Below are 176,455 nucleotides of genomic sequence, written 5' to 3'. Positions count from 1 at the left end.
ATCTGGAGGCGGATCTGGGGATCGATTCGTTGAAGCGTGCGGAGATGTTGGGGAAGGTGACGGCGCATTTCGGGTTGGGGGAGTCGGCCGAGGACGGTCGTTTCATCGCTCAGTCCACGCTGGCCGATCTCGCCGGCCTCATCACCGACGTCCGCGGTGACGCCCCGGCGTCGGTGGTTTCTGCCGGGTCGGTGTGGTCGGTGGGTGAAGTGCTGGAGGAGTTGCGGGAGTTGTATGCGTCGACGCTGGGTTATCCGGTGGAGGTGATCACTGGTGATGCGGATCTGGAGGCGGATCTGGGGATCGATTCGTTGAAGCGTGCGGAGATGTTGGGGAAGGTGACGGCGCATTTCGGGTTGGGGGAGTCGGCCGAGGACGGCCGTTTCATCGCTCAGTCCACGCTGGCCGATCTCGCCGGCCTCGTCACCGCCGTTCAGGCATCCGCGCGCTGATCCAGGGCCTGTCGTGGGGATCACGCCGGGCTCGCGGGGTCCGGCACGCGCATCTGCCGCGTTGTCGGTTGTCGTCAATCAGCAACGCTCCGCGTTGCCTCAATCCTCCGCCTTGCAGCTGCACGCACCGGACCCCGCTCCCTGATCCGGCGTGATCCAAACGACCGACCCTAGCAACACAGGAGCCAGCATGTCCCTCGATCTCACCGGCCGCACCGTCCTGGTGGTCGGCGCCGGCCGCGCCCTCGGCACCTCCGTGGCGCGGCACCTCACGCATCTGGGTGCGCGCGTCGTGACCTGCGAAGCGCCGGACACCACCCGGATACAGGCCGCGCTCGACCGCGCCGGCGTACCGCACGGCCCCGTCGACGCGCTGGTCAACGCTGTGGCCGGCGAGCAGCGACTGCGCGACGCCCGCACAGTGACGGCCGCCGCCCTCGCGCTGATGGCGCAGCGGCGGCACGGCGCTGTCGTGCACGTGGCCACCGCGGCGACGGCGCAGGGCCCGGTGACGGAGCTCGTACGGGAACTCGCCGGCGGAGCACCGGACGGTGTCCGCGTCAACGCCGTGGTCCTGCACGACACCGAGGAGCAAGCGGCGCAGGGCCTCGCTCAGCTCGCCGGGTTCCTGGTCTCCGACGACGCCTCGTCCGTCGACGGCCGGACCCTGGCGCTGAGCGGAGGCCGGGCCGATACGGCACCGGCCGACGACGCGGTGGTGGTCGTCGGCATGGGCCTGGCCCTGCCGGGAGCAAGCTCGCCCGAGCAGTTCTGGGACCTCCTGAAGAGCGGTGAGCCGGTGTTCGGCGAACCCGGGGACCGGCTGGACCTGGAGACGATCTGGTCCGCGGACGCCGCTGCCGAGGACAAGACCTACTCCCGCGTCTCCGGTTTCATGACCGGCTTCGTCCCGCACCCGCGGTTGCGCCAGGAGATGGAGGCCGGGACGTTCGACAGCGGGGAATTCACCGCACTCTGGCTCCGTCACTCCCTGCTGAGCGCCACCGAGAAGGTCACCATCCGCCCCGGCGACCGGCAGTTGTTCGCCGTCGGCCTCACCCCCGACGGCAGCCACCACCTGGAACACAGCCTGGTTTCGGCCGGGGTGCGCGGCATCCTCGCCGAAGCGGGGACGCAGGTGCCGGAGGCGTTCCGCTCGCTCTACCCGCTGGCCTCCGACTCCCCGGAGGACGTGCTGCCGTACCGGATCGCCCGCATGGCCGCCCCCGATCTGCCCGATTCCGCGGAGATCGTCGTGGTGGACACCGCCTGCTCGTCTTCCCTGTACACCGTGGACCTCGGCGTACGGGCGCTGCGCGCGGGCGAGACGGATGTGGCCCTGTGCGGTGGGGCGTTCGCGCTGAGCGCCCAGAATCTGGTGCTGTTCTCCAAGCTCCGCGGCCTGTCCCGGTCCGGCCGGGTACGCGCCCTGGACCGGGATGCCGACGGTGTGCTGTTCAGTGACGGTGCCGCCGTGCTGGCGCTGAAGACGTACGCGAGGGCGCTCGCCGACGGTGACCCCGTCCTCGGCTTCGTCGCCGGGTTCGGCGGCTCGTCCGACGGGCGGGGCAAGGCGATCTACGCTCCGAACGCCGCGGGCCAGACGATCGCCCTCGACCGGGCATGGCGGGCCGCCGACGTCACGCCCGAGGACGTGGACTGGATCGTCGCGCACGCCACCGGCACGCCGACCGGTGACCGCACCGAGATGACGGCACTGACCCGGAGCGCGGGGCCGGCCAAGACGTGGACCATGACTTCGAACAAGTCGCTGGTCGGCCACGCCGGCTGGGCGGCCGGGGCGGTGTCCGCGATCCACGCCCTGCTGGCCATGCGGCACGAAGTCATCCCGGCGCAACGGCAGTTCCGTGAGCTGCCCGAGGGAGTGACGACGGCCGTCCACGTGCCGACCGACGATGTGCCGTGGCCCGCCGCACCCGGGCGCCCCCGCACCGTGGGGGTGTCGGCCATGGGCTTCGGCGGGACCAACGGCCATCTCGTCCTCACGGATCAGCCCCCGTCGCCCGGCGCGGTGTCCGCCCCGAAGCCGGAGACCGCCGAAGACGACCCGATCGTCGTCGTGGCTCAGGGCACACACCTTCCCGGCGATCCCGGCCGTGAGCGGCTCGCCCGCTGGCTCGCGGGGGGCACGGCCGACTGGCCGTCGTCCTTCGGCGACGCCTACCCGCTGCCGTCCCCGGTGGAGGCCAGGCTGGCCCCCTCGGCGATCGCGGCCATGGACCGCAGCCAGCTGATGGCCCTGCGCTGCGCGGACCTCCTGGCCGGGGAGTGGACCAAGGACGCGCGGCTGTGCGCGAGTACCGGCGTACTCGTCGGCCACACCGGGCCCACCAGATCCGCGCTCGCCTACGACCTGCGCTGCTACCGCGAGGACCTCGTCACCAAGCTGACCGGGCCCGCCGGCATCCCGTCCGGGACGCTCGACGGCGCGGTGCGCGCCATGACACCGCCCATCAACGAGGACGCCTATCCCGGCCTGATGCCCAATGTCATCGCGGCCCGGGTGGTGCAGCGGCTGGACCTGCACGGGCCGAACATGACGCTCGACGCGGGCCGGGACTCGACCAACTCCGCGCTGGTCACCGCCATGCGCTATCTGCGCGACGGCGACATGGACCTGGCCGTCGTCATCGGCGTGAACGCCACGACGGAACACGTACCGCGCCCCGGCGGCACCCAGAACGCGGAAGCCGCCGTCGGATTCGTCCTGACCCGGCTGAGCGTCGCCCGGGACCACGGCATGACCGTGCTGGCCCGGATGGAGCTCGCCACGCCGGACGCACCCGCCGACGGACCGGGAAACGAGCCCGTACGGGACCGCAGCCACCGCGGCGCCGAGGGCGCCGTGGCGCTCCTGCGCGCCTTGCATCGCACCGGGCGGCAGACGGTCATCCGGCCGGTGGAGGACCACCACACACCCGCGATCGTGGTGACACCCGAGCCGTCGGCCGACGCGCCCCCGCACGGGGAAGCGGGGGAGTCCGGTGCGCTGAGCGGCCACCTCGCGCGGCACGCGCTCGCGCTGCGCCCGGTCGCCGCCCGGAACGTCCGCCCCCACCTGGCCGCGCTCCCCATGGGGAGTCTGGTGCTGACCGACGATCCGCGCCTGCTGAGGGGCGTCGGCATGCCCGCGGACTGCTTGATCGTCGCGCCGGGCACGGCACCACGCGAGGCCGCCCTGCCCTTCCCGGTGACCTACCTCGACGCGCCGGAACGCCTGGAAGCGCTGCTGACGGAGGACGGCCGGAAGTTCGCTCAGATTCGCGTCATCGTGGGCGGAACGCGTGCCGGCGCCCTGAGTGGGGACGTCCCGAAGCGCGTGCTCGACCTCCACGACCTGGCCTTCCTGGCGGCCCGGCACTGTGCCGCGCCGCTCGATGACGGCGGCTGCCTCGCGGTACTCGCCCTGGCCGCCATGGACGGTGCGACTCCCGCCCCGGCCGTGGGCCTCTTCGGCGGACTGGTGCGCAGTCTGTCCCAGGAGCTCTCCGGCTGCCTGATGTTCGCGCTGGTCACCGATCGCGAGGAGGCGGCGGCCGGGCTGGCGCTGCTGGCCGGCGAATCGGGCGCCCACCGGTACATCCCCATCGCCTATCACGTAGGCGGTGTGCGGCTGGAACTGATGCTGCTGCCGGTCGAGGCGGCGCCGGACGGAGCGGGGCTCGGCCTGCCGGACGACCCGGTGATCGTCGCCACCGGTGGCGCGCGCGGCCTCACCGCCCACCTGGTGCAGGTACTCGTGGCCGACCGGACACCCCGCAGCGTCTGGCTGCTCGGGACGGGCCCGGCGCCCGATCCGGCCACGGCCGCCACGGCCCTCCTGCCGCGCGCCGACGCGCTGCGGGAGTTGATGGTGCGCCACCCGTCCGAGACTCCCGCCGCGCTCAGCCGTCGCTACGACCGTGCCGTCCAGCAGCTCGAACGGGCCGGCACGCTGGAGGACCTGGAGCGCTCGTGCGGTGCCGCTCGGGTCCACTACCGGCAGTGCGACGTCCTGGACGAGGGCGCGGTGCGCAAGGTGATGGACGAGATCCTGGCCGTGGAAGGCCGGGTGGACGTGCTGGTGCACGGCGCCGGCCTGGCGCGCTCCGCGGGCCTCACCCGCAAGAAGCTCGCCGACTTCCGGGCGGTACGGGATGTGAAGGTGCGCGGCTACGCCCACCTGCGCGCCGCCCTCGGGGACCGGCGCCCCGCCCTGTGGTGCAGCGTCAGCTCCGTCTCGGCGTTCACCGGGCTGCGCGGCGAGCCCGACTACGGCGCGGCCAACGAGTTCCTGCTGCTCGCCGCGGCGCATGCGCGGACGACCGAGGGCTCGGACGAGGTCGCCCTGGTCTCCGGACTGTGGGTCGAGTCGGGCATGGCCTCGGCCGACACCCCGGGTGGTGCCTTTCTGGCCAGGCAGGGAGAAATCGGCCAGATGTCCGACGCTCAGGGCCGCGAGTTCTTCCGCACCGAACTGACCGGCCGGGGCAGCCACGGCCTGGCGACGACCTGGATCGGTGACGCCGACTGGATGACCCTGCAGCGCAAGGCGCCCGGCTTCCGTGCGGCGTGCGAGACGGCCGCGCAGGGCGCGCCGGAGCCGCCCCGTGCTCCGGCGGCCGCTCGACGTGCCTTCCTGACCGGGCCCGCCGAGTACGACGGCGAGGTGGCGACCTGGACCTGTGACGTCGGCCTCGACGAGCACCCGTACCTGCTGGAACACCTCGTCGACGGCCGGCCGACGGTGCCGGGCACCTTCATCCTGGAGATGGCGGCCGAAGCGGCGGCCGAGCTCGCTCCGGGCCTGATTCCGGCACGCATCACCGACGTCGTCCTGTCGCAGTTCATCCGGGCCGCCCGGCACCGCTGGCCGCGCACGCTGCGGGTGTCCGCCCTGCGCGACGGCGATCAGGTGCGGGTCCGGGTCAGCTCGCCCGCGGCCGGACCGGTGCCCGAGCGCGAGCACACCCGCATGGTGGTGCACCTCGCCGCTGTGCTCCCGGATCGTCCTTTGTGCCCGCCGGTCCCGCCCGGCAGTTACGATGCCCCGAACACGTACGAACTGCCGGGCACACCAGTCGAGTTGAGCGGAGTGTTCGGAGCGTTGCGCTGCCCGAGGACGGCAGCCGACGGCGGCTCGGCGGATCTGCGACTCACCCTTCCGCCGGGCGGTGGCGTGTTCTCCCGCTTCCTTCTGCCGAGCATCGCGCTCGACTGCCTGTTGCGCACCTCCGTGCTCGACGGCCGGCAGCCGGGCGACGTGCCCGTGATGGTCCCCACCCGGCTGGCCTCGGTGGACCTCTACACCCCGGCCAATGACGTGGCGCTGGCCGAGGGGTGGCCGGACGGGCTGGTACTCCGTCACTGGTTCGACCCCGCCACGGGCGAGGAGCGCTGTGCCGTTGCCGGCCCCGACGGGCGCGCCCTCATCCAGGTGACCGGCATCTCGGGAGCGGAGAAGGGCTCGTACGACCCCGGTACGCGGACATGGCGTTCCGGGCCCGTACCGAAACCCCACGGCTGAGTCCGTGGGACCGCAATGAGTTGAGACCGAAGGCGGCACGGATGTGGCGCCGATCAGTGAGGAGAGCGTGATGTCAGCAGAAGCAGTCGTCGGCAATCAGGCGGAGGACGGGCCGCCGGCCGGCCGCGCACGGTCATGGACCTTGGCGCTGGCCTGCGTCGCGATGTTCATGCTGATGCTCGACGTGACCGTGGTCAACGTCGCGTTGCAGGACCTTCGTACGTCGCTCGGGGCGGACTTCTCCGACCTGCAATGGGTCATCGACTCGTACACCCTGACCCTGGCCGCCTTCCTCCTTACGGGAGGGTCGCTGGCGGACCGGCTCGGCCGCAAGCGGGTCTTCAACGCGGGCCTGGTCCTCTTCACGCTGTCCTCGCTCGCCGCCGGTCTGGCGCAGGACGTCCTCGCCCTCAACATCGCCCGCGGCGTGCAGGGCATCGGCGCCGCGGTGCTCTTCTCGGTCGGGCCCGCCCTGATCGGCAACGAGTTCCGTGGCAACGACCGGGGGAAGGCCTTCGGCGTCTTCGGCGGCATCGCGGGTCTCGCCCTGGCCTTCGGGCCGCTGGTCGGCGGATTCCTCACCGATGCGCTCAGCTGGCGCTGGATCTTCCTGGTCAATGTGCCGATCGGCATCGTGGCGCTGATCGTCGGGGCCCTGCGCCTGCGCGAGTCGCGTGACCCGGTCCCGCACAGCATCGACTGGGTGGGCATGGTGAGCTTCGGCCTCGGCCTCACCCTGCTCGTGTTCGGCTTCCTGCGCGGTGAGTCCTCCGGCTGGACCAGCGCCCCCATCCTCGGGTCGTTCGCCGGGGGAGTCGTTCTGCTCGTGGCGTTCGTCGTCGTCGAGAAGGTGCGCGGCGAGCGGGCCATGTTCGACCTTCACCTCTTGCGGACGCCCACCTTCACCGGTGTCTGCCTGGCCACGCTGCTGTCCAACGCGACCAGCCTCGCCGCGGTCTTCCTGCAGATCTCCTACGTGCAGAACGTTCTGGGCTACTCGCCCTGGGACACCGGAGTGCGCTTCATGCCGATGATGATCACCCTGTTCATCGTCGCCGCGGTGACCGGCGGCCTGCTGGCCAAGGTGGCACCCGGGGTGCTGATCGGCCTGTCCATCGGCTTCATCGCGGTCGGCATGGGCCTGATGGTGCTCGTCGAACCCGGCAGTTCCTGGACGGCGATGCTGCCCAGCATGATCGTCACGGGTATCGGCATGGGCCTGTTCAATCCGCCGCGCGCCGCGGTCACCATCGGCGTGGTCCGACCTGAGAAGGCCGGTATGGCCTCGGGCATGGGGGAGACCTTCCAGCAGGTCGGTGTCGCCGTCGGCGTCGCCGCCTTCGGTGCCCTCTTCCACCACAAGGTGGTCGACACCTTCGCCGCCTCGGGTACGGGCACGAAGCTGGGCGGGCAGGCCGAGGAGGTGGGCCGGCAGGTGGCCACCGGCGGTACGTCCGGCCTCGCGGACGCCGTGCCGTCGGCCCTGCTGGGTCAGGCGACGGCGGCGGCCCGTTCCGCCTTCGTCGGCTCCCTCGCCGACGTCATGGTCGTCTGTGCCGTGGTCGCCGCGGTCGGCGCGGCCATCGCCTTCTTCTGCATCCGCCGCCGCGACCTGCACGAAAGCGCGCAGAGCACGACCGTGGCCCCGACCTCGGAGGCGGTCACCGCCTGACCACGGCGGCGTTCCCTGAGCATGCCCGTAAGCCTGACGAGAGAATTGGGGCGAATCCCTGTGCAGCAGACCGTGAAGGTGGTCGGAATCGGGGGTTCGCCCCGGCCGGACTCGACAGCCGAGCGGGCACTTCGCGTGGTCCTGGCAGCAGCGGAGCGACACGGCGCGCAGGTGTCGCTCATCGGCGGTGCCGAGCTGGTGATGCCGCTCTACGACCCGCGGACCGAGATCCGCTCGCCGCGGGCACTGCGGCTGGTGTCCGAGATCGCCGGCGCGGACGGCCTCGTACTCGCCAGCCCGGCCTACCACGGAAGCGTCTCCGGGCTGGTGAAGAACGCCCTCGACCACGTCGAGGAACTGCGCGACGACGCCCGCCCGTACTTCAGCGGACGGGCCGTCGGCAGCCTTGCCGTCGCGCAGGGCTGGCAGGGCGGTGTGTCCACGCTTGCCGCGCTGCGGGACGTGACCCACGCGCTGCGCGGCTGGCCCACCCCGCTCGGTGTGGTGGTGAACAGCGCGACGGCCGGCTTCGGACCGGACGGCAACTGCTCCGATCCGCATGTGCAGGGCCAGTTGGAGACCATGGCGGCGCAGGTGGTGGGCTTCGCCCGGATGTACGCCCGCGGCACACCGGCACCGGACGTCGCCGGCATCGCGGCTCTTTCGCAGGCCGGCGGGTGAGGCCGCGCAGGGTGCCCCCGCTCCCGACCCGAGGGCCCGGACGCCCGCTGGCACACGGCGCCGTGACCTGCCCGCGCCCCGTACCGGGGGCTGCGCTGCGCCTCTTCCTGTTTCACCATGCGGGGGGCTCACACCTCCTCTACAAGGACTGGGAGCACGCGTTCCCCGCCGACTGGGAGGTGTGCCTGCTGGACGCCCCCGGCCGTGGGCGGTCGCACGGCATACCCCTGATCGGCAACAGCGACGAGCTGGTGGCCTACTTCGCCGGCGAGATCCAGCGATGGACGGACCGCCCCTTCGCCTTCTTCGGGCACAGCATGGGTGCTCTCGTCGCGTACGAACTGACCCGGCATCTGGCCGAGGAGGGGCGCCGCCTGCCCGTCTGGCTGGGCCTGTCCGCCTGCGGCGCGCCGCAGGCCGCCGGCGGCGAGAGAAGGGCGCGCCACCTCCTGACCGACACCGAACTGCGGAACTGGCTGCGGTCGGTCGGCGGCACGCCCGATGCGCTGCTCGACGAGGACGGGATGTGGCGCTTCTTCGGCCCCACCTTCCGCAACGACTTCGCTCTCGTCGACACCTGGCAGCCGGTGGTGGACGCGGCACCGCTCCCGGTCCCGGTGTCCGCGTTCGGCGGTGACGACGATCCGGTGGTCGGCCCGGAGCGACTGGCCGCCTGGTCGGACCGGACGGAGCGCTTCCTCGGCCTGAACCTCTTCGGCGGCGGGCACTTCTACCTCGGCCACCACCAACGGGCGATCACACGGCGCATCACGGCGGCGGTGTCCACGGCACGTCGGGCGGCCCAGGAGCACATGGCGTGACGGCGATCGACACCGTCGTGCGGCAGCTGCGCCTGCCGGCCGTGGAGAGCGAGAGCGATCTCGCGCTTCTCGACGCCGCGGAGCGGAACAGGGCCGACCGCTACCGCAGGACCGAGGACCGGGTGTCGTTCGTCGCGGGCCGGGCCGCCCTGCGCCGCGTCCTCGCGGACCGGCTGGGTTTCGCCGCCGACCGGATCGTCTTCGGGCGTAGCCCCTGCCCCGGCTGCGGGAGCGCGGACCACGGACCTCCACGCATCAGCTCGCCCGCCACGCCCGTCACGTTCAGCTTCTCGCGCGCGAAGCGGCATGCACTGGTGGCGGTGGCCCCGTCAGGGCCGGTGGGAGCCGATATCGAAGTGCTGCGTCCCATCGATGTCCGGGAAATGGCCGGCCAGTGCCTTTCGCCGACAGAGGCCGCCTACATTCTGCGACTCCCGCCGGAGGAAGGCCTACGGGCCTTCTACCGCGCCTGGGTGCGCAAAGAGGCGGTCACCAAAGCGGTCGGCGTCGGCATCGTGCTGGACCTGAGGACCGTCGAGGTGCGTCCTGAACGTCCGGGGGCGGTGACGGTCACCTGCGGGGCAGGGGCGGGCCCGGTTTCCTGGACGGTGACCGACATGGACGGCGGTCCCCGGGTGGCCGCGGCCCTCGCACTGCCGGATGCCGGGCGACGGCCCCAATTCATGCGCGATGCTGGGGACTTCTCCCCACGTAATACGTGAACGGTAAACGAAGACGTGAACGGTAAGACGTGAACGGCAAGAAAGGAACCAGATGAAATTCGTCGCCTTCTCCGGGAGCCTGCGGACCAAGTCGCTCAACACCGCGGTGGTGCGTACCGCTGCCGAACTCTGCCTCCCGCCGGTGTCGATGACGATCTACGAGGGGCTGGGGCAGCTGCCCTTCTTCAACCAGGAAGTGGAGAGCGCGGGCCCGCCGCCCGAGGTCATGGAGTTCCGCGCCCTGTTGGAATCCGCCGACGCGGTGCTGATCTCCAGCCCGGAGTACGCGCACGGCACGTCGGGCGTGCTGAAGAACGGCCTGGAGTGGGTGGTGGGCGGGGGCGAACTGACGGACAAGCCCGTCGCCGTGGTCACCGCGTCACCGTCCATGACAGGCGGTGACAGAGCTCAGGCCTGGCTCAAGGAAACCTTGTTGATCATGGGCGGGAAGGTCCTTCCCGAATCACTCCCCATCCCGCTGGCCAGCATCAAGATCACGAACGGCCGGGTCAGCGACGAGGAGACCCGGGCAGCCCTGCAGGAGGTTCTCGCGGCGATGGCGCGAGCGGCGAAGGAAGGGGGCACCGGGGACTGAGCCGGGCGGCCGGACACCACCGGTCCGGCCGCCCGAGTGACGCCCTCGCTTCCACGACGACCGCGCGGCCTACGGATCGAGGGCGTCGGCCGCTCAGCGCTTGCCGATGTCCTTGAGCGGCAGCCCGCCACCTGCCAGGACCACCTTGGAGAAAGCGCCGGCCAGTTCGGTGAGCCGACGGGTCCCCGCCGCCCCCAGATGCTCGTACGGAGCGACGTCGAGGCGGTCGGTATCGGCCTCGATGGCACGACGCAGTTCCGCACCCTGCTCGGTCAACGCGCCCTCGGCGTCGAGAATCCCGCGCTCCCGCAGGCGCTCCCGCGCCGCGGCCCACTCCTGTGGCGACCAGCCCCGCGCGGACTGGAGGTAGGCAGGCCGCCAGTTCGTGCCGGTGGCGGTATGGGACACCAACGCCTCCAGCCCGTCCAGACCGGCTTCCGACAGGGCGATCACATGGCCGTCGCCTCGGTGCTCCCGCAACAGGGTCGTGGCGTGCCACAGGGCCAGGTGCGGAGCGTCGGGCACCGGAAGGTCGGCGTTGGCGGAGTACAGCGGCCGGCCGGGCCGGCGACAGCCCTCGGCCGCCCGGAGGGCCAACTCGGCGGTCTCCGCCATTTCTTGGGAGGAGATCGCCTCATGCCCCAGCAGCCGGGTGAGGTACGCACCCGTGATCCGCAGCCGGGCCTCCAGGACAGCGGCAGGTGCGGCGACCTCCCAGGCGCGCGGGAGGTGCCGTGCGACGAGATCCGGGTGGAAGTTGTAGAAGGCGGCGGTGACCACCCCGGAGCCCACCGACCCGAACGGCGCCGCCCGCCCGGCCAGGTAGGCCATGGGGCCGTGCTCCAGCCCGAGCGCCGCATAGGTGTCGTCGTGCTCGGGTGAGAAGTAGTACGCCGCGTGGACCGGATGGTGAGCGTTGTAGCAACGCCGGGCCTCGCGCGGGGATATGGCCGTCATGACGCTCACATTACGGGGCAGATGATCCGCACGGAGCCCGTACGGAGAGCGCACGCCCCGCCCCGTGCCCGGCGGGTGGGCACGACATCGTTTCGTGCGGCATACGGGACCCAACGGGCTGCACATCGAGGACGGGTCCGGTCGATCGGGCGCCCCGGGGGCACGAGGGCGGGGCGGCTACTCCAGCAGCCGTTGGCTGATCAGTTCCATCACCTCCGCGCGGCTGCGCGTGCCGTTGTCGGCGGCGTTGAAGTGGTTGCCGATGCGTACCGAGACGGCGAGCAGGCAGCGGACCTCGACCTCGTCCTCGTCGGGGCAGAAGGCGGAGAACAGGGAACGCAGGTAGTCCATACGGCGGTTGTCGACGCGGCGCAGACGCTCGGCGACGGCCGTGTCGCGGCGGGCCCAGTCGCGGATCGCGATATCGGCGGTGGTGCCCCGCACCGGCCCGTCGGTGCCGGCCGCGACAAGGGCGAACAGTCGCTCCAGTCGGGCCCTGGCGTCACCTCCGCCGCTGTCCACCTGCTCGATCACGCTCTCGGCGACCTCGTACTCCCAGGTGTCGAGCATTTCCGTGAGCAGCGCGTCCCGGTTGCGGAAGTACCCGTAGAAGCCCCCCTTGCTGACGCCGAGTGCCTGCGCCAGTGCCTCGATCCGGACGGCTTCGGGCCCTCCTGCGACCAGTGCCCGCAAGCCTTCCTCGATCCACTTTCCGCGTGGTGTGCGGGTCGTGCCCATGCTGTGCGCCTCCTCACGTCCCGTCGAGTATACGGCGGCGTATAGGTGGGTCTATGCTCGATCTATACGCCACCGTATAGATATGGGGCCCTGCTGATGCGACTTCCCCGAACCGCCCACACCGACCGCCCCTGGCGGATCCACGAGATCACCGGCGACTTCACCACCGAGGACGTCTGGGTACTGCCCACCCCCGGCGGACCCGACGACTTCGTGTGGTTGGTGCGCCAGATGGCCGAGGGACTCCGAGGCGGGGTGCGCGGAGAGGGAGCCGTTTCCCGCGCGCTGTTCGCCATCCGGTGGAGGCTGGGAGCGCTGCTCGGCTGGGACAAGCCCGGAACCGACACCCAGCCGTGCCTGCGCGACCGGTTGCCGGCGGACCTTCGTGACGGCTCCCGGGGTCCCGACCTCGGCTCGTCGCCGTTCACCTCCGTCTATCAGCGGGACGACGAGTGGGCCGCCGAGATGGGCAACAAGACCGTGCACGCCGTGATGCACATCGGGTGGGTCCCGGACGGATCCGGCGGATACCGCGGCCAGATGGCCGTCCTGGTGAAGCCGAACGGGTTGTTCGGCACGCTCTACATGGCCGCCATCAAGCCCTTCCGGTACCTCGGGGTCTACCCGGCGCTGCTGCGCTCCATCGGCCGCGAGTGGCAGGCGAACGCGGCCGGCCGGCGCGTGCGCTGACCGGGGCGCACGTCGGTTCCGCCGGCCCTCCCCGCACGGCGAACGGCCCGGAGGCACGGGATGGCCTCCGGGCCGTTCGTGACGGCCGCCCCACGGTCCGACCGCGGCCCGTACGCCTGCGATCGCGCCTCCTCATGCCCAGACGCGTCACCCCGCACAGGGGTGGTCGAAGAGGGAACCGCAGGCCGACGACTTGAGCCTGACTCAACTCGCCGCGGGAGCGCATGCGTGGCCGCAGGCCGTGGGCAGCACGCATCAGGCAGCACGCGCGGAAGGTGCCGAAGAGCAGGCAGCAGGCTGCCACCGCGGATTGCGCGGTGGCAGCCTGTCTGCGTGGCAACCGTCAGCCGACGGAGCGGCGAGCGTCCGTCAGTGGGCGACGCAGTTCCCGTTGGTCGAGCTGAGCAGCCCGATGATGCTGATGCCGCACGCGTTGACCGGGACGTGAATCAGCGGCGGGGGCGGCGGGTCGGCCGCCAGGGCTTGTCCGGCGCCACCGAAGAGGGCAACACCGGACAGGGCTATGGCCGCAGCGATAGTACGCAGACGCATGAGGAGATTCTCCTTTGTTCGGGGCTGGTGCCTTCTAATCCACCGCATCCGCCGGTGTCTGGCGACTCTTCAAGCCCATACAGGTGATCCGTTCGGACGCGAAGAACACCGGCACTCGGCACCACGCGCGCGGCGTGTCGAGCACCCGGGCAGGTTTCGGAAAGGACACGGCAGGCCGGTTTCCGGGCGGAGACATGCGCACTGAGCTCGGACTTTCGCTCCCGGGCCCGGGAGGGTGCCGGGAGCGGGACAGGCTTGTGGCAGCCACGGAACCCGGGCCGGCTCCGTCGCAGGCCCAGATGGGGTGCCCGCCCCCGGCGTGGCGGTACGGGAGCGGGGCCTACCGGGATTCGGCCGGGGTGGACCCCTCGGAGTCGAGTACGTCGTCGCCGTACAGGCCCCGGACCCAGTTGGTCTGGTAGACGGTGTCGAGGTAGCGCTCACCCAGGTCCGGAGCGATGGCCACCGCCGTCAGCCCGTGGGTGTCGTGGCGGGCCAGCCAGTCCATGGCGCCGCTGACCACGGTGCCGGTCGAGCCGCCGAAGACGAACCCACGTCTGGCCATCCGGTGGCAGGCGCGGACGGTTTCCGCCTCCTCGACGCGTACGGCCTCATCGACGAAGGAATCGTCGAGCAGCGGCGGACGGACGCTCATGCCCAGGCCGGGGATCATGCGGCGTCCCGGTGGGCCGCCGAAGCTCACCGAACCGGCGCTGTCCACCGCGACGATGTGTACGTGCCGGTCCCACTGTGCGAAGTAGCGGGCGCAGCCCATCAGCGTCCCTGTGGTGCCGGCCCCGACGAACAGCACGTCCAGCTGCGGGAACGTGCGGGCGATGGCCGGCGCGGTCCTGCGGTAGTGCGCCTTCCAGTTGGCGGGGTTGGTGTACTGGCTGAGCCAGACGCACCGGTCGTCGGCGGCGCACAGGTCGCGGACGTAGTCGAGCCGTGCGGCGAGGTAGCCGCCCGGGGACTCCGGCGCGGCGACGACGTGCACCTGGCTGCCGAGGGCTTCCATCATCAGCCTGGTCGTCAGATTGCAGCGGGAGTCCGTCACGCACAGGAAGTGGTAGCCCCTGCTCGCGGCGATCATGCTCAGGGCCACGCCGAGATTTCCGGACGAGGACTCGACCAGGACGGAATCCGGTGTCAACGCGCCCTCCCGCTCGGCGGATTCCACCATTTCGGTCGCGGCCTTCAGCTTGATCGAACCAGCGAAGTTGAAACCCTCGCATTTGAGGAACAGCGATTGTCCGAAGACCGACCGCAGGTCCACATAGAGCTCTTCCTCGTTGAAGGCGTCGGGGACGGATATGACGGGCACGATGGTCTCCTCCTCTGGGCACAGCACCTTCGGATTCCTTCCGACGGTGGCGGCGGGTCTGTCAGATGTGCGGGCCGGGGCCGCGACGGCTTGGCCGTCGATCTCGGGCTGGGGCGGGGGCCGCTCAGCCGTACCGGCGTAGTTCGTGGAAGAAGTTGTCGATGGTCCGCAGGTCCCCGGAGCGGGCCACCTCGTCGTAGACGTACTTGCCGACCGCGAGGTCGAGCACCCCGAGGCCGAACGGGGAGAACACCGCGGGACGGTCGGCCGGCACCGTGGCCCGCCCGGCCATCACGTCGTCCAGCGTGCCGTGCAGGAAGTCCCTGTTGCCGGTGAGCTGTTCGGTCAGATGCGGTGAGGTGGCGGCCCGGAGGCAGTGCTCGATGTCGTCGACGATGTTGGTGGATGCCAGCAGGATCCGCGGCGCGAGGTCGCGCAGCGAGACGTGCAGCACGACCGGGTTGTGCGCGAACCAGGAAGGGTCGCTGACATGCGGCTCGGCCGCGACGGTGGCGAAGACCACCAGATCGCTCAGGCGGACCAGGTCCTCGGCGCTGTCGTGCACGGTGATCCGGGACGTGGTGCCCGACTGCTCCAGGTAGAGGCGGAAGCCTGCCGCGCTGTCGGCGGACAGGTCGTGCACACCGATGTCGTCGAACGACCAGCCGGTGCCCTCCAGGAAGGTGTGGATGTAGCGGGCGATCAGGCCCGTCCCGATGAACCCGACGCGCAGCGGGCGGGGGCGGCCGCGGCTGAGCCAGTCCGCTGCGGACGCTGCCGACGCGGCGGTTCTGCCGGCGCTGATGATCGAGCTCTCCAGGCAGGCGAACGGGTAGCCGGTGGCCGGGTCGTTGAGGATCAGTACGGCCGAGGCCCTGGGGATGCCGGCCGTCACGTTTCCCGGGAAGCTGGAGATCCACTTCACCCCGTCGACCTGTGACCCGCCGCCGATCGAGGCGGGCAGCGCGATCATCCGGGAGGAGGGGCGGTCGGGGAAGCGGAGGAAGGAGGACGGCGGGTTCACCGAGTCACCGGCGGCGTGCAGCCGGTAGGTCTCCTCGACCACCTCCACGATCTGCTTTTCCCGCCCCCACAGCGCCTCTTGGACCTGCGCTCCTGGGATCACCGCGAACGGCGGCACGGCGGGTTGCCGGGGCATGGCGGACTCGGTTGCGGGGGAGCGGACGGTGGTCATGAGACGGTCACCTCGATGGTCGGTGAGCTGTCGGTCAAACGCAGCGGGCCGGACATCGCCACGACGACATCGCGCGGCCCCTCGTAGGGCTCCCTGCTGTGGGCGGTGCGGATGTTGTCGACGAGCAGCAGGTCACCGGCCTGCCACGGCCGGCGCGCGGTGTGCGCGTCGTAGACCTTGTTGATCAGTTGCACGGTGTCCTCGGTGAGCGGATCGCCGTTGCCGTAGCGGGTGTTGAACGGCAGCCCGTCGGCGCCGTACTCGTCGATGAGGTACTCGCGTACCTCGGGCGCGATCGTCCACTCGTTGAGGAACGCGATCTGGTTGAACCAGCAGCGCTGCCCGCTGACCGGGTGGCGGGCGACGGCACTGCTGTGCTGCCGGGTGCGCAGTGCACCGTCGCTCTGCCACGCGAACCGGATCGAGTGGGCACGGCAGTAGCGCTCGATGGCGCCGCGCTCATCGGTGCCGAACGCCTCCGTCAAGGAGGCCCCGATCTCGTCGTTGTAGCTGCGGGTCAGCAGCCAGCCCTCCCGCTCGAAGCGCTCGGTCAGTTCGGAGGGCAGCGCGTCGAGCACGGCCGCGGCGTCGGCGACCGCGGTCGCCCCGCCCTGCGTGGGTGCGGTGAGACATGCGAACAGCAACAGGCCGGGGAACTCGCGTGTGTAGCTCAGCTCGTGATGCATGCACATCGGCTGGTTCGGGGGCCAGGCCGACGAGGAGTAGACGCCCGTCGAGTAGGTCTGCCGGGGGGCGAAGGCCTCCCGCTCGGTCACCGGCTCGGTGTCCAGCCCGGCAAGGAGCGCGCTGACCTGGGCCGCGTCGTGCAGCCCGAGACCGCGGACCAGGACCGCGCCGTGCGCGGTGACGGCGGCGCGCAGGACGTCTCGGCATCCGGCGGCCCAGTCCGCCGGGTCGGCAGCGGGCTCGGCCCGGAGCACCGGGGGCAGGCCGGCCTGCAACTCCAGGTCCGGCGGTGAGGTCGGCAGTGACGACAACATCGTGTTCTCCTTTCGGTTCTCTTCGCTTCGGTTCGGGTCCGGTCAGCGCGCGGCCGGCCGGTCCCCTACGCCGTGCTGTGCGGGTGCGAGGTCCGGCCCCGGCGGCGTCCGCGGCGGCTGGGACGTGCGCGGGGAACGCTCATCGACCAGGCGGGCCAGGTCGGCGAGGACCGGGTGATGAGTGAGGTCCTTGGGGGAGACCACACGGTCCAGGGCGATCGCGACCCGCACCGCCGACAGTGAGGTGCCGCCGAGGTCGAAGAAGTGGTCCTGCCGGCCGATCCGGTCCAGCGGGGTGCCGAGGGTCTTGGCCCATGCGGCGGCGAGCCGCAGTTCCGTCGGGGTGCCGGGCGGTTGGCTGCCGGACTGGGGCGTGTCGGTTTCCGTGGCGAGTGCGGCCAGCGCCTTCTTGTCGATCTTGCCGTTGGCGGTCAGCGGCAAGCTCTCCCGCCGGTGGAAGGCCGCCGGAACCATGTAGGCGGGCAGCGACCCGGCCAGGTGGTCCCGCAGGGCGTCCGCCGCCAGCGGGTGCCGCGCGGTGTAGAAGGCCACCAGGCGCGGGCTGCGGCCGGTGCCTCGGGAGACCACCACGGCACCGTCGCGGACGCCGGACACCCGCAGCAGGGTGTTCTCGATCTCGCCCATCTCGATACGGAAGCCGCGGATCTTGACCTGTGCGTCCCGGCGGCCGAGGAACTCCAGCTTCCCCTCCGGCTGCCAGCGGCCGTAGTCGCCACTGCGGTAGAGCCGGTTGCCCGCGCGGTACGGATCCGCGGTGAAGACGGCCCGGGTGCGCTCGGGATCGTTGACGTATCCGCGGCCGACGCACACCCCGGAGAAGGCGATCTCACCGGATGCGCCCAACGGCACCGGAGACAGCCGCTCGTCGATGAGATAGACGCGCACATTGCTGATCGGACGGCCGAGCGGGATCCGGTCGGTGTCCGGCACCCGGTCCATCACCTCGTGGTGGGTGTCGTCCGAGGTCTCGGTCAGGCCGTAGGCGTTGACCAGCCTGATTCCGGGCGCGGCCGCGAACCAGCGCTGGACCAGTTCCTTCTTCAGCGCCTCGCCGGTGACCGACACGCACCGCAGATCCGGCAGTTCGCGGGGGTGCTGCTCCAGGAAGGACAGGACGACGTCGAGGTAGGACGGCACCACCTGGAGCACGTCGGCCCCGCCGCTGACGAGGGTGTCGAGGAACCGCCGGACGTCCAGGATCGCGGCCTGCTCGACCAGCAGGGTGCGCCCGCCCGTGAGCTGCGCGGCGAGCAGTTGCCACAGGGAGATGTCGAAGCACTGAGGCGCCGTCTGGGCGACGACGTGGCCCTCGCCGATCCCCAGATCATCGATCTTGGCGTAGAGGTGATTGAGCATCCCCTCGTGCTCGCACATCGCGCCCTTGGGCTCTCCGGTGGAGCCGGAGGTGAAGTAGATGTAGGCAAGGTCGTCCGGGGCGACGCGCACGCCGGGGTCGCTCTCGTCGCGGTGGCTCTCGCATGCCGCGTCGATGAAGAGCGTCCGGACCCCGGGCAGTTCGGCCACGGCCTGGTCGAGGGCGGTGGCGCTGCACGGTTCGGTGAGGACGAGGGCGCACCCGGCACGGGTGAGCATGGTCGCCATACGGTCGGCCGGGAAGTGCGGCTCGATGGGCAGATACACACCGCCCGCCTTGAAGACCGCCAGCGCAGCGGCCATCCAGTCCAGACTCCGCTCGGCGACCACCGCGACGACGCCTTGCCGGCGCAGCCCTCGTGCCAGCAGGGCGTGTGCCAGCCGGTTGGCGCGGGCATTGAGCTGCCGGTACGTCCACCGCCGGTCCCCGTGCACGGCAGCGATGCGGTCGGGGTGCGCCCGCACCCGCCGCTCGAACAGCTGGTGGAAGCGGAGCGCGGGCAGTTCCCGCCGCGGTCCGGCGAACCCTTCGAGCTGGAGGCGGAGTTCCTCGGCGGACAGCAGGGTCTGCTGCCCGTGCGCGGCATCCGGATCGGCGACGATCAGGGCGAGCGCGGTGAGGTGGTATCCGGCGATCCGGGCGGCGCAGTCCCTGTCCAGCACGTCGGTCCGGTAGCGCAGCCGCAGTACGTGGTGGCCGTCGCGGCGGGCCACGGCCACCCGCAGCACGGTGCCCTCGGCGGTCCGGCCGCATCCGGTCGGGTCGAAGACGAACTCGGGCGGGGAGCAGGGCCCGCCCTGCCTCTCGCCGGCATCGTCGGCGGCGGGTTCTGCGTGCGCCAGGAGGCGGGACTCGGCCTGATGGGTGTCCGCCAGCAGCGTCCGCCAGGACGTGGCAGCGGTGGTGAGCCGGCAGGGCAGCGGGCTGCCGTTCTCCGCGCCGGTGTAGTGGGTGGCGACCTCGCGGTCACCGGACAGCGTGCTCAGAACCTTGGCGTGCGCGGCCAGGAGCACCGAGTTGAGGGTCACGCCGGTCTCGTTCGCCAGGTGGCCGAGCTGCGTCATGAGGTGGTCGGGGGCCGCCGTCTCGTGCTCGGCGGTGCCGGGCCGCGGGGTACGGGTCCAGCGCGGAACCGCGGTGAACTCCCCGGCGGTGAGCTGGTCGCTCCAGAATTCCTCGTCGGTCGTCGTAGCTGTGGTCATCGTTCTCACCTCCACTCACCGCCCTCGGACCGGCCGCTCTCCCGGGCCGGATTCCCTCCCCATCGCGCGTGGCGCGGGACGGTTTCGCCCTTCATGAGAAAGGAGTCGGGGGCGAGGACGGCGCCCTCATCGATCGTCACGCCGTAGTGCACGAGGGCGCCGACGCCGAGGGTGCAGCCGGAGCCGACCGCGGTGCGGTCGGACTTGAAGGTGCCGTCCTCCTGTGAGTGGCACTGGATGACGCTGCCCATGTTGAGCGTGCAGTCGTCCCCGATGGCGACCATGGAGCGCTCCGTCAGGGCGCACCCGTCGTCGAAGACCCGCTTGCCGAGCCGGACACCCTGCAGGCGCCAGATCAGGTTCTTGAACGGTGTGCCGTTGAAAATCCGCACGTACGTCTCCGACGGCACCTTCCAGAAGCGCTCACGCCGCCAGAAGCGGAGGTCGTAGATGGAGCAGAACAGCGGGCTCAGGGGGTGCAAGGCCGTGACGGCCCGTTCGACCAGCACGAAGTACACGGCGCTGAAAACAATGACCAGGACATTGGCCAGCGCGATCGCGGTCGTTCCGAAGGGCTCGTAGAGCTCTGCCGCGACCGAGACGAGCAGGGTGACCAAGAAGAAGTAGAGCCACCGCACCAGCAGGTACCAGGCCATGGTGGCGGCATTGTGCCGGTTCTTGGCGGGGAGCCGGCGGCGCAGTTCCTCGCCGCTCTTGAGCTCGTCGAAGCTGCTGTCGCGCAGCACCGACCGCGGTATCTCGAAGCTCGGCGAGCCGAGCAGCCCGACCCCCTCGCGGACCTTCCCGTCGACCGGGACCATGACCTTCGTCGCGAGGAGGCAGTTGTCGCCGGTCCTGCCGCGGGTGGGGTAGGCGATCCGGTTGCCGAGGAAGTTGCGCGCACCGATCGATGTGCGGGCGACGCGGAACGAGGTGCTGGAGAAGTCCGCGTTGTTGATCGACAGTCCGTCGGCGACCATCGTTCCGCTCCCCACGGAACTCAGGAACGGTGTTTCGTGCTTCACCGCCGTGCCGAAATTCGACCCGGTCTGCTCGACCCGGGAGAGGTCGTATCCCAGGCCTCGCAGGTAGTGGACGATGCCGGAACTGTCGCCGAACAGCTGGGTCAAGAACCTCCGGTTGGTGAGGAGCGTGATCACCCGGTGCGCCCCGTAGTGGAAGCCGTAGAGGGGATAGACCTTGCCCGGTGTGATGGTCCGGTGGAGCAGACGGGGAACGGTGGCCATGACGACGAGGCCGACGATGACGGCGCCGAAGAAGAGCACCAGGGAGGCGGCCAGCGCCTCGACGTAGAACGTCCAGTTCGTCAGGGCAGCAGGACCGGGCTCCAGCGTCGCCGCGAGCTGCGGCGCCTGGGCGAGCAGAATGCCCACGCCACCGACCGCCAGCGGCACGTACAGCAGCAGGACGGCCAGCAGTTGCAGGACGCTGTGGAGCGCCCTCCGCAGGGAACCGCAGCGGGCCGGGCCCACCACCTCGTAGTCCGCCTCGGCCCGGCGCGCCGGTGACCCGTGCCAGTGCTCGCCGTCCGGCACCGCCTGCCCGCTGTGCAGGGAGGAGGCATGGCCGAGCTGGGCGCCGTCGCCCAGCGAGCTCCCGATGTCGAGAACGGTGGCCTCGCTGACGACCGCGTGCTTGCCGAGGGTGACCGGGCCGGTCTGGATCAGACCGGCCCGGGCCCGGTAGCAGAGGAAGAAGGAGTCCTTGCGGACGACCGTGCCGTCGCCCAGGGCGAGCAGGTCGGTGCACACGGGCACATTCCGGGAGAAGACGGTGACGCCCTTCCCGATTTTCGCGCCCAGTGCCTTGAGATAGAGCGAGTAGAGGGGGGAGCCGACGAACAGGACCAGCGGGTCGGACCGGATGAGCGTCTTGATTATCCAGAACCGGACGTAGTCCGGACTCCAGATGCGGATCGGCCGCGGCGTCCACCGGCCGATGAGCGTCCATTTCGCCACGATCGGGAAAGCGCACAGAAAGAGGAAGCCCGCTGTGCCGAAGAGCACGGAGCGCAGGTACACGTCGAGGACGCCCGACCCGGCGGAGATCCAGTCATAGCCCCGGACGGTCACCAGCGCGACGAGGTAGGAGTACCCGAGGAACGTCAGCAGCTGGAGCGCTCCGCACCGCACGTACTGCGCGGTGTTCGTCGGCGCCGCCGGCGTCGGTGCCGGTGGTTCGGCCGGGGGAGCGGGCGCGGAGTCCGCGCGCGCGGCCGCGAGGCTTCTGATGGTGGGGTGTCGGTAGACGTCCTTCATCGACACCGGCGGCAGGTCCGCGCGTTTCCTGATCCGCGCGCAGAAGTGCGCCATCACCATGGAGTCGGCGCCGAGTTCGTTGAAGAAGTGACTGTCGACCGCCACCTGCCCGACGTGCAGGACGTCGGCCAGCTCTGCGGCGAGCACGCTCTCGACACCCACGGCCGGAACAGTGAGACGTTCCCTGTCCGTTGTGGATTCCGCGGGGTCGGAGGTCAGTGTCCCGACCGGTTTTCCCACCATGTGAGCTCCCTCAGGAAGCGCCGACCGCCATCGCCCGGCGCACCTGGCGCCGGGGTCCGTGAGCGGCAGTCGGACATCATGGCCTTCATTCGATGCCGGTACCGGTAGGGATTGGTATGTCCGGGAATCATCTCTTATGTCGGTCATGCATCTCGAAGGCTGGACGCCGGGTGCGTCGGACCCGCGCCTCGCAGCGACATCCGGATCCGTCCACGGGTCCGGACCCGTGGACGGGGTTCACGTTCGGAGGCGGCCACGGGACGTGACCAGGCGCTTTCCATGTTTCCGAGACGGCGCTGAGGCGCCAGCCCGGGGGCCGCCGACGGCGGCTTCCGGTTCAGGAGTGCGGTGCGGTGTGCTGCGGCACGGGGTCAGCGGAAGGTGATGGACGCGTCCACGGGAGTGAGGACGAACCAGCGCAGCGCGGTGTCGTCGAACCGGGTGTAGGTCGCGAGGTGTACGTCGATCGGGTCCGGCGCGACCAGCGGGAAATACATCGGGCGCGCCTCGTCACCGGGGCAGTCATCGACCTCGGCGGTGCCGGCCCACAGCTCGGCGACGCCGGTCTCGCGCCGAACGGTCCGCACCACTTCTTCCAGGCGCGGGTTGTCCGGCCAGCGTTGCCAGGCGAGGCGCAGCTCCGCGAGCAGCGGAACGGCCCACCTGGTGTCCCAGTCGCGCAACTGGTATCCGGCCTCCGCGGAAAACGCCCAGGTCATGGCGTTCGCGTCCGGGTGGGCCAGCCAGGGGCAGTGACGTGCCGCCACGGCGTTGACCGCGACCACGTCCCATGCCTGGTCGCAGATCCAGCTCACCCGGCGCTGCTGGTGCATCAGGTCCAGCAGCGCGGCGTCCGGGCGGCCGCCGGCCGCCCCGCGCTGCGGCGGCTGGTGGCCGGTGCCGCGGTGGAGGGCGGCCGTCTGCCGGGGGGAGAGGTCCAGGATCCGTGCCACGCCGGCGATCATCTCCGGCGCGTACCTGCGGTCCTCCCCTCTCTCCAGGGCCCGGTACCAGCGTTCGGAGACGCCGAGCAGCAGCGCCATGTCCAGTTGGGTGAGGTAGCTCCGGTGGCCGCGGAAGGGAATCGTTCCGGGCAGCAGGGCCGGGTCTCTCGCCATGCGCCAGGCGCGCAGCATGCGTCCGAGGTCTTCGCGTCGCGCGTCCAACATCGTAAAGACCTCGCAAAGATGAGGCTTCGGGGCGGGGAATGCTGCTTGTCCTGCGCGGTGGCTCGCCCGGACGGGAGCAGGCTGACAGCGTCGCACACAGGAGTGCCGACCGGAACTGCATAGTTCCGGTACCTCAGGTTCCGATCTTGTGGCGCGCGGGGCGTCCATGGTGAGCGCCGCACACCCGGCACGGTCCAGCGAGCCCTGTGACCAGGCCGTCCGCACACCTCGGAAGATCAACGGAGATTCCTCGATGAGCTACTTCCTGCCGGAGAACGACCCCGTGCTGACCGCCGCCCGAGGACTGGCCCTTGCTCATACCGGCATGATCGAGGTGAACACCAGCCCCTTGTACCTGCGGGCGAGCGCCCCGCACCCGGACCGCAGGGTCGGCCTGGTCTCGGGCGGAGGCTCCGGGCACGAGCCCCTGCACACCGGACTGCTGGGGCGTGGTGGCCTGGACGCCGTCTGTCCCGGTGAGATCTTCGCGTCGCCGCACAACCGGCAGATCTACGAAGCGAGCGTGGCGGCCGCAAAGAGCGACGGCGTCCTGCACATCGTCAAGAACTACACCGGTGACGTGATCAACTTCCAGATCGCGGCAGAACGCCTGCGGCACGACGGCATTCCCGTCGCCACCGTCCTCGTCGACGACGATCTGTCCACCGACAGCACGGACAGCGCGACCGGCCGCCGAGGGACCGCTGCCACGGTGGTCGTCGAAAAGCTCCTCGGCGCGGCCGCCGACCAAGGGGCGACCCTGGAGGAACTGGCCGACCTCGGCCGGCGGATCGTCTCCCGGTCCCGCAGCATCGCGGTCGCCGCCCGCGCCCATACGTCGCCCACGACCGTGAGCCCCGCCTTCACCCTGAGCCCGGACACCCTGGACTACGGCGTCGGCATTCACGGCGAACGCGGCACCTGCACCATCGCCCGTCCCGCGGTCGGCGATCTCGTCCGGCGGATGACCGACGACCTGCTGGAAGCCCTCCCTGAGGGGCCCGGCGAGGTGCTCGCCCTCGTCAACGGGCTGGGCGCCACCACCGAGTTGGAACTGCATTCCCTCAGCGTCCTGTGGAACGACGAGCTCACCTCCCGCTCCGTCCGGCCCGTCCACGTCGTCGCCGGCACCTACACCTCCGCCCTGGACATGGCCGGTTTCTCCCTGACCCTGACGCGTCTGGAGGAGGGCTGGTCCGACCTGTGGACCGCCCCCACCCTGACCCCGCTCGTCCTGCCCCGCCCCGCGCTCACCCCGGATCTCTCCGCACCGGCGCCCCAACCGCCCACGGACGCCCCGGCACGCACCCCGCGCACCGACGGAAGCCGCACTCTCCTCGACCGCTACGCGCTGACGGTCACCCAGGTCCGCGACAACCTCACCCATCTCGACCAGCTCGTCGGCGACGGCGACTTCGGGGACAACCTCGCAGGCGGCGTACGGCGTGCGGTGAAGCTGGCCGACGAGTCCACGCCGGACGGCATGACCGCGCTCGCCGATGCCTTCCTCAACGACGTCGGAGGGACCAGCGGTCCCTTGTTCGGGCTCCTCTTCCAGCACTTGGCGACCGCCTCGCCGAGCGACGGCCAGCCGCCCTCCCTCGCGGCCCTGGCGGAGGCGACCGAGGCCGGACTCGCCGCCATTCACCGGGTGGGCGGCGCCCGCCCCGGCGACTGCACGCTCGTCGACGCCCTCGCACCCGCCGCGGAGGCGCTGGCCGCCTCCGCCCAGGACCCGGCCGCCGAGGCCCCGCTCACCGAAGCGGCCCAGGCCGCCATCCGCGGTGCCCTGGCCACCGCGTCCCTGCGCCCCCGGCGCGGACGCGCCAGCTACGTGGGTGACCGCGCCCTCGGCGTCCCGGACCCCGGCGCCCTCGCCGTGGCCCTGCTCTTCATGGCCCTGGCGGACCTCCACGAGCCCGCCACCGCCCCGCGTCTGCCGGCTCCCGGCTACATCACCCTGCACTGACCGGACCGGCCGAGCACCGACGCCGCGCACCACCCCGCGGAGCACCGCAGCCGATCTCACGGATGACGGTGCCCCGCAGGGTGGTTGGCGCGGCAGCACCGCGCGGCCCCTACGGAACGGTCTACCGCGCCGCCGCTCGACCTCGATCCGCCGGTGACGGGCCCGGCGGACCGCGGCGGAGTCATCGCCGAAGGCGGTCTCGGCCTCCGGTGCACCCAGGAGTGGTCGGGCCGTTCACCACTGGGTGGCCATCTCCACGGTGAGGGAGCGCAGGGCCGTCTCCGCTGCGGTGTTGACCTCCGCGGCGGTGTCCGCACGGAGCATGATCTGGCCGATGCGCCCCATGTTGTCGTGGGGGCTGCCGACTTCGTCGCCGGGCAGCTTCGCCATGACGGTGGCGATGATGTGCTCGCCCTGCGGCAGGGGGCTGATCCACCGGATGATGCCGGCCTGCGGGGCGGTGACGAAGCGGATGGCGGCGGCCGACTCGTGTGCCGGGGTGAGGTCGGGGCGTTCGCCCAGGGTGGTCTGGAGGTAGGCGCGTGCGACGTCGATGCCGAGCGCTTCCTTGACCAGCCGCATGATGTGGTCGCCCGGGGGCCTGGCGCCCACCTCGATGATCTTCGGTTGTCCCTGCGGGTCGATCTTCACCTCGGTGTGCGCGATGCCGTTGCGCAGTCCGAGCGCGGCGAGGGCTCCGGTGACGGCGGTACGGACGGCCGCGCTCAGATGCGGGGGCAGCTGGGCCGGAACGGTATGACCGAGTTCGGCGCGGCTGGGCCCCTGGGCGGTGAACTTCTCGGTGAGCGTCACGTGGTGGGCCGCGCCCTCGACGGTGATCGTCTCGACGCTGAACTCGTCGCCGTCCACGTACTCCTGGGCCAGCAGGGTGGTGTCCAGCGCGATGCCGTGCGGGTGCTTGTGCGTCTGGGAGCGGGCGAGCCGCACCGCGGCGGGCAACTCCTCGGGCGACCGGACGACCGACACCCCGATCGACGCCGCGTTCTCGGCGGGCTTGACGACGAGGGGGTAGACCAGTCCGGCCTCCGCGATCCGCCGGACGAGGGCGGGGTGGTCGGACGCGACGACGGTGCGGGGGCACGGCACGCCGTGGGCGGCGAAGACTTCGGCCATGAGCTGCTTGTTGCGGCAGGCGTCGGCGAGGTCGTCGCGATGGCCGGGCAGCCCCAGCTCGGCCGCCAGCCGGGTGGCGAGCGGTGCGAGGAACTCCCAGCAGGGGACGACGGCGTCGATGCCGGTGGAACGGCAGAAGGCGGCCAGCTCGGCGAGGGCCGCCTCGGGGTCGCGGAAGTCGGTGAAGACGGGGGCGGTGATCTTCGACCGCAACTCGGGCCGGTAGGACGCGTACAGCTCCTCGTGGGTGGCCACGTACGCCTCCAGGCCGAGATCCGCGGCGGCGGTCAGCAGGTCCTCGCCGGCGGCGACATCGGCTTCGATCAGCAGGACTCTCTTCACGGTCTGCACGGTGGGGTTCCTTCCGGTCGCGTGCGGTCGGTCGGCAATTCGGCCGGTGGGTCCGGGAGCCGGCGGCCCGGGGCGCAGTTCGGGGCTCATCCCACCGCGCGCCGGCGGAGCGACGGCGCCAGGGTCAGCTGGCCGAGGGAAGCGAGCAGGCACAGGGCGGCGCAGCTGAGCCACAGAAGCGTGGAGCCGATGTCGAGGAGGCGGGTACCGACGAGCGGTGCGATGAGGAAGCCCGTGCCCCAGGCCATCCCGATCAGGCCGTTGTAGCGGCCGCGCAGAGCGGCCGGGGCGAGGTCGGCGACGACCGCCGCGGTGATCGCGAAGACCAGGATTTCTCCCAGCGTCGACACCGCGACGGCGAGGGCGTACCCCGCTGCCGCCGAGGCGGTGGCCGCCAGCGCATTGCCACAGGCAGCCACGGCGAAGCCGGTGGCGAGCACCCGGCTCTTGTCGAAGGCGTTCAGCCGGTGCCCGATCAGCGGCTGCATCGCGATGACGACGACGCCGTTGACCCCCATGACGATGCCGTAGGAACTGCTGGGTATCGCGGCGGCCTTCATCGCCAGCGGCAGGGTGGCGAAGGCCTGTTGGAAGACCACCGCGTAGACCACGATGATCCCGGCGAACGCCAGCATCGCGCGGTCGCGCAGCACGGTGCGGTATCCACCCGCCGACGATTCCCGGACGGCCGGGCGGGTTTCGGGGATGGCCAGCCACACCAGCGCCCCGAAGACCGTGCAGGCCCCGGCGTCCAGCCAGAAGATCAGCTGGAATCCGTGGGAGGCGAGGAAGCCGCCCAGCACCATGGCGACCGAGAATCCGAGGTTGACGGCCCAGAGGAGGAGGCCGTAGGCGCGGGTGCGTTCGGCGGCGGGCACGGCGTCGGCGACCAGTGCTTGGGCGGCGGGGCGGAACAGGTCGATCGTGATGCCGAGCACGAAGCAGCACGCGACGAGCACGGTGAGGCCCGGGGCGTGGCCGAGCGTGAGCAGCGTCGCGCCGTTGGCCAGCATGCCGCCGGTCAGGGCGGCCCGGCGGCCGAAGCGGTCGGCGAGGAATCCGCCGAGGGGCTGGGAGAGGACCGATCCGACCCCGACGACGGCGAGCACGATGCCGGTGTCGGCGAGCGAGACGCCCCGGACCCCCGTCAGATAGAGGCTCAGGAACGGATTGACCATCGAGCCCAGCCGGTTGACCAGCGAGCCGCCCCACAGCACCCAGAACGCGCCGGGCAGCCCACCCACCCGTACCCGGACGTAGGCGCGCAGCCGCCCCTCGGCGGGTTCCGTGGCCGTCGGTGCGTGGATCTTGCTCAATGCTCTCTCCTCGGGGCGGTCGGCGCGGCAAGCCGTGGTGTCAGGCCGGCGCGGTGCCCGGCCGGCCCGCCCCCGCCGTCTCCGCCAGGGCCGCGCGGTCGACCTTGCCGTTCGTGGTCGTGGGCAGGCGGTCCAGCAGGTAGATGTCCTGGGGGACCATGTACGGGGGCAGGGCCCGCGCGCAGAACGCGCGGACCTCGGCCGGTGCTGTCCGGGCGCCTTCCTCCGCGGTGAGGACGACGAAGGCGGCAAGTTGCAGGCCGCCCGCGGGCTGCGGCAGGGCCATGGCGGTCGCGGCCGTGGCGCCCGGGAATTCCGCCAACTGGCGCTCCAATTCGCCCAGTTCGACGCGGTTGCCGTTGATCTGCACCTGGGAATCGGTCCGGCCGTGGAAGAAGAACTCGCCGTTCGCCCCCTGCACCGCCAGGTCACCGGTGCGCAGCACGAGCTGGCCGGACTGCGGGCACAGCGGGTCGGGGACCAGCGCCGACCGGGTGGCCGCCGGATCGTCCCAGTACCCGGAGAACAGCGCGGGGCTGCGCAGATGGATCTCACCGGGCACGTCCGGCTTCTCCACGACGGCGCCGGCCCCGTCGACGAGGAGCATCTCCGCGCCGGGGTGCGCGATTCCGATGGAGAGCCTCTCCACGGTATCGGGCAGAGGGTTGGGCACATCCTTGAAGGAGCAGGCCATCGACTCGGTGGCGCCGTAGCAGTTGATGATGCGGGCGTCGGGCCGGAGCCGCTGGAGGCTGCGCAGTTCGGGCAGCGGGAACTCCTCGCCGCAGAAGAGGATGCCGCGCAGCCGGTCGAGGGCGGCCAGCCGCTCGGGTTCGTGGCGCAGTGTCTGGCGCCAGATCGACGGGACGCCGTGGACCTGCGTGGCCCCGGTCTCCCGCAGCACCCGCAACAGGTGCCGGGGCCAGCGCACCAGGCCCTGCGGGACGGGCACCACACCGGCGCCGCTGCCCAGCGCCAGGCCGATGGTGAGCAGACAGAAATCGAAGTGCAGGGGGGAGGTGGCGGCGATGCGGTCCTCGGGTGCGGCGATGCGGTGCGCCAGCATGCCCCGGTAGAAGGCGATCACCGCCCGGTGACTCATCACGACGCCTTTGGGGCGCCCCGTGGTGCCGGAGGTGAAGATGATGTACGCGGGGTCGGTGGCGCAGGGCACCCGGCGCCGGGGCGTGCGCCGTTCGGGGGCGCGTTCGACGGTCAGTCCGGTGGGGCCGAACCGCGCGGTGCCGACGGAGTCGGGGAGGTCCGTGCGGGTGCCGTCCGGTGGTTGGAGGTGGAGGGCCGGCCGGGCGGTGGCGACGATGGACAGCAGGCGCTGTTGCGGAATGTCGGGGCTCACCGGGATGAAGGTGAGGCCGGCGCGGGAGCAGGCGAGCAGCAGCGCGAGGGAGTGGGCGGTGGTGCCGGACTCCAGGACGGCCCGGGCGCCGGTCTCGATGCCGAGGGCGTCCAGGTCGGCGGCGTAGCGGTCCACGAGGGTGCCGAGTTCCGCGTAGGTGGTGGTGGTGATCCGGCCGGCCCGCGCGGATTCGATGACGGCGGGGGCGCCGGGGGAGTGGCGGGCGGGGTCGAGCAGGAACGCGTGGAGGAATTCTCCGCCCCCACCGGCAGGGACGGGCGGCTGCTGACTCACGTGGCGAAGACCCCTCGTGTGTGCGGGAACGGTGGTCCGGGGCGGGGCGGGCGGAGCACGGGAGCTGCGGCTCCTGTGCGGTGCCCGTGCCCGTGGGCGTCGGGCCTGCGGTCGGCTGCGCCCCTCTTGAATTCCGCTATGCGGAAGGGTGGTTCCGGGAATTGACGTCAGACTCTCATGGTCGTTGCGGGGGTGGAGTGTGAAGTGGGTCACTTTTGAGGACTTGAGGTTTCCGTCCCGGCGTATCCGTCGACCGGTTTCCGCGCACGCGAAGGGGGGTGTCGCCGTGGGGAGTTAGGGCTCCCGGGTGGAGTGATCCGGTGAGCGTGGAACCTGGACAGGCTTCAACGGATTGTGGCAGCGTCAGCCCTGCTTGGAATTCATATTTCGCATTATGAAAGTGCATCAATGGGGGGCGCATGTCCGAGGCAGAGCCGCTGTCACTGGGACAGCTCTCGGTGTGGCAGGACATCCGAAGCCTGCCGGACGCCCGCCGGCACGAGCCGAACAACGCGGTCGCCTGGCCCCTGCCACGGGGCGTCGACGCACCGCAGGTACGGGCCGCGGTGCGGGCGATCGCCGCCCGGCACCCGTCGCTGCGCACGCGTTACGACATCCGGGACGCCGACGCGCCCGGCCAGTTGCCGCCGGACGCCGACTGCCAGGACGCCCTCCCGGCCATCGAGGACACCTCCGCCGCGCCCGCCGGCCTCGCCGCCGAGCTGGCCCGCGAACCCTTCGACCTCAGCGGCCAACACGGGTGGCGCGCACGGCTGCTGACCCGTTCGGGCATCCCCTCGCACCTGCTGTTCGTCAAGCACCACATCGCCGCCGACGCATGGGCGCAGGAGCTGCTCCACCAGGACTTCCGGCAGGCGCTCACCGACCCCGGGCAGTTGAGCCCGCTGCCGCCCGGCCCCGCCGACCTCGCCGCCGAACAGCATTCCGCCGCCGGGCTCCGCCGGCAGGCGGCGGCGCTCGACCACTGGAGCCGGCTGCTGGACCGCGCACCGACGGCCGGCCTGCCGCGCCCCGCGGACGCGGCCGGCGGCGTCGTCCAGGGCACGCTGCACTCCGGGCCCGCCCGCCCCGCCGCGCAGGCCGTCGCCGAACGGGCGCGGGTGTCCGTCGCCAGCGTCGTCCTGGCCGCGTACGTCCGCAGCGTGGCCCGGATGTGCGGCACCGACGCGCTGCTGGTGCAGCTGATGAGCGCCAACCGGTTCGGCGGCCGCTGGAAGAATCTGGTGACGTCGATGAACCAGTGGGTACCTGCGCTGATCGAGGCCGCCCGCAACGACGACCTGGTCAAGCTGGCCGACGCCGTGCACTGGAGCAGCCTCGGGGCCGTCCGCCACGGCATGCACGACGTCACCGCCGTCGCGGCGCTGCGCGCCCGCATGCCCGGGGCTCCCGAAGCGGCGTGCGCCTTCAACTACGTGGCCGTACCGGACCGTGCGCCGCTGGACGCCTTACCGCACCGGGAGCCGGCGCCTGCCCACCCGCCCGTCCTCACCTGGGAGGAGCCCTTCACCACCATCGGCCCGCGATGTTACGCCCGCGCCCTGGAGAGCGACGACGCCCTCACCGTGCGGCTCACCGCCAAGGACCTCGGCCAGGAATGGTGCGCCGCACTGCTGTGGGACCTGCACGAGAGCCTGCTGACCGCCGCCGGCAGCCACTGAGGAAGCAGGCGGGCCCATCCCGCCGTCCCGGAGACCGGGGCCCGCTCACCCTCTGCCTTCGCATCCCGCACCCGGTGCGGAGAGTCGCCGGACTTCCCGCGGCGCTCGCCCCCTCGGGCCGCCCGAGGCCGGCCGCTCCCGGCGTACCCGGCCGGGCCGCACCGCCGGCCCGCCGCCCGTCCGCTTCCCCGTGCCCGTCCCTGCCCAGGAGACCGCCCGTGCCCGAACATGTCGTGATCATCCACCGCTGGACCGACCGCTACGCCGACTACGCCGCCTACCTCGACCACGCGGCGCACCGCGTCAGCTACCTCACCACCGAACGGGCCGCCCGCCATCTGCCGGTCGAACAGGCCGCGGCGGTACGGCTGGTGGACAGCACCGAGAACGCCAAGGCGGTCCGTGCCGCACTCGACGCGCTGGTCGAACGGCTCGGGCCACCGACCCGGATCGTCGCCCTGCAGGAGACGGACCTCGATCTGGCGGCCGAACTCCGGGGCGAGTTCGACCTGCCGGGACAGCGCAGCGCGGACCTGCTGCCGCTGCGCGACAAACTGCTGATGGCGCAGGCACTCGACGCCGCGGGCATCGCGGTGCCGCCGACCGCCGCCGCGCCGGACCACGAGTCGGTCGCCGCTTTCGCCGCCCGGCACGGCCGGCCGGTGCTGGTCAAACCACGGCGCGGCACCGCGAGCGCGGGCATCGCCCGGCTGGACACCCCGGAAGCCATCGCGGCCTACGACGTCCCCCGGGATGCCGAGATGCTCGTCCAGACCTGGCTGCCGCACCAGGTCCTGCACGTCGACGGTGTGTTCACCGGTGACGGCCTCGGGGCCTGGCGCGCTTCCCGCTACCTCAACACCTGCCTGGAGTTCACCACCGGCGCCGTCCTCGGCTCGGTCGAGATCGACGACGGTGAACTCCTCACCCGGATCGGCGAGATCGCCGCCGCCACCACGGCGGCACTCTTCACCGGCCCTTCGGTTTTCCACCTGGAACTCTTCGCGAGCGACACCGGTGAGCTGACCGTCCTGGAGATCGGGGCGCGGCCGGGCGGCGCCGAAGTGCCGTTCATCTGGCGCGAGGTGCACGGCATCGATCTGATGGCCGCGGCCGTGGCCCACCAGACCGGCACCGAGGACCTCTCGGCCCGGCCCGGGGCCGTCCCGGCGCAGGTGGCGGGCTGGCTGCTGGTGCCGCCCACGGCGGCGATGCCCTGCCGGGTGCGCGCGGTCACCTCCCACCAGGGAGCCGGCCCGTACGCCGAAGTCCTTCCGGAGGTCGGCGCGTTGCTCTGCGGCGGAGGCTACGAGCATGCCGGGTCGAGGTTCCGGTTCCGCGGGGACAGCAGCGCCGAGGTCGAGGCGGCGGTCCGCCGGACGATGCGGGACGCGGCGCTGGAGTGCACGCCCGTCGATCCCGGGACTCCCGGCCGGCTCGTCGTGGTGGGGTGCGGCAACCCGCCCTACCGCGCCTACGCGCTCGCCTCCCTGGCCGACCGGGTCACCACCGCGCTCGTCCAGGGCACCGACATCGACTGGCAACGCCCTTACGTGGCCGACCGGTTCCGCGTCGCCGACACAGCGGACACCGCCGCCACCACCCGCGCAGTCGCCGGGCTGCTCGCCGGCGACAACGGCCCGGGGGCCGTCCTGACCTGGGACGAGACGCTCCTGGAGCGCACCGCCGAGATCGCCCGCCGGCTGGGCCTGCCGCACATGACCCCCGAGGCTGCCCGCCGCTGCCGCGACAAGCTCGCCACCCGCCGGCTGCTCGACGCGGCCCGGGTGCCCTCCGCCCGGTTCCGGCAGGTGCACACCCGCGAGGAGGCGCTCGTCGCAGCCGAGGAGCTGGGCCGGCCCGTCGTGGTCAAACCCCGTGCGCTGGCCGGCAGCATCGGCGTCACCCTCGCCGGCGACCCCGGTGAGGTCTCCCGCGCCTACGCACAGGCGGCCGGCTCCTCCTTCCCCGGCATCCACGGGCTGTCCGGAGTGATCGTGGAGGAATATCTGTCCGGACCCGAAATCAGCGTGGACTGCGCGGTGTTCGACGGCGCCGTACGGATCGTGAACGTGGCACACAAGCGCCTGGGATTCGCGCCGCACTTCGAGGAGGTCGGCCATCTCGTCGCCCCCTGGCGGCACGAACCCTGGGCCGACGAGATGCAGTCCGTCGTCACCGACGCCCACACCGCCCTCGGTATCCGTACCGGCCTCACCCACACCGAGCTGCGCCTGACACCCACCGGCCCGCACGTCGTCGAGGTCAACGGCCGGCTCGGCGGCGACTTCATCCCGCTGCTGGGCACCCTCGCCACCGGCGTCGACCCGGTCGCGGCGGCAGCCGACATCGCACTCGGCCGCGCCCCGCAGCTCACCCCCGACCGCGACCGCTGCGCCGAGGTCCGCTTCGTCTACCCCGGCTCCGACGGCACCGTGCGCTCCCTGGACCTGACCGCCGCCGCGGCAAAGCCCGGCATCGTCGAGGCGGTGCCGCTCGCCGCCCCCGGCACCCGGTTGCTGCTGCCGCCCCGCGGGATCGTGCCGCGGCTCGCCGCGCTGGTGGCCGTCGGTGACACCCCCGAGGACTGCGCCGCCACGCTCGATGGCGCCGAACGCGCCGTCCAGCACTCCCTCACCCCACTTCCCTGACCGACCGTCCGCCGACGAAGAGAGATACCCATGACGTGGATCCTTGGTGTCAACGCACCGCCCACCGGCTGGCACGACAGCGCCGCCTGCCTCATCGACGGGAGCGGCGAGATCGTCGCCTTCAGCGAGGAGGAGCGCATCAACCGGCACCGCCACTCGCTCTACCGCAAGCCGCTCGGCGCCGCCCGGTTCTGCCTGGAGCAGGCAGGCATCGCCGCCGCCGACATCGACGTGGTCGCCCTCGGCTGGGACAGCGAGCAGCTCTACCCGCGCCGCTTCGCCACCGATGCCGACTTCCTCGCCTACGCCGTCGGCCTGGACTTCGGCGACCGCACCCCCGAGGTCGTCCGCGTCCCCCACCACCAGGCACACGCCGCCTCCTCCTTCTACGCCTCACCCTTCAGCAAGGCCGGCGTACTGGTCGTCGACGGCCACGGCGAGAACGAGTCCACCACCGTCTGGACGTACGAGGACGGCGCCGAGCCCCGCCTGGAACACACCTGGCAGCGCACCGCCTCGCTCGGTTACGCCTACGACGCCGCCTCCACCTGGCTCGGCTTCTCCTTCCTCAACGCCGGTAAGACGATGGGCCTGGCCGCCTACGGACGCGCCGCGCAACTCGACGTGGAACCCCTCGTGGAGCTCGCCGCCGACGACTTCCGCCTCGCCGTCGATCCGCTCACCGAGAGCCGGGGGAGCGCCACCGCCGACGAGATCAAGGAGCACTACGACACCGTCGTCGGCCGGTGGCGGGAGCGCTACACGAAGATCGCCGGTGCGGACGGCCCGACGGCACCCGAGGAACGGCTCACCGAGGACCCCCGCGCGATCCTGGTCGCCTACACCGCGCAGCGCCTCATCGAGCAGACCGTGACCCATCTCGCGGCGCTCACCCGCAAGACGTCCGGCGTCGACCAGCTGTGCCTCAGCGGCGGCGTCGCGCTCAACTGCAGCACCAACGGCACGCTGCCCGGCCCGCTGTACGTACCGCCGGTGCCGCACGACGCCGGCGTCGCCCTCGGCGCCGCATGGACCGTGCGCCCGCCCCTGAAGCGCACCGGACCGCTGAGCCCTTACCTGGGCACCGACATCCACCACGGTGCCGGCGCCCTTGGGCCGGTGGCCGGGGACACCTCGGACCTGGTCCGGACCGACCTGGACATCGACGCGCTGACCGCGCTGTTGCTGGACGGCCGGGTCGGCGCGGTGGCCCAGGGCCGCTCCGAGGTGGGGCCGCGCGCCCTGTGCCGCCGGTCGATCATTGCCGTACCGGACACGGCGGACGTCAACACCCGGGTGAACGTCATCAAGAACCGCGAGCAGTGGCGCCCCTTCGCGGGGGTCACCAGGCCCGCCTATGGCGCCCAACTCTGGGAGCAACAGGAGCACTTGAGCCGCTACATGCTCGGCGCGGCCAAGGCCACCGAACTCGGCCGCCGCGTCGCCCCCGGCGTCGTCCACATCGACGGCACCACCCGCCCGCAGGTACTGCACGGCGACGAGGCCCCCGCCGTGGGCGCGGCCCTGGACAGTCTGGAGCGGTACGGCGCGCCACCGGTGCTGCTCAACACCTCGTTCAACGACAAGGGCGAGCCCATCGTCAACACCGCGGCCGACGCCCTCACCGCTTTCCGCTCCATGGACCTGGACTTCCTGGTGCTCGGCGACGACCTGTACCGCAAACCGAACCGGACGGGAGGTGCCCGCTGATGCCGGCCGGCCTGCCGGAAGCGGAGCGGTTCCGGGCATACGGCCCGCGCCACCTCGACGACATCGCGCGGCGCTACGGACTGCCCGAGGACATCCGGGAGACGGTGCGCAGGGTGTCGCTGGTGCTGCCCTTCCGCGTCAACGAGTACGTCCTGTCCCAGCTCATCGACTGGGACCGGGTCCCCGAGGACCCGCTCTTCCAGCTGACGTTCCCGCAGCGCGGGATGCTGTCCCGGGCCGACGAGGACCAGCTGGGGAAGCTGTCCGCCGACCCGGCCGACAAACTGCTGCTGCGCGAGGCCGTGCAGGAGATCCGCGGCCGCCTCAACCCCCACCCCTCCGGACAGCAGCAGCTCAACGTGCCCAGCCGGGACGGCGTCCAACTCCCGGGCCTGCAGCACAAATACCGCGAGACGGTGCTCTACTTCCCCGGCCAGGGGCAGACCTGCCACGCCTACTGCACCTACTGCTTCCGCTGGGCGCAGTTCATCGGGGACGCGGATCTGCGCTTCGCGGTCCCCGACCCCGCCGGGCTCATCGACTACCTGGCCGGGCACCCCGAGGTGCATGACGTGCTGGTCACCGGCGGCGACCCGATGGTGATGTCCACCGAGCGGCTGCGCGGCCACCTGGAACCGCTGCTGGGTGTCGAGTCGGTCCGCACGATACGGATCGGCACCAAGTCGGTGGCCTACTGGCCGCAGCGCTTCGTCACCGACCCGGACGCCGACGACGTCCTCCGGCTGTTCGAGCGGGTCGTCGCCTCCGGGCGGCAGCTCGCCGTGATGGCGCACTTCAGCCATCCGCGGGAGCTGGCGACCGACCTCGCGCGGCGGGCGCTGGCCCGCATCCGCGCCACCGGGGCGGTGGTCTACTGCCAGGCGCCGCTGATCGCGCACGTCAACGACGACGACCGGGCGTGGAGCGCACTGTGGCGGGCGGAACTCGCGGCCGGGGCGGTGCCCTACTACCTGTTCGTCGAGCGGGACACCGGGCCGTACGAGTACTTCAAGGTGCCGCTGGCCCGCGCCGTGGAGATCTTCACCGCGGCGTACCGCACGCTGCCGGGCCTGGCCCGCACCGTACGCGGCCCGGTCATGTCGGCGACGCCCGGCAAGGTCGTGGTGGACGGGGTCGAGGAGACGCCCGAAGGGGCGTACTTCCGGCTCCGGATGCTCCAGGCACGCACACCCGAACTGGTCGGCAGGCCGTTCCGAGCCCGCTATTCGGCCACCGCCGCCTGGCTCGACGACCTGGAACTGGACCCCGCCACCCCCGCCGACCTCGCCGCCGCCGTCCGCGGCACCGACCCGGCCGGCACCACCCCACCCACCGACGGCGCACCCCGCGGGGCGCACCGTGCACAGAGGAACACGACATGACCGCCGTCACCGTGGCCCCGCCCTCCCCGAACCTGGCGCTCAACCAACTGGTGGACCAGCGCCGGGCCGCGGGGGAGTCCCTGGTACATCTCGCTTTCGGCGAGGCCCGGCTGCCCGTACTGCCGCAGCTGACCGAGCAGTTGGCGCTCGGCGCGGCGCGCTCCGCCTACGGTCCGGTGGCCGGCGCCGACGACGTCCGCGGTGCCGTGGCCGGCTACTTCACCCGCCGCCGGCTGCCCACGGAAGCCGACCGGGTGGTTCTCGCGCCCGGCAGCAAGCCGCTGCTGATGGCGCTGCAGCTCGTCATCCCCGGTGACGTGCTGCTGCCCAGCCCCGCCTGGAACACGTACGCGCCGCAGGCGGCCTACGCGGGCAAGAAGGTCTTCGGCGTGCCGATCCCCGCCGACTGCGGAGGCGTCCCCGCACCGGGCGCGCTCCAGGAGACGATCCACCGGGCGCGGGCGGCGGGCGCCGACCCCCGGCTCCTGGTCCTCACCCTCCCCGACAACCCCACCGGGACCCTGGCCCCGCCCTCGGTGATCCGTGAACTGTGCGCGCTCGCCCGTGCCGAGGACCTGCTGATCGTCTCGGACGAGATCTACCGCGACAGCGTCCACGACGCCCGCGCCACCCGCTTCCTCAGCCCCGCCGAGGTCGCACCGGAGCGCACCGTCGTCACCAGCGGACTGTCCAAGACGCTCGGGCTCGGCGGCTGGCGCATCGGCGTGGCCCGTTTCCCGGAGGGCGACACCGGGGCGCTGCTGCGGGACGCCGTGGTGGCGGCGGCCAGCGAGATCTGGTCCACGCTCGCCGGCCCGATGCAACAGGTCGCGCGCTACGCCTACGAGGAGCCGCCGGAGGTCGTCGAACGGATGCGGACGAGCGCCCGGCTGCACGGCGCGGTGGCCCGCGCGGTGCACCGGATCGCCGTCGAAGCGGGCGCCGACTGCCGCCCGCCCACCGGCGGGTTCTACGTCTACCCGGACTTCGAGCCGCTGCGCACGAGGCTGGCCGCACGCGGCGTGACGGACTCCGCGTCGCTCGCCGCCCGGCTCCTGGACGACTCCGGCATCGTCGTGCTCGCCGGACACCTGTTGGGCGACGATCCGCACGCACTGCGCTTCAAGGCCGCCACCAGCCTCCTCTACGGCGACGAGCGGCAGCAGGAACAGGCACTGCGGGCCGACGACCCGACCCGCCTGCCGCACATCGCCGGCCAACTCACCAGGATCGCGCAGGGCTTCGCCCGGTTGAAGGGAGCAGCGTGAAGGAGATACCCCCCACCCCGGAATCCTTCGGGGTGATCGCCGCGGCCACCGACCGGCTGCTGACCCAGGTAGCGGAGCTCGACGACAAGGACCTCGCGGCACCGTCCCGCCTCCCCGGATGGACCCGCGGCCACGTCCTGAGCCACCTGGCGCGCCAGGCCCCCGCACTGGAGCGGCTGCTGGAGTGGGCCCGTACCGGAGTCGAGACACCGCAGTACCCGAGCCGCCGGGCCCGTGACGCCGAGATCGAGGCCGGCGCGCGCCGACCGGCCGCCGCACTCGTGGCGGATGTCCGCGCGAGCGCCGCGCATTTCCGGCGCACCATCGAGGAACTCCCGGCGCCCGCCTGGCAGGCGACGATCCGGCCCTTCACCGGTGAACTCTGCACCCCCCGCCGGATCTTGGTGATCCGGATACGCGAACTCGTGCTGCACCACGTGGACCTGGACATCGGATACGGCGTCGCCGACATCCCGGCGCAGGCGCGGCAGATCGTCCTCGACGACGTCCTCGGCTACTACGCCGAGGCCGAGGGCATGGCGGACGTCGTCCTCAGCGACCGCGAAGGAGCGCTCCTCGGCCACTTCGGCACGGGCGGCCCGGTCGTCTCCGGCACACCCGCCGAGGTGCTCGCCTGGCTCAGCGGACGCTCCACCGGCGCCGAACTCGACTGCACGGCGCAGCTGCCCGCCCTCCCGCGGTGGCTGTGACCCACCGCCCCGCACCCCTCCCGACCCGCCCCCGCACAGCCCCGACGAAGCAAGGAAGGTGTACGGACATGGCCGTCACCGGCGAACCGGACCCGTTCGACCTGGATTCGGTGGACAGCGGTCTGCTGGACTGCATCCAGGCCAATCTGGCGGTGCTCGCGGACCACCACCACGGCCCCGGAACGTATCTCCGGCTCGGCGCGCCGCTGGCCTTCCGGTCCTGGGAACGGGCCGACGGTCTGCCGACGGTCGACCCACCGCTGACGCAGCAGCTGCGGGTGGCGCCGGAACTCCTGGGGCTCAGGGTGATACGGCAGGAGCGGATGGCCGCCCACGACCTGTTCGCGGAGCTGCGCGCGGGCGGCGGGGTGCGCTACGTCGTCGCGGACTCCTTCACGCTGCCCTGGCTTCCGTACCACGGGCACGCGCATATGGAGCACAGCTTCCTGCTCGCCGCGGGGGCCGGCGGCTGGCACCTCACGGACGCCTACCTCAGCGAGACCTCCTGGGGCCCGGCCAGGCCCGGCCGCTGGACGCTGCCCGAGGAGGACCTGGCGGGCATCGGGGAGGCCGACGTCGTCGAACTGGCCGCAATGGACAGCGGGGCGCTCCCCGCGCCGACGCTGTCGATGGCGGACGCCGACGTGGCGGCCTATCTCGACGCGTACGACGCCTGCGCCGACCGCGCGCGGGCCGTCGAACAGCTCACCGTCGAGACCTGGCTGCTGGCCCGCACCCGCAAGCTGCACGCGCGCTACCGCGCACACGTCGCCGGCCGGGCCGAGGCCACCGAGGCGGAACGCGCCCACCTGCGCGCCTGGGACACGGTCGTCGAGCAGACCTATCTCGCCCACCGCCGGGTGTCCCGGGGCCGTGCCGAGCCACCGGGCATCGTGGCACGCCTGCGGGACGTCCTCGCCGCCGACCCGGAGGTCTTCGGAGCCCCTTCCACCGCGGCACCCGCCGCCCCGGACGAGGCGCTGCGGCACCGCGTGGCCGCCGTGGCCGGAGCGGTGCTCGGGGTGGACGGGGCCGAACTCCTCGGCGGCGCCCCGTTCGACACCTTCGCCTCCTTCAGCTCCTTCCGTCTGATCGAGATCATCGAGCGGGTGGAGAGCGAGCTGGGCCGGGAACTGGACGCCGACGCGCTCGTCCCCGAAAACCTCCGCCGCGTCGACGACCTGTGCCGCATCGCCCGCTGAACCGCCCCGTACCGAAGAGAGACCCCATGGACGCCCGATTCACCGCACTGCTGCGCCCCTTCCTCAAGCACCCCGGCCCCGACGAGATCGCCCTCACCCCCGACACCGACCTGCGCGCCCTCGGCGTCGACTCCATGCAGGCCATCGAGCTGCTCTTCGCCATCGAGGACACCTTCGGGATCTCGCTGCCGGACGACGAGCTCAACGACGCCACCTTCGCGACGGCCGGCAACCTGTGGCGGGTGATCGCCGCGGAGCTCCCCGACCAAGCCGCCGACGGGGACACCGGCGAGGTGACCGCATGAGCACGGCGCCCACGGCCGCACACCCGGCACCCCTGGACCTGACGGCCCGCCTGGCCGAGGTCGCCGAGGTCACCGAGCTGCACGCGCAGCGCACCGACCGGGCCGCGGAGTTCCCGGTGGACGCGCTGGGGGCGCTGCGCCGCACCGGTCTGCTCGGCCTGCTGGTCCCCGTCGAGCACGGCGGACTGGGCGGCACCGTGGCCGACCTGGTGACGGCCGCGCAGACCCTCGGGCGCAGCGACATGTCCGTCGCGATGATCTTCGCGATGCACTGCCAGCAGTCCGAGGCGCTCATCCGGCACGGCCACGAACGCCTGCGCAAGGAACTGCTGCCCCGGATCGCGGCGGGGGAGACCTACCTCGCCTCCGTCACCACGGAAGCCGGCAAGGGCGGTCACCTGCTCAGTGCGCAATCCCAACTGGTCGATGAAGACGGCCGGTTGGCGATCGACCGGCACGCGCCCATCGTCACCGGCGGCGCCCACGCCGACGGCTTCCTCGTCACCATGCGCAGCGCCGGCGCCGCCACCGAACACGAGGTGTCGCTGGTGTACGCGCACCGCGACCAGCTCGACATCCGGACCTCGGGGGACTGGCAGCCGATGGGGATGCGCGCCAGCCACAGCGTCGCCCTCCAGCTGACCGGTGGCGTCCCCGCACACCACATCGTCGGCGCCCCGGGGGAGTTCCACGAGATCGCCGCCAAGGTCTTCGGCCCACTGGCCCATCTGGGCTGGTCGGCGGCGTGGCTGGGGACCGCGGCGGGCGCGCTCTCACGGGTGCTGCGACTGCTGCGCAGCCCCGCCGGACGCGAGCGCTTCGACCTCACCTCGGAACTGCTGCTCACCCGCCTCTCCCGGGCCCGGCAGCGGCTGGACACCGTACACGCCCTGCTGCAGCGCACGCTCCGGACGGTCACCACAGGCGAGGACCTCTCCGTCCCCGCCCGTCAACTCCAGCTCAACGCGCTGAAGCTCACCGCGTCCGAGGAGTGCCTCGCCGCCGTGGAGGATCTGATCACCGCGCTCGGACTGCGCCACGGCTACCTCCAGGACTCACCCACCGGCCTGGAACGGGCCCTGCGGGACCTGCGCTCGGCCGCACTGAACTACAGCAACGACCGGCTGCACCTCGCCGACGGGCGGCTGGCGCTACGCGACCAAGGAGTGAGCTTTGCCTGAGTCGCCGCACCGGGAGCCGCCCGCCGCACCACCGAAGCCCCGCGACGCCCCCCACCCCGTCACCACCACCGCCTTCGCCCCACTCGACGCGCTGCCACGCACCGCGGACGGCGCCCAGGTCTGGGCCGCACTCGGCGGCGCGGGCCTGATCACCCGCGCCTACCGCGGCGGTGACGTCAGGGCCGGCACCGACCCCGACGGACTCGCCGACCTGCTCACCGCCGTGGACGCCCGCAGCTCCCTCGCCGCCACCCTGTCGGTGAGCGTCCAACTGGCCACCGCACTACCGGTCCTGGCGGCGGGCCGGTCGCCGGCCGCCCGGCAGGCGCTGGACCGGGCCCTCACCGGCCGGGCGACCGTCGCCCTCGCCGCCACCGACGTCACCGCGGGAACCGACCTCACCGCGCTGCGCACCGAGGTGCGCATCGAGGACGACGCGCTGGAACTGTCCGGCGAGAAGGACTGGATCGCCAACACCACCACGGCCGCCGCCTTCCTCGTCCTCGCCCGGCACCGCCCCGGACGGCACTTCACCCACTTCACCTGGGTCCTGGTGCCCGCCGACGCACCCGGCGTCACCGTCCGCCCCGCCGGCTCCGCGCTGTTCGCCGACTCGGGCGTCGGCCACGTCGCCTTCGACGGGGTGCGGCTCGACCGGGACCACGTGCTGGGCCGGGTCGGCTTCGGACTCCCCCTCTTCGCCCGCCACATCGGCACCGAGCGGCTCGCCGGCGCGCAGTGGGGCGTGGCCCTGTGCCGCCGCGTCCTGGCCGACACCCATCGCCGGTTGTCCTCCCGCCCGCACGGCGCGGGCACCCTGTGGGACCTGCCCGCCGTACGCCAGCGGTTCGCCGCCTGTCTCCTCCGCGTCCGGGAACTGCACGCCCTGGTCGCCGCCTACGCGAAGCCCGTGGCGGTCCACCACGACGCGACCGCCGCCGCCACGCTCAAGGCCGCCGCGGGCGGCACCGTCACCCACGTACTGACCGAGTGCGGGCAGCTGTGGGGCGCGGCCGGCTTCACCACCGGCGGCATCCAGGAAATACGCGCCCAGGCCGCGCTGTTCGGCATCGGAGGCGGTGCGAACGAGGTGGTGCTGGGCACTCTGGCGGACGCCGCCGAGAGCGTCCTCGACGACCTGGTCCGGCCGGGCACCCTGCCGTGACGACGCCCCTCCTGGTGGCCGACGAGGTCTGGGTCGCCACGACCACCGCGGACCGGATCACCCCCAGCGCCCACCGCCAGGACGTGCGCCGGGCCGCCGCCCTGCCCGACCGGCGCGCCAGGGAGTTCCTCACCGGCCGCGGGCTCCTCAGGGAGGCCCTCGCCGCGCTGCGCCCGGCCCTGGCCGATGCCGACATCACCACCGATCCGCGCGGCAAACCGTGGCTGCGCGGCCATCCGGACGTCGGCATCAGCGTCTCCCACAGCCACCGCGCGGTCGCTGTCGGGGTCGCGGCCGGGCGCGCGCTCGGCGTGGACGTGCAGCACCCCGCCCCCTCCGTCACCGCGACCTTCGCCCGCCGGCTGCTGCACGATCACGCCGGGCGGATCGCCGCGCTGCCCCCGGCACGGGCCGCCGAGGAAGTGGCCTGGGTCTGGACCGTTCAAGAGGCGTGCGTCAAGGCCAGCGGGGCGGGATTCACCGGGCGCCCCTGGACCATCGACGTACCACCGGGGGCCCGCACCGGCCGCTGGGGCGACTACCGCTGGATCAGCCTGCGCGACCGCTCCCCGCTGCCTCTGAGCTGCGCCTTTTCCGTGCCCCGCGGACCTGCCACCCCGCCCGGCGCGCACCCTCCGGCCTCCGAACAGACCTGACCACCCCAGAAAGGCGAACGGTACGCATGCCCGCCGAACGGCACACCCTCTACGACTGGTTCGCGGCCTCCGCCGCCACCCACGCGGACCGCACCGCACTGGAGACCGGCGACACCGAGCTGACCTACGCCGAACTCGCCCGCCTCGCCGACGCCCTGGCAGCGCACCTCCTCCGCCTCCTGGGCGGCACACCCCCCGGCCGGGTGGGCCTGCTGGCCGGCCGGACCGCCGTCGCCTACGCCGGATACCTCGCCGTCCAGCGTCTCGGCGCCGCGGTGGTCCCGCTCGGCCCCGGCTTCCCGGCGGCGCGCAACGCCTCGACCGTACGAGCCGCACAGCTCGACGCGGTGGTCGCCGACGGGAGTGCCGACCACTCCGCATGGCCCGACGTCCCCACCCTCGCCCTCACCGACCCCGACCTGCTGCGTCTCACGGCACCCGCACCCCCCACCGGCCGCACCGCCCGCCCCGAAGACCTCGCCTACATCCTCTTCACCTCGGGATCGACCGGTGTCCCCAAGGGCGTCCCCATCCAGCACCGGAACGTCTGCGCCTACCTCGCCCACGTCGTTCCGCGCTGCGCGGCCGGGCCGGGGGACCGCTTCTCACAGACCTTCGACCTGACCTTCGACCCCTCGGTGCACGACATGTTCACCGCCTGGGGCAGCGGCGCCACCCTGGTCGCAGCGACCCGCGACGAGCTCCTCGCACCGGTCCGCTTCGTCAACCGGCGCGCCCTCACCCACTGGAACTCCGTTCCCTCCGTCATCTCCCTCGCCCAACGCTTCCGCGCCCTGCGGCCGGACAGCATGCCGACGCTGCGCAGCAGCATGTTCTGCGGCGAGCCGCTGACCCTCCAACAGGCCGAGGCATGGCACCGGGCCGCGCCGCACAGCACGGTGGACAACGCCTACGGCCCGACCGAGCTCACCGTCACCTGCACCACCTACCGGCTGCCGGCCGGCCACGCCGATCGTCCGGCGCCCGCCAACGGCACCGTCCCCATCGGCACACTCCACCCAGGTCTGCAACTACGTCTGGTACAGGGCCAGTTGTGTGTGCGCGGTGCCCAGCGTTTCCCCGGCTACCTCGATCCGGCCCATAACGCCGGCCGCTTCCTCGCACCCGACGGCACCCCGTACGACCCCGCGACCGTCCTGACCGACGCCCACTGGTACCGCACCGGCGACCGCGTCACCACCCTGCCCGGCGCCCCGGAGGATGCGCCGGGTGCCGCACAGGACACCCCGCTGGTACACCTCGGGCGCGATGACCAACAGGTCCAGGTACACGGCTACCGCGTCGAAATCGGCGAGGTGGAAGCGGCGTTGCGCGCCCTGCCCGGCGTCCTCGATGCGGCCGTCGTGCCGCTGACGAACCCCGGCGGCGTCGAACTCGGCGCCGCGTACACCGGGGAGGAGGGCGACGGGGACGAGCTACGGGCCGCCCTCCGGGCCCGGCTCCCCGTCTACATGGTGCCCGCCACCCTCACCCACCTGGACGCCCTCCCGCTCAACCACAACGGCAAGGTCGACCGGACCGCCCTCGGCGCGCTCCTCGGAGGGGCGGGCACCCGGTAGCGGTCACCGGCGCTACCGGGTGCGGGCGCAGCGGTCATCGCGAGGCCCGGGGCACCTGCTTCATCCGGAGGAGTCCGAGCCGTTCGCCGAGGAGCCGCCGGACCGCACCGACGGCAGGTAGCGCGGCGCCCTCCAGGCATCCAGCCGGTGCTCCACCGCGGCCCCCAGCGACAGCAGCTTCGCATCCTGGTGGCCACCGGCCATCAGGAGCAGACCGACGGGCAGCTCGTCGACGAACCCGGCGGGCACCGACAACGACGGGTATCCCGCCACGGCCGCAGGGGTGGAGGACGGGATCACGTCGTTGTCGCCCCGCGCGCAGTCGGTCGTCCAGGCGGGCGGGTTCGCCGGCGACGCGATGGCGTCCAGCTGATGGGCGGCCAGGGTCTCGTCCACGGAGCGCCGGGAGAGATCCTTCAACTCCGCACGCATCGCGAGGTACTTGGGATCGTTCGTGGAGGGTGCGGCGAGTGCCTGCTCGAACAGCTCCTGGCCGGCGAAGCAGGTGCGCTCCGCCGGGGTGGCGCGGTTGAACTCGATGAGACCGGCAAGGTTCCGCGGCCCGTGGCGGGTGGCGAGATAGGCGTCGATGTCCCGGTGGAACTCGCTCAGCAGCGCCGGGAATTCGAGTGCGGCGAGCCGCTTCTGGTAGGGCGGCGTCACCTCGACGACGTCGGCGCCCGCGCGACGCAGTTTCTCCGCAGTACCGGTCATCACTGCGTCCACCTCCGGCCCGAGCGAGGGCAGCCGCCACAGCCCGATCCGCTTGCCCCGCAGACTGCCGGGGTGTGGCGGCCCGCCGGGGCGGCCGAGAGTGCCGCCGGGCCCGGAGGTCTTGCCGCCGCTGAGTACCGAAAGGGTGAGCGCGGCGTCGGTGACGTTGCGCGCCATGGGCCCCGCGGTGTCCTGCTCGGCGGAGATCGGCACCACGCCGGCCTGGCTGACCAGCCCCAGGGTGGGCTTGTAGCCGGTCACCCCGTTCATGCCGGCCGGGCACACGATGGAGCCGTCCGTCTCGGTGCCGATCGCCACCTGCGACAGCGACGCGGCGAGCGCGGCGGCCGAACCGGCGGACGACCCGCAGGGGTTCCGGTCCAGCACGTACGGGTTATGGGTCTGCCCGCCCACCGCCGACCACCCGGAGGTGGGCTTCGCCGCACGGAAGTTGGCCCACTCGGACAGATTGGTCTTGCCCAGGATGACCGCCCCCGCGTCCCGCAGCCGCCCCACCAGCGCGGCGTCGGTGTGCGGCGGGCTCCCGGCCAGCGCCCGTGACCCGGCCGTCGTCGGCATGCCACGGGTGTCCACGTTGTCCTTGAGCAGGACGGGGATGCCGTCGAGCGGGCCGCGCACAGCACCGTGCCGGTGCCTGGCGTCACTGGCCGCGGCCTGGCGCAGGGCCGTCGGGTCGGTGCGCAGCACCGCGTGAATCGTGGGGTCGATGGCCTTGATCCGCTCCAGGTAGGTGCGGGTCAGTGCCGACGGGGTCAGCGATCCTTCGGCCATACGGGCCTGTAACTCCGGGATGGTCACGGTGTCGAGACCGCCCGCCGAGGCCGGGGACGCACCGGCCGGCAACGGGCGGCCGGCCCCGAGCCCAGCGGCTTCCGCCGGCGGATTCGGTGCCCCTGCCAGGAGGGACCCGGTGGCCAGGGCGGCGATCAGTGTGGCAACGCTCCTCATTCCCATGAGGGGCAGCCGACTACAGCACGGCAGTCGGGCGCAAGGGCGCCGCACCGCCCGTTGCGGGTCACCCTCCGGTCACCGGACTCCTCGCCAAGGGGTGTGCCGGGTGGCCGAATCCGGCCGCATGTCACCGTGGATTCGCGTCGCCCTGGCGAATTGTGATGCCCGAAATGAATCGCCCTCTGCTGCCGGGCCTGAAATGCGTGCCGCACGGGCGGCGAAAATCCGACGTACCGTGCATGTGCTGATTTCTTGGCGCCCACTGCCCTGAGTGCGGCCCGGCAGCGTGATATTTCTTTCATTGTGGCGAACTCGTCGGCCGCATCGAAGGGGCCGGTGCCCGATCCGGGACGCTTCGGAGGTGTGAGGCGCGATCTGCCGCGCGATGCCGGGCTTCGTGGCGTCGTTTGCCTGACATCTCGGTGCTGCGGGCTCCGAAGGGCCCCTAAGGCTCCGAAAGGCGCCGAAATGCCCTGGCCCGCAGGGATGACCTGCCGCGTATCCTCGGTTTCCCAGGCCACCGGATTCCCCGCCCTGCGGATTCACCGCCCGTGCGGCTTTGCCGGGGCAACTTGTGTTCCCGCAGGTCGGAGGGGATCCGGAGGGAATTATCAGGTGTGGGGGTGTCGGCATTTCTCGCTGCCTCTGGCAGAGTTCATGCTGACCCATTGGTGTGGTGCATGACGCCTCGTCAGGCAAAGGTCGCCAGTGGACCGGCGTCTGATCCGCCCCTCGCCGACACCATGGTGTCCGTCAACGGCAGGCTGAAGGGATCGAGAATGTTCCGCAAGGTACTGGTCGCCAATCGCGGCGAGATCGCGATTCGCGCTTTCCGCGCCAGCTATGAGCTGGGTGCGAAAACCGTTGCCGTCTTCCCGCACGAGGACCGCAATTCACTGCACCGGTTGAAGGCCGACGAGGCGCACGAGATCGGCGAGCAGGGGCACCCGGTGCGGGCCTACCTCTCCGTCGAGGAGATCGTCCGCGCCGCGCAACAGGCAGGGGCGGACGCGGTCTACCCGGGCTACGGGTTCCTCTCCGAGAACCCCGACCTGGCGCGTGCCTGCGAAGAGGCGGGCATCACGTTCGTCGGGCCGGGCACGGACACGCTCGAACTCACCGGGAACAAGGCGCGCGCGGTGGCCGCCGCCCGCGCGGCCGGGGTACCGGTGCTCGGCTCCTCGGAGCCCTCCACCGACGTGGACGAACTGGTCCGGGCCGCCGAGGACATCGGTTTCCCCGTGTTCGTCAAGGCGGTCGCCGGCGGCGGAGGGCGCGGTATGCGCCGCGTCGAGGACCCCGCCACGCTGCGCGAATCCATCGAGGCAGCGGCCCGCGAGGCGGCATCCGCGTTCGGCGACTCCACCGTCTTCCTGGAGAAGGCCGTCGTCGACCCCCGCCACATCGAGGTGCAGATCCTCGCCGACGGGCAGGGCAATGTCATCCACCTCTTCGAGCGCGACTGCTCGGTGCAACGCCGGCACCAGAAGGTGATCGAACTCGCGCCCGCGCCGAACCTCGACCCGGCGCTGCGCGACCGGATCTGCGCCGACGCCGTGACGTTCGCCCAGCAGATCGGCTACCGCAACGCCGGCACCGTGGAGTTCCTGCTCGACCGCGACGGGAACCACGTCTTCATCGAGATGAACCCGCGCATCCAGGTCGAGCACACGGTGACCGAGGAGGTCACCGACGTCGACCTCGTGCAGGCCCAGCTGCGTATCGCCGCCGGGGAGACGCTGGCCGACCTCGGCCTCACCCAGGACGCGGTCGCCCTGCACGGCGCCGCGCTGCAGTGCCGTATCACCACCGAGGACCCCGCGAACGGCTTCCGCCCGGACACCGGCAGGATCAGCGCCTACCGGTCACCGGGCGGCTCGGGGATCCGGCTGGACGGCGGCACCACCCACGCCGGTACGGAGATCAGCGCGCACTTCGATTCGATGCTGGTCAAACTCACCTGCCGGGGGCGGGACTTCCCCACCGCCATCGGCCGGGCCCGGCGCGCTGTCGCCGAGTTCCGCATCCGCGGGGTGTCCACGAACATCCCGTTCCTGCAAGCCGTGCTGGACGACCCGGACTTCCGCGCCGGGCGGGTCACGACGTCGTTCATCGAAGAGCGCCCGCACCTGCTCACCGCGCGCCACTCCGCCGACCGCGGCACGAAGCTGCTCACCTACCTCGCGGACGTGACGGTGAACAAGCCGCACGGCGCACGGCCCGAGCTGATCGCCCCGGTCACCAAACTGCCGCCCCAGCCCGCCACCGAACCGCCCGCCGGCTCCCGGCAGCGGCTCGCCGAGCTCGGCCCGGAGGGCTTCGCCCGGTGGCTGCGCGAGTCACCCGCCATCGGCGTCACCGACACCACCTTCCGGGACGCCCACCAGTCGCTGCTCGCCACCCGGGTGCGTACCAAGGACATGCTCGCCGTCGCCCCGGTGGTGGCACGGACGGTGCCGCAGTTGCTGTCCCTGGAGTGCTGGGGCGGCGCCACCTACGACGTCGCGCTCCGCTTCCTCGCCGAGGACCCCTGGGAGCGCCTGGCCGCACTCCGCGAAGCCGTCCCGAACATCTGCCTGCAGATGCTGCTGCGCGGCCGCAACACCGTGGGCTACACCCCCTACCCGACCGAGATGACCGACGCCTTCGTGCAGGAGGCCGCGGCCACCGGTATCGACATCTTCCGGATCTTCGACGCGCTCAACGACGTCGGGCAGATGCGGCCCGCCATCGACGCCGTACGGGAAACCGGCACGGCCGTCGCCGAGGTCGCCCTGTGCTACACCTCCGACCTGTCCGACCCGTCCGAGCGGCTGTACACCCTCGACTACTACCTCCGCCTGGCCGAGCAGATCGTGGACGCCGGCGCCCATGTCCTGGCCATCAAGGACATGGCGGGGCTGCTCCGTGCGCCGGCCGCTGAAACCCTCGTCTCCGCTCTGCGCCGTGAGTTCGACCTGCCGGTCCATCTGCACACCCACGACACCGCGGGGGGCCAACTGGCCACCTACCTGGCGGCGATCCGGGCCGGCGCGGACGCGGTGGACGGGGCGGTGGCGTCGATGGCCGGCACCACCTCGCAGCCGTCGCTGTCCGCGATCGTGGCGGCGACCGACCACTCCGAACGACCCACCGGGCTGGACCTGAAGGCGGTCGGGGATCTGGAGCCGTACTGGGAGAGCGTCCGCAGGATCTACGCACCGTTCGAGGCGGGCCTGGCCTCGCCGACCGGCCGCGTGTACCTCCACGAGATCCCCGGCGGGCAGCTCTCCAACCTGCGGACGCAGGCCGTCGCGCTCGGCCTGGGCGATCGTTTCGAGGAGATCGAGGCGATGTACGCCGCCGCCGACCGGATTCTCGGCCACCTGGTGAAGGTGACCCCGTCGTCCAAGGTGGTCGGTGACCTCGCTCTGCACCTCGTCGGCGCCGGGGTGAAGCCGGAGGACTTCGAGGCGACGCCGAACGAATTCGACATTCCCGACTCCGTCATCGGCTTCCTGCGCGGCGAGTTGGGCAACCCGCCCGGCGGGTGGCCGGAGCCGTTCCGCGCCAAGGCGCTGGAGGGCCGCGCGGAGCCCCGGCCCGTACAGGAACTGACCGCGGAAGACCGCACCGGGCTGGAGAAGGACCGGCGCGCGACCCTCAACCGGCTGCTGTTCCCCGGGCCGTCGCGCGACTTCGACGCACACCGTGAGGCCTACGGCGACACCAGTGTGCTGGACAGCCAGGACTTCTTCTACGGGCTGGGTTCCGGAACGGAGTACGCCGTCGACCTCGAACCGGGCGTACGGCTCCTGATCGAGCTGGAGGCCGTCGGCGAGGCCGACGAACGCGGTATGCGCACCGTGGTGTCCACCCTGAACGGCCAGCTGCGGCCGATCCAGGTACGCGACAACGCCGTGGCCGCCGACGTGCCGGCGACGGAGAAGGCCGACCGCGCCAACCCCGGCCATGTGCCCGCGCCGTTCGCCGGAGTGGTGACGCTCGCGGTGGCCGAGGGCGACGAGGTGGAAGCCGGCACCACGGTGGCCACCATCGAGGCGATGAAGATGGAAGCCGCGATCACCGCCCCGAAGGCCGGGCGGGTGGCCAGGCTGGCCATCAACCAGATCCAGCAGGTGGAGGGCGGCGATCTCCTCGTGGAGATCGGGTGAACCGCCGGACGGCGCGGCCGTCCCCCGGCCGGGGCGACGCGCTTCCTTGACGCACCGCCCTCAGCCGTCGCCCCACCTCGCCCCGCCGCAGCGTCAGTCCGCGGCGGGGCGGGGGTCCTTCCGCGGGATACAGACGACGGCGAGCGCGGCGGCAGCCAGGTACGCCGCCGCGCCGATCGCCATGCTGATCCGCAGCCCGGTGGCGAAGCCGGCCGCTGCGGCCAGCAGCGACCCTCCCAGCGCCACGCCCGCGGCGCTGCCGACCTGACGAGTGGTGTTGAACAGGCCGGAGGCGGTGCCCGAGTACGTATCGGGGGCGGCCGACATCACCGTGGCGGTCGACCCGGTGAGGGCGAACGACGTGCCGAAGCCCGCCGCCATCATCGGCCCCACGAGCTGGAAGTAGTCCGGATGCGAGCCGGCCGTGGCCCAACCGGCCAGACCCGCCGCCCCCAGAAGCATGCCGGTCACCACGAGCGGGCGGTGCCCCGTACGCCTCGCCAGCCGCCCCGACAGGACCGAGGCAAACATGGTCATGGCCACCGCCGGGAAGAGGGCGATCCCGGTGCGCAGCGCGGTCAGACCGCGTTCGTGCTGGAAGTACAGGCTGGCCGTGAAGATCATGCCGTAAAAGGCGAAGTTGAACAGCAGGCCGACGGCCGCCGCCCCGCCCAGCGGGCGGGAACGCAGCAGTCGCAAGGGCAGCACGGGAGCACGGGCCACCCGCTCGCGCAGCACGAACGCGGCCCCGGCCAACAGGCACAGACCGGCCCCGATGAGGATCAGCGGGTCCGTCCAGCCCCGCCGCCCGGCCTCGTTCAGGACGGCGGTGAGCAGCGCCACCGCGGTGATGAGCGCGATCTGCGCCGGCCAGTCCACGGGGCGGTCCGGACGCCGGGCCGATGCGGGCACGTGGCGCAGCGTCAGCCACAGGCAGACACATCCGACGGGCAGGTTGATGAAGAACACCCAGCGCCAGCCCACGGTGGTGACCAGAAGGCCGCCCAGGAGAGGGCCGGCGGAGGCGGCGATACCCGCCATGGAGCCCCACAGGCCGAAGGCCCGGGAGCGCTCGGCCGGTGAGGGATACGCCTGCTGGAGGAGGGCGAGGGAGCCGGGCACGATCAGCGCCGCGCCAAGCCCTTCCACCAGCCTGGCGGCGATCAGGGTCCCGCTGTTGGGGGCCAGTCCGCAGCCGGCCGACGCGAGGGTGAACACCACCACCCCGGTGCAGAAGATCCGCCGGTTGCCCAGCCGGTCTCCCAGTGCGCCGCCGGTCAGCAGCAGCCCGGCGAGGACCAGGGTGTAGCCGTCCGTGATCCACTGGATCGCCGTGAGCGAGGCGGACAGGTCCCGCCCCACCACCGGAACGGCGACGTTGATGACGGTCACGTCCAGGATGACCATGAAGTAGCCCGCGCAGACCGCGAGAAGCGGGGCCGGCGGCCCCGAGGACGCGGCCGCGGGCCCGTCCGGTCGATCGGCCCGGGGGCCACCTGTGCGCACCATGGCGCCACGGTATTCCGGGGATGATCGCCTCCCGCGACGCGAGCGGTCCGGCGGCGCGCCGCGTCGCTGAGCGGCCCGGGAGCGGGCCCGGCTGCCGGCCGGGAGGCACTCCGGAAGAACCGTGCTTAAGCTGATGGAGTGGCGCCGAAAGGGGCTGTTCCATGGGCTACCCGCTGATCGAGAATCACGGACTGATCGGTGATCTGCAGACTGCGGCGCTGGTGACCATGGACGGAACGATCGACTGGTTCTGCTGCCCGCGGTTCGACTCCCCCAGCGTGTTCGGCGCACTCCTCGACCAGGAGAAGGGGGGCCATTTCACGGTCAGGCCGGAGAGCGGGACGTACGCCACGAAGCAGCTGTACCTGCCGGACACCGCGATTCTCGTGACCCGGTTCATGACCCCGTCCGGCGCCGGCGAAGTGGTCGACTTCATGCCGGTCACCGGCGGCACGGCCACGGACCGTCACCGCCTGGTCCGGATGTTCAGGTGCGTACGCGGCAGCATGACCTTCGAGATCGATATCGCGCCGCGGTTCGACTACGGTCGTAAACCGCACACCCTGCACCTCACCGACCGTGGAGCGGTGTTCGCCTCCGAGGACCTGTCACTGACCCTGCACGTGGTGCGGGAACCGGAGGACGAGAGGCTGCTGAACTCGCTCTCCGGCGATCACGATCTGCACCTCTCGATCACGCTGAAGGCCGGACAGCAGCGCGGCATGGTCATGGAGTCGGCAGCCGACGGCCCTCCGCGCGATATCCGCCTCGCCGCGTTCCAGGAGTTCTTCGACGACACCATGGGGTACTGGCGGACGTGGCTCGGCCAGTCCCGTTACTCGGGGCGGTGGCGTGAGACGGTGGAGCGCTCCGCCGTGACGCTGAAGCTGATGACGTACGCACCCAGCGGCGCCCTGGTGGCGGCCCCCACCGCGGGCCTGCCGGAGCAGTTGGGCGGCGAGCGCAATTGGGACTACCGCTTCACCTGGATCCGCGACGCCTCCTTCTCCGTGTACGCCCTGCTGGGGCTGGGCTTCACGGAGGAGGCGAGGGCTTTCACCGGCTGGCTGCGCGACCGGGTGCAGGAGAAGGCCGGCGGCGACGGGGGACCGTTGAACGTCATGTACCGGGTGGACGGTTCCTCCGATCTGTACGAGGAGACCCTGGACCACTGGGAGGGGTACGAGCGATCCGCCCCGGTGCGCATCGGCAACGGCGCGGCGGATCAGCTGCAACTCGACATCTACGGCGAGGCGTTGGACAGCATCTACTTCGCCCACGAGCACGGCATCCAGCTCGACACCCGGGGCTGGACCTCGTTGCGCACACTGCTCGACTGGCTCATCGACCACTGGGACCAGGCGGAGGAGGGGCTGTGGGAGACCCGCGGCGGGCGCCAGCACTTCACCTACGGCCGGGTGATGTCCTGGGTGGCCTTCGACCGTGCGCTGCGACTGGCGACCGCGCACGGCCGGCCTGCTCAGAGCGGTCGCTGGGCCGCGGAGCGCGACAAGCTCTACGAGCAGATCCTGACGAAGGGCTGGGACCCGGGACGCGGCGCCTTCGTCCAGCACTACGGCAGTGAGGTGCTCGACTCGTCGCTGCTGCGGATGCCGACGGTCGGCTTCATCACCCCGGACGACCCGATGTGGACGTCCACCCTGGAGGCCATGGACCAGGAGCTGGTCACCGACAGCCTGGTCTATCGCTACAACCCCGAGGCCTCGCCCGACGGCCTGCGCGGCTCCGAAGGGACCTTCTCCCTCTGCACCTTCATGTACGTCGACGCGCTGGCACGGGCCGGGCGGATCGATCAGGCCAGGCTGGTGCTGGAGAAGATGATGACGTACGCCAACCACCTGGGCCTGTACTCCGAGGAAATCGGCCTGACAGGGCGTCAACTGGGTAATTTTCCGCAGGCGTTCACCCACCTGGCGTTCATCGACGCGGCCCTCACGCTGGACGCCGCCCTGAACCGCGCCCGGACCGGCGGCAGATGACGTCCGGCCGGTGTCCCGCCGTCCGCCCGGTCCTCCGGAGCTGAAGAACGTGCCCGATCGGGCAGCTCAGTCGTCGTCGGTGGTGTCCTCCGGCGCGGGACGGCCGCGCTGCAGATCGGCGTCCGTGAGGGGCTCCAACTCGCCATGGGTGTCCAGCCAGTAGAGGAGGGCGACGGCCGGGCCGATCAGCAGCAACGCGACGAGGCTGACCCACGCCAGCCAGGTCAGCGTCGCGGGATCACCCGCGGCGTCCGCCACGGTCAGCGACGGGGGGATCAGGTACGGGCGCTGGGCGACTCCCCAGGCCACCACGGCCGCGGCGACGACACCGACGGCGCCCAAGCGGGCCCAACGAGCCCGGCCCCGCAGCAGGAGCAGTCCGGTGGCGATGAGGAACACCGCGGACACCAGGGCCAGGGCGAGTCCCGCACCGTGGGTGAGTCCGCGCCATACGTGCGGGGCGTCGCCGTGGGTGACGGCGAGCGTGACCGCGGCCAGCACCGCCACGACGACCAGCCCTCCGAGGGCGCGGCGCCGGAAGTAGGAGGCGAGGTCGGGCACGTCGAAGCGGACGGCGTCGGCCGTCAGGAACACCGCGCCGAGAAACGCGGTCGCTGCGACGGTGAGCAGCCCGAAGAGGAGAGAGGTGGGGTTCGACCAGGCGTCCGCCGAGGCATCGGTACCCGGCGTGACCCGCCCGGAAGCGATTCCGCCGACCGCCGTGCCGAGGAAGAACGGGGTGAGCAAGGAGGCGAGGGCGAACACGGCGCCGTAGATGCGCCGTCGGGCCAGACGGCGGGTGGGTTTGCGCAGCGCGAACCCGGCGCCGCGCAGGACCATGCCGAGTGCGGCCAGCGCCAGGGGCAGCCACATCGCGGTGAACAGGGTCTGGAACGCCACGGGGAACCCGGTCCACAGGATGACCAGGACGAAGACCAGCCAGACGTTGTTGACCTCCCATACCGGCGCCATGGCGTGGTCGATCAGCCATCTGGGCCGCTTGCCGCGCTCGGCTCCGCCGGCCGTCAGGTCCCAGAAGCCCGCCCCGTAGTCGGTGCCGCCTGCGCAGGCATAAGCGGCCACCGCGAGCAGCAGCACGAAGGCGATGACGCCGGCGCTCATGACCCACCGCCCCCGGGAGGCGCGGGGCCGCTGCCGCCGGAACCGCGGGCGTCACCGGCCGTGGCCGGGGGCCGCGGACCGTAGGGGGTGACCGCTTCCGGCGCCTCCACCGGTCGCCCGCCCGCCTGCGCATCGGCCAGGCGCCAGCGGGTGCGCATCTTCAGCAGGACGGCGAGGAACGATCCGAAGACGAGCACGTACATCACGATGACGAGGCCGAACATGGTCCACAGGGAGGTGGAGCGGGTCGAGGTGACCGCGTCGGCGACGCGCATGTTCTGGTAGACGATCCAGGGCTGGCGGCCCACCTCGGTGGTGATCCAGCCGCATTCGACGGCTACGAGGGAGGCGACGCCGGCGCAGGCGGAGCTGCGGAAGAACCACGTGGAGCGGGGCAGCCGGCGGTGGCGAAGCCAGACCAGGCCGTACCAGAGGGCGAGGAGCAGGAGCACGGAGCCGGCCCCGACCATGATGTCGAAGGTCCAGTGGATGATGGTTGACTGAGCGACGGTCGGCCGGTCGCTCGCCGGTACGGAGGTCAGCCCCGTCACCTTGGTGTCCGGGCGGAAGCCGGCCAGGATCGAGTCGAGCTGCGGGACCTTGATACCGCCCGAGATGGATCCGTCCGGGTGGAGGCGCCCGAACAGGTACTCCGGGACGTGGGTGTCCGTCTTCCAGACCATCTCCATCGCGGCGAACTTCACGGGCTGCTTCTGGAACACCGACCGCGCGATCGAGTCGCCCAGCACGAACTGCACCGGAGTGGCCACCGCGGCGATGGTGAACGGAACGGTGAAGCCCAGCCGGTGGTAGCGGTCCCGGCGGCCGCGCAGCCATCCGACGGCGTAGACGCCTGCCACGACGTAACCCGCCGTCACCAGCATCGCCACCACGAAGTGCCAGTACTGCGGCCCGAACATCGGGGTGAAGACGGCCTTCCGGACGTCCACGTCGACCGGGTTGCCCGCGGAGTCGAGCGAGAAGCCCTGCGGGGTGTTCATCCACGAGTTGGCGGCCAGAATGCCGAACGCCCCGAGCAGCGCGGCGGCCGGCAGCGGCAGCGCGAGCAGGAAGTGAGTGCGCGGCTTCAGCCTCCGCCAGCCGTACAGGTAGATGGCGATGAGCACCGCTTCGAGGAAGAACGCCCAGGCCTCGACGCCGAATCCGATGCCGAACACATCGCCCCACCTGCCCATCAGCCCCGGCCACAGCAGACCGAACTCGAAGGACAGGACGGTGCCGGTGACGACACCGATCGCGAACTGGACCGCCATCACGGCGGACCAGCGGCGCGCCAGCAGCAGGGCCGTGGCGTCGGCCCGGCGCAAGCCGCGGTGGTGCATCACGAGGGTGATGAGCGGCAGCGCCACTCCCATCGGCACCAGCAGGATGTGGGAGGCGAGGGTGAAGGCCATCAGAGACCTGGCCGGGAGCATCTGGGCCGGAGCGTCCGCCACCAGGTGGGCCATGAGGTGCATGCGTTCCCTTGCGGCTCGGGGGACGGGTCGGAGGAGGTCAGCCGCCGGTGGCGAAGCCGGGGAAGAGGGTCATACCGCCGTCCACGTAGAGCGTGGTGCCCACGACGTAATCCATCAGGTCGGAGGCGAGGGCGACGGCGGCGTGGGCGATGTCCTCGGGCTCCCCGATGCGCTCGTACGGGATCAGCCGCAGCAGGTCCTCCTGCGCCTCGGGGGTCTCCCAGGCGCTGTGGTTGATCGGCGTTTTGATGGCGCCCGGAGCGATCGCGTTCACCCGGATCTTCCGGGGCGCGAGTTCCTGGGCCAGGGTCGCCATCAGCATCTGCACACCGCCCTTGGACGAGGCGTAATTGACGTGCCCCGCCCAGGGGATGATCTGGTGGACGGAACTCATGCAGATGATTTTTCCCGCCGAGCGGGACACCTCCGGTACGACCCCGCGCCGCAGGAACTCCTTCGTCGCCTCACGGGCGCACAGGAACTGGCCCGTGAGGTTGACGTCCAGCACCTTCTGCCACTGGGCGAGGGTCATCTCGGCGAAGGGGGCGTCGCGCTGCAGTCCGGCGTTGGCGACCATGATGTCGATCGTCCCGAAGTCCTGGACCATCCGATCCAGCATGGCCACGACCTGGTCCTCCTGCGACACGTCCGCCTCGTACGCGGCCGCGCGCACGCCGAACGCCGTGATCTCCTCCACGACCTTTTCGGCCTCTTCCCGGCCGGCGACGTAGTTCACGACCACGTCGGCGCCGGCTCGGCCCAGCCCGATGGCCGTAGCCTTGCCGATTCCCGAGTTGGCGCCGGTGACCAGCGCCTTCTGGCCTCTGAGCAGCTGGGCGGGCACCACGCTGCGACGTGGATCCTCGGCGGGACCGGTGCTCACGACGGACTGCCTCCTCGACTCCCTGGCCCGGCCCGCCGGTCGGCGGCCCAGCAGGGTCCGAGGGTCACCGAAGCACCGACGCCGGGGGCGGGCGGCCCGCTCGCGCTGCTGTTGATCCACACGGCCGAGCATCATCGCCCGGTCGGACCAACGGCCTCCGCGGCCGGAGCATCCGGTCCACGAAGTCACCGACTCCCACGCCGGAGAGGGACGGCCTCCCAAGGGCGAGCGTGGAGAACCCCGCGCGGGCTTGTCGTTGACCCGGAAGACCTCGGGAGAATTGCCGCAGCGGACTCCCGCAAAAGGGCCGAAGGAAACAGGAAGGGTGTTTCCGGCTGCCGATAAGGATCAGCGCGCATCGTGAGCGCACGGGGGAATTCCCCGCACCGATCCGTCCGAAGAAGCAGGTGCGGATGCCCCCTCTTCACCGGAGAAAACAAGCCGGTTTTCCGGAGTGTGCGCGGTGGGCGGGGGCACACGGTTGCTCGGAGGTTGATAACCATGGTTCCCCTGTTGATTGTTCTGCTCCTCGCCCTGCTGCTCTTCGGTGCCGGTTTCGCGCTGAAGGCCCTGTGGATCGTCGCGGTGGTCGTGCTGGCCATCTGGCTGCTGGGCTTCGTGATGCGCTCTGCCGGAGCCGGTGGCAAGCGCGGCCGGTGGTATCGCTGGTAGCCGGCGCCGAACGGCGCGCGGCCATGCACGCACGGCGGGGGCGCGGCAACAGAAATGTTCGCCGCGCCCCCGCTTTCCTCTTGTTCCCCGCACCCGTTTGTCGGCCGGGAGTGCCGGATGACGACCGGCAGGAGCGAGGCCCGCCGGGGCACTCCACGGCACGCGCGCGCCGCGTCTCCCGAAAAGCCATGCGTGTCCCGGGTGGTTCTGGGCAGGAGACCTTGCGAGCAGGGTCCAACAAGGTGAGGGGAAGTCAGACATGGGCGTCAACAGCACCATGGCCGAGACCACACGGGGCACTCGGACCAGCGCCGAGCCCTGCCCGCCGCTCGCCCCCTCGGATGCGCTTCCCCGGATCGAGGACCCCGGGAGCATCGCCCCCGCCGACGCGCGGGAGATGACCCGGCTGTTCCTCCAGCGCCTGGAAACCCTGGAAGAGGGGACGCACGAGTACCAGTACGCGCGCAATGTCCTCATCGAGATGAACCTGTCGCTGGTACGGTTCGCGGCCCGCCGCTTCCGTAACCGCGGCGAGGAGATGGACGACCTCATGCAGGTCGGCACGATCGGCCTGATCAAGGCCATCGACCGCTACGACCTGTCCCGCGAGGTGGAGTTCACCACCCTCGCCATCCCGTACATCAGCGGTGAGATGAAGCGGTTCTTCCGTGACACCACCTGGGACGTGCGTGTCCCGCGGCGTCTTCAGGAGCTCCGGGTCGACCTCGCCCGCGCGAATGAGCACCTCGCCAACGAACTCGGCCGGGACCCGAAGGTCTGTGAACTGGCGGCACACCTGGACATCACCGAGGCAGAGGTGGTCGAAGGCCAGGTCGCGGCGAACGGCTACAACGCCTCCTCCATCGACGCCGGCATCAACGACGAGGGCAACGACACCGCTCTCGCGGACATGATCGGTGCATGCGACGAGGACATGAGCCTCTTCGAGGACCTCCATGCCCTCAAGCCGCTGCTCGACGAGCTCGAGGACCGGGACCGTCAGATCCTCGAAATGCGCTTCGGCCAAGAGCTGACCCAGGCCGAGATCGGTAAGACACTGGGCATCTCCCAGATGCATGTCTCCCGTCTGCTCTCCCGCTGCCTGACCCAGCTGCGCGCCGCGATGCTCACCACGGATTGATGCTCACGGCCCGGCAGGATCCGGTACGTCCCCGTGGCGGGTCCTGATCCGCCGGAGCCACCCCGCACGCTCGCCGGGCCGCCCGGTCGCCCGGCGAGCGGTGATCTTGCGATTTGATAGCGTCGCTGATGCGGCGGCGATCCGTTTGTCCCCGTCTGCGCAGAGTGTCCGGCGGGAATCCCGGGTCGAGAGGCTGAGCTCAGGTGACGCTATGCACTGTCCGCGACGCTGTCGTCGCCGGCAACGCCGCCCTCGTCGGCCGCGAGCCGGGCGGATGCCGCGTGAAAGGCCTCCAGCCCCGCAGCGAGCTTGGCGACATCGGAGGCTTCCATCCGCTCCAGGGTGGCGGTGACCTCCCGGCTCCGCGCCGCTCGGTACTCCTCCAGCAGCACCCTGCCGCGCAAGCTCAGCCGCAGCTCGACCTCACGCCGGCTCGTCGCACTGGGGCCCCGTTCGGCGAGACCCATCGCTTCCAGACGGTCGCAGAGCCTGCTGACCGCCGGCGGACGCGAGGCGAGCGCTTCGGCGAGCGTGCGCAGATTCGTGCCTTCCCGCTGCTCGATCACCAGGAGCGCGCGGAGCTGGGAAGGGGAGACCTCCGCCGAGCGCGCCGCCTCCTGCCCTCGCCCCCACAGGACCTCGAGCAACTCGGAGGCGGCAAGGGCCGCAGCGCTCGTCTGCTCGCGGGAAGGGGGGCGGGTGGTGAAACGGGACACATGAACACTCTGTCACCCCGGGCGGCGCGTTGTCAGACCGACCCTGCTCTTGGCCGCGCACGAAGGGCGTCAGGGAACCATGACTGAACCCCACGAGGTGGGAGCGGCGCTGCGCGCCTCACTCCCGCACGCTCTGCTGGACACCTTGCGTGCCCACCTCACCACCACCTACGGGGCCACCTCGGTGCGCCTGTTCCTCACGGACTACGGCGGCACGGTCCTGAGCCCGTTGGACTCCCCGGGGTACGGCGAGCGCTCGCTACCCATTGGCGGCAGCGCGGAAGGGCGTGCGCTGGGGAGCCAGGAGCGGCGCGAGCAGCAGGCACCGCGGGGTGAGGCCGTCGACCACCACCATCTCCCGGTGACGGTGCGCGGCGACCCGATCGGCGTCCTGACCGTCCGGCTTCCGGCCGACCGCTCCGCGCCGGTGGTCCTCGACGAGCTGCGCCAGGTGGCCGGCCAGCTGGGCCACGAGATCCTGGTGGCCGAGCGCGACACCGACGTCTACCAGCGGGCACGCCGCGTCAGCCGCCTCACCGTGGCGGCGGAGATGCAGTGGCAGCTGCTCCCCGCCCGCGCCTGCAGCGCCGCGCAATACGCCGTCGGCGCCCAGCTGGAGCCGGCCTACGCCGTGCACGGCGACAACTTCGACTGGGCCTCGGACGCCGACGAGCTGACCCTCACCGTCACCAACGGCATGGGGCAGGGCGTCGAGGCCTCGCTTCTCACCCACCTCGCCGTCAGCGCGTTGCGCAACGCCCGCCGCGCCGGCGTCAGCCTCGCCGACCAGGCGGCACTGGCCGATCAGGCGGTCTGGGACCACTACCGGGGCGCATCCCACGTCTCGACGCTGCTCCTGCGCGTCGAGCTGGCGACGGGTCGCACGGAGATCGTCGACGCGGGGTCGCCGCAGATGTGGCGGCTGCGGGGAAAGTCCGTCGAGCGCATCGATCTGGACAGACAGCTGCCGCTGGGCATGTTCGAGGAGTCCCACTACGCGGCGGAGAGCTTGGTGCTCGAACCGGGGGACCGGCTGCTGTTCGTGAGCGACGGCGTCTACGAGGCGCCCTCGCCGCGGGGCGGACAGTATGCCGAACGGGCGCTCGCGCGGGCGCTGCACGCCACGCGTCTGCTGCCCGCCGCCATGGTGCCGGGAGCTCTCCTGCGCGATGTGGCCGAATACCGTGATGCGGAGACGCTGGATGACGCCCTGGTGCTGTGTTGTGACTGGTTCGGTAATGATCTCCGTTAAGCCTGGACCGGTATGGGTCCGCGACCGGTGTCCTGGCCGGCCACGTCTCCGTGCGGCCGGTGCCCGGTTCCCGTGACCTGGGAGATGGCTCCGGCACCGCCCCGGTCCGTTGCCGCCGACCAGCCACGGGACGTTGCCCCCGGTCCGCACGGCGACATCGCCCACGGCGCCCTGCTCCGCGCCGAGCTCCCGCCGGCGGGCCGGACCGCCGGATCCGGGACGCAGGGTTTTCTACCCTGTCTCCGGCCATAAGTCACCGCAGCGATCCAGCCGTTCGGCCAATCCCTGCCCCGGCGGGTGAAGAGGGGGCCCGCGGGTGTCACGCCTTGATCGCGCTCGCTAACATTTGCCGGAAGGCAAGTATCGACGAGTGCGGGTCGGCCCGGCCGCACTGCCGGGGTGAGAGTCCCGAGGCGGTCACGCGGGTCGGCCGGACCGAAAGGACGAAGAGTTGGTTTCCGCTGAAGCTGCCGCACGCGAACGCGTCACGAGCGTACTGCGCGAAGAGGCCGATGAGATCTCGGACCGCTGGGTGCAGTTGCAGCTGGCGCAGCCCTCGCTGGACGGCGAGGTGACCGAGGCCGAACTGGGCGAGGAGGCCGACGCACTGGTCGGTGCCCTGCTCTCGGGGCTCGATCTCGGCCTTCCGGTCGACCGCGTGGTCACCTCGCACGAGGAGATGCACCGGACGGTGTCGGAGATCTCGCTGCGCCGTGCCCGCAGAGGAGTCTCACCCACCGCGACCTCCCTGGCGGTCCTCTCGCTCAAGGAAGCCCTGCTGGAGGCCGTCCAGCGGCGGACCCGTGACGGGGAGGATCTTTTCCGTAGCGCGGTCATGATCAACCGCCTTCTGGACAGCGCCGGTGCGCTCTCCTTCGAGACCTTCGTCGAGGGTCGCGAGGAGATCATCCGCCGCCAGAGCCAGCAGTTGCTGGAGGTGTCGACGCCGGTCGTCAGGCTGTGGCGCCAGGTCCTGGCGGTCCCGCTGATCGGCACCCTCGACACCGCACGCACCCAGGTGGTGATGGAAAATCTGCTCCAGGCCATCCAGGAGCACGAAGCGCTGGTCGCCATCATCGACATCACCGGCGTGCCCACCGTCGACACCGCCGTCGCCCAGCACCTGATGCACACCGTCAACGCGGTGCGTCTGATGGGCGCGGACTGTGTCATCAGCGGTATCCGGCCACCCATCGCGCAGACCATCGCGCAGCTCGGGATCGACTTGTCCACGATCCTGACCCGCGCCACCCTCGCCGACGCCCTCGGCGAAGCCGTGAAGCTCACCGACGCGGCGCCGGACATCGCCTCGCTGGAGCGGCGATGAACGTCCCGGCCTCGGGCGGCGTTCCGATTCTGCGGCTGGGGGACGTCCTCGTCACGGGCCTCCTCAATGAACTCGACGACAAGACCGCCGTGGCGTTCACCGAGGAACTCACCAGCCGGATCACCAGCGACGGTGCCCGCGGAGTGCTCATCGACATCTCGCGGTTGGAGATCGTCGACTCCTTCGTGGCGCGTACGTTGATGGAGCTGACCACCATGGCCCGGCTGCTGGGCGCCCGAGTGATCGTTGCCGGGATGCGGCCACCGGTCGCCATCACCCTGGTCGAGCTGGGACTCCAGCTCACCGGAGTGGAGACGGCACTCAACGCCGAACAAGGAATGGCTGCGATGGGGTGGCGTCAGAGCCCGCAGTCGTCCGGAGGGGGACGGGGTGCGTTCCGCCCGGAGCACTGACGACGCGGTGGCTCTCGCCGCCACTGCGGCCGATGACGCCGTTGACCGTGAGGGAAAGGGGGACAGGACCGTGCACCACGTGCGCACCGAAGAAGACCTGCTGACCGTCCGGCACGCGGTGCGAGCGGCCACCCTGCGCGCCGGATTCAGCATCGTCGACCAGACACGCGTGGTCACCGCCGCCAGCGAGCTGGCCCGCAACGCCTACATCCACGGCGGCGGAGGCACCGTGATCATCGATCATCTGACCCTGGGCGGAAACGCCGGGCTGCGTCTGACGGTCAACGACGACGGGCCCGGCATCGGCGACGTCGACGCGGCGCTGACCGACGGCTTCACCACCGGCGCGGGACTCGGCCACGGCCTGGGAGGTGCCCGGCGGCTGATGAACGACTTCGAGCTGCACACCTCGTCCGGGCAGGGCACGACCGTGATTGCCACACGATGGGCGGGGCGGTGACCCTTCCCGAGGCCTCGCCGACGGCACACATCGCCGTGGACCACTACAGCGCCGTTCATCTTGCCGCCGAGACCGCCCGCGCGGTCGCCGGTCGCTGCCGCCTGCCGGGGGCGCTCCCCGACCAGGCCGCCGTCATCGCCTCGGAACTGGCGAGCAATGTGGCCAAACACGCGACCAACGGGTCGCTGTTCGTCCAGCCGCTGCCCCTGGGCGGCGGGATGGAGATCGTCGCTGTGGATCACGGCCCCGGCATCGGTGAACTGCAGCAGTGTCTCGCCGATGGCTACACCACCAGCAACACCCTCGGTGCCGGGCTGGGCGCCGTGAAGCGGATAGCCACCGCCCTCACCATCCGTACGCAGCCAGGGGCCGGCACCCTCGTCTGCGCCCGCCTCACCGAGGCCGACGCCACCCCGCCGGCGGGCCAGGAGGTGGGCGCCGTCTGCCTGCCGGCCGACCGCGAGGAGACCAGCGGCGACGCCTGCGCCGTCGTCGATCACGGCACCGCCCGCACCGCGGTCGTCGTCGACGGCCTCGGCCACGGTCCGCATGCGGCCGAGGCCGCGCAGGCGGCAGTGCGGTCCTTCCACCGGGCGCCGGACCTTCCGCTGCCCGAACTGCTCACCGCCATCCACCGAGCGCTGCGCCGCACCCGGGGGGCGGCGGTGGGCCTGCTGCGCCTGCACCCCGGCCGCGCGGAGTACACCGGCATCGGCAATGTCCGCGTCCTGATGCTGACGCCGCTCGAGGTGGGCCACCGCCTGACCGGCCAACCCGGCATAGCCGGCTTGAACATGACAGCGCCGCAGGTGCGCGCCTTCCCTCTCCCGCCCGGTGCCACCGCGGTGCTGCACTCCGACGGCATCGATCAACGCTGGGCCCAGTCGCCCTCGCCCTTCGTGCACCGGCTGCCGCCGCACCTGCTCGCCGCTTCCCTCGCCCACAGCCACCGCCTCAGCCGCGACGACGCCACCGTGCTCGCCGCCCGACCCAGCCAGAGACTTCCGTGACCTCCCACACCTTCCACGACCTGCCGGGCCTGCGCCGCGCCGTCCGGGGAATCTGCGCGGCACACCGCCTTCCGTCCCACAACGGCGAACGACTGCTGCTGTCCGTGTCCCGGATGGCCACGGCCGCCCTCGACGGCGGCGGCCCCGTCCGCCTGGAGGCCGCCGAACACTCCGTGCCCGGCGAAAGGAAGCTGCTGGCGGTCACCCTGCACGCCGGACCGACCATGGCGGCGCTGAGCACGACCGACCTCCCGCTGCCGGGGCGGGCCACGCCCGACGGCACGGTTTCCTGGCACCTCCCCCTCGGCGAGGGGGAGGGTTCGCCGCAGGGCGCCGCGCTGCCCGCTCCGCAGAGCGCCGTGCCCGCCCAGGGCCCCCGCGAGGCCGGCGGCGCCGAGGCGTACGAGGCGGAGATCGCGGCGCTCGAAAGTGATCTCGGCGCCGCGCTCTCTCGGGTGGACACCCTCACCACCGAACTGCACCGGCTCAAGAACGAGCTCGCCGAGACCAACAGTGGCGTGCTCGCCCTCTACGTCCAGCTGGAGGAGAGGGACGAGCAACTGCGCCGGGCGCACGGCCAGATCCTGCGCGAGCTGGAGGATGCGCTACGGCCCCCGCCGATCACCGCCGAAGGCCTGGAATTCGCTGTTCACTACGCCCCGGCCGACACCGACGCCCCCACCGGAGGCGACTTCTACGACTGGCTCCTGCTGCCCGACGGCACGGTGCACATCACGGTCGTGGACGCGCTGGGCCACGGTGTGCGCAGTACCCGCAGCGCGCTCAATGTCACGCATGCGGTGCGCACCCTGGCCCTCGAAGGTCATCCCCTCGAATCCATCGTGGCCCGTACCCACGACATCCTCGCGCCGTTCGACCCGGAGCTGATGGCCACCGTCCTGCTTGCCCGTATTGACCCCGAGAGCGGCGTACTTCACCTGGCCAACGGCAGCCACCCGCCGGCGTTGGTCGTCCGCGCCGACGGGAAGACCGACTACCTGGAGGTCCGAGGGCGGGGCATCGGGTTTCCGCTTCCCGGGAGCGAGTCCGTGCGGGAGGACACGCTGCACGAGGGCGATCTCCTCGTGCTCTACACCGACGGGCTGACCGAGAGCCGGCGGGATCCGGTCGAAGGCGAGGCGCGCCTGGTCAAGAGCGCCTCCGCCCATGCCCGACGGCCGGTATGTGACATTCCCGGCGCCGTCGCGGAGGACATGCACACCGTCATCCTGCATCCGGACGACACACTCGCCCTGGCCGTCCGCAGGGTCGAGGATCCGCGGCGCACCTCGGTGTGGCAGCCTTGAGCGGCCCCTGTGGCGGCCGGATGAACGCGCCCCTTTTCCCGAGCGAATGTCTGGGTACACGTCCCAGGGACAGCAGCCGAGAACGGGGTCCCACGAGCGGGGGGAGAGAGCCTTGCGACACCAGCTTGCGATCAACGACCACCCGTCGCAGCCGGTCCAGCGTGTATGCCACCCGGATTCTGCGGCGGACGCCCGCGATGTCGTGAGCGACTTCGCCACCTCGCTCCGCCCTCCGCCAACGGAGCGGACCACCCAGAATCTGCTGCTGCTCGTGTCCGAGCTGGTGGCCAACGCCTTCCGGCACGCCGGCGCCGTCACGGCTGTGCACCTGCGCGCGGACCGCGAGCGCATCGAGATTCTCGTCGAGGACCCCAGCCCCCGGCATCCGCAGGAGCGCAGTCCCGACCTGTCCGGCAGCGGCGGCGGCTTCGGGTGGCCCATGGTGCGCAGTCTGGCCCTCGACGTCGTCGTCCTCCCGGGCCCCGGCGGCGGCAAGACGGTGCAGGCGATCCTGGCCCGCTGAGCGGTGGCCCTGCCGCCGTGGCGCGGCCGGCGGCGAGGCTGTGTGGTCCGGCCGGGTCGGGGAGTGCGGCGCGCCGTCCCGGTACCGGCAGAGCCTGCCCCGAAGGAAAGACCGGCGACGGGCCCAGCCTTGGCGGTCGCCGCCCCCGGTTGCGGAGGACGGTGACGGCTGGGGTCTGTCGTGTGGATCACGCCGGGCTCGCGGGGTCCGGTGCGCGGATCTGCTGCGTTGTCGTCAATCAGCAACGCTCCGGGTTGCCGCAATCCTCCGCCGTGCAGCTGCACGCACCGGACCCCGCTCCCTGATCCGGCGTGATCCACACGACAGACCCTAGGCGTCGACGGCCTTCGTCACGGACTCGTGGAGCGGCAGGACCGTATCCAGCCCGGTGAGGGTGAAGAGCCGCTCCAGAAAGACGGAGGGGGCCGCGAGGCGCAGCGCAGGGCCCAGGGCGGTGTGCGCCTGGAGCAGGACATTGACCGTGGTGGAGTCCGCGAACGTGACGCCGGACAGGTCGACGACGACCCGTGCCACGCCGTCCGCGGCCGCCCTCTGAAGGGTCGTGTCGAGCGGCGCGATGTTGTCGAGATCGAGGTGTCCCGTGATGGCGACCCTCAGAGCGTCCCGCTCGCGCCACGCGATGATCTCTGTCTCAATCGGTCGGCCTCCACTGGGCTGGGGCAGCACGGTGAACCTCGCTGTAGGGCTGACGGCTTGAGGAGGCACAGGTCCGGACGTTCCGGACGGTGCGCACGGCCAGGGTGGCCGGCTCGCCCCAGGATAGAAGTGACAGTTGTCGTTTGACAACATTCGCTATAGGACAACAATCTGTTCTCGTCACAGAAGAAGGCGGCTGCGCCTGGCGTGGCTTGGAACGAACAGCGGCCTGAGATCCGCTGCACGCCGTCAGAAGACGAGGGTGGCCGCCGACGATCGTGGGCTGCCGCCCTCCATGCGAGGGGGAGGAGGCCGCACATGGAACGCGCTGTGCACTGCCGCGATGCCGCACACGACCGACGGCCCCTCGGGTGCGACTCCAGCGGCGAACTCCCGCCTGTGCGCCACCGGGTGCCCCCGGCAGCCGACGTCCGCACCGCCGTGAGGTCCACCGCCGCGCACCGGAAAGCCACCCGGCTGTGACGACGGGACCCCCGCATGACGGGACGTCTCCTGGCCCCATCCCCGAGCGACTCCACCGGTCCCACGGCGTCCAGGACGCCCGCCCTGCCGCGCCCGCGGGCACCGAGCGGCCACCGTAACGGGGAGACCCGACCGACCCCTCTGTTCTGTCGTACGGCGCGGTGCCCGCAGCCCCGCCACTGCCCTCGTCCATGGACGAAGAAATGTCTGAGAGACCGTGATTCAACGCCGTGAGGTAGAACGAGCGATGCGAGCGTCGGCCCCGCACGCTCTGGTGGACACGCTTCGTGACGTGCTCGCCGAAGGCTACGGAGCGCTCTCCGTGGAATTGCTGCTCACGGACTGCGCGGCGACCGCGCTCGCTCCCTTCGGCGCGGTGGGGAGGGCCGCCGAACCGATCCCGATCGCCAACAGCGCGGAAGGCAGGGCATTCGGCAGCCAGGAGCCCTGTCAGCAGATCCGGCACGGAGCCGTGGTCGACCACCACCTTCCGGTGACGGTCCGGGGCGAGCGCACCGGCATCCTCACCGTACGGCTGCCCCTTGAGCGGTCCGTTCCGGCCGCCGTCGACGAGCTCGTCCACGTGGCCGGTCTGCTCGGCCGCGAACTCCTGGTGGCCGAGCGCGACACCGACACCTACCGGCGGGCGCGACGCATCAACCGGCTCACCCTGGCCGCCGAGATGCAATGGCAACTCCTGCCGGCCAGGGCCTGCTCCGCCGACGAGTACGCCATCGGCGCCCAACTCGAACCCGCCTATGACACCCGCGGCGACAACTACGACTGGGCCTCGGACGCCGACGAGCTGATCCTCGCCGTCACCGACGGGATGGGCACGGGCGTCGACGCCTCGATGCTCACCCACCTCGCCGTCAGCGCCCTCCGCAACGCACGCCGAGCCGGTATCGGCATCGAGGACCAGGCGGCCCTGGCCGACCAGGCCCTCTACGCCCAATACCGGGGGGCCGCCCACGTATCCACCCTGTTGCTGCGCTTCGACCTTGCGACGGGCCGGGTCCAGGCCGTGGACGCCGGGTCACCGCAGCTGTGGCGGATGCGGGGGCGCACGATCGAGCGGATGGAACTGGATCCGCAGATGCCGCTCGGCATGTTCGAGGAGACGCACTACAAGGCGCAGGAATTCGAGGTCCGGCGCGGGGACCGGCTGCTGATCGTCAGCGACGGCGTCCATACGGCGCATTCCCCGCAGGGAGAGGCCTACGCGGACCGCGCGCTGGCCCGCGCCCTGCATGCCGGCCGGCTGCTCCCGGCCGCCGCCGTGCCTTGCGCCGTGCTCCGTGACCTGGCCGACCACCGCGACGCGGAATCGCTGGACGACTCCCTGGTGCTCTGCGTCGACTGGTTCGGGAGACCCGGGGACCGGGCATCCGGTGCGGAGCAGGCGGCCGACACCGGGGGCGTCCCCCGTTAGAAGCCGACGATCCGGGTACGAGGGTCAGGGCACCGCTCCAAGGGCGCAGTCGGTGCCATCAGTTGGAGCCTCGCTCCTGTCGGGGGCTCCGAAGCCGACCATTCGACGTACCCCCTTCGGAAAGGCGGATCATGCTCTTCCTGGTCGTAGCCCTGTTCTTGTTCGGAGCGCTCCTGGGTACCGCGGGACATGTCCCGGTGCCCGTCACTGTCGTCGGCGCCATCGCCATCGCCGCCTGGTTGGTGATCTTCTTCACCAGGGAGCGCCGCAAGGCCGGCAGCACGGCGAAGGGAGCGGGCCGATGACCGCCGCCCGGATCCCCCTGAAGACCGGACCCCACCCGCAGGCCGACCGCATGGCCGTCGCCGCCTTCGTCTGCGGCCTGCTGGGCGTCCTGGTCTTCAACGTCCTCCTCGGCCCGTGCGCCCTGATCTTCGGCGCCGCGGCTCTCTACCGCGGGACCATCCGGCGCCTGCGCGCCTCCCTGGGCCTGCTGTTCGGCACCGTGGACATCGTGCTGCTGGTGGTGCTGTCGGTCCACAACGGGTCCGTCAGCTGGCACCTCTGACATCCGCCGCGGCGGGCCGGGCCCCTGCGGTCGACGCAGGGCGCGCCCCCGAGCACGCGGATCGAGGAAGCTTGGCGGCCCTGGCACTCTGTCAGGGCCGCCAAGCTTCCTCGCATCGGTAGCGCTCCGCTGCTGCCCGCCGCCAGGGGAAGCGGTGTCCTCCCTCGGGAGGCACGGCTATGCAGCGGCCCTGCGCGCCCGCTTCCGCGCGGCGCGGCGCCGCATCGTCTGCCGCTCCTCCTCGCTCGTGCCGCCGCACACCCCGTACGCCTGACGGGATTCGAGCGCCCACTGCAGGCACTCCTCCATCACCGGACAGCGGCGGCAGAGGGCCTTGGCCTCCTCGGTCTGGAGCAGGGCCGGACCGGTGTTTCCGATGGGGAAGAACAGTTCGGGATCTTCGTCACGGCAGACGGCGTGATGACGCCAGTTCATGAGGGGCCTCCGTTCTCCGCGGACACGCGCGGTCGATGTGTGGTGCCGGGAACTCGGCGACAGCGTTCGTCGGCTGTCGCTCCCCTGGACCTCCCGTACGCGCCTGCCCCACAAGGCCGTTGGGATGCGGACCGGGAGGGTGCTTTCCGACGAACGGGGCCAAGGGGGAGCGGCGGGCCCACGGGGGAGTCCCGGCCGGCCGGTACCGGTCCGTGGGAGCGGCGGCCCTTGACGCCGTCCGGCGGCGCGCGCCCTGCCTGCTCACCCGTGCCACGCTCCAGGTAAAGAGCTCGCCCCCGTGCAGGACGCTCTCTACCCTGACCGGAGCGGGACCGCGCGGTCCCGCAGGTTGCGGAGCCGTGGCAGAGCGGCCCATTGCGATCGTCGTGAGGGAGGCTCCGCTCACGCCGACTGACAGGGACCGGGCGAGCCTGCCCCTCCCAGTCCGCGGGTTCGAATCCCGCCGGCACCGCAGCCGACCGGCACCGTGCCCGCCGAGGATCCGGTACGAGAACGGCCCCGCCCGCAGCCTCTCGCGCCCTGGCCGGGCAGCGGCCTCTGCGCGGCGCAGTACGTTCGGACCTCATGGAGATCACGAAGTACACCCACGCATGTGTACGGCTTGAGCATGAGGGCCGCGTGTTGGTCATCGACCCCGGGACGTGGAGCGAGCCGGCAGCCCTGACGGGCGCGGACGCCGTCCTTGTCACCCACGAGCACGCCGATCACCTCGACGCCCTGCGCCTGGCCGGTCTCGGAGTTCCGGTGTACGCCCCTGCCGAAGCGAACATTCCCCGGTTGGAGGTCACCGGGGTGTCCTCCGGCGGGGAGTTCACCGCCGCCGGGTTCCGCATCCGGGCGGTCGGCGGTCGCCATGCGCTCATCTACGGCGACGAACCGGACTGCGCGAATCTCGGCTACCTCGTCGACGAGGAGATCTACCACCCCGGTGACTCGCTGCACGTGCCCGAGCAGCCGGTCGAGACGCTTCTGGTGCCGATTCACGGGTCGTGGATGAAGACCGCGGAGGCGATCGACTTCGTCAAGGCGGTCAAGCCCCAGCGGGCGTTCGCCATCCACGACGCCCAGATCAATGAGCGCGGCCTCAGCAGCGTCAACGGCTGGCTCGCCGAGGAGACCCACCACGGCTACCGGTATCTGAGGCCGGGCGAGAGCGCCCGATGAGGGCCCGGTGCCCGGCTGCCGACGGGCCTGCGGTTGCGGGAGGGCTTCCGCGGCCAACGGGAGGCCCCACGGCCGTCATTCACGGATCGGCCCGATGCGCGGAGAACCGGCCTCCCTACCTCGCCACCAGCGAAGCTCCGCATTCTGTAAAGGGTATGTTTCACCATCAACTACAACTTTACCGACTCTTGGTGTAGTTGCATCAGATTGCACTCCAGTCTCGAACGCAACAGCGACGAACGCAATACTCCGGAATCGTCGCTTCCATGAGGCTGGGCGAGAGGCAAGACCACGATGGCGATAAGCAGAACGATCCGCTACGGAAGACGCATGGCGGCACTGTCAACGGCGGCACTGGGCATGGTCGCCGCAATGGCCCTACCGGCCGTCGCGGACGACCAGCCCACCCGTGAGCAGCTGGTGGGCGACTGCGCCTCGGGCGAGGGGAAGTGCACCTTCAACGACCCGAAGCTCGACAAGGCGTACCTCGGAGACTTCCACCAGGTCTCCAACTCGCTGTTCAACTGCACCACTTCGGACGCCAGCCAGTCGATGGGCTGGTCGGACACGGTGGGCTCCACGGACTCCGCCGGGGTCTCCGTCACGGCCGGCGGCAAGATCGCCGGTCTCATCGATCTGAGTGTGACCGCGACCTACAGCCACACCTGGACGAGTTCACACGCGGAGAACAGCTCCCTCAACATGACGGTCAAGCCCGGTGAGGTGGGCTGGATCTCGCGTGCACAGGTGATGCAGAAGGTCTCCGGCACCTGGCAGACGCACTACGACAGCCCGAAGTGGGGTCACTACTTCTGGTTCGTGCCGGACACCGTCACCGGGCCCGCTCCCAACGGCACGGACGGAGCGAACAACGCGGTGATCGTCAAGACGCGCAAGATGACCACCGCGGAGAAGAACTCCTGCTCGTCGGAAGGGAAGTCCGGCAAGGCGTTCGTGGTGCGGCGCTGACCACGACGGGCCCGAGCGGTTGGGCGGGGCGAGCCCGGCATGGGCCGCCCGCCTGACGCCCGGACACGTCCCGAGCTGTGCCTTCCGGCTCGCCGACCGGCAGGCACAGCCTTCGGGCGCACGGGACCCGAGGTCACCGAGCCGCCTTCATGGCGATGCGGTGTCCGCACGGGGCCCATTCGCCGGCTCGTCATCTTCACCGGCCAACCGGCTCACCGGGAGAGCCGTGGGTCCACCGGCCCAAGGCCCTCCGTGGCGTCGGCCGGACGCTGGATCCGCTGGAGCATCCGTTCCATCACGGGGAGGGGCAGCGCCGGGTGGCGGGCCGCGTCCTCCGCGGTGTCGGCGTCCCGCAGCAGCCGGACCAGCACCCGCGCGGGCAGCCGGGGGTGCAGGGCGGCCGCATGACGTACGTGGTCGTGCGGGTCGTCGAGAAGTCGCACCGCGGACGCGGCTGACAGTCGCGGGTCGTTCGCGGCCCGGTGTCGTACGTCCCCGTCACTGTCCCGACTGAACAGCTCGACCAGTTCGGCCGTCGACTCCGGGTCGTCCAAAGCCAGTTGACGCATGCGCGGGTCCGGGTCGGCGGCGTGGCGGAGCAGGTCGCTGCGGGGGAAGTTCGGATGACCGTGGGGGCGATCGGGGGCGCTGAGACTGCCGGTCCACCACTGCCACACCCCCAGCAGCATGTCAGCGGGCGCGTCGTCGCAGGATTCCGCGAGGAAGAGGTGGACGACGCGGTCTACGTCGCGGGCAAGGAGTTCGACCACGTCCGGCGGGAGGTGGCGTGCCCGCGCGACGCTTCTGCGGACGAGGGGGTGCGAGGAGGCAGCCAGGCGACGCATGGCGCCGGGATCGTCGTGCAGCTCCACCACCCAGTCGAGCGCGTGGTGGTGGACGCCTGGGGCGAAGTCGATGGCGATGTCCGCCCGCTGTTCCTCGGTGAGGTCGGGGCGCGTGGAGACCTCGAAGCGGACGTGGTCGTCCGGGTCCCGGGCGAGAAGGCGGACCAGGTCCGGGTCCAGGTGCGGGTTGCCCGCGAGGGAACGGCGCCGGTCGGGATCGTCGTGCCGGGCCAGGTGCTCGGCGAGGTCGCGCTCCAGACGGCACGTGGTCACCGCGCGGTCCGTCAGCTCTTCGGATGCGAAGACCGACCGGGGCATCGGGTGCTCCCGGTGGTGCTGCAGCAGTGCCTCCACGCGGACCTTGCCGTAGGGGTCGGCGAGCAATTCGCGTCGAGCCGGGTTTTCCAGGTGCGGCCAAGCTCTCCCGCAGGCCGAGGCCCGTACCGACGGATCGATGTCGCCGGCCAGCGCGGTCAGTATCGGGACGGGCAGCCCGGGAAGACGAGCAGTCTCCGCGCGAATCCGCGCGGACGAGTCCGACGCGAGCCGCTCGTACGCGGTGTCGGTGAGTTCGGCGTGCCGGTCCGCCGCCAGCATCGTGAGGATCCAGCGGCGCCCCGAGCTCTCCTCTCCCAGGATCAGACGGGTCCACTGCTCGGCCGTGATATTCGGCTGGACCTCGGCCAGCAACTGCCGCGTCTTCCAGTCCGGGTGCGCCATGGCGGCCTCGACCACCGCCGTCGGAAGGCTGCGCCACAGCAGGACATGCGACAGCCCCAGGAGCCCGGCGCGCAGATCATCGGGGGCCTGCGGGTTGAGCGCCAGCCCATGCGCCCAGCTCTCCCGCAGCCTCCTCGAAGGCCTCGGCCCCGGCCTCGAAAGCAGCGATGCCCAAGCGGCCGCCCGCTCCTGCGGGCTCTCCTGCGCCGCCGCCTTCGCGGCTGCCTCCTGCCACTCCCGGATGTGGCCCACGGCGATGAGCCAGACGTCGTACTCCTCGGTGGTCGCTCCCAGCAGGCTGTCTCCGTCCGTCGAGAGGGTGAGGAACTCCGGCTGCCCCGGCCGCTCGCCCAGCACCCCGGCGAGGTCCCACCGGCCCGTGAGCCTCACCCGCGTCCAGCGCCTGGGCGCACAGCCCGTCCCGTCGCCGCCGACGTCGATGAGGAAGACGCCGTCCTCGCCGATGATTCCGTTGCTGAGCGCGAGCCGGTGCCACTGCGCATTCAGCTCGGCGACCAGCTCGGGCAGGTCCCCCCGTACGGCCACGGTCGGCTCGGCTTCGAATGAGACGACCGGGCGCCATGCGGCCCGGGGAGGCAACACCTCCTCCACCCGCTGGTCACCCACGATTTCCAGCCCGGCACGCTCCAGCAACCCCAAGAGCCTGTCTCTCCCACCCGTCATGGACCTCATCCTGCCCGAGCCTGCTCGCTGCCCTTTCAGCGGCGAGTGGGATACGGAGTGCCTACGTGGGGCCGGCAGAGACGGGCGCCCGGCGAGGCGCTGAACCTCTCGCGTGCACGACCTCGTTGATCGCTGCGCACCTCATGCGGAGGCCGGCGCGCTGTCGAGGGGGATGACGCGCGCTGTGGCGGCGGCGGTGGCGATGGCCAGGCCGTCGGGGGTGGAGAGGGTCGCTTCCAGGAAGGCGATGTCGCCCACCCGGTGCACGACGCGCCCCTTCCCGATGATCCGGCCTGGGCGGACAGGCCGCAGGAAGCGGGTGTTGAGCTCCAGCGTGGACTGGAATTGGTCGGGTGCGAGGGTGGCCAGAAGGGCGGGGCCGACGGTGTCGTAGAGCATGGCGGCGAGGAAGGCGCCCAGCACGTTGCCCATCGGATTCGTGAAGTCCTCGGTCGCGGTGAAGGCCAGCTCGATCGTGCCGCTCTCGTTGTCCACGCCGAGGAATTCCAGCCCCAGCGTCGCCGCCGCCCGAGGCATCGGGGCGCGCCCTGCCACACCGTCCCAGAACGGTCCGGATCGTCCGCTCACCACACCGCCCCCACGTCGAGGTACCACCGTCGTGCTCTCCCTTCCTCCTCGCGCCGTTCAGGATGCCGACTCAGACCACGACTCACCCGAACGCCAGGCCTGAGGTCACAAAGCTTCAGTGGTTGAAGTTTCCACTGCAGGGGTGGCGGGCCATGGGTCTGCTTAGGCTTCGGGGTGTGCCGGATCTTGAACTTGAACGCCTGGCCCGTATCCGCATGGCGGTCACGGGGGAGACCTTGGCGCGAGCGCTCGCCGTTCTCGGTGGTCTCCCCACCGCCGAGGCAGATGACGGCACGGCGGATGCCGACGACAGCGTGGAGGACGACGGGGGTACCGATCCGGCATGGCCACCCCTGCGCGCGGTCGCGCCGGACGAGAGAACGCGATGACCTCTGTGCCGCATTGCCACGCCCCGAGCAGTCGATCAGCCCTCCCGCCCCCTCGATAGCTCGCGAACTCCCGTAGGTCCCTGTGCATTTGGGCGTCCGGTAGAAAACCCGCTGCGAACCCAGCGACCTCCATTCAACTCGGTTATGGAGCGGCCGCGTTCACCCTCGGCGTCCACCCTCCGTGTTCACTCGCCCGTCCTCCCGGGTTGCCCCTCGTTGGTGCGGCCGACCCAGGAGCGAGTCCCGGTGCATCAGAGGGGCCTGAGGCCGCGTCATCGAAAATCGGGACTTCAGGCCCTGGCGATTCGGGACTTTGGACCTATGGCGCTTCAAGATCAACATGATGGACTCGTATGGACCGATTTGGGCGCGGGTCCTTCCGTGCCCCTCTTTTTGGGGGAATAGTGTCTATCGCCAAATCCCGCCTGTTTCAGGCTACTTGCGCCACCGTCCTGACCGGCGCCGTGCTCGCCGGCGTCGCACCCACCGCATCCGCCGCCTCGCGCGAATCGAGCGAATCGCGCGACGTGAAGCCCGCGACGGTGACGGCCACCGATGAAGGCGGCGCCTATCTGGATCTCGCTTCCCAGGGCTACACCTACGAAGAAGCCGTTGAAGCATTCAAGGATTCCGACGTCGTCAAGGTCGTGCGGGGCGACCTCCCCGGCGGTGAGCATTCCCGGGTCAAGCGCGGTGTCAGCCTCGGCTGGTACGTCTATGTGAAGCTGAGCAAGTCTCAGGCCAAGGCGATCAACGCGGGCTCGGCGGCGACCGCAGCCGGCCTGATAGGTGCGATCACCGGAGGTATCGGTGGCGCCGTTGCCGCCGGCGTTTATGCCTACATGGTCACCCTCGGCAATGAGGGCATCGACAAATGCAAGAAGGGCGTCGAGATGAAGTTCACGTACCTTGGCAAGGCCGCAGGCGTCAAGTGCTACTAGCGCGTTAGGGTGATGAGCGTGAGAACCCGAACCTCGACATCTATAGGCCTGGTCGTTGCGGTCCTTTTGTTCTTCGCCATCTTGCTGATTGACGGCGAGGTGAGGGGTGGCGACGGGAGCCTCGGCGAGTCGCTGCTTTTCTATCTGGTCGTAGCGGTACCAGGTGGCTTGATCGCTCTCTGGGTCGCGACCAGAGGGCGACGCTGACAGATTCCCGGGAGGAAACGGGACGTCACGTTCCCTCCCGGGAATGCGGTGAACATCGATTCTTCGGTGCTCCGCATCCTGTGCGCCCGCCTGCCCGCCGAGGCGTCGTCCCCCCCGTGGCGCCAAGCCCCGTACTCCGGCTGCTAACCCGTGCCGCTGATGCTCTCCGGTTCGATGACGAAGAGCACGCGCTCCTCATCGCGGCCCCCGTACCAGGGGTAGGCCCGGCCGAGGTACTTCTGTGCGAGCTGCTCGATGTGCTCGACCGCGCCGTCGGCCGTGGTCTCGATCACCCGGCCGCGTACCTGGAAGTAGCGCGAGGGGTCGTCCGGGTCGGAGACGGCGACGGCGACGCGGGGGTCGCGCCCGATGTTCCGGGTCTTCACATGGCTTCGGACGCTGTTGATCAGCACATGCTCGCCGTCGGTGTCGACCCAGGTCTGGGTCAGTTGGGGTGAACCGTCGGGCATCGAGGTGGCCAGATAGCAGGTGCTCGGTCGGCGCAGCAGCGCGAGAAGTTCAGAGGGAAGGTGCACGGGGTCTCCCGGCCGGTTGGAGGGGGCGGCGGTCTGTCCGGTCCACGTACGCCGCCGGATGAATGTGCCCTGCTCGTGAGGGCCTGGCGGAGCATATACGTGCCGATGCGCATGGCGATCTTCGAGCGGGGGAGGGGGAGGGCGCGCGGCCGTGGACTTGAGGCAGGGGGCGCGGCAACGGCACGCGCCGCGGCGGGGCAGGTCATCCACCAGCCATCCACCGGCTATCCACCAGTCGTTACCAGGCCATCCGGGGGCGCCGTACCGACTCGGCACCATGCACCCACCGCACCCTTCCGCACCCTGACCTGACACGGCATTCCCCGACATGCCCGACCCGCCCGACGCACCCGACGCACCCTCACGGAGTGCCGCTACTCGCCCCGCGCCTTCGCGTGCACTCCCGTGCGGCCAGGCCGAAAACGAGACCGCCGACCAGGAACCAGGGATTCCACAGCAACAGCGTCCACCTCCGCTGCTCCGGGCTTACGTCGATCCCTTGGCCTGCCGCGTCGGTCAGCAGCAGCACCTCGACGGCGATGCCGCGCACGAGCAGCACAGCGCAGGCGCACCGGCCCAGGGCCTTGATCGTCCGTCCGGCCGGGCCGCGCGGACTCCGTCTGGCGAGAAGCCATCCCAGCGCGCCGCCGACAAGGCACAGCATCCCCACGCCCCACAAACCCACCGTCACAAACCACCCGGGACGTTCCTCGGCCAGGGGTCCTGCCGAGACGATCAGGCCCCACCCGCCGCCCAACGCCCAGGAGAAATGAAGCCCGGCGAAAGCGACCGCCCATGCACACGCGCCACGCCCCCACCATCTGGGCGTCGCCTTCTCGTGCGGATGTTCATGCATGGCCAGGAGCATTCCATCGCCGCGGCATGCCGTCGCCGGCAGCCTGAGAAGCGGGCAGACCTCCTCTGCGATCCGGCCCCTGCACCGTGTCAGCCGCGGGACGATGCGGACCGCGCAGGCGGTCATGAGCCGGCCGGCCAGTGTGCGCCCACGACCGTTGCTCACCCCTGTCGTTGGCGGTCTCCTGGCGGGCCGGGCCCGCGTGCGACGTAGGGGGCGCATTCCCGCTCGCTCAGGGGGCGCTTCACTGTGCGGGCGAATCCATACCGGCGCACGGATGAAGTAAAGAAAAGGTCATGGCGTGTTAAAGCGCAGCTGATGCCGCCATGGATAAATATGCCCCTGGCTCGTTCTTCATGTGAGCGAGTTGTCGCGGCGCCGGGACATTCGGCGCGCCTTCGAGCGCGCCCCGGACGCCGGACCGCAGTCTCTTCGTGGATTCCGTTAGGAGCAGCTCAATGCGCTATGGCCAAGCTCTGCGTGAGGACATCGCAGCCGAAGGTACGACGCCGTTGATCGGCGTGTACGACATGTACTCGGCCTCGATCGCCGCCGCGCACTATGACGGTTTCTTCGTCTCCGGTTTCGGATTTGCCGCGTCCTACTACGGACTGCCCGACATCGGCTTCATCGCCTGGCCCGACATGGTGGCCTTCGTGGAACGGCTGCGTGGCGCATTCCCCCGCCACCACCTCCTGGTCGACATCGACGACGGCTACGTCGACCCCGAGGTTGCCTGCCATGTCGTGCAGCGCCTGGAGCGGATCGGCGCCACCGGGGTGATCCTGGAGGACCAAAAGCGACCGCGCCGGTGCGGACATGCGGACGGCAAGCTGGTACTGCCGTTGGAGGACTACCTGGAGAAGCTGAACCTGGTGCTCGCCAGCCGTACCGACCTCCTGGTCGTGGCCCGTACGGACGCCACGGAGGAGGACGACATCCTGCGCCGCGCGGCGGCACTCGCCGAGACCGACGCCGATGTGGTGCTCGTGGACGGCGTACGCAGCGTCGAATGGATCCGCCGCATCCGCAAGGTCATCGGTGACAAGCCGCTGCTGTTCAACCAGATCGCCGGAGGCAAGTCCCCGCGGCTGTCGCTGACCGAACTCACCGAGCTGGGCATTGACGTCGCCATCTACAGCACGCCCTGCCTCTTTGCCGCGCACCGGGCCATGGAGACGGCGATGGCCGAGCTGAAGTTCGCGGACGGGCGCCTGCCGGGCACCGGCGACACCGGCGGTGAGGTCGGGGTCAAGGAAGCCACTGAGCTGCTGGCCAGGAACATCAGCCGGCATCACCCGGCGCGAGAGGCCGTCCTGGCATGACGGCCGGACTTCACTCGCGGCACGCCCGCCCACGGCCCCGACAGCTACGACGCCTCGCGGGCGGAGTCACCGTCCTCGCAGCGGCGATCGTCTCGGAGGCCGTTGGCGCCGGTGCGCTGACGGCGCAGGCCGCGGACCGATCCGTGGTGCTGATCGACAACTCCCATGCCGACTCGTGGCTGGAGGTGGACCGGGCCGGCAACCAGCAACTCGGCAGCGGCATTTCGGGCAGCGATCTCGACGGTGCGGCAACGGATCTGACGAGCACCGTGCTCCACCCGGTCATTCCGGGGGGCAAGCCGCACCGGCCCGTTCCGGAGGAACGGGATTCTCCCGAGGAGGACGCAGCAGTGGCCCAGGAAGCGTCACCCTCGCCGGGCGGCCCGGCCCACCCGGCGAGTGAAGGGAAGCCGACGAGAGCACAGGCGCAACCGGCCGACGCGGCCGAGCCGGCCGGCCCACCGCAGCCGCGCCCTGGAGGAGGCCAGGGCGCCGTGGGCGGAGCCGCGGAGGCCGGCTGAGGCCGACCGGACGCAACGGAGGCCGGCCGCCTCCCGCTTGACGCCGCAAGGCATGACCGTGTGTGCGGCGGTGTGGGGCTCTGAGCTCCGCACCGCCGGGCACCTCTGCAGTCGTCTGCAGCCGTCCGCGGTGGTGTCTCCCTGCTGCTGTCGCTGCCCCGGCCGGCTGCTGCGTCGCCGACGGCGCTACCGCCCGGCCCTTTGCAGGGCAGGCAGGGAAGCGCCCCAGCTCCCCCTCCTTACCCACCGCGATCCGCAGGGCTGGCGGGCCGGTCCCACCCGGCTATGCGTCAGCAGCTGCGCTCAAGCTCATCACGTAGATCTGGGTGTCGTCTTCGCACAGCGTGACCCGATCAGCGCCACCGTCAAGCAGTTCCTTCCACACTTCACCGATCCACGATTCTGCGTCGCCCTGAGTGGTGAATTCCTCCGGCTCGACGGCAGGAGACGTCTCTGTGCCATCAGCCTTCTCGAATCGCCAGGTCCACGTCACGATGCTTCCTCCGCTTCAGATCGACTGTCGCAGTCGGATTGTGTCCTGCCAGGTGAAGGGGTAACCGTCCCCGCGCTCCGAGGGCGCGTAGTAGCGAAGTGAGGCCGCGGAGCGTCGGTAGCGGTTCGTTGAACTTGCCCGTCACCGACAGGTGGCGAGGGCATCCGACGAACGCGCCGCCGTCTACGTGCGGACGGCCAAGACCTCCAGTAGCCCAACGGCCGCGCGAACCCGCGCATATCGCGCCGACAGCAACAGAGCTGAAGCAAGTGGGCTGTGAAGTACGGGCGTGCTTCTGGGGGCACGTAGGGGCTCGTCATACGGCGGCAGGCGGGATGGCTGACACCCGCCCGCTTGCGGTGAATTGCAGGCAGGGGCGTTCGCCCAGGGACCGGGGCGTACCGTCCGCGCCGAGGTGGATTCCGCTGTTTTCCGGGAGCGCCCACAGGGCGTTGGCCCGTAGTTCGGCGGCGCGGCCGAGCGCGCCGGCACGAGCCGCCGCAGTGCCCTCATAGTGGGCCAGGACGCTGGCACCGCCCAGCAGGTTCAGGCCGTCGTTGCCGCGCGGTGAGTGCTCCTCGGGTGGTGCGGTCAGGATGGTGGCGCCGCACACGATCGCGCCCGCGCTGCCGCCGCACAACAGGCCGCCCCGTGACATGTGCCGAGCGATCAGGCCGTCCAGCCCGGCGGAACGCAGTGTGCCCAGGAGCCGTCCGGTGTCTCCTCCGCCGAGGTAGACCGCGCCGAAATCCCCCTCGATGACGAGGGCTTGTGAGGGATCCTCCGGTGTGATGACCTCAGCGAATATCCCGCCGTACGCCGCCTCGAACCATTCCCTGCACCCAGGCCGGCGTTGCGGCTCCATCGCGTAGGGGAGATACAGCACCCGGCCGACGCCGGCCGCACGGGAGGCTGTGGCGAAGGCCCGGTCGACCGCCTGGCGGCCGTCGCCACCTCCGTCGAGGAAAATTCGCGGAGCGCTGATCATGCCCTGAGCTTGGCACTTCCGGCACCCTCTCCGGCAGCCCCGCGCTGAGTGAATGCGTGCACCGGACAGAACTCCGAAGCGTGCGGGGTGTACCTACAGCGGGCACACGCAGCAGGTGGTGGCGTCGGCTTGCGGCCGGGGCGGCATCCGCCAGTCCACGGACCTCCTGGGCCGGCTGCATGGTCAAGGCCGTGGACGACGCCACCCAGCTGCGCGTCGGATCGCCGACGGAGAGGACGGGTATGGCGGTTGAGCACACCGCCACGGCGTGGGCGTCGAGCTCCCTTGCCGTTCACGCCGTACCAGGCTCATGATCAGAAAGACTTCCGGAGACGGAATTCCATCACCACAACAGCATCACCACCACACACCGTCCTCGGAGGTGGGCCATGGCCCAGTCGGCACGCTCGCGCATCTCGGCGTACGCGATTGCCACGATGGAGGACCAGCTGCTGCTGACGCAGCTGTCGGAGGCCTCACCGGTGTTCCTGCCCGGTCTGTGGCACCTTCCGGGTGGTGGGATCGACCCTGGCGAACAGCCGCAGGAGACGCTGGCCCGCGAGCTGTACGAGGAGACCGGACTCGAACTCCTCAACTCCCGCCTGGTCGACGCGCGCAGTTACACGGCGCATCGGCTCGGGGTGCACTGGCACCTCGTCGGGCTGTTCTATCGCGTCGATCTCCAGCCCGGCGCGCCGCAGGTCACCGAGAACGACGGGTCCGCGGCCGAGGTCCGGTGGATGCCGCTGTCCGACCTCACGGACTCGATGCTGTCCCCCGCCGCGATCGACGGCCTCGACATGATCGGCCGTCCGTAGGCACGAGCCATTTCGCTGACCCGTTCCGGGCCTTGTCGTGGCCGGTCGGCGTGGCCGGCATGGCCGGCGTGGTCGGCGGATGGCCGTCGAACGGGAAGGAAGAATTCGTCCCGCGTAACCCAACCCGTGCCCTGGCCCCCGGGAACGAACGGAAGTGGGCACTTGGACACGGGGGCACGTGCTCACGTGGGTACTGGGGCACGTGGGTACGTGTCGCACGGCACCCCCGGCTTGTCGCCTTCCCGGAACCGTCCGGGAACCTGGCCGCCTCATGGGTTTCCGCGGTGGCAAGTGCTGGGTCCGCACATCCCCCGCCATGCCAGGACGCCCAGCAGGGCAAGGACAAGGACAGCACTCCCAGTAGCCACCGCGACTCTCATGGGAGCGGGGCTCCGAGCAGAAGCCGAAAAGGGAAAACCAGAAGCGCAGGACGAAATCGCGACACCTGCAGCACCCGCCGATTGCCCGAACAACCCCTAGCCCCTGCTCGAAATCCCCATATCCCCATATCCTCAAAGCGCGGATATTCCCTCACCCGTGGCAGGAGTATCCGGAGTACTCCGTAGCGCGTTGTCGCGTGGCGGATGAGTCCGACCGTCTATAGCGTCGTCCTCGAGCCCGTTCCGATAGCGGGAAGAGGCTGAGGCGCACTGTCCTTCGCACGTCGGTGCGCCCCAGCCGCCCCTTTGCCCAGTTCACCTGCTGCTCTCCACGTTTCACCTGGCACCGCCTCGCGACAGGCGAGTTACCCGCTCGCCGGGCCGGAGGGTGGTGCCGCGTCCAGCAGGTGCGGTCCGTTGTTGCGGACACTGTTGACCGCTGTCGAGACCGCGCGGACATCCAGGTGGCCGTCGGCGGGTGTGGTGAGGAGGGCGCGGAGCTCGTCGGGGTCTTGATGCGTGGGGTCCAGCCATTGCTCGTAGTGAGCAGGAGCGATGGCCAGCGGCATGCGGGGGTGTACTTGGCCGGCTGCGTCGGTGGCTTCGGTGGTGATGATCGTGCAGGTCGTCCGCCAGGCCGCCGGATCGTCCTCCGCGGCCACGGCCGGGTCGCGCCAGAACTCGTACAGGCCCGCCATCGCCATGACCTGGCCGTCCTCGGGGCTGATGAAATACGGCTGCTTTCCGGGCTTCGCCGTGCCGGGCACGGGGAGGGGCTGCCACTCGAAGAAGCCGTCCGCGGGCAACAGACAACGTCGTCTGGTGAAGGCCCGGCGGTAGGCCGGCTTCTCGTGCACCGTCTCCACCCGTGCATTGATCATCTTCGCGCCGGAGTTCAGGCTCTTCGCCCATGACGGCACCAGCCCCCAGCGCAGCGGCCGCAACTGTCGCAGCAGCTCTCCCGTTCCACGGTCGGCCCGTTCCAGGACCGCCCACACGTCATCGGTCGGCGCGACATTCCAGCTCGGGGCCAGGACCTCTTCCGGGTCCCACCGACTCACGTGGAAGAGCCCGGCCAGGTCCTTCGGACTGCGGGTGGCAACGAATCGACCGCACATCCCCCCACCCTCACACGCCGCATGCTGCTTTCTGCTCTCCAACATGTGCGGATTGACTCCGACGTAGAGCTCAAGCCTCCGCCGGGATGCCGCATCGGATGATGACCGTTACGCGCTGGGGGAGGGCGCGCCCGTTCCTTGATGTCAGCCAGGCGGTGGCTGCACTCTTGCTTTGCGGGCGGTCGCTGTCCGGCCGTCGGGAGGTGGCCCGGCCGCAGAGCATGTGCGACGGCCGCCGACCCTGCAAGCCACGCCTCGAACTGCGGTCGGTGTCGCCCCCTACTGGCCCGCGGGCCCGGCGTCACCGGCTCGCGCGGCGGCCGCCGTCTCCAGTAAAAGCCAGCCGTCGATCTCCAGCGCCTGCCGCTGCCCCGGCGGCCACCCGTGCGCGGCAGCCGCGTCGAGCAGGGCCCGGACAGCGCCCGGTTCGTGCAGGTTGAGCCAGGCGCCCCGGACATACCCCACGTCCCCGGAACCCATGGGGAACCCTCCCGGGACGTACCGGCCAGGGCCCTCGACGAAGACGATGCGCAGCGGGCCGCCGATGCCGGCCGGATGCGGGCACAGCGTCAGAACCTCACGGCAGCTCGCGGACCGGCCGCTGTCCGGCACGGAGTGGCTGTGGCGGAGCGTCCAGAGGTACACGCGCCCGTCGGCGACCAGCCGACGGGGCTTTCTCGGACGGCGGGGCACAGAGCCGAGGGTATGCGCGCCGACGGCCAGTTGGGGGACGTGCCCGAGGCCGGGCGGCGGGACGAGAGGGACATGCCGCCCGTCGGCATCGACCCGTAGCCGTCGCAAGGTCCACCGGGACCGTCACGGCAACACGGTTGAGCGCGCCATCACCAGAGTGACGGGCAGGCGAGGTATCGCCAGCCGCTACGCCGGCCGCGAGGTGGTTATGGCCCGAGAGGCTTGCTAACAGTCGGCCGGCGCACCGGGCGGAGCGGTGAAGTCCGCAAGGCTGCGGAGATATGACAGACCGGGCCGGCCGGAGAGCTGCCTCTCGCCGACGACGGTGAACCCGGAGCGGGCCAGCACGGCCCGCGATGCCGCATTGTCGAGCGTGCTCGAGGCACGCAGGTGGGTCAGCCCGTAGCGGTTCGCGGCAAGGTCGCACAGCTCCCGTACGGCCCGGGTGGCCAGCCCCCGGCCCGCGGCGCGCTCTGCGATCCGGTACCCGAGTTCGGCAGCGCCATCCGCCACATCCACGAGATTGACCCGGCCGAGCACGTCGCCCTCGGCGCCGACCACCACGTGGAAGTAACAGATACCGGCCTGCTGTTCGGCAAGCCGAGCACGATGCCGCTCCTCGAACTGCGCGAAGTAGTCATCGCCTCGGTCGGGGACGGACGCGGCGAAGTAAGCCCGGTTCTCCTGCTCAAAGGCGAGTAGTGCGGGGGCGTGGCCTGGGCGGAGGAGCTGTATCTCGGGCATGAACAGGAATATAGGCAATTCAGCCCCCGCCCGTTCCTCATTTCGGTGGCGGCATCCTCAGGTACAGGTGGGGCAGAGCGAACGGCCGTAGCAGTATTTTGGCTGGTGGAGCCGGGGCCGCTGCCGTTGCGCCGGCAGAAGGTTGTGGAGCGTGCGAGCACCTGCGGACCCTCGCCAACAGCGATCCACGGTGGTGCAGTCCGCGGTGGTGCTGCCTGCGGTGATGCTGTTCGCCGTGGTGCTGCCGGTGGTGATGCTGTTCGCCGTGGTGCTGCCTGCGGTGATGCTGACCGTTGTGGCGCCGGCCGTGGTGGTTTCCGCGCGACGACCACCGCGCGCGGCCGCAGTCCTCACCATCGGCGACATCACCCTGACGTTGTCCCGGGCACTCCCGTCCGGCGCCCTGACCAGTGTCCTGTCCGCGCCCTGATGGGCGTCCCGGCCGGACACCTCGCCAAGCTGCCGCGCCACACCCCCATCGGTACGCGCCGGGGCGGCTGACTATCCTGGCCTTGCAGTCACCCTTCAGGGGCGGCTGCACGGCGGTGGGGCCCGCCGTACCCAACCGCGGCACCGTCGCCGACAACGGTCCCTGCCTGAGTCCCGCGCGCCCAGCCGCGTGCGAAGCACCTGATCAGGTAGGAGATCCAGCATGACCCGTGAAGACGACGTGCCCAAGCCGACGGGATGGGCGGCAGAGCCCGTGGACCCGGACACGGCAATCGACCCCTGGCCGCCCCGGCCGGGCCGCACCCCGGCACGGGAACGGGCCGAGGTCCTCGCCGCCGTCGCGGCCGGCGGTGGTATCGGGGCCTGCGCCCGCTACGGCGCCACTTTGATCTGGCCCACTCAGCCCGGCGCGTTCCCCTGGACGACGTTCTGGATCAACATCACGGGCTGCGCCGCCATGGGCATCCTCATGGTGCTGATCACTGAACGCTTCACCGCCCACCCTCTGACGCGGCCGTTCCTGGGCACCGGGATCCTCGGCGGCTACACCACCTTCTCCACCGCCACCATCGACACCCAACGCCTCCTCGACGGTGGACACCCCGGTATCGGACTGCTCTACGCCGCGGCCACGCTGGCCGCAGCGGTGGCCGCGATCTGGGCTACCGCCGCCCTCACCCGCCTGATCGTCCTGCCTCGGGCTCCCGAAGAGCGGGGGCAGTCGTGAACTGGCTGATGGTCATCGCGGGCGCTATGGTCGGCGCTCCACTGCGATACCTCACCGACCGGGCCGTCCAAGCCCGCCACGACACCCTCTTCCCCTGGGGCACCTTCAGCGTCAACATCGCGGCATGCGCCTGCCTCGGCTTCCTCACCGGCGCCGCGACGGCCACCACCGTGCCCCAAGCAGTGCAGCACCTGATCGGGCCCGGCCTGTGCGCCACGCTCAGCACCTACTCCACGTTCTCGTTCGAGACCCTGCGCCTGGCCGAGACCGGAGCCAAGTACTTTGCCGCCGCCAACGCGGCGGTCAGCGTCATGGCGGGCCTGGGCACCGCCTACCTCGGGACCGCCCTCGCCCAAGCCCTCCTGGTGTGACGGCTCCGGACCGCTGCCGCCGCACCCGTCGGCCGTACGAGAGGACAGCAGGGGCTGGACACGCCACTCAAGTCGGCATAGCGGGGGAGTCCCTCTCAAGAGTCCCCCTCATCGCGTTTTCCGGCGAAGAGGGGTACCGAGACCTGTGCTAAATCAGGTCGGAGTGAGCAAACCTCCCCATCTACCTCCCAAGACCCGGCCGCCTCCCGAACCGTAACCATCGGGGCCCCCGGAGCGCCGCACGGCCGTTTCGTAACGTCCCTTCCGAGAACCGGAGTTGCCGGTCTGGGCGCCGCAACGGCCGCCAGCGGCCTGATGGGCGTTGCCCGGATGGCGCGGCGCGCGACGTTCGTTCGTTGAGGCCGGGGGCTCGGTCGCCGTGACCGACGCCGTAGCTGTCGCGGCATGGGGACCGCTGTCGCCACCGACAACACCCACTGTGAGAAAGCCCGACAGGACGTGCCAGGGGCGGGTCTGTGACTGCTGACGCAGCTGCCGGCGGTCCGCGCCCCGGCCCGAGACACGGTAGTGCTCCCTCCGAAAAGGTATGGCGACACGGTGCGGAATGCTGAACGCTGTCGTGATGCCTTTGGAGAATGCCTACCACGGCAGGTTGGGCGACTACTTCGCCCGGACCGCCGGCACCAGCCCTTTCAACGCCTTCACCGACCGCCCCGCGATGCTGGAACTCGCGGGTGACGTTGCCGGGTTACGGATCCTGGACGTCGGGTGCGGAGCCGGGCACTACACGGCCGACCTGCTGGACCGGGGAGCCTGCGTCACAGGGATCGACGGCAGCGCGACGCTGCTGCGCCACGCTCGTGAGCGTGTGGGCAGCCGAGCAGACCTGCGGCTGCACGACCTGGACAGCCCGCTCAACTTCGCCGCTGATGCCTCTTTCGACGCTGCCGTGTGCGCGCTCGTCTACCACCACATCGCAGCACGGGACCAACTCCTGACCGAGCTGCGGCGCGTAGTGCGGCCCGGCGGGTGGCTCGTCCTGTCGACGACCCATCCCACGGCCGAGTGGCACCACCACGGAGGTTCCTACTACGACGGGACCTGGGTCGACGGCACGCTCGCCGATCCCTCCATGGCCATTCGCTACCAGCGCATGACACTGGAGGCCCTCATGAACGAGTGGTTGTCCGCCGGATTCACCCTGGAACGCCTCGTCGAGCCCCGCCCGCTGCCCCAGTTGCGGGAAGTCGACGAAAGCCGGTACGACAGATTGAGCCAGGCCCCGAGCTTCCTGGCCGTGCGGCTTGGCAGCCCCTGAAGGGGCGTCGAAGTCGAAGGCCCGCAGTTGTCACGGGACTGAGTGATTACTGTCCTTCAGGCAGAAAGGGGAGGGGGAGGGGCGTGGCGCTGGTCATGAAGGGCTCACGTCGTATCACCGTCGATGGCATCACCTACCGGTGGAGAGTCCGAGGGCGAGCGACCTATGCCCAGGGATTGGGTTGGCGTCCGCTGACCTACGCCGTTGCGCAGGCGGATACGCCGGGCACCACTTTGGTGGTCATCACCCGTCAGCTGCATCCGAGCAATTGGTGTGAAGCCCGAGCCAAGCCGGTGCTACCCGCGGAGGTGGCCGCCACGATCCGCATGGCTCGCGCCAAGGGCTGGGTGCCGGAGAAGCCCGGGTCCCCCTTCCAGCTGGACCAGCGCCGGGGATTCGCGCCAGCTGGTTGACCGGCAGCGCAAGCCAACAAAATGCAGCTCGGCCAACAAACAATCAGTTGCCTGTTGGCGATGGGGGTGGAGGGAAAGCCCGGCAGGGTCACCCAGGTGCGCCCGTCACGGCGAGATGAGATGAACGTGTCCTACCGGGCCTTGCCACTCTGCGATCCGGGCAAACGGCAACCGGCACGTCGCATGGGAGACGCCCACGCCTGAACAGGAATGCGCCACCATCGCCCTCTGAAATGGTGCGAGTTGACGGCACGCCAGTTCAGATCGGCGCTCGCGTGCTGCTGACCCGGCCTGGGTGGGTTGAGGCAGGCAAACGGGTGCTCGCTGGGGCTTGAGCTGGCCGTTCGTGAAGTCAATGAGGCCGGCGGGATCGTCGGAAGACCTCTGGAGCGGCAGGTGGTCCGGGACACCGCGGCTGACCCGCGGAAGGCCGTGGCGGCCGTGGAGGAACTGGCGCGCATGCGCGTGGCCGCCTTGGCGGGGGAGTATCACAGCGTCGTCGCTCGCGCCGCCGCCACCAGGGCCGGTGCCCTCGGTCTGCCGTTCCTCTGCACGTCAGCGGTTTTCGACGCGCTCACCGAACAGCCGACGGCATGGGTCGCGCGCCTCTCCCCGCCGCAGCCCCGCGGCTGGCGGGTCCACGCGGACTTCCTCGTCGGCGCGGGCCACCGTCGAATCGCCGTAGCGGCCGAGCCGAGTGTCTACTGGGCATCCGGGGCCCGCATTCTGCGCGACCACCTCGCTCCACGCGGCGGCACCGTCATCGAACTCGACATGCGCACGCTCACCCCCACGGCCCTGTGCGACGAACTCGTCGACCACCGCGCGACAGCCCTCCTTCTTCTGGTCGGTCATCCGGATCCGGCAGTGTCGATCGTCAAGTCTGTCCGCCGTGACCCGCGCCTCGCCGACATCTTGATGGGTGCTCCGGCCGGGCAGCCGGAGTTCGCCGGAGGGGCGACGCTTGGTGTGGACCGGGCGCGCACTGCCGAATCCTGGCCGCGCGTAGCGGTCGAGGGGACCCGAGGGCAGGTCGAGTTCTCCCGCACGCCGGGCATCACCGTGTGGCAATGGGCCCGGACGCCCATCCAAGTCGTTGATCGAGACCCGGCGGAGCCCGATCGCTTTCGGATCCTTCGCGCCGGCTGAGAGGGGAGGGCAGGGCCCCGACTGACCAGAGCCGTCCGAACTCGGTCTGCGGCTGGTTGGTTGGTGGGCGGCGAGGGACCGTCGGCCGGGCACGGCGAGGGGTGGTCGTGGTCCACTCGCTGCCGACCCGCCGACCCGCAGACCCGCCGGCTCTCCGATGAGCAGCGATTACCTGAACGACTCGGCCTCAGCCCGCGGTCCTGGTCTTGACCGGTGTGGCGGCGGAACCGGGGCAGACCGGGCGGTTCCGTGAGGCCAACTGGTCCGTGCATGATCGCGGTTCGGGGGCGATTCCTGTGGTGACCTGACAGATCGCCGGTGATCGGGAATGATCAAGTGTCATGAGCACCGCAGGGATTTACGAGCATCCGCCGATCTACGAGCGTCTGGTGAAAGAGCGTGGCGACGTCCTGGCCGAAACGCGCGAGGTCGCCGCGCAGATGGAGCACCGCACCCGACAGGCACTCGACTGGAACTCCTTGCGGCCCCTCCCGCCGAGGAACCTTGGGGAAGCGCCGGCCGACTCCGCATTCGGCTGAGTACGCGTTCGGCTGAGTACGGGAGCTCTCAGCGAGGCCGGATGCGGGCGGGGTTGCTGCGGCCACGGCGCCCGGGGGCAGCCGGGGCCTGCCGGCCCGTCACTCAGATCACCTCCCTGCGCCGCGCCCGCTACGCCGCCGCCCACTCAAGTCCCAGCCCGGCCAGCTGCCGACGCTTTTCCGGGGCGAGTGTGGCGCGTCGGGTCTTGGTGTTGGAGAGGAAGACGCCCAGCTTGACGTCGGTCCCGTCGGGGAGCGTCTCGATGTGTCCGCGGGGCACGGTCAGGTGCCCTTCGCGGTTCTTGTACTGGGCGAGTGCGGCAACTCCCCGCCCGAAGGCCCCCGTTACGGCCGGGCGTCCCTGTGCGGGAGTGCCCTTCGTAGGGGCGTCCTTCGCGGTGGGCAGGGGTTCGACGTTGAGCTGGGTGAGGCGCTCTCGCTGCCCGTCGCGCAGCTGCTCCCAGCTCTCCCGCTGTGTGTGCAGCCAGGTGCCGATGTCGTGTCCGCCGACGGTGACGCCGGGGAGGATCTCGGCCGGCGTGGCACCGCCGTGGAGAAGGCCGGCGAGCGCGGCGTAGCGGCGTTGCCAGTCGATGGGCCATTCCGGGTTCCAGTCGGGGTCGAGGGCGGCCAAAGCCTGCCGACGGCCCTGCGCCCGCTTCTTGTCCCGGCCCAGGCCGCCGGGTTTGCGGCAGTTGGCGAGCCATTGACCGACCGCGACCCCGGACATCGAGGCGTCCTTGGGAGCCGCGAGCGTGCCGTGCGCGGCGACGTAGTCCCGCGCCGCCGACAGGTTCCTGTGGAACCGCGCATCCGCGACCGACCACACCATCCCCTGTTCGTTGAGCAGTTCGGTCCGCCATGCCTTGAGCGTGCCGGCGCGGAAGGCGCGCCGTTGCTCACTCACCCACGCTCCCAGGGGATACGTGCCGCCGTTGCCGCCGCCGTCCCCGTCGCTCTCGGTCGTCCGGAGGGGTACGACGGCGTCCAGGGGCACCTGCGCGTGGCCTTGGGAATCGACCCATTTGCGGAGGGCGTTGAGGCCGGAGAGCCAGACCTCGGAGTCCGGGCGCAGGACTCTGGTGCGCAGGAAGCCGGCGATGACGTCGGGATTGCGGGGCAGGGAGAACCGCAGCAACGGCACCCCTGCCGCTTCTTTCCCGCCCTTCCCCCGGCCGTCCCGGCCCTCGCCTCCGGCGCCGCGGGTCTCCTCGCGCACCGTGTCCGTCTTGCCCGCTTCGGTGACCGCGCTGCCGGCCCCCGCGACGGCCGTCGGCTCTGTCCCACCCGCGCCGCCCCCGCTCGCGCCCGTGGTCTCGTCCGCCCTTTCGTCGTGCTGGGGGTCGAGGGCGACGACGGGGGTGGCCCGGCCTCGTGCGGTGGTGGTGCGCAGTGCCATGCGTTCGACGATCCGGTCGTCGTGGGCGCGCAGGCCCTGCAGTACGGCGACCAGGGGCCGGTAGCTGGGGGAGGCCATCATGTCCTGGGGGTCTTCGCCGGGCTGGAGGAAGACGGGCACGATCAGCCGCGCCACCTTCCCCTCACCCGGGTCCTGCCGCAGACCGCGGCCGGTGATCTGGACGATTTCCACCGGCGAACTCCGCGTATCGGCGAACACCACGCCGCCGACGCCGCGCTTGCCCCGGATGTCGACGCCTTCGCCCAGCACCCGGCAGGACGCGAGGATGCCCAGGTCGGTCACCCAGCCGTCGGCGTCCAGTCCCTCGCCGAACCGGTCGAGCACCGCCCGCCGGTGCGCTGCGGGGTGTTCGCCGCACAGCCACTCCGCCCCCACCCGCTCGGGATAGCCCGCGGGATCGGTCCCGTGCAGCTCGGCCGCGGTCTCCGGGAGGGCCCGTGCGAACGCCATGGCGTCGATGGTGCGGCTGTGGAACGTCATCAGGCTGCGGGCACCGGTGGTGTCGGCGTGTTTGAGCAGTGCGGCCTGCAGCGCGGCCAGGCGCCGGCCGCGGACCTCCTCCGCGGTGGCGTCCGGCCCCGGTGCCTCGGGGTCCCGGATCTCCAGCACATCAATCTCGAACGACGCCAGGACGCCCCGTTCCACGGATTCCATCAGTCCGAGCTCGAACAGCACCGGCCCGTACAGCTCGACGTCATCCATCGACGCCACCAAACGCCCACCCAGGGAACCTGGGCCGTCACCGGAACCGTGCGCCGGCCCTTGCTGCGTCATTCCTCCGGTACCGCCCGGTGTGGCCCACAGGCGCGGAGTGGCCGTCATGTACAGCCGCCGTGCCGCCGGGATCCGCTCCTGGTCGTGCACGGCCGCCCACGCCTTGCCCAGATCACCGGAGGTGCGATGGGCTTCGTCCACGACCAGGAGGTCGAACGCCCCGAGCCGCTGCCCGTACGAGCCGCGCATGGCCTGCTCCAGCGCCCCCGGCGCGGCCGCGCTCCCGCTGCCGGGCCCGCCGTCCTCGACGTCCCCGCCGTCCTGATCGTCCTCCAGGCCCTGCGGCGACAGTGAGGCGTACGTCGCGAACACCAGCATCGGCCCGCTCCCGGCCCACAGCGCCAGCTGCGTCGGGTTGGTCGTGCACCGCACGTCCAGCGCCTCCAGCAGAGGGTCGGAACCGAGCGAACACACCGCCACGGCCGGGCCTTTGTGGCCCACCGCACGCCACGCCTCCACGGTCTGCGTCAGCAGATCCAGCGTCGGTACCAGTACCCCCACCAGCCCCCGCGGCATCATCCGCAGTGCCGCCGTGGCCGCCGTGATCGTTTTGCCCGAGCCCGTCGACGACACCACCTGTCCGCGCCACCCCCGGGCAGGCACCGCCCCGTCCAGCGGGCCGGAAAGCCCGCGGATCACCGCGTCCACGGCCTCCTTCTGATGCGGCCGAAGCGAAATGCCACCCTTTTCCATGCTCGCCATTCTCACATTCCCGCAATTCGAGCCCTGTCCCACGGGGAATTCACGGTGAGGGGGGCGAGGGGGGAGCGACCGATCGCTGACCTGGCTGCGTCAGGCCTCCGTGTCGGCACATCCCCAGCCCCCGGCGGCTGACGAGGACACCGCGTCGTCCGAAGAACGGGACGCCGCCGCATTGCCTGACGGCTGCTCGGCATACTGCTCCCGCTCGATCACCGCGACACACCGGAGGAGTTATGACCGCCACTTTCAAAACCGTCATCGACGTGGGCCCGGACCATCTCGAACAGGCCCGAGCCATCGACCGGGTGTTCCAGGAGGCGATCGCACCCGCGACCGTCAACTTCGACTTCGACAACATCCGGGAGGCGGTCGCCGCCATACCCGACGGCGTCATCGTCAAGACCGTCCGCGGGTGGGGACTGCAGGAATACGCCCCGATCATGGTCATGGTGCTCTCCTTGAAGGAGGCTGTGCGCCAGGCCCTGCCGGAGGCGTTCGCCGACGCTTCCTTCTGGGACACGATCGAGGAGGAGTTCGTGCGCGCCTTCACCGGCCTCGCCGCGCAGGAAGGCGGACCGGGGCTCTCGTACTACGAGGAGGGCGAGGAGCACACCAGCTTCTACCGGGACCTGTTCTTCGCCCTCCAGGACGAGGAGACCGGGGCGGGGGTGTACGCCATCGCCTTCTGCGTGGATGCGACCATCGGCCTGGAGAAGGCACGGGTCGGCGCTCTGGAGATCTCGGATGTCGCCCCCTTCGCGGTGCGGCTCAATGCGATCGTGCTGCGTCAGGAGCTGCAGCCGGTGAGCTGACCACCGTCTGACGGGCAGTAAGCCCTCCCGGCCCGCCGTCCCGGGCCGGTGTGCCGCACGCCGGAGTCGGCCGTGTACCGCCGACCCAACTCTCGTAACGGCCCTGCGCCGGACGGCCTGATCGCGGCGGCCTGATCGCGGCCCGGCCCGAGCGAGCCGGCCATACCGGCGAGCCGCCGAGCCCGCCAGGCTCCATGACCCGGACGTCGGCCTGACACCTGCTCGCAGGAACCGCCGCCTGCACCGTTCCGCCCATGAGCCCGTGCAGGAACAACTGGCGCGAGCCGTCGGAATGAGCGGAAGGGGACCGATCCGCTCAGCGATGCGCGAAGCGGTCAGGGCTCCTGGACACGAATGACGGGTGTATGGGCGATGGGGAAGTTCACCGAGCGCGCGATGAAGCACACGGCGGAGACGTCGCCGTGCAGCGCGCGAGCCTTCTCCACCATCGACGCGCTGGTGACCGTCACCTCGGGGCGCAGGACCACTTCGGTGATCTGGCCTCCTCCACCGCTCTCGTCCATGGCCATGACTCCCCGGGCGCTGTCCTCGTAGTCGGTAACGGTGACCCCGCCGGCAGCACAGAGGTGGAGGTACCAGAGCATGTGGCACTGGGCTACCGACGCCACGAGCAACTCCTCGGGGTTCCAGCGCGCGGAGTCACCGCGGAACGCGGGGTCAGAAGAGGCGGCGATCCCGGCCTTGCCGTCCGCCAATACCTCATGATCTCGGCTGAAGGACCGGTAGTTGTCCGTGCCTGACCCGAGGTTGCCTGTCCACTCGACCGTGACGTCGTAGGTATGCGTTGTCGTCGTCATGGGCCAGAGCTTAGAAGCCTGCTGGGGGGACGGTGCTGCGGAGTTGGCGGTTGCGCCCGACCGCCCGACCGCCCGACCGCCCGACCGCCCGGCCGGCCCAGTCCTCACGCTCCCGGCAGGATCAGCGGCACCGGTTCCCCCGGCCGCCACTCGGGCGGTACGGCGGCGAGCGCGTCGGCGAGGGCCGCGCCGTGCAGGAACGCGGATCCGTGACCGCCGAGGGCACGGGCGGTGACGCCGTCCCAGGTCACCGGGACGAGGCGGGTGCGCCCCGGGACGGGGCGGACCGCTCCGGTCAGCGGGATGCGGGGGAGGGCGGGCAGCGAGCGTCCGGTGAGGCCCGCCAGCAGCGGGGCGAGGAGAGTGTGGGCGGCGGCCAGGGCCGCGTAGGGATTGCCGGGCAGGCCCACGATCCAGCGGTGGTCGGGGAGTTGGGCGAGCAGTTGCGGATGCCCGGGGCGGACGGCGACCGTGTCCACCACCCACCGGGCACCGTGGTCGGCCGGCAGCCGCCTCAGCTGGTCGGTGGCGCCGACCGAGGTGGAGCCGGTCACCACGATCACGTCCGTGTCGTCCGACCTGCTGAGGACGGCGGTGGCCAGTGCCCCGGCGGGGTGATCCGGGACGGCGTGGACGTCGGTCACCTCGCCGCCGAGCGTGTGGACCAGCGGTGGCAGCAACGGGCCCAGGGCATCACGCACTTGGCCGGGGGCGGGCCGCCCGGAGCGGATCAGTTCGTCGCCGCTGACCAGGATCCGGACGCGGGGCCGGGGGCGTACCGGCAGCATGTCGTGGCCGCACGCGGCGGCCAGGCCGAGCAGCGCGGGGGCGGCCCGCGTCCCGGCGGGAGCCAGGCAGGTACCCGCCAAGGCGTCCTCGCCCGCCCGGCGGATGTGTTTCCCGAAAGCCGGTACCGGGCCGTGTACCGCCGCCCCGGCCCGCACCGCGTGCTCCAGCGGCAGCACCGCCTCGGCGCCGCATGGCACCAGCGCGCCCGTGGAGATCTCCACGGCCTCGCCCTCGACCAGCTCCCGGTGCCCCTCGACGGCGCCCGCGCGTACAGCACCGGCCGACAGCCGCCACGGGCCCGGTCCGGCGACGGCATAGCCGTCCATGGCCGCGGTGTCGAAGGCGGGAAGCGGGTGCCGGGCGCACAGATCCTCGGCCAGGGTCAGTCCGGCGGCCCGGCTGAGCGGTACCCGCCGGGCCGGCAGGGGCGTGGGCGCTGTGTATGCCAGTTCGCGCGCCCGCGACCACGGCACGTCGCGGCAGAGGGTCGCCGGGTCTGCGGCAAGTACGGTCATGTGTCCACCGTGTCGCCCCCGCTTTACCTCTTGTGGTTCCGGAGGTTGCCGCCGTGCACCAGGCCGCTCACGCCGGCCGCGGGGGGACGGTGAGGACCGGCGGCCCACGATCAGCCGTACCGCCCTCGCGGGCCCGGGAGGCGTCGCCTTCGAGGACTCGGTCACGGGCATCTCCTCGGCGCGTGCGGCGGGGCTGTACGTCGCCGTCGTGCCGTCCCTCCCTGGTACCGGCCTCGATCACGACTGGCTGGGTGCCGGCCTGGGCGCGCCCGAATTGCTGCGATGGGCCGGAAACTGGCGCATGACCGTGTCAGCTGATCCGCCTCCTTGAGGCCCATGGGTGGTTCTGCGCAACGCTGCACGGTGCCGGCACCGGCACCGGCCGCCCAGCGGTCTGCGGTCGTCGCCCATACGCACCGGGCGATGCGCTTGGAGCGGCCTCCAGATCACACATGCGAGCTTTTTGGCGGATTCTCTCAAGCATATGCCAGGTGATGTACGGATCCGCATCGCAGTTGCAGTATGGAAGGGTGTGGTTCCGGCGTGTGGGAGGCGGAGACCGGCGGGCGGTGTCGCGGAGAGCTCCGGGATGCCGGTTCGGTGCCGGTAACTGCTCCCGCGCCGGCCCGACCCGCCGAGGAGTGCCGACAGATCGAGCACCACCAGGGCGGGTTCCGAACTCCTGCTCACAAGGCGAGGTAGGGATCCATGGACGTACGCAGCCTCGACGGCAGAGCCGGTGACGTCGACCACGGCAGCATCGGCAGCGGCTATCCGAGCTACCGCCGCCCCGACCACCGCATCGCGCAGGCCATCGCCGACGCGCTCGGCGGTGCCCGTACGGTGCTCAATGTCGGTGCCGGCTCGGGCTCCTACGAGTCGGCGGCCGCCGCGGTGACGGCCGTGGAGCCGTCGCAGTCGATGCGATCGCAGCGTGCGGCGAACCTGCCTGGGGCGGTGAACGCGGTGGCGGAACGCCTGCCGTTCGGGGACGGGAGGTTCGACGGCGCGATGACGCTGTTCAGCGTCCATCAGTGGAGCGACCTCGAAGCGGGCCTGCGCGAGATGCGGCGGGTCACCCAAGGCCCCGTGGTCGTGCTGACCTGTGACCCGGAGTCGGTGCGCGACTTCTGGCTGTACGAGTACGCGCCCGAGGTTCTCGACACCGAGGCCCGTCGGTACCCGTCGATCGAGAAGATGGCCGCGTGCCTCGGTGGCGTCACCAGCGTGCAGGCTGTGCCGATCCCGTGGGACTGCACGGACGGCTTCAACGAGGCGTACTACGGGCGGCCCGAGATGCTGCTGGACCCTGCTGCCCGGCAGGCCTGCTCCGCCTGGAGTTTCATCGACGACGGTGTGCGCGAACGGTTCACCACGCGCCTGCGTGGCGACCTGGATTCCGGCGCGTGGGACGAACGGTTCGGTCACCTGCGAAGCCAGGCGTTCCACGAGGGATCGCTCGTCATCCTGCGTGCGACACCGCAAGACAAGGAGGAGCACCACCATGGGCGTACCTGATCGCATGGACGAGGAACTGCGCGTCCTGGGTCTGGTGGAGGCGCAGCGCAAAGCGACGGCCCTGTTCGCCGAGGTCGAAGCGCGCCGCCTGGTGGCGCCCGGCGCCGGTGAGCGGGAGGTCAGCGACCAGATCCGGGATCTGGCCAATGAGATGTTCGGGACAACGAAGCACTGGCACAAGCGGATCGTCCGCTCCGGCCCGCACACCCTGTTCCCTTACCGGGAGAACCCGCCGGACCGGGTCATCGAAGAGGACGACATCGCCTTCGCCGATTTCGGCCCGATCTTCGAGGAGTACGAGGCGGACTTCGGTCGGACCTTCGTACTCGGTGACGACCCCGTCAAGCACCGGCTGCGCGAGGACCTGGCGACCGTCTTCGCGGCAGGCCGGCGCGCGTTCCGGGCCGACCCTCACCTCACCGGGAAGCAGCTGTACGCCGAAGTGGAGCGGCTGGCGGCCGAGGCCGGCTGGACCCTGGGCGGCTGGCACACCGGGCATCTCGTCGGGGAGTTCCCCCACGAGACCATCGACGGCGCCACAACGGATTCCTACATCGTGCCGGACAACGACCACCCGCTCCGGCGCACCGACCGGGCGGGATGGCGCTGCCACTGGATTCTGGAGATCCATCTGGTCGATGAACGCAACGGGTTCGGCGGTTTCTACGAGCAGTTGCTGGACCTGGACTGAGGGCGCCAGGTCAGGTCACCCGGCGGCTTCGCTTCCCGCGGCCGTCGGCAACCTGTCCCGCGCTCGACACTTCCGCGGGCGTCGAGGTGCGGCCGGTCGTGGTCAGCGGTTGACGAGGGTGGTCAACCACTCCCGCGCGGCGGTCGTTTCCGGGTGGTCCTCGCCCAGCATCCGGCTGCGGCCCTCGGCCACCTCACGGGCTCCCGCCAGCGCCGCGGCCCGCTTGTCCTGTGCCGCCTGCGCCCGGCTGAGCGCCAGCACCACGCCGAGCACCAGCGGGTGTGCGTCGCCGTAACCCGCACGCTGACCTGCCAGCACTCTGCGCAGCACGCCTTCCGCCTCGGCTGCCCGGCCGTCCCGCAGCAGGCCCTTCGCCTGTGCGTCCAGCGCCCATACCGTGATCAGGTGCGCATCGCCGAGATGGCGGTCACAGTCCGCGACGAGCGCCGTGGCGGCGGTGTCATAGCCTGCGAAGTCCTCCTGGGCGATGCGGAGTTCGAGGAGTTCGCAGCGGGCCTTGAGGGTGAGCGGGTGGCTCGCGCCCAGGACCCGGAGGCGGCCGGCGAGCACTTCGTCGAGCAAGCCCCGGGCCTCGTCCAGCCGGCCCAGTCGGTGCAGTACACGCTGGAGTTCGAAACCGGCGTCGAGGGTGCGCACGTCGTCCGCGCCCAGCACCCGCAGCGCCGTCTCCCGCGCCGCACGGAGCAGCGCCTCGCCCTCCTCGTACCGGCCGAGCCGGAAGAGGACGGGGCCCGTGCTGAGGCGCGCCTCGATGGCGGCCGCGTGGTCGGCACCCAGCCATGCGGCGCCGCGCGCGGCGGTCGCCTCGCCCAGGGCCAGCGCGCCCGTCCAGTCCCCGGCTTCGTACACCTGCCGTGTCACCCGGACCGCGAGTCGCACCACCCGCTCGCCGGCGGCGTCCCCGGCGCGCGTCCGGCCGAGCAGGGCACGGACGTGCGGGGTGATCAGCCGCAGAGGCTCGGGGCCGTCGGCGGCCGACTCCAGGGGCCGCAGGGCGTGGTCCAGCAGGGCGGCTCGCTCGTCGTCCGGCACACCCGTGTGCACGCTGTCCAGCAGCACGCCGTGGGTCTGTGCGCAGCGGACCGAGGGGCCATCGGAGGCTCCGGGCACGGCGGTGAGCGCGACGAGCGAGTGCGCCAGTAGTCCTCGCAGCGCGCTCTCCAGCCGTCCGGTGGGCAGGAGTGCGCCACCTACCCGGCTGAGCAAGGACACCGGCAGCGGCTCGGCGGACCAGAACGAGAGCAGCCTCAGCAGCGACACTGCTTCCGGGGCGCCGTCCGCGGCCAGTGCATCCAGCGACAACTGCCAGGTCGTACCGATGAGTTGGCGAGAGGAGGGGGCTCCGGGCGCCGCGCCTTGATCGAGCAGAGCGGTCGGCTCGTCGTCCTCCAGACGCTGGTGATAATCGGTCATGGAGCAGACCTCCAGCAGCGGTTGGCCCATGTAGGACCCGGCGAGGTGCAGGGCGAGCGGCAGACAGCCCAGGCGGCGCGCGACCAGTTCGGCGTCCTCGACGCTGCCGGCGTCCGGCGCCAGGTCGCACAACGCGCGCGCGGCGTCGGCCAGCGGCAGCACCCCCACCGGGTGGCGGACGGACTCGCGCCACACCGGCGCCGCGCCGACCCGGCTCGTCACGACGACGGTGCCGAGCTCGCAGCTCCGCAGCCAGCCGCCCTCTTCCAGCACCGTCACGTCGTCGGCGTTGTCGATCACCAGCAGCCAGCGCAGCGCGGCACTGCCGAGGTAGCGCCAGACCAGGTCGGCCGGAGGCCGGCGCCCGGCATGGGCGGCGGCCAACTCGCCGTTGGAAGCGCCCAATTCAGCCGCGACCCCGAGCATTCCGGCGCGCAGGGTGAGGCGGTCGGCGGCATTGATCCAGAAGCAGTCCCGGCCGGCTTCCCGCTGCGCCTCCTGGAAGAGGGCGTGCGCCACCGCCGTCTTGCCGCAGCCGCCCATCCCGTGCAGGACGTGGCTCTCGCCGCCCGCGGCCAGCGCTTCGCGCAGCCTGCGCATCAGCTCCCGCCGGTCACGCAGCACAGGGGGTGTCCGGCCGGCCAACGGCGCGCGCACCGTACAGGGCCCCAGCTCCTCGGTGGCCCGTGCCCCCGGAGCCTGCTGCACGAAGATGCGCTGTTCGGTGATGTATTGGTCGCCGGACGCCTGGAATATCCGCCCCTGGTCGTACGCCTGGGCTCGCTGACCCGGCACCCGAGCCGCACCGTCGAATCCGCTCAACTTCCGCTCCCGCCCCCGGCTTCCCCGCGGGCCCGCGCCCGCCCACCACGTCACTGTGGTGTCCGGCCAGCGTAAGGGGAAGCAGTGACAGTGCCGTCCTGCTGCCGTCAGCAGGACGGATGCCAATGGACGCCTGTGGATGTCTACGGATGCCCAAGGGGCCGGGGCGGGGCCGGGCGCCGCGTCCGTGACAGGGACATCAGCGCCGCGCGCCCGACACCCTGCGGCCAGTACTGCTCCAGGCTTGTCCCGCTGGACCGCTGGACCGCTGGACCGCTGGACCGCTGGACCGGTGCCGGGGAGCTGCCGCGCGGGTGTGCCGGTGAGCCCGGCCGGTGGCGCTCGCCGGTTCGGTGGGCAGCAGGACCCGGCAGGCCGGAGCGGACAGCCTGTCGGCGGCGGGTATGGGCAGAGGTCGGGGCGGAGTCCGGCCAGGTGCTTCTCGTCGGAGGCCCGGTCCGGAGTGTGGCAGGGGAGTGACCGCGGCTGAAGCCGTGTCACCGGTCACCTCCGCGGGGCGAGTTTGCGGTGGACGGGCCGGGTGGGCCGGGGCAACCTGGGACGGAGGTGGTGAAACGGTGAGCGATGAGCGTGGCAGGGACCGGGCGGCGGCTGCCCCGGCGGGCCGGCCGGAGCAGCTTCCGCCGTGGACCCTTCCCTCTTGGTACACCGCGGTGGCCCGGCTGTCGCTGCTGATCCCGCTCGTCATCACGCTGGCCGCCGGCTCGCTCCCGGATCCCGTCACGTTCCTCGTGCTGCTCGTCGTGTACGCGGGATGGAGCGTGCTGCGGGCCGTATGGCTCCGGGGGCGACCGGTCGGGGCAGCGATCGCGGCCCGTGGGCACACGGCGGTGGCGGTCGTCGCCGACCTGGGGTTGCTCGTCGGCCTGACCCTGACCTCCGGCGGACCGGATTCCCCGGTGCGCTTCGCCTTCTTCGTCTGGCCGGTGGCCACGGTGTTGTGGCGCCTGCCCAAGGCGACAGGCGCGGTCGGCGCGGGCTGCCTCGCCGCCTACGTCACCATGCTCGCCGCCCACGGTTTCGGGGGCACCCGTGCCACCGAGGGGGACGCCGCGGTCGAGGCCTCGCTCCTGCTGTGGACGGCGCTGGTGTGCGTCCTGATCGCCGCGATCCTGGCGCTCCGCGAGCGGCAGGTCGGCGACCTGCTGGCCACCCGCCGGGCTCTGCTGCGGGACGCGCTCGCGGCGGAGACCCGGGAGAGATCCGTGCTCGCCGACGCGTTGCACGACGGCCCCTTGCAGACGCTCCTGGCGGCCGGGCAGGACCTCGCGGAGGCCACCGGCGCCGACGGCGCGTCCCCGTCCGTCCGCCGTGCCGACGAATCCGTCCACCGGACCGTCCGCGAACTGCGTGAAGCCGTCTTCGCCCTGCACCCGCAGGTGCTTTCCGCGGCCGGGCTGGGGGCCGCGCTGCGTGCGGCGGGGGAGCGGGCGGCACACCGCGGAGGTCTCACCGTGCGCTACGACCTGCGTGTCCCCGGGCATGTGCCGGGCGAGCAGCTGCTGTACTCCGTGGCCAACGAGCTGCTGACGAATGTCGTGCGGCATGCGCGGGCGGCCACCGTGGAGCTCCGCCTGGAGGCCGCGCCGGACGCCGTGCTGCTGACCGTCGCCGACGACGGCGTGGGAATCGACCTCTCGGCGGCCCGCCGCGGCCCGGCCGAGGGGCATGTGGGGCTGGCCGGACACCGCGCGCGGCTGGAGGACGCGGGCGGCACCCTGGACGTGGTACCCGGCCCGGACGGTGGCACGGAGGGTCGGGCCAGGCTCCCGTTCACCCCGGGCGACGGCTTCGGCGCTACCGGGGACGGCGTCACCTCGGACGGCGCCACGCCCGGTTGACCCGTCCGGCGCCGACCCGAATCCTGCGGAGGGCGCAGCGCACCACGTACGGCGCCCGGCCACGCGCGTCCACCGGCTCCGAGCGCGCGCGTCCGCCTGCCCCGTCCGGGCGCGCCACCGGGGCCACCCCGGCCCCCGTCCCCACGGCGGTGCCCGCGGCAGGGCCTACCGCAGGCAGGACGACCTCCACCTGGGCACCGCCGCGGCTGCCGGGCCCGATGCGTAGCCGCCCGCCTGCCGACTCCGCCGTCCGGCGGGCGATGTCCAGGCCCAGACCGCTGGAGCCCCGCCCGCTGTGGCCCCGCTCGGCGGCCCGCCCGTCGCAGATGCCGGGGCCGCCGTCCTCCACGATCAAGGTCACCTGCGACGGGCTTCGCATGACCGTGCTCGCCGTCATCGGGGTGTGGTCGGGGGTGTGCGTCAGCACGTTCTCGACCAGCACGTCGACCACCGCGGCCAGGTCCGTCTCCCCGATCGCCACCCGGGGCGCCTCCGGTGCCGTCCGCACCTGCCAGATGCGGCCCTGTTCCTGGGCCAGCGGCAGCCAGAAGCCGACCCGCTCGATGACGACATCGTTGAGGTCGGTGGTGGCGGACGAAGCGCCGCACGCCTCTCCGCGAGCCTCCTTGATGACGGCGCTGAGCTGCCCTTGCAGCCGCGTCACCGCCTCCAGCAGCCGCCGCGACTCGTCGGGGTCGGACAGCGCCTCGGCCTGCAGCATCAGGGCGGTGACCGGGGTGCGCAGCCGGTGCGAGAGGTCCGCGGACGCCTCCCGCTCGCGCGCCATCAGATGCGCGACGCGGCCCGCGAGATGGTTGAACGTCTCGCCCATCACCCGGAGTTCGGACGGCCCTTCCGGTCGTACGCGGGCCGAGAGATCGCCGTTGCTCAGCCGGGCGGCGGCCGCGACGAGCCGGTCCACCGGCTGCACGATGGATCTGCCCAGCCGCTCGGCGAGGAATACCGCGGCCAGCGGCAGCACGATGAGTCCCGCGATGACGGATCCCCCGACGAGGAGCAGGGAGTGCCACTGACCCGACGTCTCCACCGCCACGGCGACCCATGCGGGCCGGTCGTGGCGCGAATGCGTCGCCACCACGGCCACCCGGCTCGACCCGCACCACGACGTCCGGGTCTCCGGGCCGGCGTCCGCCCCGGCCCGCAGCACGCAGGGCGTGGTCTGGCCGTAGACCTGGCCCCGTCCCATCGACACGACCACGCGCGCCTCGGACACCTGCTCCTTGGCGACGGAGGTGATCAGCGCCTCGTCCCCGGCCTCGTGGTGGTGCACCGCACTGGCCATGATCTGCGCGTTCACCTGCGCGAGGTGGTCCACGTCGGACAGGTAGCTGTGCCGTACGTAGAGCACGAACGGCGTCGCGAACAACAGCAGGCACACGAAGGCGCAGAAGGCGGCCAGCAGAGCGAGCCGCCGCCTCACGGCGGTGGTTCCACGAGCTTGATGCCGACACCGCGCACCGTGTGCAGGAAACGCGGCGCGGCAGCCGTCTCGCCCAGGTGCCGGCGCAGCCAGGAGAGGTGGACGGCGACGGTCTTGTCCGTGCAGGGGTAGTCCCCGTCCCAGATCTCCGTGCGCAGTTCGTCCTTGGTCACGACCCGGCCCGCGTTCATCGCCAGATACGACAGCAGCCGGAACTCCTTGGGCCGCAGGGGCAGGCTGCGCCGCCCCAGATGGGCGGTGTGCCCGCGCAGGTCGACGGCCAGCTCGCCGACCTGCAGGTCTTCCTGCTCATCCGCCAGCCGGTAGCGCCGGCGGACCGCGGCCATCCGCGCCTCGACGAGTTTGGCCGTGTACGGCTTGGTGACGTAGTCGTCCGCGCCGAGCTCCAGCGCACGGATGATCTGGGACTCCGCGTGCCGCCCGGACGCCACGAGAAGGGGGACCTGGGTGCTGGACCGGACCATCTTCAGGAAATCGAGCCCGTCCAGGTCGGGAAGTCCGAGGTCGAGAATGACGAAATCGGGATTCTCGGAAACGGCCATGCTCATGCCCTGGTATCCGCTGGCCGCGGTCAGTACGTCATGGCGGCGTTCCCGCAGGCACCGGGCCAGCGATTCACGTATGTCTTCGTCGTCCTCGATGAGTACGATCCGCAACGGGTCCATCACTCCACTGAACATTGTCTGTGCACGTCGCGGCACACGGCCGCCCGCACCGCCGGTGTTCCGGCAACGGCGTCCTGCTGCGGTGCGGACCACCGCCGGACTGCCATGCTCACACGCGGCAATTAAAGGAAGGTAAAACCGGTTCCGTGCCCGCACCGGCGGTATACATGAAGCGCCGGGCGGTCTCCGTAACGGTGGCCGGGCGCCGCGGCGGGAATTGCGGTCGGCTTCGGAGGAACAGCTCCGGGAATGCCCGGCGACGTAATTCCCCCACGAACGGGCAAGGCGCTGCCGCTCGCCGCCGGACAGAAGGAAGGAGTGGGCGTGAAGGAGCCGGAGCGTGTGACGGTCATCGTCGCCGATGACCACCCGGTCTACCGGGAAGGCATCGCCCGCGCGCTGCGCGCGAGTGAGCGGCTGCGGGTCCTGGCCGAGACCGAGGACGGTCCCGCGACGATCGACGCGATCGCCGCGCAGGCCCCCGACGTCGCGGTCGTCGACTACCGGCTGCCCGGCGCCGACGGCATCGCCGTCGTCCGGGCCCTCGCCCGGGACGGGAGCCCGACCCGGATTCTGCTGCTGTCGGCCGTCACGGACAGTGCGGTGGTCTATCGCGCCCTGCAGGAAGGGGCCGCCGGGTATCTGTCGAAGGAGGCCGAGCGGGCCGAGATCGTGGCCGCGGTGCTCGATGTGGCAGGCGGGGGGACGGTGCTGCCGCCGGCCCTGATGGGCGACCTGGCCGGTGAGATCCGGGCGCGAGCGGCGGATGAGCGCACTGTCCTGAGCGAGCGTGAGCGGCAGGTGCTGGTCGCCTTCGCGCGGGGCAGCAGCGTTCCACAGATCGCCGAGGAGCTCTACCTGAGCACCAGCACGGTCAAGAGCCATGTCCAGCGCCTCTACGAGAAGCTGGAGGTCTCCGACCGCGCCGCGGCAGTGGCCGTCGCGATGCGGCGAGGTCTCCTGGAATGAAGCGGAGTGCGTCGGCGCGGCGACCATCACCGCGCGGTGCGTCGCCGGCCTCCGCCGGGTACGCACGCAGCGCACGGCGTCCTCTGTCCTGAGAGTGCTCACGGTGCCCTCAGCCGGACGCCGACGCCGTGCACGCTGTGCACATAACGCGGGCGGGCCGCGCGCTCGCCGAGCTTGCGACGCAGCGCCGAGAGGTGCACGTTGACCGTCCGTTCCGCATGGGGGCGGCGGTCGTCCCACAGCTGCTCGGCCAGCTCGGCGCGGCTCACCACACGACCGTTGCAGCGGGCGAGGTGGAGCAGCAGCCGGAACTCCGTGGGCCGCAGGTCCACCTCCTGCCCGTCCACCGTGACCCGGTGGCAGCGCACGCTGATGCGCAGCCCGCCCACCTCCACGTCCGGTTCGTCGGCATCCCCGAGGTACAGGGTGTGCAGGTGCAGGGCGGCCAGTTCGGCCGAGCACGACGCGGGCATGTAGCCCGCGGCCCCGGCATGCAGCGCCGGAATGATCTGCTGCTCCTCGCCACGCACCACGACGGGCGCCGGGGCGCAGTGCCGCAGGAATCCGTGCAGTTCGACACCCTGGCGCGGTGGGAGGTCCAGGTCGAGCAGGACGGCGTGCGGCCGACGGTGTTCGGACAGCCGGAGCGCCTCGGAGCAGCACCGGGTCACCTGCACCGTGTGCCGTCTCCGTTGCAGGACGTGCAGCAGTTGCTGCCCGCGCAACGGGTTGTCGTCGATGATCAGCAGGCGTGCCACGGCAGGGATCCACCTCACTCTCCGGCTGCCGGGCCGGGATCGGCGCGGCAGCTGCCGGATGTCGGGTACCTCCAGCGTCGCTGCCGTCCGGTCGGGCCGGTATCCGTGGATCGGACGCCGACAGGATGATCCGTCGGCTCCGATCGGGGGAGGCCGATCGGCCCAGTGCCGAGCTGCCCCCGTGCGCGCAGCGGCCCGCCGTCGGCGTGCGCAGAACCCACCGTGCGCACATACAGATTTTGACCTGCGTGAAACCTGACAGGAGAGCATGAGGCCCGGAGCGCGAAGCGGGGCCCGTGCCTGCGTGGCCGTTGCCGCTTTCGTGACGCTCGGCCGGGGCAGAGCGGTGCGAAGGGGAGTGCCTGTGCGGATATTGCTCGTCGAGGATGACACGGGAGTGCGGGAGCTGCCGGCGCAGGGTCTGACGTCGCTGCACCACGAGGTCATCACGGCCGCGAGCGGCTCCACAGGTCTGGACTCGGCCCTGACCCGGGACCCCGACCTGGTCGTGCTCGACCTCGGGCTGCCGGACCTTGACGGCCTGACGGTGTTGAAGATGCTGCGCACGGTCACCTCGGTCCCCATCGTCGCCGCAACCGGCCGGGACACCGAGAGCCAGGTCATCCGAGGCCTGGAGGCAGGAGCCGACGACTACGTCGTCAAGCCCTTCACCGCCGCCTTACTCCACGCCCGGCTGAACGCGGTGATGCGGCAGCGGCGGGGGCGGAGGAGACGAACAACGTGCGGGTGGGAAGGCTGGAGGTGGATTTCCGGGGGCAGGCCGCCGCCTTGAGCGGGCGGCCCCTGGAACTGCGGCCCAAGAGTTCCAGTTGCCGGCCCATCTCGTCACCCATGCGGGCCGGGTGGTCGGCCGGTGCGAACTCCGTGCCGAGATGTGGGGCGACGATGTGTGGGCGGGGGCAAGACGCCGGCCGTTCATCTGTCCGCGCTCCGGCGCCACTTGGGCGAATCGGCGGCGGCCCCGCGGTATCTGCACACGGTGCGGGGCGTGGGGCTGAAGTTGGTGGATCCCGCGGTGTGAAACGGGTGGGAGGCAGCGGCGTGCGGGGCCCGCCGTTGCCGGGGGAGGGCATCGGCGGGGACGTGACGCGGACGGGACGGGTGCGCCTGGCTCATTGGCCCCCCCCCGGCGGGCGCTCCTCCGCGGGCTTGCGGGAGCCTCTGCCCGCGGAGCCAGGGCCCGCCCGGCGTCGGTCACGCCTCGCCGCGGCGGATCCGCCAGATGCACCGTACGACCGGGATCACCGCGAGGAGCAGGCACAGCGCCGTCGCGGAGGCCTGCAACGGCCAGAGGTGCGACGGCGGAGCACGTCCGGTCCAGGTGCCGGACACCCCGAAATGCCGGAGGCAGCCGGCGGTTCGCTCGTCCCCGCAGAGGTGATGCGGGCACCGGCCGCAGCCCCCACCCGGACCGACTGGACGGTGAGCGCCACGGGCAGCGGGCCGATGACGAGGAACGGGACGATGCCGTACCCGGCCGCCGTGCCCGTATGTAGAGGGACACCGGGAGCGACCACCAGGTGACGGCGGCCGCGGCAACTCCCGTGGCCAGGGCGGTCCCGGTGACGGCCGGCGCGCGGGTGATCAGCAGCCGGCGCACCCGTGAGACCGACTGCGACCAGACCAGGCGATAGGTGCCGCTCTCCCGCTCCTGGCTCCTGGCCGATCAGCGGAGCGCCGAGGAAGACGCCGCAGAGCACGGGCAGCGCCGGCAGCGCCAGGCCGGCGTTGCGCAGCGGCCCGGCAGCGGTCTGCCGCAGTGCGGTGAGCTGACCGCAGCGGCCCGGCTGGGGGATTGCGCGGCGGTGCAATCCGTGAGGTGGTGGGCTTCGATGGCGGTGACCACGCTGTGGTGCCGGACGAGGGTGTAGACGGCGAACACCACGGCGGCGGTCAGGCAGATCAGGCAGGCGGTGCGCTGCACGGCGCCAGGCCGGCCGGAGCAGGCACCGGGTCTGGCGACCGGCGATGTCCTTCGGGGACGTGACGGTCATGAGCGCAGGCCCCCGGCCTCGATACGGGCGCCTTCGGTGATCATGGGCGGGGCGGCCGGGGCGCCCAGATAGGCGAGGAGCAACTCCGCCAGGGGCAGCCGGGTGGTCGTCCACCGGCCGGACAGCGGCTCATCCAGCCGGACGATCGCCGAGAGCCTGCCGAGGTGTTCCCGGCCCGCGATGATCGCCGGGTGGGGGAGCAGCGATGCCTGCGACGCGTCGCCGAGGAGGCGGTGGTGCGCGGCGAGGATCCGATCGGTCTCCCCGGCAAGGCGGATGTTGCCGTGGCTGAGCAGCACCAGGTGGTCGCAGGCGCCTTCCAGGTGCGCGATCATGCGGGACGACATCAGGACGGTCATGCCGCGCTCGGCCGCCTGCTGCCGCAGGATCCGGGTCATCTCACGCCGCCCGGAGGGACCCAGGCCGCTCATCGGTTCGTCCAGCAGCAGGAGGTCGGGGCGCCTGCCCAGCGCGAGGGCGAGTGCGATGCGGGTGCGCTGATCGTCCGAGAGCGCACGGATACGGGCGGACAGGGGCACCGCGCCCTCCGCGACGAGGCGTTCGGCCAGGGCCTGGTCCCAGGTGCCGTTCCGTTCGCGTCCGACGCGGAGCGTCTCCTCGACCGTGAACTGCGGGTAGAGCGGCCTGTCCTGCCCCAGGTATCCCACCCGCCGGCGGGCGCCGGAGGCACCGGATGGGTGGCCGAGCACGGTGACGGTGCCCTCGCTCGGCGGCAGCATGCCCGCGGCGAGCGAGAGCAGGGTGGACTTGCCGGCGCCCTTCGGACCGACCAGAGCGCAGATCCGCCCCCGGGGCAGCCGGAAGGAACAGTCGCGAAGCGCCCAGCCCCGTCGGTGCCGGTGACCCAGCCCCGTGGCGACCAGGGCGTCCGGGGTGTCGGTGGTCTGCGCGGATGCTTCCGTGGGGCGGGCTGTTGCTCGGGTCACGGTGTCCTCCTGGCACGGTCGGTGACGGTGAACGGGGTGCCGGTGACCGCTGTGCCTGGCCGGACCGGCGGATCGCGCGGGGCCGCACGGGCCCCTGCTGCCGAGGGTCGTAGCCGTTCCTTAACGGAGTGCTGGAGGAGGGCCATCGGATGGCGAAATGTGCAGGTTTGCCACGAATGGTTATGCGTCCCGAAGGGTTCGTCGTCGGGGAAGGCTGCGAGGGCACGGAGAGGACCGAAAGGCGCGGCGGCGGAGGCAGAGCCGGATGCCGGCCCCCGCGGTGCCTGTGTGCTGCGTTCCGCCGGGCCCGATTTAGCGTTCCGTTGAACCTCCTCCGGCACCCTGGCGCGGTCCCTCGTCATCGTCCAGGAAGAACGCGGTCCCGCATGAGCAACAAGAAGAAGCCCGCCGCCGGTGCGCGGCGCCCCGTGAGCGCCGGTCTCCGCGCGCAGGCCCAGCGCGCCAAGGAGCGGCGGACGCGCCGACGCCGCGCCACCGCGGTCGCCGGCTGCATCGTGCCGCTGGCCGGAATCGGCGTCCTGGGGACACACCTCGCCGACCGCTCGGCCGACGATCCCTCCGTCGCACGCGCCGCGAGCGGCCCGGTCAAGGTCCCCGCGGCCGCGGCGCCGAAGGACCCCACCACCCTCAGCTACGGCCCGGCACACGCCAGGAACACCCTGGACGTGTACGAGGACCCGCGCTGCCCGATGTGCGGCATCCTCGAACGGTCGGTGGGCAAGGAGGTGCGGCGCCTCGCCGATCAGGGCACCGTCAAGGTCAACTACCACTTCGCGGTCTTCATCGACCGGTCGGCGGGCGGCACCGGATCCCGCTTCGCCGTCAGCGCCCTCGGCGCCGCCGCCGACCGGGGCGTGACGTGCTTTCAGCGACTGCACGAGGAACTGTTCGCCGACCAGCCCGACGAGACGGACGACGGCTTCGGGAACACCGGACATCTCCTGGACCTCGCCGCACGGGTCGACGGACTGCGTTCCCCTTCCTTCGACGCGGCCGTCCGCGGCCTCCGGTACCTGCCGTGGGCGGAATCGGTAGGGAAGGAATTCCAGCGATCGGGGCCCGACGGTACACCGCAGATGGAACTCAACGGGCAGCGCCTCGACGTCTTCAGCGACCGTGGTGAACCCCTCACCCCGAGCGGCCTCACGCGTCTGGTGCGGGAGCGAGGCGCCTGACCGCAGCGACCCGGCCCCGGCCCGCTGCTCAGCCGGCGGCCGGGCCGGTGTCCAGCGCCGTCGCTCCGTAGACGGCCCGGACCCAGTCGTCGCGGTACACCGTGTCAAGGTAACGCTCGCCCAGATCAGGGGCGATGGCCACGGCCGTCGTGCCGGACGAGGGCCGCGCGGCCAGCCACTCGGCGGCGCCCGCGGTCACCGTTCCCGAGGAGCCGCCGAGCAGAAAACCGCACGCCGCCAGCTGCCGGCACATCCGCACCGTCCGGGCCTCCGGTACGTGCACCACCTCGTCGACGACCGCGGGATCCAGCAGCGGTGGCCGTACTCCGGCTCCCAGGCCGGGAATGCGGCGCGGCGCGGGCGGCCGGCCGAACGACACCGAGCCGACGCTGTCCACCGCGACGATCCGCACGCCGGGGCGGTGCTGCCGGAACCAGCGGGCGCAGCCCATCAGGGTGCCCGTGGTGCCCGCGCCGACGAACAGCACATCGAGCCGCGGGAACTCCGCGGCCAGCGCCGGCGCCGTCGTTTCGTAGTGGGCCTGCCAGTTCCGCCGGCTGGTGTACTGGTTGAGCCACACGAACTCCGGGTGTGCGGCGAGGAGTTCATGCAGCAGGGCCAGCCGGGCGCCGAGCAGGCCACCGTGCCGGCCGGGCTCGTCCACGACGTGCACCGTCGCGCCGTACGCGGCCATCAGCCGGCGCGCGGTCTCGTTGCAGTGCCGGTCGGTGACACACACGAAGCGGTATCCGCGGCTGGCCGCGATGATCGCGAGTGCGATGCCGAGGTTGCCCGACGAGGACTCCACCAGCACCGAGCCCGGACCGATCATGCCCTCCCGCTCCGCCGCCCGGACCATCGCCCGTGCTGCCTTCAGCTTCACCGAACCGGCGAAGTTGAAGCCTTCACACTTCAGATGGAGGCCCAGACCGAGCGTCCGTCGCAGGTCGATGTAGAGGTGTTCCTCGTTGTAGTCGAGCGGGGTCGAGATGATCGGCACAGTGCGCTCCGATGCGAGGTGGGGGGCGGCGCGAGCGGACCGGCGGGCCGTGCCGGTCGCTCAGGCGGGGTGGGGCAGGAAGCCTTCGATGACCGTGTCGTCGCCCGTGGCCCGTACGCGGGCCAGCACACGGGCCGCCAGCGCGAGATCCAGGACACCGAGCCCGAAGGGCGAGAACACCACCGGGCCGGTATCGGGCACCCGCAGCGCGCCGGTCAGCGCCTCGTGCAGCGTCCCGTCCACCAGGCCGCTCGCGCCGAACTGCTGGGCGGTCAGCTGGAGGGACGTGCCTTCGCGCAGCGCGTGGTCCACGTCGTCCACGACGTTCACCACGCCGCGCAGCACCTCGGGTGCGAAATCGCGCAGGGAGAGATGAAGCACCAGCGGGCCGTGCGCGAGGTCACGAGGATCCATCAGATGCGGGTCCCCGGCAACGGTGGCCACCACCACCAGGTCGCTCTCCCGCAGCACCCCGGCGGCGTCGGACGCGGCCGTGGCCACGCCCGTGGCCGGCACCGCCGACAGCTCCGCCGCCAGCCCCGCGGCCCGCCCCGCCGAGGTGTCGTACACCCGCGTGGCGTCGAAGACCCAGCCGTCCGCCGTGAGGTGCCGGATCGCCTGCCGGGCGATCAGGCCCGCGCCGATCACTCCGAGACGCCGTAGCCGGGGCCGGTGTGCCGACAGCCGGTCGGCGGCCAGGACGGCCGACGCCGCGGTACGTGCCGCGCTGATGAGCGAGCCCTCCACACAGGCCACCGGACGCCCGGTCGCCTGGTCGTTGAGGAGGATGACGGCGGAGGCGCGCGGCAGGCCGGCAGCAGGGTTGGCGGGCACGCTGGAGATCCACTTGATGCCGTCGACACCGGCCGCGCCGCCGAGGGACGCCGGCAGCGCGATGATGCGGGCGTCGGGACGGTCCGCGAAGCGGAGGAAGGCCGACGGCGGGTTGACGGTGGCGCCCTCCCCGTGCAGGCGGTACGCCTCCTCGACGACCCGTGCGGTCTCCCGCTCCCGGCCGCGCAGGACCGCATCGACCTGCGCGGCGGTGACGACGCTGAAGCGGTGGGGGTGGCTCGTGTTCAAGGGGTTTCCTTCCGTTTCTCGGCCGGCGGCCGAGGGCCGACGGCGACAGTGCGGGGCCGGAGCGGACGGCCGATCGGCGCCAGGCCGGGCAGGGCGCTCCGGGCGGCGCCCCGGGACACCCGCAGCGCGTCCCAGCCGGGACCGCGGGCCGGCAACAGGCCGGGGGACAGCAGCACTTCGCCCGCGTGGACCTCGGGCAGCAGGGACCGGTGCAGCAGGTGGGACGCGCACTGGATGCCGCTGATCGCGACGCCCGTGATGCCGCTGCCGTACCGCCCGCTCTGTCCCACGACGAACAGCCCCGGCACCGGTGTGCGATGGTCCGGACGGGCGCCCTGCCGTCCCCACCGGCTCAGGCCGTACGGGGTGCCGCCGGAGGAACCGGTGAAGCGCTGGTGGGTCAGCGCGCCCGCGTACTCGGCGTGCACCAGATGCGCGCGGACCGGCCCCAGCGCCGACTCCGCCGCGTCCAGCAGCAGCTCCCGCATCCGGGCCTTCTCAGCGCGGTAGGCAGGATCCCGGCGGTAGTTGACGGCGTCCCCGGGGAGGAAACCGGGCGCGCAGGGGGACATGATCTGGAGGTTGTGGTAGCCGGGCGGGCCGGTGTGCGGGGCGCCGGGGTCCTTGGCCGAGGCGGTGGAGACGAAGACGAAGGGGAGGCTGCGCGGGCGCCCCGACGACAGCTCCTCGTAGGCCGCGTCGATGTCCCAGCCGCGGTGCCACCACAGGTTCGCCGGCACGGGGCGGGGGAACGAGGGCGCCAGCGCGGCGTAGAGGACGGACACCGGGTACCGCATGTGCGCCGTACGGGCCCGCCGCACGTACTGCGGGGGAAAGTGCTCGGGCCCCGTGAGGTCCAGCACCGTCCGCAGGTAGTCGGCGCCGGAGATCACCAGAGGAGCCTGCACACGGCTCCCGTCGGCCAGCCGCACCCCCGCGGCCCGCCCGTCCTCCACGAGGATGCGCTCCACCCGGGTGCGGGTGCGCAGTTCACCGCCCGCGGCCTCCAGCGCCTCGACGAGCGCGGCGGCCAACTGCTGCCCGCCGCCCTCGGGATAGCTCGCGCCGCGCAGGTAGTGGTCCAGGACCGCGACGTGCCCGGCGACATCCACACCGGACGGCGGGGCCCCGTAGTTGCCGGACTGCGCGGCGAGCGCCGTCCGGGCCCGGACGGACAACGCGCAGTGCGCGAACAGCGCGGCGAGCGGCCTGCGGGCCCAGCGCAGCACCCGTGGCGGAGCGCCCGCCGGCACCTGCGGCCCGTCGCCCGGCCCGGAAGGTGCCAGGAGCGAGTCGCGCTGCACCGCGCCGAGCCGCGCGCAGATGCCGGTGAAGGTGCGGATGCCGTCCGCGTCGCCGGGGAACGCCGCACACATCCGTTCGGTGTACGCCTGCCAGCCGGCCGGGACCCGGACCGTCGTGCCGGGGAAGCGCAGCACGTCGAATCCGTCGGGGTCCAGCTCCCGGAACCGCACCCGGTCCGCCAGCCCCAGCCCGCGCAGCACCGCGGGAAGGATGCCGTCGGGACCGCAGTCGCCCAAGTAGTGCACGCCGACGTCGAATTCGAAGGCGCCGCGGCGCCGGAACACCTGGCTGTTGCCGCCGGCGACATCGTGCTGCTCGAGCACCAGCACCCGCCGCCCCGATGCGGCCAGATACCCGGCGCACACCAGGCCACCGATGCCGCTGCCGACGATGATCGCGTCGTACGACGCCTGCGGTGCGCCGCTCATGCCGGCACATCCGTCTGTCCGGGCGGGCCGCCGGAGGGGAAGGGCTGGGCCGCCACCGGAAGGGGGTGGCGCGCCGCGAGTGCGAGCCGGGTGCCCGAACCGGACAGCGGCACGCTGCAGACCCACCAGCCGGACACGGTGGGCCGCCACCCCGGATGCCAGGACGGCAGCGGCGCCAGGCGCGCCGGTCGCCGGCCGGCGCGCCCCTGCGCCTTCAACAGGGCCTCGGTCTCCGCCCATTCACGTATCGACGCGGGTGTCCCGGCCGGGTGCCCCAGGATGACGCCCAGCCGGTGCAGGGCGTGCGGCCGGGGCACCTCGTCCTGGACGTCGATGCCGACCCAGCCGCCCCGGGTCAGCGCCACGGCGCCCAGCGCGCCGGAGTGCGACACCGACGCGTACCAGCCGGCAGCAGGCCAGTGCCACCGGCCGTCGGGTGTACGGGCGGGGAAGTGCAGCGGCGGCGGGCAGCTCTCCCGCACCTCCCCGGGCAGCGCACCGCCCAGCGGCGCGGGCAGCCGTCGGCCCTGCCCCGCCCCTTCCGTTCCGCCGTCCCGCACCTGCTGCACCGCGCTGCGCATCAGGTACGTCCCGGTCGGGCTGGTGGGCCGCCCGAACGGATCCCTCGGCAACCGGTCCGTCCGGCTGAGCACCATATGGATCACCTGCCGCCCACCGGGCGCGGCGGCTTCCGCCACCGCGGGTGCCCCGCTCACCGCAGGAACCTGAAGCGCGGCAGGGCGACGGCGAACAGCACCGCCGCAAGACCCACCAGCAGCCCCGACGTCAGCAGCACGGACGGCAGATCGGCGCCCCGCACCAGCACATCCTGGAAGGCCTGCAGCGCGCGGCCCTGCGGTGTCCACACGGTGATGTCCTGCATGAAGGACGGCATGAACACGGCCGGCACCATGCAGCCACCCAGGGCGGCCAGGACCAGCACGGCGATGGTGCCGATCGAATTGACCTGGGTCTCGGTGTGGGCGAAGGACGCCAGCAGCAGCCCCATGGCGACCGCACAGCACGCGGTCGCGGCGGCGATCGGCAGCAGAGCCAGCGGATGCTCGCCCAGGTCCATGCCGAACACCCAGTGACCGAAAGCGGTGAGGGTGGCGACCTGCACCAGCGCGACGAGGAAGTAGGGCGTGATCTTGCCCAGCAGCAGCCGCCATCGAGGCACCGGGGAGGACAACAACCGGCGGAAGGTGCCCTCGCGCCGTTCCGTCATCAGCGATCCGGCCATGACGGTCACGATGAAGAACACGTACATCACCGTGTAGGCGGGCACGTTCTGCTGATACACCGTGGGGTAGCGCGGCGGTGTCATGCCCTCGGGGTACGACACCTTCGCCTGCACTTCGGGCATCGTCAGCCGGGACAGCTGGCGGTGCAGCTCGGCCCGCCGCTCCGGGTCGGGGCTCGCGCGGATCTCCCGGGCGAGGACCGACGCCGCCCGCGTGTGCACCGCGACACCGCGCACCGCACCGTCCACCGCGGACTTGAGCGGGTCCACCGCCTGACGTGCGGCGCTCGGGTCGACGACCAAGGAGACCTTCGGCGTGCCGCCGTTCCCGACGCTGTCCCCGAACCCGGCCGGGATGACGACGGCGAGCGACTGATCCCCCTTGCGCACCTGCGCGGACGCCTGCTCCCGGGTGAGGGAGCCGTCGCTTCCGTCGTCCGTCACCACCCGCAGGTCGTCACTGCCGCCCAGCGCCCGGGTCACCGCGCGGGCGGCGACACTGCCGTCCTGGTCGACGACGGCCACCCGCAACTTCGGTGCGTCGGAGCCGAGTTCGCTGAACGATCCGCCCAGGGCGAGACTCATGACGGTGATGAACAGCACCGGGGACAGGAAGAGGGTGACGAGCGCCGCTTTGTCCCGCAGCAGGACCCGCAACTCCTTGCAGATCATCGCGAACATCAGTGTTCCTCCCGTATGTCACGGCCGGTCAGGTCGAGGAAGAGGGATTCCAGCCCCGGCCGCTCCAGCCGCACCCCGGCCAGCGAGATCCCGTGCCGGGAGGCCGTACGGGGCAGCTCCCGCAACAGCGGGCCGGGGTCGCCGGCCCGGACCCGCAGGGCCGGGGTCCCGCCGGGTCCGGTGGTGACCAAGACCTCGCCGGCGCCGCGCAGTGCGTCGGCGAGAGTGCCGATTCCGTCGGCCAGTGCGGCGAGTTCGGACCGCGACGGGCTCCAGTGCAGGACGCTCCCGCCCAGCGGCGCGACCAGGTCCTCCTGGGTGCCCTCGGCCAGTACGCGTCCCTGGTCGACAATGACGACGCGGTCGCACAGCTCCTCGACCTCGGGCATGTAGTGGCTGGTGTAGACGACCGACATCCCGAGTTCGGCCCGCAGGGCCCGCACCGTTTCGAAGATCTGGTTCCGGCTCTGCGCGTCCACCCCCACCGTCGGTTCGTCCAGGAACAGCAGCCGCGGCCGGTGCAGCAGCGCCGCCGCGATGTTCACCCGGCGCTGCATGCCACCGGAGAAACCGGCGACCCGGTCGGCGGCGCGGTCGGCCAGCGCCACCACCTCCAGCGCCCAGGCGATCCGCGACGCCCGTTCCTCGCGCGGCACCCCGTACACCGACGCGAAGAACTCCAGGTTCTGCCGGGCGCTCAGCGTCGGGTACAGCGCGATCTCCTGCGGGACCACGCCGATGAGGGGCTTGGCGCGGGCCGGAGCCGCCCACAGGTCGTGCCCGCACACCGTGACGGTGCCGCGGTCCGGGGGCAGCGCGCCCGTCAGCATGGCGATGGCGGTGGACTTGCCGGCCCCGTTCGGCCCGAGGAAGCCGACGATCTCCCCCTCCCGCACCAACAGGCACAGGGACGCGACGGCCTCCCGGTCACCGAACCGTTTGCCGATGTCCTCCGCTTGCAGGGCGTACGGCGTGGGCGGTGCGGACGTGGTGGTCATCGAACTGCCTCCTTCGAGACGACGAGCGAGACATAGCTCCCGCCGTAGGCGAAGCCGGAGATCAGGGCGTGGCGCACGTCCGAGCGCACCCCGCCCCGCGGCACAAGACCCGGCAGCCCCTCGGGCGCCGGTCCGACGCCGCGGGCGCCGGGGACGCGGCCGTCGCCGAGTGCCGCCACCGCGGCCAGCAGACCCAGCCCCGGAGCGGAGCCGGAGGTCTCGCCGAGCACCGCCTTGGGCGCGACGAGCGGGCGGGAGGCCAGGCCCGCTCCGCGCAGCGCGGCGGCCTCCGTGTCGTCGACGGCCGGGCGGCCCATGGCGGCGCACACCACCATGCCGACGTCGTCCGCCGTGATCCCCGCGGCGTCGACCGCCCCGCGCAGCGAGCGGGACCACGCCTCGCCGTCGGGCCGCAGCCCGGCGATTCCGCTGTCGTCCGAGGCGAGGCCGAAGGCGCCGACCGTGGCCAGGGGCTCGGCTCCCGAATCCTGCGCCGACGCGGAGGACTCCAGGGTGATGGCCACGGCGCCCGCGCCGAGCACCGTGCCGTCACCGCCGAAGGGCCGCACCTCGGTGTCGCTGAGGAAGCCGGGGATCTTGACATGGCCGGCCAGCAGCGCCGCCGGGCACTCGTCGGCCACCACGACCACCACCCGGTCGGCCGCTCCGCGGGCGATCAGGCGGCTGCCGTAGTGCAGCGCGGTGAGTGCGCTGGTGCCGCCGGTCGACACGGTGGCCGTGGGGCCGCGGAAGCGGTGCAGAATCGCCAGATGCCCGGCCGCGGCGTTCACCACCGTGTTGGGGAAGTACCGCGGATTGGCCCCGGCCGCCCCGTCGTTGAGCACTCCGCGGTGGAACTGCTCGACCGGGGTGATCGGCGCGAGGCCGGTGCCGAAAATGAGCCCGGTGGTGTCCGCACGGGCGCGGTCCGGGCGGCCGTGCCGCCGGTGCAGCTCCGCCACCGCGGCGGCCGCCAGCCGGCTGGTGGGGTCCATCCGGCGCAGGACCGACGGGTTGACGCCCGCGGTGGCGGCCGTGAGGTCCACGACCCCCGCCGGGCGCGACCCGTAGCCGGGCACCTCGACCCGCTCCCCGTACACGGACACTCCGTCGTGCAGCGCCGCGAGGAGCGCGTCGTGGCCGGCGGCGGAACCCGCCAGCCCCGCGATGCCGGTGATGTACACCCGGCGGGGGGAGACGGCGGCCACGGCGGCCGGCGGCGGCCCGCCACCGCGCTCCGCATCACGCAGCACCACCGCGGCGTTGTTGCCGCCGAAGGCGAAGGAGTTCGACACCACCACTCCGGCAGGCCGCAGCGCGGCGACCTCCGGGATGATGTCGAGGCCGCTCGGGGAGCGAGTCACCCCCGCCGTGTTGGCCGTCGGTGGCTGGACGCCCTCGCGGACGGCGAGCGCGCAGACCACGGCCTCGATCGCACCCGCGGCGCCCAGGGTGTGGCCGATCATCGACTTGGTGGAGCTCACCGGGGGCGGCGGGTCGAACAGCAGCCGGATCGCCTTCGGTTCGACGCAGTCATTGGTGGGGGTTCCGGTGCCGTGACCGTTGATGTAATCGACATCGCCCAGCTCGTGCCCGGCCGAGGCGACCGCCGCGGCGATCGCCCGCGAGGCACCCTTGCCGCCGGGGTCGGGCGCGGTCTGGTGGTGCGCGTCCGCCGACAGCCCGTACCCGGCGATTTCGCAGACCACCCCCGCACCCCTGGCGAGAGCCGCGTCCCGCCGTTCGAGCACCAGGAAACCGGCGCCCTCCCCCAGACTCAGACCGGCCGAGCGGGTGTACGGGGCGCAGGGCGCCGGATCCAGCGCCCCCAGACTGTTGAACCCGTGGAAGGAGAGGCCGGTCAGCGGATCGACACCGCCGACGAGCACCGCGTCCGCCTCGTCGCTCCACAGCAGTTCCAGGGCGTAGCCGATGGCCACCGCACCGGCCGCGCAGGCGTTGGACATCAGGGCACGGGGCCCGGTGAAGCCGAGCCGCGCGGCCAGCAGGTCGGCGACGCTGTGCAGGGCGTAGCCCTTCAACAGCCGTACGTCGGCGTGCCGGAGCCCCCGGCTGCGCCACTGGGCGTGAAACCTCTCGATGCTGCGGGTGGTGCCCAGGCTGCTGCCGACGACCACCCCGACGCGTTCCGGGGCGTACGCGGAGCAGGGCAGACCACTGTGGTCGGCCGCTTCGAGGGCGGCCGCCCGCGCCAAGGTGAAACACCGGTCCGTGCCCGGCTCGTCCTTCAGGGGTGCCTGTCCGCCGAGGCGGGTGATCAGCCCGGCGGTGTCGACCACATCGACCGGTCTGATGCCGGCCGCGCCGCGTCGCACCGCCCGCCAGCACTCCTCGGTGTCGCGGCCCAGGGCCGAGACCATGCCCAGCCCGGTCACGACGACGCCCTGCGGCTGCCTTCCGGGAAGCTCCTGCTGTCCGTCTGCCATGTCAGATTCCGATCCGTTCCGACCAACTGCGGGGGAGGACGGCGGGCGAGGAGACCGTGACGAGGCCCACCGTCCGGCCGTCGGCGCCGGTGCCCTCCAACGGCACGCCGGGCACGTCGAAGGGCTTGTCGAGCAGCCCGTACGCAAGCTCCGTGGCGGCGCCCGGTGCGGGCGCCACCCGGTGCACCGTCCCGACCCGTTCACCCGCTGCCCGCAGCGCGGAGCCCGCGGCGGGCCGGTCCCCGGCGGGAGAGGTGAGCAGCACCAGCCCGCGTCGTGGCGCACCGGCCGAGCGGAGGGCCGCCGCGCCGCGGAAGTCGTCCTCGCGCTCCCAGTCGACCAGCCATGCGAAGCCGGCCTCCCGCACCGACAGGCTCTCGGCGCAGCCGAGTTGGGGGTGGCGCACCTCGGCACGGGCCCGGTCGAGCGCTTCGGGGCCGACGCTGCCGCCGCCGAGCGCCCTGGCCCGTTCGGCTACCCAGGCCGCCGAGCCGGCTTCCTGGGGGAAGACCAGCAGATAGCCGTACTCGCCGGTGCTGCCGATGCGGGCCAGTACGCCGTCCGCCCCGCCCGCATCGGGCAGCGCCACGGTGACCGCGCCGTGCAGCACCAGGCTGGAGATCTCGTACGGCACGATCTCCTGCGCGATGTGCCAGGACCGTGGGCCTTCGAAGGCGATCGCCGCGTGGGTGCGGGAGAGGTCCGTGATCTCCACATCGGTGAGGCCGGCCTCCGCGGCGACGGTTTCGAGCAGCCGCGCCAGACCGGGCCGGGCATGGGACAGCAGCAGGGAACGGTCGTCGAGTTCGATGTGGGTGACGACGTCCCAGACGCTGCCGTCATCGTTGAGGAGCAGGCTGTCCCGGGCGGTGTCCGGCTCCACGAAGCTGCTGTCGCGGGCCAGCGCCTGCTGGAGGAGAGAGGACCGCTCCAGCCCGCCGATGTCGACGAGCGCGCCGGGCGCGACGGGGCCGGGGGAGTAGTGGCCCACGGTCTCGCGGAGCCGGAGGTGATCGGTGTGGGTGTCGTGGGGCAAGGAGTACGTCACTGTGGCTTCCTCGTCGTGGGGAGTTCACCGGCCGCGTTCGGGCCGGTCAGGGGGACAGGAGAGGGAGGCACCCGGGGAGCTGCCGGAGTGCCGGCGCAGGTGGCGGACGGCCGACTCCTCGTCGTCGGCCAGCAGCAGCGGCATCCGCGCGGTGAACGGCAGGTGTGCCGGGCGGCGGGCGAACAGCGCCAGCAGGGGGCCGTGCGCTGTCCGCCGGACGAGCACCTCGTCCTCCGCGCGCAGCGCCGCCGTCACCAGCCAGCGTCCGTCGGCCAGTTGGAGGGCGGCCTCGCGGCACCACTGCTGCCATGGCGCGGCGCGCTCCAGACGCCAGAGGTCACCGGGACCGCCGGACGTCAGCGCCCGCGCCTCCCGGCCGGACGCCGGGGTCAGCCAGACCACCACGTCCTCGGTCCCGCCGTCCGGCTCCGCGGCCGAGGTCACCACCGCCGACCACGGCCCCTCAGCGCAGAAGGCGAAGGACCAGGCCAGGGCCTCGGAGGAGGCCGTGCTGCCGCCCGAGGCCGTTCCGCCGGCCTCGGAGAGCGCGCCGTTGGACGCATCGAACGACCAGGCCGTACCCGGCGGGGGCACCCCCCAGCCCGCGCCGTGCCGCAGGTCTTCCCTGACGGGCTGCCGCGTCACCCAGAGCCCGGACCGCCAGGCGGCGTTGGGGCCGAAGGCGCGGAAGCGGGGGAACGGTGAGGCCAGGACGCGCGCCCCGGACCGCCGCCAGGACACGATGCCGCCGCTCTCCGCACTGCACAGCACCTCGTCGTCGCCCACCGCCATGCGGTGCACCGCTCGCCGGGCCGCGGTCGCCGGAGTCCAGCGTGCCTGCGCCGCAGGCTCCCGGCGGGGCAGCGGGCATTGCGGCACCTGCGCCGACGCCGGCAGCGCACCGCCCCCCGCCCCGTCCGGTGGTGCGACGCCCGGGACGGCCACCGGGACCCGGCCTTCGGCCTGCGCGCCGCCGTGGGAGCGCGACACATCGACGCGGTAGGCACAGCCCGGCGCGGAGTCCAGCAACAGAAGGAGGGACGAGAGCAGCCGGGCCCGGATCCCGCCGTCCCATGCGACCGTCACCGACAGACCGGAGTACGGAGCCCACCAGGACAGCCGCCGGCCAGGCGTCACCTCGTGCCCCGCGGCCGCGAAGTCGGTGGCGTCCGCGGGCCACAGATTGCGGCCGGCGGGCGCGCACACCGCCTCGTGCGACTGCCCCTGTACGAGAACCGACGAGCGCAGACCCACGGTGAGGGCGGATCGCAAACACGGCGCGCTCACCGGCACCGGGACCCGTGCGGAGCCGGACGGCACCGCGCCGCCCTCCGCGTACGCCGGTGCGTCGGGCGTCCAGTACAGCGACTGGACGAGACTGCCGCCCCACAGCCGGGAATCGCGGGTCAGCACGCCCCCGGGATGCCGCTCGGTGACGGTCCAGCCGTCGTCCCACGCCGTCACCCCCAGTCGACGCCCGGGGGCCGGCCGGCGCCATCCCGTCGCGTACGGCGGGCCGTTCACCGGCCACGGATCGGACAGCAACGGGCCGAGGTGGTCGCCGTGATGCAGTGTCACCGTGCCGTCGCCCGGATCGAGGGAAAGGCACAGCCTTCCGCTCCGGACCGTGGTCGGCCCGGCGTAGGCGCCCCGGCCGCCGTCCGCCGCCGGGGCGGGGCCCGCCGGCAGGACCGGTCGCACCTCCGGGGCCCGTGCGTCCGGTGCCTGTCGGACCGCCCCGTCCCCCACGGCCGTCGCGAACACCTCACCCGTCCAGGGGTCCGCGTGCACCGCGACATGCGCCGGCCCGCACGACACCGCGCTGCGCACCGAGGGCCGGCCGAGCGCCCGTGCCGATCCGACGACCAGTCCCGGACCGTCGACGCCGGTGATCACCCGCCGCCACAGTTCGGCGTGCGGCAGATCCGGCGGCAGCACCTCAGGGAAGTGCGTGCGGAGCAGCGAGACCAGCACCGGCACCTGGTTCACCAGCTCCACCGCGCCGTCCTCGTCGGGCATCCCGTCCCCCACCACCGAGCAACCGGCCTGCAGATAGGCGGAGTACGCCGCGCGGTTGGCGGGATCGGTGGTGAGCCGGATGGTGCGGATGCCGCGCGCGGCGAGCGGAGCGACGGCCTCGACGAACAGATGCGCCGCCGCGGCGCCGCCGCGGAGCCCGGGGATGAGGAAGAACATGTCCCCGAAGACCTCACCGGGGCCCGCGGCGCGCTTGCCGCAGCTGTGGAACATGCCGAGCGTGCCCCGCACCCGGCCCTGCTGTTCGGCGACGAGGAAGAGGGCGGTGCCCCGGTCGGACAGCTCCGTGCGCACCATCGCGGCATCGAGCTTCCGGTCGACCCGGTTCGGTCCGTCGGGGTAGCGGTTGTAGAGGTCCGCGATACCGGGGGCGTCGTCCGCACGGTACGGGCGCACCAGGAACTCACCGTGTGCCATGGGGCCTCCGTCCGGGGTGCGGCGGCCGGGCGGCGTCGTCCGGCGCGGCTGCGGGAACGGTTTCGGCCGGGCCCCGCTGGGTGACGGTCAGCGAGCCCTCGGCGACCGTCGCGCCGTCGCAGCGGGCCTCGACCGTGACTGCGGTCAGCCCCCGGAACTGCCGGCCCAGCCGCGCCGACAGCACGATCTGGTCGCCCGGCACGACGAGCCTGCTGAACTTCATCTGGCGGATGGCGCCGAGATAGCCGACCCGTCCCGCGGTGCCGGGGTCCGCCGCCGGATCGCCTCCCGCGGTCCAGGACGAGGCGTGGACGACGGCCACCAGCTGGGCCATCGCCTCGACGATGAGGACGCCCGGCAGGATCGCCTGGTCGGGGTAGTGCCCGGCGAAGCAGGCCTCGGCGACGGTCACGTTCTTGATGCCCGACCCCGAGATACCGGGATGTACGTCGTAGGCCCGGTCCAGCAACAGCATCGGTGCCCGGTGCGGCAGCAGGGCCCGTATCTCGTCCGCGGAGAACGCGAGGGCGGTGCGGTTTGCGCTCATGCGGCGCTCCCGCCCAGGGGGATGCCGCCGCGGCGGGCGATCACACAGTCGGCCAGCTTGTTGATCGAGCCGAAGACCTCGCGTTCGTCGTCCGTGATGCCGACGCCCAGGTCCTCCTCGATCATCACGACGATCTCCAGGGTGTCCAGCGAGTCGAGACCGAGGCCGCGGCCGAACAGTGGTTGGTCGTCGCCGATCAGATCCGGCCGGACGGTCAGCCCGAGGCCCTCCGCCAACAGGACTTTCAGCCGGTGGTTGAGCGCCGTGCGTGCCGTGGCGCGGGCCAGCAGATCGTCGTACGTCATGCCGGTCATGCGAACTCCTTGAAGGCAGGGGCCTGTTGGGGCCGCCGAGTGGGTGTTGTCAGGGGAGGAGGCGTGGTCGCGGAGGTGTGGCCGGACGTGGTGCGGTCAGGGGAGGAGGCCGCCGTCCACCACCAGCACCTGACCGGTGATGTACGCGGCGGACGGCGAGGCGAGGAAGACGACGGCGGCCGCGGTCTCCTCCGGGCGTCCGGCGCGGCCGAGCGGGACGGCGGACACCAGGCGTTCCCGTGCTGCCGGGTCCATTCCGCGGAGCATGTCGGTCTCGGTGAATCCCGGAGCGACGACGTTGACGCGGATCCCACGGCCCGCCACTTCGCGCGCGAGTCCCCGGCCCAGCGCCGCGACGCCGCCCTTGCTCGCGCTGTAGTTCAACTGGCCGGGAACTCCGGACACACCGCTCGTCGAGCCGATCAGGACGAGCGCACCGCCCTCGCGGTACATGCACTTCACGGCCTCCCGACAGGTCAGAAAAGCCCCTGTCAAGTTCGTCCGCACGACGCGCTCCCACTTGTGCACACTCATCGTGGCGAGGTAACCGTCGTCCGTGATGCCGCTGTTGGCCACCGCGACATCGACCTTCCCCCACTGGGAACGCACCGTCTGGAACATCGCCCGCACCTCGGACTCCTCGGCGACATCGCCGCGGACGACGAGGGCCCGCCGGCCCATCCCGGCGATCTCCGCGGCGACCGCCTCGGCCGCGTCCGTGCGGGTGTGGTGGTGCACCGCGACGTCGTGACCGGCCCGCGCCAGGGCGAGCGCACACGCACGGCCGATACCGCGGGACGCGCCGGTCACCAGCGCCACCGGAGCGGCGGCGGAGCGGGATCGTGTGGTCACGGCGTCACCGTCCGGGTGCCCGGTGACGGCGCGGGCCTGCTGCCGGGCACCCCGGCCAGCCGGCGGGTCAAGGCGGCCAGGGACGCGGGGGAGTCCACCACCGGCACCTGCGGAGCCCCCGGCATCTGACGGGCCAGACCCACCAGGACCCGCCCGGGGCCGATGGCCACCACCGGCTCCGGCCTGCCCAGCAGAACACCGGTCACCTCCCGCCAGCGCACCGGTTCGCACAGGCCCCGCACCAGGTCGGCACGGATCTCAGGTGCCTCGCGGGACAGCCGCCCCTGGGAAGGCGAGGCCACCGGCACCCGCGGATCCTGGACGGTGACCCCTTCGACGGCGTCGCTCCACCGCTCCCGCACCGGCTCCATCAGACTGCTGTGGAAGGCGTGCGAGACATCCACCGCCTTCGCGCGACGGCCGACCAGGCCGGCGAACTCCTCCACGCGGCGCCGGTCACCGGTCACGACGAACTGCCGGGGAGAGTTGTCCGCGGCCACATTCAGCCCCATCCGGACGGACCGGGCCATGAGGGCCACCCGCTCCCCGCCGGACGCGGTGACGGCGCACATCGCCCCGTCCCCGGGAGCGGAAGCCATCAGCAGTCCGCGCTGCCGGGCCAGTGCCACGGCGCCGGCGAAGGTGAGACTGCCGGCGGCGACGCAGGCACTGAGCGTGCCCACACTGTGCCCGGCCACGGCGGCGGGAGCCAGCCCCTCGGCCTCCAGCCCCCTCCAGATGGCGACCGACGCGGTCACCAGTGCCGGTTGCGCGTTCTCGGTGGCCCGCAGTTCTTCGGGACCGCTCATCCAGCACAGCCGGCGCATGGGGATGCCGAGTACGTCACTCGCCTCGTCGAAACAGGCGGCGGATTCGGGATATACGGCGGCCATCGCTCTGCCCATCCGGACCGCTTGGCTGCCCTGCCCGGGAAACAACGCGGATATCGCGAAGACCGGTTCTCGTTCCTGATTCATGGCGCATCGCGCCCTTCCTGCGCCTGCCGACACAGTCGCCTCGTCGCTCGGCCGAAGAATTCCTTGCGCCGCTCCGGTGGCGGAGCCGGCGGCCTGTTCAGCCACGCTAAGAAGGCGAATGCCAAACGCAGGATAGAAGGGGTTTAACGCTCGCCAATCGCAGAATTGATCTTGCGCCGAGGCGTGGGACCGCCGAGAAACAGGGGAGGGAGACCGGAGCGCCGGTTTTCACGATCCAGGACGCTGTGTGCCTCGCCGTGCCGTCACCTGCCGGAACCCCACTGACAGCGTCTTCATGCCAGAGGCAGCCGGGGGCTGCATGGCGAGCGGGGACCCCATATCCGTGGGCGTGGCTCCGCGCCCGCCTTTCGGTAGGAAGTATTTTTCCCTTCGCAGGTGACCATTCCCGGCTCGCCTCCGGAGCCGAAGCTCGCCGAGGCTGCTGCGGAAATCCGCGTGAACTCGTCCGGTTCCACCGAACGAAGGCATGCTCGCGGGCAAGACCCGTTAAGGCCCCGCATATTCGAGCCGCCCCATGCCGAACTCCGTTGCCCTCACGCGGATCTGGACGCTATTCGTGTTCGCGCACGATGCGTGCGGCGGTGGCGAGGCGTCGTCCGGTTGCGGGGCCCGGTGGGCCTGTGCGGTGCTTCCGGGTGGTCGGGGGCCGCAGGAGCCAATAGGCGGCCCCTACGGTGGCCGCGAGGGTGACGGCGCCGGCTGTCGTCGCGGTGACGGCCATGGCGTCGACGAAGGACCGGCGCGCAGCCGTGAGCAGTTCGAGCCTGCCGGCGGCGGGGACCCCGGCGATCGTGGAAGCCGTGGGCGTGGGATTCCCGGTGAGCGCACGGACGGCCTCGTCCGGGACGTTTCCGTGCGCGGTGAGGGTGTGCAGGCGAGACGTGGAGAAGGTGGTGAGGAGGGACCCTTGTACGGCGACTCCGAGACTGGAGCCGACCTGGCGGGTGGCATCGTTGATCGCTGAGCCGAGACCGGCCCGGTCCGGGGGCACGGCGCCCATGACGGACTCGGTACCGGCCGCGGCCACCAGCCCCGCGCCGAATCCGGCGATGAGTTGGAAGACGGCGAGCCGGGGGTAGCCGGACGCGGTGCCGGTGCCGGCCAGCACGGCGAAGGCCACGGTTACCAAGGCCAGACCGAGGGCGATGGCGACCCGCTCGTCACGGCGGGCCAGCAGCGGCAACGCCGTCAGCGCTCCGATGCCCAGGGCGCCCGGCAGCGGCAGCGTATGCAGTCCCGCTTCCCAGGGAGTGAAGCCCAGCACGCCCTGCAGGTAGAGGGTGATGACGAACAGGGCGCCGAACAGGGCGAAGGACATGAGCGCCAGCGCCGTCGCCCCCGCGGCGATACGGCTCTCCCGGAGCAGTGGCAGCGGCAGCATGGGTGCCCGGCAGCGCCGCTGCCAGCCGACGAAGGCGGCCAGCAGCAGGAGCGAGCCGGTGAACGCGACCAGTACGGGCGGGGAGACCCAGCCGCGGGTGGGCGCTTCGATGATGCCCCAGACCAGCGCGAGCAGACCGAGTGAGGAGAGCGCCGCGCCGATCAGGTCGATGCGGTCCGGGTTCGGGGCCCGGGATTCCGGTACCAGCCAGAACGCAAGGGTGATGGCGACCGCGGCGACGGGCAGGTTGATCCAGAACCCTGCGCGCCAGGAGAAGTGCTCGACGAGCCATCCGCCGAGCACCGGCCCGGTCAGCCCCCCGGCACTGCCCACGGCGGCCCAGATGGCGATTGCCCGTCGGCGCAGGGCCGGTTCGGGATAGAGGTGGGTGATGACCGACAGGGTGGCGGGCATGATCAACGCGGCGCCCGCGCCCATCCCGCCCCGCGCGGCGACCACCTGGCCCGGGTCGGTGGCGGTCGCTCCCAGCACGGATGTCGCCCCGCACACCGCCAGCCCCAGGACGAAGGCCCGGCGCCGCCCCATGCGGTCCGTGACCGCTCCGGCCGCCAGCACGGTGCCGCCCAGCACGAGGGCGTATCCGTCAACGATCCACTGCACCTGTGCCATCGGGGGCGACAGGTCCGCCTGAAGATCAGGGACGGCGACGTTGAGGATGGTCAGATCCAGACCCAGCACGAACAAGCCGAGGCAGAGCACGACGGTGGCAGCGCCGCGGTGGGGTGGCGCCTCCGGTGCGGCGCTCATGGCGCCGATGCTCACACCGTCTCCATGGAGGCGGTCAGGAGGCGCAGGACGCGCTGGGCGAGGTCATTGATGCTGTCGGCGTTGATGACTTCCATGGCCGGTACCTCGCAGTTGAGTTCGCGTTGGAGAGCGACGACGAGTTCGGTGGCCATGAGCGAATCCAGCCCGAGACGGTCCAGGCGGGCGCTGCGGTTCAGACGGTCGGCGGGGAGGTGGGTGACGCGGCCGATGAGGCGGGTCAGCAGGTCGGCAATGGCCGTTTCCCGGTCTTCTTCCGAGCAGGCCGCGAGAGTCCGCCAGAGACCTCCGTCGTGTTCGGAGCGCTCGTCGGCGGGTGGCATGAGCAGCTCGAAGCGGGGGGAGCGCAGGGTGGGCAGCAGGCCCACGAGGCGTGTCCAGTCGAAATATCCCACCTGGGCCACGGGGGTGTCCTGAGCAAGGAGATCTTCGAGCGTGGCCATGGCCTCCCGCGGGCTGATCGGGCCGAGGCCCATGCGCTGAAATGTGGCCGCGACCGCTTCGTCGGCGGCCGTGCCGACCTCGTCGATCAGCCCCCAGCCCACGGACAGGCCGTGGCAGCCGGCGGCCCGGCGGGAGCGGATGATGCCTTCCATCGCGAGGTTGCCGGCGCTGTAGGCGGCCTGGGCGCGGTTGCCGACCAGCGCCGAGATCGAGGAGTAGACGACGAAGAAGTCGAGGTCCATCCGGCGCGTCAGGGAGTCGAGGAGGGCCGTACCGCGCACCTTCGGCGCCAGCGTGGTGTGGATGTGGTGGTCTTGAAGGTCGGTGAGCAGGTGGTCTTCGATGGCCATCGCGGAGTGGACGATTCCGCGCAAGGGGTGTCCGGTAGTGGAGATGTCCGCGAGGACGGTGCTGAGCGCGGAGCGGTCGGTGACGCTGACCGCGTGGGCTCTTGCGGTCACGCCTCGCGCGGCCAGCCGGTCGAGCAGGGAGGCTGCCTCGGGTGAGGCGTCGCCGCGGCGGCTGAGCAGGGCGAGGTGGCGGGCGCCGCGGTCGGCCAGCCACTCGGCGGTGGCGGCGCCCAGGCCGCTGAGGCCGCCGGTGACCAGGTAGGTCGCGGCGGGGTCGCAGACCAGGGCCGTGTGGCTGACGGTGACCTCCGGCGGCTCTTCCAGAGAGATCACCACCTTGCCGACGTGCCGGGAGTGCTGCATGACGGTGAAGGCATCGGCGACATGGGTGGCGGGGAACACCTGGTGCACCACGGGCCGCAGAGTGCCCCGGTGCGTACGTGCGGTGATCTCGGTGAAGTGCGCGGCGGACAGGCCCGGTTGCTTGCTGAGCATCTGGTGGGCGTCGACGGCGTGGAACGTGAGGTTGTTACGGAACGGGTGGAGCGGCAGCCGGCCACCCGTGTGGATATCGCGCTTGCCCAGTTCCACGTAGCGCCCGCCGGGACGGAGGATGTCGAGGTTGCGGGCAATGGCCTCGCCGGCGAGAGAGTTGAGGATGACGTCGACGCCCTGTCCGTCGGTCAACTGCCGTACCTCGTCGGCGAAGGCGAGCGTCCGTGAGTTCAGGACGTGTGCGGCTCCCAGGAGTTCCAGCAGGGCCCGTTTGGCGGGGGTGCCGGCCGTGGCGATGACGTGGGCCCCGATGTGCTGCGCGTACTGGAGGGCGGCGAGTCCGACGCCGCCCGCGGCCCCGTGGATCAGTACGGTCTCGCCCGGGGCGAGGCGCGCCAGGTGCTCCAGGCCGTGATGCACGGTGAAGAACACCGCCGGCATCGTGGCGGCCTCGGTGAAGGAGAGCTGGTCGGGGATCTTGCCGACGGCGCCCGCGGGGACGACGACGTGGGACGCCATCGCGCCGGAAGCGAAGGCGAAGACCCGGTCCCCGACCTGGAGGCCATGGGGCTGTGTCCCGGGGCCGGTCGCGGTGATCACTCCGGCGCATTCGAGCCCGAGGCTGGTGTCGCCCGGGGCAGGAATCTCGGCGCCGGGAGGCAGTTGGCCGACGGCCATCATCACGTCGCGGTAGTTGAGTCCGGCCGCCCGGACCTCGATGACCACCTCGTCCGGTCCGGGCTCGTCGGGTCGGGCCGCAGGGACCCAGCTCAGCTCGTACGTCCGTCCCGGACGACGCAGTTGAAGCTGGTAGGGGCCTTGGTGGGCGGCGCTGGTGGGCGTCGGCATCGGTTGGTGGCGGGCCACGAAGCGGCCGCCCGGGGCGAGGGCGATCTCGTCCTCCTCGGGGAGGACGGTGAGGAGTTCGCGTGCCAGGCGGCGGGCGTCGGCGGCCGGGTCGGCGGTCGGGGTGAGGGTCACGCGTCGTACGGCCAGCTTGGTCAGTTCGTTGGCGAGGGTGCGTGCCGCACCCCACGGCACCGCGTCGTGCACCGCCGACGGGGCCTCCGGTGAGGGCAGGGCCCCCGAGGGGCGGGTGATGAGCCAGAGCCGTGGCGCACTCAGCTGTGCCAGCCCGGTGCAGGCTCGTGCGAGGCCGCTCAGCACGGCCGTGCGGGTGACGGCCTGTTCCAGGGTGGCATCGTCATCGAGGGGTTGATGACGGGGGCCGGCGCCGTCCGCGGACTCGGACCGCTCACCGCACAGCAGGACGATGCCCGGTCGCGGGTCGCCGCCGGAGAGAGCGGCGGCCCACTGATCCGGGTCGGTGGTCGCGCACATCACCGTGACCGGTGCCCCGCCGACTTCTTCGAGTACGCCGACGAGCGCGTCGGATGCCGCTCCTCCCGGGCCCTCGGTCACCACCAGCCAGGACGTCGCCGCCTCAGGGCTCGGCGCCCGTTCGTGCTCCGGGACCGGTACCGGGAGCGGCCGGGTGGCGCGGCGGGCCAGGAGAACCGAATAGTCCCCGCGGGCCACGTCGGTCTCCGCCCCGAGTTGAGCCACTTCGTCGAAACCACAGCCGTTCAGGACGGCGGGCCACTGCCGTGCGTCGAGCAACGGGTGCTCGGGGCGCAGGTCGGCATCGGCGGACGACCAGAAGCTGTCGAGCAGCCCGAAGCAGGGCACCAGGACATCAGGGTTGTGCGTCTCGACCGCCAGCAGGTGCCCGCCGTCGGCGAGCGTCTCCGCGACACGGTGCAGGCTGCGGCGCAGATCGCTCGTGGCGTGCAGGACGTTTCCGGCGACGACCACATCGAAGGCCCCCGCGGGAAAGCCCTGGTCGGCCGGTTCCCGGTCGATGTCGAGGGTGGCGAAGCGCACGTGCGGATACGCGGCGAAACGCGCGCGAGCCCGGGTGAGGAACGTCTCCGAGACATCGGAGAAGGTGTAGCAAGTGGCCTCCGGCGGGAGGACCTTGAGGAGGGCGGAGGCCAGTCCGCCGGTGCCCGCTCCGATCTCCAGCACGCGCAGGGGACGGTCGGCCGGCCGTTGCCGTGCGATCTCACCGGCGAGCAGGGCGGCCACGGCGTTGTAATGCCGCGTCACGGGGGTGGCGGTGTAGAGGTTTTCCAGCAGATGGTGCTCGTTGTCGCCGAACAGCAGGTCCACGGCCTCCCGACGGCCCAAGAGGACGTCCGGGAGGTGGGTGCCGCACTTGGTGTACAGCATGAGTTCGGCCGCTGCGCCGGGTGCGCCGCGCAGGACCTGGGCCAGGGCGTGCTGCGGATCCGCTGCCTGCTCCCGTGTCCAGTGCCCGTTGTCATGGTGCAGCAGCCCCAGGCGCTGCGCCTGGCCGAGCAGGGCGTGCAGCAGGCGGCGGTGGCGGGGCAGCACGCCGGCGCCGATGAGGTCCTCGACGGTGAAGCGCTGCCTGCCGGGCGCGATGGTCTCGACAGCTCGCACGGTGAAGTGTGCGCTCATCACCTCGACGAGGCCGACCGCGCGGTCATACAGAGGCCCGTCCCATTGGCGGCCTCGGGCCTCGGTCGCGGCGGCGACGGACCGCGTCACCTCGCGGGGGCCCGGCGGGTGGTACGGCGCTACATCGAGGTCGGTCCCGTCGGGAGCCGCGCGCAGCACGGTGGTGAGCCGCTGGGCGGGCCCGCTGCCGCTCTCGAAGGGCCGCAGCCTGCAGGCGTCGAGTTCGGCGATGACGTGGCCCTCGTCGTCGAGGAGGCGGATGTCCCAGCACACCTCGTTGCCCGAACTCTCCCTCTGGCGTACGTGTGCCCAGCCCTCGGCGGGTGCCTTCTTCCACACCCGGACCCTTTCGACGGCGGCGGGCAGCAAGGCCGCCGTCTGGAACTCCTGAGCCCCCTCCGGCGTGTGGACCAGCGGAGCCCCTGCCTGGATCGCGGCGTCGAGAAGAGCGGGATGGATGCGATAGCCCTCACAGGACTCGTCGCATGCGTAGCGCGCCATGACTTCCTGGTCCCCGACGTACAGATCGGTGAGGATCTGGAAAGCCGGCCCGTACGCGATGCCGGCACGCGCCGCGGCGGCGTAGTGGTCGGCCGCCGCCAGGTGACCGGGAAGAGCCGCGAGCAACGCAGCGGGGTCGAGCCGCTCCGGTGCACGGCCGAGCATCCGCCGGACGCGCCCCCGGGCGTGCTCGCGCCAGGGCCCGGCTCCGTTACGGCTCGACACCCGCAGGCTGCCGTCCTCCTGATCGAGGCGGACCTGCAGTTTCACGTCCATGGTGTCGTCGTCGAACGGCAGCGCCAGGGCACGGTGGACGGCCATCGCCTCGACCTGCACGGGTGCCTGGTGCAGGTCGAAACCGGCAGCCAGACCGAGCTCCATGTAGGCGCTGGCGGGTACGACCACCGAACCGCCCACGCGGTGATCGGCCAGCCAGCTCAGGGCGCCGGGGTCGAGGTCCGTATGCCAGAGCGGATCCGGGTGCGAGGTGCTCCGGCCCAGGAGGGAGTGGGCCGCGGGCCCCTCCCCGCAGCCGTCCCGACACCATTCCGGCGACCCGTTCCAGTGACGCTCGCGTTGCCAGGGGTAGGCGGGAAGCCCGGTGGGGCGCCCGGGGACCGGGAACCAGGCGTCCCAGTCGACGGTGGCGCCGGCCGCCATGAGATGGGCGGCCGCGGCGTCCACAGCGTCGGCACCGTCCTCGCCCCGGGCCAGGGTGGGCACCACCGCGATCGTCTCCGAGGAGCGGGACTTCGCGCTGCGGCGCAGATAGTGGGCCAGCACGGGATGCGGCCCGATCTCGACGAACGCGTCGCAGCCCTGCTCGGCGAGTGCCCGGGCGGCGTCGAGGAAGCGCACGGGCTCGCGGACGTTACGCCACCAGTACCCGGCCGTCAGGTCGGTACCCGCGGCGAGCCGTCCGGTCACCGTGGACGCGAACGGCATCAGGGCCTCGCCCGGCGACAGGCCCGCCAGCCGCGTGCGAAGCGGCTCCTCGATGCCGTCCATCCGGTGGCTGTGGAAGGCATAGTTGAGGTCGAGCTTGCGGAAGAAGACCTGGCGGTCCGCGAGGACATCGGCGAGTCGCTTCAGACTCTCCTCGCTGCCCGCGACGGTGACGTCCTGGGGGCTGTTGACGGCGGCCAGCTCCAGGCTCCCCGCAAAGGCCGCCAGTTCGTGTGCGGCCTGCTCCGCCGACAGCCCGACGGCGGCCATCGCGCCCCTGCCGGCGGTCAGCGCCTGAGCCTGGCTGCGGACAGCGACGACCCGGGCGGCGGCGGCCAGATCGAGGGCGCCCGCCGTGTGAGCGGCAGCGATCTCCCCCACGCTGTGTCCCATCACCGCCGCGGGGCGCACCCCGCGCTCGGCCAACGCCGCGACGAGGCCCACCTGCACCGCGAACAGCAGAGGCTGGGCGATCTCGGTCAACGCCAGGCGGTCCTCGTCCGGTGCGCTCAGCTCGTCGAGGACCGACCAGCCCACCAACGGCGTGAGCGCCGTGTCCGCGGCCTCCACCGCGTCCCGGAACGACGGCGACTCGGCGAGCAGCCGCGTCCCCATCCCCGCCCACTGCGCTCCATTGCCACTGAAGACGAAGGCGACGTCACCCCGCGGCAGCGCCTCGACCGGACCCGTCTGCTGTACGCCGTCCCGGAGCCGGGCGGCGGCGGTGCCCGGATCGGGGGCGAACACCACGGAACGGCAGGGGTGGTGCCCACGGCGCCTGACGGTGGTGTACGCGGTGTCGTAGAAGTCCTCGGGTGCCACGCCCGCGAAATGCCCTGCCAAGGTCGCGGCGGCTTCGTCCAGTGCCTGAGGTGTCCGGGCCGAGACCATCACGGGAAGCGTGCCCCGGGGCACCTCCGGCCGGTAAACGGGCGCGGGCGCCGGTGCGAGAACCGCGTGCGCGTTGGCGCCGCCGAAGCCGAAGGAGTTGACGCCCACCAACCCTGCGCCGTGGTCCCGCACCGGCGTCTCGGCCGACACCGGAAGCAGACGGAGCGCGGGGAAGTCGATCGCGGGATTGGCCGGCTCGCCGTGCAGCGAGGCGGGGATCGTGCCGTGCCGCAGGACGAGCAGGGCCTTGAGGAGCCCCGCCAGCCCCGAGGCGGGCTCCAGGTGGCCGACATTCGACTTGATGGAGCCGATGGGCAACGGGCGGTCCTGCGGACGGTGATGCGCGAGCGCTTCGGCGATGGCCCGGCATTCCAACGGGTCACCGACCGGGGTCCCGGTGCCGTGGGCTTCCAGATAGACCAGGTCCTCGGGGGTGAGTCCCGCGCCGGCGTAGACGTCCCTCAGGAGGGCGGCCTGAGCATCCGCGCTGGGCAGCGCCAGGCCCGCGGTGCGCCCGTCGGTGTTGGTGCCCGTCGCGGCGATGACCGCGTGGATCCGGTCCCCGTGCGCCTCGGCATCCGCCAGCGTTTTGAGGACCAGGACGGCCCCGCCCTCGGCCCGCACGAACCCGTCGGCCTGCGCCGAGAACGAGCGGCAGCGTCCCGTGGGCGACAGCATGGCCGCCTTCGAGAAGCCGACGAATTCGTGCGGCCCCAGCAGCACGTTCACGCCGCAGGCCAGGGCCATCCCGCCGCGCGTGCGCAGCAGTTCGCAGGCGTGGTGCAGGGCGACCAGGCTGGAGGAGCAGGCGGTGTCGAGGGCGAGGCTGGGCCCTCGCAGGTCGAAGGCGTGGGAGATCCGGTTGGCGGTGTTGCCACTCGCGATGCCGGTCATGGTGTGCTGGTCGACCGTGGCGAGCCGACTCATCTGAAGGGTTGCGTAGGAGTGGTTCGACACTCCCACGAACACGCCCGCGTCAGAGCCCGCCAGGTCGCGGGCGGAGAGGCCGGCGTCATCGAAGGCCTCGGCTGTCATCTCCAGCAGCAGGCGCTGCTGCGGGTCCATGCGGGCGGCTTCGCGCGGCGAAATCCCGAAGAACTCGGCGTCGAAGGAGGCGATGTCGTCCAGAAAACCCCCCGCTGCGGTATAGGTCTTCCCCGGACGACGCGGACTGGAGTGGACGAACGCACCCGAGTCGAACCGCTGGGGCGGGACCTCCGTGACAACGTCCCTCCCCTCTACGAGAGCGGCCCACAGAGCCTCCAGGCTGTCGAGGCCGCCGGGCAGCCGGAACCCCACCCCTGTAATCGCAATAAGAGTGTTCCGATTATCGGGCCGCACGTAGATATCCCATTCCGCGATCGGATGCGAACGATTCGGTGCAAACGATGCAGTGTATGCACCCGCGGAAAGAGTACAGGGACTCCCCTCGTGAATTAGTGTCCGAAATTATCTCAGGGATAGAAGATACAGGCACACCGTACGATAATGAGGCGAGGCGAGGATGTCTTATGCTGACCCATCGGATTACATAGGGAGGGGACCGTGAAACGCATTGGCAGTGGCGTACTGTACGACTTCACCCCGCCACGCACATACGGGGATACAGCGATCCTGCTGCTGCCCGCCCTCGGTGGAAACGCCGTCGACTATGCGACGTGGATACGGCACCTCGGCGGCTTCCGCGTGCTGGCGGCCCAATACCCTGGACGCGAGGGACTCGGTGGTGTGTCACCCGCGGCCGGCGCCCGGGGTCTCGCCGCGGAGCTGGCGGACCAGGTCCGCCTTCACGTCCCGGAACCACTGGTCATCTTCGGTCACAGCATGGGCGCCCTGATCGGCTACGAGACCGCCTGGCGCCTCCAGGAAACGGCCCAGCCGGCACTCGGCTTCTACGCGTCGGCCGCACTGTCGCCCATCGAGTACTCAGACATCCATCTGGGAGTCGACGGGAAATCCGCGGCGGACATCGAGAACCTGGCCGGCGATCTCGGCATTCCCCTGCCACAGGCAGATTCCATGCGGCAAAAGATGCTGCTCGGACTCCGGCAGGACCTCTCACTGGTCGATGCATATCACTACGGCCACGAAGCTCGCCCCCTTACCTGCTCCTTCACCGTCATCACCGCCCTGAGCGATCAGGTCATCCCCCTTTCGTCGGCCGAAAAATGGGCACAGGCCGCGTCTCATCCCCTCGTCCGCCACGAAATGCCGGGTGGCCATGGATACATTTTCCAGGCCGTCGCACCGATCGCGCGAATCCTGCGCGCTGCGCACGGATAACTCGATCCACTTCAGCGGAGAGCGCATAGGGTCATGGACGATCTCTCTGGGTGATCGCGTCTGACGTTCCGGGCGGTCGGATCACCCTCGGTGTCTTTCGCATCCAGCTTGGTGCCCCGTGAGGAGCGGAATGAGCAGCCAGTGGGCCGTGGTGGTGTCGGGTGGTGCGCTGACCGCTTACGGGGCGTTCTCGCGGCGGTTGTCGACGACCGTGGTCTCCGGGCCTTTGGTGTTCGTCCTGGTCGGCCTGGCGATCGGGCCGCTGGGTCTGGACCTGTTGAGCCGGGCCAAGGATCCCGAAGTGACGCAGGCCCTCCTGGAGGCGGCACTCGTCCTGCTGCTGTTCACCGACGCGGCCGCGATCCGTGCCTGGGACCTGCGCCGGGAAGGGTTCCTGCCGGTGCGCCTGCTCGTCGTGGGTCTGCCGGGCACGATCGTGTTGGGGTGGCTCCTGGCGTGGCCCCTGCTGCCGGGGCTGGGCGTATGGGAGTTGGCGCTGGTCGGCATCGTTCTGTCACCGACGGATGCCGCGCTGGGACAGCAGGCCATTTCCGACAAGCGTGTTCCGGCGCTGGTACGCGGTGGACTGGGAATCGAATCGGGCCTGAACGACGGCATGGCGCTGCCGTTCTTCGTGCTGGCGCTGGCGGCCGCCGGTGAGGGGCAGGGGCATCCGGGTGTCGCCGAGACGTTCCTGCGGGCGCTGTTGCTCAGCGGGGTGATCGGGCTGACGGTCGGCCGGTTCGGAGCGTACGCGCTGCGATGGTCGATGGCCCGGGACTGGAGCGGCCCGGATTGGCGCCCGATCCTCACGCTCGCCGTTCCGGCTGTCACGTACGGGTTGTGCGTCGCGGGCGACGGCAGCGGGTTCATCGGCGCCTGGGCTGCCGGCCTGGCCTTCGGCAGCGGTCTGCGCCGCGCACCGTCCGGTCGCGAGCCCCATGGGGACATCCAGGATCCCGGGCAGAGCACGAGCTTCACCGAGCACCTGGGGCTCCTGCTCGCCTCGCTCAGTTTCCTGGTCTTCGGAGCGGTCATCCTGGGACCGGCCCTCCAGCACCTGACCTGGCGGACGGTGCTCTACGCGGTGGCCAGCCTGACCGTCGTGCGGATGCTGCCGGTCGCCCTGGCACTGATCGGCACGCGCCTGAAGCCGGCCTCCCTCGCCTACATCGGCTGGTTCGGCCCACGCGGGCTCGCCTCGCTGGTGTTCGGGCTGCTCGCATTCGAAGAGCAGCTCCCCGGAACGACCCTGCTCAGCGACGCCATCGCCGTGACGGTGGGCCTGAGCGTGCTCCTGCACGGCGCCTCGGCGCCGTTCCTGGGCAAGCGCTACGGCGAGTGGTTCGCGAAAACGCTTCGCCGCGAACCCCGCCTCCGCGAGAACATGCTCGCGGCCGACAAGAGCCCGGACGCTCGGGCGCCCGGGTCCTAGAACTCCCTCACGCGGCCGCTTTCCCAAGAGGCCGGCGCCCACGTTCCTCACCCTGACGCGACCTCAGCCCGACAGCGCCGCCACCACCGCCGTCGGCGCCCTCCAAGGCCTGCTGCACGGCGGTACCCCTCCGCCCGTAACCACGGAGACCAGGTCACGCCATGGCGGCCGAACCCTCGGCTGACGCCCGCCCGAGAGGCCGTGTCAGCTGAGGCACACCACCCCGAGCACACACAGCTGCGAGGGCGAGGCCGGATCGGCTGTCGGCGACGTCGGCTGGGTGCTCGCGGGCGGGGTGCTCGTGTCGGAGGGTTCCGGGCTGTGCTCCGCCGGGGCGGGCGTGGTCGTTGAGGGTGCCGGTGCGGCCTCGGTGTGCTCGGCCGTCGGCTTCTTGGCCACCGTGGAGGCGGTGTGCGGCGTCGCGCTCCGGGGCGCCGGGGCCTGGGACGTGGGTCCGGCGTCCGGCTGCCGGATCGGCGTGCCGACGGCCGACGTGTCGGCGGTGGGCTTCCGGTGCCGGCCCGTGGCGATCGGCTGACGGGATTGGGGATGCCGCGAAGCCCGCTCCGTCGAATGCTCCGACGACGCGTCCGTGCCCGTGTTCCGGGAACTGGCCGCGCTCTCCGGGGCCGGCGCAGCGGAGGCCTGCGCCTGATTGCCGGAGGGCTTGTCCGGCTGCAGGGCGACGGTCAGAGCACCGCCGGCGAGCGCAAAGGCGGTAGCAGCCACGGCACGGCGCTTGTGCTTCTTCCACCGGGCCAACTGACGCCGCCGAGCCGCCCGACCCTGCCCGGTCGGGGTGGAGCCGGCCGCTGCGGCCTCCGGCACCGCGGCCTCCGCCTCCATGGACGCGCCACCGCCGATCGCCACGCCCACGCCGGTGTACCGGGCCCCGTGCTGGGACAGCGGGGCTGCTTCCACAGGCGGCCACGCGTCCCACTCCGTCGTCGGGGCGGGTATCGCGTTGCGGTGAGCGGGCGGGGCTATGTCCGGGGCGTAATCACCGCACCCGGGGCAGACAAGAGCCCCGTTGAGGATCCGGCGGCACGACGAGCAGTAGTCCATCTGCGATCTTTCTGTGCTGACTGCGCCGCCCGGGGCGCCGGCTTCCTGGTGCGCGTTCGCACAAGGGGTCGAGCGGACAGTAACGCTATCGGCACATGCGGAAGGCCGAACGTGGGCCTTGTGATGCTTCCGTGCAGATTCCCCGACGGCGCCAAAGGCACTCCGGACATGTCCTCATGAAGCGCACGATGGGCCACTGGACGTCCCCCGGGCCCTTGTGATCCACGGGCACCCACCAGCTCCATCCAGGCACCGCGGCTTCCCCCCGGCAGCCATCACCGCTGACCGGAGCGTCCAGGCACCGTGGCCAACACCGGCACCGGCGTCGCCCTCGCACCCCTCGTACCGGACAGGGGGTGGGAGGGCACGGCCATCGGCCGTGCCTGCGAGATGTCCTACGGGCGGCCCGGGGGACGGAGGATGCGGGGCCAAGGGCGCGGGGGAGGGGATGCGGGGCACGTGCGACTGCCGGCGAACCCGTCGGACGGCGCCGTGGCCGGGACGCGGGGGCGGTCGTGCCGGTGGCGACGTGTGCGTGCGGCCGCAACCAGGTCAGCTGGGTCAGTGCCTCGGCAAGGCCCCTTCGCCACCTCCCGCTCCCCGGGCCACCTACCTTCCCAACACCCCACCGTCGCCTGGGCGGAGCGCTACAGTTCCGTACGGTGAGCGAGAAGGAGAACGGGCTGACCGAGGCTGTCGCCGCCGCGCTGGGCGCGCAGCGGACCCGGGCCCTGTCGGACCTGGCGAGTCGAGTGGCCGACCTACGCCGCATGAGCGTTGATGCCGGAACCAGCGATGTCCTGCTCGTTCCTCTGAAGGGTCGAGACGCTCAGAAATGGGAGCGGCTCGCGAGCCGGGAGGCCGAGGACTGGGTCTACCTGCGCTCCGATGACGGCGCGACCGTCCTTGCGGTGGATCAGGTGTCGGAAGCGGGGATGCGTGACCCGGCAGCCGCTGTCGTCTACCCCGAGATGCATACGCGGCTGGTCAGTTGGTGGCTCGTACATGCGTGGCGGAGTGTCGACCTGCTCGCGGATACGCTGGAGAATCTGCGGCAATGGCGTATCACCTCCGGTGCCGTGACGGCCCGGGCCGTGATCGAGGAAGCGGGATCGCTGGTCGATGAGGTGGGAGCCATCGCCAAGGCATGGCGGGTGGGAAAGGCTTCGGCCAAGGACCCCATGGGGCGGCCCACGCTGGTGCGTGAGGCGATCGCTCCGGTTCTCATGAAAGCCGCGCTCGGCTCCCGGATGAAGGGAAGCCATGAAGAGCTTCAGGCGACCAACGTCCTGACCCTGGTGAAAAAACTGTCCAGGGTGACGTCCGACGACGGCTTTCCGGAGTGGTACGACGTGCTGTCCGATGCGGCGCATCCCGCCTTTGGAGCCAGGATCGCCTTTGCCACACCGCCGCTGGCCCATCCCTCGCGCGCTGTCGTGGTCCGCAGCTATGCCAGATCCCCCATGTCGCTCAGGAACGGAAGCGAAGTCCAGGGGCTGGAGCCGACGGTCGCCTTCGCGGTAGCCGATTCCTTGATTGCTGCGGGCATGCTGATGACGGGAATTCTTGAGGACGGCCTGGCCATGGTGGACGACTTCGGGTTGACGACCGGGGCGGCCACTCTCACTCGCCGCACGTATTGGCGGAATTTCCACCCGACCCGTGGAAGTCGCCAATGCCCTTGCGGCCGCGGAAGCTGGGCTGTTTGCGGCCACCGCTGGGGAAATGCGGTTCCCCCGCTCAGGATCCCGTAGGGGAACGATTCCCGATCCCGCTCCCCTGCTGCGCTTGAGGCCGCTTCGCTGCCCGTAGGAGACTGGGCGCTCGATGGTCCGCACCCGGGGTCCGCACTCCGATCCGTACGGACCGCCGTGTGCGACGGGGGCGAGGGGCACGAGGGTGCGAGGTGCAGAGGGCATGAACGACGGGGCGTCCTTCCAGGCCGATGCGCGGGAGGACGCGCGGATCTACCAGGCGGCGCGCGACCTGCACATCACCTACCAGCAAGGAGACCTGCCCGCCGCGGGGGCGGAAACCCCGCTCACCCTGGCGCATCTGCTGTCCTGTTTCGCCGACGCCCCGCTTCCGGTGTACGTCCTGTCTCCGGAGGCGCTGGCCGCCGTACCGGTGCCGGGGCTGACGGCGGAACGCGTGGCGGCGGAGCTGCGCGCGCTGCCGTCCCTCACCGTCGACCCCGATGGCACGGCCGGCGGACCGCCGATCGTCTGCGTGCAGCCGGGCGAGGCGGCATCGGGAACTCCGTCCGGGGAGCTGACCGACGACATGCGGATGCGGTTGCGCGCCGGCGCCGCCGCGCTGCTCGACCGCGCCATGCTGCGGTCGCGTCCCCTCGAAGGCACGCTGCTCGACCTGCTCGCCGCGCATGTGCGGGCGTTGCTCTGGCACCCCGGGGGCGAACCGGTACGGACCTCCGCTGCCCGGGACTCCGACCTTGCCGCGGTGTCCGTCACGATCGCCGCCGCACGCCGGGTCCGGGACGCGTACGAAGGGTGCGGACGGTATGACGAAGGGCTGCCGTTCGCCGTCCGGATCGTGCAATCCGGCGCCGCCTCGCCCGTCACCGATGGGCTCGTACTCGGCCAACTGCACGTCGGGTGCGGGGACTTCGACGAGGCGGAGGCGGTGCTGCGGCCGGTGCTGGCACTGGTGGAACAGGAGGCGACCGGGCGCGGGCTCACGGTGGCCGGACTCACCGGCCCCAGCATCGCCGAAATCTTCCGGGACAACTCTCCGGGCCCCTACACCAGTCGGCTCACCGCGGTCGACTGCGAGGTGCTGGCGCAGGTCGCCGCAGTGCAGCACACCCTGTGTGACGCGCTGTACGGGCTGCGGCGCTACCCGGAATGCGAACGGCTGCTGCGCACGGCCGTGGGCCTGCGGCTGCGGGTCCTGGGGGCGGCGCACCCGGCGTGGATGCTCACCCAGCTGCGCCGCGCCCGCGTGCTGGGGCGCCAGCGGCTGTGGCGGGAGGCGATGGGGTTCGTCCACGACGCCCTCGTCCACCGGGACCGCGCCGAGCTGGACCGGGACCGCCCGCGGGACGCCGCGCTGCTGCGCCTGGCGCATGCGGAGGTGACGGTCGAAGCGGTCCGCTCGCTCCAGGAGGAGGGCGCCGGACGGTCCCGGGGTGTCGGGATGTTCCCGGCGCCGGTGGTGCGTCTCCTGGACCGCACGGTGGGCGGCAACCCCCAGCCGGAGAAACTCACTTGGGACGACGCCCGGCGGCTCGTCGAAGAGGCCGCGTCGTCCTGCGAACGCGCCTTCGGCCCCACGCACCCGCATACGCGGGCCGCCCGGTCCCTGCGCGACCGTGCCGTCCAGGGGAACGAAACCGGCCCTTAGGGCGGTTCTTTGGTCGGTTCCGCACAGTCCTTCCTGGCTCGCGGCGCCTGCACGCACCCTCGCCGCGCCCGCGGCTGCCACGCTTCGCCGGCGGCTTCGGTGGTGTTCTCGGTGATGTTCCCTGAGGCCTTTGGTCACCGCCGGGATGTCAGCGGTGACCGAAGGCCTCAGGGAGGGCAGCACTCGGCCTCGTCATCGTCGCCCTCGTGGCCCTGGTGCCGGGGCCGAGGGTGACGGGAGGAACGCAGAAATTCTGACGCGGCGTCCACCGCGCAACCTTCCAGGCAATCGACCGCGGCCTCCGGACATGTCCGGTTGTCCGAGGGGAACGAAGCGAAATCGAGTCCTCAGCCGGACCAGGACCGCCGCAGAACTCATCGACACATGGGCCGCGCACTGCCACCGGATCTCCGGCACCGCGAGCAGCCGTCATGACGCCATCTGCACGATTAGTACGTTTTACCCACATTCGTGTCGGGTACCCCGCACAGGACGGCGCGCCTCTGCCGTCGTGTGCCCTCAGCCGTCGTTCTGGAGATTTCATGTCGGATCAGCGCACGAGCTCGTTCGCCACGATCAATCCGTACACCGGGGAAACCGTCGCCGAATTTCCGGAGATCGAGGGCGAGGAGGTCGACTCCGTCATCAAAACCGCAAGTCACGCCTTTGAGGCGTGGCGGAAGCGGTCGATCCGGGAGCGCGCCGCCGTGGTCGGACGAGTGGCCGAGCTGATGCGGGAACGCAAGGAAGCGCTGGCGCGGACCCTCACCCTGGAGATGGGCAAGCCGATCTCCGAGGCGCGCGGAGAAGTGGACCTCTCCGCGTCGATCCTGGCGTATTACGCGGAGCACGGCCCGGCCTTCGCCGCACCCGAGATCCTCGATTTCGAGGGGGAGGGGGAGGCCTATCTCGTCAGCGAGCCACTCGGTGTGCTGCTCGGCGTCATGCCGTGGAACTTCCCGCTCTACCAGGTGGTGCGCTTCGCGGGCCCCAATCTGGTGCTCGGCAACACCGTGCTGGTCAAACACGCCGGGATCTGTCCGCAGTCCGCGCTCGCCCTGGAGTCGCTGTTCCGCGACGCGCAGGCCCCCGACGGCGTCTACACCAACGTGTTCGTGAGCCACGACGAGGTCGCGCGCATGATCGACAGCCCGGTGGTGCGCGGGGCGTCGCTGACCGGCAGCGAACGGGCGGGCGCCCAGGTCGCCGAACGGGCGGGGCGGAACATGAAGCCCAGTCTGCTGGAGCTGGGCGGCAGTGACGTGTTCATCGTCCTCGACGGCGAGGGGCTGGAGCGCACGGTCAGTGCCGCCGTGGCCGGCCGGATGGTGAATACCGGCCAGAGCTGTACGGCCTCGAAACGGTTCATCGTGATGGCGGACGTCTACGACGATTTCGTGGAGGGAATGCGCCGCAGGTTCGAGGCCCTCACGCCCGGCGACCCCGCCGACGACGCGACCACACTGGCTCCGCTCTCGTCCGAACGCGCGGCAGCGGACCTGGTCGATCAGATCCGAGAGACGGTGGAGCAGGGAGCCGAACTCGTCATCGGCGGCAACCGGATCGACCATCCGGGCGCCTTCGTCGAACCGACGATCCTCACCGGGGTCAAGCCCGGGATGCGCGCCTATGCGGAGGAACTGTTCGGGCCCGCCGCGGTGATCTACCGGGTGGCCGACGAGGACGAGGCGGTCGCCCTCGCCAACGACAGCGAGTACGGCCTCGGCGGATCCGTCTTCTGCGCGGACGTGGAACGGGGCCGCCGGGTGGCCGAGCGTGTCGACACCGGCATGATCTGGGTGAACCACCCGACCTCCACCCAGCCCGACCTGCCGTTCGGCGGGATCAAGCGCTCCGGCTACGGGCGGGAACTCTCGAAGCTCGGGATGCAGGAATTCGTCAACCGCAAGCTCGTCCGGATCCTGCCGCCCGACGCGGAGCTGGGCGGCGTCGCAGGCTAGGGCCCGGTCCCCACGAAATTCTCGCGGGCGATCCCGCTGTGTTGCTTGTGCCGCAGACGTGAACGGGCAGGCGTTCCCCAGACAGATTTCCCCGGACAGACCTCCCCCGACAGACCTCCCCTGCCCTCCGGGGCAGCAACGGTAAGGAGCCATCGTGGCCGCAGTACCCGGCATCACCCTCAACAACGGTGCACAGATCCCCCAGCTCGGCTTCGGGACGTTCCAGATTCCGCCGGAGGAGACCCGCGCGACGACGCTGGCGGCCCTGGAGGCCGGCTACCGCCACATCGACACGGCGGAGATGTACGGCAACGAGAAGGAAGTCGGCCAGGCGGTCCGGGACTCCGGCCTCGACCGCGCCGACGTCTTCGTGACCAGCAAACTGAACAACGGCGCCCACGCGTATGACGACGCCCTCGAAGCGTTCGACCGCACCATGGAGGAACTGGGCCTGGAACACCTGGACCTCTTCCTCATCCACTGGCCCCTGCCCGACAAGGGAGACTTCGTGGAGACCTGGAGGGCGATGGAGGAGATCTACCGCTCCGGGCGGGCCAAATCCATCGGGGTCTCCAACTTCCAGCCGCACCACCTGCGCCGACTGCTCGAAAGCAGCGTGGTGGTGCCCGCCGTCAACCAGATCGAGGTGCACCCCTACCTCACCCAGGACAGCGTCCGGGCCTTCGGTGCCGAGCACGACATCGCTACCGAGGCATGGTCGCCCATCGCCCAGGGCAAGGTGCTCGACGACCCGGTCATCGCCCGTATCGCGCAGCGGGTGGGCAAGTCGACGGCACAGGTGACCCTGCGCTGGCACCTGCAGCGGGGGGACATCGTCTTCCCGAAGTCGGCGACCCGGAAGCGCATCGAGGAGAACTTCGACCTCTTCGACTTCGAGCTCACGGAAGGCGACATCGGGGAGATCTCCGCGCTGAACCGTGACGAGCGCACCGGGCCGGACCCGGACCGGTTCAACGGCTGAGGCCGGAGCCCGCGTCGGGTGAGGTGGTGACGGGCGTGGCGACCAGGGCGTCAGGGCGCCCTTGGAGTGCAGCCGCGCGACCACGAAGCGGTGACGCGCGTCCGTTGAGACAATGGAGGCACGCAGCGATGTGCTGCGAGGAGGTTGCCGTGGCCGATACACCCTCTGCGTCCGTCCAACCGCAGCGCGCAACCGTAGCGATCACCGAGGCTGATGAGCAGCGCGTGGTGCTGACGTTCTCCGGTGCGCTGGACGCGCACGACCTGCCCGAGCTGGAAGAGCTCCTCGGTGACCGGCGCCTGCGGCAGGCAGGCAGCTGGATCTGGGACATGAGCGATCTGCAGCGGATCGACCTCGCGTGCGCCTACGCCCTGCTCCGCGCGGTCACGCGTGCCCCGGAATCGGTCTCTGTCGCCACCCGGGGTGCCCGCCATGCCGTCCAGCGCACCCTGCGGCATGCCGGTCTCGACACTGTGGTGACCAGCATCGAGGAGTAGGAGCAGGAGGAGCGGAGTCGGTAGAGGGCCCGGGGCGGGGCCGGCGGTGCGGGCGTCCCCGGATGCGCCCCAAGCCTCGGGCGCTTCCCGGCCGCCTCTTGGGTACCTCCCGTCGGCCCGGCCGCGGGCCCACCGGGCCGAGCCTCGCCGAATACCGGCCAACCATGCTCCTGGACGAACTCCCCGGGATGTCGGCCGCCGCCCCCAGACCGCTGGGCTGACCTGCGGTGGCCGTTCGGCGCCGGCATGGGCCCAGGGACGTCCGAAGCCTGCGCACGACAGCCGAAGCCCGTGCACGACAGCACCGTTCCCTCGCGTCCGCGGCAACCCGCACACGTCCTCGCTGCGCGCTGGGCCCCGACCGGACCGCGGTGGGCACGCCGTGGCGGGATCTGGCGCGTGGGCCGCCCGTGCGCGCGGCCGCCGCATACCGTCGCGTCGGTGTCGGTTTCGGTGCTGTCGCCACCAACCACCTTTCCCAGAGGAGTTTTCGTGCGTCTCACGTCAACCGCCTTCGTCACGGCTGCCCTTGCCCTGGCTGCCATCGTCCCGTCCTCGGCCTCGGCCTGGGCCGATTCCGCAGGCCGGAGCGGTTCGTCGCTGCCCAGCAAGAGCCAGTGGCTGTCGGACATCGCTCCCGTCGCCGACGCCCTGCAGAGCCACCTGGAGGAGCGCCTCCCGGACGTTGCCGACGGTTCCGAGCCGGCCGTGGTCCTGGACATCGACAACACCTCTCTCGCCACGCACTACGACCGGGGCCGGCCTGTCCAGAGCATCCTGGACGCCGTGGAATACGCCCACGACCACGGCGCTGCCGTCCTGTTCGCCTCGTATCGCGATGCGGACGCGGATGCCTCGACCCGGCGGCAGCTGAAGGAGGCCGGCTACCCCGTCGACGGCCTGTGCCTCAAGCCCGAAGGCCACAGCCCAGGAAAGGCCGCCGTCAAGCTCGGCTGCCGCAAGTCCTACGAAGGCCAGGGCTACACCCTCATAGCGAACGTCGGTAACCGCTCCACCGACTTCGAGGGCGGCCACTACGAAAAGGGCTTCAAGCTGCCCGACTATGACGGAGCCCTGAGCTGATCAACTCCCTTGTGAGCGACGCCTTGTGAAGGCATCACTACAGGATGGCCCGGGGCGGGCCCTTTCGTGACGGTCCCCGTACCCGTCGGAGTCCCGGTGCCGGTACCGGTCTGCTGATGGTGGGTTGGGGCCCCGGGCGTGCGCTGTGGGACGGGAGTTGTGGGCGCCGCGTGCGGCCGTCTTCTCATGGCGGCCGCACGCGGCGGCGTCCGCTCCGTCGAAGTCCCGCACGGTCGACTGCCCTTGATGTGCAGGCCGGCACGTCCCGCCGGCGCCGCCGTTTTTCGACACCAACCGTGGCGACGTTGGACGAGCCCGGCGTCCACCGTCTCGAACTCGCCCACGCGGTCGGCAACTAGGCGTCATGCCGGGTGGCCTTGACGACCGGATTCGTACCGGTAGGCACCCGGCGCCGCGCATCTGCACCTGGAGTGCCGGCACGACACGCACCCTCACGCCCGCGTCCCGAGTGTCGTGTGAGCTGGGTCGGGTGCGTCACTCCCGACGGCCGGATGGAACCCCGGCCGGGGTTCAGCCGTCTCTCTTCTCGCCGAATACGCCCAGGGCAGTTGCGTCAAGGGCATCGGCAGAAGCGATCAAAAAAGGCCATCATTCGTTCGATTTTGACGTTTTTCACGTAGGAATAGGTCAGACGGCGCTACGTGCCCCCGGCCCAGACCACCGGGTGTTGCAGCACCCCGAGCCTGAAGGAGAGGTATGCGACCGTTCGCTCTGAGCTTTGCCCGTCCGCGGGCTCAGTCGTCGACCGCCGTGCCGTACACCTACGACGCCACACGACAGTTGAACGTTCTCCCTGACGGCCGCCCGGCGACGTACAGCAGGGCGGTGCTGCTGGCCACCGGCACCACCGCCTCGACTGCCGGGTCCAAGACCCACTTCGACGACTGATCCGCGATGACCGTCCTGATTCTCACCTGCGAGGAGGACGTGACGGCGGACATGGTGGTGGCGAGGCTGTACGAACTCGGCGTCCCGCTCGTCCGCCTCGACCCCGCCGACCTGCCCGGGGAGGTGGCCCTGTCGTCGGAGTACGACGAGGGCGACTTCGAGGGCTACCTCAAGGCGGGCGAACGCGTGGTGAGTCTGAGCAGTCTGCGGTCGGTATGGGTCCGGCGCCCCGGCACACCCGGAGCACGTGCCTCGGAGCCGTCCGCATGGCTCACGGCCGAGTCCGAGCATGCCCTGTACGGCGTGCTCGACTGCACCCGGGCGCGCTGGATGAACCACCCCGTCGCGGCCGCACGAGCGCGCCGCAAGCCGTGGCAGTTGCGCGCCGCCCACCACAGCGGATTCCCCGTGCCCCCCACGGTGATCACCTCGTTCCCGTCGGTCGCACGGCAGTTCGCCCGGACGCATCAGGATGTCGTGGTGAAATCGGTGTCCGGCGGGCACCCGACCGATCCGCCGATGGTGCTGCCGACCACGCGCATCAGCCCGGACGTGGATTTCTCCGGGGTGGCGGCCGGTCCGACCCTGCTCCAACTGCATATCCCCAAGCGGGCCGATGTGCGGCTGACCTGCGTCGGAGAACAGCTCTTCGCCGCCCGCAGGAAGGCCGACCCCGATGAGGTGGACAGCCGCTTCGGCGAGGGCGGTCTGTGGGAGCCGGTTGAGGTGCCGGACCGCGTCCGAGCCGCGGTGAACGCCTATATGTCGTACGCCGAACTCTCCTACGGAGCCTTCGACTTCGCCGAGGACGCCGACCGGACGTGGTGGTTCCTGGAGTGCAACCAGGGCGGCCAGTTCGGCTTCGTCCAGCTCGACACCGACCAGCCGCTCGCGCAGGCCGTGGCCGTCTGGCTCGCAGCCGAGCCCTCCGCCCGTTGAGGCAGGCTCGCCGAGGGGCGATGGGAGCGCGTTCCCTCGGTTGGCCGGCGTCCGACCGCGTAGTCCACCGGGTCAGCGATCCGCCACGAACCTAGCGCCGTCAAGAGAGCGGACCCCGGCGGGCAGGGGCTTCAAAGATGGGTTCGAGACCGTCTTCCTCGTCCCACTGCTCGCCGACCTCGACAAAGCCGAAGCCCACGAGGGTGGCCAGGGATGCCACGTTGTCGGGGCTGATCGTCGCCCGCACCGTGGAGATTGCGGGTTCGGCAGCGGCCCGGCGCAGCAACTCGGTCAGCGTGGGCCGGGCGTATCCCTGGCGGCGGAAGCCGGGGGCGACGGCGTAGCCGATCTCCACCATGCCGACCTCGTCGGGCGGTCCGTGAAATCCGGCATGTCCGACGACCAGACCCTGATCGCCGACGACTGCCTGCCGCACCATCCATCGCACGCGGTCAGGATCGGCGGCCATCTGGTCGAGCCGGAACCGCCAGAGCCACCGCGCCCTGTCGGTGAGGAAGTACGCGGTGAGCGAGACCCCGGACACCCGGCCGGCTTCGGACAGGTCCCCGCCGAGCAAGGCGGACACGGCCTGCCCGACAGCTCCACGAACCACACAACGCCCGGCTGGTTCCTTCGGGGCCGATACCGGGTGCCTTAGGGTCGGCTGCATGCGGCGAAGGACAGGACTGGCGATGGCTGGGGCTGTTGCTCTGGCCTGGGGCGAGTGGTTGAACTGGCGTTGGTCGCGGGCTCTCGTGGGGAGCCGTGCGGGCGCTGCCGAGGCGGTGGTCGTGTTGGGCTACCGGAATCCCCAGGCGACGGCCAACGTCATCAACCGGTGGCGAGTCCGTACGGGGATGCGCTCCCTCGGCGCCGACGGTGGCACGCGCGTGATCTTCAGCGGCGGCGCGACGGGCGGCGGCGCCGCGGAGGCCCAGTTGATGGCTGACTACGCGAAGTCGGTGCTGGAGTTCGACGGCACCGTGCGCCTCGAAGACCGAAGCGCGACGACCTGGGAGAACATCACCAACGTGATCCCCTTGCTTGAGGACGTCGACCGCGTCGCGATCGTCTCCCAGCCGGCTCACGCGCTCAAGGCCCGCGCGTACTTGCGGCGGCAGCGCCCTGATCTTGCCGAGCGGCTGGTGCGCGCGGACGACTACCGCCTCGGCGAGTGGCTGGTCGCCAAACCGCTGCTGGCCCTGTACGGACTGTGGACGCTCCGCGGTCTCCGTGCCGACGAACGGAAGCTCTCGCGGTAGACAGCCGCCGTCACGGGGTGTGACGCACGCGGCGGCTCGATCACCACGCGCAACTCAGCCACGGACTCCCACGCCGCTGGATATCAATAGCATCCCAGCCTCCCTTTCCGTCTCTCGCATCAGTTATCGGATGATCGGAAAGAAGCGTCCCTTCTCCCGCGTCTCAGTTTCCGGGAGAGCAGCCGGTCATCGAGCAAACTCTCCAACCGCTTGGGACCTTGAGTGCTTGTTACGAGGGATGCTCTGCGTGTTCTCGTGGCGCTGCGGTCCACGGTGCGCGACGATACGGACGCCGAGTCAGGCTCGCATATCGGCGTCGTGCACAAGGGTAGGAGTTCTCGCCGGCGGCGAACCCCGCGTTGACTGCCGCGGGTCCGGTCGTTTCCGGTCGGCGGGCGTCGTGGCGCGCCAGGAGCGCGGCTCGCGGTGCTCGACTCCGGTTGGGCAACCAACGTCAAGAGCAAGCAGCCACCAGAAGGAAACCCCGAGACAGGAAGAAGGACGGACGTGTCCGGCAGCGAAAGCGAGAACCCGGTAATTCCCTCCCCGGCCCCCACGTCGACCCGACCCAGGACGAACCGGGACTGGTGGCCGAATCAGCTGGACCTTCAGGTGCTGCACCAGCACTCGTCGCGTTCCAATCCGATGGGCGAGGACTTCAACTATCCGGAAGAGTTCGCGACCCTCGACCTCGATGCCCTGAAGCGGGACGTCTTCGATGTGATGACGGCCTCTCAGGAATGGTGGCCTGCCGACTACGGCCACTACGGGCCGCTCTTCATCCGGATGAGCTGGCACTCCGCGGGAACGTACCGCATCGAAGACGGCCGGGGCGGTGGCGGCGCCGGCGCTCAGCGGTTCGCCCCCCTCAACAGCTGGCCGGACAACGCGAGCCTGGACAAGGCGCGCCGTTTGCTCTGGCCGGTCAAGAAGAAGTACGGCCGGAAAATCTCCTGGGCCGATCTGCTGGTCTTCGCCGGCAACTGTGCCATGGAATCGATGGGGTTCAAGACGTTCGGGTTCGGCTTCGGGCGAGAGGACATCTGGGAGCCCGAGGAGATCTTCTGGGGGTCCGAGGACACCTGGCTGGGAGATGAGCGCTACAGCGGTGACAGGGAACTCGCCGCTCCTTTCGGTGCTGTGCAGATGGGGTTGATCTACGTCAATCCGGAGGGGCCCAACGGCACCCCGGACCCCGTCGCGGCCGCCAGGGATATTCGCGAGACATTCGGGCGCATGGCGATGAATGACGAGGAGACGCTTGCGCTCATCGTCGGCGGCCACACGTTCGGCAAGTGTCATGGTGCGGTGAATCCCGAGTACATCGGGCCGGAGCCCGAGGCCAGCCCCATCGAGCAGCAGGGCATCGGCTGGCGGAACACCTCGGGCAGCGGCAAGGGCGCCGACGCGCTCACCAGTGGGCTCGAGGGCGCATGGACCTCCGCACCGACGAAGTGGGACAACGGGTACCTGGACAACCTGTTCGGATACGAATGGGAGCTGACGACGAGCCCCGCCGGCGCGAACCAGTGGACTCCCACGGATCCCTCGGCCCAGGGCACGGTGCCTGATGCTCATGATCCGTCGAAGAAGCACGCGCCCATGATGCTGACGACGGACCTCGCACTGAAGGTGGATCCGGTCTACGCGCCGATCGCGAAGAGCTTCCACGAGAACCCGGACAAGCTCGCGGCAGCGTTCGCCAAGGCGTGGTACAAGCTGCTGCATCGCGATATGGGCCCGCTCTCGCGGTACCTCGGACCGTGGATTCCCGAGCCGCAGCTGTGGCAGGACCCCGTCCCGGACGTCGATCACCAGCTGGTCGGGGATGCGGAGATCGCCTCCCTCAAGGACAGGCTGCTCGCCTCGGGACTGTCCCTCGCCCAGCTGGTCACCACCGCATGGGCATCGGCGGCGAGCTTCCGCGGCACCGACAAGCGTGGCGGCGCCAACGGGGCGCGGATTCGACTCGCGCCGCAACGCGACTGGGAGCTCAATGACCTGCCCGAGGTGACCGAGGTGCTGCGGACCCTCGAAGGGATCCGGGACGACTTCAACCGCTCTCAGGCCGGCGGAACGAAGATTTCGCTCGCCGACCTGATCGTCCTGGGTGGGTGCGCGGCCGTCGAGCGAGCCGCGAAGAACGCCGGAGTCGACATCACCGTGCCGTTCGCACCGGGGCGCACGGACGCCTCGCAGGAGCAGACCGACGTGGAGTCGTTCGCCGTCCTCGAACCCAAGGCGGACGGGTTCCGCAACTACCTCCGGCCGGGGGAAAAGCTGTCGCCGGAGACCCTCCTGCTGGACCGCGCCAACATGCTGACGCTGACCGCTCCCGAGATGACGGTCCTGATCGGCGGCATGCGGGCGCTGAACACCGGCTTCAAGGGCGCCCCGCACGGCGTCTTCACCGACCGGCCGGAGACATTGACCACCGACTTCTTCGTCAACCTGCTCGACATGGGCACGGTGTGGAAGGCATCGGCCTCGGATGAGAACGTCTTCGACGGCCGGGATCGCGCCACGGGCGAAGCCAAGTGGACCGCGACCGCCGTCGACCTCATCGTCGGTTCGCACTCCCAGCTCCGAGCCGTCGCCGAGGTCTACGCGTGTGAGGACGCGGGGGAGAAGTTCGTGCGTGACTTCGTGGCGGCGTGGGACAAGGTGATGAACCTCGATCGGTTCGACCTCGCCTGAGCCCGATGTCCCGGCCGGCCGTTCACCGGCCGGCCGGGACACCCTCGGGATCAGCTCTTTCTCGCGCCGTGGCACGTGACTTACCGGTCGACGTGGTGTTGGAGTACGTCGCAGGTGTACTGGAATTCCTCCATGAGGCGGGTGGCCTCGATGACGAGGACTCCGTACGGGCGGCCCGGGTCGGCGAGTGGCAGGCCGTCCTGCTCGGCCTGTTCGCTCACGCGGTGACGGCACTGCTGCGCCTGGTCCGCCAGTCGGCAGAGTTGCGGGGCCTGCTCGTTCAACTCGTCCTCGTCCAGGGCGGCGAGGACCTGGGTGATTTCGGAGATGGACTCCACGAAATCCGCGTAACACTGCAGGAACCTGCGGTAGTTGTGGTGCTCCTCGTGCTGATTCCTGCTCCACTGGTCCAGGCTGCGCGTCAGGGATGCCGTTTGATAGAGCGCCCGCTCCAATGCCTCCAGTACCGCACCGTAGCCCTGGAAACTCGTGCGGCCGCGGTGGCGGCGCAGCAGGCGGCGTGGGTTGTAGTGGATGCTTTCCCGGGCGGTGCGCAGGCCGGTCCGGGCATGGGTGACCAGTTCTCCGGTCTGGTCCGCCCGCTCCCGCCAGTGCCCGGTGCGTTCCTCGTCGAGTTCACCTTCGCGCAGCGCCGGATGCATATCGCTGACCAGATCGCACAGTGCGTGGGCGAGGCTCCGGATGCCGTGTTCGGCACCGCGAAGCCGCAAGGGCGGAAAAACGGTGACGTTCACCAGGACGCCGACACCGCACCCGATGAGGACCAGCAGGATGATCTGTCCGAGCTGGGTGATCTTGTCGAAGTCGGACGTGGCGGAGATGTAGGTGGAGAACGCGAAGAACGCCGCGGTGGCCACCTGAGAGCCCTGTGAGCCGAGGGCCGGCCACCGTCCGATGGTGAGCGCGACCAACGCCACCAGCGCGAAGGTCAGCAGGTCAGGGCCGCCCAGGAACCCGAGAGCGGCCTGCACGGCCACACCCGCGGCCACGGCCCCCACGTAGCGCGTGGACTGCAGCAGCGACTGATAGACCGTCACCTGCATGATCAGCACCGCGGAGAACGGCGCGAACGCCGGCGACTGAGCATTCAGGACGTTGTAGGAGAGCACCCAGGCGAGCGTGGCGGCGACCGTACTCTTCCCGATCAGCAGCGCCGTGTGACGCTCATGGCCCTCCGACCCCCACGCGCGCCGCCACCATTGAGCAGCCCTGGCCGGCCGGCCCTGCTGAGCCGAAGCCGCCCGCGGCTCACCTGCTGCACCGCTCACATCACTCTCCCACCTGTCGCAGGAGCGCCCCGCGGCTGCTCCTCTTTCGACACCCTGCCCCCTCCGGACGGATCGCCGGGGCCGACGGACCCCGACGTGGCGTCCCGCTTACGCAGGCACCCGGGTGCCAGGCCCGGAAGCACCGGCCGCCGGCGGGGCGCCGGACGTGCGGGTGGGCCCCAGCGTTCTGCTGGGGCCCACCCGCGAAATACGTGGCGAACTCAGTCCTTGAGGGCGTCCTTCGCCTTTTCCTTGGCGGCGCGAAGGTCTCCCTTGGATTCCTTCGCCGAGCCCTCAGCAGCAGCGCTTTCGTTTCCGACCGCGCGCCCTGCTTCCTTCTCGACCTTGCCGGCGGTCTGCTCAGTCTTGGCCTTGGCCTTTTCGCTGGCGCTCATGACGCGGTCCTTTCATAGATGGCACCACTCGGGTGCCCCGTAATTATCCCGCAAACCCGATGGTGATCCGGAGCGGTGCGGAAGTGGCCCGGAATGGGCTGTGGGCGGCTTCCTTTGCGGTCAGGTCAGCTACCAGCGATACCACCGTCCGCGCTTTCCACCGGCTCCGGCGGAGCGCAGCACGAAGCCGAGCAGCCACACCGCGAGAACGATGACCGCGACGATCCAAAGGGCCTTGAGAGCGAACCCCGCACCGAAAAGAAGCAGTGCGAGAAGAAGAACGAGTAGCAGGGGAACCATATGTATCAACCTCCGAGCCATCATGTGCCCCGCCTTTTGCCTCCCACGCAGCGGAACACCATGTTTCTCCGTTCAAATGCGGGGCACTACCACCGCCGCGTGACCCGGCCATCGCTTACCGACGCCCCGAATTCCCGCGGCAGGACGACAAAGGGGGACGCACTCCTCCCACCCTGACGTGTGTCTGGCGGCCGAGTCGGCTGGTTGATCCATCCCGCCCGTGTGAGGGGATCAGTGGGCGGTGAGGCCGCCGTCGACCACGAGCTCGGCACCGGTGACGAACGAGGACTCGTCGCCGGCGAGGAAGAGCATGGCCGAGGCGACCTCGTCGGCGCGGCCCGCGCGGCGCATCGGAGTACGCGCGATATCCGCCTGCTCGTCGCCCTGCTCGTCCAGGAGATCCTGGATCATCGGCGTCGCGATGACACCGGGGTGGAGGGAGTTGACCCGCACGCCCCGCCCGGCGTACTCGACAGCCGCGGTCTTGCTGAGCAGCCGCACCGCGCCCTTGGACGCCTGGTAGGCCGCCGCAGCTCCGCTTCCCACGAGCCCCAGCACGGACGAGGTATTGATCACCGAGGCGTTGCCGGTGGCGCGCAGCAGCGGCATGGCGGCCTTCATCCCGAGCCAGGTGCCTTTCTGGTTCACGTCGATGACGCGATTCCAGGCCTCTTCCCGGGTGTCCTCGATCCCCTCCCAGTCCAGGATGCCCGCGAGGTTGACGAGGACGTCCAGAGTGCCGAACCGATCGCCAACGAGGGTGATCACTCTGTCCCATTGCCGGGCGGAGGAGACATCCAGGCATGCGGCGACGACGTCCGCGCCGGTCTCCGCAAGCCCCTCCGCAAGTGCTGCCAGGCGCTCCTGGTGGACGTCGGTGACGACCAGCCGCGCGCCCTCGCGGGCGAACAGATGGGCGGTCGCCGCGCCGATACCTCCCGTCGCACCGGTGATCAATGCGACCTTGCCGTCAAGTCGTTGTCCCGTCATAGCGGTGTCCTGCTCTCTCCCGATCGCGGTTCGCCCGCGGTACCGGACCACGCCGCGGCAAGGAGGCCGCCCCTTGCCGACGGGCGGGCCGAGCGGGCCGTGGCCTTCGCGGCCGCGGACTTCGCGGCCGCGGACTTGCCGATGCCCTTCATATCCGGCGCTCCTCCTCCCGGCGGAGCACCAGGTGCTCGTGATACAGCACGCCCTCACGCACCTCACCGGTCGCCGTGAAGCCGGAGTCATCGACGTAGTGCAGACGGTTTCCGGTCACGGTGTAGCGGCCCGTGTACGCGCTCGGCCGATTCCCGCGGGCTTCGTCGTAGCGACCGTCCGCCCGTAGCTCCTGACGGATGCCGCCGTCCGCGGTCACCCACATCCCGACCACGTCGACACTGTCCTCACTCGCCTTCGGCACGAGGCCTCCTCCCGTTCGGTGTCGTCCTTTTCGCCACCGACTCTGGGCGCCTCAGCAGCCGTCAGCCAGGGCGTTCGCTGCCTGGGTGCCACACACCCAGGCAGCGCGCGAGCCGCCTGCTTAACCTGGCCGCATGTCTGACAACCCCCTGGGAGACTTCCTGCGCGCCCGGCGCTCCGGGCTGCGGCCCGAAGACGTCGGCATGGCGAGCTACGGCGTACGCAGAGTCGCCGGGCTGCGCCGTGAGGAAGTCGCGGTTCTGGCCGGAGTGAACGTCGACTACTACACCCGCCTCGAACAGGGCCGGGAGCGCCACCCCTCGTCCCAGGTCCTTGATGCCCTCAGCCGTGCTCTCCATCTCGACACCGACGGCCGTGCGCACCTGCACCGGCTGGCCGGCGCCGCACCGAACGACCGTCCCGCGCAGCAGCGCCACATGGTCAGCCCGGCGCTGCGCCAGCTCATGGACGGCTACCCCCACACCCCGGCCTTCGTCCTCAGCAGCACCTTGGACATCCTGGCCACCAACGCCCTGGCCGACGCCTTGTACGCGCCCTTCACCCCCGCGGACAACCTCGCCCGTATGGCCTTCCTCGACCCTGCCGGCCGGGACTTCTACACCCGCTGGGACTGGGCCGCACAGGCCACCGTGGCCAACCTTCGTCTCGCGGCCGGTATCGACCCCGACAACCCCCGACTGAAGGCGCTCGTCGACACATTGACCGAGCGGAGCACCGCCTTCTCGGCCATGTGGCAGGCCCACACCGTGCGAGGCAAGACCCAGGACGCCAAACAGCTCCACCACCCCGACGTCGGTCCGCTCGCCCTCACCTACCAGGCCTTCGACGTCCGCGACGCACCCGGCCAACAACTCGTCATCTACCACGCCGAACCCGGCAGCCCCAGTGCGGAAGCGCTGTCCCTGCTCGGCGCCATCAACGCCACCCGACAGCGCGGAGCCCGCGACCCGCACGCATAGGCAGGACAGGATGCCCGGGGCGCGGCCGGGCCCGGAGGTACATGCGGCGGTGCAACCCGGAGCACGCTCCCTCCCGTACGGATGAGGGTGCTCAGTGCGTGAGGTGCGGAGAAATCCGGTGCGCCGCACTCTGCTGCGTGTGCGTGAGCTGTTGGGGCAGCGGAAGGCAGCAGAGTGCAGCAGACGGCAGCAGAGGACGGCCGATCATGGTGCGGACCGTCTGCGAGATGCGGGCCACGTCCGCGCGCGGCGGCGCCCTCAGCCCATCGCCGCCGTCCGGTAGGGGCGGAAGGACGCGCGCAGCTCCTGCGCGCACAGCTCGGGCTCCTCGAACGGCGCGAAGCGCCCACCGCGCTCGGGCTCGGTCCCGCGCACGACGTTCGCCCTGCGCGCGAGCCTCGCACGCGACGGCCGCACGATGTCACCGGGGACGAGCGAGAAACCGGACGGCACCTCGACCCGGCGGGCGTGCTGCGCGGGAGCGTTCGCGGCGTTCGCGCGGTACATGCGCATCGACGAGCCGATCGTCCCCGTGAGCCAGTGGAGCGTGAGGTTCGTGAGGATCTCGTCCTTCGTGAAGCGCCGCTCGACATCGCCGTCGCAGTCGCTCCACGCGCGACGGCGGGGGAGTCGAGGGCAGGAACGATGGGACGGTCGGAGTACCCGTAGCCGGCATGTCGGGCACGACGACGTCGAACGCATCCGCGGGGATCGCCACCGTGGCCTCCGGGTCGGTCAGGGGCGGGATGACCTTCGAGTACCGCCAGAACGAGTCCGGCCAGCCATGGCTGAGGACCAGCGGCAGCACGGGTCCCGCCGGCGCGGCAGCGCGGGCGTGCACGAAGTGGATCCCGAGACCGCCGAGCGGGACACGGAAACGAGGGAGCCGGGCGAGCGCCGCCTCCTGCGCCGGCCCGCCGAACCCGTCCGCCCGGCAGGCGACGAGCTCGCGGAGGTAGGCGAGGTCGGGCCCGAGCGACCACCCGGCGCCCTCGAGGGTGTCCGGCCGGCGCGTCGCGCGCAGCCGCGCCCGGAGGTCCTCAAGCGGCCGCGGGCGCGGTCTGCGGAGTGAACGGCTCGGGGAGGGGCGGCGTGTCCGGCATGGGCCGCATGCTGGTCCGGTAAGGACGACCGCCGGATCGGGATGCGCGCGTGACGCGCGCGTCCTGGATGCCCTGCGAGGGGCGTGGAGGGGCCCTCGGGGGGCTTGGGCCGTCTCCGATGGGTGGGGATGTCAGGATGGGGGTATGACTATTCAGGTTTTCTTTGACATCACCATTGACGACGTCCCCGCCGGCCGGATCAACATGAACCTCTTCGACGACGTCGCCCCCAAGACCGTGGAGAACTTCCGCGCGCTGGCGACCGGCGAGAAGGGCTTCGGTTACAAGGGCTCGTCCTTCCACCGCGTCATCCCGGAGTTCATGCTCCAGGGCGGCGACTTCACCCGTGGCGACGGCACGGGCGGCAAGAGCATCTACGGCGAGAAGTTCGCCGACGAGAACTTCACGCTCAAGCACACCAAGCCGGGCCAGCTCTCCATGGCCAACGCCGGCCCGAACACCAACGGCTCGCAGTTCTTCATCACCACGATCGTGACGTCGTGGCTTGACGGCAAGCACGTCGTGTTCGGCGAGGTTGCCGACGAGAGCAGCATGGAGCTCGTACGGAAGATCGAGGGCTACGGCTCGGGGTCCGGCCGTACCTCGGCCACCGTCACCATCGCGGACTCCGGCGCCCTCTGAGAGTAAGTCGCTTGTCCCGTATGGGCGGTCGGGATAATGAGGTCAGGCCGCCTGTGGCTCGGCTGCCGCGCGTACGTTCTCCGGTGTCCGCAAGACGGTGATCGGCGAACGCGCGGTGCGGGCCGCGATGTTGGAGTCCAGTGAGGTGTCGTCGCCGAGCGCGACGGCACCTCACTGGGTACTGGCCTCTGACGCTGGGTTCGCCGGCCGGGGCCTTGTGGACGGTGGTGTCGTCGGGGTTCAGCCGCCGGCCGTTGGCCGTTGGCCGCAAACGTCCGCCCTTCCGCCCGTACAGCGCATGCGCCGCCGGCCCGCAGCGGCAAGGAACGGCGGCCGACGCTCACCGCCGGAGCGCAGGTGCCTGCGCTCCCCGCCCCTGACGGGCGCGGCCAGGTCGCCGTCGGTCACACCACACACATGGCGGCGCTCTTGCCGCCGGCCCAAGGCCGCACGGTCCGCAGGCTCACCTCCGCCGTCGCGGAGCTGTGACCTGCAGCGGCACCCCTCGAAGACCTGCAGCGACACCTCTCGAAGATTCATTCGAACGTACGATCGAAATCGAGCTACAGTGGAGGTACGGCCCTCCGGCCGGTCACGTGAAGGAGGTGGACCGGTGACCGCGCACCTGCACGTCGCCTCCGGATACTCGACCCGCTACGGCGCCTCCCACCCCGAGGAGCTGGTGCGCCGTGCCGCGGAGCGAGGGATCGCGGACCTGGCGCTGACCGACCGGGACACGGTGACCGGCGCGGTGCGTTTCGCGAAGGCCTGTGCCGCCCATGGCGTGCGGCCGATCTTCGGCGTCGATGCGGCCGTGGCGCCGTACGCCGCCACGGCCGTACCGGACCGCCGCCGCATCCCGGTGCGGGGCGGCGCCCACATCATCGAGCCGCCGCTGCGCGTCACCCTCCTCGCCGAGAATCAGGTCGGGTGGGCGCGGCTGTGCCGCCTGATCTCCGCGAGCCACGCCGCGGCAGGTGACGGCCGCCCGGTGCTTCCGTGGCCGGCGCTGGCCGAGCACGCGGGGGAGGGCCTGGCGATCCTGCTGGGCCCCGTGTCCGAACCCGCGCGGGCGCTGACCGCGGCCCAGCCGGATGAGGCCGTACGGCTTCTGGCGCCGTGGCGCGAACTGGAGCAGGCAGGCGCGACCCTCCGCCTGGAGGTCCTGTCCTACGGGCTGCCCGGCAGTGGGGCGGGGTCGGACCGGCTGGCAGGCCGCACCCTCGCGCTGGCCGACCGCCTCCACATTCCTGCGGTCCTGACGAACGCCGTGCGCTACGCCGACCCGTCTCAGCACCGTCTGGCCGATGTCCTGGACGCCGCCCGCTTCCTGCGGCCCATCGACCGGCGCCATCTGGATGCGGGGGAGCGGTGGCTCAAGGGCCCCGCATCCATGGTTCAGATCGCCCAGCGCATCACCGCCTCTGCCGGCGCCGGCCCGGAGCGGGCCCTGCGCCTGCTGTCGGAGACCGCGGCCGCCGCCGAGCAGTGCCGCCTCGACCCGGCCCGGGACCTCGGGATGGGGACTCCGCACTTCCCCGAACCGGCCACGGTCGGCGCCGGGCCGGGCGCGGGGGAGGCGGACCAGCTGCTGCGCGAGCGCTGTGAGGCAGGGCTGGCCCGGCGCGGCCTGCACCACGACACCGCGGCCGTCCAGCAGGTGGAGGAGGAGCTGGCCGTGATCGGCCGGCTGGGATTCGCCACCTACTTCCTCACCGTCGCCCAAGTCGTCGCCGACGTACGGGAGATGGGGGTCCGTGTCGCCGCGCGCGGCTCGGGGGCCGGCAGCATGGTCAACCACGCCTTGCACATCGCCACGGCGAACCCTCTGGAGCACCATCTGCTCTTCGAACGGTTCCTGTCCGAGCGGCGCACCTCCCTGCCGGACATCGACATCGATGTCGAGTCCGCCCGCCGCCTGGAGGTCTACGACCGCATCATCGAACGCTTCGGCCTGGAGCGCGTCGCGGTCACCGCGATGCCGGAGACCTACCGCGCCCGCCACGCCCTGCGCGACACCGGCATGGCCCTCGGCATCGCGCCGCACCTGGTCGACCAGATCGCCAAGGCCTTCCCCCACATCAGAGCATGCGACGTCAGCGCAGCACTCGCCGAACTCCCGGAGCTGCGGCCGCTGGCCGCGGAGGCCGGGCAGTACGGGCCGCTGTGGGAGCTGGCCGAGGGGCTGGACGGGCTGCCGCGGGGGATCGCGATGCACCCGTGCGGCGTCATCGTCAGCGACGCCACCTTGCTGGACCGGCTGCCGGTGCAGCCGACACCGGGGGGCGACTACCCCATGGTCCAGGCGGACAAGGAGGACGTCGAGGACCTCGGCCTGATCAAGCTCGATGTGCTCGGCGTCCGCATGCAGTCGGCCATGGCCCATGCCGTGCACGAAGTCGAGCGCACCACCGGCGAGCACATCGACCTCGACAACGCCGACCAGGTGCCGTTGGACGACTTCTTCGCTTTCAAGCTGATCCAGGCCTCCGACACGATCGGCCTCTTCCAGCTCGAATCGCCCGGCCAGCAGGACCTGCTGGGCCGGCTGCAGCCCCGCGATCCGCAGGACGTCATCGCCGACATCAGCCTCTTCCGCCCCGGGCCGGTGGCCGGCGGCATGCCCGAGCAGTACATCGCCGCCCGCCACGGCGCAGCACCCGTCTACCCCCACCCCGATCTCGAACCGATCCTGCGGGACACCTACGGCGTCACGATCTGGCACGAGCAGATCATCCTCATGCTCGCCCAACTCACGGGATGCGACCGCGCCTTGGCCGAGATCGCCCGTCGCGCGCTGGGCGACGCCGAGCGCCTGCCCGCCTTGCGCGAGTGGTTCCACCGCGAAGCCCGCGCCCACGGATACGGGTCCGAGGTGCTGGAGGAGGTGTGGGCGATCATCGAAGCGTTCGGTGCGTACGGGTTCTGCCGCGCGCACGCCGTGGCGTTCGCGGTGCCGGCGCTGCAGTCGGCCTGGCTCAAGGCGCACCACCCCGCCGCCCTGTACGCGGGGCTGCTGGAGCACGATCCGGGGATGTGGCCCAAACGCGTCATCGTCGCCGACGCCCGCCGTCACAACGTCCACGTCCTGCCCGTCGACGTCAACCACTCCCGGGCCGATCACACCGTCGAAGCGGTGGGGGACGGGACGTGGGGCGTGCGGCTCGCGCTGTCCGCGGTCAAGGGCATCAGCGACGACGAGGTCGAGCGGATCGCCGCCGCCCAGCCCTACACCAGCCTTCAGGACATGTGGCAGCGTGCACGCCCGTCCCGGCCGGTGGCCGAACACCTCGCGGAGATCGGCGCTTTCGCCACCCTGCCGGGCGCGACAGCATCCCGGCGGGACCTGCTGCTGCAGATCGCCGAAGTCCACCGCCAACACCGCCGGCCCGTTGGCGACGGGCAGCTGCCTCTCGACGACGGGCACCCTGTCACCGCCCAGCCCAGCGGGCTGCCGGAGATGACCCGCCGGGAAGTGCTCAACCAGGAGCTGCAGGTGCTGGGCATCGATGTCTCCCAGCACCTGATGGACCACCACCACCGCCTGCTGCGCGAGCTCGGCGCCACCGATGCCGCCCACCTCGCCACCACGCACGCCGGTCAGAATGTGCTGGTCGCCGGTGTGCGGGCCTCCACGCAGACGCCGCCCATCCGCTCCGGGCGACGCATCATCTTCGTCACCCTCGAAGACGGCTCCGGCATGGTCGACCTCGCCTTCTTCGAGGACTCCCACGAAGCCTGCGCCCACACCGTCTTCCACTCCGGCCTGCTCCTCGTCCGCGGCACCGTCCAACGCCGCGGGCCGCGCCGTACGGTGGTGGGCACGATGGCCTGGGATCTCGACGAACTTGCCGCCATCCGCCGTGACCACGGTCCCGACGCGGCTCTGCGCCACCTCGGCCGGGGCGGCCCGCACCCCACCCCGGCCCAGGAGCCGTCCCGGACCCTGGCGAACGGCACAGGCGGTGCGCAGCTGCACCCCTGGGCGGATCTCCAGCCCGCCGGCAGCCGCGCCGCCGATGTCTCCGCGCTCGGCCACAAGAGTCCCGGCAGCGCCGGGTAGCCGACGGACTGCCCGGCGAGAGACGGATGTGCGCGGCGCGCCTCCGGTCGCGTACGCGCCGTCCGCCACCGTCCCTCCCGTGATCCGCCCTCCCCAAGCCCCGTACCGGCGGTGGACTTCTTGGCCGGCGACCTCACCTACCGGAGCAGCTCGGCCAGGTGGCGCAGTGAGTTGGTGAGATGTTCAGGGCCGAACGGCGGGAACCGGAGGTACTCCCGGATGAACTGCGGCACCGCCGACCAGTCGTAGGTGAGCGTGATCTCGGTTTCGGACGGGCCGAGCGGCGCAAGGTCGTCACGCCAGAACCATCCGCCGAACTCCAGATGACCGTCGTCTTTCTCCTGCCCCGTCAGCCAGCCGATGGCGCGCGCCGGGTCGAGGACCTGGACCTTGTTGGCCACCTGGTAGTCACCGTTCGGATGGTTGGGGTGATACATCTCCATCCGGAAGACCTGCCCCACCTCGGTCAGCGGCTCCGGGTCGGCAGCCTTCCGCACCCAGCCGGTGCCATCGATCGCAGCATGGGCCGTCGGGTCCCCCAGCACCGCGAAGACCCTCTCGGCGGGAACGGCGACAGTCAGGGTGGCGCTCACGTACTCCTGGTCCACGGTGTGCACGCTCCTCGTCCTCTCATCCCGGGCCTCCCGCAGGCCCGGGGGCGGCTCTCTCCCCATGCAGACGACGTGCCGAGGCGGGACTCATCGGTCGCGCGGGCGGCGGAGCCGGACGTCGATGTCTGCCCGCAGCGGTCCGAATTCTGGGCCTGCCGACCTCTCGCCCGTGCACCGGATCTTCGCCCGTCAGGGACCGAACCGCCTGTCCTCCTGGCGGGACCTGCCGACCGCAGCCCTCCTCACCCTCGCCGCACTCGCCGCCGCTACCCTCGACACCCACGACCCCGCCCCGGCTGCACCCGGACACGCAAGGACGACCGCACACCCAAAGGAGAGACATGTCCGTCTTCGATGTCGAGATTGATGCCCTGACCGGCGGCCCCGCCCGCCTCGCCCAGTACAAGGGCACCGCCGTACTCATCGTCAACGTCGCATCCCAGTGCGGTCTGACCCCGCAGTACGCGGCCCTGGAAAGCCTCCAGCAGCGCTACGCGCCACGCGGTTTCACGGTCATCGGGGTGCCGTGCAACCAGTTCATGGGTCAGGAACCCGGCACCCCCGAGGAGATCGCCACCTTCTGCTCCACCACCTACGGCACCACCTTCCCGATGACCCAGAAGACCGACGTGAACGGCGACCAACGCCACACGCTCTACACCGAACTCGTCACCACCGCCGACGCCGACGGCTACAGCGGCGATGTCCGCTGGAACTTCGAGAAGTTCCTCATCGCCCCCGACGGCACCATCGCCGCACGCTTCGCCCCCCAGACCGAACCCGAAGCCGGCGAGGTCACCACAGCAATCGAAGCGGTCCTGGCCGACTGAGGCCACTCGCCTGAAGGCCACCCGCCTGCGCGGCCCCGCCACCGCTTCATCGCGATGTCGCACGCGCCTTTCCGCAAGCCGTGTGGAGGCGGGACAGGGGGCGGAGCGGGGCCCCGCCGGTCGCCGAGGAGCCCTCCTCAGCGGCCGGTCACATAGAGGGTCGTGGGGACGACAAGACCCGTCCGCGCCAATGCCGTCATGGCGGGCACAAAGAATTCCCCTCTTCGGTCTGGGCACCCACCGGTATCTGCCAGGTCATCTCGGGGCATACACGATGTCCAGGAACTCGCCTCGCATGACCGGTGGGGCCCGGTGCCCTGCGGAAGAGATCCGGACCGTGCGTCCGTCCTCGGCCTCGTACTCGAAGAGCAGCGTGTATTGCGCCTCCTCGTCCCGGGCAACGTCCACGCATAGGGCGCGGGTGACCACTGCCCGTGTGTGGAAATTCGACGAAGGCGAAGCGCTCGATGGCAAAATGTCACTATTTGCCCGGCCGGATCCGGTATCAATCCCTCCGGTGCCACGAGTGGACTCATTGCTAACCCTGTTGTGTACGCAGCGCTAACGACCTGCCGGCCATATTCCGGCATCGTGGAATGAAGTTGACCAGGGACGGTCGTCCGGAGCGCGCAGTCAGCCTCGCCGAACCGGCCTCCGGATGAGTGACCAGCCCTGAAACGATCAGCCATTTTGCGATCCGTAATATCCACAGGAGGAATCCATGCGCACTCTCGCATCAGGGGGAGCCCTCGTCGCTGCCGGCGGCCTCACCCTCGGCCTGATGGCCGCACCGGCATTCGCCGCCCCCGCCGTCTCCACCTCTTCGGCCACGGTGCATTCCGGAGAAGCCCGGGCTGCCGGATGGGCAACTCATGTGAAGAACGCCAAGAACGTTTCCGACGCCAGTGTCCCGAAGCCGAGCAAGACGGTGCGCTGCACTTTCGTCTACTCCGAGGGCGGCAGGAAGACTCACGGCAAAGTGTGTTTCGACCCGAAGGGTGACAAGTTCTACGTCAAGGACATGCGGGCCGACGGAATGAGCATGTATATGCGCGTCATGTACGCGGGTAACCCGCAGACCGTCTTCGACTGCAGGGACTTCAAGGGCAGCGGCGCGGGCTGGACGGCTTGCGAATTCTCCAGCGAGTTGAAGGAGAACCGTCGTATCAACTTCAACGCCCTGGCCTACAAGGGCAACGAATTGAAGTTCGAGGGCCTGACCGGGACCGCGCAGAACTGAACGACCGAACGGGGCAGAGCCTTTCGATGGCTTCTTGTGCCGCCGATTCATGCCTGAATCGGCGGCCGCCCCGTTGGGACACGTCCTAGTTCCGCTGGCCGATCGGCCGGACGACCAGCGTGTTCACGTCCACGCCGGGTGGCTGGGAGATCGCCCACACGACGGTGTCCACCAGGAGCTCAGTGGAGATCATCGGGCCCGCGGCGTCGGCGCCGCCGGGGCGGTCGTCCCAGAACGGCGTCCGCACCCGGCCCGGCGCGATCAGCGTCGTGCCGACCCCGTACCCGGTCGTCAGCATGCGGACGTTCTCCGCCAGCCCGGTCACCGCGAACTTCGTCATCGAGTACAGGTTGCCGGGCGTGTTCTTGAACCCCGCGACACTCCCGAGCAGCACGATCCGGCCTTGCGACGCCTTCAGTGCCGGGAGCGCCGCCCGCACCAGCAGTGCGGGGCCCAGGACGTTGGTGAGCACCATGCCCCGCCACTCCTCGGGGTCGCCGGTCTCGACGTCGCCGTTGGTCGAGTACCCGGCGTTGGCGATCGCGTAGTCCAGCCGCCCGAACACGCGCACGGTCTCCTCGACCGCCGACGACACCTGCCCCCAGTCCGCAGCGTCCCCTTCGAACGTCAGCAGCCGGTCACCCGCGCCCGCCTCCGTCGCGGCCTCGGCCAGGGCGGCCAGCTTCTTCGTGCTGCGCCCGGTCGCCGCGACCCGGTGGCCGAGCCCCAGCAGGCGGCGCACGGTCTCCGCCCCGATCCCGCTCGACCCGCCGGTGAGGAAAGTGACCGGCGCTTCGGTGCTCTCGATGGACGCGTTCCCGTTGGACATGGTCTCCCCGTATGCGGTGCGGTGCGGTGCGGTGCGCGGCGCATGGACGTGCGGCGCCGTCGCTGCCCGACGCCAGATCGTCCCGGCCCGCGCGTCCACGCCATTGCCGATCACGGACTCCGGAAGGCATATCCCAGCGCTCCCCCCCCCCAGAAGTTGACCGCCTGGCGCGAGGTGGCCATGGCGGAACACCCGAGCCCGGCTGCAAGCCGCCCATGCCACCGGATGGACCCGTAGCCGCACGGGGAGCAACAGGGCGACACATCGCCGGAGTTGTGGAGAGAACAGGAAACATGGGGACAGTGCTGCTGGTGGCGTTCGCCATTCAGACGTTCAACGGCACTGCCCGCGCCGAACACGGCGCCGATGTCCCTGTCTTCGTCGCCTCCTGCGTCGTCACCAAGCCTGGACGCGATGTCGCTGCCCGGCATCACCTGACCCTCATTGACGTCAACCAGCTCGGCTTCTGGAGCGGCGGCACCACGCTGAGTGCGTTCCTGGACCTGGACATCGGCCGCTCCGGTACCCACCGCCGGCTCTACCCGGACCGTGACTGACCGCGCGTGATCACGCCGCGACGGCCGGACCGTTGGCGTTCTTGTCCGCGCGGTGTGGGGGGCCAGCTGATGCGATGCCCCCAAGGTCTTGACTGGACATAATCCAGCCCCATCCAGAAAGATCATCGGGCAGTTCCGCAGGCGCCGTCGGGGGTGGGCCGGTGAAGCTTGCTTTCCTCCGCGTCACGTCGTTTTGTCCCCCTGACGTATCGGAGAAACCACAGATGAGCTTCGGCGACACGAACAATCCCTACGGCCAGCCGCCGCCGCAGGCCCCGTACGGAGCTCCGCAGTAGACGGCCCCGTACGGCTACCCGCCACAGCCGCAGCCGTACGGCACCCCTCAGCAGCCCGCCCAGTACGCCCCTCCGCAGCAGACTGCGCCGGGCCCCGGCTACATGCAGCAGCCGGGAATGGTGCCCGTCGGGCCCGGGGTGTACGCGAGCTGGGGCAGCCGGTTCGGTGCCTTCCTGATCGACTACCTGATCGCCGGCCTGGTGCCGGTCATAGCGGTCATCGCCTCGATCATCCTCGAGAGCAGCCTGAAGGGCTGCTTGGGCGACTCAGCGTGCCGCGCGGCCAGGGAGCAGGCAAGAGTTCCCCTCATCATCGCCCTACTGGTGATCGCCGTCCTGTGGGGCTTTGCCGCCCACATCTTCATCCTCGTCAAGGAGGGGCAGGGCGCGTCGCCGGGCAAGAAGGCCATGAAGATCCGGCTCATACGCGAGGAGACCGGCCGGCCGCTCGGCTTCGGTCTGGCCCTGCTGCGCCGTATCTGCCACGTGTTGGACAGCGCGGCATGCAGCATCGGCTATCTGTGGCCGGCGTGGGACGCGAAGGGTCAGACCTTCGCGGACAAGGTCATGCGTACGGTGGTCGTCCGTACCGAGTAGGTCGGCGCCGAGCCGCCGCCGCTCGGCCCCACGTGCCAGGAGGGCCTTCATCGACGCCGCACCTACCTCTAGCTCTCTGATGTCCGCGCCCGGAATCTGTGCGGACGAACAGCCGTCAGCAGCGGCGGCCTTGGCAAGGTACAGGCGGCGGTTCTGCTTCGGGCTTCCCCTCATGCCGGGACAAGGCGACGAGGAAGGTCAGTGCGATCCCCGCTGCCACCACGAACAGGGTGGTGCTGATTCCGTCGGCCGTCTCGTTCCGCAGCCGGTCTCCTGTCAGGTCATCAAGGCCGGCTGTCGCCACCAGCACCAGGAGGGCAAGGCCCACGGCGGCGCCCATCCCCGAGCCGGTGGAGGCGATGCCTGAGGCGGTGCCCTGCTCACGGTCGGACACACCGGTTCCGGCGGCGATGAACATGCTGGTGAACACGATCCCGTCGCCGATGCTGAGAATGATGAGTCCGGGGATCAGAGCGGTGTAGGAGCCGTCCGGGGAAATGGCCAGGCCGAGCAGGACGGCGCCGAGCGCACCGGTGGCGAGGGCGGCGAGCAGCGTGCGCCTGATACCGAATCGCGTCACGATCTGGCCGGCCGTCGTCGAACCGGCGACGACCACCGCGGTCGGAATCAGGAAGCCGGCGCCGGTTTTCAAGGCGTCGTAGCCGAGGATCTCCTGGAAGTAGATCGAGAGGAAGTACAGCACGGAGCCGAACGTCGCCATGAACATGAACGCGATGACGAGGCTCGTGACGAGGCTGCGGTTGGCGAGCAGTTGAGGCGGCACGAGCGGATCACTGCTGTTTCGTTCGATGAGCGTGAAACCTCCCAACAGGAGGAGCCCCGCCGCTGCGCTGAGGAGAATGCCGGGCGAGAGCCACCCCAGTCCCGGCCCCTGAACCAGCGCGAAGACGATCAACGTGACCCCGAGCGTGACGCTGAGCGCGCCGGGCAGGTCGAACTTCCGCCCCCTGTCGCGCTGTCGGTCTTTGGGGATCAGCACGAACGCGAGGAGCAGGGCAGGACCTGCCAGCGCGACATTCACCAGAAACACCGCTTCCCAGCCGAAGGCCTGTGTCAGCAGCCCTCCGAGGAGTACGCCGATCACCAGTCCGGCCGCGCCGGCGCCGCCCCAGATCCCCAGCGCGCGGTTGCGTACCCGTCCTTCGGTGAAGGTGACGTTGATGAGCGCCAGCGTGGTGGGGAAGACCAGCGCGCCACCGAGGCCTTGAAACCCGCGGGCGGCGAGGAGCGTCCCGGGCCCGGTGGCCAGTCCGCCCGCGAGGGCCGCTCCGGTGTAGAGGCCAAGGCCGGTGGCCAGGATCCGGCGTCGTCCGAGGAGGTCTGCGGCGCGTCCGCCGAACAGCAGGAATCCGGCGGAGGCGACTGCGTATGCGCTGATCACGGACTGCAGCGTCTGCGCGGAATAGCCCAGGTCCCGTGCGATGTCAGGCAGTGCCACAACGACGATGTACTGGTCGAGCGAGACGATCAACATGGCGAACGACAGCAGCACGAGCGTCGCTGTCTCTCGGTTCCAGCCGAGCCCACTCTGCGGAGACGCTCCGACAGATGCCACAGCAGCACTCCTCGACGGGAGCCTCGTAAGGCCGTTTCGGAAGGGAAACGATCATTATGTCACTGATAGGGGAGTGATGGGTGTGGTGGTCGGGTCGAGTCAGGGCCTCACGATCCGTCCGCACGACTCGTGAACGGGGCATCCACGCGGGAGGCCCGGATGGTGTCGTCGGCCGTGGCCGTCCCTGCCGTGAGCTTCGATCGGCTGCCGGTCTTCCCGTGCCCGTACCGCCTTGTGGGTGACCCCTGGTGGAGGCGGTCGTTGAGCGGGACATGAAGAAGTGACTGGCCCGAGAACGTTGGTGCGCTCACCACGTCCGAGGCGGCATGACCAGGTAACCCGTCGGGAGCGTGCCGTCGCGCCTGGCCGCGCACGGCACGCTTCGCCACTGGCTCAGAGCGCCTCCCTCGCCTGATGACCGGCCCTGCGTGCTATGACCGGCCCTGCGTGCTGAACGAGCTGTCCCGGCCAGGGGCTCAGAAGCTTCTCTGCCATGCACGCTTCGCCTCGGCCACCGTCCGGGCGACGATCGTTGCCGCCGGCAGAATCTCGTGGACCAGCCCGGCGGACTGCCCCGCGTACAGCGCCATGGAGTCCACGTCGCCTGTCATGCCGGGCAGCGGTACGGCGTCCTCGTAGCGCAGGGATGGAGCGCCTTCGGCGTCCACGGCGACGACATCGCCCTCACCCGGCCGGGTGGAGAGCGGCGAGCCGGCTGCCTGCCACGAGGTCAGGGTGCTGTTGCGCAGGGACCGGTGCGGAGCGTTCGGCCAGCCGCCGTCGAAGCATCTGGTGTAGAGGGCCTCGTCGGTCTGGGCGTCGATGATGCGGCGGCGGTAGTTGTCGTGCGTACGGGCCTCCGTGGCGGCGAGGAACCGTGTCCCCATCCACGCGGCCTGAGCTCCGAGCGTCAGCACCGCCGCCAGGCCCCGGCCGTCTGCGATCCCGCCCGCGGCGATCACCGGGAGTGGGGCGACAGCGTCGACCACTGCCGGGACCAGGGGGAGTGTCGCCGTGAGACCACGTACATGCCCGCCGGCCTCCCACCCCTGTGCCACCACGGCGTCGACTCCGCCGTCGGCGGCCTGACGCGCCTCCTCCGGGGATCCGGCGGCGTGCAGGTGGAGGGCGCCCGCAGCATGAATGCGGGCGGTGCAGGTGGCCGGGTCGCCCCAGAAGGTGGAGATGACCGGTACTCCGCGCTCCAGACAGGCGTCCAGTTTGTCGGCAACGGGGAAGTCGAGCACCAGGTTGGCGCCGAAGGGGCGCCCGGTCAGCTCGCGGACCCGGTCGATGGCCGGACCGATGTCCTCGGCGGGAGTCCAGGTGAGCGCCAGCATGCCGAGGCCGCCCGCGTCGGAAACGGCAGCGACCAGCTCAGGGGATACCGCGGAACCGATCGGTGCCTGGATGAGGGGTACGTCGACGCCCAGCTGACGACACAGGGGAGTGGTGAGCGAGGGAGAGGGTGCGGGCATGCGGTGGCTCCTCATCGATCGGTGCGGGGTGGCTTCCGTGACCAGCTGTCAGCTGCCATGTGCCTGTCGTCCTGGTCGGCAGGATGCTCAGGCCGAGTGCGCCGTGACCCGGGGATGCCGACACGTACCGCCGGGTCGGCCGGTCAGCTGCCCGGTCCGCTCAGCACACCCCGATGGCGCTCGACCAGGGTCCGCAGCGTCTGCTCGCCGGGCGTGTCCCAGACCTCCTGGTGGAAGATCTCGACCTCGGTGAAGCCGTCGTAGCCGGTGGCGGCGACGAGCCCGGCGATCCTCGGGATGTCGATGGACCCGTCGCCGACATGCCCGCGCCCGAGCAGCGCACCGGTCGGCAGCGGCAGCAGCCAGTCGCAGACCTGGAAGGCGTGGATGCGGCCGGAGGCGCGAGCGATCTGCTCCTCCAACTGCGGGTCCCACCACACGTGGTAGGTGTCCACGACTACTCCGGTGCCGTGCCCCGCGGCGCCGGCCAGATCGAGCGCCTGGCCAAGCGTGGAGACCACGGCGCGGTCCGCGCAGAACATCGGATGGAGCGGCTCGATGGCGAGCTTCACCCCGTGCGCCTCTGCATACGGGGCGAGTTCGGCGATGCCGTCGGCGACGGTACGGCGCGCGGCGGGCAGGTCGCGGCTGCCGTTCGGCAGCCCGCCGCAGACCAGCACCAGGGTGTCCGTGCCGAGCGCGGCGGCCTCCTCGACGGCGCGGCGGTTGTCCTCCAGAGCGCCGGGCGCGTGGAAGAAGCCGCCCCGGCAGAGGCTGGTGACGGTCAGTCCGGCGCTCCGCACCAGCTTCGCGGCCCGCTCCACACCGGCTTCGGCGACGCGGTCACGCCACAGCCCGATTCCGGGGATCCCGGCGGTGACGCAGCCGGACACGGCCTCGGCCAGGGTCCAGTGCTTGGTGGTGGCGGTGTTCAGGGAGAGCTTGTCCAGCCCGGGGGCCGGGGTCAGCGGGCTCATGCGTCGTATCCCTTCGAAGCGAGGAAGGCGCGCATCCGCAGGGCGGCGAGCGCCGGGTCGGGCAGCGCGCCCGCCTCCGCGGCCAGGCGGAACAGCTCGGCCAGGTGCTCGACGCCGCGGCTGTCGTGCTCGCCGCCGACCATGACGAAGTGGTCCTGGTGGCCGGCGAGGTGGGCGAGGAAGACCACGCCCGTCTTGTAGTGCCGGGTCGGTGCGCCGAACAGATGCCGGGCGAGCGGCAGGGTGGGTTCGAGGATCGCGCGGTAGGTGTCGGTGTCGCCCCGGTCGAGCGCCGCCAGAGCAGCGGAGGCGTGGGCGGCCAGCGGGTCGAAGACGCCCAGGAGCGCGTGGCTGAAGCCCTGGCTGTCGCCGAGGATGAGCTCCGGGTAGTGGAAGTCGTCGCCTGTGTAGAGGCGGACGCCGTCCGGCAGCGCGCGGCGCAGCGCGATCTCGCGGTCGGCGTCGAGCAGCGAGACTTTGATGCCGCCGACCTTGGACGGGTGATCCCGGATGATGTCCAGGACGTGGGCGGTGGCGCGGTCCAGGTCCGCGGACCCCCAGTAGCCCTCCAGCGCGGGGTCGAACGCGGTGCCCAGCCAGTGCAGGATCGTGGGGCGCCGGGTCTGGGCGAGGAGGCGGCCGTACACCTCGGCGTAGTCGTCGGGTCCGGTCGCGGTCGCGGCCAGTGCGCGGCTGGCCATCAGGACGACGGTGGCCCCGGCGTCCTCGACGGCGGCTGTCTGTTCCTCGTAGGCGGCGGTGATCTCGCCGAGGGTGGGCGCGGGTGCGGTCAGTTGGTCGGTGCCCGCACCGCAGGCGAGCAGGCCGCCGACCGAGCGCGCCTCGGCGCCGCTGCGGGCGATCAGCTCACGGGTCGCTCGCCAGTCCAGGCCCATACCGCGCTGGGCGGTGTCCATGGCGTCGGCGACACCCAGGCCGAGCGACCACAGGTGGTGGCGGAACGCGAGGGTGGCGTCCCAGTCGACGGTGGCGGGCCGGTCCGGGCCCTGCGCGGCAGCAGGATCGGCGACGACATGGGCGGCGGCGAACGCCGTGCGGCTGCGCGCGGGCCGCGCCGACGCCCGGAACGAGGTCGGGGGATCGGGGACCTGGTAGCGGATCGCGCCGCTGGGGAGGGGGAGCAGGAACGAAGACATGCGGAGTCCTTGGGCTCGGTTCCAGCCGGTGTCAGAGGGCGAGTTCGGGTACCGCGACGCGGCGGCCTCCGGCGGCGGATTCGAGGGCGAGCTGGGCGAGTTGGACGCCCTTGGCCCCCGCGAGCAGGTCGTGGGGGAACGGGGAGCCGGTCACGACATGGGTCAGGAACTGCTCCCACTGGGTCTTGAACCCGTTGTCGAACTCCTGGTTGTCCGGCACCTGCTGCCACTGGGAACGGAAGGGTTCGGCGACCGGCAGGTCCGGGTTCCACACCGGTTTGGGGGTCGCACCCCGGTGCTGGATACGGCAGTTGCGCAACCCGGCCACCGCGCTGCCCTCGGTCCCGTCGACCTGGAACTCCACCAGCTCATCGCGGTCCACCCGTACCGCCCAGGAGGAGTTGAGCTGCGCGACCACGCCGCCGTCCAGTTCGAAGATGCCGTACGCGGCGTCGTCGGCGGTGGCCTCGTAGGGGCGGCCCTCCTCGTCGCGCCGCTCGGGGATATGGGTCGCGGTGTGCGCGTACACACTGCGGACCGGGGCGACGATGCCCTCCAGTACGTACTGCCAGTGCGGGAACATGTCGAGCACCACCCCGCCGCCGTCCTGGGAGCGGTAGTTCCACGAGGGGCGCTGTGCGGACTGCCAGTCGCCCTCGAAGACCCAGTAGCCGAACTCGCCCCTGACCGACAGGATCCGTCCGAAGAACCCGCCGTCGACCAGGCGTTTGAGTTTGATCAGCCCCGGCAGGAACAACTTGTCCTGCACCACGCCGTTGCACACCCCTGCGGCCCGTGCGAGGCGGGCCAGTTCCAGCGCCCCGTCCAGCGAGTCGGCGGTCGGCTTCTCGGTGTAGATGTGCCGGCCGGCGGCGATGGCGCCGCGCAGGGCCTTCTCACGGACCTGGGTGAGCTGGGCGTCGAAGTAGACCTCATACGCCGGATCGGCGAGGGCGGCGTCGAGGTCGGTGGTCCAGCGGTCCAGTCCATGGCGCTCGGCGATGGCCCGCACCCGCTGCTCGCTGCGGCCGGCCAGGAGCGGTTCGGGCCAGATCACCGTGCCGTCGGGCAGGGTGAGGCCGCCCTGTTCGCGGATGGCCAGGATCGAGCGCACCAAGTGCTGCCGGTATCCCATGCGTCCGGTGACGCCGTTCATGACAATGCCGATGGTCCTGCGGCTCATCTGCGGGTTCCCTTCGAGGTGAGGAGAGCGCACTGCCTGTCATACCCGGGGTCCGACGGCTTGGAAAGCGCTTTCCAGCCGGTAGGTTACGAGCATGGAGAAACCGAGGTCAAGGACACGGCCGAGCAGGGCCGGCAGCGGGGCGACGCTTCAGCAGGTCGCGACCCAGGCGGGCGTCTCGCTCGCCACGGCCTCTCGGGTGCTCCACGGCAGCGGCAGCCGCACAGTGGGGGAGGAGCTGCGACGGCGGGTGGAGGCGGCGGCATCCGAGCTGCGCTACGTCCCCAACGCCCCGGCGCAGACCCTGGCCCGCGCGGCCAGCTCCTTCGTCGGCCTGATCGTGCACGACGTCGCCGACCCGTACTTCAGCGCCATCGCGGCGGGCGCCATGCGGGCCGCCCGCGAGCGGGACCTGCTGGTGATGATCGCCGCCACCTCCCGCGAACCCGGCCTGGAGCTGGAGTACCTGCGCGGGCTGCGCGCCCAGCGGGCCCGCGCCGTGATCCTGGCGGGCAGCGGCACCTCCGACCGGAAGGCCACGGCCCAACTGGCCGAGGAGATCGCCGGCTTCGAGTCGGAGGGCGGCCGGGTGGTCTGCATCGGCGAGCGAGGCCCCGATCTGGACGCGATCCTGCTGGGCAACCGCGAGGGAGCGGACCAGGCGATCCGAAGCCTGTGGGAGCTGGGCCACCGGCGCATCGGCGTCGTCTCGGGACCGCCGGACCTGCTCGCCGTGCGGCACCGCCTCGACGGCGCCCGCCACGCCCTGCGCGTGCTGGGGTCCTCCCTCGCCGACGGCGCCGTGGAAACCGCCGACTTCACCAGGGAGGGCGGCCGCCAGGCGGCGGTACGCCTGCTGACCGCGAACCCGGACCTGACGGCGGTGCTCGCGCTCAACGACGTCATGGCGGCAGGCGTCCTGAAGGGCCTCCAGGACGACCTCGGCATCGGCGTTCCGGACCGCATCTCCGTCATCGGCTTCGACGACGTCCCCTTCGCCGCCGACCTGCGCCCGTCACTCAGCACGGTGTCCCTGCCGCTGGAGCAGGCGGGCGAACAAGCGATGTCGTTGCTGACCGGCCCGCCCGCCGACGCGCCGCTCCGCGTCACACTCCGACCAGAGGTGGTGCAAAGAGCCAGTTCGGGCCCCGCAATTCCGGACTGACGGGCGATCAGCGGCACCTGCCACCCGGCCACTTCTCATCGGAGGGAGGCAGTCGCGGCTCAGTCGCCGTCCGGGCCCTCACGGCACGATGTGTGTGCGAGGGCCGCCGTCCGCACGTGTGCGCGATCCGCTGTCCGCAGGGAGGATGGCCCCCCTGCATGCTCTCTTCAACCGCCCCGAGCCGCGTCGCGTCCTGCTCGGCGAGTTCCCCTTGTGGGACGAGACTCTTGCCCTCCTCGACCGGGACCTCGCGGTGACCCTGCCCGAGCAGGAACCCCTGCGACTGCTGGCTCCGCCGCACGATGGGGCGGACGACCCGGAGCATGTCTGTGTTGCCCTGGCCACCGGCGAGTGGCACGGCAATGTCCTGTCCCCGGAATCGGCAGCAGCCCCGGCTCATGCGGTGGCGAACATCGCTGACGCCGCGCAGGAGACGCTTGCTGAGTGCCTGCGGCAGGCGTGGCCCCTGTGCGCCGAACACGACCTGGGCATGCATCCGCGCGATGCGGAGGGCCAGCTCCCCTGGTGGCGCGCCGGGGACCGGCAGCGTCGCGGCCCGGCCCACCTCCGTGCGGCCGTGGGAGCACTCGACACACTCGGCATACCCGTCCCTCCGCGCCGTCCCCACCGCACGCGGCGGAGGGCGGATTGACGTCATGGTGCGCGAGGCCGCGGTGGTTCCGGACTGAGCGGGAGCACCGGCCTGCACGGCGGGCGGCGTTCGATGCCGTACGTCCCTGCCGGCGGCGTGATTGGCGGCTGCTCCCCGTCTCACGGGTTGAGGGGCTACACCCAGGGGAGGTGGGCGTGGACCGTTTTGCCGCCGGCGGCGTTCGGGGCGGCGTCGAGTCGGTCGCACGCGGCGGTGATCAGGTGCCAGCCCCATCCGCCGGAACCGTCCTCGATATCCGGGACGCGTGCGTGCGGGAGGTCGGGGCTGGGGTCGGTGACGGTGATGTCGAGCCCATCGGCATGTGCGATGAGGGTCAGAGTGCCGGGCCCGTGACCGTGCTGGATGGCGTTGGTCACCAGTTCCGACACGACCAGGGCCGCGGCCTCCAGATCGGAGGAATGGCCCGGGTGGACCTGTGCGAAGAAGTCGCGGGTGGTGGTGCGGGTAGCGGCGACGTCCTGGGCCCTCTCGGTGAAGCAGCAGGCGCACCTCTGGCTATCCGCAT

143 protein-coding genes and 2 pseudogenes (1 of these 145 only partly in view) are annotated in these 176,455 nt (G+C 71.2%); 77 read left to right on the top strand and 68 right to left on the bottom strand.

From position 1 onward, the window contains the following. The 7 genes from ACIRQ7_RS07425 to ACIRQ7_RS07395 form a co-directional block, all read left to right on the top strand. A partial coding sequence (locus ACIRQ7_RS07425; RefSeq protein ID WP_404260675.1) for a phosphopantetheine-binding protein occupies nucleotides 1–452 on the top strand: 452 nt, incomplete at its 5' end. Nucleotides 453–642: 190 nt separating this feature from the next. Further along, nucleotides 643–5,979: an SDR family oxidoreductase gene (locus tag ACIRQ7_RS07420; protein ID WP_404260673.1), complete on the top strand. Its 5,337-nt coding sequence runs from the start codon at nucleotides 643–645 to the stop codon at nucleotides 5,977–5,979. A gap of 70 nt (nucleotides 5,980–6,049) precedes the next feature. Continuing rightward, nucleotides 6,050–7,651, top strand: coding sequence for an MFS transporter (locus tag ACIRQ7_RS07415; RefSeq protein ID WP_404260671.1), 1,602 nt, complete (start codon nucleotides 6,050–6,052; stop codon nucleotides 7,649–7,651). A 60-nt stretch (nucleotides 7,652–7,711) separates the two neighbouring features. After that, nucleotides 7,712–8,332 (top strand): NADPH-dependent FMN reductase, encoded by a 621-nt coding sequence (locus ACIRQ7_RS07410; RefSeq protein ID WP_404260669.1) that lies wholly within the window; start codon nucleotides 7,712–7,714, stop codon nucleotides 8,330–8,332. 62 nt (nucleotides 8,333–8,394) lie between these two features. Next, nucleotides 8,395–9,153, top strand: coding sequence for a thioesterase II family protein (locus ACIRQ7_RS07405; protein WP_404260667.1), 759 nt, complete (start codon nucleotides 8,395–8,397; stop codon nucleotides 9,151–9,153). Next, nucleotides 9,150–9,875, top strand: coding sequence for a 4'-phosphopantetheinyl transferase family protein (locus ACIRQ7_RS07400; protein ID WP_404260665.1), 726 nt, complete (start codon nucleotides 9,150–9,152; stop codon nucleotides 9,873–9,875). The genes ACIRQ7_RS07405 and ACIRQ7_RS07400 overlap by 4 nt, the downstream gene beginning before the upstream one ends. Nucleotides 9,876–9,927: 52 nt before the next feature. Beyond that, a complete protein-coding gene (locus tag ACIRQ7_RS07395) occupies nucleotides 9,928–10,470 on the top strand; it encodes an NADPH-dependent FMN reductase (protein ID WP_404260663.1) in 543 nt (180 codons plus the stop codon). A 93-nt stretch (nucleotides 10,471–10,563) separates the two neighbouring features. Here ACIRQ7_RS07395 and ACIRQ7_RS07390 read toward each other — a convergent pair whose 3' ends face one another. Together ACIRQ7_RS07390 and ACIRQ7_RS07385 are read right to left on the bottom strand one after the other, a co-directional pair. Next, nucleotides 10,564–11,427 carry a hypothetical protein gene (locus ACIRQ7_RS07390; protein ID WP_404260662.1) on the bottom strand — a complete coding sequence of 288 codons (864 nt, stop codon included), beginning with the start codon at nucleotides 11,425–11,427 and terminating at the stop codon, nucleotides 10,564–10,566. A 177-nt stretch (nucleotides 11,428–11,604) separates the two neighbouring features. Beyond that, the gene (locus ACIRQ7_RS07385) at nucleotides 11,605–12,165 is read right to left on the bottom strand and encodes a TetR/AcrR family transcriptional regulator (RefSeq protein WP_404260660.1); all 561 of its coding nucleotides are present in this window, start codon (nucleotides 12,163–12,165) and stop codon (nucleotides 11,605–11,607) included. Between the two features lie 96 nt (nucleotides 12,166–12,261). Between ACIRQ7_RS07385 and ACIRQ7_RS07380 the strand changes: the two genes are divergently transcribed. Next, nucleotides 12,262–12,855, top strand: coding sequence for a DUF2867 domain-containing protein (locus tag ACIRQ7_RS07380; RefSeq protein ID WP_404260658.1), 594 nt, complete (start codon nucleotides 12,262–12,264; stop codon nucleotides 12,853–12,855). Nucleotides 12,856–13,224: 369 nt separating this feature from the next. Here the strand turns inward: ACIRQ7_RS07380 and ACIRQ7_RS07375 are convergent, their stop codons facing one another. The 7 genes from ACIRQ7_RS07375 to ACIRQ7_RS07345 all read right to left on the bottom strand — a co-directional run bounded on the left by ACIRQ7_RS07375 (nucleotide 13,225) and on the right by ACIRQ7_RS07345 (nucleotide 23,216). After that, the gene (locus tag ACIRQ7_RS07375) at nucleotides 13,225–13,407 is read right to left on the bottom strand and encodes a chaplin (RefSeq protein ID WP_401468926.1); all 183 of its coding nucleotides are present in this window, start codon (nucleotides 13,405–13,407) and stop codon (nucleotides 13,225–13,227) included. 340 nt (nucleotides 13,408–13,747) lie between these two features. Next, nucleotides 13,748–14,731 (bottom strand): 2,3-diaminopropionate biosynthesis protein SbnA, encoded by a 984-nt coding sequence (gene sbnA / locus ACIRQ7_RS07370; RefSeq protein ID WP_404260656.1) that lies wholly within the window; start codon nucleotides 14,729–14,731, stop codon nucleotides 13,748–13,750. A 124-nt stretch (nucleotides 14,732–14,855) separates the two neighbouring features. Beyond that, nucleotides 14,856–15,926, bottom strand: a complete 1,071-nt coding sequence (gene sbnB, locus ACIRQ7_RS07365; protein WP_404260654.1) for a 2,3-diaminopropionate biosynthesis protein SbnB — start codon at nucleotides 15,924–15,926, stop codon at nucleotides 14,856–14,858. Continuing rightward, nucleotides 15,923–16,927: a TauD/TfdA family dioxygenase gene (locus ACIRQ7_RS07360; protein WP_404260652.1), complete on the bottom strand. Its 1,005-nt coding sequence runs from the start codon at nucleotides 16,925–16,927 to the stop codon at nucleotides 15,923–15,925. Before ACIRQ7_RS07360 ends, sbnB (ACIRQ7_RS07365) begins: the two co-directional genes overlap by 4 nt. A 42-nt stretch (nucleotides 16,928–16,969) precedes the next feature. Beyond that, on the bottom strand, nucleotides 16,970–19,525 hold the full coding sequence (locus ACIRQ7_RS07355; RefSeq protein ID WP_404260650.1) for an amino acid adenylation domain-containing protein: 2,556 nt from the start codon (nucleotides 19,523–19,525) through the stop codon (nucleotides 16,970–16,972). 5 nt (nucleotides 19,526–19,530) lie between these two features. Further along, complete coding sequence (locus tag ACIRQ7_RS07350) at nucleotides 19,531–22,047, bottom strand: Pls/PosA family non-ribosomal peptide synthetase (protein WP_404260648.1); 2,517 nt, start codon at nucleotides 22,045–22,047, stop codon at nucleotides 19,531–19,533. A gap of 371 nt (nucleotides 22,048–22,418) precedes the next feature. Beyond that, nucleotides 22,419–23,216, bottom strand: a complete 798-nt coding sequence (locus ACIRQ7_RS07345; protein WP_404260646.1) for a helix-turn-helix domain-containing protein — start codon at nucleotides 23,214–23,216, stop codon at nucleotides 22,419–22,421. A 253-nt stretch (nucleotides 23,217–23,469) separates the two neighbouring features. Here ACIRQ7_RS07345 and ACIRQ7_RS07340 point away from each other — a divergent pair, with 253 nt between their 5' ends. After that, nucleotides 23,470–25,185 (top strand): dihydroxyacetone kinase family protein, encoded by a 1,716-nt coding sequence (locus tag ACIRQ7_RS07340; protein WP_404260645.1) that lies wholly within the window; start codon nucleotides 23,470–23,472, stop codon nucleotides 25,183–25,185. Between the two features lie 234 nt (nucleotides 25,186–25,419). On the opposite strand, the gene ACIRQ7_RS07335 is transcribed toward ACIRQ7_RS07340, so the two are convergent. The 3 genes from ACIRQ7_RS07335 to ACIRQ7_RS07325 all read right to left on the bottom strand — a co-directional run bounded on the left by ACIRQ7_RS07335 (nucleotide 25,420) and on the right by ACIRQ7_RS07325 (nucleotide 29,637). Further along, nucleotides 25,420–26,670 carry an ATP-grasp domain-containing protein gene (locus ACIRQ7_RS07335; RefSeq protein ID WP_404260643.1) on the bottom strand — a complete coding sequence of 417 codons (1,251 nt, stop codon included), beginning with the start codon at nucleotides 26,668–26,670 and terminating at the stop codon, nucleotides 25,420–25,422. A gap of 86 nt (nucleotides 26,671–26,756) precedes the next feature. Next, nucleotides 26,757–27,986: an MDR family MFS transporter gene (locus ACIRQ7_RS07330; protein ID WP_404260641.1), complete on the bottom strand. Its 1,230-nt coding sequence runs from the start codon at nucleotides 27,984–27,986 to the stop codon at nucleotides 26,757–26,759. Between the two features lie 40 nt (nucleotides 27,987–28,026). Beyond that, on the bottom strand, nucleotides 28,027–29,637 hold the full coding sequence (locus ACIRQ7_RS07325; RefSeq protein WP_404260640.1) for an AMP-binding protein: 1,611 nt from the start codon (nucleotides 29,635–29,637) through the stop codon (nucleotides 28,027–28,029). A gap of 419 nt (nucleotides 29,638–30,056) precedes the next feature. On the opposite strand from ACIRQ7_RS07325, the gene ACIRQ7_RS07320 reads away from it, so the two are divergent. From ACIRQ7_RS07320 to ACIRQ7_RS07265, 12 genes are all read left to right on the top strand, one after another. Next, nucleotides 30,057–31,319, top strand: coding sequence for a condensation domain-containing protein (locus tag ACIRQ7_RS07320; RefSeq protein WP_404260638.1), 1,263 nt, complete (start codon nucleotides 30,057–30,059; stop codon nucleotides 31,317–31,319). A gap of 218 nt (nucleotides 31,320–31,537) precedes the next feature. Then, complete coding sequence (locus ACIRQ7_RS07315) at nucleotides 31,538–33,970, top strand: ATP-grasp domain-containing protein (RefSeq protein ID WP_404260636.1); 2,433 nt, start codon at nucleotides 31,538–31,540, stop codon at nucleotides 33,968–33,970. Between the two features lie 30 nt (nucleotides 33,971–34,000). Beyond that, nucleotides 34,001–35,680: a carbamoyltransferase C-terminal domain-containing protein gene (locus tag ACIRQ7_RS07310; protein WP_404260635.1), complete on the top strand. Its 1,680-nt coding sequence runs from the start codon at nucleotides 34,001–34,003 to the stop codon at nucleotides 35,678–35,680. Next, the gene (locus ACIRQ7_RS07305) at nucleotides 35,680–37,062 is read left to right on the top strand and encodes a KamA family radical SAM protein (RefSeq protein ID WP_404260633.1); all 1,383 of its coding nucleotides are present in this window, start codon (nucleotides 35,680–35,682) and stop codon (nucleotides 37,060–37,062) included. The genes ACIRQ7_RS07310 and ACIRQ7_RS07305 overlap by 1 nt, the downstream gene beginning before the upstream one ends. Continuing rightward, nucleotides 37,059–38,330, top strand: coding sequence for a pyridoxal phosphate-dependent aminotransferase (locus ACIRQ7_RS07300; RefSeq protein WP_404260631.1), 1,272 nt, complete (start codon nucleotides 37,059–37,061; stop codon nucleotides 38,328–38,330). Before ACIRQ7_RS07305 ends, ACIRQ7_RS07300 begins: the two co-directional genes overlap by 4 nt. Further along, nucleotides 38,327–39,040 carry a maleylpyruvate isomerase family mycothiol-dependent enzyme gene (locus ACIRQ7_RS07295; RefSeq protein WP_404260629.1) on the top strand — a complete coding sequence of 238 codons (714 nt, stop codon included), beginning with the start codon at nucleotides 38,327–38,329 and terminating at the stop codon, nucleotides 39,038–39,040. Before ACIRQ7_RS07300 ends, ACIRQ7_RS07295 begins: the two co-directional genes overlap by 4 nt. Nucleotides 39,041–39,108: 68 nt before the next feature. Further along, nucleotides 39,109–40,242 carry an acyl carrier protein gene (locus tag ACIRQ7_RS07290; protein WP_404260628.1) on the top strand — a complete coding sequence of 378 codons (1,134 nt, stop codon included), beginning with the start codon at nucleotides 39,109–39,111 and terminating at the stop codon, nucleotides 40,240–40,242. A 26-nt stretch (nucleotides 40,243–40,268) separates the two neighbouring features. Further along, nucleotides 40,269–40,547, top strand: a complete 279-nt coding sequence (locus ACIRQ7_RS07285) for an acyl carrier protein (protein ID WP_404260626.1) — start codon at nucleotides 40,269–40,271, stop codon at nucleotides 40,545–40,547. Continuing rightward, on the top strand, nucleotides 40,544–41,728 hold the full coding sequence (locus tag ACIRQ7_RS07280) for an acyl-CoA dehydrogenase family protein (protein ID WP_404260625.1): 1,185 nt from the start codon (nucleotides 40,544–40,546) through the stop codon (nucleotides 41,726–41,728). Before ACIRQ7_RS07285 ends, ACIRQ7_RS07280 begins: the two co-directional genes overlap by 4 nt. Next, a complete protein-coding gene (locus ACIRQ7_RS07275; RefSeq protein WP_404260623.1) occupies nucleotides 41,721–42,893 on the top strand; it encodes an acyl-CoA dehydrogenase family protein in 1,173 nt (390 codons plus the stop codon). The genes ACIRQ7_RS07280 and ACIRQ7_RS07275 overlap by 8 nt, the downstream gene beginning before the upstream one ends. Further along, nucleotides 42,890–43,549, top strand: a complete 660-nt coding sequence (locus ACIRQ7_RS07270; RefSeq protein WP_404260620.1) for a 4'-phosphopantetheinyl transferase family protein — start codon at nucleotides 42,890–42,892, stop codon at nucleotides 43,547–43,549. The genes ACIRQ7_RS07275 and ACIRQ7_RS07270 overlap by 4 nt, the downstream gene beginning before the upstream one ends. 26 nt (nucleotides 43,550–43,575) lie before the next feature. Continuing rightward, nucleotides 43,576–45,129 (top strand): AMP-binding protein, encoded by a 1,554-nt coding sequence (locus ACIRQ7_RS07265; protein WP_404260618.1) that lies wholly within the window; start codon nucleotides 43,576–43,578, stop codon nucleotides 45,127–45,129. Between the two features lie 60 nt (nucleotides 45,130–45,189). Here the strand turns inward: ACIRQ7_RS07265 and ACIRQ7_RS07260 are convergent, their stop codons facing one another. Continuing rightward, complete coding sequence (locus tag ACIRQ7_RS07260; protein ID WP_404260616.1) at nucleotides 45,190–46,818, bottom strand: amidase family protein; 1,629 nt, start codon at nucleotides 46,816–46,818, stop codon at nucleotides 45,190–45,192. Between the two features lie 776 nt (nucleotides 46,819–47,594). Here ACIRQ7_RS07260 and ACIRQ7_RS07255 point away from each other — a divergent pair. After that, nucleotides 47,595–50,969, top strand: a complete 3,375-nt coding sequence (locus ACIRQ7_RS07255; protein ID WP_404260614.1) for a pyruvate carboxylase — start codon at nucleotides 47,595–47,597, stop codon at nucleotides 50,967–50,969. 93 nt (nucleotides 50,970–51,062) lie between these two features. Here the strand turns inward: ACIRQ7_RS07255 and ACIRQ7_RS07250 are convergent, their stop codons facing one another. Continuing rightward, the gene (locus ACIRQ7_RS07250; RefSeq protein WP_404260613.1) at nucleotides 51,063–52,478 is read right to left on the bottom strand and encodes an MFS transporter; all 1,416 of its coding nucleotides are present in this window, start codon (nucleotides 52,476–52,478) and stop codon (nucleotides 51,063–51,065) included. A gap of 161 nt (nucleotides 52,479–52,639) precedes the next feature. Between ACIRQ7_RS07250 and ACIRQ7_RS07245 the strand changes: the two genes are divergently transcribed. Continuing rightward, nucleotides 52,640–54,478, top strand: coding sequence for a glycoside hydrolase family 15 protein (locus ACIRQ7_RS07245; RefSeq protein ID WP_404260611.1), 1,839 nt, complete (start codon nucleotides 52,640–52,642; stop codon nucleotides 54,476–54,478). 66 nt (nucleotides 54,479–54,544) lie between these two features. Here the strand turns inward: ACIRQ7_RS07245 and ACIRQ7_RS07240 are convergent, their stop codons facing one another. The 3 genes from ACIRQ7_RS07240 to ACIRQ7_RS07230 are packed head-to-tail and all read right to left on the bottom strand — an operon-like array spanning nucleotide 54,545 to nucleotide 57,910. Next, nucleotides 54,545–55,600, bottom strand: coding sequence for a cytochrome d ubiquinol oxidase subunit II (locus ACIRQ7_RS07240; RefSeq protein WP_404260610.1), 1,056 nt, complete (start codon nucleotides 55,598–55,600; stop codon nucleotides 54,545–54,547). Then, on the bottom strand, nucleotides 55,597–57,078 hold the full coding sequence (locus ACIRQ7_RS07235; RefSeq protein WP_404260608.1) for a cytochrome ubiquinol oxidase subunit I: 1,482 nt from the start codon (nucleotides 57,076–57,078) through the stop codon (nucleotides 55,597–55,599). Before ACIRQ7_RS07235 ends, ACIRQ7_RS07240 begins: the two co-directional genes overlap by 4 nt. 37 nt (nucleotides 57,079–57,115) lie before the next feature. After that, nucleotides 57,116–57,910 carry an SDR family oxidoreductase gene (locus tag ACIRQ7_RS07230; protein ID WP_404261330.1) on the bottom strand — a complete coding sequence of 265 codons (795 nt, stop codon included), beginning with the start codon at nucleotides 57,908–57,910 and terminating at the stop codon, nucleotides 57,116–57,118. Nucleotides 57,911–58,462: 552 nt separating this feature from the next. Here ACIRQ7_RS07230 and ACIRQ7_RS07225 point away from each other — a divergent pair. Both ACIRQ7_RS07225 and ACIRQ7_RS07220 read left to right on the top strand, forming a co-directional pair. Further along, nucleotides 58,463–58,633, top strand: coding sequence for a hydrophobic protein (locus ACIRQ7_RS07225; protein ID WP_404260607.1), 171 nt, complete (start codon nucleotides 58,463–58,465; stop codon nucleotides 58,631–58,633). Between the two features lie 259 nt (nucleotides 58,634–58,892). Further along, complete coding sequence (locus tag ACIRQ7_RS07220) at nucleotides 58,893–59,774, top strand: SigB/SigF/SigG family RNA polymerase sigma factor (RefSeq protein ID WP_404260606.1); 882 nt, start codon at nucleotides 58,893–58,895, stop codon at nucleotides 59,772–59,774. Between the two features lie 209 nt (nucleotides 59,775–59,983). Here ACIRQ7_RS07220 and ACIRQ7_RS07215 read toward each other — a convergent pair whose 3' ends face one another. Then, on the bottom strand, nucleotides 59,984–60,490 hold the full coding sequence (locus tag ACIRQ7_RS07215; protein ID WP_404260604.1) for a MarR family winged helix-turn-helix transcriptional regulator: 507 nt from the start codon (nucleotides 60,488–60,490) through the stop codon (nucleotides 59,984–59,986). A 79-nt stretch (nucleotides 60,491–60,569) separates the two neighbouring features. Between ACIRQ7_RS07215 and ACIRQ7_RS07210 the strand changes: the two genes are divergently transcribed. From ACIRQ7_RS07210 to ACIRQ7_RS07180, 7 genes are all read left to right on the top strand, one after another. Further along, nucleotides 60,570–61,742: a PP2C family protein-serine/threonine phosphatase gene (locus tag ACIRQ7_RS07210; RefSeq protein WP_404260602.1), complete on the top strand. Its 1,173-nt coding sequence runs from the start codon at nucleotides 60,570–60,572 to the stop codon at nucleotides 61,740–61,742. A 451-nt stretch (nucleotides 61,743–62,193) separates the two neighbouring features. After that, complete coding sequence (locus ACIRQ7_RS07205) at nucleotides 62,194–63,069, top strand: STAS domain-containing protein (RefSeq protein ID WP_404260600.1); 876 nt, start codon at nucleotides 62,194–62,196, stop codon at nucleotides 63,067–63,069. Continuing rightward, on the top strand, nucleotides 63,066–63,482 hold the full coding sequence (locus tag ACIRQ7_RS07200) for an STAS domain-containing protein (protein WP_404260598.1): 417 nt from the start codon (nucleotides 63,066–63,068) through the stop codon (nucleotides 63,480–63,482). Before ACIRQ7_RS07205 ends, ACIRQ7_RS07200 begins: the two co-directional genes overlap by 4 nt. Nucleotides 63,483–63,552: 70 nt before the next feature. Beyond that, entirely contained in the window at nucleotides 63,553–63,942 is a 390-nt protein-coding gene (locus ACIRQ7_RS07195; RefSeq protein WP_404260596.1) for an ATP-binding protein, read from the top strand. Then, entirely contained in the window at nucleotides 63,939–64,952 is a 1,014-nt protein-coding gene (locus ACIRQ7_RS07190) for a SpoIIE family protein phosphatase (protein ID WP_404260594.1), read from the top strand. The genes ACIRQ7_RS07195 and ACIRQ7_RS07190 overlap by 4 nt, the downstream gene beginning before the upstream one ends. Next, nucleotides 64,949–66,259, top strand: a complete 1,311-nt coding sequence (locus ACIRQ7_RS07185) for a PP2C family protein-serine/threonine phosphatase (protein WP_404260592.1) — start codon at nucleotides 64,949–64,951, stop codon at nucleotides 66,257–66,259. Before ACIRQ7_RS07190 ends, ACIRQ7_RS07185 begins: the two co-directional genes overlap by 4 nt. Before the next feature lie 112 nt (nucleotides 66,260–66,371). Continuing rightward, complete coding sequence (locus ACIRQ7_RS07180; RefSeq protein ID WP_404260590.1) at nucleotides 66,372–66,782, top strand: ATP-binding protein; 411 nt, start codon at nucleotides 66,372–66,374, stop codon at nucleotides 66,780–66,782. 330 nt (nucleotides 66,783–67,112) lie between these two features. Here ACIRQ7_RS07180 and ACIRQ7_RS07175 read toward each other — a convergent pair whose 3' ends face one another. Beyond that, a complete protein-coding gene (locus ACIRQ7_RS07175; RefSeq protein WP_404260589.1) occupies nucleotides 67,113–67,469 on the bottom strand; it encodes an STAS domain-containing protein in 357 nt (118 codons plus the stop codon). Between the two features lie 700 nt (nucleotides 67,470–68,169). Here ACIRQ7_RS07175 and ACIRQ7_RS07170 point away from each other — a divergent pair. From ACIRQ7_RS07170 to ACIRQ7_RS07160, 3 genes are all read left to right on the top strand, one after another. Further along, nucleotides 68,170–69,354, top strand: a complete 1,185-nt coding sequence (locus ACIRQ7_RS07170) for a PP2C family protein-serine/threonine phosphatase (protein WP_404260587.1) — start codon at nucleotides 68,170–68,172, stop codon at nucleotides 69,352–69,354. 131 nt (nucleotides 69,355–69,485) lie between these two features. Beyond that, the gene (locus ACIRQ7_RS07165) at nucleotides 69,486–69,659 is read left to right on the top strand and encodes a hypothetical protein (RefSeq protein WP_404260586.1); all 174 of its coding nucleotides are present in this window, start codon (nucleotides 69,486–69,488) and stop codon (nucleotides 69,657–69,659) included. Then, entirely contained in the window at nucleotides 69,656–69,922 is a 267-nt protein-coding gene (locus ACIRQ7_RS07160; protein WP_401469051.1) for a DUF4190 domain-containing protein, read from the top strand. The genes ACIRQ7_RS07165 and ACIRQ7_RS07160 overlap by 4 nt, the downstream gene beginning before the upstream one ends. Before the next feature lie 177 nt (nucleotides 69,923–70,099). Here the strand turns inward: ACIRQ7_RS07160 and ACIRQ7_RS07155 are convergent, their stop codons facing one another. After that, nucleotides 70,100–70,357, bottom strand: a complete 258-nt coding sequence (locus ACIRQ7_RS07155) for a WhiB family transcriptional regulator (protein WP_404260583.1) — start codon at nucleotides 70,355–70,357, stop codon at nucleotides 70,100–70,102. A 585-nt stretch (nucleotides 70,358–70,942) separates the two neighbouring features. Between ACIRQ7_RS07155 and ACIRQ7_RS07150 the strand changes: the two genes are divergently transcribed. Next, on the top strand, nucleotides 70,943–71,542 hold the full coding sequence (locus ACIRQ7_RS07150) for an MBL fold metallo-hydrolase (RefSeq protein WP_404260581.1): 600 nt from the start codon (nucleotides 70,943–70,945) through the stop codon (nucleotides 71,540–71,542). 330 nt (nucleotides 71,543–71,872) lie between these two features. After that, the gene (locus ACIRQ7_RS07145) at nucleotides 71,873–72,511 is read left to right on the top strand and encodes a hypothetical protein (RefSeq protein WP_404260579.1); all 639 of its coding nucleotides are present in this window, start codon (nucleotides 71,873–71,875) and stop codon (nucleotides 72,509–72,511) included. A gap of 212 nt (nucleotides 72,512–72,723) precedes the next feature. Here ACIRQ7_RS07145 and ACIRQ7_RS07140 read toward each other — a convergent pair whose 3' ends face one another. Next, entirely contained in the window at nucleotides 72,724–74,760 is a 2,037-nt protein-coding gene (locus ACIRQ7_RS07140; protein WP_404260577.1) for a PE-PGRS family protein, read from the bottom strand. 141 nt (nucleotides 74,761–74,901) lie between these two features. Continuing rightward, nucleotides 74,902–75,348, bottom strand: coding sequence for a PaaI family thioesterase (locus tag ACIRQ7_RS07135; protein WP_404260575.1), 447 nt, complete (start codon nucleotides 75,346–75,348; stop codon nucleotides 74,902–74,904). A gap of 176 nt (nucleotides 75,349–75,524) precedes the next feature. On the opposite strand from ACIRQ7_RS07135, the gene ACIRQ7_RS07130 reads away from it, so the two are divergent. Both ACIRQ7_RS07130 and ACIRQ7_RS07125 read left to right on the top strand, forming a co-directional pair. Then, complete coding sequence (locus tag ACIRQ7_RS07130) at nucleotides 75,525–75,737, top strand: hypothetical protein (protein ID WP_404260573.1); 213 nt, start codon at nucleotides 75,525–75,527, stop codon at nucleotides 75,735–75,737. Between the two features lie 404 nt (nucleotides 75,738–76,141). After that, nucleotides 76,142–76,678 (top strand): hypothetical protein, encoded by a 537-nt coding sequence (locus ACIRQ7_RS07125; RefSeq protein WP_404260571.1) that lies wholly within the window; start codon nucleotides 76,142–76,144, stop codon nucleotides 76,676–76,678. A 350-nt stretch (nucleotides 76,679–77,028) separates the two neighbouring features. Here ACIRQ7_RS07125 and ACIRQ7_RS07120 read toward each other — a convergent pair whose 3' ends face one another. Both ACIRQ7_RS07120 and ACIRQ7_RS07115 read right to left on the bottom strand, forming a co-directional pair. Further along, nucleotides 77,029–77,421, bottom strand: a complete 393-nt coding sequence (locus tag ACIRQ7_RS07120) for a PPOX class F420-dependent oxidoreductase (protein ID WP_404260570.1) — start codon at nucleotides 77,419–77,421, stop codon at nucleotides 77,029–77,031. Between the two features lie 361 nt (nucleotides 77,422–77,782). Next, entirely contained in the window at nucleotides 77,783–78,277 is a 495-nt protein-coding gene (locus tag ACIRQ7_RS07115) for a DUF3995 domain-containing protein (protein ID WP_404261329.1), read from the bottom strand. 458 nt (nucleotides 78,278–78,735) lie between these two features. On the opposite strand from ACIRQ7_RS07115, the gene ACIRQ7_RS07110 reads away from it, so the two are divergent. Both ACIRQ7_RS07110 and ACIRQ7_RS07105 read left to right on the top strand, forming a co-directional pair. Next, nucleotides 78,736–79,602, top strand: a complete 867-nt coding sequence (locus ACIRQ7_RS07110; protein WP_401469079.1) for an oxaloacetate decarboxylase — start codon at nucleotides 78,736–78,738, stop codon at nucleotides 79,600–79,602. After that, nucleotides 79,599–80,123, top strand: a complete 525-nt coding sequence (locus ACIRQ7_RS07105; RefSeq protein ID WP_404260568.1) for a hypothetical protein — start codon at nucleotides 79,599–79,601, stop codon at nucleotides 80,121–80,123. The genes ACIRQ7_RS07110 and ACIRQ7_RS07105 overlap by 4 nt, the downstream gene beginning before the upstream one ends. Nucleotides 80,124–80,406: 283 nt before the next feature. Here the strand turns inward: ACIRQ7_RS07105 and ACIRQ7_RS07100 are convergent, their stop codons facing one another. Continuing rightward, on the bottom strand, nucleotides 80,407–80,616 hold the full coding sequence (locus ACIRQ7_RS07100) for a hypothetical protein (RefSeq protein WP_404260566.1): 210 nt from the start codon (nucleotides 80,614–80,616) through the stop codon (nucleotides 80,407–80,409). Between the two features lie 316 nt (nucleotides 80,617–80,932). Continuing rightward, nucleotides 80,933–81,604 (bottom strand): Type 1 glutamine amidotransferase-like domain-containing protein, encoded by a 672-nt coding sequence (locus ACIRQ7_RS07095; protein ID WP_404260564.1) that lies wholly within the window; start codon nucleotides 81,602–81,604, stop codon nucleotides 80,933–80,935. A gap of 389 nt (nucleotides 81,605–81,993) precedes the next feature. Between ACIRQ7_RS07095 and ACIRQ7_RS07090 the strand changes: the two genes are divergently transcribed. Beyond that, nucleotides 81,994–82,422, top strand: coding sequence for an NUDIX hydrolase (locus ACIRQ7_RS07090; RefSeq protein ID WP_404260563.1), 429 nt, complete (start codon nucleotides 81,994–81,996; stop codon nucleotides 82,420–82,422). 745 nt (nucleotides 82,423–83,167) lie between these two features. Here ACIRQ7_RS07090 and ACIRQ7_RS07085 read toward each other — a convergent pair. The 3 genes from ACIRQ7_RS07085 to ACIRQ7_RS07075 form a co-directional block, all read right to left on the bottom strand. Further along, nucleotides 83,168–83,920, bottom strand: a complete 753-nt coding sequence (locus ACIRQ7_RS07085) for an SOS response-associated peptidase (protein WP_404260561.1) — start codon at nucleotides 83,918–83,920, stop codon at nucleotides 83,168–83,170. 279 nt (nucleotides 83,921–84,199) lie between these two features. After that, a complete protein-coding gene (locus tag ACIRQ7_RS07080; RefSeq protein ID WP_404260559.1) occupies nucleotides 84,200–84,613 on the bottom strand; it encodes a hypothetical protein in 414 nt (137 codons plus the stop codon). A gap of 225 nt (nucleotides 84,614–84,838) precedes the next feature. Next, on the bottom strand, nucleotides 84,839–85,357 hold the full coding sequence (locus ACIRQ7_RS07075) for a GNAT family N-acetyltransferase (RefSeq protein ID WP_404260557.1): 519 nt from the start codon (nucleotides 85,355–85,357) through the stop codon (nucleotides 84,839–84,841). 151 nt (nucleotides 85,358–85,508) lie between these two features. On the opposite strand from ACIRQ7_RS07075, the gene ACIRQ7_RS07070 reads away from it, so the two are divergent. From ACIRQ7_RS07070 to ACIRQ7_RS07040, 7 genes and pseudogenes are all read left to right on the top strand, one after another. After that, complete coding sequence (locus ACIRQ7_RS07070) at nucleotides 85,509–85,787, top strand: hypothetical protein (RefSeq protein ID WP_404260555.1); 279 nt, start codon at nucleotides 85,509–85,511, stop codon at nucleotides 85,785–85,787. 222 nt (nucleotides 85,788–86,009) lie between these two features. Next, nucleotides 86,010–86,534 (top strand): fluoride efflux transporter FluC, encoded by a 525-nt coding sequence (locus ACIRQ7_RS07065; RefSeq protein WP_404260553.1) that lies wholly within the window; start codon nucleotides 86,010–86,012, stop codon nucleotides 86,532–86,534. Continuing rightward, nucleotides 86,531–86,905, top strand: a complete 375-nt coding sequence (locus ACIRQ7_RS07060; protein ID WP_404260551.1) for a fluoride efflux transporter FluC — start codon at nucleotides 86,531–86,533, stop codon at nucleotides 86,903–86,905. Before ACIRQ7_RS07065 ends, ACIRQ7_RS07060 begins: the two co-directional genes overlap by 4 nt. Nucleotides 86,906–87,470: 565 nt before the next feature. Continuing rightward, nucleotides 87,471–88,184 (top strand): class I SAM-dependent methyltransferase, encoded by a 714-nt coding sequence (locus ACIRQ7_RS07055; RefSeq protein WP_404260549.1) that lies wholly within the window; start codon nucleotides 87,471–87,473, stop codon nucleotides 88,182–88,184. Nucleotides 88,185–88,267: 83 nt separating this feature from the next. Then, nucleotides 88,268–88,597, top strand: a complete 330-nt coding sequence (locus ACIRQ7_RS07050) for a hypothetical protein (protein ID WP_404260547.1) — start codon at nucleotides 88,268–88,270, stop codon at nucleotides 88,595–88,597. Nucleotides 88,598–88,830: 233 nt separating this feature from the next. Further along, a pseudogene (locus ACIRQ7_RS07045) lies at nucleotides 88,831–89,746 on the top strand (ABC transporter substrate-binding protein). Nucleotides 89,747–90,087: 341 nt separating this feature from the next. Further along, nucleotides 90,088–90,285: a hypothetical protein gene (locus ACIRQ7_RS07040; RefSeq protein WP_404260546.1), complete on the top strand. Its 198-nt coding sequence runs from the start codon at nucleotides 90,088–90,090 to the stop codon at nucleotides 90,283–90,285. A gap of 130 nt (nucleotides 90,286–90,415) precedes the next feature. Here the strand turns inward: ACIRQ7_RS07040 and ACIRQ7_RS07035 are convergent, their stop codons facing one another. Further along, complete coding sequence (locus ACIRQ7_RS07035; protein WP_404260544.1) at nucleotides 90,416–93,127, bottom strand: Helicase associated domain protein; 2,712 nt, start codon at nucleotides 93,125–93,127, stop codon at nucleotides 90,416–90,418. A gap of 287 nt (nucleotides 93,128–93,414) precedes the next feature. Here ACIRQ7_RS07035 and ACIRQ7_RS07030 point away from each other — a divergent pair, with 287 nt between their 5' ends. After that, nucleotides 93,415–93,993 carry a Type-2Aa cytolytic delta-endotoxin gene (locus tag ACIRQ7_RS07030; RefSeq protein WP_404260542.1) on the top strand — a complete coding sequence of 193 codons (579 nt, stop codon included), beginning with the start codon at nucleotides 93,415–93,417 and terminating at the stop codon, nucleotides 93,991–93,993. A gap of 335 nt (nucleotides 93,994–94,328) precedes the next feature. Here ACIRQ7_RS07030 and ACIRQ7_RS07025 read toward each other — a convergent pair whose 3' ends face one another. Then, complete coding sequence (locus ACIRQ7_RS07025; protein ID WP_404260540.1) at nucleotides 94,329–94,811, bottom strand: OsmC family protein; 483 nt, start codon at nucleotides 94,809–94,811, stop codon at nucleotides 94,329–94,331. A gap of 104 nt (nucleotides 94,812–94,915) precedes the next feature. Continuing rightward, nucleotides 94,916–96,115, bottom strand: coding sequence for a molybdopterin molybdotransferase MoeA (locus tag ACIRQ7_RS07020; RefSeq protein ID WP_404260538.1), 1,200 nt, complete (start codon nucleotides 96,113–96,115; stop codon nucleotides 94,916–94,918). 708 nt (nucleotides 96,116–96,823) lie between these two features. On the opposite strand from ACIRQ7_RS07020, the gene ACIRQ7_RS07015 reads away from it, so the two are divergent. Next, nucleotides 96,824–97,633, top strand: a complete 810-nt coding sequence (locus tag ACIRQ7_RS07015) for a class I SAM-dependent methyltransferase (protein ID WP_404260537.1) — start codon at nucleotides 96,824–96,826, stop codon at nucleotides 97,631–97,633. Further along, the gene (locus ACIRQ7_RS07010; RefSeq protein WP_404260535.1) at nucleotides 97,620–98,324 is read left to right on the top strand and encodes a M24 family metallopeptidase; all 705 of its coding nucleotides are present in this window, start codon (nucleotides 97,620–97,622) and stop codon (nucleotides 98,322–98,324) included. Before ACIRQ7_RS07015 ends, ACIRQ7_RS07010 begins: the two co-directional genes overlap by 14 nt. A gap of 102 nt (nucleotides 98,325–98,426) precedes the next feature. Here ACIRQ7_RS07010 and ACIRQ7_RS07005 read toward each other — a convergent pair whose 3' ends face one another. Then, nucleotides 98,427–100,580, bottom strand: coding sequence for a tetratricopeptide repeat protein (locus ACIRQ7_RS07005; protein WP_404260533.1), 2,154 nt, complete (start codon nucleotides 100,578–100,580; stop codon nucleotides 98,427–98,429). A gap of 578 nt (nucleotides 100,581–101,158) precedes the next feature. Between ACIRQ7_RS07005 and ACIRQ7_RS07000 the strand changes: the two genes are divergently transcribed. Beyond that, nucleotides 101,159–102,442, top strand: coding sequence for a sensor histidine kinase (locus ACIRQ7_RS07000; protein ID WP_404260531.1), 1,284 nt, complete (start codon nucleotides 101,159–101,161; stop codon nucleotides 102,440–102,442). On the opposite strand, the gene ACIRQ7_RS06995 is transcribed toward ACIRQ7_RS07000, so the two are convergent. Next, entirely contained in the window at nucleotides 102,414–103,883 is a 1,470-nt protein-coding gene (locus ACIRQ7_RS06995) for a sensor histidine kinase (RefSeq protein WP_404260529.1), read from the bottom strand. The two genes, ACIRQ7_RS07000 and ACIRQ7_RS06995, sit on opposite strands and share 29 nt — an antisense overlap. Beyond that, nucleotides 103,880–104,569 (bottom strand): response regulator transcription factor, encoded by a 690-nt coding sequence (locus tag ACIRQ7_RS06990; RefSeq protein ID WP_401469141.1) that lies wholly within the window; start codon nucleotides 104,567–104,569, stop codon nucleotides 103,880–103,882. The genes ACIRQ7_RS06995 and ACIRQ7_RS06990 overlap by 4 nt, the downstream gene beginning before the upstream one ends. Nucleotides 104,570–104,818: 249 nt before the next feature. Here ACIRQ7_RS06990 and ACIRQ7_RS06985 point away from each other — a divergent pair, with 249 nt between their 5' ends. Further along, nucleotides 104,819–105,538, top strand: a complete 720-nt coding sequence (locus ACIRQ7_RS06985) for a response regulator (RefSeq protein WP_404260527.1) — start codon at nucleotides 104,819–104,821, stop codon at nucleotides 105,536–105,538. 98 nt (nucleotides 105,539–105,636) lie between these two features. Here ACIRQ7_RS06985 and ACIRQ7_RS06980 read toward each other — a convergent pair whose 3' ends face one another. After that, complete coding sequence (locus tag ACIRQ7_RS06980) at nucleotides 105,637–106,296, bottom strand: response regulator transcription factor (protein ID WP_404260526.1); 660 nt, start codon at nucleotides 106,294–106,296, stop codon at nucleotides 105,637–105,639. A gap of 364 nt (nucleotides 106,297–106,660) precedes the next feature. Between ACIRQ7_RS06980 and ACIRQ7_RS06975 the strand changes: the two genes are divergently transcribed. Further along, nucleotides 106,661–107,089 (top strand): response regulator transcription factor, encoded by a 429-nt coding sequence (locus tag ACIRQ7_RS06975; RefSeq protein WP_404260524.1) that lies wholly within the window; start codon nucleotides 106,661–106,663, stop codon nucleotides 107,087–107,089. Between the two features lie 1,218 nt (nucleotides 107,090–108,307). On the opposite strand, the gene ACIRQ7_RS06970 is transcribed toward ACIRQ7_RS06975, so the two are convergent. Next, nucleotides 108,308–109,258, bottom strand: coding sequence for an ABC transporter ATP-binding protein (locus tag ACIRQ7_RS06970; RefSeq protein ID WP_404260522.1), 951 nt, complete (start codon nucleotides 109,256–109,258; stop codon nucleotides 108,308–108,310). Nucleotides 109,259–109,644: 386 nt separating this feature from the next. Between ACIRQ7_RS06970 and ACIRQ7_RS06965 the strand changes: the two genes are divergently transcribed. Continuing rightward, nucleotides 109,645–110,454 carry a DsbA family protein gene (locus ACIRQ7_RS06965; RefSeq protein WP_404260520.1) on the top strand — a complete coding sequence of 270 codons (810 nt, stop codon included), beginning with the start codon at nucleotides 109,645–109,647 and terminating at the stop codon, nucleotides 110,452–110,454. Between the two features lie 28 nt (nucleotides 110,455–110,482). Here the strand turns inward: ACIRQ7_RS06965 and sbnA (ACIRQ7_RS06960) are convergent, their stop codons facing one another. The 15 genes from sbnA (ACIRQ7_RS06960) to ACIRQ7_RS06890 all read right to left on the bottom strand — a co-directional run bounded on the left by sbnA (ACIRQ7_RS06960) (nucleotide 110,483) and on the right by ACIRQ7_RS06890 (nucleotide 135,470). Further along, nucleotides 110,483–111,454: a 2,3-diaminopropionate biosynthesis protein SbnA gene (sbnA, locus tag ACIRQ7_RS06960; protein WP_404260518.1), complete on the bottom strand. Its 972-nt coding sequence runs from the start codon at nucleotides 111,452–111,454 to the stop codon at nucleotides 110,483–110,485. A gap of 60 nt (nucleotides 111,455–111,514) precedes the next feature. Next, nucleotides 111,515–112,537 carry a 2,3-diaminopropionate biosynthesis protein SbnB gene (gene sbnB, locus ACIRQ7_RS06955; RefSeq protein ID WP_404260516.1) on the bottom strand — a complete coding sequence of 341 codons (1,023 nt, stop codon included), beginning with the start codon at nucleotides 112,535–112,537 and terminating at the stop codon, nucleotides 111,515–111,517. Beyond that, a complete protein-coding gene (locus ACIRQ7_RS06950) occupies nucleotides 112,534–114,270 on the bottom strand; it encodes a phytoene desaturase family protein (RefSeq protein WP_404260515.1) in 1,737 nt (578 codons plus the stop codon). Before ACIRQ7_RS06950 ends, sbnB (ACIRQ7_RS06955) begins: the two co-directional genes overlap by 4 nt. Continuing rightward, nucleotides 114,267–114,986: a hypothetical protein gene (locus tag ACIRQ7_RS06945; protein WP_404260514.1), complete on the bottom strand. Its 720-nt coding sequence runs from the start codon at nucleotides 114,984–114,986 to the stop codon at nucleotides 114,267–114,269. Before ACIRQ7_RS06945 ends, ACIRQ7_RS06950 begins: the two co-directional genes overlap by 4 nt. Further along, nucleotides 114,983–116,194, bottom strand: a complete 1,212-nt coding sequence (locus ACIRQ7_RS06940; RefSeq protein ID WP_404260512.1) for an ABC transporter permease — start codon at nucleotides 116,192–116,194, stop codon at nucleotides 114,983–114,985. The genes ACIRQ7_RS06945 and ACIRQ7_RS06940 overlap by 4 nt, the downstream gene beginning before the upstream one ends. Continuing rightward, on the bottom strand, nucleotides 116,194–117,192 hold the full coding sequence (locus ACIRQ7_RS06935) for an ABC transporter ATP-binding protein (RefSeq protein ID WP_404260511.1): 999 nt from the start codon (nucleotides 117,190–117,192) through the stop codon (nucleotides 116,194–116,196). Before ACIRQ7_RS06935 ends, ACIRQ7_RS06940 begins: the two co-directional genes overlap by 1 nt. Next, complete coding sequence (locus tag ACIRQ7_RS06930) at nucleotides 117,189–119,639, bottom strand: beta-ketoacyl synthase N-terminal-like domain-containing protein (protein WP_404260509.1); 2,451 nt, start codon at nucleotides 119,637–119,639, stop codon at nucleotides 117,189–117,191. Before ACIRQ7_RS06930 ends, ACIRQ7_RS06935 begins: the two co-directional genes overlap by 4 nt. A gap of 1 nt (nucleotide 119,640) precedes the next feature. Next, nucleotides 119,641–120,687 carry an aminomethyl transferase family protein gene (locus ACIRQ7_RS06925; RefSeq protein ID WP_404260507.1) on the bottom strand — a complete coding sequence of 349 codons (1,047 nt, stop codon included), beginning with the start codon at nucleotides 120,685–120,687 and terminating at the stop codon, nucleotides 119,641–119,643. Nucleotides 120,688–120,711: 24 nt separating this feature from the next. Next, nucleotides 120,712–123,141 carry a hypothetical protein gene (locus tag ACIRQ7_RS06920; protein ID WP_404260505.1) on the bottom strand — a complete coding sequence of 810 codons (2,430 nt, stop codon included), beginning with the start codon at nucleotides 123,139–123,141 and terminating at the stop codon, nucleotides 120,712–120,714. Next, complete coding sequence (gene fabZ / locus ACIRQ7_RS06915; RefSeq protein WP_404260503.1) at nucleotides 123,128–123,688, bottom strand: 3-hydroxyacyl-ACP dehydratase FabZ; 561 nt, start codon at nucleotides 123,686–123,688, stop codon at nucleotides 123,128–123,130. The genes ACIRQ7_RS06920 and fabZ overlap by 14 nt, the downstream gene beginning before the upstream one ends. Then, entirely contained in the window at nucleotides 123,685–124,002 is a 318-nt protein-coding gene (locus ACIRQ7_RS06910) for an acyl carrier protein (RefSeq protein WP_404260501.1), read from the bottom strand. The genes fabZ and ACIRQ7_RS06910 overlap by 4 nt, the downstream gene beginning before the upstream one ends. A gap of 96 nt (nucleotides 124,003–124,098) precedes the next feature. Then, a complete protein-coding gene (gene fabG / locus ACIRQ7_RS06905) occupies nucleotides 124,099–124,854 on the bottom strand; it encodes a 3-oxoacyl-ACP reductase FabG (protein WP_404260499.1) in 756 nt (251 codons plus the stop codon). Continuing rightward, on the bottom strand, nucleotides 124,851–125,831 hold the full coding sequence (locus ACIRQ7_RS06900; RefSeq protein ID WP_404260497.1) for an ACP S-malonyltransferase: 981 nt from the start codon (nucleotides 125,829–125,831) through the stop codon (nucleotides 124,851–124,853). Before ACIRQ7_RS06900 ends, fabG begins: the two co-directional genes overlap by 4 nt. Before the next feature lie 571 nt (nucleotides 125,832–126,402). Beyond that, nucleotides 126,403–128,001, bottom strand: a complete 1,599-nt coding sequence (locus tag ACIRQ7_RS06895; protein ID WP_404260495.1) for an MFS transporter — start codon at nucleotides 127,999–128,001, stop codon at nucleotides 126,403–126,405. A gap of 11 nt (nucleotides 128,002–128,012) precedes the next feature. Beyond that, entirely contained in the window at nucleotides 128,013–135,470 is a 7,458-nt protein-coding gene (locus ACIRQ7_RS06890) for an SDR family NAD(P)-dependent oxidoreductase (RefSeq protein ID WP_404260493.1), read from the bottom strand. Between the two features lie 204 nt (nucleotides 135,471–135,674). Here ACIRQ7_RS06890 and ACIRQ7_RS06885 point away from each other — a divergent pair, with 204 nt between their 5' ends. Together ACIRQ7_RS06885 and ACIRQ7_RS06880 are read left to right on the top strand one after the other, a co-directional pair. Beyond that, nucleotides 135,675–136,412, top strand: coding sequence for a thioesterase II family protein (locus ACIRQ7_RS06885; RefSeq protein WP_404260491.1), 738 nt, complete (start codon nucleotides 135,675–135,677; stop codon nucleotides 136,410–136,412). Between the two features lie 130 nt (nucleotides 136,413–136,542). Further along, entirely contained in the window at nucleotides 136,543–137,847 is a 1,305-nt protein-coding gene (locus ACIRQ7_RS06880) for a cation:proton antiporter (RefSeq protein WP_404260489.1), read from the top strand. Between the two features lie 204 nt (nucleotides 137,848–138,051). Here ACIRQ7_RS06880 and ACIRQ7_RS06875 read toward each other — a convergent pair whose 3' ends face one another. Beyond that, the gene (locus ACIRQ7_RS06875) at nucleotides 138,052–138,717 is read right to left on the bottom strand and encodes a hypothetical protein (RefSeq protein WP_404260487.1); all 666 of its coding nucleotides are present in this window, start codon (nucleotides 138,715–138,717) and stop codon (nucleotides 138,052–138,054) included. A gap of 857 nt (nucleotides 138,718–139,574) precedes the next feature. On the opposite strand from ACIRQ7_RS06875, the gene ACIRQ7_RS06870 reads away from it, so the two are divergent. The 8 genes from ACIRQ7_RS06870 to tgmB all read left to right on the top strand — a co-directional run bounded on the left by ACIRQ7_RS06870 (nucleotide 139,575) and on the right by tgmB (nucleotide 148,646). Beyond that, complete coding sequence (locus ACIRQ7_RS06870; protein ID WP_404260485.1) at nucleotides 139,575–140,666, top strand: hypothetical protein; 1,092 nt, start codon at nucleotides 139,575–139,577, stop codon at nucleotides 140,664–140,666. Between the two features lie 163 nt (nucleotides 140,667–140,829). Further along, nucleotides 140,830–142,275, top strand: coding sequence for a tetratricopeptide repeat protein (locus ACIRQ7_RS06865; protein WP_404260484.1), 1,446 nt, complete (start codon nucleotides 140,830–140,832; stop codon nucleotides 142,273–142,275). 542 nt (nucleotides 142,276–142,817) lie between these two features. Beyond that, nucleotides 142,818–144,236, top strand: a complete 1,419-nt coding sequence (locus ACIRQ7_RS06860) for an NAD-dependent succinate-semialdehyde dehydrogenase (RefSeq protein ID WP_404260482.1) — start codon at nucleotides 142,818–142,820, stop codon at nucleotides 144,234–144,236. A 154-nt stretch (nucleotides 144,237–144,390) separates the two neighbouring features. Next, a complete protein-coding gene (locus tag ACIRQ7_RS06855; RefSeq protein WP_404260480.1) occupies nucleotides 144,391–145,218 on the top strand; it encodes an aldo/keto reductase in 828 nt (275 codons plus the stop codon). Nucleotides 145,219–145,367: 149 nt separating this feature from the next. Further along, nucleotides 145,368–145,715, top strand: coding sequence for an STAS domain-containing protein (locus ACIRQ7_RS06850; protein ID WP_404260478.1), 348 nt, complete (start codon nucleotides 145,368–145,370; stop codon nucleotides 145,713–145,715). Between the two features lie 492 nt (nucleotides 145,716–146,207). Further along, nucleotides 146,208–146,798 (top strand): HAD family acid phosphatase, encoded by a 591-nt coding sequence (locus tag ACIRQ7_RS06845; protein WP_404260476.1) that lies wholly within the window; start codon nucleotides 146,208–146,210, stop codon nucleotides 146,796–146,798. A gap of 717 nt (nucleotides 146,799–147,515) precedes the next feature. After that, nucleotides 147,516–147,707 (top strand): putative ATP-grasp-modified RiPP, encoded by a 192-nt coding sequence (gene tgmA / locus ACIRQ7_RS06840; protein ID WP_401479940.1) that lies wholly within the window; start codon nucleotides 147,516–147,518, stop codon nucleotides 147,705–147,707. Nucleotides 147,708–147,713: 6 nt separating this feature from the next. Further along, complete coding sequence (gene tgmB, locus ACIRQ7_RS06835; RefSeq protein WP_404260474.1) at nucleotides 147,714–148,646, top strand: ATP-grasp ribosomal peptide maturase; 933 nt, start codon at nucleotides 147,714–147,716, stop codon at nucleotides 148,644–148,646. A 100-nt stretch (nucleotides 148,647–148,746) separates the two neighbouring features. On the opposite strand, the gene ACIRQ7_RS06830 is transcribed toward tgmB, so the two are convergent. Next, nucleotides 148,747–149,232, bottom strand: a complete 486-nt coding sequence (locus ACIRQ7_RS06830; protein WP_404260472.1) for a GNAT family N-acetyltransferase — start codon at nucleotides 149,230–149,232, stop codon at nucleotides 148,747–148,749. A gap of 82 nt (nucleotides 149,233–149,314) precedes the next feature. On the opposite strand from ACIRQ7_RS06830, the gene ACIRQ7_RS06825 reads away from it, so the two are divergent. Together ACIRQ7_RS06825 and katG are read left to right on the top strand one after the other, a co-directional pair. Next, entirely contained in the window at nucleotides 149,315–149,908 is a 594-nt protein-coding gene (locus ACIRQ7_RS06825; RefSeq protein ID WP_404260470.1) for a YdcF family protein, read from the top strand. A 507-nt stretch (nucleotides 149,909–150,415) separates the two neighbouring features. After that, entirely contained in the window at nucleotides 150,416–152,605 is a 2,190-nt protein-coding gene (katG, locus tag ACIRQ7_RS06820) for a catalase/peroxidase HPI (RefSeq protein WP_404260469.1), read from the top strand. Nucleotides 152,606–152,685: 80 nt separating this feature from the next. On the opposite strand, the gene ACIRQ7_RS06815 is transcribed toward katG, so the two are convergent. The 5 genes from ACIRQ7_RS06815 to ACIRQ7_RS06795 form a co-directional block, all read right to left on the bottom strand. Beyond that, nucleotides 152,686–153,894, bottom strand: a complete 1,209-nt coding sequence (locus ACIRQ7_RS06815) for an aromatic acid exporter family protein (protein ID WP_404260467.1) — start codon at nucleotides 153,892–153,894, stop codon at nucleotides 152,686–152,688. Nucleotides 153,895–154,115: 221 nt separating this feature from the next. Beyond that, nucleotides 154,116–154,289, bottom strand: coding sequence for a CsbD family protein (locus ACIRQ7_RS06810; protein ID WP_401479957.1), 174 nt, complete (start codon nucleotides 154,287–154,289; stop codon nucleotides 154,116–154,118). A 129-nt stretch (nucleotides 154,290–154,418) separates the two neighbouring features. Next, on the bottom strand, nucleotides 154,419–154,589 hold the full coding sequence (locus ACIRQ7_RS06805) for a hydrophobic protein (RefSeq protein ID WP_086716166.1): 171 nt from the start codon (nucleotides 154,587–154,589) through the stop codon (nucleotides 154,419–154,421). Nucleotides 154,590–154,820: 231 nt separating this feature from the next. Then, the gene (locus ACIRQ7_RS06800) at nucleotides 154,821–155,579 is read right to left on the bottom strand and encodes an SDR family NAD(P)-dependent oxidoreductase (protein ID WP_404260465.1); all 759 of its coding nucleotides are present in this window, start codon (nucleotides 155,577–155,579) and stop codon (nucleotides 154,821–154,823) included. A 148-nt stretch (nucleotides 155,580–155,727) separates the two neighbouring features. Continuing rightward, complete coding sequence (locus tag ACIRQ7_RS06795; protein WP_404261327.1) at nucleotides 155,728–155,955, bottom strand: Atu4866 domain-containing protein; 228 nt, start codon at nucleotides 155,953–155,955, stop codon at nucleotides 155,728–155,730. A 172-nt stretch (nucleotides 155,956–156,127) separates the two neighbouring features. Between ACIRQ7_RS06795 and ACIRQ7_RS06790 the strand changes: the two genes are divergently transcribed. Next, entirely contained in the window at nucleotides 156,128–156,973 is an 846-nt protein-coding gene (locus ACIRQ7_RS06790) for a helix-turn-helix domain-containing protein (RefSeq protein ID WP_404260463.1), read from the top strand. Nucleotides 156,974–157,231: 258 nt separating this feature from the next. Here ACIRQ7_RS06790 and ACIRQ7_RS06785 read toward each other — a convergent pair. After that, nucleotides 157,232–158,076 (bottom strand): annotated as a pseudogene (locus ACIRQ7_RS06785) (epoxide hydrolase). A 144-nt stretch (nucleotides 158,077–158,220) separates the two neighbouring features. Between ACIRQ7_RS06785 and ACIRQ7_RS06780 the strand changes: the two are divergent. Both ACIRQ7_RS06780 and ACIRQ7_RS06775 read left to right on the top strand, forming a co-directional pair. Beyond that, the gene (locus ACIRQ7_RS06780; RefSeq protein WP_401479966.1) at nucleotides 158,221–158,718 is read left to right on the top strand and encodes a peptidylprolyl isomerase; all 498 of its coding nucleotides are present in this window, start codon (nucleotides 158,221–158,223) and stop codon (nucleotides 158,716–158,718) included. A 613-nt stretch (nucleotides 158,719–159,331) separates the two neighbouring features. Next, nucleotides 159,332–162,781: a DNA polymerase III subunit alpha gene (locus tag ACIRQ7_RS06775; RefSeq protein WP_404260461.1), complete on the top strand. Its 3,450-nt coding sequence runs from the start codon at nucleotides 159,332–159,334 to the stop codon at nucleotides 162,779–162,781. A gap of 137 nt (nucleotides 162,782–162,918) precedes the next feature. On the opposite strand, the gene ACIRQ7_RS06770 is transcribed toward ACIRQ7_RS06775, so the two are convergent. Then, entirely contained in the window at nucleotides 162,919–163,398 is a 480-nt protein-coding gene (locus ACIRQ7_RS06770; protein ID WP_404260459.1) for a polyketide cyclase, read from the bottom strand. Nucleotides 163,399–163,733: 335 nt separating this feature from the next. Here ACIRQ7_RS06770 and ACIRQ7_RS06765 point away from each other — a divergent pair, with 335 nt between their 5' ends. Both ACIRQ7_RS06765 and ACIRQ7_RS06760 read left to right on the top strand, forming a co-directional pair. After that, nucleotides 163,734–164,222, top strand: coding sequence for a glutathione peroxidase (locus ACIRQ7_RS06765; protein ID WP_401479975.1), 489 nt, complete (start codon nucleotides 163,734–163,736; stop codon nucleotides 164,220–164,222). 721 nt (nucleotides 164,223–164,943) lie between these two features. Further along, nucleotides 164,944–165,462 carry a hypothetical protein gene (locus ACIRQ7_RS06760; RefSeq protein WP_404260457.1) on the top strand — a complete coding sequence of 173 codons (519 nt, stop codon included), beginning with the start codon at nucleotides 164,944–164,946 and terminating at the stop codon, nucleotides 165,460–165,462. Nucleotides 165,463–165,547: 85 nt separating this feature from the next. On the opposite strand, the gene ACIRQ7_RS06755 is transcribed toward ACIRQ7_RS06760, so the two are convergent. Next, a complete protein-coding gene (locus tag ACIRQ7_RS06755) occupies nucleotides 165,548–166,291 on the bottom strand; it encodes an SDR family oxidoreductase (RefSeq protein ID WP_404261326.1) in 744 nt (247 codons plus the stop codon). Between the two features lie 293 nt (nucleotides 166,292–166,584). Here ACIRQ7_RS06755 and ACIRQ7_RS06750 point away from each other — a divergent pair, with 293 nt between their 5' ends. Both ACIRQ7_RS06750 and ACIRQ7_RS06745 read left to right on the top strand, forming a co-directional pair. Further along, nucleotides 166,585–166,848 (top strand): hypothetical protein, encoded by a 264-nt coding sequence (locus ACIRQ7_RS06750; protein ID WP_404260455.1) that lies wholly within the window; start codon nucleotides 166,585–166,587, stop codon nucleotides 166,846–166,848. Nucleotides 166,849–167,246: 398 nt separating this feature from the next. Then, complete coding sequence (locus ACIRQ7_RS06745) at nucleotides 167,247–167,741, top strand: RDD family protein (protein WP_404260453.1); 495 nt, start codon at nucleotides 167,247–167,249, stop codon at nucleotides 167,739–167,741. 115 nt (nucleotides 167,742–167,856) lie between these two features. On the opposite strand, the gene ACIRQ7_RS06740 is transcribed toward ACIRQ7_RS06745, so the two are convergent. From ACIRQ7_RS06740 to ACIRQ7_RS06720, 5 genes are all read right to left on the bottom strand, one after another. Then, on the bottom strand, nucleotides 167,857–169,254 hold the full coding sequence (locus ACIRQ7_RS06740) for an MFS transporter (RefSeq protein WP_404260451.1): 1,398 nt from the start codon (nucleotides 169,252–169,254) through the stop codon (nucleotides 167,857–167,859). A gap of 539 nt (nucleotides 169,255–169,793) precedes the next feature. Beyond that, a complete protein-coding gene (locus ACIRQ7_RS06735) occupies nucleotides 169,794–170,795 on the bottom strand; it encodes an NAD(P)H-dependent flavin oxidoreductase (protein WP_404260449.1) in 1,002 nt (333 codons plus the stop codon). Between the two features lie 143 nt (nucleotides 170,796–170,938). Next, the gene (locus ACIRQ7_RS06730) at nucleotides 170,939–171,772 is read right to left on the bottom strand and encodes a sugar phosphate isomerase/epimerase family protein (RefSeq protein WP_404260448.1); all 834 of its coding nucleotides are present in this window, start codon (nucleotides 171,770–171,772) and stop codon (nucleotides 170,939–170,941) included. Next, nucleotides 171,769–172,929 (bottom strand): dihydrodipicolinate synthase family protein, encoded by a 1,161-nt coding sequence (locus tag ACIRQ7_RS06725; protein WP_404260446.1) that lies wholly within the window; start codon nucleotides 172,927–172,929, stop codon nucleotides 171,769–171,771. The genes ACIRQ7_RS06730 and ACIRQ7_RS06725 overlap by 4 nt, the downstream gene beginning before the upstream one ends. A 31-nt stretch (nucleotides 172,930–172,960) precedes the next feature. Further along, the gene (locus tag ACIRQ7_RS06720) at nucleotides 172,961–174,112 is read right to left on the bottom strand and encodes a Gfo/Idh/MocA family protein (RefSeq protein WP_404260445.1); all 1,152 of its coding nucleotides are present in this window, start codon (nucleotides 174,110–174,112) and stop codon (nucleotides 172,961–172,963) included. A 94-nt stretch (nucleotides 174,113–174,206) separates the two neighbouring features. On the opposite strand from ACIRQ7_RS06720, the gene ACIRQ7_RS06715 reads away from it, so the two are divergent. Next, the gene (locus ACIRQ7_RS06715; RefSeq protein WP_404260443.1) at nucleotides 174,207–175,277 is read left to right on the top strand and encodes a LacI family DNA-binding transcriptional regulator; all 1,071 of its coding nucleotides are present in this window, start codon (nucleotides 174,207–174,209) and stop codon (nucleotides 175,275–175,277) included. Nucleotides 175,278–175,422: 145 nt separating this feature from the next. After that, entirely contained in the window at nucleotides 175,423–175,929 is a 507-nt protein-coding gene (locus ACIRQ7_RS06710) for a hypothetical protein (protein WP_404260441.1), read from the top strand. A 134-nt stretch (nucleotides 175,930–176,063) separates the two neighbouring features. Here ACIRQ7_RS06710 and ACIRQ7_RS06705 read toward each other — a convergent pair whose 3' ends face one another. Beyond that, nucleotides 176,064–176,455, bottom strand: the 3' portion of a protein-coding gene (locus ACIRQ7_RS06705; protein WP_404260440.1) for an ATP-binding protein. It continues 94 nt past the right edge of the window; 392 of the gene's 486 nt are visible here — the last part of the coding sequence; the start codon falls outside the window, past its right edge; it ends in the stop codon at nucleotides 176,064–176,066.

The sequence above is a fragment of the Streptomyces sp. NPDC101393 genome (assembly GCF_044767385.1).
Taxonomy (GTDB): domain Bacteria; phylum Actinomycetota; class Actinomycetes; order Streptomycetales; family Streptomycetaceae; genus Streptomyces.
This window is presented reverse-complemented; position numbering and strand designations above follow the sequence as displayed.

Coding starts and splice junctions, on each gene's coding strand:
- ACIRQ7_RS07420 (WP_404260673.1), top strand. CDS start 643: ATGTCCCTCGATCTCACCGGCCGCACCGTCCTGGTGGTCGGCGCCGGC.
- ACIRQ7_RS07415 (WP_404260671.1), top strand. CDS start 6,050: ATGTCAGCAGAAGCAGTCGTCGGCAATCAGGCGGAGGACGGGCCGCCG.
- ACIRQ7_RS07395 (WP_404260663.1), top strand. CDS start 9,928: ATGAAATTCGTCGCCTTCTCCGGGAGCCTGCGGACCAAGTCGCTCAAC.
- ACIRQ7_RS07390 (WP_404260662.1), bottom strand. CDS start 11,427: ATGACGGCCATATCCCCGCGCGAGGCCCGGCGTTGCTACAACGCTCAC.
- ACIRQ7_RS07385 (WP_404260660.1), bottom strand. CDS start 12,165: ATGGGCACGACCCGCACACCACGCGGAAAGTGGATCGAGGAAGGCTTG.
- ACIRQ7_RS07380 (WP_404260658.1), top strand. CDS start 12,262: ATGCGACTTCCCCGAACCGCCCACACCGACCGCCCCTGGCGGATCCAC.
- ACIRQ7_RS07375 (WP_401468926.1), bottom strand. CDS start 13,407: ATGCGTCTGCGTACTATCGCTGCGGCCATAGCCCTGTCCGGTGTTGCC.
- sbnB (WP_404260654.1), bottom strand. CDS start 15,926: ATGACCACCGTCCGCTCCCCCGCAACCGAGTCCGCCATGCCCCGGCAA.
- ACIRQ7_RS07360 (WP_404260652.1), bottom strand. CDS start 16,927: ATGTTGTCGTCACTGCCGACCTCACCGCCGGACCTGGAGTTGCAGGCC.
- ACIRQ7_RS07355 (WP_404260650.1), bottom strand. CDS start 19,525: ATGACCACAGCTACGACGACCGACGAGGAATTCTGGAGCGACCAGCTC.
- ACIRQ7_RS07350 (WP_404260648.1), bottom strand. CDS start 22,047: ATGGTGGGAAAACCGGTCGGGACACTGACCTCCGACCCCGCGGAATCC.
- ACIRQ7_RS07345 (WP_404260646.1), bottom strand. CDS start 23,216: ATGTTGGACGCGCGACGCGAAGACCTCGGACGCATGCTGCGCGCCTGG.
- ACIRQ7_RS07340 (WP_404260645.1), top strand. CDS start 23,470: ATGAGCTACTTCCTGCCGGAGAACGACCCCGTGCTGACCGCCGCCCGA.
- ACIRQ7_RS07320 (WP_404260638.1), top strand. CDS start 30,057: ATGTCCGAGGCAGAGCCGCTGTCACTGGGACAGCTCTCGGTGTGGCAG.
- ACIRQ7_RS07310 (WP_404260635.1), top strand. CDS start 34,001: ATGACGTGGATCCTTGGTGTCAACGCACCGCCCACCGGCTGGCACGAC.
- ACIRQ7_RS07305 (WP_404260633.1), top strand. CDS start 35,680: ATGCCGGCCGGCCTGCCGGAAGCGGAGCGGTTCCGGGCATACGGCCCG.
- ACIRQ7_RS07300 (WP_404260631.1), top strand. CDS start 37,059: ATGACCGCCGTCACCGTGGCCCCGCCCTCCCCGAACCTGGCGCTCAAC.
- ACIRQ7_RS07290 (WP_404260628.1), top strand. CDS start 39,109: ATGGCCGTCACCGGCGAACCGGACCCGTTCGACCTGGATTCGGTGGAC.
- ACIRQ7_RS07285 (WP_404260626.1), top strand. CDS start 40,269: ATGGACGCCCGATTCACCGCACTGCTGCGCCCCTTCCTCAAGCACCCC.
- ACIRQ7_RS07280 (WP_404260625.1), top strand. CDS start 40,544: ATGAGCACGGCGCCCACGGCCGCACACCCGGCACCCCTGGACCTGACG.
- ACIRQ7_RS07265 (WP_404260618.1), top strand. CDS start 43,576: ATGCCCGCCGAACGGCACACCCTCTACGACTGGTTCGCGGCCTCCGCC.
- ACIRQ7_RS07260 (WP_404260616.1), bottom strand. CDS start 46,818: ATGGGAATGAGGAGCGTTGCCACACTGATCGCCGCCCTGGCCACCGGG.
- ACIRQ7_RS07255 (WP_404260614.1), top strand. CDS start 47,595: ATGTTCCGCAAGGTACTGGTCGCCAATCGCGGCGAGATCGCGATTCGC.
- ACIRQ7_RS07250 (WP_404260613.1), bottom strand. CDS start 52,478: ATGGTGCGCACAGGTGGCCCCCGGGCCGATCGACCGGACGGGCCCGCG.
- ACIRQ7_RS07245 (WP_404260611.1), top strand. CDS start 52,640: ATGGGCTACCCGCTGATCGAGAATCACGGACTGATCGGTGATCTGCAG.
- ACIRQ7_RS07240 (WP_404260610.1), bottom strand. CDS start 55,600: ATGAGCGCCGGCGTCATCGCCTTCGTGCTGCTGCTCGCGGTGGCCGCT.
- ACIRQ7_RS07235 (WP_404260608.1), bottom strand. CDS start 57,078: ATGCACCTCATGGCCCACCTGGTGGCGGACGCTCCGGCCCAGATGCTC.
- ACIRQ7_RS07225 (WP_404260607.1), top strand. CDS start 58,463: ATGGTTCCCCTGTTGATTGTTCTGCTCCTCGCCCTGCTGCTCTTCGGT.
- ACIRQ7_RS07220 (WP_404260606.1), top strand. CDS start 58,893: ATGGGCGTCAACAGCACCATGGCCGAGACCACACGGGGCACTCGGACC.
- ACIRQ7_RS07210 (WP_404260602.1), top strand. CDS start 60,570: ATGACTGAACCCCACGAGGTGGGAGCGGCGCTGCGCGCCTCACTCCCG.
- ACIRQ7_RS07200 (WP_404260598.1), top strand. CDS start 63,066: ATGAACGTCCCGGCCTCGGGCGGCGTTCCGATTCTGCGGCTGGGGGAC.
- ACIRQ7_RS07170 (WP_404260587.1), top strand. CDS start 68,170: ATGCGAGCGTCGGCCCCGCACGCTCTGGTGGACACGCTTCGTGACGTG.
- ACIRQ7_RS07165 (WP_404260586.1), top strand. CDS start 69,486: ATGCTCTTCCTGGTCGTAGCCCTGTTCTTGTTCGGAGCGCTCCTGGGT.
- ACIRQ7_RS07160 (WP_401469051.1), top strand. CDS start 69,656: ATGACCGCCGCCCGGATCCCCCTGAAGACCGGACCCCACCCGCAGGCC.
- ACIRQ7_RS07155 (WP_404260583.1), bottom strand. CDS start 70,357: ATGAACTGGCGTCATCACGCCGTCTGCCGTGACGAAGATCCCGAACTG.
- ACIRQ7_RS07150 (WP_404260581.1), top strand. CDS start 70,943: ATGGAGATCACGAAGTACACCCACGCATGTGTACGGCTTGAGCATGAG.
- ACIRQ7_RS07145 (WP_404260579.1), top strand. CDS start 71,873: ATGGCGGCACTGTCAACGGCGGCACTGGGCATGGTCGCCGCAATGGCC.
- ACIRQ7_RS07140 (WP_404260577.1), bottom strand. CDS start 74,760: ATGACGGGTGGGAGAGACAGGCTCTTGGGGTTGCTGGAGCGTGCCGGG.
- ACIRQ7_RS07115 (WP_404261329.1), bottom strand. CDS start 78,277: ATGCATGAACATCCGCACGAGAAGGCGACGCCCAGATGGTGGGGGCGT.
- ACIRQ7_RS07110 (WP_401469079.1), top strand. CDS start 78,736: ATGCGCTATGGCCAAGCTCTGCGTGAGGACATCGCAGCCGAAGGTACG.
- ACIRQ7_RS07105 (WP_404260568.1), top strand. CDS start 79,599: ATGACGGCCGGACTTCACTCGCGGCACGCCCGCCCACGGCCCCGACAG.
- ACIRQ7_RS07095 (WP_404260564.1), bottom strand. CDS start 81,604: ATGATCAGCGCTCCGCGAATTTTCCTCGACGGAGGTGGCGACGGCCGC.
- ACIRQ7_RS07090 (WP_404260563.1), top strand. CDS start 81,994: ATGGCCCAGTCGGCACGCTCGCGCATCTCGGCGTACGCGATTGCCACG.
- ACIRQ7_RS07085 (WP_404260561.1), bottom strand. CDS start 83,920: ATGTGCGGTCGATTCGTTGCCACCCGCAGTCCGAAGGACCTGGCCGGG.
- ACIRQ7_RS07075 (WP_404260557.1), bottom strand. CDS start 85,357: ATGCCCGAGATACAGCTCCTCCGCCCAGGCCACGCCCCCGCACTACTC.
- ACIRQ7_RS07065 (WP_404260553.1), top strand. CDS start 86,010: ATGACCCGTGAAGACGACGTGCCCAAGCCGACGGGATGGGCGGCAGAG.
- ACIRQ7_RS07055 (WP_404260549.1), top strand. CDS start 87,471: ATGCTGAACGCTGTCGTGATGCCTTTGGAGAATGCCTACCACGGCAGG.
- ACIRQ7_RS07040 (WP_404260546.1), top strand. CDS start 90,088: ATGAGCACCGCAGGGATTTACGAGCATCCGCCGATCTACGAGCGTCTG.
- ACIRQ7_RS07030 (WP_404260542.1), top strand. CDS start 93,415: ATGACCGCCACTTTCAAAACCGTCATCGACGTGGGCCCGGACCATCTC.
- ACIRQ7_RS07025 (WP_404260540.1), bottom strand. CDS start 94,811: ATGACGACGACAACGCATACCTACGACGTCACGGTCGAGTGGACAGGC.
- ACIRQ7_RS07020 (WP_404260538.1), bottom strand. CDS start 96,115: ATGACCGTACTTGCCGCAGACCCGGCGACCCTCTGCCGCGACGTGCCG.
- ACIRQ7_RS07015 (WP_404260537.1), top strand. CDS start 96,824: ATGGACGTACGCAGCCTCGACGGCAGAGCCGGTGACGTCGACCACGGC.
- ACIRQ7_RS07010 (WP_404260535.1), top strand. CDS start 97,620: ATGGGCGTACCTGATCGCATGGACGAGGAACTGCGCGTCCTGGGTCTG.
- ACIRQ7_RS06990 (WP_401469141.1), bottom strand. CDS start 104,569: ATGGACCCGTTGCGGATCGTACTCATCGAGGACGACGAAGACATACGT.
- ACIRQ7_RS06985 (WP_404260527.1), top strand. CDS start 104,819: ATGCCCGGCGACGTAATTCCCCCACGAACGGGCAAGGCGCTGCCGCTC.
- ACIRQ7_RS06965 (WP_404260520.1), top strand. CDS start 109,645: ATGAGCAACAAGAAGAAGCCCGCCGCCGGTGCGCGGCGCCCCGTGAGC.
- ACIRQ7_RS06950 (WP_404260515.1), bottom strand. CDS start 114,270: ATGAGCGGCGCACCGCAGGCGTCGTACGACGCGATCATCGTCGGCAGC.
- ACIRQ7_RS06940 (WP_404260512.1), bottom strand. CDS start 116,194: ATGTTCGCGATGATCTGCAAGGAGTTGCGGGTCCTGCTGCGGGACAAA.
- ACIRQ7_RS06935 (WP_404260511.1), bottom strand. CDS start 117,192: ATGACCACCACGTCCGCACCGCCCACGCCGTACGCCCTGCAAGCGGAG.
- ACIRQ7_RS06930 (WP_404260509.1), bottom strand. CDS start 119,639: ATGGCAGACGGACAGCAGGAGCTTCCCGGAAGGCAGCCGCAGGGCGTC.
- ACIRQ7_RS06920 (WP_404260505.1), bottom strand. CDS start 123,141: ATGGCACACGGTGAGTTCCTGGTGCGCCCGTACCGTGCGGACGACGCC.
- fabZ (WP_404260503.1), bottom strand. CDS start 123,688: ATGAGCGCAAACCGCACCGCCCTCGCGTTCTCCGCGGACGAGATACGG.
- ACIRQ7_RS06910 (WP_404260501.1), bottom strand. CDS start 124,002: ATGACCGGCATGACGTACGACGATCTGCTGGCCCGCGCCACGGCACGC.
- ACIRQ7_RS06900 (WP_404260497.1), bottom strand. CDS start 125,831: ATGAATCAGGAACGAGAACCGGTCTTCGCGATATCCGCGTTGTTTCCC.
- ACIRQ7_RS06895 (WP_404260495.1), bottom strand. CDS start 128,001: ATGAGCGCCGCACCGGAGGCGCCACCCCACCGCGGCGCTGCCACCGTC.
- ACIRQ7_RS06880 (WP_404260489.1), top strand. CDS start 136,543: ATGAGCAGCCAGTGGGCCGTGGTGGTGTCGGGTGGTGCGCTGACCGCT.
- ACIRQ7_RS06865 (WP_404260484.1), top strand. CDS start 140,830: ATGAACGACGGGGCGTCCTTCCAGGCCGATGCGCGGGAGGACGCGCGG.
- ACIRQ7_RS06860 (WP_404260482.1), top strand. CDS start 142,818: ATGTCGGATCAGCGCACGAGCTCGTTCGCCACGATCAATCCGTACACC.
- tgmA (WP_401479940.1), top strand. CDS start 147,516: ATGCGACCGTTCGCTCTGAGCTTTGCCCGTCCGCGGGCTCAGTCGTCG.
- tgmB (WP_404260474.1), top strand. CDS start 147,714: ATGACCGTCCTGATTCTCACCTGCGAGGAGGACGTGACGGCGGACATG.
- ACIRQ7_RS06825 (WP_404260470.1), top strand. CDS start 149,315: ATGCGGCGAAGGACAGGACTGGCGATGGCTGGGGCTGTTGCTCTGGCC.
- ACIRQ7_RS06810 (WP_401479957.1), bottom strand. CDS start 154,289: ATGAGCGCCAGCGAAAAGGCCAAGGCCAAGACTGAGCAGACCGCCGGC.
- ACIRQ7_RS06805 (WP_086716166.1), bottom strand. CDS start 154,589: ATGGTTCCCCTGCTACTCGTTCTTCTTCTCGCACTGCTTCTTTTCGGT.
- ACIRQ7_RS06800 (WP_404260465.1), bottom strand. CDS start 155,579: ATGACGGGACAACGACTTGACGGCAAGGTCGCATTGATCACCGGTGCG.
- ACIRQ7_RS06795 (WP_404261327.1), bottom strand. CDS start 155,955: ATGTGGGTGACCGCGGACGGCGGCATCCGTCAGGAGCTACGGGCGGAC.
- ACIRQ7_RS06790 (WP_404260463.1), top strand. CDS start 156,128: ATGTCTGACAACCCCCTGGGAGACTTCCTGCGCGCCCGGCGCTCCGGG.
- ACIRQ7_RS06780 (WP_401479966.1), top strand. CDS start 158,221: ATGACTATTCAGGTTTTCTTTGACATCACCATTGACGACGTCCCCGCC.
- ACIRQ7_RS06765 (WP_401479975.1), top strand. CDS start 163,734: ATGTCCGTCTTCGATGTCGAGATTGATGCCCTGACCGGCGGCCCCGCC.
- ACIRQ7_RS06760 (WP_404260457.1), top strand. CDS start 164,944: ATGCGCACTCTCGCATCAGGGGGAGCCCTCGTCGCTGCCGGCGGCCTC.
- ACIRQ7_RS06755 (WP_404261326.1), bottom strand. CDS start 166,291: ATGTCCAACGGGAACGCGTCCATCGAGAGCACCGAAGCGCCGGTCACT.
- ACIRQ7_RS06750 (WP_404260455.1), top strand. CDS start 166,585: ATGGGGACAGTGCTGCTGGTGGCGTTCGCCATTCAGACGTTCAACGGC.
- ACIRQ7_RS06745 (WP_404260453.1), top strand. CDS start 167,247: ATGCAGCAGCCGGGAATGGTGCCCGTCGGGCCCGGGGTGTACGCGAGC.
- ACIRQ7_RS06735 (WP_404260449.1), bottom strand. CDS start 170,795: ATGCCCGCACCCTCTCCCTCGCTCACCACTCCCCTGTGTCGTCAGCTG.
- ACIRQ7_RS06730 (WP_404260448.1), bottom strand. CDS start 171,772: ATGAGCCCGCTGACCCCGGCCCCCGGGCTGGACAAGCTCTCCCTGAAC.
- ACIRQ7_RS06725 (WP_404260446.1), bottom strand. CDS start 172,929: ATGTCTTCGTTCCTGCTCCCCCTCCCCAGCGGCGCGATCCGCTACCAG.
- ACIRQ7_RS06720 (WP_404260445.1), bottom strand. CDS start 174,112: ATGAGCCGCAGGACCATCGGCATTGTCATGAACGGCGTCACCGGACGC.
- ACIRQ7_RS06715 (WP_404260443.1), top strand. CDS start 174,207: ATGGAGAAACCGAGGTCAAGGACACGGCCGAGCAGGGCCGGCAGCGGG.
- ACIRQ7_RS06710 (WP_404260441.1), top strand. CDS start 175,423: ATGGCCCCCCTGCATGCTCTCTTCAACCGCCCCGAGCCGCGTCGCGTC.